The organism is Nocardioides sp. QY071, from assembly GCF_029961765.1.
Taxonomy (GTDB): Bacteria; Actinomycetota; Actinomycetes; order Propionibacteriales; family Nocardioidaceae; genus Nocardioides.
The window spans coordinates 1,361,143-1,587,062 of the sequence record NZ_CP124681.1; the positions used below are offsets into that span (position 1 = coordinate 1,361,143).

Annotated in this window: 219 protein-coding genes, 2 tRNA genes, 1 pseudogene and 2 riboswitches (2 of these 224 only partly in view); of the genes and pseudogenes, 128 read left to right on the forward strand and 94 right to left on the reverse strand. The window is 72.2% G+C overall.

The annotated features are described in order from the left end of the window. From QI633_RS06455 to tig, 4 genes are all read left to right on the forward strand, one after another. Positions 1-155 carry the 3' end of a PP2C family protein-serine/threonine phosphatase gene (locus tag QI633_RS06455; RefSeq protein WP_141799894.1) on the forward strand. Its footprint begins 934 nt before the window's first position, so 155 of the gene's 1,089 nt are visible here — the last part of the coding sequence; its start codon lies off the left edge, out of view; it ends in the stop codon at positions 153-155. Positions 156-230: 75 nt separating this feature from the next. After that, positions 231-301, forward strand: a tRNA-Gly gene (locus tag QI633_RS06460). 39 nt (positions 302-340) lie between these two features. Beyond that, positions 341-413: transfer RNA gene (locus tag QI633_RS06465), tRNA-Pro, on the forward strand. Between the two features lie 66 nt (positions 414-479). After that, complete coding sequence (tig, locus tag QI633_RS06470; RefSeq protein ID WP_282428468.1) at positions 480-1,868, forward strand: trigger factor; 1,389 nt, start codon at positions 480-482, stop codon at positions 1,866-1,868. An 86-nt stretch (positions 1,869-1,954) separates the two neighbouring features. Here tig and QI633_RS06475 read toward each other — a convergent pair whose 3' ends face one another. Next, a complete protein-coding gene (locus QI633_RS06475) occupies positions 1,955-2,710 on the reverse strand; it encodes a class I SAM-dependent methyltransferase (protein ID WP_282428469.1) in 756 nt (251 codons plus the stop codon). A 65-nt stretch (positions 2,711-2,775) separates the two neighbouring features. Between QI633_RS06475 and QI633_RS06480 the strand changes: the two genes are divergently transcribed. Further along, complete coding sequence (locus QI633_RS06480) at positions 2,776-3,945, forward strand: hypothetical protein (RefSeq protein ID WP_282428470.1); 1,170 nt, start codon at positions 2,776-2,778, stop codon at positions 3,943-3,945. Between the two features lie 56 nt (positions 3,946-4,001). Next, the gene (locus QI633_RS06485; RefSeq protein ID WP_160158317.1) at positions 4,002-4,478 is read left to right on the forward strand and encodes an SRPBCC family protein; all 477 of its coding nucleotides are present in this window, start codon (positions 4,002-4,004) and stop codon (positions 4,476-4,478) included. A gap of 3 nt (positions 4,479-4,481) precedes the next feature. Here QI633_RS06485 and QI633_RS06490 read toward each other — a convergent pair whose 3' ends face one another. After that, positions 4,482-5,888, reverse strand: a complete 1,407-nt coding sequence (locus QI633_RS06490) for a hypothetical protein (protein WP_282428471.1) — start codon at positions 5,886-5,888, stop codon at positions 4,482-4,484. A gap of 194 nt (positions 5,889-6,082) precedes the next feature. Between QI633_RS06490 and QI633_RS06495 the strand changes: the two genes are divergently transcribed. The 6 genes from QI633_RS06495 to QI633_RS06520 all read left to right on the forward strand — a co-directional run bounded on the left by QI633_RS06495 (position 6,083) and on the right by QI633_RS06520 (position 9,691). Next, the gene (locus QI633_RS06495; protein ID WP_141801188.1) at positions 6,083-6,700 is read left to right on the forward strand and encodes an ATP-dependent Clp protease proteolytic subunit; all 618 of its coding nucleotides are present in this window, start codon (positions 6,083-6,085) and stop codon (positions 6,698-6,700) included. Between the two features lie 11 nt (positions 6,701-6,711). Continuing rightward, complete coding sequence (locus tag QI633_RS06500) at positions 6,712-7,320, forward strand: ATP-dependent Clp protease proteolytic subunit (protein WP_141799885.1); 609 nt, start codon at positions 6,712-6,714, stop codon at positions 7,318-7,320. 119 nt (positions 7,321-7,439) lie between these two features. Continuing rightward, a complete protein-coding gene (gene clpX, locus QI633_RS06505; protein ID WP_141799884.1) occupies positions 7,440-8,717 on the forward strand; it encodes an ATP-dependent Clp protease ATP-binding subunit ClpX in 1,278 nt (425 codons plus the stop codon). A 58-nt stretch (positions 8,718-8,775) separates the two neighbouring features. Beyond that, positions 8,776-9,192 carry a phage holin family protein gene (locus QI633_RS06510; RefSeq protein WP_282428472.1) on the forward strand — a complete coding sequence of 139 codons (417 nt, stop codon included), beginning with the start codon at positions 8,776-8,778 and terminating at the stop codon, positions 9,190-9,192. Next, positions 9,189-9,398, forward strand: a complete 210-nt coding sequence (locus QI633_RS06515; RefSeq protein ID WP_282428473.1) for a DUF3618 domain-containing protein — start codon at positions 9,189-9,191, stop codon at positions 9,396-9,398. The genes QI633_RS06510 and QI633_RS06515 overlap by 4 nt, the downstream gene beginning before the upstream one ends. Then, positions 9,395-9,691, forward strand: coding sequence for a DUF4235 domain-containing protein (locus QI633_RS06520; RefSeq protein ID WP_282428474.1), 297 nt, complete (start codon positions 9,395-9,397; stop codon positions 9,689-9,691). Before QI633_RS06515 ends, QI633_RS06520 begins: the two co-directional genes overlap by 4 nt. Positions 9,692-9,704: 13 nt before the next feature. Here QI633_RS06520 and valS read toward each other — a convergent pair whose 3' ends face one another. Beyond that, positions 9,705-12,353 (reverse strand): valine--tRNA ligase, encoded by a 2,649-nt coding sequence (valS, locus tag QI633_RS06525; RefSeq protein ID WP_282428475.1) that lies wholly within the window; start codon positions 12,351-12,353, stop codon positions 9,705-9,707. 57 nt (positions 12,354-12,410) lie between these two features. Here valS and QI633_RS06530 point away from each other — a divergent pair, with 57 nt between their 5' ends. Beyond that, positions 12,411-13,589 (forward strand): SpoIID/LytB domain-containing protein, encoded by a 1,179-nt coding sequence (locus QI633_RS06530; protein WP_282428476.1) that lies wholly within the window; start codon positions 12,411-12,413, stop codon positions 13,587-13,589. On the opposite strand, the gene QI633_RS06535 is transcribed toward QI633_RS06530, so the two are convergent. Next, a complete protein-coding gene (locus tag QI633_RS06535; RefSeq protein WP_282428477.1) occupies positions 13,548-14,747 on the reverse strand; it encodes a benzoate/H(+) symporter BenE family transporter in 1,200 nt (399 codons plus the stop codon). The two genes, QI633_RS06530 and QI633_RS06535, sit on opposite strands and share 42 nt — an antisense overlap. Before the next feature lie 65 nt (positions 14,748-14,812). On the opposite strand from QI633_RS06535, the gene QI633_RS06540 reads away from it, so the two are divergent. Next, the gene (locus tag QI633_RS06540; protein WP_141799878.1) at positions 14,813-15,325 is read left to right on the forward strand and encodes an XRE family transcriptional regulator; all 513 of its coding nucleotides are present in this window, start codon (positions 14,813-14,815) and stop codon (positions 15,323-15,325) included. A 91-nt stretch (positions 15,326-15,416) separates the two neighbouring features. Here QI633_RS06540 and QI633_RS06545 read toward each other — a convergent pair whose 3' ends face one another. Both QI633_RS06545 and QI633_RS06550 read right to left on the reverse strand, forming a co-directional pair. Continuing rightward, complete coding sequence (locus QI633_RS06545) at positions 15,417-15,716, reverse strand: DUF4873 domain-containing protein (RefSeq protein WP_141799877.1); 300 nt, start codon at positions 15,714-15,716, stop codon at positions 15,417-15,419. Beyond that, the gene (locus QI633_RS06550; protein ID WP_141799876.1) at positions 15,713-16,396 is read right to left on the reverse strand and encodes a TetR family transcriptional regulator; all 684 of its coding nucleotides are present in this window, start codon (positions 16,394-16,396) and stop codon (positions 15,713-15,715) included. Before QI633_RS06550 ends, QI633_RS06545 begins: the two co-directional genes overlap by 4 nt. A 58-nt stretch (positions 16,397-16,454) precedes the next feature. Between QI633_RS06550 and QI633_RS06555 the strand changes: the two genes are divergently transcribed. Further along, complete coding sequence (locus QI633_RS06555; protein WP_282428478.1) at positions 16,455-17,339, forward strand: diiron oxygenase; 885 nt, start codon at positions 16,455-16,457, stop codon at positions 17,337-17,339. Here QI633_RS06555 and QI633_RS06560 read toward each other — a convergent pair. Further along, positions 17,329-18,279: an NAD-dependent epimerase/dehydratase family protein gene (locus QI633_RS06560; RefSeq protein WP_141799874.1), complete on the reverse strand. Its 951-nt coding sequence runs from the start codon at positions 18,277-18,279 to the stop codon at positions 17,329-17,331. The two genes, QI633_RS06555 and QI633_RS06560, sit on opposite strands and share 11 nt — an antisense overlap. A gap of 128 nt (positions 18,280-18,407) precedes the next feature. Between QI633_RS06560 and QI633_RS06565 the strand changes: the two genes are divergently transcribed. Next, positions 18,408-19,112, forward strand: a complete 705-nt coding sequence (locus tag QI633_RS06565; protein ID WP_141799873.1) for a WHG domain-containing protein — start codon at positions 18,408-18,410, stop codon at positions 19,110-19,112. On the opposite strand, the gene QI633_RS06570 is transcribed toward QI633_RS06565, so the two are convergent. Genes QI633_RS06570 through QI633_RS06580 form a run of 3 tightly spaced genes read right to left on the reverse strand, consistent with a single transcriptional unit; the run spans position 19,105 to position 21,451 of the window. Continuing rightward, complete coding sequence (locus QI633_RS06570; RefSeq protein ID WP_141799872.1) at positions 19,105-19,506, reverse strand: type II toxin-antitoxin system PemK/MazF family toxin; 402 nt, start codon at positions 19,504-19,506, stop codon at positions 19,105-19,107. The two genes, QI633_RS06565 and QI633_RS06570, sit on opposite strands and share 8 nt — an antisense overlap. Further along, positions 19,503-20,972, reverse strand: a complete 1,470-nt coding sequence (locus tag QI633_RS06575) for a PH domain-containing protein (protein WP_141799871.1) — start codon at positions 20,970-20,972, stop codon at positions 19,503-19,505. Before QI633_RS06575 ends, QI633_RS06570 begins: the two co-directional genes overlap by 4 nt. Further along, positions 20,969-21,451, reverse strand: a complete 483-nt coding sequence (locus QI633_RS06580; protein ID WP_282428479.1) for a PH domain-containing protein — start codon at positions 21,449-21,451, stop codon at positions 20,969-20,971. Before QI633_RS06580 ends, QI633_RS06575 begins: the two co-directional genes overlap by 4 nt. 171 nt (positions 21,452-21,622) lie before the next feature. On the opposite strand from QI633_RS06580, the gene QI633_RS06585 reads away from it, so the two are divergent. After that, entirely contained in the window at positions 21,623-22,804 is a 1,182-nt protein-coding gene (locus QI633_RS06585) for a GGDEF domain-containing protein (RefSeq protein ID WP_141799870.1), read from the forward strand. A 4-nt stretch (positions 22,805-22,808) separates the two neighbouring features. On the opposite strand, the gene QI633_RS06590 is transcribed toward QI633_RS06585, so the two are convergent. Then, complete coding sequence (locus QI633_RS06590) at positions 22,809-23,378, reverse strand: hypothetical protein (RefSeq protein ID WP_282428480.1); 570 nt, start codon at positions 23,376-23,378, stop codon at positions 22,809-22,811. A gap of 94 nt (positions 23,379-23,472) precedes the next feature. Between QI633_RS06590 and QI633_RS06595 the strand changes: the two genes are divergently transcribed. Beyond that, a complete protein-coding gene (locus QI633_RS06595) occupies positions 23,473-24,672 on the forward strand; it encodes an acyl-CoA dehydrogenase family protein (RefSeq protein ID WP_282428481.1) in 1,200 nt (399 codons plus the stop codon). On the opposite strand, the gene QI633_RS06600 is transcribed toward QI633_RS06595, so the two are convergent. Beyond that, complete coding sequence (locus QI633_RS06600; RefSeq protein ID WP_282428482.1) at positions 24,638-25,774, reverse strand: hypothetical protein; 1,137 nt, start codon at positions 25,772-25,774, stop codon at positions 24,638-24,640. The two genes, QI633_RS06595 and QI633_RS06600, sit on opposite strands and share 35 nt — an antisense overlap. Next, a complete protein-coding gene (locus QI633_RS06605) occupies positions 25,750-26,349 on the reverse strand; it encodes a Maf family protein (protein ID WP_282428483.1) in 600 nt (199 codons plus the stop codon). The genes QI633_RS06600 and QI633_RS06605 overlap by 25 nt, the downstream gene beginning before the upstream one ends. A gap of 93 nt (positions 26,350-26,442) precedes the next feature. Between QI633_RS06605 and QI633_RS06610 the strand changes: the two genes are divergently transcribed. After that, positions 26,443-27,660 carry a hypothetical protein gene (locus tag QI633_RS06610; protein ID WP_282428484.1) on the forward strand — a complete coding sequence of 406 codons (1,218 nt, stop codon included), beginning with the start codon at positions 26,443-26,445 and terminating at the stop codon, positions 27,658-27,660. 19 nt (positions 27,661-27,679) lie between these two features. After that, complete coding sequence (locus QI633_RS06615) at positions 27,680-28,096, forward strand: hypothetical protein (protein WP_141799864.1); 417 nt, start codon at positions 27,680-27,682, stop codon at positions 28,094-28,096. A gap of 58 nt (positions 28,097-28,154) precedes the next feature. Here QI633_RS06615 and QI633_RS06620 read toward each other — a convergent pair whose 3' ends face one another. The 5 genes from QI633_RS06620 to QI633_RS06640 form a co-directional block, all read right to left on the reverse strand. Beyond that, a complete protein-coding gene (locus QI633_RS06620) occupies positions 28,155-29,456 on the reverse strand; it encodes an HNH endonuclease signature motif containing protein (RefSeq protein ID WP_282428485.1) in 1,302 nt (433 codons plus the stop codon). A 663-nt stretch (positions 29,457-30,119) separates the two neighbouring features. Further along, positions 30,120-31,166, reverse strand: coding sequence for a crosslink repair DNA glycosylase YcaQ family protein (locus tag QI633_RS06625; protein ID WP_141799862.1), 1,047 nt, complete (start codon positions 31,164-31,166; stop codon positions 30,120-30,122). Between the two features lie 10 nt (positions 31,167-31,176). Beyond that, a complete protein-coding gene (locus tag QI633_RS06630; RefSeq protein WP_282428486.1) occupies positions 31,177-32,847 on the reverse strand; it encodes a DUF885 domain-containing protein in 1,671 nt (556 codons plus the stop codon). 58 nt (positions 32,848-32,905) lie between these two features. Further along, a complete protein-coding gene (locus tag QI633_RS06635) occupies positions 32,906-33,262 on the reverse strand; it encodes a DUF4345 family protein (protein ID WP_282428487.1) in 357 nt (118 codons plus the stop codon). Positions 33,263-33,321: 59 nt separating this feature from the next. Further along, complete coding sequence (locus QI633_RS06640) at positions 33,322-34,281, reverse strand: WYL domain-containing protein (protein WP_141799859.1); 960 nt, start codon at positions 34,279-34,281, stop codon at positions 33,322-33,324. Positions 34,282-34,335: 54 nt separating this feature from the next. Between QI633_RS06640 and QI633_RS06645 the strand changes: the two genes are divergently transcribed. From QI633_RS06645 to QI633_RS06670, 6 genes are all read left to right on the forward strand, one after another. Then, positions 34,336-35,448: an epoxide hydrolase gene (locus tag QI633_RS06645; RefSeq protein ID WP_141799858.1), complete on the forward strand. Its 1,113-nt coding sequence runs from the start codon at positions 34,336-34,338 to the stop codon at positions 35,446-35,448. Between the two features lie 73 nt (positions 35,449-35,521). Continuing rightward, entirely contained in the window at positions 35,522-36,349 is an 828-nt protein-coding gene (locus tag QI633_RS06650; protein WP_282428488.1) for a biotin--[acetyl-CoA-carboxylase] ligase, read from the forward strand. A gap of 29 nt (positions 36,350-36,378) precedes the next feature. Further along, on the forward strand, positions 36,379-36,900 hold the full coding sequence (locus QI633_RS06655; protein ID WP_141799857.1) for a PH domain-containing protein: 522 nt from the start codon (positions 36,379-36,381) through the stop codon (positions 36,898-36,900). Continuing rightward, positions 36,893-37,819, forward strand: coding sequence for an adenylate/guanylate cyclase domain-containing protein (locus QI633_RS06660; protein WP_141799856.1), 927 nt, complete (start codon positions 36,893-36,895; stop codon positions 37,817-37,819). Before QI633_RS06655 ends, QI633_RS06660 begins: the two co-directional genes overlap by 8 nt. 113 nt (positions 37,820-37,932) lie before the next feature. Then, a complete protein-coding gene (locus QI633_RS06665; RefSeq protein WP_141799855.1) occupies positions 37,933-38,259 on the forward strand; it encodes a winged helix-turn-helix domain-containing protein in 327 nt (108 codons plus the stop codon). A 27-nt stretch (positions 38,260-38,286) separates the two neighbouring features. Further along, positions 38,287-39,465 carry a 5-(carboxyamino)imidazole ribonucleotide synthase gene (locus tag QI633_RS06670; protein ID WP_282428489.1) on the forward strand — a complete coding sequence of 393 codons (1,179 nt, stop codon included), beginning with the start codon at positions 38,287-38,289 and terminating at the stop codon, positions 39,463-39,465. 3 nt (positions 39,466-39,468) lie between these two features. Here QI633_RS06670 and QI633_RS06675 read toward each other — a convergent pair whose 3' ends face one another. After that, the gene (locus QI633_RS06675; protein ID WP_282428490.1) at positions 39,469-40,008 is read right to left on the reverse strand and encodes a hypothetical protein; all 540 of its coding nucleotides are present in this window, start codon (positions 40,006-40,008) and stop codon (positions 39,469-39,471) included. A 42-nt stretch (positions 40,009-40,050) separates the two neighbouring features. Here QI633_RS06675 and purE point away from each other — a divergent pair, with 42 nt between their 5' ends. Then, positions 40,051-40,539 carry a 5-(carboxyamino)imidazole ribonucleotide mutase gene (gene purE, locus QI633_RS06680; RefSeq protein ID WP_141799852.1) on the forward strand — a complete coding sequence of 163 codons (489 nt, stop codon included), beginning with the start codon at positions 40,051-40,053 and terminating at the stop codon, positions 40,537-40,539. A 3-nt stretch (positions 40,540-40,542) separates the two neighbouring features. On the opposite strand, the gene QI633_RS06685 is transcribed toward purE, so the two are convergent. Beyond that, positions 40,543-40,980, reverse strand: a complete 438-nt coding sequence (locus QI633_RS06685) for a CoA-binding protein (RefSeq protein WP_282428491.1) — start codon at positions 40,978-40,980, stop codon at positions 40,543-40,545. A 37-nt stretch (positions 40,981-41,017) separates the two neighbouring features. Beyond that, a complete protein-coding gene (locus tag QI633_RS06690; RefSeq protein WP_141799850.1) occupies positions 41,018-41,683 on the reverse strand; it encodes a TetR/AcrR family transcriptional regulator in 666 nt (221 codons plus the stop codon). A gap of 73 nt (positions 41,684-41,756) precedes the next feature. Between QI633_RS06690 and QI633_RS06695 the strand changes: the two genes are divergently transcribed. From QI633_RS06695 to QI633_RS06715, 5 genes are all read left to right on the forward strand, one after another. Next, the gene (locus QI633_RS06695; protein ID WP_282428492.1) at positions 41,757-42,926 is read left to right on the forward strand and encodes an acyl-CoA dehydrogenase family protein; all 1,170 of its coding nucleotides are present in this window, start codon (positions 41,757-41,759) and stop codon (positions 42,924-42,926) included. Between the two features lie 135 nt (positions 42,927-43,061). Beyond that, positions 43,062-43,679 (forward strand): hypothetical protein, encoded by a 618-nt coding sequence (locus QI633_RS06700; RefSeq protein WP_282428493.1) that lies wholly within the window; start codon positions 43,062-43,064, stop codon positions 43,677-43,679. A 244-nt stretch (positions 43,680-43,923) separates the two neighbouring features. After that, positions 43,924-44,442: a hypothetical protein gene (locus tag QI633_RS06705; RefSeq protein WP_141799848.1), complete on the forward strand. Its 519-nt coding sequence runs from the start codon at positions 43,924-43,926 to the stop codon at positions 44,440-44,442. Between the two features lie 69 nt (positions 44,443-44,511). Beyond that, positions 44,512-45,279 carry a class E sortase gene (locus QI633_RS06710; RefSeq protein ID WP_141799847.1) on the forward strand — a complete coding sequence of 256 codons (768 nt, stop codon included), beginning with the start codon at positions 44,512-44,514 and terminating at the stop codon, positions 45,277-45,279. Between the two features lie 92 nt (positions 45,280-45,371). Continuing rightward, complete coding sequence (locus QI633_RS06715) at positions 45,372-45,935, forward strand: LPXTG cell wall anchor domain-containing protein (RefSeq protein ID WP_141799846.1); 564 nt, start codon at positions 45,372-45,374, stop codon at positions 45,933-45,935. A gap of 203 nt (positions 45,936-46,138) precedes the next feature. Here the strand turns inward: QI633_RS06715 and QI633_RS06720 are convergent, their stop codons facing one another. Further along, on the reverse strand, positions 46,139-47,431 hold the full coding sequence (locus tag QI633_RS06720) for a glycoside hydrolase family 6 protein (RefSeq protein ID WP_282428494.1): 1,293 nt from the start codon (positions 47,429-47,431) through the stop codon (positions 46,139-46,141). A 93-nt stretch (positions 47,432-47,524) separates the two neighbouring features. Between QI633_RS06720 and QI633_RS06725 the strand changes: the two genes are divergently transcribed. Further along, a complete protein-coding gene (locus QI633_RS06725) occupies positions 47,525-47,668 on the forward strand; it encodes a DUF1059 domain-containing protein (RefSeq protein ID WP_139622113.1) in 144 nt (47 codons plus the stop codon). Between the two features lie 9 nt (positions 47,669-47,677). Here the strand turns inward: QI633_RS06725 and QI633_RS06730 are convergent, their stop codons facing one another. Both QI633_RS06730 and QI633_RS06735 read right to left on the reverse strand, forming a co-directional pair. Beyond that, entirely contained in the window at positions 47,678-48,541 is an 864-nt protein-coding gene (locus tag QI633_RS06730) for a crotonase/enoyl-CoA hydratase family protein (protein WP_282428495.1), read from the reverse strand. A gap of 23 nt (positions 48,542-48,564) precedes the next feature. Then, positions 48,565-49,791 (reverse strand): LCP family protein, encoded by a 1,227-nt coding sequence (locus QI633_RS06735; RefSeq protein WP_141799843.1) that lies wholly within the window; start codon positions 49,789-49,791, stop codon positions 48,565-48,567. Positions 49,792-49,814: 23 nt separating this feature from the next. Between QI633_RS06735 and QI633_RS06740 the strand changes: the two genes are divergently transcribed. Beyond that, positions 49,815-50,321 (forward strand): acyl-CoA thioesterase, encoded by a 507-nt coding sequence (locus QI633_RS06740; protein WP_141799842.1) that lies wholly within the window; start codon positions 49,815-49,817, stop codon positions 50,319-50,321. Here QI633_RS06740 and QI633_RS06745 read toward each other — a convergent pair whose 3' ends face one another. Continuing rightward, positions 50,322-51,206, reverse strand: a complete 885-nt coding sequence (locus QI633_RS06745; RefSeq protein ID WP_282428496.1) for a LysR family transcriptional regulator — start codon at positions 51,204-51,206, stop codon at positions 50,322-50,324. An 88-nt stretch (positions 51,207-51,294) separates the two neighbouring features. Between QI633_RS06745 and QI633_RS06750 the strand changes: the two genes are divergently transcribed. Together QI633_RS06750 and QI633_RS06755 are read left to right on the forward strand one after the other, a co-directional pair. Continuing rightward, complete coding sequence (locus tag QI633_RS06750) at positions 51,295-52,254, forward strand: pyridoxal-phosphate dependent enzyme (RefSeq protein WP_160158315.1); 960 nt, start codon at positions 51,295-51,297, stop codon at positions 52,252-52,254. Positions 52,255-52,317: 63 nt separating this feature from the next. Continuing rightward, positions 52,318-53,808: an LCP family protein gene (locus QI633_RS06755; RefSeq protein WP_282428497.1), complete on the forward strand. Its 1,491-nt coding sequence runs from the start codon at positions 52,318-52,320 to the stop codon at positions 53,806-53,808. A 22-nt stretch (positions 53,809-53,830) separates the two neighbouring features. On the opposite strand, the gene QI633_RS06760 is transcribed toward QI633_RS06755, so the two are convergent. Continuing rightward, on the reverse strand, positions 53,831-54,598 hold the full coding sequence (locus QI633_RS06760) for an inositol monophosphatase (protein WP_141799839.1): 768 nt from the start codon (positions 54,596-54,598) through the stop codon (positions 53,831-53,833). 50 nt (positions 54,599-54,648) lie between these two features. On the opposite strand from QI633_RS06760, the gene QI633_RS06765 reads away from it, so the two are divergent. The 5 genes from QI633_RS06765 to QI633_RS06785 are packed head-to-tail and all read left to right on the forward strand — an operon-like array spanning position 54,649 to position 57,606. Next, positions 54,649-55,044 carry a hypothetical protein gene (locus QI633_RS06765; protein WP_141799838.1) on the forward strand — a complete coding sequence of 132 codons (396 nt, stop codon included), beginning with the start codon at positions 54,649-54,651 and terminating at the stop codon, positions 55,042-55,044. Between the two features lie 56 nt (positions 55,045-55,100). After that, positions 55,101-55,307 (forward strand): type II toxin-antitoxin system VapB family antitoxin, encoded by a 207-nt coding sequence (locus QI633_RS06770; protein WP_141799837.1) that lies wholly within the window; start codon positions 55,101-55,103, stop codon positions 55,305-55,307. Next, complete coding sequence (locus tag QI633_RS06775; RefSeq protein ID WP_282428498.1) at positions 55,304-55,744, forward strand: PIN domain-containing protein; 441 nt, start codon at positions 55,304-55,306, stop codon at positions 55,742-55,744. The genes QI633_RS06770 and QI633_RS06775 overlap by 4 nt, the downstream gene beginning before the upstream one ends. A gap of 30 nt (positions 55,745-55,774) precedes the next feature. Next, positions 55,775-56,683, forward strand: coding sequence for a glycosyltransferase family 2 protein (locus tag QI633_RS06780; protein WP_282428499.1), 909 nt, complete (start codon positions 55,775-55,777; stop codon positions 56,681-56,683). Further along, the gene (locus QI633_RS06785) at positions 56,680-57,606 is read left to right on the forward strand and encodes a glycosyltransferase family 2 protein (protein ID WP_282428500.1); all 927 of its coding nucleotides are present in this window, start codon (positions 56,680-56,682) and stop codon (positions 57,604-57,606) included. The genes QI633_RS06780 and QI633_RS06785 overlap by 4 nt, the downstream gene beginning before the upstream one ends. On the opposite strand, the gene QI633_RS06790 is transcribed toward QI633_RS06785, so the two are convergent. Next, positions 57,515-58,645 carry a phosphatase PAP2 family protein gene (locus tag QI633_RS06790; protein WP_160158314.1) on the reverse strand — a complete coding sequence of 377 codons (1,131 nt, stop codon included), beginning with the start codon at positions 58,643-58,645 and terminating at the stop codon, positions 57,515-57,517. The two genes, QI633_RS06785 and QI633_RS06790, sit on opposite strands and share 92 nt — an antisense overlap. Positions 58,646-58,742: 97 nt before the next feature. On the opposite strand from QI633_RS06790, the gene glf reads away from it, so the two are divergent. From glf to QI633_RS06815, 5 genes are all read left to right on the forward strand, one after another. Next, positions 58,743-59,945 (forward strand): UDP-galactopyranose mutase, encoded by a 1,203-nt coding sequence (glf, locus tag QI633_RS06795; protein WP_260806108.1) that lies wholly within the window; start codon positions 58,743-58,745, stop codon positions 59,943-59,945. Then, entirely contained in the window at positions 59,942-61,984 is a 2,043-nt protein-coding gene (locus QI633_RS06800; RefSeq protein ID WP_282428501.1) for a glycosyltransferase, read from the forward strand. Before glf ends, QI633_RS06800 begins: the two co-directional genes overlap by 4 nt. Continuing rightward, positions 61,981-62,868, forward strand: a complete 888-nt coding sequence (locus QI633_RS06805) for an ABC transporter permease (RefSeq protein WP_141799831.1) — start codon at positions 61,981-61,983, stop codon at positions 62,866-62,868. Before QI633_RS06800 ends, QI633_RS06805 begins: the two co-directional genes overlap by 4 nt. A 1-nt stretch (position 62,869) precedes the next feature. Continuing rightward, positions 62,870-63,637: an ABC transporter ATP-binding protein gene (locus QI633_RS06810; protein ID WP_141799830.1), complete on the forward strand. Its 768-nt coding sequence runs from the start codon at positions 62,870-62,872 to the stop codon at positions 63,635-63,637. A gap of 238 nt (positions 63,638-63,875) precedes the next feature. Continuing rightward, the gene (locus QI633_RS06815; RefSeq protein ID WP_282428502.1) at positions 63,876-65,972 is read left to right on the forward strand and encodes an N-acetylmuramoyl-L-alanine amidase; all 2,097 of its coding nucleotides are present in this window, start codon (positions 63,876-63,878) and stop codon (positions 65,970-65,972) included. 27 nt (positions 65,973-65,999) lie between these two features. Here the strand turns inward: QI633_RS06815 and QI633_RS06820 are convergent, their stop codons facing one another. After that, positions 66,000-66,728 (reverse strand): TIGR03089 family protein, encoded by a 729-nt coding sequence (locus tag QI633_RS06820; protein ID WP_282428503.1) that lies wholly within the window; start codon positions 66,726-66,728, stop codon positions 66,000-66,002. A 51-nt stretch (positions 66,729-66,779) separates the two neighbouring features. On the opposite strand from QI633_RS06820, the gene QI633_RS06825 reads away from it, so the two are divergent. Further along, complete coding sequence (locus QI633_RS06825) at positions 66,780-67,859, forward strand: sugar phosphate nucleotidyltransferase (protein WP_282428504.1); 1,080 nt, start codon at positions 66,780-66,782, stop codon at positions 67,857-67,859. A 293-nt stretch (positions 67,860-68,152) separates the two neighbouring features. Here the strand turns inward: QI633_RS06825 and QI633_RS06830 are convergent, their stop codons facing one another. From QI633_RS06830 to cofD, 3 genes are all read right to left on the reverse strand, one after another. Next, entirely contained in the window at positions 68,153-68,914 is a 762-nt protein-coding gene (locus QI633_RS06830; protein WP_260806107.1) for a DUF3105 domain-containing protein, read from the reverse strand. 69 nt (positions 68,915-68,983) lie between these two features. Next, positions 68,984-69,937, reverse strand: a complete 954-nt coding sequence (gene cofE, locus QI633_RS06835) for a coenzyme F420-0:L-glutamate ligase (protein WP_141799825.1) — start codon at positions 69,935-69,937, stop codon at positions 68,984-68,986. Then, positions 69,937-70,947, reverse strand: a complete 1,011-nt coding sequence (gene cofD, locus QI633_RS06840) for a 2-phospho-L-lactate transferase (protein ID WP_282429287.1) — start codon at positions 70,945-70,947, stop codon at positions 69,937-69,939. Before cofD ends, cofE begins: the two co-directional genes overlap by 1 nt. Before the next feature lie 192 nt (positions 70,948-71,139). On the opposite strand from cofD, the gene QI633_RS06845 reads away from it, so the two are divergent. From QI633_RS06845 to QI633_RS06855, 3 genes are all read left to right on the forward strand, one after another. Further along, positions 71,140-71,394, forward strand: coding sequence for a WhiB family transcriptional regulator (locus tag QI633_RS06845; protein WP_282428505.1), 255 nt, complete (start codon positions 71,140-71,142; stop codon positions 71,392-71,394). A gap of 75 nt (positions 71,395-71,469) precedes the next feature. Further along, positions 71,470-74,346 (forward strand): glycosyltransferase family 2 protein, encoded by a 2,877-nt coding sequence (locus tag QI633_RS06850; RefSeq protein ID WP_282428506.1) that lies wholly within the window; start codon positions 71,470-71,472, stop codon positions 74,344-74,346. After that, complete coding sequence (locus tag QI633_RS06855) at positions 74,339-75,772, forward strand: DUF5719 family protein (protein WP_141799822.1); 1,434 nt, start codon at positions 74,339-74,341, stop codon at positions 75,770-75,772. Before QI633_RS06850 ends, QI633_RS06855 begins: the two co-directional genes overlap by 8 nt. A gap of 20 nt (positions 75,773-75,792) precedes the next feature. On the opposite strand, the gene QI633_RS06860 is transcribed toward QI633_RS06855, so the two are convergent. Beyond that, complete coding sequence (locus QI633_RS06860; RefSeq protein WP_260806106.1) at positions 75,793-76,251, reverse strand: metallopeptidase family protein; 459 nt, start codon at positions 76,249-76,251, stop codon at positions 75,793-75,795. A 51-nt stretch (positions 76,252-76,302) separates the two neighbouring features. On the opposite strand from QI633_RS06860, the gene QI633_RS06865 reads away from it, so the two are divergent. Genes QI633_RS06865 through QI633_RS06880 form a run of 4 tightly spaced genes read left to right on the forward strand, consistent with a single transcriptional unit; the run spans position 76,303 to position 79,309 of the window. Beyond that, positions 76,303-76,686, forward strand: a complete 384-nt coding sequence (locus QI633_RS06865; protein WP_260806105.1) for a DUF3499 domain-containing protein — start codon at positions 76,303-76,305, stop codon at positions 76,684-76,686. A 34-nt stretch (positions 76,687-76,720) separates the two neighbouring features. Then, positions 76,721-78,094: a phosphomannomutase/phosphoglucomutase gene (locus tag QI633_RS06870; RefSeq protein WP_141799821.1), complete on the forward strand. Its 1,374-nt coding sequence runs from the start codon at positions 76,721-76,723 to the stop codon at positions 78,092-78,094. Between the two features lie 17 nt (positions 78,095-78,111). Further along, positions 78,112-78,282, forward strand: a complete 171-nt coding sequence (locus QI633_RS06875) for a Trm112 family protein (protein WP_222118026.1) — start codon at positions 78,112-78,114, stop codon at positions 78,280-78,282. A gap of 1 nt (position 78,283) precedes the next feature. Continuing rightward, positions 78,284-79,309, forward strand: a complete 1,026-nt coding sequence (locus QI633_RS06880) for an SIS domain-containing protein (RefSeq protein ID WP_141799819.1) — start codon at positions 78,284-78,286, stop codon at positions 79,307-79,309. A gap of 15 nt (positions 79,310-79,324) precedes the next feature. Here QI633_RS06880 and QI633_RS06885 read toward each other — a convergent pair whose 3' ends face one another. After that, positions 79,325-79,816: a hypothetical protein gene (locus tag QI633_RS06885; protein ID WP_282428507.1), complete on the reverse strand. Its 492-nt coding sequence runs from the start codon at positions 79,814-79,816 to the stop codon at positions 79,325-79,327. 104 nt (positions 79,817-79,920) lie between these two features. Here QI633_RS06885 and QI633_RS06890 point away from each other — a divergent pair, with 104 nt between their 5' ends. Both QI633_RS06890 and QI633_RS06895 read left to right on the forward strand, forming a co-directional pair. Then, positions 79,921-81,006: an acyltransferase family protein gene (locus QI633_RS06890; protein ID WP_282428508.1), complete on the forward strand. Its 1,086-nt coding sequence runs from the start codon at positions 79,921-79,923 to the stop codon at positions 81,004-81,006. A gap of 49 nt (positions 81,007-81,055) precedes the next feature. Then, positions 81,056-82,036: a DUF808 domain-containing protein gene (locus QI633_RS06895; RefSeq protein WP_141799816.1), complete on the forward strand. Its 981-nt coding sequence runs from the start codon at positions 81,056-81,058 to the stop codon at positions 82,034-82,036. Between the two features lie 59 nt (positions 82,037-82,095). On the opposite strand, the gene QI633_RS06900 is transcribed toward QI633_RS06895, so the two are convergent. The 3 genes from QI633_RS06900 to QI633_RS06910 form a co-directional block, all read right to left on the reverse strand. Continuing rightward, positions 82,096-82,542, reverse strand: coding sequence for a 6,7-dimethyl-8-ribityllumazine synthase (locus QI633_RS06900; protein WP_141799815.1), 447 nt, complete (start codon positions 82,540-82,542; stop codon positions 82,096-82,098). 52 nt (positions 82,543-82,594) lie between these two features. Then, positions 82,595-82,761: riboswitch (FMN riboswitch) on the reverse strand. A 27-nt stretch (positions 82,762-82,788) separates the two neighbouring features. Further along, on the reverse strand, positions 82,789-83,175 hold the full coding sequence (locus tag QI633_RS06905) for a DUF6234 family protein (protein ID WP_282428509.1): 387 nt from the start codon (positions 83,173-83,175) through the stop codon (positions 82,789-82,791). A gap of 83 nt (positions 83,176-83,258) precedes the next feature. Continuing rightward, entirely contained in the window at positions 83,259-84,605 is a 1,347-nt protein-coding gene (locus QI633_RS06910) for an HNH endonuclease signature motif containing protein (RefSeq protein WP_282428510.1), read from the reverse strand. Positions 84,606-84,834: 229 nt separating this feature from the next. Between QI633_RS06910 and ahcY the strand changes: the two genes are divergently transcribed. The 8 genes from ahcY (at position 84,835) to QI633_RS06950 (ending at position 94,748) form a co-directional block, all read left to right on the forward strand. Further along, positions 84,835-86,274 carry an adenosylhomocysteinase gene (gene ahcY / locus QI633_RS06915; protein WP_282428511.1) on the forward strand — a complete coding sequence of 480 codons (1,440 nt, stop codon included), beginning with the start codon at positions 84,835-84,837 and terminating at the stop codon, positions 86,272-86,274. Between the two features lie 96 nt (positions 86,275-86,370). Further along, positions 86,371-87,078 (forward strand): MtrAB system response regulator MtrA, encoded by a 708-nt coding sequence (gene mtrA, locus QI633_RS06920; RefSeq protein ID WP_349016715.1) that lies wholly within the window; start codon positions 86,371-86,373, stop codon positions 87,076-87,078. Positions 87,079-87,087: 9 nt separating this feature from the next. Then, a complete protein-coding gene (gene mtrB / locus QI633_RS06925) occupies positions 87,088-88,782 on the forward strand; it encodes an MtrAB system histidine kinase MtrB (RefSeq protein WP_282428512.1) in 1,695 nt (564 codons plus the stop codon). After that, complete coding sequence (locus QI633_RS06930; protein WP_282428513.1) at positions 88,779-90,533, forward strand: LpqB family beta-propeller domain-containing protein; 1,755 nt, start codon at positions 88,779-88,781, stop codon at positions 90,531-90,533. Before mtrB ends, QI633_RS06930 begins: the two co-directional genes overlap by 4 nt. 77 nt (positions 90,534-90,610) lie before the next feature. Next, complete coding sequence (locus QI633_RS06935; protein WP_141799806.1) at positions 90,611-91,321, forward strand: phosphoribosyltransferase family protein; 711 nt, start codon at positions 90,611-90,613, stop codon at positions 91,319-91,321. 575 nt (positions 91,322-91,896) lie between these two features. Further along, the gene (gene raiA / locus QI633_RS06940; protein ID WP_141799805.1) at positions 91,897-92,520 is read left to right on the forward strand and encodes a ribosome-associated translation inhibitor RaiA; all 624 of its coding nucleotides are present in this window, start codon (positions 91,897-91,899) and stop codon (positions 92,518-92,520) included. 121 nt (positions 92,521-92,641) lie between these two features. Continuing rightward, on the forward strand, positions 92,642-93,301 hold the full coding sequence (locus tag QI633_RS06945) for a response regulator transcription factor (RefSeq protein WP_260806103.1): 660 nt from the start codon (positions 92,642-92,644) through the stop codon (positions 93,299-93,301). Between the two features lie 235 nt (positions 93,302-93,536). Further along, complete coding sequence (locus QI633_RS06950) at positions 93,537-94,748, forward strand: crosslink repair DNA glycosylase YcaQ family protein (RefSeq protein WP_282428514.1); 1,212 nt, start codon at positions 93,537-93,539, stop codon at positions 94,746-94,748. A 39-nt stretch (positions 94,749-94,787) separates the two neighbouring features. Here the strand turns inward: QI633_RS06950 and fdxA are convergent, their stop codons facing one another. The 11 genes from fdxA to QI633_RS07005 form a co-directional block, all read right to left on the reverse strand. Beyond that, positions 94,788-95,111: a ferredoxin gene (gene fdxA, locus QI633_RS06955; RefSeq protein ID WP_282428515.1), complete on the reverse strand. Its 324-nt coding sequence runs from the start codon at positions 95,109-95,111 to the stop codon at positions 94,788-94,790. Beyond that, positions 95,108-95,395 carry a 4Fe-4S dicluster domain-containing protein gene (locus tag QI633_RS06960; protein ID WP_282428516.1) on the reverse strand — a complete coding sequence of 96 codons (288 nt, stop codon included), beginning with the start codon at positions 95,393-95,395 and terminating at the stop codon, positions 95,108-95,110. The genes fdxA and QI633_RS06960 overlap by 4 nt, the downstream gene beginning before the upstream one ends. Continuing rightward, the gene (locus QI633_RS06965; protein WP_141799801.1) at positions 95,395-96,120 is read right to left on the reverse strand and encodes a GntR family transcriptional regulator; all 726 of its coding nucleotides are present in this window, start codon (positions 96,118-96,120) and stop codon (positions 95,395-95,397) included. The genes QI633_RS06960 and QI633_RS06965 overlap by 1 nt, the downstream gene beginning before the upstream one ends. Further along, the gene (locus QI633_RS06970; protein ID WP_282428517.1) at positions 96,113-96,913 is read right to left on the reverse strand and encodes a thiamine pyrophosphate-dependent enzyme; all 801 of its coding nucleotides are present in this window, start codon (positions 96,911-96,913) and stop codon (positions 96,113-96,115) included. The genes QI633_RS06965 and QI633_RS06970 overlap by 8 nt, the downstream gene beginning before the upstream one ends. Before the next feature lie 2 nt (positions 96,914-96,915). Beyond that, positions 96,916-98,007 carry a hypothetical protein gene (locus tag QI633_RS06975; RefSeq protein ID WP_141799799.1) on the reverse strand — a complete coding sequence of 364 codons (1,092 nt, stop codon included), beginning with the start codon at positions 98,005-98,007 and terminating at the stop codon, positions 96,916-96,918. Beyond that, positions 98,004-98,579: a 2-oxoacid:acceptor oxidoreductase family protein gene (locus QI633_RS06980; RefSeq protein ID WP_282428518.1), complete on the reverse strand. Its 576-nt coding sequence runs from the start codon at positions 98,577-98,579 to the stop codon at positions 98,004-98,006. Before QI633_RS06980 ends, QI633_RS06975 begins: the two co-directional genes overlap by 4 nt. Positions 98,580-98,650: 71 nt before the next feature. Next, the gene (locus tag QI633_RS06985; protein WP_141799797.1) at positions 98,651-99,358 is read right to left on the reverse strand and encodes an ATP-binding cassette domain-containing protein; all 708 of its coding nucleotides are present in this window, start codon (positions 99,356-99,358) and stop codon (positions 98,651-98,653) included. Further along, positions 99,355-100,143: an ATP-binding cassette domain-containing protein gene (locus QI633_RS06990; RefSeq protein ID WP_141799796.1), complete on the reverse strand. Its 789-nt coding sequence runs from the start codon at positions 100,141-100,143 to the stop codon at positions 99,355-99,357. The genes QI633_RS06985 and QI633_RS06990 overlap by 4 nt, the downstream gene beginning before the upstream one ends. Next, positions 100,140-101,096 (reverse strand): branched-chain amino acid ABC transporter permease, encoded by a 957-nt coding sequence (locus QI633_RS06995; RefSeq protein WP_222117890.1) that lies wholly within the window; start codon positions 101,094-101,096, stop codon positions 100,140-100,142. The genes QI633_RS06990 and QI633_RS06995 overlap by 4 nt, the downstream gene beginning before the upstream one ends. Further along, positions 101,093-101,965 carry a branched-chain amino acid ABC transporter permease gene (locus QI633_RS07000; RefSeq protein WP_141799795.1) on the reverse strand — a complete coding sequence of 291 codons (873 nt, stop codon included), beginning with the start codon at positions 101,963-101,965 and terminating at the stop codon, positions 101,093-101,095. The genes QI633_RS06995 and QI633_RS07000 overlap by 4 nt, the downstream gene beginning before the upstream one ends. Then, positions 101,962-103,140, reverse strand: coding sequence for an ABC transporter substrate-binding protein (locus QI633_RS07005; protein WP_160158310.1), 1,179 nt, complete (start codon positions 103,138-103,140; stop codon positions 101,962-101,964). The genes QI633_RS07000 and QI633_RS07005 overlap by 4 nt, the downstream gene beginning before the upstream one ends. Before the next feature lie 172 nt (positions 103,141-103,312). Here QI633_RS07005 and QI633_RS07010 point away from each other — a divergent pair, with 172 nt between their 5' ends. Genes QI633_RS07010 through QI633_RS07020 form a run of 3 tightly spaced genes read left to right on the forward strand, consistent with a single transcriptional unit; the run spans position 103,313 to position 106,880 of the window. Then, the gene (locus tag QI633_RS07010; protein ID WP_160158309.1) at positions 103,313-104,413 is read left to right on the forward strand and encodes an alcohol dehydrogenase catalytic domain-containing protein; all 1,101 of its coding nucleotides are present in this window, start codon (positions 103,313-103,315) and stop codon (positions 104,411-104,413) included. Next, positions 104,410-105,909 (forward strand): AMP-binding protein, encoded by a 1,500-nt coding sequence (locus QI633_RS07015; RefSeq protein WP_282428519.1) that lies wholly within the window; start codon positions 104,410-104,412, stop codon positions 105,907-105,909. The genes QI633_RS07010 and QI633_RS07015 overlap by 4 nt, the downstream gene beginning before the upstream one ends. Further along, the gene (locus tag QI633_RS07020) at positions 105,909-106,880 is read left to right on the forward strand and encodes a zinc-binding dehydrogenase (RefSeq protein WP_282428520.1); all 972 of its coding nucleotides are present in this window, start codon (positions 105,909-105,911) and stop codon (positions 106,878-106,880) included. The genes QI633_RS07015 and QI633_RS07020 overlap by 1 nt, the downstream gene beginning before the upstream one ends. 92 nt (positions 106,881-106,972) lie before the next feature. Here the strand turns inward: QI633_RS07020 and QI633_RS07025 are convergent, their stop codons facing one another. The 10 genes from QI633_RS07025 to QI633_RS07070 are packed head-to-tail and all read right to left on the reverse strand — an operon-like array spanning position 106,973 to position 118,539. Further along, positions 106,973-108,580, reverse strand: a complete 1,608-nt coding sequence (locus tag QI633_RS07025; protein ID WP_282428521.1) for a succinic semialdehyde dehydrogenase — start codon at positions 108,578-108,580, stop codon at positions 106,973-106,975. Continuing rightward, complete coding sequence (locus tag QI633_RS07030) at positions 108,577-110,448, reverse strand: AMP-binding protein (protein ID WP_282428522.1); 1,872 nt, start codon at positions 110,446-110,448, stop codon at positions 108,577-108,579. Before QI633_RS07030 ends, QI633_RS07025 begins: the two co-directional genes overlap by 4 nt. Before the next feature lie 41 nt (positions 110,449-110,489). Beyond that, positions 110,490-111,632 carry an MlaD family protein gene (locus tag QI633_RS07035; RefSeq protein WP_282428523.1) on the reverse strand — a complete coding sequence of 381 codons (1,143 nt, stop codon included), beginning with the start codon at positions 111,630-111,632 and terminating at the stop codon, positions 110,490-110,492. Continuing rightward, the gene (locus tag QI633_RS07040) at positions 111,629-112,609 is read right to left on the reverse strand and encodes an MlaD family protein (protein ID WP_282428524.1); all 981 of its coding nucleotides are present in this window, start codon (positions 112,607-112,609) and stop codon (positions 111,629-111,631) included. Before QI633_RS07040 ends, QI633_RS07035 begins: the two co-directional genes overlap by 4 nt. Continuing rightward, positions 112,606-113,760 (reverse strand): MCE family protein, encoded by a 1,155-nt coding sequence (locus QI633_RS07045; protein ID WP_160158307.1) that lies wholly within the window; start codon positions 113,758-113,760, stop codon positions 112,606-112,608. The genes QI633_RS07040 and QI633_RS07045 overlap by 4 nt, the downstream gene beginning before the upstream one ends. Then, a complete protein-coding gene (locus tag QI633_RS07050) occupies positions 113,757-114,740 on the reverse strand; it encodes an MCE family protein (RefSeq protein WP_141799786.1) in 984 nt (327 codons plus the stop codon). The genes QI633_RS07045 and QI633_RS07050 overlap by 4 nt, the downstream gene beginning before the upstream one ends. After that, complete coding sequence (locus QI633_RS07055) at positions 114,740-115,795, reverse strand: MlaD family protein (protein WP_282428525.1); 1,056 nt, start codon at positions 115,793-115,795, stop codon at positions 114,740-114,742. Before QI633_RS07055 ends, QI633_RS07050 begins: the two co-directional genes overlap by 1 nt. Further along, a complete protein-coding gene (locus tag QI633_RS07060; RefSeq protein WP_282428526.1) occupies positions 115,792-116,886 on the reverse strand; it encodes an MCE family protein in 1,095 nt (364 codons plus the stop codon). Before QI633_RS07060 ends, QI633_RS07055 begins: the two co-directional genes overlap by 4 nt. A 4-nt stretch (positions 116,887-116,890) precedes the next feature. Beyond that, positions 116,891-117,721 (reverse strand): ABC transporter permease, encoded by an 831-nt coding sequence (locus QI633_RS07065; protein WP_260806102.1) that lies wholly within the window; start codon positions 117,719-117,721, stop codon positions 116,891-116,893. An 8-nt stretch (positions 117,722-117,729) separates the two neighbouring features. Then, positions 117,730-118,539: an ABC transporter permease gene (locus QI633_RS07070; protein ID WP_141799782.1), complete on the reverse strand. Its 810-nt coding sequence runs from the start codon at positions 118,537-118,539 to the stop codon at positions 117,730-117,732. A 156-nt stretch (positions 118,540-118,695) separates the two neighbouring features. On the opposite strand from QI633_RS07070, the gene QI633_RS07075 reads away from it, so the two are divergent. Beyond that, entirely contained in the window at positions 118,696-119,469 is a 774-nt protein-coding gene (locus tag QI633_RS07075; RefSeq protein ID WP_222117889.1) for a MerR family transcriptional regulator, read from the forward strand. A gap of 84 nt (positions 119,470-119,553) precedes the next feature. On the opposite strand, the gene QI633_RS07080 is transcribed toward QI633_RS07075, so the two are convergent. Further along, the gene (locus QI633_RS07080; RefSeq protein WP_282428527.1) at positions 119,554-119,994 is read right to left on the reverse strand and encodes a protein-tyrosine phosphatase family protein; all 441 of its coding nucleotides are present in this window, start codon (positions 119,992-119,994) and stop codon (positions 119,554-119,556) included. Between the two features lie 26 nt (positions 119,995-120,020). Between QI633_RS07080 and ndk the strand changes: the two genes are divergently transcribed. The 9 genes from ndk (at position 120,021) to QI633_RS07125 (ending at position 129,920) form a co-directional block, all read left to right on the forward strand. Beyond that, positions 120,021-120,428, forward strand: coding sequence for a nucleoside-diphosphate kinase (gene ndk, locus QI633_RS07085; protein ID WP_141799780.1), 408 nt, complete (start codon positions 120,021-120,023; stop codon positions 120,426-120,428). Positions 120,429-120,739: 311 nt separating this feature from the next. After that, positions 120,740-121,771 (forward strand): rod shape-determining protein, encoded by a 1,032-nt coding sequence (locus QI633_RS07090; RefSeq protein WP_282428528.1) that lies wholly within the window; start codon positions 120,740-120,742, stop codon positions 121,769-121,771. Between the two features lie 163 nt (positions 121,772-121,934). Next, entirely contained in the window at positions 121,935-122,867 is a 933-nt protein-coding gene (gene mreC, locus QI633_RS07095) for a rod shape-determining protein MreC (protein ID WP_282428529.1), read from the forward strand. Next, entirely contained in the window at positions 122,864-123,466 is a 603-nt protein-coding gene (mreD, locus tag QI633_RS07100; RefSeq protein ID WP_260806101.1) for a rod shape-determining protein MreD, read from the forward strand. Before mreC ends, mreD begins: the two co-directional genes overlap by 4 nt. Beyond that, the gene (gene mrdA, locus QI633_RS07105; RefSeq protein ID WP_282428530.1) at positions 123,463-125,592 is read left to right on the forward strand and encodes a penicillin-binding protein 2; all 2,130 of its coding nucleotides are present in this window, start codon (positions 123,463-123,465) and stop codon (positions 125,590-125,592) included. Before mreD ends, mrdA begins: the two co-directional genes overlap by 4 nt. Beyond that, positions 125,589-126,818 carry a rod shape-determining protein RodA gene (gene rodA / locus QI633_RS07110; RefSeq protein WP_282428531.1) on the forward strand — a complete coding sequence of 410 codons (1,230 nt, stop codon included), beginning with the start codon at positions 125,589-125,591 and terminating at the stop codon, positions 126,816-126,818. The genes mrdA and rodA overlap by 4 nt, the downstream gene beginning before the upstream one ends. 105 nt (positions 126,819-126,923) lie before the next feature. Next, positions 126,924-127,469 (forward strand): hypothetical protein, encoded by a 546-nt coding sequence (locus QI633_RS07115; RefSeq protein WP_282428532.1) that lies wholly within the window; start codon positions 126,924-126,926, stop codon positions 127,467-127,469. A gap of 71 nt (positions 127,470-127,540) precedes the next feature. Continuing rightward, positions 127,541-128,266, forward strand: coding sequence for a YcnI family protein (locus tag QI633_RS07120; RefSeq protein ID WP_282428533.1), 726 nt, complete (start codon positions 127,541-127,543; stop codon positions 128,264-128,266). Positions 128,267-128,273: 7 nt separating this feature from the next. Further along, a complete protein-coding gene (locus tag QI633_RS07125; protein ID WP_282428534.1) occupies positions 128,274-129,920 on the forward strand; it encodes a copper resistance protein CopC in 1,647 nt (548 codons plus the stop codon). On the opposite strand, the gene QI633_RS07130 is transcribed toward QI633_RS07125, so the two are convergent. The 3 genes from QI633_RS07130 to QI633_RS07140 are packed head-to-tail and all read right to left on the reverse strand — an operon-like array spanning position 129,907 to position 132,472. After that, positions 129,907-130,467: a hypothetical protein gene (locus tag QI633_RS07130; RefSeq protein WP_282428535.1), complete on the reverse strand. Its 561-nt coding sequence runs from the start codon at positions 130,465-130,467 to the stop codon at positions 129,907-129,909. The two genes, QI633_RS07125 and QI633_RS07130, sit on opposite strands and share 14 nt — an antisense overlap. After that, the gene (locus QI633_RS07135) at positions 130,464-131,357 is read right to left on the reverse strand and encodes a hypothetical protein (RefSeq protein WP_141799773.1); all 894 of its coding nucleotides are present in this window, start codon (positions 131,355-131,357) and stop codon (positions 130,464-130,466) included. The genes QI633_RS07130 and QI633_RS07135 overlap by 4 nt, the downstream gene beginning before the upstream one ends. Beyond that, positions 131,354-132,472 (reverse strand): ionic transporter y4hA, encoded by a 1,119-nt coding sequence (locus QI633_RS07140; RefSeq protein WP_141799772.1) that lies wholly within the window; start codon positions 132,470-132,472, stop codon positions 131,354-131,356. The genes QI633_RS07135 and QI633_RS07140 overlap by 4 nt, the downstream gene beginning before the upstream one ends. 80 nt (positions 132,473-132,552) lie before the next feature. Between QI633_RS07140 and QI633_RS07145 the strand changes: the two genes are divergently transcribed. Then, positions 132,553-134,493, forward strand: coding sequence for a TIGR03960 family B12-binding radical SAM protein (locus QI633_RS07145; RefSeq protein WP_141799771.1), 1,941 nt, complete (start codon positions 132,553-132,555; stop codon positions 134,491-134,493). Between the two features lie 151 nt (positions 134,494-134,644). On the opposite strand, the gene QI633_RS07150 is transcribed toward QI633_RS07145, so the two are convergent. Together QI633_RS07150 and QI633_RS07155 are read right to left on the reverse strand one after the other, a co-directional pair. After that, entirely contained in the window at positions 134,645-135,304 is a 660-nt protein-coding gene (locus tag QI633_RS07150; RefSeq protein WP_282428536.1) for a hypothetical protein, read from the reverse strand. 18 nt (positions 135,305-135,322) lie between these two features. Further along, on the reverse strand, positions 135,323-136,042 hold the full coding sequence (locus QI633_RS07155) for a DUF4190 domain-containing protein (RefSeq protein WP_160158306.1): 720 nt from the start codon (positions 136,040-136,042) through the stop codon (positions 135,323-135,325). Between the two features lie 96 nt (positions 136,043-136,138). Here QI633_RS07155 and QI633_RS07160 point away from each other — a divergent pair, with 96 nt between their 5' ends. The 6 genes from QI633_RS07160 (at position 136,139) to lhgO (ending at position 143,692) form a co-directional block, all read left to right on the forward strand. Continuing rightward, positions 136,139-136,420: a hypothetical protein gene (locus tag QI633_RS07160; RefSeq protein ID WP_160158305.1), complete on the forward strand. Its 282-nt coding sequence runs from the start codon at positions 136,139-136,141 to the stop codon at positions 136,418-136,420. Next, positions 136,417-138,039 (forward strand): glycosyltransferase, encoded by a 1,623-nt coding sequence (locus QI633_RS07165; protein WP_282428537.1) that lies wholly within the window; start codon positions 136,417-136,419, stop codon positions 138,037-138,039. The genes QI633_RS07160 and QI633_RS07165 overlap by 4 nt, the downstream gene beginning before the upstream one ends. A 107-nt stretch (positions 138,040-138,146) precedes the next feature. Next, positions 138,147-139,736, forward strand: coding sequence for a glycosyltransferase (locus QI633_RS07170; RefSeq protein ID WP_282428538.1), 1,590 nt, complete (start codon positions 138,147-138,149; stop codon positions 139,734-139,736). 85 nt (positions 139,737-139,821) lie between these two features. After that, on the forward strand, positions 139,822-140,817 hold the full coding sequence (locus tag QI633_RS07175) for a class I SAM-dependent methyltransferase (protein ID WP_141799766.1): 996 nt from the start codon (positions 139,822-139,824) through the stop codon (positions 140,815-140,817). Then, positions 140,814-142,493, forward strand: a complete 1,680-nt coding sequence (locus tag QI633_RS07180; protein ID WP_141799765.1) for a glycosyltransferase — start codon at positions 140,814-140,816, stop codon at positions 142,491-142,493. Before QI633_RS07175 ends, QI633_RS07180 begins: the two co-directional genes overlap by 4 nt. Next, the gene (lhgO, locus tag QI633_RS07185; protein ID WP_282428539.1) at positions 142,490-143,692 is read left to right on the forward strand and encodes an L-2-hydroxyglutarate oxidase; all 1,203 of its coding nucleotides are present in this window, start codon (positions 142,490-142,492) and stop codon (positions 143,690-143,692) included. Before QI633_RS07180 ends, lhgO begins: the two co-directional genes overlap by 4 nt. A 4-nt stretch (positions 143,693-143,696) precedes the next feature. Here lhgO and QI633_RS07190 read toward each other — a convergent pair whose 3' ends face one another. Then, on the reverse strand, positions 143,697-144,740 hold the full coding sequence (locus QI633_RS07190; RefSeq protein ID WP_282428540.1) for a lysylphosphatidylglycerol synthase domain-containing protein: 1,044 nt from the start codon (positions 144,738-144,740) through the stop codon (positions 143,697-143,699). Positions 144,741-144,869: 129 nt separating this feature from the next. Between QI633_RS07190 and QI633_RS07195 the strand changes: the two genes are divergently transcribed. After that, a complete protein-coding gene (locus QI633_RS07195; RefSeq protein ID WP_141799762.1) occupies positions 144,870-145,829 on the forward strand; it encodes a Gfo/Idh/MocA family oxidoreductase in 960 nt (319 codons plus the stop codon). A 12-nt stretch (positions 145,830-145,841) separates the two neighbouring features. Here QI633_RS07195 and QI633_RS07200 read toward each other — a convergent pair whose 3' ends face one another. Genes QI633_RS07200 through QI633_RS07215 form a run of 4 tightly spaced genes read right to left on the reverse strand, consistent with a single transcriptional unit; the run spans position 145,842 to position 150,106 of the window. After that, positions 145,842-146,291, reverse strand: a complete 450-nt coding sequence (locus QI633_RS07200; protein WP_141799761.1) for an acyltransferase — start codon at positions 146,289-146,291, stop codon at positions 145,842-145,844. A gap of 44 nt (positions 146,292-146,335) precedes the next feature. Beyond that, positions 146,336-147,922 carry a DUF2142 domain-containing protein gene (locus tag QI633_RS07205; protein WP_141799760.1) on the reverse strand — a complete coding sequence of 529 codons (1,587 nt, stop codon included), beginning with the start codon at positions 147,920-147,922 and terminating at the stop codon, positions 146,336-146,338. A gap of 4 nt (positions 147,923-147,926) precedes the next feature. Further along, positions 147,927-148,850: an NAD-dependent epimerase/dehydratase family protein gene (locus tag QI633_RS07210; RefSeq protein WP_141799759.1), complete on the reverse strand. Its 924-nt coding sequence runs from the start codon at positions 148,848-148,850 to the stop codon at positions 147,927-147,929. Then, on the reverse strand, positions 148,847-150,106 hold the full coding sequence (locus QI633_RS07215) for a glycosyltransferase family 4 protein (RefSeq protein WP_160158303.1): 1,260 nt from the start codon (positions 150,104-150,106) through the stop codon (positions 148,847-148,849). The genes QI633_RS07210 and QI633_RS07215 overlap by 4 nt, the downstream gene beginning before the upstream one ends. A 387-nt stretch (positions 150,107-150,493) precedes the next feature. On the opposite strand from QI633_RS07215, the gene QI633_RS07220 reads away from it, so the two are divergent. Beyond that, positions 150,494-152,329 carry a hypothetical protein gene (locus QI633_RS07220; RefSeq protein ID WP_282428541.1) on the forward strand — a complete coding sequence of 612 codons (1,836 nt, stop codon included), beginning with the start codon at positions 150,494-150,496 and terminating at the stop codon, positions 152,327-152,329. 18 nt (positions 152,330-152,347) lie between these two features. Here the strand turns inward: QI633_RS07220 and QI633_RS07225 are convergent, their stop codons facing one another. Genes QI633_RS07225 through QI633_RS07235 form a run of 3 tightly spaced genes read right to left on the reverse strand, consistent with a single transcriptional unit; the run spans position 152,348 to position 155,299 of the window. Then, on the reverse strand, positions 152,348-153,451 hold the full coding sequence (locus QI633_RS07225; RefSeq protein WP_141799756.1) for a DegT/DnrJ/EryC1/StrS family aminotransferase: 1,104 nt from the start codon (positions 153,449-153,451) through the stop codon (positions 152,348-152,350). Between the two features lie 19 nt (positions 153,452-153,470). Continuing rightward, complete coding sequence (locus QI633_RS07230) at positions 153,471-154,166, reverse strand: UDP-N-acetylglucosamine acyltransferase (protein WP_141799755.1); 696 nt, start codon at positions 154,164-154,166, stop codon at positions 153,471-153,473. Next, positions 154,163-155,299, reverse strand: a complete 1,137-nt coding sequence (locus QI633_RS07235; protein ID WP_282428542.1) for a DegT/DnrJ/EryC1/StrS family aminotransferase — start codon at positions 155,297-155,299, stop codon at positions 154,163-154,165. Before QI633_RS07235 ends, QI633_RS07230 begins: the two co-directional genes overlap by 4 nt. A 100-nt stretch (positions 155,300-155,399) precedes the next feature. Here QI633_RS07235 and QI633_RS07240 point away from each other — a divergent pair, with 100 nt between their 5' ends. The 7 genes from QI633_RS07240 (at position 155,400) to proB (ending at position 164,013) form a co-directional block, all read left to right on the forward strand. Then, a complete protein-coding gene (locus QI633_RS07240) occupies positions 155,400-156,479 on the forward strand; it encodes a methyltransferase domain-containing protein (RefSeq protein ID WP_160158302.1) in 1,080 nt (359 codons plus the stop codon). A gap of 23 nt (positions 156,480-156,502) precedes the next feature. Next, positions 156,503-157,222, forward strand: a complete 720-nt coding sequence (locus tag QI633_RS07245) for a TIGR03936 family radical SAM-associated protein (protein WP_141799752.1) — start codon at positions 156,503-156,505, stop codon at positions 157,220-157,222. Positions 157,223-157,534: 312 nt separating this feature from the next. Continuing rightward, positions 157,535-160,447: an Rne/Rng family ribonuclease gene (locus QI633_RS07250; RefSeq protein ID WP_282428543.1), complete on the forward strand. Its 2,913-nt coding sequence runs from the start codon at positions 157,535-157,537 to the stop codon at positions 160,445-160,447. Positions 160,448-160,630: 183 nt separating this feature from the next. Further along, positions 160,631-160,933, forward strand: coding sequence for a 50S ribosomal protein L21 (gene rplU, locus QI633_RS07255; protein WP_141799750.1), 303 nt, complete (start codon positions 160,631-160,633; stop codon positions 160,931-160,933). Positions 160,934-160,967: 34 nt separating this feature from the next. After that, complete coding sequence (gene rpmA, locus QI633_RS07260; RefSeq protein ID WP_038680592.1) at positions 160,968-161,222, forward strand: 50S ribosomal protein L27; 255 nt, start codon at positions 160,968-160,970, stop codon at positions 161,220-161,222. Between the two features lie 120 nt (positions 161,223-161,342). Further along, complete coding sequence (gene obgE, locus QI633_RS07265; RefSeq protein ID WP_141799749.1) at positions 161,343-162,905, forward strand: GTPase ObgE; 1,563 nt, start codon at positions 161,343-161,345, stop codon at positions 162,903-162,905. Beyond that, entirely contained in the window at positions 162,898-164,013 is a 1,116-nt protein-coding gene (proB, locus tag QI633_RS07270) for a glutamate 5-kinase (RefSeq protein ID WP_174245233.1), read from the forward strand. The genes obgE and proB overlap by 8 nt, the downstream gene beginning before the upstream one ends. Here proB and QI633_RS07275 read toward each other — a convergent pair. Beyond that, positions 164,003-165,079 (reverse strand): FAD-dependent monooxygenase, encoded by a 1,077-nt coding sequence (locus QI633_RS07275; RefSeq protein ID WP_160158301.1) that lies wholly within the window; start codon positions 165,077-165,079, stop codon positions 164,003-164,005. The two genes, proB and QI633_RS07275, sit on opposite strands and share 11 nt — an antisense overlap. A gap of 67 nt (positions 165,080-165,146) precedes the next feature. Between QI633_RS07275 and QI633_RS07280 the strand changes: the two genes are divergently transcribed. Genes QI633_RS07280 through QI633_RS07295 form a run of 4 tightly spaced genes read left to right on the forward strand, consistent with a single transcriptional unit; the run spans position 165,147 to position 169,558 of the window. After that, positions 165,147-166,322 (forward strand): cysteine desulfurase family protein, encoded by a 1,176-nt coding sequence (locus tag QI633_RS07280; protein WP_141799747.1) that lies wholly within the window; start codon positions 165,147-165,149, stop codon positions 166,320-166,322. Positions 166,323-166,342: 20 nt separating this feature from the next. Beyond that, positions 166,343-167,458, forward strand: a complete 1,116-nt coding sequence (gene mnmA, locus QI633_RS07285; protein WP_141799746.1) for a tRNA 2-thiouridine(34) synthase MnmA — start codon at positions 166,343-166,345, stop codon at positions 167,456-167,458. 20 nt (positions 167,459-167,478) lie between these two features. Then, a complete protein-coding gene (locus tag QI633_RS07290; RefSeq protein WP_282428544.1) occupies positions 167,479-168,486 on the forward strand; it encodes a methionine synthase in 1,008 nt (335 codons plus the stop codon). A 4-nt stretch (positions 168,487-168,490) separates the two neighbouring features. After that, a complete protein-coding gene (locus tag QI633_RS07295; RefSeq protein WP_282428545.1) occupies positions 168,491-169,558 on the forward strand; it encodes a hypothetical protein in 1,068 nt (355 codons plus the stop codon). Between the two features lie 113 nt (positions 169,559-169,671). On the opposite strand, the gene QI633_RS07300 is transcribed toward QI633_RS07295, so the two are convergent. Both QI633_RS07300 and QI633_RS07305 read right to left on the reverse strand, forming a co-directional pair. Further along, positions 169,672-171,324, reverse strand: coding sequence for an MFS transporter (locus QI633_RS07300; RefSeq protein WP_282428546.1), 1,653 nt, complete (start codon positions 171,322-171,324; stop codon positions 169,672-169,674). A 42-nt stretch (positions 171,325-171,366) separates the two neighbouring features. Further along, on the reverse strand, positions 171,367-171,972 hold the full coding sequence (locus QI633_RS07305; protein WP_282428547.1) for a TetR/AcrR family transcriptional regulator: 606 nt from the start codon (positions 171,970-171,972) through the stop codon (positions 171,367-171,369). A 191-nt stretch (positions 171,973-172,163) separates the two neighbouring features. Here QI633_RS07305 and ligA point away from each other — a divergent pair, with 191 nt between their 5' ends. Continuing rightward, positions 172,164-174,260, forward strand: a complete 2,097-nt coding sequence (gene ligA, locus QI633_RS07310; RefSeq protein WP_282428548.1) for an NAD-dependent DNA ligase LigA — start codon at positions 172,164-172,166, stop codon at positions 174,258-174,260. Here the strand turns inward: ligA and QI633_RS07315 are convergent. Together QI633_RS07315 and QI633_RS07320 are read right to left on the reverse strand one after the other, a co-directional pair. Beyond that, positions 174,248-175,411, reverse strand: coding sequence for a hypothetical protein (locus tag QI633_RS07315; protein WP_282428549.1), 1,164 nt, complete (start codon positions 175,409-175,411; stop codon positions 174,248-174,250). The genes ligA and QI633_RS07315 overlap by 13 nt on opposite strands. Beyond that, the gene (locus QI633_RS07320) at positions 175,404-175,919 is read right to left on the reverse strand and encodes a SigE family RNA polymerase sigma factor (protein WP_282428550.1); all 516 of its coding nucleotides are present in this window, start codon (positions 175,917-175,919) and stop codon (positions 175,404-175,406) included. Before QI633_RS07320 ends, QI633_RS07315 begins: the two co-directional genes overlap by 8 nt. 70 nt (positions 175,920-175,989) lie before the next feature. On the opposite strand from QI633_RS07320, the gene QI633_RS07325 reads away from it, so the two are divergent. After that, the gene (locus QI633_RS07325; RefSeq protein WP_282428551.1) at positions 175,990-177,012 is read left to right on the forward strand and encodes an alpha/beta fold hydrolase; all 1,023 of its coding nucleotides are present in this window, start codon (positions 175,990-175,992) and stop codon (positions 177,010-177,012) included. Between the two features lie 9 nt (positions 177,013-177,021). Here QI633_RS07325 and QI633_RS07330 read toward each other — a convergent pair whose 3' ends face one another. Then, complete coding sequence (locus QI633_RS07330) at positions 177,022-177,210, reverse strand: hypothetical protein (RefSeq protein WP_141799737.1); 189 nt, start codon at positions 177,208-177,210, stop codon at positions 177,022-177,024. An 81-nt stretch (positions 177,211-177,291) separates the two neighbouring features. Continuing rightward, positions 177,292-177,729 (reverse strand): hypothetical protein, encoded by a 438-nt coding sequence (locus QI633_RS07335; RefSeq protein ID WP_282428552.1) that lies wholly within the window; start codon positions 177,727-177,729, stop codon positions 177,292-177,294. 204 nt (positions 177,730-177,933) lie between these two features. Here QI633_RS07335 and gatC point away from each other — a divergent pair, with 204 nt between their 5' ends. From gatC to QI633_RS07380, 9 genes are all read left to right on the forward strand, one after another. Continuing rightward, positions 177,934-178,233, forward strand: coding sequence for an Asp-tRNA(Asn)/Glu-tRNA(Gln) amidotransferase subunit GatC (gene gatC, locus QI633_RS07340; RefSeq protein ID WP_141799735.1), 300 nt, complete (start codon positions 177,934-177,936; stop codon positions 178,231-178,233). After that, the gene (gene gatA, locus QI633_RS07345; protein ID WP_282428553.1) at positions 178,230-179,747 is read left to right on the forward strand and encodes an Asp-tRNA(Asn)/Glu-tRNA(Gln) amidotransferase subunit GatA; all 1,518 of its coding nucleotides are present in this window, start codon (positions 178,230-178,232) and stop codon (positions 179,745-179,747) included. Before gatC ends, gatA begins: the two co-directional genes overlap by 4 nt. Then, a complete protein-coding gene (gene gatB, locus QI633_RS07350) occupies positions 179,747-181,237 on the forward strand; it encodes an Asp-tRNA(Asn)/Glu-tRNA(Gln) amidotransferase subunit GatB (protein WP_282428554.1) in 1,491 nt (496 codons plus the stop codon). The genes gatA and gatB overlap by 1 nt, the downstream gene beginning before the upstream one ends. A 52-nt stretch (positions 181,238-181,289) precedes the next feature. Then, positions 181,290-181,559 (forward strand): hypothetical protein, encoded by a 270-nt coding sequence (locus QI633_RS07355; RefSeq protein WP_282428555.1) that lies wholly within the window; start codon positions 181,290-181,292, stop codon positions 181,557-181,559. Positions 181,560-181,977: 418 nt separating this feature from the next. Beyond that, positions 181,978-182,107: riboswitch (cobalamin riboswitch) on the forward strand. A 78-nt stretch (positions 182,108-182,185) separates the two neighbouring features. After that, positions 182,186-183,658 carry a hypothetical protein gene (locus QI633_RS07360; protein WP_282428556.1) on the forward strand — a complete coding sequence of 491 codons (1,473 nt, stop codon included), beginning with the start codon at positions 182,186-182,188 and terminating at the stop codon, positions 183,656-183,658. Then, the gene (locus tag QI633_RS07365; protein ID WP_282428557.1) at positions 183,658-184,521 is read left to right on the forward strand and encodes a hypothetical protein; all 864 of its coding nucleotides are present in this window, start codon (positions 183,658-183,660) and stop codon (positions 184,519-184,521) included. Before QI633_RS07360 ends, QI633_RS07365 begins: the two co-directional genes overlap by 1 nt. Positions 184,522-184,527: 6 nt before the next feature. After that, on the forward strand, positions 184,528-185,634 hold the full coding sequence (locus QI633_RS07370; RefSeq protein ID WP_282428558.1) for an energy-coupling factor transporter transmembrane component T: 1,107 nt from the start codon (positions 184,528-184,530) through the stop codon (positions 185,632-185,634). Beyond that, a complete protein-coding gene (locus tag QI633_RS07375; protein WP_282428559.1) occupies positions 185,634-187,262 on the forward strand; it encodes an ABC transporter ATP-binding protein in 1,629 nt (542 codons plus the stop codon). Before QI633_RS07370 ends, QI633_RS07375 begins: the two co-directional genes overlap by 1 nt. Before the next feature lie 80 nt (positions 187,263-187,342). Further along, positions 187,343-188,065, forward strand: coding sequence for an ECF transporter S component (locus QI633_RS07380; protein ID WP_282429289.1), 723 nt, complete (start codon positions 187,343-187,345; stop codon positions 188,063-188,065). Positions 188,066-188,155: 90 nt separating this feature from the next. Here QI633_RS07380 and QI633_RS07385 read toward each other — a convergent pair whose 3' ends face one another. The 6 genes from QI633_RS07385 to QI633_RS07410 form a co-directional block, all read right to left on the reverse strand. Next, positions 188,156-189,334 (reverse strand): PQQ-dependent sugar dehydrogenase, encoded by a 1,179-nt coding sequence (locus QI633_RS07385; RefSeq protein WP_282428560.1) that lies wholly within the window; start codon positions 189,332-189,334, stop codon positions 188,156-188,158. Next, positions 189,331-190,266, reverse strand: a complete 936-nt coding sequence (locus QI633_RS07390) for an alpha/beta hydrolase (protein WP_141799727.1) — start codon at positions 190,264-190,266, stop codon at positions 189,331-189,333. Before QI633_RS07390 ends, QI633_RS07385 begins: the two co-directional genes overlap by 4 nt. A gap of 41 nt (positions 190,267-190,307) precedes the next feature. Continuing rightward, positions 190,308-190,493, reverse strand: a complete 186-nt coding sequence (locus tag QI633_RS07395) for a hypothetical protein (protein ID WP_141799726.1) — start codon at positions 190,491-190,493, stop codon at positions 190,308-190,310. Positions 190,494-190,577: 84 nt separating this feature from the next. After that, the gene (locus tag QI633_RS07400) at positions 190,578-191,456 is read right to left on the reverse strand and encodes an EamA family transporter (protein ID WP_260806096.1); all 879 of its coding nucleotides are present in this window, start codon (positions 191,454-191,456) and stop codon (positions 190,578-190,580) included. Positions 191,457-191,572: 116 nt separating this feature from the next. Continuing rightward, positions 191,573-193,513 carry a hypothetical protein gene (locus QI633_RS07405; RefSeq protein WP_282428561.1) on the reverse strand — a complete coding sequence of 647 codons (1,941 nt, stop codon included), beginning with the start codon at positions 193,511-193,513 and terminating at the stop codon, positions 191,573-191,575. Between the two features lie 186 nt (positions 193,514-193,699). After that, the gene (locus tag QI633_RS07410) at positions 193,700-195,601 is read right to left on the reverse strand and encodes a hypothetical protein (protein WP_282428562.1); all 1,902 of its coding nucleotides are present in this window, start codon (positions 195,599-195,601) and stop codon (positions 193,700-193,702) included. A 332-nt stretch (positions 195,602-195,933) separates the two neighbouring features. On the opposite strand from QI633_RS07410, the gene QI633_RS07415 reads away from it, so the two are divergent. Continuing rightward, on the forward strand, positions 195,934-198,747 hold the full coding sequence (locus QI633_RS07415) for a LuxR family transcriptional regulator (RefSeq protein ID WP_282428563.1): 2,814 nt from the start codon (positions 195,934-195,936) through the stop codon (positions 198,745-198,747). Here QI633_RS07415 and QI633_RS07420 read toward each other — a convergent pair. Next, positions 198,737-199,042, reverse strand: coding sequence for a hypothetical protein (locus QI633_RS07420; protein ID WP_141799722.1), 306 nt, complete (start codon positions 199,040-199,042; stop codon positions 198,737-198,739). The genes QI633_RS07415 and QI633_RS07420 overlap by 11 nt on opposite strands. A 145-nt stretch (positions 199,043-199,187) precedes the next feature. Between QI633_RS07420 and QI633_RS07425 the strand changes: the two genes are divergently transcribed. From QI633_RS07425 to QI633_RS07450, 6 genes are all read left to right on the forward strand, one after another. Beyond that, complete coding sequence (locus tag QI633_RS07425) at positions 199,188-200,267, forward strand: exo-alpha-sialidase (protein WP_282428564.1); 1,080 nt, start codon at positions 199,188-199,190, stop codon at positions 200,265-200,267. A gap of 9 nt (positions 200,268-200,276) precedes the next feature. Next, positions 200,277-200,726 carry an SRPBCC family protein gene (locus tag QI633_RS07430; RefSeq protein ID WP_282428565.1) on the forward strand — a complete coding sequence of 150 codons (450 nt, stop codon included), beginning with the start codon at positions 200,277-200,279 and terminating at the stop codon, positions 200,724-200,726. A gap of 141 nt (positions 200,727-200,867) precedes the next feature. After that, a complete protein-coding gene (gene ilvD, locus QI633_RS07435) occupies positions 200,868-202,715 on the forward strand; it encodes a dihydroxy-acid dehydratase (protein ID WP_141799719.1) in 1,848 nt (615 codons plus the stop codon). 14 nt (positions 202,716-202,729) lie between these two features. Beyond that, positions 202,730-203,695 carry a pyridoxamine 5'-phosphate oxidase family protein gene (locus QI633_RS07440; RefSeq protein WP_282428566.1) on the forward strand — a complete coding sequence of 322 codons (966 nt, stop codon included), beginning with the start codon at positions 202,730-202,732 and terminating at the stop codon, positions 203,693-203,695. Further along, on the forward strand, positions 203,692-204,657 hold the full coding sequence (locus tag QI633_RS07445) for a hypothetical protein (RefSeq protein WP_282428567.1): 966 nt from the start codon (positions 203,692-203,694) through the stop codon (positions 204,655-204,657). The genes QI633_RS07440 and QI633_RS07445 overlap by 4 nt, the downstream gene beginning before the upstream one ends. Before the next feature lie 14 nt (positions 204,658-204,671). Then, the gene (locus QI633_RS07450) at positions 204,672-205,373 is read left to right on the forward strand and encodes a GNAT family protein (protein WP_282428568.1); all 702 of its coding nucleotides are present in this window, start codon (positions 204,672-204,674) and stop codon (positions 205,371-205,373) included. Between the two features lie 8 nt (positions 205,374-205,381). On the opposite strand, the gene QI633_RS07455 is transcribed toward QI633_RS07450, so the two are convergent. Then, positions 205,382-206,365, reverse strand: a complete 984-nt coding sequence (locus tag QI633_RS07455) for an SGNH/GDSL hydrolase family protein (RefSeq protein ID WP_282428569.1) — start codon at positions 206,363-206,365, stop codon at positions 205,382-205,384. 62 nt (positions 206,366-206,427) lie between these two features. Between QI633_RS07455 and QI633_RS07460 the strand changes: the two genes are divergently transcribed. Continuing rightward, positions 206,428-206,844 carry a VOC family protein gene (locus QI633_RS07460; RefSeq protein WP_282428570.1) on the forward strand — a complete coding sequence of 139 codons (417 nt, stop codon included), beginning with the start codon at positions 206,428-206,430 and terminating at the stop codon, positions 206,842-206,844. A gap of 11 nt (positions 206,845-206,855) precedes the next feature. Here the strand turns inward: QI633_RS07460 and QI633_RS07465 are convergent, their stop codons facing one another. Continuing rightward, positions 206,856-207,062 (reverse strand): hypothetical protein, encoded by a 207-nt coding sequence (locus QI633_RS07465; protein WP_282428571.1) that lies wholly within the window; start codon positions 207,060-207,062, stop codon positions 206,856-206,858. Between QI633_RS07465 and QI633_RS07470 the strand changes: the two genes are divergently transcribed. The 5 genes and pseudogenes from QI633_RS07470 (at position 207,052) to ilvC (ending at position 211,753) form a co-directional block, all read left to right on the forward strand. Then, a complete protein-coding gene (locus QI633_RS07470; RefSeq protein WP_282428572.1) occupies positions 207,052-207,228 on the forward strand; it encodes a hypothetical protein in 177 nt (58 codons plus the stop codon). The two genes, QI633_RS07465 and QI633_RS07470, sit on opposite strands and share 11 nt — an antisense overlap. A 55-nt stretch (positions 207,229-207,283) precedes the next feature. Continuing rightward, a complete protein-coding gene (locus QI633_RS07475; protein WP_160158298.1) occupies positions 207,284-208,081 on the forward strand; it encodes a CHAD domain-containing protein in 798 nt (265 codons plus the stop codon). A 228-nt stretch (positions 208,082-208,309) separates the two neighbouring features. After that, a pseudogene (locus QI633_RS07480) lies at positions 208,310-210,100 on the forward strand (acetolactate synthase large subunit); the annotation flags it as partial. Beyond that, positions 210,100-210,642: an acetolactate synthase small subunit gene (ilvN, locus tag QI633_RS07485; RefSeq protein WP_141799711.1), complete on the forward strand. Its 543-nt coding sequence runs from the start codon at positions 210,100-210,102 to the stop codon at positions 210,640-210,642. The pseudogene QI633_RS07480 and the gene ilvN, both read left to right, overlap by 1 nt. A gap of 85 nt (positions 210,643-210,727) precedes the next feature. Beyond that, positions 210,728-211,753: a ketol-acid reductoisomerase gene (gene ilvC / locus QI633_RS07490; RefSeq protein ID WP_141799710.1), complete on the forward strand. Its 1,026-nt coding sequence runs from the start codon at positions 210,728-210,730 to the stop codon at positions 211,751-211,753. A 67-nt stretch (positions 211,754-211,820) separates the two neighbouring features. Here the strand turns inward: ilvC and QI633_RS07495 are convergent, their stop codons facing one another. Continuing rightward, the gene (locus QI633_RS07495) at positions 211,821-212,195 is read right to left on the reverse strand and encodes a hypothetical protein (RefSeq protein WP_141799709.1); all 375 of its coding nucleotides are present in this window, start codon (positions 212,193-212,195) and stop codon (positions 211,821-211,823) included. Positions 212,196-212,358: 163 nt separating this feature from the next. On the opposite strand from QI633_RS07495, the gene QI633_RS07500 reads away from it, so the two are divergent. Together QI633_RS07500 and QI633_RS07505 are read left to right on the forward strand one after the other, a co-directional pair. Beyond that, positions 212,359-212,640, forward strand: coding sequence for a helix-turn-helix transcriptional regulator (locus tag QI633_RS07500; RefSeq protein ID WP_260806094.1), 282 nt, complete (start codon positions 212,359-212,361; stop codon positions 212,638-212,640). 82 nt (positions 212,641-212,722) lie between these two features. Next, the gene (locus tag QI633_RS07505; RefSeq protein WP_141799707.1) at positions 212,723-213,115 is read left to right on the forward strand and encodes a VOC family protein; all 393 of its coding nucleotides are present in this window, start codon (positions 212,723-212,725) and stop codon (positions 213,113-213,115) included. On the opposite strand, the gene QI633_RS07510 is transcribed toward QI633_RS07505, so the two are convergent. The 4 genes from QI633_RS07510 to QI633_RS07525 all read right to left on the reverse strand — a co-directional run bounded on the left by QI633_RS07510 (position 213,116) and on the right by QI633_RS07525 (position 218,453). Beyond that, on the reverse strand, positions 213,116-213,550 hold the full coding sequence (locus QI633_RS07510; protein ID WP_141799706.1) for an EamA family transporter: 435 nt from the start codon (positions 213,548-213,550) through the stop codon (positions 213,116-213,118). Between the two features lie 71 nt (positions 213,551-213,621). Next, a complete protein-coding gene (locus tag QI633_RS07515; RefSeq protein ID WP_141799705.1) occupies positions 213,622-216,498 on the reverse strand; it encodes a PKD domain-containing protein in 2,877 nt (958 codons plus the stop codon). A 207-nt stretch (positions 216,499-216,705) separates the two neighbouring features. Continuing rightward, positions 216,706-217,524: an ABC transporter permease gene (locus tag QI633_RS07520; RefSeq protein ID WP_282428573.1), complete on the reverse strand. Its 819-nt coding sequence runs from the start codon at positions 217,522-217,524 to the stop codon at positions 216,706-216,708. Further along, complete coding sequence (locus tag QI633_RS07525; protein WP_282428574.1) at positions 217,521-218,453, reverse strand: ATP-binding cassette domain-containing protein; 933 nt, start codon at positions 218,451-218,453, stop codon at positions 217,521-217,523. Before QI633_RS07525 ends, QI633_RS07520 begins: the two co-directional genes overlap by 4 nt. 210 nt (positions 218,454-218,663) lie before the next feature. On the opposite strand from QI633_RS07525, the gene QI633_RS07530 reads away from it, so the two are divergent. Next, positions 218,664-219,308, forward strand: coding sequence for a DsbA family oxidoreductase (locus tag QI633_RS07530; protein WP_282428575.1), 645 nt, complete (start codon positions 218,664-218,666; stop codon positions 219,306-219,308). 3 nt (positions 219,309-219,311) lie between these two features. On the opposite strand, the gene QI633_RS07535 is transcribed toward QI633_RS07530, so the two are convergent. Then, on the reverse strand, positions 219,312-219,764 hold the full coding sequence (locus QI633_RS07535; RefSeq protein WP_282428576.1) for a MaoC family dehydratase: 453 nt from the start codon (positions 219,762-219,764) through the stop codon (positions 219,312-219,314). Between the two features lie 180 nt (positions 219,765-219,944). Between QI633_RS07535 and efeU the strand changes: the two genes are divergently transcribed. The 4 genes from efeU to serA all read left to right on the forward strand — a co-directional run bounded on the left by efeU (position 219,945) and on the right by serA (position 224,954). Next, the gene (efeU, locus tag QI633_RS07540; RefSeq protein ID WP_282428577.1) at positions 219,945-220,808 is read left to right on the forward strand and encodes an iron uptake transporter permease EfeU; all 864 of its coding nucleotides are present in this window, start codon (positions 219,945-219,947) and stop codon (positions 220,806-220,808) included. A 2-nt stretch (positions 220,809-220,810) separates the two neighbouring features. Beyond that, on the forward strand, positions 220,811-222,025 hold the full coding sequence (gene efeO / locus QI633_RS07545) for an iron uptake system protein EfeO (RefSeq protein WP_282428578.1): 1,215 nt from the start codon (positions 220,811-220,813) through the stop codon (positions 222,023-222,025). Then, positions 222,022-223,287 (forward strand): iron uptake transporter deferrochelatase/peroxidase subunit, encoded by a 1,266-nt coding sequence (efeB, locus tag QI633_RS07550; protein WP_282429290.1) that lies wholly within the window; start codon positions 222,022-222,024, stop codon positions 223,285-223,287. The genes efeO and efeB overlap by 4 nt, the downstream gene beginning before the upstream one ends. A gap of 77 nt (positions 223,288-223,364) precedes the next feature. Beyond that, a complete protein-coding gene (gene serA / locus QI633_RS07555; protein WP_141799698.1) occupies positions 223,365-224,954 on the forward strand; it encodes a phosphoglycerate dehydrogenase in 1,590 nt (529 codons plus the stop codon). 154 nt (positions 224,955-225,108) lie between these two features. Here serA and QI633_RS07560 read toward each other — a convergent pair whose 3' ends face one another. Further along, positions 225,109-225,920: the 3' portion of a PLP-dependent aminotransferase family protein gene (locus QI633_RS07560; RefSeq protein ID WP_282428579.1), read on the reverse strand. Its footprint extends 643 nt past the window's final position; only the last 812 of its 1,455 coding nucleotides appear in the window; its start codon lies beyond the right edge, outside the window — the gene reads right to left on this strand; the stop codon is at positions 225,109-225,111.

Here is a 225,920-nt window from a genome sequence, read left to right on the forward strand (position 1 = left end):
CGCGCCGCGACATCGACCTCGGCATCGACCACATGATGGGAGAGGCCGAGTCGCTGCTGCGCGGGTCGTGGGAGGGGCTGGCCCGTCGCCTGGTCGCCGCGGTCGGCTCACCGGACGACGACCGGGCGCTGCTGGTGGTCCACCGGCGCCCCTGAGTTGGGGTCGTCACCCTGCCGTGTGGCACGATTGCGCGTGGTCTCCGGCCGGGCGCGAGCACGGCCGTGACCTCCGGGGATGTAGCTCAATGGTAGAGCCTCAGTCTTCCAAACTGATTACGCGGGTTCGATTCCCGTCATCCCCTCGAAGTGCGGTCCGTCCACCCGAGCGACGGGCCGTTCCGCGGGGCGTAGCGTAGTGGCTAGCGCGCCTGCTTTGGGAGCAGGAGACCGCAGGTTCGAGTCCTGTCGCCCCGACAGATCGCCCCGATCGGCGGGCCCTCGTGGCCCGTGCACCATCCCCAGACCAGTAGGAGAACACCTGTGAAGAGCGCCGTCGAGACCTTGAGCCCGACCCGGGCCAAGCTGACCGTCGAGGTGCCCTTCGAGGAGCTCAAGCCGAGCCTCGACGCGGCGTACCAGAAGATCGCGAAGCAGATCAACGTCCCCGGCTTCCGCCGTGGCAAGGTCCCGCCGCAGGTCATCGACCGCCAGGTCGGCCGCGGCGTGGTCCTCGACGAGGCCGTCAACGACGTGCTGCCGAAGGCGTACGTCGAGGCGCTCCAGGAGAACAACCTCACGCCGCTCGCGCAGCCCGACATCGAGGTCACCAAGTTCGAGGACAACGACGGCCTCGAGTTCACCGCCGAGGTCGACGTGAAGCCCGAGTTCGAGCTCCCGGCGTACGACGGCATCGAGGCCTCCGTCGAGGACCTCGAGGTCTCCGACGAGGACGTCGCCGAGCAGGTCGAGGCCCTGCGTGAGCGCTTCGGCACCCTGATCGACGTCGAGCGCGCGGCGCAGGACGGCGACTTCGTGGTCATCGACCTGGTCGCCACCAACGACGGCGAGGTCGTCGAGGGCGCCGAGATCTCCGGCTTCTCCTACAAGGTCGGCAACGGCGGCATGATCGACGGGCTCGACGAGGCCCTGACCGGCATGGGCGTCGACGAGGAGAAGACCTTCACCACCCAGCTGGTGTCCGGCGACCTGGTGGGCCAGGACGTCGAGGTGGCCGTCAAGGTCACCCAGGTCCAGGAGCAGGAGCTCCCCGAGCTCGACGACGAGTTCGCCCAGGAGGCCTCGGAGTTCGACACCCTCGACGAGCTGCGTGCCGACGTCCGCGAGCGGCTGACCCGCGGCAAGCGCCTCGAGCAGGCCGCCGCCGCCCGCGACGCCGTCCTCGAGGCGCTGCTGGAGAAGGTCGAGATCCCGCTGCCCGACAGCATGGTCACCGAGGAGCTCAACGCGCGCCGCGGCAACCTGGAGCAGCAGCTCGCCATGGCCGGGATGACGCTCGAGAAGTACCTCGAGGACGAGAAGCAGACCCAGGAGGAGTTCGAGGCCGACCTCGAGCGCCGGGTCCGTGACGCCGTCGCCGCCCAGTTCCTCCTCGACGACATCGCCGACAAGGAGGAGATGGGCGTCGACCAGGGCGAGCTGACCCAGCACATGATCCGCCGCGCCCAGCAGTCCGGCCAGGACCCGCAGGAGTTCGTGAACCACATGTTCGAGCACAACCACGTGCCCGAGCTGGTCCAGGAGATCCGCCGCGGCAAGGCGCTACAGCTGCTCGTCGAGGGCGCGACCGTCAAGGACGCCGCCGGCAACGTCGTCGAGCTCAAGGACCTGCAGGCCGACAGCACCATCGGCGAGCCCGCCGAGGAGACCGCCGAGGCCGCCGAGGAGACCGAGGCCCCGGCCGAGGCCTGATCCGCACGCTCCACCGTCGCACCCGGCATCCGGGTCGCCCTCCTCGCGGAGATGCGACCGGATGGCCGGGTGCGGTGCATTTCGGCTCAGCGCCGGGCCTCGACGAGGTGCCGGGTGGAGTGGGCGACGAAGGGCCCGCCCGTGCGCAGCCGGGCGTCGAGGGCGCGCAACCGGTCGTCGTACCGCTCCACGGTGAAGTCCGGAACCCACCACACGCACTTGCGCAGCAGCCACACGACCGCCCCGATGTCGTCCAGCTCGATGCGGCAGCGCGCCGTGCGCAGGTCGAGCACGGTCAGCCCCGCTGCCTCGGCCGCGGCCCGCTCGGTCCGGGGATCCCGCGCTCGCCGCTCCTCGGGAAGCGGGCCGAGGAACCACTCGATCAGCTCGAACGCCGACGCCGGGCCGACGTGCTGGGCCAGGTAGTGCCCGCCCGGGCGCAGCACGCGGGCGATCTCGGGCCAGTCGGGGGCGACCGGGTGCCGGGCGGTGACCAGGTCGAAGGTGGCGTCCGGGAAGGGGAGCGGTACGCCGGGGTCGACCTCGACGACCTCCACGCCGCGCGGGCCCAGCAGTTCGCGGGCGCGTGCTGCGTTGGGGGCCCAACCCTCCGTCACCACCATCCTCCGGGGGAGTGCCGGCGCCTCCGCGACGACCTCGCCGCCGCCGGTGTCGAGGTCGAGGGCGGCTCCGCTCCCGACGCCCGAGAGGCGCCCTGCCAGCAGCCGTGCGTACCCCCACGACGGCCGCTCCTCGCGCGCGCGGCCCTCGAGCCAGCCGAAGCCCCAGCCACTCACGTCGGCCTGCCGCGCCTCGGTCACCAGCTCCTCGAACGTCCGCACCCGGCCATGGTGGCACCCGGAAGTTGAGTGTACGGATGTGCACTCATTCGGCTAGGCTGCGCGCCATGACCACTGCCCCGACCGTCGTCGACGCCCTGGCCCTGGCCACCGCGGTCGTCGACGACCTGGTCGTGACGACCGCCCGCGACACCCACCAGGCGATCGCCCGCCGCGCCCACGGCCTGGTCCGGCGCGGCGTCGGCCCGGCCGCCGTACCGGCCGAGGCACTGCACCGCGGCATCGCCGCGACCGTCTACGGCGCCGTCGGGCTCTCCTTCCGCGGGGCCAGCCTCGGGCTCGCCCGGCTGGGTGCCGCCGGCGTCGGCCCGGCGCTGGAGGACGGGCCGCGCGGCCGGTTCGTCAACGCCGCGGTCAACGGGCTGATCGGCGACGAGATCCGCCGCGACCGGCCGCGCCTGGCGATCGAGATGGGCGTGCGGAGCGCCGGGCGCGACGTACCGCTCACGCCGGCGGACCTCGCGCGCGCCTTCCCGGGGGCCACGGGCCGGATCGTCGTCTTCCTGCACGGCCTGTGCGAGAACGAGGACTACTGGAGGCGGCATCGTGACCGCCTCGGCTCGACGTACGGCGAGTCACTGGCCGCCCGTGGCTGGACCCCGGTCTACCTGCGCGCCAACACCGGCCTCCCGCTGCGCGAGAACGGCGTCGTGCTCGCCTCGCTGATGCAGCACCTGGTCGACGCCTGGCCCACGGAGGTCACCCGGATCGCGCTCGTCGGGCACTCCCTCGGCGGCCTCATCCTGCGGGCCTCGTCCGCGGTCGTCGCCGAAGGGCAGGGCCCGGCGGCCTGGACCCGGCTGGTCAGCGACGTCGTCACACTCGGTACGCCGCACCTCGGCTCCTGGTTCGCCGTCGGCGCCGACCACGCGAGCCGCACCCTCGCCCGCGCCCCCGAGGTCGCCGCCTTCGGCCGGATCATCGACCGCCAGGCGCCGGGCATCCACGACCTGATCGAGGGCCTCGCCCACGACGTACCTCCGCTGCCGCACGCCCGCTACCGCCTCGTGTCGGCCACGCTGACCCGCTCCGCGCGCCACCCGGTGGCGCAGGCCATCGGCGACCTGCTGGTCACCCCGCGCTCCGCCGTCGGTCGCGACCGGCGCGGCACCGAGCTGTTCCCCGACGCCGAGGTGCTCCACCTCGGCCGCACCGACCACTTCGGGCTGCTCAACCACCCCGACGTGCACACCGCGCTGGTGCGCTGGCTCGCGTGACATCTCCTCCCGTGGGAGGTGGTGGTACGCCGACCGGCGCCGTCATGATGAGCGCCATGACGACGAACGCCGCGCGCGAGCTGCGCGCCGAGGCCGTGATCGAGGCGCCCGCGGCGCACGTGTGGGCGCTGCTGACCGACTTCGGCCAGCTCGCCGAGTGGAGTCCCGAGACGGTCCGGATGGTGCCGCTCAAGCGCGGCGGCCTGCGCGTGGGCCAGTGGTACCTCGGCATCAACCGGCGCAAGGCCGTCGTGTGGCCGACCCGCTCGGTCGTCGCCGACGTGGCGCCCGGTCAGCGGCTGGTGTGGGACACGCCGTCCAGCGGCGCCCGCTGGATCTGGGAGCTCGAAGCGGACCCCGCCGACCCGGGCCGCACCCGCGTCGTGCACCGGCGCCCCGTCCCCGGCTCGCTGAGCATCGGCAGCCGGATCGTGGCCCCGCTGCTGCTCGGCGGCAACGACTCGCACGCCGACGAGCTCGAGGCCGGCATGGCCACCACGCTCGCGGGCCTCAAGGCCGCGGCCGAGCGCTGAGCCCTACGCCGGGAAGCCGGTGAAGCCCACGATCGTCGAGGCCCCGACGAGCCACACGGCGCTGGGGGAGACGTAGGGGCCGCCGGGCGAGACCCCGTCGTCGTACCCCTCCTTGCCGATCGCGCTGACGTCCTTCTCCCACGCCACCTCTCCGGAGGTGCGGTCCAGGGCCTGCACGACCCACGAGGTCGCGTAGTCGCTCGCGACCTGGACGAAGGCGTCGGGGGTCTCGGTCGGGGCGACGTCGGTGCCCGGGCCGGACCACAGCGTCTTGCCGGACTCGGCGTCGAGGTAGGTCGTCTGCATCTTCCCGGCCTTCGCGTCGAAGCCGGTCACCGCGACCTGCTTCCGGTCGGCGGTCCAGCGCCAGCCGGCCAGGTCGTCGCCGAGGTCGGCCCGCTCCCAGACCGCCTTGCCGGTGGTCACGTCGTAGAGCGTCGCGCCGACGCCGACCCGGCCCTCGGTGGTCGTCAGCCGCTGATCCTGGGTGTCCCACGGCTGGCCCTCGAGCTGCAGCAGCACCTCGTCGCCGAGGAGCACCTCGAGCTTGTCGTTGCCGAAGCCGCGGCGCACGGTCCACGGCCGCTCGAGGAACGAGCCCTTGCCGAGCGGGGTGCTGCCGAGCACCTTGCCACTGGCCCGGTCGAGCTCGAACTGGGTGGCGTCCGGCTGCCCGGACGGTGTCTCCTTCCACGCCGCGACCGACACGTCGTCGCCGCTCAGGTCGAGCGCGGGGGAGCCGGACCCGAACCCGGCGAGCTCGGCGGCGCCCGCGGGGCCGCCGGGCCACACGCTCTTCAGCGTGGTCGCGTCGAGCGCCGCGACCGCGAACGGTGGCGGGTAGGCGGTCTCGTCGGCGCCCGCGGGCGTCACGACGACGTAGAGGACGCCGTCGTCGAGGACGGGCGTGCTGCCCGGGGCGACGGTGACCTCGGCCCCGGCCCCGGACCCACCGGTCTCGGCGTTCACCCGGACCAGGGCGTTGCCCCGGGTGCAGTAGAGCGCGGCGTGATCGGGTGTCCAGCAGCCGCCGTAGTCCTCGCCCTTCCACAGCACCTTTCCGGCGGCGGACACGCCGACCAGCAGCGAGGCGGCGGCCCCGTCGTCGCCCTTTCCCTGGTCGGTGATCGCGGCCACCAGGACGTCGCCCACCACCACGCCACCCGGCTGCGGGACCTCGTCGTCGCCCGCCGGCGCCAGCGGCGCGAACCGGCCGCCCGGCAGCACCGTGTCGGCGCGCAGCTCCCAGGTCGTCGCCGGCTCGTGGAGCACGGCGGCCGCGGCCGTCGTACGGTCACCGTCGTCGGGCCCCTCCGGTCCGCCCTCGTCGGCGTCGCAGGCGGCCAGGCCGAGGCCCGCCAGGAGCGTGACGGCGGCGACGAGCCGGCCGGTGGATGGAGCCGCGGGCATGGGACCTCCTGGAGCGCGTGGGGCAGTCGGCTTCCCGGCAGGCTACCGGTGGGGTACGACGACCGGGCGCCGCGAATCTGCTGTCGGCGAACAGCGGTGTCGAACGCGTGGTTCTGCCTCCCGGTCCGGCTAGGGTCACTCGCGTGACTCAGAATCTTCCCGGTGGCGCTCACCACGCAGCGCGCGGTCATGAGATGAACCCGCAGATGAACGGGGGAGCGGGGATCAGCTTCCTCGACGACAACATCTACAGCCGGCTGCTCCGCGAGCGGATCGTGTTCCTCGGCTCCGAGGTGCGCGACCAGAACGCGAACGCGATCTGCGCCCAGCTGCTGCTGCTGTCGGCCGAGGACCCCGAGGCGGACATCTTCCTGCACATCAACAGCCCCGGTGGCTCCGTGGACGCCGGCATGGCCATCTACGACACCATGAACTACATCCCCAACGACGTCGCGACCGTCGGCATGGGCCTGGCCGCCTCGATGGGCCAGTTCCTGCTGTGCGCCGGCGCCAAGGGCAAGCGCTACGCCCTGCCGCACGCGCGGATCATGATGCACCAGCCCTCCTCGGGCATGGGAGGCTCCGCCTCCGACATCAAGATCCAGGCGCAGCAGTCGCTCCACATCAAGAAGGTGCTGCTCGACCTCATCGCCGACCACACCGGCCAGAGCGTTGAGCAGGTCACCGAGGACGCCGACCGCGACCGCTGGTTCACCGCCCAGGAGGCGCTGGAGTACGGCCTGGTCGACAAGGTCGTCAAGAGCGCCAAGGAAGCCGTCGACGAGGGCCGTCCGGCTCACAAGAAGGACTGAGTGATCACGCCATGAACTACTACATCCCGCAGTGGGAAGAGCGCACGTCCTACGGCTTCCGCCGGATCGACCCCTACGCCAAGCTGTTCGAGGACCGCATCATCTACCTCGGCACGCCGATCTCCGACGACGTCGCCAACGCCGTCATCGCCCAGCTGCTGTGCCTGCAGTCGATGAACCCCGACCAGGACATCAGCATCTACATCAACAGCCCCGGCGGCTCCTTCACCGCGCTGACCGCCATCTACGACACGATCCAGTTCATCAAGCCGGACGTGCAGACGGTGTGCATCGGCCAGGCGGCCTCGGCCGCGGCGATCCTCCTCGCCGCGGGCGCCAAGGGCAAGCGCCTCGCCCTGCCCAACAGCCGGATCCTGATCCACCAGCCATACACCGAGGGCACGTTCGGCCAGACCTCGGACATCGAGATCCAGGCCAACGAGATCCTGCGCATGCGCGAGCTCCTCGAGAAGATGATCAGCGACCACTCGGGCAAGTCCGTCGAGGACGTCAGCCGCGACATCGAGCGCGACAAGATCCTCACCGCCCAGGGTGCGATCGAGTACGGCCTGATCGACGCCGTGCTCGAGTCCCTCAAGAAGACCCCGGCCCTCGCCTGAGCCGCGGCTCAGACGAGAACGAACAAGACCGATGAGCATCCCGACGTACCCCTCGTGTCACGCTCCCGCCGGAGCGTGGCAGGGGGTACCGTCGGGTAGTTCGATTGTGAGGAGGACCCGTGGCACGCATCGGTGACGGTGGCGACCTGTTGAAGTGCTCGTTCTGCGGCAAGAGCCAGAAGCAGGTCAAGAAGCTCATCGCTGGTCCGGGTGTCTACATCTGTGACGAGTGCATCGACCTGTGCAACGAGATCATCGAGGAGGAGCTCGCCGAGGGCTCCGAGGTCGAGCTCGCTGACCTGCCGAAGCCCAAGGAGATCTTCGAGTTCCTGAACTCCTACGTCATCGGGCAGGAGCAGGCCAAGAAGTCCCTCGCGGTCGCGGTCTACAACCACTACAAGCGCGTCCAGGCCGGGGTGCAGCCCATCTCCGGCAAGCACAGCAAGGACGAGGTCGTCGAGGTGGCCAAGTCCAACATCCTCGTCATCGGCCCGACCGGCTGCGGCAAGACCTACCTCGCCCAGACGCTGGCCCGGATGCTCAACGTCCCGTTCGCGATCGCCGACGCCACGGCGCTGACCGAGGCGGGCTACGTCGGCGAGGACGTCGAGAACATCCTCCTCAAGCTGATCCAGGCCGCCGACTACGACGTCAAGAAGGCCGAGACCGGCATCATCTACATCGACGAGATCGACAAGGTGGCCCGCAAGGCCGAGAACCCCTCGATCACGCGCGACGTCTCCGGTGAGGGCGTCCAGCAGGCGCTGCTGAAGATCATCGAGGGCACCACCGCCTCGGTGCCCCCGCAGGGTGGCCGCAAGCACCCGCACCAGGAGTTCATCCAGATCGACACCACCAACATCCTGTTCGTGGTGGGCGGTGCGTTCGCCGGCCTCGAGCACATCATCGAGCAGCGGGTCGGCAAGAAGTCCCTGGGCTTCACCGCCGAGCCGCGCGGCGAGGCCGAGCGCGCCGCCGACGACCTGCTCGCCCAGGTCCGCCCCGAGGACCTCACCAAGTTCGGCCTGATCCCCGAGTTCATCGGCCGCCTGCCGCTGATCGCGAGCGTCAGCCCGCTCGACCAGGACGCCCTGGTCCAGATCCTCACCGAGCCGCGCAACGCCTTGGTGAAGCAGTACAAGAAGCTCTTCGAGCTCGACGGCGTCGAGCTGGAGTTCACCGACGACGCCATCGGCGCGATCGCCGACAAGGCCCTCGAGCGCGGCACCGGCGCCCGCGGCCTGCGCGCGATCATCGAGGAGGTCCTCCTCCACGTCATGTACGACGTCCCCAGCCGCGGCGACGTCGAGAAGGTCGTGGTGACCAAGGAGGTCGTCGACGACGAGGTCGCGCCGACGCTGGTGCTGCGCGAGTCCAAGAAGAAGAAGTCGGCCTGATCCCGGGGACCGGCTGACCGGTCCGTATCGGTTCCCCGACTTCGGGAACCGACCAGGCATGACTGTTCATCCACCGACCACCGACTCCCGAGGGGCCGGGGCGCTGACGACCGGCCAGCTCGTCGCCCGGATCTCCGAAGACGTGCGCGAGCTGGTGCGCGACGAGCTGCGCCTGGCCCGTGTGGAGACGACCGAGAAGGCCAAGGGGCTCGGGATCGGCGCCGGGATGCTCGGCGCCGCCGGCCTGTTGGCCCTGTACGGCGTCGGCGTGCTGCTCGCCACCGCGATCCTCGCGCTGGCCCTCGCCCTCCCGGCCTGGCTGGCCGGACTGGTCGTGGGCGTGGCCCTGCTCGCGGTCGCCGGCGTGGTCGCCCTCGTCGGGCGCAAGCGCGTCGCGGCCGCGACCCCGCCGGTCCCCGAGCGGGCGCTGGCCGGCGTCCGCGAGGACGTCGCGGCGATCAGGCACCAGCGATGAGCGGCCACCGGGCCGCCGCGGACGGTGCCGGCGTCGAGGAGCTCGAGCGGACCATCGAGCACACCCGCGCGGAGCTCGCCGGCGACGTCGACGTCCTGGTCGCGCGGCTCGCCAGGCGCTCGCGCGGGGTCGCGATCGGCGTCGCCGCGGTGGTGACGCTCGCGGCGGCTGCGGCCGTGCTGCGGCGCCGGGGAGGCCGGCGATGACGCACGAGAAGCGGACCAGCCGCTCGGCCAAGCTGCTCTACCGCCCATGGGGGCTGGCCGGCAGCCTCCTCGGCGGGCTCATCGCGGGCCAGGTCTTCCAGCAGGTGTGGAAGCGGGTCGACCCCCAGGCGACCGACGACCCGCCCAAGCCGTTGCAGTCGGAGTACCGGCTGCGCAAGATCCTGGTCGCGGCGATGGTGCAGGGAGCGATCTTCTCCGTCGTCCGGGCGCTCATCGACCGCGGCGGTGCGCGCGCCTTCGAGCGCTGGACGGGGGAGTGGCCGGGCGACTGAGCCCGGACCGGACCTACTCCTTCGGAGCCTCCGGCTCCTCCTCCGCGATCTCGGCGGTGACGCTCAGCTCGGTGGCGTCCTCGGCGACCGTGAAGACCAGCTCACCGACCACGTTGCCGCTGCGGCGCAGGTCCTCGGCGGCCTTCTCGGCGGCCTCGACCAGGCGTGCGGGACCGCTGACCTCGACCCGGGCGAGCGGTGCGCGCATCTTGACCTTGGCGGCCGACTTGGCGCCGCGGATGCCGGACAGGGCGGCCGCGACGGCGTCGATAAGGGAGCCGTCGGAGGCGGCGGGGGAGCCGAGCTCGGTGACGCTCGGCCAGGCGGCGGTGTGCACCGAGCCCTCCTGCCACCACGACCAGACCTCCTCGGTGACATAGGGGAGGAAGGGCGCGAGCAGCCGGAGCTGGACCTGCAGGGCGAGAGCGAGGGTGGCTCGGGCGGAGGACGAGGCGTCGCCGTCGCCGGCGTACGCGCGCTCCTTGACCAGCTCGAGGTAGTCGTCGCAGAACTCCCAGAAGAACTTCTCGCTGACCTCGAGCGCGGTGGTGTAGTCGTAGGCCTCGAACGCCTCGGTGGCGCGGCGGACGACGCCGCCGAGACGGCCGAGCAGCGCGGTGTCGACCGGCTGGCTGACCGCGGCGGCGCTGAACGTGGTCGCGCCGACGCTGCCGAGCACGAACTTCGAGGCGTTGAGGACCTTCATCGCCAGCCGGCGGCCGACCTTCATCTGGGTCTCGTCGAACGGCGAGTCCAGGCCGGGGCGGGCGATGGCCGCACGCCAGCGGACCGCGTCGGCGCCGTACTTGTCGAGGATCTCGTTGGGGACCACGACATTGCCCTTGGACTTCGACATCTTCTTGCGGTCGGGGTCGACGATGAAGCCCGAGATCATCGCGTGCGACCACGGGGCGACGTGGTTCTCGAAGTGCGCGCGCACGACGCGGGAGAACAGCCAGGTGCGGATGATGTCGTGGGCCTGGGTGGCCAGGTCCATCGGGAACACCCGCGACCACAGGTCGGGGTCGGACTCCCAGCCGCCCGCGATGTGCGGGGTCAGCGACGAGGTGGCCCAGGTGTCCATCACGTCGGGGTCGCCGATGAAGCCGCCCGGCTTGCCGCGCTGCTCCTCCGTGTAGCCGGTCGGCGCCTGGGTCGACGGGTCGATCGGCAGATCGGCCTCGGTCGGCAGGAGGAGCCGCGTGTAGTCGGGCTCGCCCTCGGCGTCGAGGGGGTACCAGACCGGGAACGGGATGCCGAAGAAGCGCTGGCGCGAGATCAGCCAGTCACCGTTGAGGCCGCCCACCCAGTTGTCGAAGCGGTGCTTCATGTGCGGCGGCAGCCAGTCGATCTCCGAGCCGCGCTCGAGCATCTGCTTGCGGATCCCGGCGTCGCGGCCGCCGTTGCGGATGTACCACTGGCGGGTGGAGACGATCTCGAGCGGCTTGTCGCCCTTCTCGTAGAAGTTCGCCATCCGCTGCGTCGGCTTCGGGTCGCCGTCGAGGTCACCGGACTCCTTGAGCTTGGCGACCATCGCCTCGCGGGCGGAGTGGACGGTCTTGCCCTGGAGGTCCTCGTACGCCGTCGAGGCCTGCTCCGAGGAGAGCCACTCGGGCGTCTCGCGGGTCAGCCGGCCGTCGCGGCCGATGACGGTGCGCACCGGCAGCTGCAGCTCGCGCCACCACTGGACGTCGGTGAGGTCACCGAAGGTGCAGCACATCGCGATGCCGGCGCCCTTGTCCTTCTCGGCGGCGGCATGGGCCAGCACGGGGATCTCGACGCCGAAGACCGGCGAGGTGACCGTCGTACCGAAGAGGTCCTGGTAGCGCTCGTCGTCGGGGTGCGCGATCAGCGCGACCACCGACGGGATCAGCTCGGGCCGGGTGGTCTCGATGTAAACAGGCTTGCCCGGCGAGCCGTCGGGCTGCGCAGGGGAATGGAAGGCGACCCGGTGGTAGGCGCCGGCGTAGTCACGCGCCTCCAGCTCGGCCTGCGCGACCGCGGTCTGGAAGGTGACGTCCCACAGCGTCGGCGCCTCCTGGAGGTAGGCCTCGCCGCGGGCCAGGTTGCGCAGGAACGCGCGCTGGCTGACGGTCTGCGCCTTGGTGCCGATCGTGGTGTAGGTCGTGTTCCAGTCGACGCTGAGGCCCAGGGTGCGCCACAGGTCCTCGAAGACCTTCTCGTCCTGCTCGACCAGCTGCTCGCACAGCGCGACGAAGTTGGGCCGGCTGATCGGGACCTGGCGCTTCGGGTCCGGCTTCTCGGGCGGGGTGAAGTCGGCGTCGTAGGGCAGCGACGGGTCGCACCGCACGCCGAAGTAGTTCTGCACGCGGCGCTCGGTGGGCAGGCCGTTGTCGTCCCAGCCCATCGGGTAGAAGACGGACTTGCCCTGCATCCGCTGGAAGCGGGCGATCAGGTCGGTGTGGGTGTAGGAGAAGACGTGCCCGACGTGCAGGCTGCCGCTGACGGTCGGCGGCGGGGTGTCGATCGCGTAGACGTTCTCGCGCGGCTGGGTGCGGTCGAAGCCGTAGGTGTCGGCGTCCTTCCAGCGCTGCGCCCACTTCTCCTCGAGCCCCTCCAGCGCGGGCTTGTCCGGTACGACGACGGCGCCGTCGGGCGCGTCGGTCGGGTCCGGGGTCTGCGTGCTGTCGGGCTCGGTCATGGTCGAAGCCTATTGCGCACCGCGGCCGCGGCTTCAACCGGCGGCTACTCTCGGACGATGCGCCTGTTCCCGCGAACCGTCACCACTCTCGCTGCCGGTCTGGCCCTCGGGCTCGCCGTCCCCGCATCGATGTCCGAAGCGTCGGCCGCGCCGGCTGCCGTGGACAGTGTCACCCTGACCGGCAAGGGCTGGGGGCACGGCAAGGGGCTGTCGCAGTGGGGCGCGAAGGGCGCGGCCGAGCAGGGCCTGAGTGCCGGCCAGATCCTCGACTTCTACTACCCGGGCACGGCGGCCGGCGTCGCCGGCGGCTCGGTCAAGGTGCTGATCACCGCCGACACCTCGAGCAACGTCGTGGTCCAGCACCGGTCGCGGCTCAAGGTCCGCAGCCTGGCCACCGGGAAGGCGTGGAAGCTGCGCAAGCGCGGCGCGAAGCGCTGGAAGCTGACCGCCCACGGCGCCGACACGAAGCTGTCGGTGAAGACCAAGCGCTGGCACAAGGTCCGGATCATCCCGGGGCAGGCCGAGTTCAAGGGCAAGGGCGGCACGCTGCGGCTCTACGTGCCGGGCGGTGCGGTCGACTACCGCGGCAAGATCCGCTCGGTCGTCCCGGCCAACGGGCAGGGCCGCGACACCGTCAACGTGGTGAGCGTGGAGAAGTACCTGCGCGGCGTGGTCCCCGCCGAGATGCCCGCGAAGTGGAGCCCGCAGGCGGTCCAGGCGCAGGCGGTGGCCGCGCGCACCTACGCCATCTTCGAGCGCGACACGTACCAGCGAGGCGCGTTCGACGTCTACGACACCACCCAGTCGCAGGTCTATCGAGGCATCGCCGTCGAGCAGCCCGAGTCGAACGCGGCCATCGCGGCCACGGCCGGGCAGGTCCGGACGTACGGCGGCCTGCCGGCGTTCACGCAGTTCTCGTCGAGCAACGGCGGCGCCAAGGCCGCCGGTGGCGCGAGCCAGCCGTACCTGGCTCCGGGTCTCGACCCGTACGAGGCGGGATCGGGAAACCCGAACAACTCCTGGCAGCTCACGGTGGCCGACGAATCGATCGAGGCGGCCTATCCCACGATCGGTGACCTGACCGGCGTGAGCGTCACCGTCCGTGACGGCAACGGCGAGTGGGGCGGTCGGGTGGTGAAGATCCAGATCACAGGCACCCTGGGGGCGGTCACCGACGGGGGCGACAACTTCCGGTCACTTCTGGGCCTCAAGTCGACGCTCTTCACTGTCGGCTGACGCCGGAATCCGCCCGGCCCGCAGGAACCCCCGCAGCAACAGCCCGGCGACCAACGCCCAGAACGCGGCGCCGATCCCGAGCACGGTCACACCGGAGGCCGCGACCACCAACGTCGCGGCCGCGGGCTCGCGCTCGGCCGGGTCGGCGAGCCCCTCGGCGAGCGCGGCGCCGAGGGTGCCCAGCAGGGCCAGTCCGGCCGCCGCCTGCATCACCCCGTCCGCCGCTGCGGCGACGAGCGTGGCGAGGGCCGTACTGGCCACGGCGAGCACGAGGTAGGCGACCGACGCGCTGACCGCGGCGATCCAGCGCCGCCGCGGGTCCGGGCCGGCGGTGGGGCCGGCGGACAGGGCCGCGCTGATCGCGGCGAGGTTGATCGCGTGCCCGCCGGTGGGAGCGCCGGCGACGGTGCAGATCCCCGTGACGGCGAGCGACTCGCGCCAGGGGACCCGGTAGCCGAAGCCGCTCATCACCGCGACGCCCGGCACGTTCTGCGAGGCCATCGTGACGACGTACAGCGGCAGTGCGATGCCGACCAGTGCGGACAGCGACCAGGTGGGCGTGGTCCAGGCCAGGTGCGGGGCGAGGTCGGCGGCGTCGATCCGCGCGGTGGCGAGCACGGTCCCGAGGGCCACGAGGAGGGCGCCCGGCACCGCCCAGCGAGGGGCGAGTCGGAGCAGGACCAGCCAGGTCATGACGAGCGGGGCGACGGCGGCGGGGGAGTCGACCAGGGCAGTGACCGGCGCGATGCACAGCGGTAGCAGGACGCCGGCCAGCATCGCGCGGGCCAGGCTGTGCGGGACGGCTGCGACGAGGTCGCCGACCTTCGGCACGAGCGCGGTCAGCACGATCAGCACGCCGGTCGCGACGAACGCGCCGACGGCGGCCGACCAGCCGCCGGTGACGCCGGCGGAGGTCGCGAGCAGCGCGGCACCCGGGGTGGACCAGGCGAGGGTGACCGGGATCCGGTGCCGCAGCGAGAGCCACAGCATGCCGAGCGACTGGGTCACCAACAGCGTGGCGAGACCGGACGCGGCCTGCGCGGGGGTGGCGCCGACCGCGACCAGGCCGGCGAGCACCACGACGAACGAGCTGCTGAACCCGACCAGGGCCGTGACGACGCCCGCCATCACGGGGCCGTGAGTAGTCTCCTCGGACACGCCGCCTCCTCCGGGAACACCGGTGCGGCGTTCTGTATACGGAACACTCTAGGCGGTGGGCGGCGATGGCGCGAGAGGTCGGCGCCCGGATCCGGGCGCTGCGCGAGGCGCGGGGCCTGTCGCTGTCCGCCCTGGCCGCCCAGGCCGGGATCGGGAAGGGCTCGCTGTCCGAGCTCGAGACCGGTCGGCGCAACCCCACGCTCGACACGCTGTATGCCGTCGCGGCGCCGCTCGGCGTACCGCTGGCGGCGCTCGTCGACGACCATGACGGCGCCGTGCTCGCCCACGGCGGCATGGTCACCACCCGGGTCCGGGTGGTGCGCGAGCCCGGCCGCACCACGGAGGTCTACCTGATCCGGCTCGCCCCGGGTGCTGAGCGGATCTCCCCGGCGCACTCCGGCGGCGTCGAGGAGCAGCTCGTCGTCCTGGAGGGTGTGGGCGAGGTCGAGCACGGCGGCCGGGTGCTCGCCGTCGGCCCGGGCGACCACGTGAGGTTCGCGGCCGATGTGCCGCACGCCTACCGGGCCGGTCCCGACGCGCCGCTGGAGGCGGTCAACGTGATCGTCACGCCCGGCTGACATCCCCCCGAACCGTTCGATCGAACGGTTCGGGGGAGCTGGTGCTACAACAAGCCGCCCGAACCGTTCGATCGAACGGTTTGGTGGGCGCTCAGAACGGCGGCCGCCCGGTCCCGCTGACCCGGAACCGACCCCACGGGTCGACGTCGGCGACCTTGCCGTCGGCCTCCCCGTGAACGGTCCGCAGGGTCACCGCGGACCCGCTGCGGACGGCGTCGAGCGCGCTGTCGACCGCGATCCGGCCGTACCAGTGGAAGTGCCCGTCGAGCGGCTGGAAGGCGCCGCGCAGGGTCACCGACACGGGGTGCTCGGTGCCGGCGGCCACCAGGACCGCCGGGCCGTCGTACGCCTCCTGCGGCTCGTGGAGCCCGGGCTGCGGCGCCGCGCTCATCGGCGCTTCTGCGTGCGGATCGGCGTGACGTCGCTGTCGCCCGCGTCGAGGCGGGACAGGTCGACGCCGCTCTCGGCCGCGGCGCCGGACAGGGCGTGCCAGATGAAGTCGCTGAGGTAGCCGGCTGCTGCGCTGCGCGAGACGGTGTGCCGCTCGAGCCACCACTGGCCGACGGAGGTGCCGAGGCCGACGACCGCGTGCGCCCACGGCTCGGCCGCGCCGGTGTCGCCGCCGAGGTGGCGCAGTGCGTCGCCGAGCAGGCGGGTCAGCTTCGCGGCGATCTGGTCCTTGCCCGCGGCGAGCGGGTCGGTGCCGCCGGCGGGCCTGCTGAGCAGGAGGAAGGCCTGGGGGTGCTCGCCGAGGGTGTCGAGGTACGCCGCCACGCCGGCCGTGACCCGGTCGCGGGCCGAGGCGGGCGCGAGCACCGCCGTGAGGACCCGGGCCAGCACCAGGTCGGCCGCCCAGGCGCCGACCGCGGCGTGCAGCTCGCTCTTGTCGGCGAAGTAGCGGTAGAGCACCGGCTTGCTGACCCCGGCCTCCGCTGCGATGTCGGCGACCGAGGCGTCCGGCCCGAGGCTGTCGATGGCGCGCACGGCCGCGAGCACGAACTCCTCTCGGCGCTCGGCGCGGTGTCGTTCCCAGCGGGTGGTGCGTCCGTCGCTCTTGACGTGGGGGGCCATGGGGAGAAGAGTACCTTTATCCGTTACCGACGGTAATACCTATGTCTCAGGAGGACCCGTGACCCTCGTCGATGACGCGCTGTCCGAGCGGCTGCTGCGCTCGACCGCCCGCCAGTCGTACGACCCGGAGGTCGACCTCGACTGGAGTGCTCCTCCCGTCCCCGGGCTGTGGTGGATGCAGCCCGAGCGGATGTCGCTCTACGGCACCCCGATGTGGAGGGCGCTCAGCGAGGAGCAGCGGATCACCCTGTCCATGCACGAGGTCGCGAGCATCGCCAGCGTCGGGATCTGGTTCGAGATCGTGCTCATGCAGATCCTGCTGCGCGACGCCTACCGGGAGGACCCCACCTCCGCCCGCACCCAGTTCGCGCTGACCGAGGTCGGCGACGAGACCCGGCACACCGTGATGTTCGGCCGGGCGATCGGGTCGATGGGGGTGCCGGCGTACGGCCCTCGGCCCACGCCCCACCGGCTCGCACGGCTCGGTCCGCTCGCACTGCGCGGTGCCAGTGCGTACGCCGGCATCCTGATCGGCGAGGAGCCCGTCGACCGCTGGCAGCGCGAGATGATGCGCGACGAGCGGATCCAGCCCCTGACTCGGATGGTCGCCCGGATCCACGTCACCGAGGAGGCCCGCCACGTCACCTTCGCCCGCGACGAGCTCGCGAAGTCGGTGCGCGGCCTGGGCCGCACCAAGCTGCGCTGGCACCAGGCGATGACGGCCCAGGTCGCCTACGTGACGATGCGCTCGCTGGTCCACCCGGACGTCTACAAGGTCGTCGGGCTCGACCCGCAGGAGGCGCGGCGCCAGGCGCTCGGCAACGAGAGCTACCGGGAGACGATCGCCTGGATGGGCGAGAAGGTGATGCCGGTTCTGCAGGAGAACGCAATGGTCTCCGAGCGCGACCGCAAGGTCTGGCGGGCGTCCTTCCTCATGCGCTGAGCGCGGCACCGGTCTCGCGCCGGGCCTGCCACCACGCGACGGTCTCGCGGATCGCGGTGTCGAACGGCGTCGGCGCCAGGCCGAGGCGCTGCTCGCTGTATCGCGAGTCGAGCACGAACGGCGCGGTGAACTGGAAGCTCATCTCGGCCAGCTCCCGGGTGTCGCGGTGCACGAGGCCGACGGTGCGCAGCATGCCGGCCGAGATCGCGCCGAGCCGGGGGAGCGGTACGCCGGCGGCCGCGGCGAACGCCGTCGCCAGCTCGCGCTGGGTGAGGGCCGGGCCGGTGGGCGCGTGCAGGAACGAGCCGTGCAGGGCGGGGTCGGCCGCGGCGCGGATCATCGCTGCCGCCAGGTCGGGCACGTAGGTGAACGAGTGGGGCTGGTCGAGGCTGCCGACCACGCGCAGGGTGCGCCCGGACAGGATGGCCGATGCCAGCCGCTCGCCCGCGTGGGAGGTGAGCACCCGCGGGCCGAGGAAGTCCGAGGCCGCCACGCTGACGGTCGCGGTCGCCGACGCGGCGCGGGCGCGCAGCAGCTCGGTCCGGATCCCGGGCTTGCCCCCGGACGCGTCGCGCGGCAGGTCCTCGGTGATCGGTCCCGCCACCTGGCCGTAGGCGTAGAGGCTCTCGGGGAAGACGACGACCGCGCCGGCCCGGCCGGCCGCCGCGAGCAGGGCCTGCTCGGTGGGGATCAGCTCGGCGCGCCAGGTCGCGGCGTCGTAGCGCGACGCGTGGACGCAGTGGTGGACGGCGACCGCACCCTCGAGGAGCGCGTCGAGCGCGCCCGGCTGGGCGACGTCGGCGCGGCGCCGCGAGATGAGCGGGTGCTCCGGGCCGCTGCCCGAGCGGGTGACGAGGACGACATGCTCGCCCCGGTCGGCGAGCTGCAGGGCGATGGTGCTGCCGACCGGTCCGGCTCCGGTGACGACGTGGTGGTTCATGGGGTTTCCTCTCCTGGGGGAAAGCGAGAGCGGTGCTCTCCATTTCGAGGATGCCTGCTCGTGGAACGAAAAGCAAGAGCACTGCTCACTTTTGCGGCAACTGTTCACGAACGTGGCATGATGCGGTCATGGCCACCACTCCACGGGCACGTGCCCGCGCGCAGACGATGGAGGACATCACCCGGATCGGGCGCCAGCACCTCGCGGAGTACGGCGCGGCCGCACTCTCGCTGCGCGCCGTCGCCCGAGACCTCGGCGTGGTCTCGTCGGCGGTCTACCGCTACGTGAAGAGCCGCGACGACCTGCTGACGCTCCTCGTCGTCGACGGCTACGACGAGATGGCCGACGCGGTCGAGACGGCGCTGCGCCGCCCCGCGGTCGACCGGGGCAGCCACCGCGACCGGTTCCTGGCGTTCGGGCGGGCGGTGCGCGCCTGGGCACTGGGCGAGCCCGCCACCTATGCCCTGCTGTACGGCGCCCCCGTGCCCGGCTACCAGGCCCCGGCCGAGCAGACCACCGGCCCCGGCACCCGCGTGGTCCGGGTGCTGCTCGAGCTGGCCGCGGCAGCGCTCGCCGACGGCGCCCTGGCCGTGCGGGAGCCGGCCGCCCCCGTCCCGCCGACGCTGGTCGCGGGCTTCGACGAGGTGCGCGCGCAGTTCGGCGTCGACCTGCCCGACGAGGTGATCGTGGCCGGCGTGCTGGTCTGGGCCGGGATGTTCGGCTGCATCAGCTTCGAGGTGTTCGGCCAGTACGGCCCCGGGGCGTTCGGCGACCCGGCAGCGCTCTTCGAGCACCACCTCGCCACGCTCGCCGAGGACCTCGGGCTCAGCTGAAGAGCCGCCGGGCTGCGATCACCTCGGCGTAGACCGCCGGGGCCAGGGCGGCCCCCTCGCGTCGTACGCCGGACGCCGCGAGGACCAGCAGCCGGTTGAGCCGAACCTCGCTCGGCCGGCCGCGCGGGTCCCAGGCGCCGGTGCCGATGTCCATCCAGTACCGGCCCGCGGCGGCCTCCTGGGCCTCGTCGCGGTCGTGGTCCTTGCTGGTCAGGGCGAGGGCGTGCAGGACCTCGCGACCGTCGTTGCCCGTGGCCGTGCCGATCACCAGGACCGGCCGGTCCTTGCCCTGGCTCGGGTCGTCCTCGTAGGGCACCCACGCCCACACGACCTCGCCCGGGTCGGGGCGGTCGTCCTCGACGGGTGCGTAGGTGCCGTCGGGCCGGCCGCTCATCGCTCCTCCAGGAACTGGCCGACCAGGCCCGGGGTGGCGGCCTCCGCGAGCGCGATCGCCGCGTCCGCGGGTACGTCGGGCACGTGCACCTGTCCCTTGCCGCCGGCGGTCGTGGCGGCCAGCGCGACCAGGCCGGCGCGACGCTGGAACCACGTGGCGCGCTGGTTCCAGCCGATCACGTGTCCCGCCGCGACCGCGTCCCGGCTGCGCAGGACCGAGCCGGAGCGCATCACGACGTGGCCGTCGACGAACGCGTGCCCCAGTGCGCGGGCCCGGTCGGTCGCCAGCGCGAGCGCGACGATGACCGGGAGCAGGGCACCGGCGAGCAGCCAGGCCGGACCGCCGGCCAGGACGGCGACCACCGCCGTGAGCACGAAGGGGAGCGCACCGAGCAGCGCCCGGCTGTAGCGACGGGTCGTCGCCGCGCGGCCGTGGGGGAGCAGTGCCGCGGACACCGGAGCCGGGGTGCCGAGCACGGCCGCCGCGACGTCGTACCCGGTCGTCCGCGGCGCCGGCGGCAGCAGCACCGCCGAGCCGGCCCGGTCGCCGCTCAGGCCGGTGACGATCGCGCCCACGCGGCGCCCGCGCGCGACCCGCAGCGCCGCGGGCTCGCCGAGGCTGACGCCCGCGAGGCGGGCGACGTCGATGCTGGTCTCGCGGCGGGTGAGCAGGCCGCGGCGCACGTGCCAGGCCGCGCCGTACCGGCTCAGGACGAACCCGCCGTTCGTGACGAGGTAGCCGCCGACGGCGAGCAGGACGACGAGGACGATCGCGCCGAGCACGACCCCGACGACGAGGGTCAGGTCGATGGCGGCGAGGTCCTCCTCGCTGACCCGGATCTGGATCGACTCGTTGAGCTGGGCGCCGGTGGCGAGGATCGCGCCGAGCCCGACGAGGGCGGTGCCGCTGAACGGCGCGTACCAGAGCCAGCGTGGCACGAAGCGCGCCACCACCTGCTCCTGCTCGGCCTGCTCGCCGGGCAGGACGGAGCCGCCGTCGGCAGGACGGGCGGTGTGCAGCAGCTCGGCACGCAGCCGGGCCGCCTCCTCCTGCGGCAGTGCGTCGAGCGCGAGCCGCTCGTCGCTGTCGCTGGTGACGCTGCCCGTGCCGATCACGACCGTCGTCAGCCCGAGCAGGCGGTGGACCGGCGACGCGGTCAGGTCGACGGTGCGGACCCGGTCGACCGGCGTCGACAGCGTGTGCCGCTGCAGCAGTCCGCGCCGCAGCTCGACCCGCCCGCCGGCGATCCGGTAGGTCGTGGTCAGGTAGCGCACGACGCCGAGCGCGACCGGGATGCCGACGCCCAGCAGTGCCCAAGGACCGGTGCCGGACGCGCCGCCGGCGACGAGCAGGCCCACGAGGACCGGCAGGAACTTGCCGACCTCCTTGATCGGATGCACCAGCAGCATGCGTGGGTCGAGGCGCTGCCAGGCGACGGGCGGTGGCGGCGGGACGGCCAGGCTCACGTCGCGTCGCCCTCGACGAGGTCGGCCTTGCGGGTCAGCTCGTCGACGAGGGCGAGCGCCACCGGGCGGTCCAGCCCCTCGATCTGCAGCGGCCCGGCCGCCGAGGCCGTCGTCACCGTGACCGTCGCGAGCCCGAACAGCCGCGCCAGCGGTCCCTGGGCGAGGTCGACCGTCTGCACCCGCGACATCGGCGCGATCCGGCGCTCCTGGGCCCACCAGCCGCGCTGGGTGTAGACCGCGTCGGCCGAGACCTCCCAGCGGTGCACGGCATATCTCCACTGCGGTACGACGACCGCCACCGTCGCGCACACGACCACCGCCAGCGCCAGCAGCCACCAGCGCAGGCCGTCCGGCCCGAGCAGCACCGCGGCCACCCCGAGCCCGATCGCCACCACGAGTGCGGTGATCCCGGTCTCGACGTGCCACATCAGGCGGGCACGGGGACTGACCCGGTGGGCGGGATCGCGCAGCTGGCTCACGCCGGCGAGCCTACGTGCTGACGCGTCGGGCCCCGGCCCGGACGAGGCCGGGACGATCGTCCCGGCCGAACCGCCGTAGATCCATCCGAATTGACCATGGTCACGAGGCCTTCGGTCATGATCTGCCCACTCCGCCACGCAGGTCCGCCAGAGCGACCTAGCGTCGATGGCATGCTGGACACCCTGACCCTGCGCGTGGCCTTCGGCCTCGTGGCGGTCTGCGTGCTCGCGCTGTTCTACGGCGTCACCTACCGCTCGACCCGATCTGCCTACAGCGCGTGGTGGTGCCTCTCGCTGGCGGCGTTCGTGGTGAGCGCCCTGCTCTTCCTCTTCAACGACACGCCGGCCCAGGTGGCGGCGAACCCCGCGGGCAACACGATCGCCGTTCTCGGTGCCGGCTGCGTGTGGGCCGGTGCCCGTTCCCTGAGGGAGCGTCCCGTCGCCAAGTGGGAGCTCGCCGTGGTGCCGGTCGTCGTCCTGCTGGCATCGCTGCTGGACGATCCGCGCTCCGACGTCTGGTCCGGCGGGGCGGTCTACCTGGTGGCCATGGGCGTCCTGATCGGCCGGTCGGCCGCAGAGCTGGTCCTGCTCCTGCGGGAGGCTCCTGATCGGGACCGGCGCGCCCAGTTCCGCTTCGCCGTGCGGGCCATGGCCATCGCGTCGGGTGGGATCGCGGCGTTCTACCTGGGACGGGCCGTGGCCTTCGTCGTCGTCGGGCCGACGCATCCGGTCTTCGAGGCCGTCTTCGGCGGACAGGTGACCACGCTGCTGACCATGCTGCTCCTCGTCGTGGTCACCTTCAGCATGTCCGCTCTCAGCCACGAGCAGCAGACGACCGAGCTGCGCCGCCAGGCGACGCGTGACGGCTTGACCGGCCTCCTCAACCGCGTCGAGTTCCTGCGCGCCGCCCAGCGCACGATCGACGACGGACCGGTTCGCGCCGAGACCGCGATCGTGGTGGCCGACCTCGACGGGTTCAAGGGAATCAACGACAGCTTCGGGCATGCTGCCGGAGACCGTGCGCTGACCGCCTTCGCGGACGCGTGCCGCGCAGTGGTCGGGATGCGGGGGATCGTGGCCCGACTCGGCGGCGACGAGTTCGTCCTGCTCACCGACGGGACGCCGGCGGAGGAGGTGGCAGCAGCCATCGCCCTGCGCTACCGCGGTGAGGGCGGACCCATGCCCACCGTGAGCTTCGGCATCGCGGCGGCACTGCCCGGCGACGACGTCGCGCCGGTGCTCGCCCGGGCCGACCAGGCGCTCTACGAGGCCAAGGCGGCCGGACGAGCCAGGGCCGTGCGCTACACCGACCGCCCTCCCTTCCTCGTCGACGGCGGCCGCCGTACGGCGTGAGGGCTCAGCCCCGGGCGATCCGCTTCGACAGGTGCAGCTGGTCGCCGATCGGGCCGCGGCTGAATCCGTCGTCCATCACCATCGTCCGCTCGTGCATGCGGGCGACCCCGACGCCGACCCGCACCCATGCGGGCGTCCCGAGGCACGCGGTCGGGACGACGAACGTGATGGCCTTGCGCTCAGGCGTGGCCGTCAGCCCCTCGCACGGGATCTCGTCGAGCTTGCGCGTCATCGAGACGCCGGACTCGCCGTAGAAGCGCAGGTAGGTGACGTCGAAGGTGCCGGACGGGGTCTTGACCTGCGTGGCGAGGAAGGTCTTCTTGGTGGGCAGTGCGCCCCGGGTGCGGAGGCGGACGGTCAGGGTCTCGGCGCCGTGGCTGATCTCCACGCGGCGGATGTCGGCGCGGCGCTCGTTCCGTGCGGGGTGGAGCAGTTCGCTGTCGACCGGGCCGCTCTGTGCGTCGCGCGCCGGGTCGGTGTGGACCAGGTCGGCGGCGGAGGCCGAGCCGGGGGCGGTGAGCAGGAGCCCGGCCGCGCAGGCGAGCGCGGTGAAGGTGCGGGAGACGGGGGTCATGGGGGCCATCCTCCGATGAATCCGTTGCCGGTGCGGGGAAAATCGACGGGCCCGCTGGTTAACAATCATTAACCTCGTGCCTTACGATGGGGCCATGACCCAGTTCGAGCTGTCGCGCGAGCACGAGGAGTTCCGCCGTACCGTCCGGGACTTCGCCGAGGCCACCATCCGCCCGCACGTCGCGGAGTGGGACAAGGCGCACCACTTCCCGACCGACGTGGTCCAGAAGATGGGGGAGCTGGGGCTGTTCGGCCTCACCGCTCCCGAGGAGTACGGCGGCGCCGGGCTCGACGCGGCCGACGGTCCGTTCACCTCGCTGTGCCTGGCGATCGAGGAGCTCGGCCGGGTCGACCAGTCCCTGGGCGTGACGCTCGAGGCGGGCGTCGGCCTCGGCATCAACCCGATCCTGACCTACGGCACCGACGAGCAGAAGAAGACCTGGCTGCCCGACCTGGTCGCCGGCCAGCGACTGGCCGGGTTCGGCCTCACCGAGCCGGGTGCCGGCTCCGACGCCGGCGCGACCAAGACCCGCGCCGAGCTCGACAACGGCGAGTGGGTGATCAACGGCGGCAAGCAGTTCATCACCAACTCCGGCTCCGACATCACCAGCCTGGTGACGGTCACCGCACGCACCGGCGTCTCCGAATCCGGCAAGCCGGAGATCTCCGCGATCATCGTGCCCGCGGGTACGCCCGGCTTCGTCGCGGAGCCGCCGTACGACAAGCTCGGTTGGCACATCTCCGACACCCACCCGCTCTCGTTCACCGACTGCCGAGTGCCCGAGCACAACCTGGTGGGCGAGCGTGGTCGCGGGTACGCCCAGTTCCTCGCCATCCTCGACGACGGCCGGGTCGCGATCGCCGCGCTCGCCGTCGGCCTGATCCAGGCGTGCGTCGACCTGTGCGTCGAGTACTCACTCGACCGCCAGACCATGGGCGGCCCGATCGGGCGCAAGCAGGGCGTGGCCTTCCAGATCGCCGACCTCGAGGTGATGCTGCACGCCTCGCGGATGCTGACCTACCGCGCGGCCGCGATGAAGGACGCGATGGAGGGCGGCCGCGGCCCGTCGATGAAGGAGTTCAAGCAGGCCGCCTCGGTCGCCAAGCTCTACGCCAGCGAGTCTGCGGTCACCGCGACCCGGATCGCCACCCAGGTCTTCGGTGGCTACGGCTTCATGGAGGAGTACCCCGTCGCGCGGTTCTACCGCGACGCCAAGATCCTCGAGATCGGCGAGGGCACCTCCGAGGTGCAGCGGATGCTCATCGCCCGCGGGCTCGGGCTCCCCGTCGAGTAGGACGTCTCCCGCGGTGGCGGCGTACGCCGAGCGCCACCGCGACGAGCACCACCAGCGCGCCGGCTCCGATCCAGATCGGGGTCGGCGCGCTGTCGTCGTCGGCGGGGTCGGTGGACCGGTCGGGGACCGGGGAGCCGCTCGGGGACGCGACGGCGTAGTCCGGGACCCCGTCGCCCGGGCTGCCGTCGACGGCCAGGGTCAGGGTGACCGTCGCCGGGGTGGCGTCCGGCGGCAGCCCGACGAGCACGTAGCGCACGCCCGCGAGCGAAGCGCCCGCGCGGGTCGGGTCGAACGAGTTCCGGTGGAGGTACGACGTCACCCAGGACTGCGCCTGCCCGGGCGCGCTCGACGCGACGTCCTCACCGAGCACCGGACCCAGGATCGTCACCGTCGCCTCGGTGCTGCCGTCGACCTGGGCCCGCAGGGACTGGTCCCAGTCGACCGGGATCCCCACCACCGCCTGCCGGCCGGGCCGCACCCGGACCTCGTGGCTGCCCGGCTCCACGACCGGCGCGTCCGCGGGCGTCGCCCCGGCCGCGACGGGCTCGGCCGACGGTCCCGGATCCACCGGCTCCCACGCCGGGTCCGCCGGCTCGCGCAGCAGGTCGAACGCGTACGCCGACAGCGGCGGCTCCTCCTCGACGACCAGCGTCGCCGCCCGTCCCCCGTCGAGCGGGTCGCTCGGGACGCCCACCGTCACGAACAGCTCCTCCACCGTCCCGCAGGGATGCTCGGCCTCGTCGGTCCAGGTCGAGGCCGTCGTGGTGAGCAGTGGCGCCGGCTCGCCGATGGTCGGGCGGAACACCGCGCCGCTGCCGCAGCCGGTGTCGGCGGGCGTCGTGCCGATGGTGAGGCGGACGCCCTCGCCGACCGAGTCGCCGGCGCCGACGTACCAGAGCCCGACGTGGAGGGTGCTGCCCGTCGCGGTGCGCTCGAGCCGGAAGGTCGCGGGCGCGTCGGTGGGCAGCGTGATCGCGTGGCTGCCGGGGGTGAGGGTGGGCGCGTCGGCATGGGCCGTCGCCGGCAGGAGCGCCGGCACCAGCACGGGCAGCGCCAGCAGGGCGGCGAGCAGCCGGATCAGCGGGCCCAGAGGTCGGTCCACGAGTGCCCGAGCTCCCGGACCATCCCGCGCAGCAGCGGCAGGCTGACCCCGACGACGTTGTGGTGGTCGCCCTCGATGCTGGTCACGAACCCGCCGCCGAGACCGTCGACGGTGAACGCGCCGGCGACGTGGAGCGGCTCGCCGGTCGCGACGTACGCCGTGATCTCGTCGTCGGTGAGGTCGGCGAAGTGGACCGTGGTCGAGGCGGTCGCGGCGATCTGGTGCGCGGTGGCGCGGTCGTGTAGGCAGTGGCCCGTGTGCAGCACGCCGGACCGTCCCCGCATCGCCTGCCAGCGGCGTACGGCGTCGTCGGCGTCGTCGGGCTTGCCGAGGGCGACCCCGTCGAGCTCGAGCACCGAGTCGCAGCCGAGGACCAGGCCGTCGGCCGGGACGTCCTCGCGGCCGGCCACGGCGCCGCACTTGAGCTCGGCCAGGCGCAGCGCCAGCTCGGCGGGAGGGACGCCGGCGACCTGGGACTCGTCGACCCCGGACACGATCACCCGGGGGTCGAGACCGGCGCTGCGGAGGGTCGCCAGGCGCGCGGGGGAGGCGGAGGCGAGCACGAAGGTCGGCACGCCGTCACCCTAACGAGCCCGACCGACGCAACCTTTTCCGCACGCGGTGAGTCGTGAACGGTGACAGGGTGGGCGACACGTGTAGGAGGTGCGATGGACGGTGGACCCGAGGACCCGATCCGGCGGAGGCGGGCTCGGCGCGCCCGGCAGCGGGCCGCCGCGCTCGGTGCCGCGGCGCTGGCCGTCGCGGCCGTCGCGGGCATCGTCGCCTCCGTCCGGCTGCTCGGCCCGGGCGGCGAGGCTCCGTCGCCCGCGCCTCCGGTCGCGTCGCCGACCGTCTCGGCCGACGCCCCGGCCGCCGCCCCGACCACAGCCCCGACCACACGGGCCGTGGACCTGCGCGGGACGGTCGACGCGGACGACGCCGGACTCCTCGACATCGCCACCACCCCGGGTGCACCCGACCAGCGGATCGCGATCTGGCGCGGCCGCGACGAGCAGCACTGGATCCTCGCCCTGACCGCCGACGGGTTCGCCCACCGCCGCCTGCGCGAGGTCACCGCGGGGACCGAGGCCACACCGCTCGGCGAGGGACGGTTCGTGCTCCGCGACGGCTGGGAGGGTCGCGAGCTGTCCATCGTCGACGTCGCGGACGGGCGTGCCACCCCGGTGCGGGTCGCCCGGACGCAGGCACCGGTCGCCGCCGGCGAGGTCCCGGTCGTGCTGCTCGACGGGGCATCGACGACACTCGCGGCCGTGGCTCCCGACGGCAGCGGCCACGAGGTGCCGGTCCCGGACGGCGTACGGGGGCTCGCGGCCTACGGTGGTCGACTCACTGCCGTGGACACCCACGGCGACGCCGTCACCCACCACTGGTCCGACGACGGCGGCGCGACCTGGCAGCAGTCCGAGCTCCCCGGGACCTTCCTGCCCTGGATCGCCGACGCCGGCGCCGGCGCACCCCACGTCGTCCTCGAGGGAGGGGACGGCGCCACCCTGTTCCCGCTCCTCGCCGTCGACACCGCACGCGCCGCCGACCCGACCGCCTGGACCCGTGACGAGGTCGACCGCGACACGGAGTGGCCGACCGTCTCCGGCGCTTGGATCGACAGGAAGGGCGGGCTCCGGGTGCTCGCGACGATCGAGCGCCAGGGCGCGCGCGGGCCCGTCGATGCCGGCGTGTGGCAGGTGGCTGGCGGCCGGCTCACCAAGGTGGCGACCGACGTCGCCGACCTGGCCGACCTGGCCGAGGCCGGCATCCTCGCGATCGAGTACGACGGCGGCCCGGTCCTGTGGGTCGGCGCGGCCGACGGGACGGCCTGGCGCTCGAGCGACGACGGTGTGACCTGGGAGCGGTTCGCGGCACGCTGAGCGGGGCAGGGTGCAGCCCATGTCGAGGACCAAGGTGGCGGCGCTGTCGTCGGCCGGGACGGCCGTGGTCGTGCTGCTGCTCGTGACCCTGGCCTGGGGCGGCCTCAAGCTGCTCGACGGCCTCGGGCGCGAGGAGCTGTGGACCGACTGCGACACCGATCCGACCCTGTCGGGGCTGCAGGGCTACTGCGTCGTCGTCAGCCGCTACCCCGCGACCCCCGTGCGCTCGGAGCGCACCCACCTCGAGATCACGGCCGTCCACGACGGCGCCGAGAACGACTACCGCTTCGTCGCCGCCTACCCGTTCCTCGACTCCGAGGCCGGGTCGCCTCTCGAGGTGGACTGGTCGTCGGTCGACCAGAGGGTCGTGGTCACCGACCCGCGCACCGGCAGCACCATCACCTACACCGCCGAGCAGTACGCCGGCGGCCGCTGACCTGCGCGCACCGATGCCCCCGCAGGCGTGAGGTCCTGCGGGGTGCGGGGCGGGGTCGCTACTCGTCGGGCGCGCTGGGGTCGCCGGTGTCGTGGAGGGGGTGGGTGCCGCGGTGGTCGACGCCGAACCGGAACCCGTTCGGGCTGGTCCACACGTAGGAGCCGGGCATCGGGGTGTCGTAGTGCCACGGTGAGTGGGTCTTGGCCCGGTGGTGTCGTCGGCACAGCGCGACCAGGTTGCACGGGCAGGTCTTGCCGCCCTCCCCGTAGGGCTGGTGGTGGTCGACGTCGCACCGGGTCGCGGGGCGGGTGCAGTGTGGGAAGCGGCAGGTGGGATCGCGGAGGATCACGCGGGTCCTGTGGCGGTCGGGGATCTCGTAGGCCGTGACGGGGACGTGGTCGGCCAGATCGATGACCGGCCGCACGATGATCGTGGTGTGTCGCGCACGCAGCCACTCCCGGATCTGGGCGGTGGTGATGGGGCAGCGGCCTTCGTCCCAGCGGCCGACCGGGTTGTGCCCGGTCAGGGTGGTGTCGGTGAGGTGGATGTTGAGGACGACCTTGCGTCCCGGGACGGTCGCGACGACCTCGCCGGTGTCGGCGTCCGGGATCAACAGGTCCAGCGCGATGTCCTGGCGGGCGAGCTCCGCGGCAGCCTTGGAACGCCGCACGTCCAGCGACGAGTCGTCACCGAGCTGACCCAACACCCGCGCGCGCCGGGACACAGCCAGGTCGAGGTCGTAGCCATCCGCGGCGTCCAGGAGTCCGTCGAGGTGGACCAGCCCGTGCTCGTCCACGTCGCCGAGGTCGAAGTGGCGGTGATCGCTCGCCTTCTGACGGTCGGCCTCGGCCCGCTCGGGGTCGAACCGCAGCACTGCTTCGGTGACGAGACGTTCGAGCTGGGCCCAGCCGACTCCGGAGGCGTTCCACAACTGCCGGTCCACGAACCCAGCCGCCTCAGCACACAAGCCGTGGGTGAGGTCGGCGATCCGCTCGGCCCGCCACGGCGCCAACCGGCCGGAGGAGACGGCGGCGTAGACGTTGGGCAGCCGCCAGGCGCACTCGATGACGCGGCCGACGTACGCCTTCCCGCCGTCGGGCGTACGGTCGAGGACGGCGACGAGCTCCATCAACGCGAACTCCGACACCAGCGGTGCGCCGTCGCCTGCGATCGGGACACCGGTGTCGAGGTAGCCCTCGGTGATGGTCGCGGCCCCCTCAGGACCGGTGACGATGTGGTCGCTGGCCCACTCCACGATCGCGGTCCATTCCTCGACCAGGAGGTCGTTGCGGGCCCGGATGCCGGCGCTCAGCCGCGACAGCACAGGTGCTGTCGAGCGGGGCTGGGTCCCGAGATCCATGACTGGATTCTCCCACCCACCTCCGACACAATCGCGCGTCGGAAACCGCCTGTGGAGAGGGGAAACTCGATCCGTGGGGTGTGCGGAAATGACGTCACCAGCTGCAACCGAAGTGGCGTTGCGGACCGTAGCCCGACCGCCGAACCCAGCCACCTCGCCGCCTTCCTCGCCAGCGCCTCTCCGAACGCAACGACCTACGGAGCCGAAGCCCGAGCACGGTCCCGGCAGCACGGCCAGGGGTCTCGAGACGGTCGCTGCGCGACCTCCTCGACCACCGGGGGCGCTGCGCGACCTCCTCGACCACCGGGAACGCTGCGCGACCCTCCACCACTCGGGGATGGCACCGCCGCCCGACCGCCGAACCCAGCCACCTCGCCGCCGTCCTCGCCAGCGCCCTTTCAGAACGCAACCACCCCGGAGCCGAAGCCCGAGCACAGTCCCGGCAGCACGGCGAGGGGTCTCGAGACGGTCGCTGCGCGACCTCCTCGACCGCCGGGGGATGCGGACCGTAGCCCGACCGCGGAACTCGACGACCTCGCCGCCTTCCTCGTCGCTGCCCTTTCGGAACGAAATCGGCTACGGGGTCGAAGCCGAACAAAGTTCCGGCAGCACGGCCAGGGGGCTCGAGACGGTCGCTGCGCGACCTCCTCGACCACCGGAAGTTCAGCCCCGAGCCAGACCCATCCCCAGCCAGTCCGCCAACGCGACCAGCTCGGCCTCGACCGCGTCGCCGACCTCAGGCTCCCAGGGGAGGTCCTCGTGCAACGCGTGCACGCGCAGCACCCCGGCCTTGCGGTCCGCCTTGGCGTCGAGCTTGCCGACCAGCCGGTCACCGAGGAGGACGGGCAGGGCGAAGTAGCCCCAGCGACGCGACGCGGCGGGCTTGTACATCTCGAGGACGTACTCGAAGTCGAACAGGTCGAGCGCCCGCTCGCGGTCGTGGACCAGGCGGTCGAACGGCGACAGGAAGGCGCACCGCCCCGCGAAGGCCGAGTCGACCGCGAGCAGGGCATCGGGGTCGACTCGCCACGACCCGGCGCACCCTTCGACGATCGCCTCCTCGCCCGGCCCGGACCGCGCGATCCCCAGCGCGGCGAGCTCGCGCCGGTCGAGGGCAGCCCGCGCGTCGTCGTAGGCCGGGACGTCGAGGTCGCCCGGGTAGACCCGTTCGGGCAGGTCGTAGACCCGCAGCTTGCCGCGGCGCCCGGTGATCGCCACGTCACCCATCAAGGTGAGCACCTCGAGCAGGCGGTTGACGTTCTTGTCGTTGTTCCAGCCGCTCGACGCCCACGGCACCTCGCAGGTGTCGGGGATCTCCGCGGCGGTGCGCGCTCCCTCGGCGTCGAGCAGGCCCAGCACGTCAGCCCGGAACCGCTGGTTGGCCGCCAGCCACTCGTGGATCGTGGGGTGCAGGTCGTGGGGCGCGACGGCGAGCAGCAGGCCGATGTCGTCCATCGCGCGGACGTAGGACGACAGCTCGGCCAGCGAGCGCTCGGTCTCGAGCGCGAAGGTCAGGTCGGAGTGCTCGTAGCCCTCGCCCAGCCGCGACCACAGCACCAGGTCGACGCTCGGCGCGACGGCCGCGGTCGGGTCCACCTGGAGCAGGGTCAGCTCGTCGACCACCTCGGCCACCGACCGGGCGTGGCGGGCATCGAGGAGCTGCGCCCGGACCGCGATCCGCCGCGCCGCCTCACGCTCGAGCCGCAGCACGCCGCGCTCCTCAGAGCCGACCGAGGGCGGCCTGCAGCGGGTCGAGGCCGAGACTGCCGAGGTCGAGAGCGGCGGTGTGGAAGGCCTTGAGGTCGAACGCCGCTCCGTGCCGAGCCTGCGCCGCCGCGCGGGACTCGAGCCAGATCCGCTCGCCCACCTTGTACGACGGAGCCTGGCCCGGCCAGCCGAGGTAGCGGTTGACCTCGAAGCGCAGCGAGCCGTCGTCCATGCGCGAGTGGGCACGCATGAACTCGTAGGCCAGGTCGGCGTCCCAGGTCTCGCCGGGCCGCCAGCCGAACGGGTTGTCGACCGGCACCGTGAGCCCGAGATGGACGCCGATGTCGACGACGACGCGCGCGGCGCGGAAGCCCTGCATGTCGAGGAAGCCGAGCCGGTCGCCCGGGTCGGCGAAGTAGCCGAGCTCGTCCATCAGCCGCTCGGCGTAGAGCGCCCAGCCCTCGCCGTGGCCGCTGACCCAGCACAGCAGCCGCTGCCAGCGGTTGAGCAGGTCGGCGCGGTGCACGGCCTGGGCGACCTGCAGGTGGTGGCCGGGCACGCCCTCGTGGAAGACCGTCGTCGTCTCGCGCCAGGTCGAGTAGCGCTCGTGGTCGTCGGTGAACGAGAACCACATGGTGCCGGGGCGGGAGAAGTCCTCGGTGGGTGGGGTGTACCAGGCGCCGCCGTCGTTGATCGGCGCGACCTTGCACTGCAGGGTGCGGATCGGCTCGGCGATGTCGAAGTGCACGCCGTCGAAGTCGGCGAGGATCGTGTCGGACCTCTCCTGCATCCACGCCTGGAACGCCTCGCGGCTCCCGCAGTCGCGCGCGGGGTCCGCGTCGAGGGCGGCGACGGCGTCGGCGACCGAGCCGCCAGGGACGATCCGCCCGGCCGTGGCGGCCATGTCGTCCTCGATCCGCTTGAGCTCCTCCCAGCCCCAGCGGTAGGTCTCCTCGAGGTCCACCGTGGCGCCGAGGAAGGATCGCGATTCCAGCGCATACCGATCACGTCCGACCCCGTCGACCTCGCGGCCGCGGGGGAGCAGGTCGGTGGTGACGAAGCGGCCGAACTCGGCGTACGCCGCCGAGGCGCTCGCCGCGGCCGCCGTGAGGGCCGCACGCTGAGCGTCCGGCGCTGCGGCCACGACATTCGCGAAGTAGTCGCCCGCGGCCCCGGCCTGACCGGTCCAGCCGCGCACCTGCTCGGCCACCTCGGCGTACTGCCGCTTCGCGGAGACCCGCCCGGCGGCCGCCTCCTCGAGCAGCGTGGTGCGGTAGCCCGCGAGCGCGGCCGGGACCGCGGCCAGCCGCGAACCGATCGCCTCCCACTGCTCGGTGGTGTCGGTCGGCATCAGGTCGAACACCTCGCGCACCGCGTGGATCGCGCTCGAGATGACCGAGAACTCGCTGCGCTCGACCCCGGCATCGGCCCGCTCGACGGTGAGCCCGACCCGCTCGAGGAAGGCCGCCTTGGCGACCTCCTCGCGCTCGTCGGCCGTCGCCAGCCCGGCGACGTCGGCCAGCGCCCGCCGGTGCAGCTCCTCGCTCGCCGCGAAGCCGTCGGGAGAGAGGTCGGGCAGCTTCCCGTCGTGGCCGGGGATGCCGGCGTAGGTCGCGGTCAGCGGGTCGAGGGCGGCGAGGTCCTCGACGAACCGGTCGGTGCGGGCGTCCACGAGTCGCGTCATGAGCCGAACCCTAGGAGCCGGGGCCGACAAGGGCATCCCGATATCGGGAGAGCCGGGGTCAGGCTGGGGAGGAGGCCCGGCGCGCGCCCAGCACCAGCGCAGTGGCCACGGCCGCCTCGAGCGCGATGAACCCGGCCATCTTCAGGCTCGGCCGGCCCTCGAACGCGGCGGAGGCCGCCCGTCCGGCGGCCATCCCGGCGGTGGCGACCCCGATCGCGGTGCCGGACGCGGGCACCGCGACCAGGCTGGCGGCGAAGGCGAGCGGCAGGCCGCCGTACACGGCCCGGATCTCGGTGCGGGTGTCGGCGTTGGGTGCGGAGTAGCCGATCACCGCGGGCACGACGTCGGGCTTGAGGAAGGACGCGACGCCGAGCCCTGCGTAGGCCGCCGCGCCGGACGCGATGAGTCGGTTCATGGAGTCATCCTCGTCCGCGCGGACGGCGTGGGCATCCGACCGGGGTAGGACTCCGGGCCTCAGGAGCCGGCGACCGCGGCGGCGTACCTGTCCGCCAGCACCCGCAGGTGCTCGACCAGCGCGACCGGTGTCTCGACGGTGAAGTCCAGGCCGAGCATGCCGATCCACACCGCGACGACCTCCAGGCTGTCGCCGCCGGTGACGAGCACCGAACGGCCGTGCGGGAGCGGCTCGACGACGCCCACGGCCGGGTTGATCCGGGCCAGCACCTCCTCGGCGGGTGCGTCGATGACCAGCCGCGCGTGCACCGCCCAGCCGGTCCGCGCCACCTCGCGCACGACCAGCTCGGTCAGGTCGCCCGGCGGGGGAGCGGGACGGAAGGTGCGCCCGCCGGGGATGCGCAGGGTCAGCCAGTCGACGCGGTACGGCGCCCACGCGCCCGTCGCGGGCAGCCGGCCGACCACGAACCACCGCCGCTGCCAGGCCACGAGGCGGTACGGCTCGACCTCGAGCCGCTCCTGCGCCTCGCCGTAGAACGCGCGCAGCCCGCGGTGGTCGCGGATGGCGTCGGCGATCTCGGCGAGCACGCCGGCGTCCACCTCGGGGTCCTCGACGTTGGAGTCGGTGTTGACCGGCCCCGCCTCGGTGGCGTCCCGCAGTGAGGTGACCCGGCGACGCAGCCGGTCGGGCAGGACGTGCTCGAGCTTGGTGAGCGCCCGCCCGCCGCTGTCCTCGAAGCCGGCCACCCCGGTCAGCGTGCGCAGCCCGACGGCGACCGCTACGGCCTCCTCGTCGTCGAGGAGCAGCGGCGGGAGCTTGGCGCCGACGCCGAGCCGGTAGTGCCCGGTCCGCCCGCGTATCCCGGCGACGGGGTAGCCGAGCTCGCGCAGCCGGGCGACGTCGTTGCGCACGGTCCGCTCGGTCACGCCGAGTCGGGTGGCCAGCTCGGGGGCGGTCCACTCGACGCGCGCCTGGAGCAGTCCGAGCAGCTCGAGCACCCGTCCCGAAGTATTTCGCACGGAGCCGATTAAACAGGAAAGAACCCTTCCGCAATGGCACTTAACGTCAGTGCCATGAACCAGATCACCCCCTTCGTCATCGACATCCCGCAGACCGACCTCGACGACCTCCGGGCCCGACTCGACCGCACCCGGTTCGCCCCCGCGGTCCCCGGCGACTCGTGGGACTACGGCACCCCGGAGTCCTACCTGCGCGGCATGGTCGAGCAGTGGAAGGACTTCGACTGGCGCGCCGTCGAGGCCCGCCTCAACGCGTACGACGGCTTCGTGACCGAGGTCGACGGCCAGCGGATCCACTTCCTCCACGTCCGCTCGAAGCACGCCGACGCGACGCCGCTGCTGCTCGCGCACACCTATCCCGGCTCACAGCTCGACTTCCTCGACATGATCGGCCCGCTCGTCGACCCCGAGGCCCACGGCGGCACCGCCGACCAGGCCTTCCACCTCGTCATCCCGTCGATGCCGGGCTTCGGCTTCTCGACCCCCGTGGTCGACACCGGCTGGACGATGAAGCGGGTCGCGGCGGCGTACGACGTCCTGATGCGCCGCCTCGGCTACGACTCCTACGGCATCCACGGCAGCGACGGCGGCGCCATGGTCGGCCGCGAGCTCGCGGTCACGAACCCCGAGGGCTTCCGCGGCGCGCACGTGCTGCACCTGTTCTCGTTCCCGAGCGGCGATCCGGCGGAGTTCGAGGGCTTCGGCCCCAAGGAGTACGCCGCGCTCGAGCACATGGGCTGGTTCCAGTCGGTCGGCGGCTACAACCAGATGAACGGCACCCGCCCGCAGACGGTGGCCGCCGGCCTCGCCGACTCGCCGGTCGCCGTGCTCGCCTACAGCGAGCTGTTCGAGAGCTTCGGCAACGGCACCAGCCTGGTCGCGCCGGAGCAGGTGCTCGCCCAGGCGACGCTGTACTGGCTGACGAACACCTACGGCGCCGCTGCGCGCTACCACTACGAGGAGCAGCACGCCGGTGCCGAGCCGGTCGTCAGCAGCGGCCGGATCGGGGTCGCGGTCTTCAAGGACGACTTCCAGACGATCCGCTCGCTGGCCGAGCGGGACAACGCGAACATCGCGCACTGGTCGGAGTTCCCGCGCGGCGGCCACTTCGCCGCGATGGAGGTCCCGCAGGACGTGGTCGCCGACCTCCGGGTGTTCTTCGGCTGAGCCGTTCGACGAAACCCCGGGGCGAGTACCCCCGGGGTTTCCTCATGGCCGCTGCTGCGCCAAGGTAGAGCCCGTGACTTCCGGCTCCACTCCGACCCCCACCCGTGGACCGCTCGACGGCGACCGTCTCGCCGGCGCGTCCGACCTGACCCCCGACCTCACCTTCGAGCTGCTCGCCGAGACACCCTCGACCAACGAGGTCGCGGCCGAGCGGGCCCGGGCCGGTGCACACGAGGGCCTCGTGGTCGTCGCCGACCACCAGTCGTCGGGCCGCGGCCGCCTCGACCGCACCTGGGAGACGCCACCGGGCACTGCGGTGACCTTCTCGCTGGTGCTGCGACCGACGGTGCCGCCGGCGTCCTGGCCGTGGCTCCCGCTGCTCGTCGGCCACAACGTGGCGAAGGCGATCACGGCGCTCGGCTACGACGCGAAGGTCAAGTGGCCCAACGACGTCCTCCTCGACGCCGACCGCAAGGTCGCGGGCATCCTCGTCGAGCGGGTCGAGACCCCGACCGGTCCCGCCGCCATCGTCGGCGTCGGCATCAACGTGGCGATGACCGCCGACGAGCTGCCCGTCCCGACCGCGACCAGCCTCGCCGTCGCCGGCCCCGGCGCGCCCGACCGCACCTCGGTCCTCCTCGCCGTGGTCGCGGCCGTCCGTGAGGGGTACGACGTGTGGCAGGCCGGCGGCGAGCAGGGCACCACGCGCCTGGCGACGTCGTACCGCTCCCACTGCGCGACCCTCGGTCGCGACGTGCGCGTCGAGCTGCCCGGCGGCGGGGAGCTGCTCGGCCGGGCCACCGACATCGACGACGACGGCCGGCTCGTGGTCACCACGGCCGCCGGGACCGAGCGGGTCGGCGCCGGCGACGTGATCCACGTCCGCCCGACCTCGGCCTGATCGGGCCCACTTGATGGAATGATCTGACCGTGGCCATCTCGAAGAAGCTGCTCAACCCCGGCGAGCGACTCGTGCTCAGCACCCGCCAGCACCCCAAGGCGCTGTTCGGGCCGATCCTCGCGCTCGTGGTGCTCCTCGCCATCGGCGTCGCCGCGCAGGTCCTCCTCGACGACACCGGCTTCCAGCGGGTGCTCACCCTCATCGTGTGGGTGCTCGTGATCATCGGGATCCTGTGGTTCTCCGTGCGCCCGTTCCTCGACTGGCTGACCACGGTGCACGCGTTCACGGACCGCCGGCTGATCACCCGCAACGGGATCATCACGCGCCGCGGCCACGACATCCCGCTCGCGCGCGTCAGCGACATCGCGATGGAGATCAACCTGCTCGACCGGCCGTTCGGCTGTGGCAGCCTGCTGATCTCCGACGCCTCGACCTTCGGCACGGTGCGCCTCAACGACATCCCGCACGTGGAGGCCACCCAGCGCCAGCTCAACGAGCTGCTCCACGAGCTGCACAGCGGGCCGGCGCCGCGCCGGGACGAAGGTGTCTGACAGCGGTGAGCCCCGGCTCACCGCCGCCGAGGTGGCCGAGCGTGCCGGCCTGCCGCTCGACCTGACCCGTCGCCTGTTCCGCACCCTCGGGTTCGCCGAGCACGGCGACGAGCCGGCCTACACGGATGCCGACGTCGCCGCGATGCGCATCCTCGGGCAGGGGCCCGACGACGAGGTCGTGGTCCCCGAGGTCGCCCTCAACGTCACCCGCGGCATCGGCATCACCATGGCCCGGCTGGCCGACTGGGAGGTCGGCGAGCTGGTCCAACACGTCGCCGACGCCGCGCCCGAGGACGCCGAGGACCCCGGCGCCTGGGTGACCGCCCGGCTGGGGGAGAGCTTCGAGGACCTCCTCGTCTACGCGTGGCGTCGCCACCTCGCCGCCGCCATCGCGCGGATGGAGGCGGTCCGCGCCCTCGACGACGATCCCCACACCACCGACCTCAGCGTCGGCTTCGCCGACATCGTCGGCTTCACCGCGCTGTCCAACGAGGTGTCCCGCGAGCGGATCGGCGAGCTGGTCGAGGTCTTCGAGGCACGGTGCGGCGACGTCATCGCCGGCGAGAACGGCCGGCTGATCAAGAGCATGGGCGACGCCGTGCTCTACGTGAACGACGACCCGATGGCCGCCTTCGCCACCGCCGAGGGGATCATCAACGTGATCGGCCGCGACCCGCGGATGCCCGACGTCCGCGTCGGCCTGGCCACCGGCGGCGTGGTGCTGCGGATGGGCGACGTCTTCGGCCCGCCGGTCAACCTGGCTGCCCGGCTCACGCAGGTCGCGCGCCGCAACCGGATCATCGTCGACCACGCGACGGCCGACCTGCTGCCCGACGACCAGGTCGAGTCGCGCCCGCTGCCGGCCCGTCCGGTGCGCGGCTTCGGCGTCGTCGAGCCCGTCGCGGTCAGGCGAGCCTGACCTTCGTCAACCCACGTATCCGCTGGTCAGCGGTGGTTTTGGCGCGCCCTCTCAATGCAAAATTCTTTGCATTCCACGCCCCTGGTGGCCCCTGCGTCCTTACCTTGGCCCATGTGATCGAGGTGCAGGACGTACGGGTCGACCCGTCGACCCGGCGAACGTGGCGTGGGGACCGCGAGATCCTGTTGTCGCGCAAGGAGTTCGACCTGGTGCACGCGCTCATCGCGCGCGCCGGGTCGGTGGTCAGCCGTGAGGAGCTGATGCGCGACGTCTGGGGCGTGACCTTCTGGACGTCGTCGAAGACGATCGACGTCCACCTGGGGTGGGTACGCCGCAAGCTCGGCGACGACACCCGCCAGCCCCGCCTGATCACCACCATCCGCGGCCAGGGCCTGCGCTTCGAGCTCGGCATGGCCGCCGACGCCACCAGTTCGGCGTAGCACCTCCGCACCTCGTAGGGTTCGGCCGTGTCGACGACCGAACCCGCGCCCCGGATCGCCGTGATCGGAGGCGGCCAGCTCGCCCGCATGATGGCCCAGCCCGCTGTGGCCCTCGGCGTACCACTGCGCCTGCTGGCCGAGGCCGACGGCGTCTCCGCCGCCCAGGTCATCCCCGACCAGATGGTCGGCGACTACCGCGACCTGACCACACTGCGCACCGTCACCGAGGGCTGCTCGGTCGTCACCTTCGACCACGAGCACGTCCCGACCGAGCACCTCCGCGCGCTCGCCGCCGACGGCGTCGTGGCCCACCCGGGACCCGAGGCCCTGGTCCACGCCCAGGACAAGATCGTGATGCGCGAGGCGATGACGCGCCTCGGCGCCCCTCAGCCGCGCTGGGCCGTGGTCGCGACCGAGGCCGACGTCGAGGCGTTCGGCCTGCCCTGCGTCCTCAAGGTCTCCCGCGGCGGGTACGACGGCAAGGGCGTCTGGGTCGTGCGGACGCCGGCCGACGTCGCCGAGCCCCTGGCTGCGGCCGCGGAGCGAGGCGTCCGCCTGCTCGCCGAGGAGCTCGTCGACTTCCGCCGCGAGCTCTCGGCCCTCGTCGCCCGCGCCCCCAGCGGCCAGGCGGCGGCGTACCCGGTCGTCGCGACGCTCCAGGTCGACGGCGTGTGCCGCGAGGTCGTCGCCCCCGCCCCGGACCTCGACCCGGTGCTGGCCACCTCCGCCCAGGAGCTGGCGCTGCGCATCGCCGGCGAGCTCGACGTCACCGGCATCCTCGCCGTCGAGCTGTTCGAGGCGGTCGACGCCGAGGGCCGCCCGGCGGTCTACATCAACGAGCTCGCGATGCGCCCCCACAACACCGGCCACTGGACCCAGGACGGTGCGGTCACCAGCCAGTTCGAGAACCACCTGCGCGCCGCCCTCGACCTGCCCCTCGGCTCACCCGCGCCGCGTGCGCGGTGGACGGTCATGGTCAACATCCTCGGCGGCGACAACCCCGACGTCGGCCGCCTCTACGACGGCTACCCGCACGCCCTGGCTCGCGACCCGCAGCTGCGGGTCCACCTCTACGGCAAGGACCTGCGGCCGGGCCGCAAGGTCGGCCACGTCAACGTGTACGGCGACGACCTCGACGACTGCCTCGAGCGGGGGCGGCACGCCGCCGCCTGGTTCCGCGGCGACCTCGGCAACGAGAGCGAGTAGCGCTCAGAGGTCGGCGCAGGCGTCGGCCAGCGGGCCGCTGTCGTCCTGACCGGCAGCCTTCGCGAGGTCGTCGTAGGTGTCGTCGAGGACGCCGGCCGCGATGGCCAGGTCCTGGCCGTCGCCCCACACCGCGCCGCCCTCCGCCACGAACAGGCAGCCGATGCCGGCGTACAGCTCGGCATCGGGAGCCACCTCGTCGACGTCGGCGCACGCGTCGTCGACCTGGGACCTGCCCTCCTCGACGTTCTCCTCGTCCGGCTCGTTGCCCACGAGCAGGTCGCGGACCGAGAAGTCGGCGCGGTCGATCCCGTCGGCGATCGCGGGCGAGAGGTGCGTGCTGAGGGCGACTTGTGCCTGCCACAGCGTGTTCTGGTCGTCGTCGCTCGCGAGCTCCATGCCGCTGACGTCGCGCTGCTGCTGGTGCAGGCCGCACAGGACCCGCGTCAACACCTCGGGCTCGAGGCTGGCCTCCGGCGTGCCGGAGCAGGACGTGAGGACGAGGAGCGCCGCCGCGAGGCCGGCGACCGGAGCACTGCGTGACATGGCGCCGATCCTCCCCAGTGGGCGCGCCGATAACCTCTCCCCATGACTGCGCGCGTGGGCATCGTGATGGGCTCCGACTCCGACTGGCCGGTGATGAAGGCCGCGGCCGAGGCGTTGCGGGAGTTCGGGATCTCCTACGAGGCCGACGTCGTCTCGGCGCACCGGATGCCCGCCGAGATGCTGGCCTACGGCCAGGACGCCGCTGAGCGCGGCCTGTCGGTGATCATCGCCGGGGCCGGTGGTGCGGCTCACCTGCCGGGCATGCTCGCTGCGGTGACGCCGCTGCCGGTGATCGGCGTGCCGGTGCCGCTGAAGTACCTCGACGGCATGGACTCGCTGCTCTCCATCGTCCAGATGCCGGCGGGCGTGCCGGTGGCGACGGTCGCGATCGGAGGCGCGCGCAATGCCGGCCTGCTCGCCGTACGCATCCTCGCGGCGACCGACCCGGCGCTGCAGCGGCAGATGAGCGACTTCCAGGCCGAGCTGAAGCTCGCCGCCGAGGCGAAGGGCGCCGTCGTCCGCGACCAGTAGCGCTCAGCGGGCGCGCTTGCGCCACTCGATCGCCGGACAGGTGTCCATGACCATCGGTACGCCGGCCGCCCGGGTCCGCTCGAAGGCGGCCCGGTCGACAACGCCGAGCTGGAACCACACGCCACCCGCGCCGACCGCGACCGCCTCGTCGGCGAACCGCCCGGCGTCCTCGGAGCGGCGGAACACGTCGACCACGTCGATCGGGAACGGCACGTCGGCGAGCGTCGCATAGCCCTGCTCACCGAGCACGACCGGCGCGGACGGGTGGATCGGGACGATCTTCTTGCCGCGCGACTGCAGCAGCTCGGCGATCCGGTACGCCGTCCGGTCCGGGTTGCCGGACAGGCCGACGACCGCCCAGGTCGTGGCGTCGTCCAGCATCCAGTCGATGGTCTCGGGGTCGAGGTGGTCGAGGTGGTCGAGCTGGTCGCGGGAGTTCATATCGACCCAAGGCCCGCGGGGCCCCGGATCTTCCCGGTCAGGACCCGCCGAGGGCGTCGCGCACGTCGCGCACGACCTGCTCGACGTCACGCCCGCCGCTGGTGATCACGATCGTGGGCGAGCCGGCCGCCGCCGGTCCGCGCAGCAGTGCGAGGGCGTGGTCCAGGGAGCGGTCGACGAGCGCCCGGGTGGTGGCGGCGTCGTCGACGGCGCCACGCAGCCACTGCCGCAGGACGTGGTTGTGGGCGATCACGACGGCGGAGGCGACCAGCTCGGCCCGCAGCGGACCGTCGGCCTCGGCGTCGAGCCAGCGATGGACGTGCTTGCCGAACAGCCGCACGTAGCGCTGCACGCTCGCGATCTCGCGGTCGCGGATCGCCGGAACCGAGCTGGCCAGCCGGTAGCGGGTTCGGGCGGTCTCGCCCTCGGCGAGGTAGTGCTCCAGCACCATCCCGGCCGCCTCGCGCAGCGCGACCTCGTGCCCGGCGGCCGACGCGGTCGCCAGGCGCTCGTCGACCCGGCGCAGCAGCGCCTCGTGGTCGGGCAGCACGACGTCGTCCTTGGTGGGGAAGTGGCGGAAGAAGGTGCTCCGGCCGGTCCCGGCACGGGTGGTGATCTCCTCGACCGTGGTGGCGTCGTACCCCTGCCCGGCGAAGAGCTCGAAGGCGGCGGCGACGAGGCGGTCGCGGGCGGTGGCGGGCACGTCCTGACAGTAACTCGACGGGACCCAGTCTCGCTAGTACGATACTGAGTACCAACGAGTTCAGGAGACCGTCGTGAGCGACTACCCGATGTACGCCCTGTCCGAGGAGCACCAGGCCATCCGCGAGGCCGTGCGCGCGATCTGCGACGCCAAGGTCGCGCCGTTCGCCGCCGCCGTCGACGAGGAGGCCCGCTACCCGCGGGAGGCGCAGGACGCACTGCAGGCGGCCGACTTCCACGCACCCCACGTCCCCGAGCAGTACGGCGGCGCCGGCGCCGACGCCCTGGCCACCGTCATCGTGATCGAGGAGGTCGCCCGTGCCGACGTCTCCGCCTCGCTCATCCCGGCGGTCAACAAGCTCGGTTCGCTGCCGGTCATGATCGGCGGGGGTGCGGAGATCAAGGCCAAGTACCTCACCAAGCTCGCCGCCGGCGAGGGCGGCTTCTCCTACTGCCTCTCCGAGCCCGACGCCGGCTCCGACGCCGCCAACCAGAAGACCCGCGCGGTCCGCGACGGCGACGACTGGATCCTCAACGGCACCAAGCGCTGGATCTCCAACGCGGGGGAGTCGGAGTTCTACACCGTGCTCGCGACGACCGACCCCGACGCCCGCACCAAGGGCATCTCCGCCTTCGTCGTCGAGAAGTCCGACGAGGGCGTGTCCTTCGGCGCCCCCGAGAAGAAGCTCGGCATCAAGGGCTCCCCGACCCGCGAGGTCTACTTCGACAACGTCCGGATCCCCGGCGACCGGATCATCGGCGAGGAGGGCAAGGGCTTCGAGTACGCCATGAAGACCCTCGACCACACCCGGATCACCATCGCCGCCCAGGCCGTCGGCGTCGCCCAGGGCGCTCTCGACTACGCCCTCGGCTACGCCAAGGAGCGCCAGCAGTTCGGCAAGGCGATCGCGGACTTCCAGGGCCTGCAGTTCCTGCTCGCCGACATGGGCATGAAGGTCGAGGCCGCCCGCCAGCTGACCTACGCCGCCGCCGGCCGCTCCGAGCGCGGCGACGCCGATCTCACCTTCTTCGGCGCGGCCGCCAAGTGCTTCGCCTCCGACGTCGCCATGGAGGTCACCACCAACGCGGTGCAGGTCCTCGGCGGCTACGGCTACACCCGCGACTACCCGGTCGAGCGGATGATGCGCGACGCCAAGATCACCCAGATCTACGAGGGCACCAACCAGGTGCAGCGGATCGTGATGGCCCGCCAGCTCCTCGCCGGAGTGCAGAGCGAGCTCTGACGGCTCCGGCCGTCCGATGCCGCATCGCCGATGCCGTTCGGCGATGCGGCTGACCGCTGCGGCTGATGGAAGGATCGGCGCGGCGCGACGCACTGTCCGCGCCGTACCGTTCGCTTCACTCGAGGAGAAGAATCCATGCAGATGCGCCGGCTCCGCCACGCCCTGGCTGCCGTCATCGTCCCCGCCGCCCTGGTGGGCCTGACGGTCGGGCCCGCCGACGCGGCCGCGAAGGCCCCGAAGGTCCCCTCGCCCGCCAAGGTCGCGGCCGTCTACCCGCACCTCGCCGGCGTCACGCCGGTCGTGGCCTCCGGCGCCGCCCAGGCGACCGCCTGCACCCCGGCGAAGGACGTCAAGGGCGCGAAGACGACGGGCGCCGCCTACATGGTCTCCGCGCCGACCGCCGCCGCGCCGAACGTCACCGTCTCGGCCATCCGGTTCAAGTCGGCCACGAAGGCGAAGGCGTTCCTGAAGAAGGCCGCTGCGCGCCTCGTGTGCGAGTCGCAGGCGCTGGGCCTCACGGCCACCGCCACTCCCTTCAAGTTCAAGCTCAAGGGCACCGACCAGCGCGTCGGCCTGACCACCCAGCAGTCCATGACCGCAGGTAGCACGACCATCACCCTCGGCGGGCAGACCCTGCTGGCCCGCAAGGGCGAGAAGGTCGTCAGCGTGACGGCCGTCTCCGGTGACGCCACCGCTCCGGCCGTCGCGCCGGCGCAGACCCTGCTGAAGGTCGCGGTCAAGACCGTTCGCTGACCCAGGTCAGACCGGGGAACGCCCCGCAGCCCGATCGGGCTGCGGGGCGTTTCTGCGCTCTCGAGACCCCTCGCCAATCCGCAGTTACCAAATGGTGTTACCGGTTGTCGCGGTAAGAAGGTAAAAAACTTGCGGGTGGGCCGTAACGAACCTCACAGGACCGAGTTTGACCATCAAGTTCGCCCGTCCGCCGGGGCGATGGGCGAAGCGTTCCAGTTTCATCTTTTCGGGAGATGGGGTCTTGATGCGTCGTTACCTGGTCCTGGGGAGTGCTGTCGCGGCACCCCTCGCGTTCCTGCTCGCCCTGCTGGGCGTGGGGAGCCCCGCGTCCGCGGACCCGTACCCGCCGGCGGTGCCGACGACCTGCAGCCTGAGCGTGCCGGCGACGGTCGTGGGCGACCGCGTGGTGCTGCGCGTGCGGGTGAGCGCGACCGGCAACGCGAAGCCGATCGGCGGCCTGACCGTGACCGTCGACGACGACTTCTCCAAGAAGCTGCGCTACAACGGCGTCGCGGTGAAGGTCCAGGGGCCACGGGTCGCCAAGGGCCAGCACAAGGCGACCGCCACCTTCGTCCCCGATGACCTCAAGAACCTGGCCGGCTGCCGCGACAGCTCGAAGTTCGACGTGGGGGCCGCCCAGAAGGGTGCGGGCAAGGGTGGGTTGCCCAACACCGGCGGTCCGCACCTGGGGTTCCTCCTCGCCGGGCTCGGCCTCGTGGCGACCGGTGGTGGACTCGTCGAGCGGGGTCGCCGCCGAGCGTGACACGCGGGTCCGCACCGCGTTGGATGGGGTGGGGCCGTCCGACGCGGCGCCCCGCGAGGAGGGAACCCCATGACGCAGACCGACCGGCCCGACGACACCGACGTCGCGCCCGATCGGGTACGACGCCGGCGCCGCTCGCGGCCCGCGGGCGATCCGTCCGGCAAGGCGGCGGTCTCCACCGGCCGCCGGATCTCGTTCTGGGCCGGCTGCGGCCTGATCCTGGCCGGACTCGCCGTGCTGGGCTGGGTGGCGTGGCAGTTCTGGGGCACCAACTGGCAGTCGCACCAGCGCCAGGACGACGTACGCCGCGCGCTCGAGTCCGGGTGGGGTGACGGCCAGGACGTCGTCCGCACCGACTTCGGCAACGCGACCGCGATCCTGCACATCCCGAGGTTCGGCAAGGACTACGCGGTCCCGGTCCTCGAGGGCTCGAGCCAGGAGGTGCTCGCCGCGGGCGTGGGTCACATGGCCGACACCGCCGACGCGGGCGCGACCGGCAACTACGTGCTCGCCGGCCACCGGGTCACCCACGGCGAGCCGTTCGCCGAGCTCCCGTCGCTGGAGCCCGGCGACGAGGTCGTCGTCGAGACCCGCGCGGCGACGTACACCTATGTCCTCGACACCGGGGGCGAGGACCTGGTCATCCCCTTCACCCAGACCTGGGTGCTCGACCCGAAGCCGGTGAACCCCAAGGGCGGCACGCAGCCGCCGGCCGAGGCGGGCGACCACCTGATCACGCTGCTCACCTGCTCGGAGATCTTCCACACCGACAACCGTTCCGTCGTCTTCGGCCACCTGGTGAAGTCCGAGCCCACCGCGGACTCGGCAGCCGGGTGACCTCGCGCACTGCGGGTGCACTAGTCTGAGCGCGCACAGCCCGTCACCTTGAACACGCCGGGTCGTTGCATGGGGAAGTTCAAGGAGGACACGTGCTGAAGAAGCTGGCTGCGCTCGCCACGCTTGGTCTCGCACTCGCCGTCGCGCCGCCGGCGCCCGCGGGTGCCGACGAGGGATACACATCCAAGCTCCCGACCACCACCCACATCCAGGTGGTCACCGCCGAGCCCGGCGAGCCGATCGTGCTGCAGGTGAGCGCGAGCGCGGCCTCGCCGACGCCGCCGGCGGGGAACATCGCGATCACCGTCTCCGCGGGCGGTAGCGCCGCGCGCGGCTCCATGGCCGCGGCCGCCAAGCCGGTCTTCCGCACGACCGTGCACTTCACCGACAAGCCGGTCCGGGTCACGGGCCCGCGCCTGCCCAAGGGTGGCTACCTCGCCCACGCGGCCCTGTCGCCCGACGACGCGGCGAAGTTCCTCCCGTCCTCGGACACCACCCACTTCCGCATCGGCTCCGCCGACGGCGGTGACAAGAACGGCGCGCTGCCCAACACCGGCGGCCCGGACCTGGCCTGGCTGGTCCTCGGCGCCGGCCTCGTCGCCGCGGGTGCGGGCGGTGTCAGCTACGGCCGCCGCCGCGCCGCTGCTGCCGCCTGACGCACCACGAATCACCAGACCGGCCGTCCCCTCGGGGGCGGCCGGTCTGCTTTTCGCTGACCCGGCACGAAGTGGTCCCGAAATCACGCCGACCCGGCAGAAAGTGTCTCGTTCGGCAAGACACTTTCTGCCGGGTCAGCGCGGGATTCAGCGCACTTCGCGCCGGGTCGGCGGGGAATGCGGACCAGTTCGAGCAGGGTGGGTCAGGGCGCGAACCAGCCCGTGCTGCGAGCCATCCCGATCGCCCGGTCGGCGCCGCGCCAGTTGGCCTGCATGAACAGCCAGGGGCGGGCGAACCAGAGGAACCCGTCGACGTACTTCTTCGCCTCGCGGCCCGTCTCCTTCGACAGTCCCCAGCGCTCGTCGCCGACGCGTGAGGTCGGCGGGATGCCGAGGGTGACGCAGCCGCGGCGGTCGGAGGTGGAGCCGCAGACGCGGGCATTGTCGTTGACCCGGCTGCCCTGGGCCTCGACCTCGGGCCAGGTCATGCCATTGCCGTTCTGTGCGGTGTCGACGACGAAGTGGACGCCCTTGACGCCGCGCTCGCGCAGGATCCGGACCAGCTCCGCGCCGTACGCGACGGACTCCTCGGTGCCGACGTAGTGGGTCGCGTTGAGGGCGAAGCCGCGGGCGTGGGCGATGCCGTTGGCCATCAGCAGGTCGGCGGCCTGGGATGCGCGCGGGGCGCCGACCTGCGGGGTGCTGCTCCAGTCGGCCGCGCCGGCGTCGAGGTAGACGCTGGTGTTCGGCTGCGCCGAGAAGGTCTTCACGGCATAGGTGATCAGCGAGCTGGTCACCGAGCGGTTCGAGCACCACCAGAACGGCAGGTCGGGTTGCAGGATGATCGCCGTGTGCTGGCGGCCGAGGGCGCGGGCAGCGTTGGCGATCCAGCGTCGGTAGGTGTCCTGGGCGCCGCCGGAGGGGGCGCGGCCGCCGCATACGGCGTGCTCCCACGGATCCATCCGGAAGATGGCGAGCTGGACGAGCACCTTCGGGTCGCCGCCGGAGGCGTTCTGGACGTAGTCCCGCACGACCGAGCCGATCTGCTCGGGCGATCCGCTCCAGTCGCCGAGCCACAGCGACTTCGGCCGCAGCGCGATCTTGCCCAGCAGCCGCTTGGTGTCGCCGCCCGCGGACTCGTAGGCACTCCAGGTCTGCTCGAGATCGCCCTTGTAGACGCCCCAGCGCCGCTCGGCGAGCGGGTTCTTGAGGTTCTGCAGGTGGGCCGGCTGGGCCTTCTGCCAGACCTCCTTGTCCTTGAAGTACGGGCGCTGCGTGCGCTGGACGTGAGGAATCGCGGTCTTCGACTGCTCGGCCGCGGGCGGACCCGGCGTCGGCGTGGGAGTGGCCGTGGTCGGCGGCGCCGTCGTCGGTACGGCGGCCGCCGGCTCCGCGGGACCGGGCTCCTGCTCGTTGCAGCCGGCGAGGGCCACGGTCGCGAGGACGGCGACGAGGGTCGCGAGAGTACGTCGGACGGGGGCTCCAGGCTGGCGCATCGCCGTCGAGGCTAACCCGACGGGCACCTCGTCCCGAAGTTGCCGGAGCCCTAGACTGGAACGCGTTCCTGTTCGCCGTCCCCGGAGGTCCAGATGCCCTCGCTGCGCTGCCCCTGCGACACCACCCTGCGTGCCGACACCGACGACGAGCTCGTCGAGAAGGTGCAGGAGCACCTCGCGGCCGAGCACCCGGGTCGGGAGTACAGCCGCGAGGAGATCCTCTTCATGGCGATGTGAGCCGTCGGCTCACACGATCCTGGGCAGCTCCGAGGCCTTGCCGGTGAAGCCCGGCGTGCGCTTCTCGAGGAACGCCGCCACGCCCTCCTTGCCGTCGCCGATCGACGTCCAGAACATGGCGAGCGAGTCGGTGAGGTGGGCCTCGAGCGGGTCGGCGGCCGCGCTGTTGCGGTAGAGCATCTGCTTGGCCAGGCCGAGCGCGACCGGCGAGCGGTCCTTGACGAACGCCCGGGCCAGGTCGTACGCCGCCGGCAGCAGCTCGTCGGGCTCGTGGACACTGCGCAGCAGCCGGCCGGCGAGGGCCTGCTCGGCGGTGAGGATGTCGGCCGAGTAGACCCACTCGAGGGCCTGCTGGATGCCGACGATGCGTGGCAGGAACCAGGTCGAGCAGGCCTCGGGCACGATCCCGAGGCGGCCGAAGACGAAGCCGATCCGGGCCTTCGTCGAGGCCAGGCGCAGGTCCATGGCCAGGGTCATGGTGGCGCCGATGCCGACCGCCGGACCGTTGATCGCGGCGATGACCGGCTTGGGCAGGGCGTGGATGGCGAGGGTGATCTTGCCGCCGGTGTCGCGCACGCCGTCGGCGTACGGCGCCTCGTCGTACGCCGCCCGGAACTCCTCGGGTGTGGGGGAGAGCGACTCGTCGAGCCCGAACACATTGCCCTCGGCCGAGAGGTCCATGCCGGCGCAGAACGCGCGGCCGGAGCCGGTCACGACGACCGCGCGCACCGCGTCGTCGCGGGCGTCGGTGGTGAACACCTGGAGCAGCTCGCGGGCCATGGTCAGGTCGAACGCGTTGAGGGCGTCGGGCCGGTGCAGGGTCAGCGTCGCGATGCCGTCGTCGTCGACGTGCCAGGTCAGGGTCTCGTACACGCGGGATCCTCCGTGGGTTGCGGTCAGCGGGCCAGGCCCGTGGCCGTGCAGAGATCGGGGGTGATCTCGTCGGTCTTGTCCGCAGCGATCTTGCCGAACAGCTGCCCGGCGCGCTTGGTGTCCCACGTGGTGTCGGCCCGCGCGAGCGGCACGGTGCACGACTTCTTCACCTTCGTCATCGCCAGCGCCCACTTCCCGGCGGCGACCGGACCGGTGGTGTCGCCGAAGCGGAAGAAGTCGGGGACGGCGCCGTTGAGCTGCCACCAGCGCACCGGGTTGAGCACCGACCACGGCGAGAGGACCTTGTCGCCGACCGACGCGATCACCTCGCGCTGCTGCTGGACCCGGGCCAGGTCGGAGATCGGGCTGTACTTGCGGGCTCGTGAGTAGGCCAGCGCGGTGGCGCCGTCGACCTCCTGGCAGCCCTTCTTCACGTTCAGGCCGGAGTCCTTGTCCCTGATCCGCTGCTTGGGGCAGATCTCGATGCCGCCGACCGCGTCGACCACCCCGACGAGGCCGCCGAAGCCGATCTCGACGTACTGGTCGATCCGCAGCCCGGTCGCCTTCTCCAGGGTCTGCACGAGCAGCGGCGTCCCACCCTTGGCGTACGCCGAGTTGACCTTGCTGGTGCCGAAGCCGGGGATCTCGAGCGGGGAGTCGCGGGGGATGGACACCAGCGTCGTCGGGCCGTCGCCGGTGTGCAGCAGCAAGATGGTGTCGGTCAGCTCGGACGCGGCGTCGCCGGTGTGGAGCTTCTTGCGCTCCTCGGGGGACAGGCCGGCGCGCGAGTCGCTGCCGACGAGCAGGTACGTCGTGCCGGGCTGCTCGGCCGGCCGCTCGGCGCTGGGCTCGAAGTCGACCTTGTCGACCTTGTTCCAGGCGACGAACGGGACCGCCAGGGTGTACGCCAGCCACAGGACCAGGGCCAGCAGCACCAGCCGGACGTAGGTGCGCGGGCGCGTCCACCGGCTGCGCTTCGGCAGCCGCGGCGCCGGGCCTCGGCCGCCGGGCTCGGACGTGCGGCCGTACTGCTGGGCCGGCGGCAGCCGGACGGGCGGTGGCGGAGGGGCCGGCGCCTGGGCGCCGGGTCGTCGCTGGACCGGGATCCGGCGGGTGGGCTCGGGGTCGGCGGAGCCGCGACGAGCGTCCTGCGACCCGGACCCGTAGACCCAGTCGAAGTCCTCGCCGCCGGTGTCCCCGGTGCCTCCGGTGTCCCCGGTGTCCCCGGTGTCGTTGCCACGCCCTGCCATGCCGATGACGCTACCGTCAGGGCGTGACAGAGATCGTCGCGGCACGCACGCCGTCGTACTCCCGCATCGAGCTGGCCACGCTGACCTCGCGCGCGCAGGCCAACCTGCTGGGCAACATCCACGGTGGCGAGGTGGTCAAGCTGGCCGACTCGACCGCGGGGGTCGTGGCACAGCGGCACAGCGGCGGCCCGGCCGTGACGGCGGCGCTCGACGAGATGGCGTTCCTCGAGCCGGTGCGGGTCGGAGACATCATCCGCACCTTCGGCCAGGTCAACTGGGTCGGCACCTCGTCGATGGAGATCGGCGTGCGGATCGAGACCGAGCCGTGGGACGCGGCCGGCGAGGTGCTGCACGTCGGCTCGGCGTACTTCGTGTTCGTCGCGGTCGACGGCGCGGGTCACGGTCGCCCGGTGCCCGCGCTCGAGCCGGAGACCGACGAGGACCGCCGGCGGATGCACGAGGCGGAGGTACGCCGTGCCCACCGGCTCGCGCGCCGCCAGGAGATCGACGCGATCCGCGCCCGCTCCTGATCAGCTCGGGCGACCCGCGACCTCGGTCAGCGCCGCCGCCACAGCGTCCACCGCGGCCGGTCGCGGGGGAGCGCCGTACGTCGAGAGCTGGACCCGCCGGTGCGCGGCGAGCGGGCGGCGTACGACGTCGCGGTGCTGGTGCGCGCGTAGCGCGAGCCCGGGCAGCACGGTGACGCCGAGTCCGCTCGCGACGAGGGACTGCACGGCGACGTAGTCGTCGCTGGCGAAGGCGATCGCGGGCGTGAAGCCGGCGTCCGCGCACAGGCTGAGCAGCTCGCGCCGGCATCGCTCGCAGCCGGCGATCCAGCCGGTCTGTGCGTAGGCGCCGAGGTCGACGGCGCCCTCGGAGGGCGCGGCCGAGGCCGACGTGACCAGGTGCAGCGGGTCGTCGACGACGGGGACGGAGGTGATCTGGTCGGGCTCGGGCTGGTCCGGGTAGGCGAAGGTGAGAGCGAGGTCGACCTCGCCGGCGCGGAGCAGCTCGTAGGCCTCGGGCGGCTCGGCCTCGACCAGGTCGAGCTGGATGCCGGGGTGCCGGGTCGCGAGCAGCGCCAGGGCGTCGGGGACCAGGGTGGCCGCGCCGGAGGGGAAGGCGGCGAGCCGGACCCGTCCCGACTGGAGGCTGGTCGCGGCGGCGAGCTCGGCCTCGGCACGGGCCAGCAGGCCCAGGATCTCCTCGCCACGGCGGGCCAGGCGTTCGCCCTCGGGCGTGAGCCGGACGCCGCGTCCGACCCGCTGGAGCAGCACCGCGCCGGTCTCTGCCTCGAGCCGGCGCAGGTGGTGGGAGATGGTCGGCTGTCCGTAGTGCAGCTGGGCCGCCGCGGCCGACACCGACCCGGTGCGGTGGACCGCGACGAGGGCCTCGAGGCGGCGAAGGTCGATCATGGCGACAGCTTATCGATCGATGCTGTCGATTGGTCCAGTTGAAAGGAACTATTGGACCGATGGGTGCCCGGTCGCCGACGATGGACCCATGAGCACCGAGCTGACCTTCGACGGAGTCCTCGCCGCCGCCGAGGTCGTCGGCGCCCACCTGCCACCCACCCCGCTGCAGGCGCACCCGCTCCTCGACCAGGCGCTCGGCCGCCCGGTCCTGGTCAAGCACGAGAACGTGCAGCCCACCGGCGCCTTCAAGGTCCGCGGCGGCGTGCACCTGTCCGCGACCCTCACCGACGCCGAGCGCGCGCACGGCCTGGTCACCTGCTCGACCGGCAACCACGCCCAGTCGGTGGCGTACGGCGCCCGGCTGGCCGGCGTACGCGCCACGATCGTGATGCCGGCCAGCGCCCCCGCGGCCAAGCGCGACGCGGTCGCGGCTCTCGGCGCCGAGGTCGTCCTGGTCGGTGCCAGCCTCGGCGAGGCGGGCGAGCACGCCCGTGCGCTGGCGGCTGAGACCGGCGCGTCGTTCGTGTGCCCGACCGACCCGCGGATCGTGCTGGGCCACGCGACGGCCTACCTCGAGCTGTTCGGGCAGGCGGCCGGCCTCGACACGCTCTTCGTCCCGATCGGCAGCGGTACCGGGGCCGCCGGCGCCTGTCTGGTCCGCGACGTGCTGGCTCCGGGGTGCCGGGTGGTCGGCGTACAGTCCTCGGCCGCGCCCGCGGGCTGGCACTCGTGGCGCACCGGCCTGATCGAGGCCGCCCCGGCGACGACCCGGGCCGCCGGCCTGGCCACGACGACCGGGTACCCGCGCACGCAGGAGATCCTGCGCGCGCGCCTCGACGACTTCGTGCTGGTCGACGACGACGCGATCGACGCGGCCGCGCGGCTGCTCGCGACCTGCGCGCACACCCTGGCCGAGGGCGCCGGCGCCGCGTCGTTGGCCGGCGCGATCGCGACCGGCTCGGACGGGGTCGTCGCGGTGGTCTGCACCGGCGCCAACGCCTCCGCCGAGGAGATCGCCCGGCTCGCGGGCTCGGTCGCCGCCGCCTGACACACCCCTGACTCGCGGCGCGTCGTCACCGGAGTGGCGCGTGGGACTGGTGATACTGGGCGGGTGCCTCAGCAGATGCCCGTCGACGAACGCGCCGCCCGGGTGCGGTTCCGCCGGGCGCTGACCCTGATGGCGTTCACCCTCGTGGTGCCCGGCTCGGCCCAGCTGCTCGCGGGCAACCGTGCGATCGGCAAGCTGGCGCTGCGGATCTGGCTGTTCTCACTCGGCACCCTGCTGGCCGTGGCCGTGTGGAGCTGGTTCGACAAGGGTCTCGCGCTGACCCTGGCGTTCAGCCCGACCGTGATGCTCGTGATCCGGCTGTACCTGATCGTCGGCGCCCTCGGCTGGGCCGCGCTCTTCGTCGATGCCTGGCGGATCGGCCAGCCGCTCAGCCTGCGCCTCCCGCACCGCCGTGCCGTCGTCGGCGTCAACGGCGTCCTGTGCTTCTCGGTCGCCGGCACCATGCTCTTCGGCGCCCACCTCGCCGCGGCCCAGCGCGACTGGCTGACCATGTTCGCCGACGGCGACCTCGGCTCGGCCCACAACGGCCGCTACAACATCCTGCTCATCGGAGGCGACTCCGGCAACGACCGCTGGGGCCTGCGCACCGACTCGATGACCATCGCCTCCGTCGACGCCACCACCGGCCGTACCGTGATGATCGGCCTGCCCCGCAACATGCAGAACTTCCCGTTCCGCGAGGGCAGCGTGATGGCGAAGCAGTTCCCCAAGGGCTTCAACTGCGACGGCTGCTACCTCAACGGCGTCAGCACCTGGGTCGGCGACCACACCGACCTGTTCAAGGGCTCCGAGAACCCCGGCATCGACGCGACCGTGTCCGCGATCGAGGGCATCACCGACCTGGACATCAACTACTGGGTGATGGTCAACATGCGCGGCTTCGAGCGCCTGGTCAACGCGTTCGGCGGGGTCACCCTCAACGTCCGCTCCCGGATCCCCGTCGGTGGCCTCGGCAAGGACGTCACCGGCTACATCGAGCCGGGCCGGCGCAAGCTCAACGGCCACGACGCCCTCTGGTACGCCCGGGCCCGCGAGGGCTCCGACGACTATTCGCGCATGGCCCGCCAGAAGTGCGTGTTCTCCGCCCTCGTCTCCCAGGTCAGCCCGGCCAAGGCGCTGACGAACTTCCAGGAGATCGCCAAGGCGTCCAGCGCGATGATCCAGACAGACATCCCCGGCGGCGCGCTCAGCGACTTCGTCCAGCTCGCCCTGCGCGCCCGGACCCAGAAGATCTCCTCGGTCTCCCTCGTCCCGCCGCGGATCAACACGGCCGACCCCGACATCGACCTGGTGCAGCAGATGATCCGCAGCGCCATCGACCGCGCCGAGGGCGACCCGAAGGCGGCGAAGAAGGGCAAGACGCCGGCGCAGGGGGAGCAGCCGAAGGGCGGCACCGGCGGCAGCGGCGGCAGCGGCGACGACAAGGCCGAGCAGCCCGCCCAGCAGCCGGACACCGTCACCGGCGGCTCGCTCGGGTCCCGCAACCAGGGCTACCAGGCCAACGAGACCGACGACGTCGCGGCGGCCTGCTGACGCTGCCGGGCCCGAACCCCGATCAGACGGGCAGCGCCCCCACCACGGCGTCGTACGTCGCCCGGTCGGGTGCGGCGACCAGCCCGCCGGCCAGCTGCTGCGGCCGCATCGGGGAGCCGTCGTGCTGTCCGATCACGCCGCCCGCCTCGGTGAGGACGAGCGAGCCGGGGAGGTGGTCCCACGGCATCGAGCGGCTGTAGACGAGCGCCCGGGCGTCGCCGGCGATCAGGTGCGGGTAGTCGACGCCGCAGCAGGCCCAGGTCAGCTCGAGGGTGCCGAGCCCGCCGAGCTCCTGGCCGACCCAGGCGCGCCGCGCGGTCCGGAAGGGTACGCCGTCACCGGCGGCGGTCACCGTGAGGCGCTCGCCGTTGCGCCAGGCGCCGGCGCCGAGCTCGGCGACGTACGACGTCTTGTGCTGCGGCTGCCAGATCCAGCCGCGGGTCACCGCGCCACCCCGGACCTCGCCGACCATCACGGCGTGGTCGGGGGAGCCGTTGACGAAGTTCTTGGTGCCGTCGACCGGGTCGACGGTGAACGCGTGCTCGGCCCTCGCGAACCGGTCGAGCAGCGTGGCGTCGGCCGCCATCGCCTCCTCGCCGAGCACCAGCGCGTCGGGGTACGCCGCCTGCAGGGCCGCGGTGATCAGCGCCTCGGACTCGTGGTCGGCGACGGTGACCAGGTCGCCGGGGTTCTTCTCCGAGACCTGCTCGTCGGAGAGCGCGCGGAACCGGGGGTCGATCACCTCCGCGGCGACGTCCTGGAGCAGGGTCAGCACGGCGGCGGTGTCCACGACGCCACGGTAACGGGACACCGCCCCGCCCCGTGAGGTTGGGTAGGGCCATGCGCTTCACCGAGCACGAGCTGACCGCAGCACTCGCCGGCGCGGCCAAGGTCGTGCTGGCCGCCGACCGCCGCTTCCGCAAGCGGGGCGTCGACATCGACACGGCCTGGGAGCAGATGGACCGCTACCAGCGCTTCAAGGTGCTCGACGCCCTCGGCGACCAGGTGCTGCCCGTGCTGGTCGCGCTGCCCGACGTCGACGTCGCCCCCGGCACCCGTCCGACGTACGACGACCGGCAGGTCGCCGAGGTCGTGCAGGGCCTGGCGGGCGGTGGCAAGGGGCGGCTGCGCCGGGCCGTCGAGGTCAAGGCGCGCACCGCGCTGGTCCAGGCAGCGCTCGCCGCGATCCCGCCCCGGCTCGATCCCGACGCGCTGCTGCGACCTGAGGACGACTGACGGCTCGGCACCGGTGATATCCTGAAGGTCGATATCGGATATCTCCGGGAGTGTTGATGACGAAGACACTGATCGACGTGGACGAGGGCCTCATGGCCGAGGCGATGGCAGCTACGGGACAGCCGACCAAGCGTGGGACGGTGACGGAGGCGCTGGAGCAGGTGGTTCGCAAGGCCCGCGCTCTGGAGTACCTGGAGCACCTGCGGTCGGGGATCGCGAGTGAGCTGGACGATGCCGAGGTCGTTGCCCAAGCGCAGCGATGAGGCAGCTCTATCTGCTCGACAACTCGGTGACGCAGCGCGTCCACCGGGCGCCGACGGTGGCGCAGGCCGTGGTAGGTCTGCTGGCGACGGGCGAGCTCGCCAGCTGTCTTCCGCAGATCCTGGAGGAGTGCTACTCCGCGCGTAGCGCTGCGGACCACCGCACCATCCTCGACGCGAACCGCAGGGCGAAGGTCTACCTGCCGCCTGACGAGGAGGTCGCCCGGATCGCCGTCGAGCTGCAGGGCCTGCTCTTCGGGGCTGGCATGGGCAGGGCAGTCGGTGTGAGCGATCTGCAGATCGCCGCGACAGCACTGCGCCACTCCCATGAGGACCAGGTGGTCACGATCGTTCACTACGACGCCGACTTCGATCACGCGCAGCAGGTTCGTCCCGATCTGAGCGCGCAGTGGATCGTCCCTCGGGGGACGATCCAGTGACTGGCGCGGTGGGCCAGTAGGGTGACCGCCGTGCGAGTCCAGGCCGTCGTGGTGACCTTCAACAGGTTGGCGATGCTGCAGCGACTCGTCCCGCGGCTGCAGGAGATCGCAGGCCTGGAGCGGATCCTCGTGGTCGACAACGCCTCGACCGACGGCACGGGGGAGTGGCTGGCCGGGCTGGCCGACCCGCGCGTCGTCCACGAGACCCTGGCGACCAACACCGGCGGTGCGGGCGGTTTCCACCACGGACTGGGCCGGGCGGTGCGCGAGGGTGCCGACCTGGTGTGGCTGATGGACGACGACGGCCTGCCGGCGCTCGACTGTCTCGACCTCCTCCTGCAGCGGCAGCAGCGCGACGGCCTCGACTTCTGTGGTCCGGCGGTGCTGGCCGAGCAGGACCCGTCGCGGCTGTGCTTCCCGATCCGTCTCCCCGGTGGGACCCGGGTGGTGCACGAGATGGCCGCCGTCGAGGCGGCCGCGCGGGACGGACTGATCGACGACGTGGTGATCCCGTTCAACGGCGTGCTGGTCACCCGCGACCTGGTCGAGCGGATCGGCCTGCCGCGCGAGGACTTCTTCATCTGGGGTGACGACGTCGAGTACCTGTGGCGCGCCCAGCGGGCGGGCGCCCGGATCGCGACCGTGGTCGAGGCCCACTTCCTGCACCCGGCCACCGACGACCTCGGGACGCCGATGATGTTCGGGCGCACGACCTACAACCACACGCCGAGCGACCTCAAGCACTACTGCATGGCGCGCAACAACACCCTGAACCTGCGCACCTACCGCGGCTGGGTGCACGTGCTGCTGTTCTGGCTGAAGACGGTGTGGTTCTACCTCTTCACGAGACCGCAGCCGGCCCGGATCCCGCTGAGCGCCCGCGCCGCGGCCGCCGGCCTGCGCGGCGACTTCACCGGCCACCGGAGGTACCTCAGGTGAGTTTCGAGGCTCGCTCCGCTCGCACCTCAACCGCCGAGGAACAGGTCGCCGTCGTCGTCGTGACCTACAACCGCGCCGACCTGCTCGAGCAGATGCTCGCCGGCCTCGGCGCGCTCGACCGCGCGCCGGACGCGGTGTTCGTCGTCGACAACGCCAGCACCGACCACACCCGCGAGGTGCTCGAGCGCAGCACCCTCGCCGGCCTGGTGCCGATCCACGCGAGCGACAACCTCGGCGGAGCGGGCGGCTTCCGGCTGGGCCTGCAAGCCGCCTACGACCGCGGCTACGACGTGATGTGGCTGATGGACGACGACGTCGTCCCGGCCCCCGACTGCCTGACCCGGCTCCTCGAGGCCGACGGCTCCTGCCTGATCGCGGTCCGCGAGGACCGTGCGGGCGCCCTCGTGGAGAAGGCGGCACTGCGCTTCGACCTGCGCAACCCGCTGGCGATCCGCCCGAAGACGGCCAGCATCGACTCGACGTACCCCAGTCGCGCGGCGATGCCGGCGACGGTCGAGGTCGAGAACGTCGCCTTCGAGGGCTTCTTGGTCCGGCGCGAGGTGATCGACCGGATCGGGCTGCCCGACGCGTCCTTCTTCATCTTCTACGACGACGTGGACTTCGCGATCCGCGCGCGCCGGGCCGGGTTCGCGATCCGTGCGGTGCGTGACGCCGTCCTCGTGCGCCAGCTCGACTTCGACCAGCAGCACGACCTCGCCGGCTGGAAGGGGTACTACATGTACCGCAACCTGTTCGTCGTGCACTTCCGGTACGGCGAGAACCTGCTCGTGCGGCTCAAGCCGGCGCTGATCGCGCTGGTCGTGGTCCTGCTCAGTCCGCTGCGGGGTGGTCGGGCAGAGGCATCGAACGTGACGCGAGCGCTCCGGGATGGGTGGCGGATGCGCTCTCTTCCGGCTCGCTGACCTCGGGCACCAGCCGCACCCGCAGGCCGACCCGGTTGCCGGTGGCGATGCCGGCGATCCACACGGCGAACGCGCCCAGCGCGGCACCGGCGATCACGTCGACGAAGAAGTGCCAGCCCAGGTAGACCGTCGCGAGCACGGTCAGGCCGAAGAAGGTCCACGCGCTGATCCGCACCCAGCGGGCCAGCTTGACCGCCTGCACGATGAGGCAGATCGTCATCATGATGCCGACGTGCAGCGACGCGAACGCGGCGATCGTCTGCAGGCCGGACTCGCCGTGGGTGGCCAGCGTGTTGACCCGGTCGTCCCACATCGAGTCCGCGAGCTTGCTCACATACGTCTCGGGCAGGTCCGCGAAGGTGCTGCTGTCGGAGTAGATCGGGCCGACGGTCGGGACCAGCACGTAGAGCAGGGCGCCCAGCGCCCAGTCGACCGCGACCGCCGTGACGTACCACTCACCCGCGCGCGTCTGCCGGGTCCAGACCAGGGCGATCGCGATCGACACCGGGACCAGGGCGATCCACACGATGTAGACCGACGAGAAGAAGTGGGCGGCGATGCCGGTGCCGAACCAGGCGTGCAGGACGGCGGCCGGGTCGTGTCCGGCGAACAGGAACCTGTCGATCGCCGCCAGTGGGTCGTCATAGATCTTCTCGTGCACGAACGGCGCCATGCTCTTCACGTTGCGGAACGCCGCGTAACACAGGTACCAGGCGATCACGCCGTTGAGCGCGAACTTCCAGTGCGTCAGCGGCCAGCGCTCCCGCATCACCGTGCGGAACGCGGTGCGGATGCGGCGCAGCCAGCCGGTGCCCGGGCGGCCGGCGGCCATGAAGGTGTGGGGGACCACGTCGAGCGCGATGGCTCCCAGGACGATCGCGGGGAACCGGATGTAGCCCGGGATCAGGCTGTCGGGGTCCTCGATCGGGATGTTCTCGAACCTGGAGAACGCCACCGTGGCGACGGCCAGACCGAGGCCGGCGAGCCAGGCAAGGGCAAAGGATGGCGCGCCGCGTCCGGTCGAGTGGTGGGTGTACACCAGAACAGGATATTCGTCACCTCCCCCAATGGGTGAACAGGGCATGGCCGCGCGTCCGAATGGGGAACCGGGCGGCGGGTCCGTAAACTCACCGATCGTGTCTCTCACCTCGTCGAACCCCGACCTCCCCGATCTGGTCGTCGTCGGCTCCGGATTCTTCGGCCTGACCGTTGCCGAGCGCTGCGCCAACGACCTCGGACTGAAGGTCCTGGTCATCGAGCGCCGCTCCCACCTGGGCGGCAACGCCTACAGCGAGCCGGAGCCGCAGACCGGCATCGAGGTGCACAAGTACGGCGCCCACCTGTTCCACACCAGCAACGAGCGGGTGTGGGAGTACGTCAACCGGTTCACGACCTTCACCGGCTACCAGCACCGCGTCTACTCGACGCACGACCAGCAGGTCTACCCGCTGCCGATCAACCTGGGCACCATCAACCAGTTCTTCGACGCGGCGTACACGCCCGACCAGGCGCGGGCCCTGATCAAGGAGCAGGCCGGCGAGCTGGGCGACAAGGAGCCGGAGAACTTCGTCGAGAAGGGCATCTCCCTCATCGGCCGCCCGCTCTACGAGGCGTTCATCGCCCACTACACCGCCAAGCAGTGGCAGACCTCGCCCGAGGAGCTCTCGGCCGACATCATCAGCCGGCTCCCGGTCCGCTACAACTACGACAACCGCTACTTCAACGACAAGTACGAGGGCCTGCCCACCGACGGGTACGCCGCCTGGCTGGCGAAGATGGCCGACCACCCGAACATCGAGGTCGTGCTCGACACCGACTTCCTGGCCGACGGGGTCGCCGAGCGCTACAAGGGCAAGGTCCCGATCGTCTACACCGGTCCGGTCGACGAGTACTTCCACAACAGCGAGGGTCGCCTCTCGTGGCGCACCGTCGACCTGGTGCCCGAGGTGCTCGACGTCGACGACTTCCAGGGCTGCTCGGTGATGAACTACCCCGACCCCGACGTCGACTTCACCCGGATCCACGAGTTCAAGCACTTCCACCCCGAGCGGGACTACCCCGCGGGCAAGACCGTGATCGTGCGGGAGTACAGCCGGTTCGCCGAGGAGACCGACGAGCCCTACTACCCGGTCAACACCGCCGAGGACCGCGAGAAGCTGCTCAAGTACCGCGACCTCGCCGAGCGGGAGCCGATGGTGCTCTTCGGCGGCCGGCTCGGCACCTACAAGTACCTCGACATGCACATGGCCATCGCCTCCGCGCTGTCCATGTACGACAACACGCTCCGGCCGCACTTCGCCGAGGGCGCCGAGCTCAAGAGCGGTGGGGTGGACGCATGAGCACGGTCTCGACAGGCTCAACCGGCTCAACCAGCTCGGGGACGGTGCAGCGGCTGTTGCAGCGCCAGATCCTGCCGCTGGACACCGACCCGGACGTCCTGCCGCTCTACCTCGACTGCGAGGAGCCGAACCTCGACGAGGACAAGTACGTCGTCGGCGGCTCGCGGGCGGCCAAGGAGCTCAACAACGCCTCGATCCGGCAGAAGACCGCGACCGGCCGCACGGTCCGCCCCGACCAGGTGCTCACCCGCACGGCCGTGCTCGTGCCGTCGGGGGAGAAGGTCTCCTTCGGCACCTACTTCAACGCCTTCCCCGCCAGCTACTGGCGGCGCTGGAGCATCGTCGACGCGGTGACGCTGACGGTCACGGTCCGCGGCTCCGGCGCGACCGTGATCGTCAACAAGTCGATGGCCAACGGCCGCCAGCAGAAGGTCGACAGCGGGGTCACCGAGGCCGAGGGCCCGACTACGCTGACCTTCGAGCTGCCGCTCGGCCCGTTCATCGACGGCGGCTGGTACTGGTACGACGTCGTGGCCGGCCACGGCGACGTGACCGTCGAGTCCGCTGAGTGGCATGCCGCCGTCCCGGCCGACCGACTGCGTCATCAAGGGCACGGCACCGTCGACCTGGCGATCACCACCATGAACCGCCCCGACTTCTGCGCCAAGCTGCTCGGCCAGCTCGGCACCGCCGAGCTGCTGCCGTACCTCGACACCGTCTTCGTGATGGAGCAGGGCACCCAGCTGGTCCGCGACAGCGAGTTCTTCCCCGCCGCCGAGGCCCGCCTCGAGGGCCGGCTGAAGGTGATCCAGCAGGGCAACCTGGGCGGTTCGGGCGGCTACGCCCGCGGGCAGCTCGAGTCGGTCCGCAAGGGCACCGCGACGTACGCGATGATGATGGACGACGACGTCGTCTGCGAGCCCGAGGGCATCATCCGCGCGGTCACCTTCGGCGACCTCGCCAAGCGCCCGACGATCGTCGGCGGCCACATGTTCAGCCTTTATGCGAAGAGCCGGCTGCACAGCTTCGGCGAGATCGTCCAGCCCTACCGGTTCTGGTGGATGTCGCCCAGGGACGGCTTCCAGGACTGGGACTTCGGCGCCCGCAACCTGCGCTCCGCCCGGTGGCTGCACAAGCGCCAGGACGTCGACTTCAACGGCTGGTTCATGTGCATGATCCCGCGCCAGGTGCTCGAGGACATCGGCCTCTCGCTGCCCCTGTTCATCAAGTGGGACGACTCCGAGTACGGCCTGCGCGCCAAGGCGGCCGGCGTACCCACCGTCACCTTCCCGGGCGCCGCGGTCTGGCACGTGCCGTGGACCGACAAGAACGACGCCCTCGACTGGCAGGCCTACTTCCACCAGCGCAACCGGTTCGTCGCGGCGCTGCTGCACTCCGGCTACCCGCGCGGTGGCCGGCTGCTCCAGGAGAGCTTCGCGTTCGACCTGGCCCACCTGGTGTCCATGCAGTACTCCACGGTGGAGCTGCGGATCCAGGCGCTCGAGGACGTCCTCGCCGGCCCGCAGGGCCTGCACGGCATGCTCGGCACCCGCCTCGGCGAGGTCAACGCCGCCCGCTTGCAGTTCTCCGACGCCCAGCTGCACGCCGACCCCGACGACTTCCCGCCCGTACGGCGCGAGAAGCCGCCGCGCAAGGGCAAGGACCTCAGCGACGTCCCCGGCCGCCTCTCCAAGGTGATCACCGCCGGACTCGCGCCGATCCGCCAGCTGAAGAAGCCGCGCGAGCTGTCCCGCGAGTTCCCCGAGGTCGAGATCCGCGCGATGGACGCGAAGTGGTACCGGATCGCGGGCTTCGACTCTGCGGTGGTCTCCATGAACGACGGCACCTCGGCCGCGCTCTACCAGCGCGACCGCGAGCGCTACAAGGCGCTCGTGCGTCGTACCGTCCAGCTCCACAACCGGTTCCGGCGCGACTGGGACGAGATCGCCGAGCAGTACCGCTCGGCGCTCGGCGACATCACCTCGCCCGACACCTGGGAGAAGACATTCGCTCCGTGGACCGAGGGGGAGGACCGATGACCGCGATCTCCGACGACGAGGCGGGTCTGCCGCCGCTGCGGCCGCCGTCCTCGGACAACGGCCTGATCGGCGTCATGCGCCGGCGCTACCTGTTGACCCTGCTGGTGCGACGCGAGATCAGTGCCCGCTACCAGGGCTCGTTCCTGGGGCTGCTGTGGTCCTACATCAATCCGCTCACGCAGTTCTGCATCTACTACTTCGTCGTCGGGTTCATCTTCAACCTGCACGCGGACATCCCGAACTTCGCGATCCACCTGTTCGCCGGCCTGACCGTGGTGCACTTCTTCACCGAGACCTTCGGCGCGGGCACCCGGTCCATCGTGCGCAACCGTGCCCTGGTGGTGAAGATGGCCATGCCGCGCGAGATGTTCCCCGTCGCCACGATGCTGGTCTCGCTCTACCACGTCCTGCCGCAGATCGTGATCCTGATCGTCGCGTCGCTCCTGTCGGGCTGGACGCCCGAGCCGGTCGACCTGGTCGCGCTCCTGCTCGGCCTGTTGATCTGCGGACTGCTCGGCCTGTCCGGAGCACTCTTCTTCAGTGCGGCCAACGTCTTCTTCAACGACTTCGGCAACATCGTCAGCGTCTTCAACAACTTCGTCCGCTGGGGCGTGCCGATGATGTACTCCTACGCAATGGTCGACGACCGCTTCGGTCGCTTCGCCCAGTACTACCTCTACAACCCGCTGGCCGACGCCGTACTCCTCTTCCAGCGGGCCTTCTGGGTCGGCACGGTCGACGACCAGAAGCACAAGGCTGTCGCCGCGATGCCCGACAACCTGCTGCTGAACGGTGTGCTGATCGTGGCCGTCGCGGCGCTGATCCTCTGCCTCGCCCAGTACGTCTTCAGCCGGCTCGAGAACAAGATCCCGGAGCGCCTCTGACATGGCCAAGTCGATCGTGGTGGAGAACGCCACCAAGTACTTCACGTTGCGCTACCACCGCACCTTCAAGGAGGTCGCGGTCGCCAAGGCCAAGGGACGCCAGACCACGGAGACCTTCCGTGCCGTCGACGACGTCTCGTTCACGGTCGAGCGCGGGGAGTCCGTCGGCATCATGGGCCTCAACGGCTCCGGGAAGAGCACGCTGCTCAAGATGATCAACGGCGTCATGCGACCCGACGAGGGCACCATCCTCACCCGGGGACGCATCGCCGGCCTGATCGCGACGGGCGCCGGCTTCCACAACCAGCTCACCGGCCGCGAGAACCTCTACCTCAACGCCGCCATCCTCGGCATGACCGGTCCCGAGATCAGCCGCAAGTTCGACGACATCGTCGAGTTCGCCGACCTCGGTGCCACCCTCGACGGACCGGTGGGGCACTACTCGTCGGGCCAGAAGGCGCGCCTGGGCTTCGCGATCGCGATCCACGTCGACTCCGACATCTTCCTCGCCGACGAGGTGCTGGCCGTCGGCGACAAGCCCTTCCGGGTGAAGTGCATGAGGAAGATGCGCGAGATCCGCAACAGCGGCGACCGCACCCTCTTCTACGTCAGCCACTCGCCGGAGTCGGTCATCAAGATGTGCGAGCGCGTGCTCGTCCTGGAGAAGGGCCGCCTCGGCTTCGACGGCGACCCTGTCGAGGCCGTCCACTACCTGCGCTACGACGAGGACGACGACATCGACGACGAGTCGCTCGCCAACGACATCTGAGCGGCGGGCGCGCCGCCCGTTGAACGCCCGTGGTCACCCGCAAGGGGACCACGGGCGTTCGTCGTTGCGGGCTCAGATACCCCTGCCCGGGGCCGATCTACAAATTTGCATGCGACCGGCGTGTCGAGTGGAAATTACATGATTGTAGTTACTCACGATCTCTTCCCAACGCGTGTGACGCATGTGAAAGTTGCTACTCGTGTGACACCTTCCCCGCACACACGTCTGGAGCAGAACCATGTCGCCGTACCCCACGGAGATCCCCGAGCACACCCGGCGGAGCCGGTTCGTGACGCTGTGCCAGCAGGCGCTGGCCCTGGCTGTCGTCGTCGCCGTCCTCACGCCCGCCGCACGCACCGTGACCATGGAGGTCCGCCCCGCCGAGCCGGGCGGCACGCCCGTGCCCGGCGCGGTCAGCCTGCAGGCCGCGACCACGCCGCTGACGGTGCCCACCGCGACTGTCGACCCGACCGTCACGTCGTACGCGCTGACCCCGACGCCGAACGGCGTCAGCGGCCGGGTCACGCTGCACGGCAGCGTGAAGGAGCTGGCCGACGGCGGTGACAAGGTCACCAGCGACGCACTGCCCGTCCAGGGCTACGGCACGGTCGGTGTGACCTGGGCGCACGGCGTCGCGGTCCCCGAGGACGGGATCACCGTCGACGTGCGCACCCGCACCGGCGACACCTGGAGCGACTGGACGGCCGCCGACTACCACGACGAGCACGGGCCCGACCCCGACAGCGAGGAGGGACAGCGCTCGCGCCCCGGCACCGAGGCGGTCCTGGTCGGAGACGTCGACCAGGTCCAGGTCAAGGTCGAGACGACCGACGCCGCGCCGGCCGACCTCCAGGTCGCCGTGATCGACCCCGGTACGCCGGCCGCCACCGCCAAGCAGGGCCCCGCCCTCACCTCCGGCGCGTCCGCCGCGACCTCGGGCGAGGAGAGCGCGCGGCCCGGGACCGACGGCGCGATCGCGATGCAGGCGGCCTCGACCGCCGCGCCGCAGCCGCAGATCTACTCGCGGGCCCAGTGGGGTGCCCCGGAGGACGCGAGCTACAAGCCGAAGTACGGCACCATCAGCGCCGGCTTCGTGCACCACACGGTGAACGCCAACGACTACACGCCCGAGGAAGTGCCGGCGATCCTGCGCGGCATCTGGAAGTACCACGTCAAGACCCGCGGCTGGTCCGACATCGGCTACAACTTCCTCGTCGACCGGTTCGGCCGGATCTGGGAGGGGCGCGCCGGTGGCATCGACAAGCCGGTCGTCGGCGCCCACACCCTCGGCTACAACGACTACTCCTTCGCGATGTCCGCGATCGGGAACTACGAGACCGCCCAGCCCACGCCCGAGATGATCAACGCGTACGGCGCGCTGTTCGCCTGGAAGCTGTCCCTGTCGGGAGTCGACGCCGCGTCGATGAGCCAGAAGGTCGGCAAGGGCACCTTCGCCGCGATCAGCGGTCACCGTGACGCCGGGAAGACCGCCTGCCCGGGCAAGTACCTGTACGCGCAGATCCCGACGATCCGGGCGATCGCGGCCCAGGTGCAGCAGGGCGCACTGCTCGGCCAGCTCAACGGGAACTACGTCGGCTCGGCCAACCCGGACATCGTCGTACGCAAGGCGTCGACGGGCCGGCTGATGCTGCACGACCTCGACAGGTCCAGTGGGAGCTGGGTCCTCGGTGCCGCCGTGAAAACCAACGTCTGGGCGCCGTGGGCCAAGCAGGTGCTGCGCGTCGGCGACTGGGACGGCGACGGGCTCAACGACCTGATGGCGATCCGCAAGTCCGACAAGGCCCCGGTCCTCTTCCGCGGCGCCGGTGGCGGGATGTTCCAGCCCGCGCAGGTGCTGCCCGGGACCTTCGCCACCGTCAAGATGCTCGCTGCGGTCGGGGACGTCACCGGCGACAAGCTGCCGGACCTGATGGGCCAGCCGAAGGGCGGCCAGATGCAGGTCTACCCGGGCAACGGCGTCAACGGCTTCCTCTCCGCGGTCCCCGCCGCGGGCCAGGTCCCGGGCAAGCGGTTCGTGCCGATGGGGCGCTGGAACAAGGACGGCTCCCCGGACGCGCTGGTCCGCGCCGGAAGCGTGCTCTCGCTCTACACCGGCATCCTGCCGGGCGGGTGGGCACCGGCGAAGACGATGAAGACCGGCCTCAGCGGCTACGACTGGGTGATCGGCCTCGGCCCGATGGCCAGCGGCGGCAAGGTCGTCGTGGTCCGCAACAAGGCGACCGGCTCGGTTTACGCCGTCGAGAAGGTCAAGGCCAAGAAGCTCGGCGCGCCGGTCTTCTTGAAGAAGCGCACGAAGTTCGACCTCGCGGGCTAGGCCTGCGAACCGATCCGTCCTGGTCGTTCAGGCGGGGAAGCGGGCCGTGGCGTGCTCGGCGACGTACGTCGCCTCGAGCCGCTCCGGCTCGGCCCGGACGACCAGGACGAGCGAGCCGCCCGCGAGGAGCGGATCGCAGAGGATCGCCGGCTCCGAGACGGGGTCGGCGACCGCGAGCAGGCGGCCGTCGCCGACCAGACCGGTGGCGGCCGCCTCGCTCCACAGCTCGGCCTGGCTCAGCGCCCGGCCACCCACCTCGAGGGCGGGATCGTCGGCCTGCGGCGGGTCCCAGGCCTGGAAGGCGTCGGGCTGGGACCACACGTCGATCCCGACGTCGGTCACCCCGGCCGGAACCGGCTCCTTGAACCGGACGCCCAACGGCAGCAGGGCGCACGCCAGGACGGCGAGCTCGCCGGATCTTCCGGCCCACTCGGCCAGGGTGTCGGGCCCGCAGACGACCGCGGCGAGGTCGGTGGCCTCGGCGGCCGTGGCGACCAGGCCGCAGTTCCACGCGGCGCCGAGGAAGACGGTCCCGAGCCAGTGCGGCGGCAGGTCGATCGCGATCCGGTCGCCGCGCTCCAGGCCCAGCTCGTCGACGAGCAGCGAGCTGGCCTTCGCGACCCAGTTGGCCCAGGTGGTGACCGACAGCTCGACCCGCTCACCACTCGCGTGGTCGTAGAAGGTCACCAGCGGCTGGCCGGGGTCGGTGCGCAGGCGGGCGGCCAGGACCGCGGGGAAGGTGGTCGGCGTCGTCACGGTCCCGAGCCTAGGTGCGGGTGGGCGGACGTGACGCCGTAGGGTGCGGCCATGCTCCTCGACGAGATCCCCGGCTTCTGGGCCGTGGTCCCCGCCGGCGGTGCCGGGACGCGGCTGTGGCCGCTGTCGCGCTCGCACGCTCCCAAGTTCCTCCACGACCTCACCGGCTCCGGGCGCACCCTGCTCGAGCAGACGTACGACCGGCTCGCCCCGCTGGTGGGCGACCGGGTCCTGGTCGTCACCGGCGCGGCGCACCGTACGGCCGTCCGCGGCCAGCTCCCGACCCTGCCCGAGGACGCCGTCGTGGCCGAGCCGTCCGCTCGCGACTCGATGGCGGCGATCGGTCTGGCTGCCGCCCTCCTCGAGCGCCGCGGCGCCGAGGTGATGGGCTCCTTCGCCGCCGACCACGTCATCGCCGAGCCGGAGCGCTTCGCCGCGTCCGTCGCCGAGGCCGTCGCCGCCGCCCGCGACGGCTGGCTGGTCACCATCGGCATCGAGCCGACCTTCGCGTCCTCCGCGTTCGGCTACATCCGCCAGGGCGAGCCGCTCCCGGGCCACGCGGTCGCGCGCCGGGTCGTCGAGTTCGTGGAGAAGCCGTCGGTGTCGGTGGCCGAGGAGTACCTCGCGACCGGGCAGTACCGCTGGAACGCCGGCATGTTCGTCGTACGTCCGACGGTGCTGCTCGACCTGCTCGCCGAGCAGGACCCCGGCTTCGCCGCCACCCTGCGCACCATCGCCGCCGAGCCCGAGCGCCTTCCCGAGCTCTGGGAGACGCTCCCGAAGATCGCCATCGACCACGCGGTGGCCGAGCCGGCGGCCGCCGCCGGCAAGGTCGCCACCATCCCCGGCGGCTTCGCCTGGGACGACATCGGCGACTTCGACTCCCTCGCGACCCTGCTCGGCGACGATGACGCCTGCACCGTCCTCGGCGACCCCGCGCTCACCCACCTGATCGGCGCCAGCGGCATCGTCGTCCCGCGATCGGGGCGGACCGTCGCGGTCATCGGACTCGACGACGTCGTCGTCGTCGACACCCCCGACGCGCTGCTCGTCACCACGCGGGCGCGGGCCCAGGAGGTCAAGAACGTCGTGGCTGCGTTGAAGGAGCAGGGCCGCACCGACCTGGTGTGAGGGCCGGGGCTGGGTGCGGGGGAGCTGGCCGCGGGGGGAGCTGGCCGCGGGGAGCTGGCTGCGGGGCTGGTGCGTCTCACAACCGACTCACGGTGTTTGTTTGGCGCTCGCTTCGCTCGCGCATGTCGCGCGCGCTTTGACGCGTTGCCTTCCTCCGCTCCGCTCGCTGGCGCTCGCTTCGCTCCGTCCAGGCAACGCGGCGCGCCCGACGAAAAGACACTCAGCTGCACGTGATGCGCTCAGGCATCACCTGCGGCTGAGCCGCGACATGCGCGAGCGAAGCGAGCGCCAAACTAGTACGCGTAGGGCTCCGGGGCGTCGGTGAACGGGTACTTGTCCATGAACTTCTTCAGCGCCGCGCCGCTGACCTCGGAGCAGTACTGCCAGGCGCCGTACTGCTTCTGCGTGTCGGGGTCGACGCGCCAGTGGGTGAAGGCGATGTGCTGGCCCTTCGGGAAGGACTTGCCGATCTCCTTCTCGTCCGCCTTGGTCCACGGGGCGACCTTGAACTTCAGCCGCTGGTTGGTGTCGTTGGCGTCCATGATCTTGGCGATGGCGCGCATGGCCGCGACCTCGGCGGCGTCGTCGTTCGCGGTGGTGTCGTACCAGAGGATCGTGTAGCCGTGCTCGCTGTTGTGGATCAGCTGCTCCAGCTCGGGGCGGGAGTCCTCGGTGTAGAAGCGGTCACCGATCGGGGTGGGTGCGACGCCGGCGACGTTCCAGTGCGCGCCGAAGGCGGGCGGGGCGTCCTTGTAGTCGACCTGCTGGCCCTCGGGGACGTGCTCGCCGCTGCCCGTGGCCTCCTTCTCGGTGATGTCGCCGCACACGCTGGCCGAGGCGCCGATCTGGGCGACGCTCTTGCCCTTCCACTTCTGGTCGTTGACCATGTCGCGGACCTTCGGGTAGAGCGCAGCGCCGACGATGACGAGCGCGACCGCGACGCAGACGCCGACGATGGCCATGCCCTGGCGCTTGTCGGCACGCTTCTGCTTGCGCCGGATGTCGTCGATGACTTGGCGGCGCTCCGACTTCTCGGACTTGCTGGACTTGGCCACGTGCGGGGTACCTCGTCTTGGTCGTGAAGGGCATGCCGGGAGCACGCCCGTGCGGCGAACGCGGTGAGTCTACGGAGTCACCGGTCGAAACCGCAGGTCGGTGTCGACATCGCCGGTCTCGGTGCTCTGCCAGCCGTGGGCGAACGCCACGATGTCGGCAGCGGCGCGCCGCTCCCTGTCCGTGTGTACGACGTCCGCGGCCGTCGCGCGGGCGGTGACCCCCGCGCGGCCGAGCGCGGCGACGAACTCGACGGCGTCGACGGGGCTGCCGAACGGGGTGCGTGCGGCCGGGTGCGCGGCGACGGCCTGGATGACGGCCTCGCGGGCGCCGTACCCGAACAGGTCGGCGCCGTCGGCGCGGATGAGGGCGCGGGCGCCGGGACCGTCCTCACCGGGGGCGAGCACGAGGTCGGCCCGACCGCGCAGCACCGCGCACGGGCGGGCGCCGAGCTTGCCCTGGGCGAGCTCGACGGCGGAGGCGATCTCGTCGGCGACGGCGGGGGCGGTGACGGCGAGCTCGTTGCCGTGGGCGTCGACCCGGCCGGCGAAGGACTCCAGCACGGCCAGCCCGGCGGCGCCGATGGCGATGTCGGTCTGGCCCTCGCGCCAGGCCCGTCCGGCGGTGTCGGTGACGATGACGCCGACGTTGACGCCGCGCCGCTCGGCGACCGCGGACCGCAGGGCGCGGGCGGACGCGTCGGGGTCGAGGGGGAGCAGGACGATCGAGCCGGCGGTGACGTTCGAGGCGTCGACGCCGGCGGCGGCCATGGTCAGGCCGAGGCGGTTGCGCACGATCCGGGTCGGGCCGCGGCGGGCCACCAGGCGCTCGGTCTCGGCGTCGATCCAGGCCTCGCGGTCGCCGTCCTCGATCCGGCCCTCGGCCTTGCTGACCACCTTGCTGGTGACGACGAGCACGTCGCCGTCACGCAGGTCGTCGGGACCGAGCGCGGCGAGCAGGGCGGTGGCGAGGTCGTCGCCCGGCCGGATCTCGGGGACGCCGTCCGGTGCCGTCACGCTCAGCATCAGCGCACCAGCTCGATCGCGGCTGCGGCCATCGCGGCGGTGGCGTCGTGGTCGGTCATCATCAGCGGTACGGCGGCCGCGCGGATCCCGGCGGCCTCGAGCCGGGGCACCTGGGCGGCGTCGCGCTCGTCGACCAGCCAGCCGTCGAGCACCCCGCCGGCCTCACGGGCGCCGTAGTTGAGCCCGACGCCGGCCGCGCTGACCTCGACGCCGATCGAGGTCAGCATCTGCTCGGCCATGCCACGCACGTGGCTGTCGCCGACGATGGGGGACAGGCCGACGACCTTCGCGTCGGTGGAGCGCACGGCGTCGCGCAGGCCGGGGACGCCGAGGATGGTGCCGACCGACACCACCGGGTTCGACGGGGGCAGCACGACGAGCTCGGCACCCGCGATCGCGTCGAGCACGCCGGGCGCGGGGGAGGACTGGTCGAGGCCGACGAACACGACCTGCTCGGCGGGGACCTCGGCGCGCAGCCGGACCCAGTACTCCTGGAAGTGCACGACCCTCTTGCCGCTGGCGCTCTCGGCGTCGGCGACCGCGATGTGCGTCTCGACGCGGTCGTCGGTCATCGGGAGCAGGCTCAGCCGGTCGCCGTACGTCGGCTCCAGCCAGCGCTTGCACAGCGCCTGCGTCACCTGCGACAGCGGGTACCCGGCGTCGAGCATCTGGGTGCGCACCAGGTGGGTGGCGATGTCGCGGTCGCCGAGCCCGAACCAGGTGGGCTCGACGCCGTACGCCGCCAGCTCCTCCTTGGCGCTCCACGTCTCGGCCCGCCGGCCCCAGCCCCGCTCGAGGTCGATGCCGTCGCCGAGGGTGTACATCACGGTGTCGAGGTCGGGACACACCTTGAGGCCGTGGATCCACCAGTCGTCGGCGTTGTTGGCGACCACCGTCACGTGGGCGTCAGGGGCGACACCGGGTAGGGTTCCAGCGGCGATGCCGTGCAGCAGGCCTTGCAGGAAACGGGCTCCGCCCATGCCGCCCGAGAGGACGGTCAGCTTCCGCAGGGGTCGGCCGATTGATCCGCTGGCTGCCGCGTCAGGTGTCGAGTCCACGGGGGACAACTGTGCCGTGCCCGGAAAAGGCAGCGAGCACGGGGCTCCCCATAGCAGACTCAGCCTTGACTGTTTGGGTATGACACGTATGTAATTCCAGAGATGTCGTTCGGGGCATCGGGTCGAGACGTAAGGGGCGTAATCGTGAGGGAACTGTTCCTGGTCGAAGCAGAGACCGACGAGCTGGGGTGGCAGGAGCGCGCACTGTGCGCGCAGACCGACCCCGAGGCCTTCTTCCCTGAGAAGGGAGGATCGACGCGCGAGGCCAAGAAGGTCTGCCAGACCTGCGAGGTGCGCATCGAGTGCCTGGAGGCCGCGTTGGGCAACGACGAGCGCTTCGGTATCTGGGGTGGGATGTCGGAGCGTGAGCGCCGCAAGCTGAAGAAGCGAGCCGTCTAACGACGGCAACGGCACGGCGCCGGTCCCTGCCGACGGTTCGCCCCCTTCGGGCCGTCGGTCGTAGGGTCTGACCTCGTGTCGCAACAACCCGAGGTGGCTGTCCTCCTGGTCAGCCACGACGGCAGCACCTGGCTGCCGGCGGTCCTCGACGGCCTTCTCGCGCAGACCGCGCCCCCCGCGCGCGTGGTGGCCGTCGACACCGGCAGCAAGGACGGCAGTGCCGACCTGGTCCGGGCCGCGTTGGCCGACCAACTGCCCCTCGAGCAGCGGTCACTGCCCGGCGGCACCGGGTTCCCCGACGCCGTCGCCGAGGGCCTGCTCGTGCTGGGCGAGACCGGCACCGCACCCGAGTGGGTGTGGATCCTCCACGACGACGCGAACCCCGCGCCGGGCGCGCTCGCCGCGCTGCTCGCCGTCGCCGCGCAGCGTCCCGACGCCGACATCCTCGGCCCCAAGCTGCGCGAGTGGCCCTCGCTGCGCCGGCTGCTCGAGCTCGGCGTCACCATCAGCGGGACCGGCCGCCGCGAGACCGGGCTGGAGCGCGGCGAGTACGACCAGGGCCAGCACGACGAGATCCGCGAGGTGCTCGCGGTCAACTCGGCCGGCATGCTGGTGCGCCGCCGGGTGCTCGAGGACCTCGGCGGGTTCGACGCCGCGCTGCCGATCTTCGGCAACGACATCGACCTCGGCTGGCGCGCCGCCGCGGCCGGCCGCACCACGCTCGTCGTCCCCGACGCCGTCGTCTTCCACGCCGAGGCCGCCCACCGCGGCATCCGTCGCACGCCGCTGACCGGACGGCACACCCACTTCCAGGAGCGCCGCGCCGCGCTCTTCACGCTGCTCGCCAACGGCCGCGGCGCCACCCTTCCTCTGCAGGTGCTGCGGCTGACCCTCGGCTCGCTGCTGCGCGTGCTCGGCCTGCTCGGCGTCCGTGCCGTCGGTGAGGCGCTCGACGAGCTCGCCGCCCTGGTGTCCGTGCTGCGGCATCCCGGCCAGGTCCGCGCGGCCCGCCGGGCACGGCGCGCGGCGGCGACGGGTGACACCGACCGCGCCCGAGTACGACGCCTGCTGGCCCCGTGGTGGGTGCCCTACCGGCACGGCCTCGACTTCGCGGGCGACCTCGTCGCCGCCGCGACCAACCAGGCCGCCGACGTCGCCGACCGGCGCCGGATCGCGGCCGCCGAGCGCGACGCCGCCACCGCGCCTCCGGCGGCGCGGCACCGCGACGAGGACGAGGACTTCGCCGACACCGGCATCGTCGTGCGCTTCTTGACCAACCCGGTCGCCGTCGCGACCGCGATCACCGTCCTCGCGCTGCTCATCGGCGTGCGCGACGTCGTCGGGGGAGTGGCCGGCGGTGCGCTGTCGCCCGCGCCCGGCGGCGTCGGCGACTGGTGGGCGCTGCACCTCGAGGGCCGCCACCCGATCGGCTTCGGGAGCGACGTCCCGGCCCCGCCGTACGTCCTGCCGCTCGCGGTGCTCGGCCTGCCGTTCGGCCCGTCCCTGCTGATGTCCCTGCTCATGGCGTTCTCGGCCCCGCTCGGGCTGTGGGGCGCCTGGCGTTTCCTGCGCGTGGTGGGTCGCCTCGTCACGCCGTACGGCGCCCCGCGGTGGCTGTTGCTGTGGGGCTCGGTGACCTGGGCGCTGGTGCCGCTGGTCGCCGGCGCGTGGGGCGGTGGGCGCTGGGGGATCGTCGTCGCGGCGGCCGTGCTGCCGTGGATGGCGCACGCCGCGCTCGGCTTCGCCGACCCCGACGCCGGCCACCGCTGGCGCGCCGGCTGGCGCACCGGCCTCGCGCTCGCGCTGCTGACCGCGGTCGCGCCGCCCGCCTGGCTGGTGGTCGCGGTCCTGATCGCGGTGCTGCTCGGCATCGCCGTGCGGCTGCTGCCCGGCGAGGCCGGCGACCGCTCGGTGTGGGGGCCACCGGTGCTGGCCCTAGCGGTGCCGCTGCTCGTGCTGCTTCCGTGGTGGCTCCCGGCCCTGCTCGAAGGCGGGATCGCGGGCACGGTGCTCGACATCGGCCGCTGGCCGACGGCCGCGACCTCCGGCTGGGACCTGCTGGCCGGACGCCTCGGCGGCCTCGGCGCCCCCGTACCGGTCGGCTACGTGCTGCCGGTCCTGGCCCTGCTGGCGCTGGTGCCGCGGGCGACCCGGATCCCGGTCGTGGTGTGCTGGCTGGTCGCTGCCGTGACGGCGGTGGTCGCCGTACCCCTGGCCGTCGTGAGCATCGACATCGCCGGTCCGGTGGGCCAGCAGCCCGGGCTCGGCGCCGTCCTGCTGGTGCTCCAGGGGGCGTGGATCACCGCGATCCTGCTGGGCGGACTGTCCCTGCACCACCTGGGCGACCAGGCCAAGCCCGCCCAGGCCGTGTTGGCCCTGGCCGGCGCCGTGGGGCTGGTCGTGCCGCTCGTCGGCCTGGTGTGGTTCGCCGGCTGGGGCGGCGAAGAGCTCGACGACCCACCCGTGTCCGACGTCCCCGTCTACATGGCTCAGCGCGCCGAACAGGCCGAGCAGAACGGCGTCCTGGTGCTGCGCGGCAGCAAGGACACCGGCCTGCGCTACGACGTCCACCGCGGCGACGGGCTCACCGTCGGGGAGGACGAGATCGCCGCCCTGACGCCGGAGGACGAGAAGGTCACCGCCACCATCCGCTCGCTGGTCACCTCGCCCGACCCGGACGCGGTGGCCCGCCTCGCCGACCTCGGCATCCTCTACATCGTCCAGGCGGCGCCGGCCGACGGCTCGGTCGCCGCCGGCCTCGACGCCACCACCGGACTCGTCCAGGCCAGCTCCGAGCGCGGTACCCGCGCCTGGCAGGTCAGCCCGGAGCCGGGACCGCTGCCGAGCCACCACGCCTGGCTGCGCTGGCTCCTGCTGCTGGTCCAGGCCGCCGCGATCCCGGTGCTGGTCGTGCTCGCCCTCCCGCCGCTGCGAAGGAACCGCGATGAGTGAGCCCCAGCAGACCCCGTCCCGGTCCGGCGGCCGCCGCGCATCCGTCGCCCGGCGTCGCCGCCTCGACCTCCTCGTGGCCCTGGCGATCGTGCTGCCCGCGGTCGTCGCGCTCGCGATCGGCGCCATCGGTGACGAGGAGTCCCCGGTCGCCGGGCCGCAGCCGCCGGGCACCGCCGAGCTCACCTCCGCCACCGTGGTCTGCCCGGGCGGCACCCGTGCCTCGAGCGCGACCCGGGTCGGCCGCACGCCCGGTGTCGCGGGCGGTGAGCTCGCGGTGCTGACCGCTCCGGCGGACGGCGCCGAGGCGGTCGCCGGCGCACCGGTCACCGCCGAGGCGGCGACGTCGGCCGTCGTACCCGACAGCTCCGGCCCGGTCGTCCTCGACGGCCGCGGTGCCGCCGCCCCCGGCGTCGTCGCCGGCCGCGACGACCCGCTGGCCGTGCCCGAGTGCCGCGCCCCGGCGTACGACGAGTGGTTGGTCGGCCTCGGCGCCACCGCCCGCTACGCCACCACGCTCGAGCTGGTGAACCCCGACGACGGCGAGGCGGTCGTCGACGTCGCGCTGTCCGACGCCGACGGGCCGGTCGAGGAGCCCGCCCTGCGCGGCATCCAGGTGCCGGCGCACGGCGTCCACCGCATCGACCTGGCCGCGTCGGCGCCGCGCCGCGAGCTGACCGCCGCCCACGTCACCGTGACCCGCGGCCGCGTCGCGCTCACCGCACGGACGACCCGCGACCAGCTCGGCCGCGGCCGGGTCAGCACCGACTTCCTGCCGAGCCAGGCCGCACCCGACACCGAGAACCTGATCCTCGGCGTGCCCGAGGGCGCCCGCGGCGCCACGCTGTTCGTCGCCAACCCGGGCGAGAGCGAGGTCCGCGCCCGGGTCCGGCTGGTGACCGCCGACGCGACCTTCACGCCGACCGCCGCCCCCGAGGTCGCGGTCGGCCCCCACGCCATGCAGGAGGTCGACCTCGGACCGCTGCTCTCCGGCGAGAACGGCGCCGGCGTGCTCGGCGTCGTCGTCGAGTCGGAGGACCCGGTCGCGGCGTCCGTACGGCTGGTCTCGCGCAAGGACCTCGTCCTGCTCGCGCCCGCGATCGAGGTGCGCGAGCCGACCGCCGCGGTCGTGCCGACGGGGGAGAAGACCCTGCTGCTCGGGCACGCCCTGCGCACCGGCGTCGTCCACGTGACGTCGTACGGCGCCGACGGGGCGGTCCTGCGCGAGGACCAGGTCGAGGTCGCGCCCGACCGGGCGGCCTCCCTCGCGCTGCCGCCCGAGGCTGTGCTCGTCGCCGTCGAGCCGCGCAACACCCGGATCGCCGGGGTCGTCTCGTTGCCGACGGGCGGTGCGCAGCCGGGGCTCGCGACGCTGCGGCTGCGGCCGGCCGAGACCCACGCCCGGATCCCGGTCGTCTCGCCGGACTGACCTCTCGGGGTCGGAGACGGTCAGTCGTCGTCGAGGTCGGACGGGTAGCGCGGGTCCACGTCGTGCGGCTCGATGCCGAGCAGCTCGGCGACCTGCTCGACCACGAGCGCCAGCACGATCGCCTCGAGGTCGGCCCGGTCGGCGGCACGGTGCTCGAGCGGCCGGCGGAACACCACCAGCCGGGTCGGCGTCGTACCGGACCCGCGCACGAGCGAGGACAGCGGCACCCGGCCCGAGTCCCAGTCGTCGGGGAGCTGGGGGGCGTCCTCGACGGCGTACTCCACCAGGCCGAGGTGCTCCGACCAGCGCGCGTCGATGTCGGTGACGACGTCGAGCATGATCTTGTCGAAGACCTCGCGGCGGCTGCGCGGCAGCGGCGGCCGGTGTCCGGTCGCGGTCAGCGGCTGCACCGCCGGGCCGCGCATCCCGCGTCCGCGCCGGTCGCGGCGTCGGCGGGGGACCAGCTCGTCGTGCTCCATGATCAGCGAGCCTATCCACCGCGCGCGGTGCGGGGAGGTAGCGTCAGCGCCGTGAGTGTGACGGCGAACGCGGGACCGCAGAGCCTGCGAACCTGCTCGCGCACGGCGTGCGGCCGGCGCGCGGTCGCCACGCTGACCTACGTGTACGCCGACTCGACCGCCGTCCTCGGCCCGCTGGCGACCTACGCCGAGCCGCACGCCTACGACCTGTGCGACGTCCACAGCGAGCGCCTCTCGGCCCCGCGCGGCTGGGAGGTGGTCCGGCTCTCGCTCGGCACCCAGCAGCCCGGCCCGAGCAACGACGACCTGCTCGCGCTCGCCGACGCGGTCCGCGAGGCCGCCCGCCCGGTCCGGCGCGAGCCGGTCGAGGCACCGCGCGAGCCCGGTCGCGAGGTGGCCCGCAAGGGGCACCTCAGGATGCTCACCACCGACTGACCACGCGGCACGGTAGATGCCCTAGGGTCTGGACATGGCCACGACCAGTCCTGACAACCTCGGCAAGGTCTTCAAGGCCTACGACGTCCGCGGTCTCGTCGGCGAGCAGCTCGACGAGGAGTTGGCGCGAGCGACCGGCGCGGCGTACGTCGAGGTGCTCGGCGTCGACGCGATGGTGATCGGCTACGACATGCGCCCGAGCTCGCCGTCGCTGGCCGGCGCGTTCGCCGACGGCGCGACGGCCGCCGGCGCCGACGTGACGATGATCGGCCTCGCGTCGACCGACCAGCTCTACTTCGCCTCCGGCCACCTGAACCTGCCGGGCGCGATGTTCACCGCGAGCCACAACCCGGCGGCCTACAACGGCATCAAGCTGTGCCGCGCGCTGGCGCAGCCGGTCGGCATGGAGAGCGGCCTCGCCGAGATCCGCGACCGGGTCGCCGCGGGCGGTGCGCCGGCCGCCGGCCGCCGCACCGGGTCCATCGACTCCCACGACGTCCTCCAGGCGTACGCCGCGCACCTGCTCACGCTCGCCCCGGTCACGGGCCGCCGGTTGAAGGTCGTCGTCGACGCCGGCAACGGCATGGCCGGCCACACCGCGCCCGCCGTCTTCGGCCGCCTCTCCGACCAGGTCGAGATGGTGCCGCTCTACTTCGAGCTCGACGGCACCTTCCCCAACCACGAGGCCAACCCGATCGAGCCCGACAACCTGGTCGACCTGCAGAAGGCGGTCGTCGCCGAGCAGGCCGACATCGGCCTGGCCTTCGACGGCGACGCCGACCGCTGCTTCCTCGTCGACGAGCGCGGCGACCTCGTCTCGCCGTCCACGCTGACCGCCCTCATCGCCGCCCGCGAGCTCGCCAAGGAGCCGGGCGCCACGGTGATCCACAACCTGATCACCTCGCGCGCCGTGCCCGAGATCGTCACCGAGCTGGGCGGTACTCCGGTCCGCACCCGCGTCGGGCACTCCTTCATCAAGGCCACGATGGCCGAGACCGAGGCGATCTTCGGCGGCGAGCACAGCGGCCACTTCTACTTCCGCGACTTCTGGCGCGCCGACTCCGGCATGCTCGCCGCGCTGCACGCGATGGCGGCGCTGGCCGAGTCCGACCGTCCGCTCTCCGACCTGCTCGCCGGCTACGCCCGCTACCCGCTCAGCGGCGAGATCAACAGCACCGTCGCCGACCAGGCCGCGGTGCTCGCCGCGCTGGAGGCGGCGTACGGCGGCCAGGACGGAGTCAGCACCGACAAGCTCGACGGCCTCAGCGTGGGGCACGCGGACTGGGCGTTCAACGTGCGCGCCTCGAACACCGAGCCGCTGCTGCGGCTCAACGTCGAAGGAAAGGACGAAGCCACCATGACCCGAGTCCGGGACGAGGTCCTCGCCATCATCCGGAGCGGAAGGTGAGCGCCGTGCAGGGCGGGATCTCGCCCGAGCTGCTGGCGATCATCGTGTGTCCCTCCTGCAAGGGCGACCTCGCGGTGACACCCGCAGGGGAGTCGGTGGAGCTGGTGTGCCAGGGCTGCGGGTTCGCGTACCCGGTGCGCGACGGCATCCCGGTCCTGCTGGTCGACGAGGCCCGCAAGCCGGCGTGACATGATCTGGTTCGACGAGTCCCGGCTGGACGACCACGCAGCGCTCGCCACCGCCGACCTGCGGCTGCGCACGCTGGCCGAGTCCGGCGCCCGGGTACGCCGCGAGGTCGGCGACTCCGCCGAGGCCATCGCCGAGGCGGTGGCCCGATCGATCGAGACCCGCCCGCGTGCGGTGATCGCCGCCGGGCCCGACTCCCGCCTGCTGCGGGCCGTGCTCGAGCCCTTCTGTCCCGTGCCGTTCGTGGCCTGGCCCTCCCCGGCGCTGCCCGGCTGGGCAGGCAGCCTCGACCTGGTCGTCGTGCTCGCCCCCGACGGCGGCGACGCCGGAACGGCGCTGGCCGTCGCCGAGGCAGCGCGCCGCGGCTGCCAGCTCGTGGTGGCCGCGCCGCGCGGATCGCTGGTGGCCGAGCACGCGACCGGTCGCTGGACGACGCTGCTGCCCACCAGCACCGGCGACCAGCTCGCGACCGCGGTCGCGATGCTCTCCTTCCTCGACCAGGTCAACCTCGGCCCGAGTGCCGAGCCGGAGGCCGTGTCCGAGGCACTCGACGCGGTCGCCATCGCCTGCTCGCCGAACCGCGACATCTCGATCAACCCCGCCAAGATGCTGGCCATCTCGCTGGCTGACGCCGCCCCGCTGGTCTGGGGTGGCTCGGTCCTCGCGGCCCGGGCCGCGCGCCGGATCGCAGAGTCGATCCGCCGCACCTCCGGCCGCACGGCGCTCGCCGGCGACGCCGAGCACCTGCTGCCCGTCGTCGAGGCGGCCCGCCCGCGCAACGTCTTCGCCGACCCGGTCGCCGACGGCACCGGCGATCGCCGCCCGGTGCTGGTGATGCTCGACGACGGCGTCGACGACCCGGTCGTCCGCGACCAGCGGCAGCGCCTCGAGGACGCCGCCCGCAACCAGGACGTCCGGATCGAGCACGTCTCCACCGAGGCGGCCGGCGAGGTCGCCCGCTACGCGTCGCTGCTGCTCAGCGGCACGTACGCGGCGGAGTACCTGCGCCTGGGGCTCGTCGAGGACTGACCGGGCCGTCGAGCCTCACAGGCTCGTGAACAGGCGGCGGGTGTCGTGGGGAGCGGGTGCGACGAGCGCGGCTCCCGTGTCGATCGCGGCACCGGCGACGGCCGCACGCCGCCGCAGGTCGCCGACGAAGTCCCCCTGTGCGGCGAGGAAGTGGACGCGGAAGGGGCGCCGGCCCGACGCTGCGATCCACACGGTGTGTCGCGCGACATCGGGACGCGCCTCGTCGCGCTCCCAGCTGACCGCGGTGACCTCGGTCAGCGGCACCCGCACCGTGCCGACACGGCCCCGCACGACCAGCCGATCCGCGGTGAGGACGACGGCCCGGCGCAGCTCGCCCCTGATCCCGGCGACCGAGAGCACGCACAGCGCCGGGAGCACGACGATGCCGGGCACCGAGCCCGACGCGAACGACACCGCCGCGAGCAGCCCGCAGACGACCCCGAGAGCGCCCAGGCCGAGGACCATCCGCACGCGGGAGGCATCCGTGGGCTTGTAGGTGGCGTCCACCCCGCCAGTCTCCCATCGGGCGCTCCGCCGTACCCGATCCGGCTCACGGTGTCAGGTTGTCTGACACTTGGTCTTCGCACAGGCGGTTCGGGTACCAAGGAGTGATGGCCTCAGCACCTCGGACTCGGGATCCCTGGCTCGACAACGCGAAGATGGGCCTGGTCACGCTCGTCGTGGTCGGGCACCTGCTCGCGTTGCTTCCTGCCGACGGCCCGGGCGGGCGGGTGTACGACTTCGTCTACCTGTGGCACATGCCGGCGTTCGTGTTCCTCTCCGGCTACCTGTCGCGGGGCTTCCGCTACACCCCGTCGCGGCTGTGGCAGCTGGTCACCACCCTGCTCGTGCCGTACGTCATCTTCGAGGGCGCACTGGCCTGGTTCCGGATCAACGTCGGCCACGAGCACCTCTACGACCTGTGGACCGACCCGCACTTCCCGCTGTGGTACCTGCTCGCGATGGTGGCCTGGCGGCTCGCGACCCCGATCCTGCGGCCGCTGCGGGGCGGCGTCCTGGTCGCGGTCGGGATCAGCATCGCCGGAGGCCTCCTGCTCGCCGGGGAATGGACCCGCTGGCTGGACGCCCCGCGGATCGTGGGCTTCCTGCCGTTCTTCGTGCTCGGCCTGAAGACCACGCCCGAAGCGCTGGAGTGGCTGCGCGGCCGGTTCGCCGCTCTGCTCGGCATCGCGACCTTCGCGGCGCTGTGGGTCGCCGCCGGCTCCCTGGACGAGTGGGCCAGCCGCGACTACCTCTACCAGCGGCCCTCCGAGCTGCTCGACGACCCGACCTCGACCGCAGTCCTGACCCGGCTCCTGGTGCTGCTCGCCGGCGTCGCGGGCGCGCTGGCCTGGCTCAGCGTCGTACCTCGCATCGGTGGTTGGTTCACCCAGATGGGCTCGGCGAGCCTGGTCATCTACCTGTTCCACGGCTTCGTCGTGAAGGAGCTGGAGTACCTCGGCTTCGTCGAGTGGGCCCACGACCGGCCCTGGCTCGGTCTGCTGGCCGCGGTCGGCGTCGGTGTCGGTGTGGCCCTGGCCCTGGCCGCGCCGCCCGTCCGGCGGGTCCTCGAGCGGGTCGTGGACCCGTTCGACGTCGCCCACCGCCGGGTCCGCGAGGCGGTGCAGCTGACCGGTGTCGTGCACGAGCAGGAGCGGGAGACAGCGGACGCGGGGTTGGTGGGCGCCGGCCGGTAGTCGCCGGCCGGTAGCCTTCGGGCATGCCTCTCAGCACGGACCGCGCCTCGTGAGCGCCGGCCTGTTCGGTCTGCTCGACGACGTCGCCGCCATCGCCAAGATGGCCGCCGCGTCGATCGACGATGTCGGCGCCGCGGCAGGTCGTGCGACGACCAAGGCCGCGGGCGTGGTGGTCGACGACACCGCGGTCACGCCCCAATACGTGCACGGCGTCGCGGCCGAGCGCGAGCTCCCGATCGTCAAGCAGATCGCGATCGGCTCGATCCGCAACAAGCTGCTGATCATCCTCCCGGCAGCGCTGCTGCTCAGTGAGTTCCTGCCGGACCTGCTCCCGATCATCCTGATGCTCGGCGGCACCTTCCTCGCCTACGAGGGCGCGCACAAGGTCTGGCACCTGCTCGCCAGGCACGACGACCACGACGTCCCGGCCACCGTGATCAGTCCGGAGGCCGAGAAGCAGATGGTCGCCGGCGCGATCCGGACCGACCTGATCCTGTCGGCGGAGATCATGGTGATCGCCCTCGACGAGGTGGCCGACGAGAGCTTCTGGGCCCGGCTCGCGATCCTCGTGGTCGTGGCGATCGCGATCACGATCGCCGTCTACGGCGTCGTGGCCCTCATCGTGAAGATGGACGACGCCGGCCTCAGCCTCGCGCAGCGCTCCTCGACCCTCGCCCAGAAGGTCGGGCGTGGCCTGGTCGCGTTCATGCCGCGGCTGCTGTCGATCATCTCGATCGTCGGCACCGTCGCCATGCTCTGGGTCGGCGGCCACATCCTGCTCGTCAACGTGCACGAGGTCGGCTGGTGGGACGCGCCGTACGAGTGGGTCCATGGCATCGAGCACGACATCGAGCACGCCGTGCACGGCTTCCTCGGCAGCGCGCTGGCCTGGCTCGCCAACACCGGCATCTCCGCGGTGATCGGACTGGTGGTCGGCTCCCTCGTGGTCGCGATCGTGCGGGTGCTGCCGTTCAGCGGCGACAAGGACCCGATCGAGCGGTACGACGACGGCGAGCCTGCCGCGCACTGAGGGCATTGAGGGCTCAGCCCGGTCACGGCAGGCCCACCGGTCCGGTCGGGCCCCGCGGGTCAGACCGCCGACAGCTGGACCGTCGCGTCCAGGGCGGCCGCGAGCTCGCGGCCCTTCGTCTCGAAGTGGCGGCGGAAGTAGCTCGTGTGCTCGTCGTGCTCGTGGAAGTGGTGCGGCGTGAGCACCGCGGAGAACACCGGCACGTCGGTCTCGAGCTGGATCCGCATCAGCGCGTCGACCACGGACGAGGCCACGAAGTCGTGGCGGTAGATCCCGCCGTCGACGACCAGGGCCGCCGTCGCCACCCCGGCGTAGCGGCCGGTCCGGGCCAGCCGGCGGACCTGCAGCGGGATCTCGAAGGCGCCTGGCACGTGCACCACCTCCACGGTGTAGCCGCGCAGCTCGAGCTCGGTGCGGAAGGTCTCGACGGCGACGTCGACGATGTCGGAGTGCCAGCGGGCCGCGACGATGGCGACGGTATTGCCGGCGGGAGCGGTGGGTGACATGGGTTCTCCTGTTCGCGTGTCACCCAGGGCGTGACGACGCGCGCGAGGCCCGTCGCGTTCTCTTCCGTCCGGACTGTGACCGTCGGCTCCGGAGTCGCACCGGATCTGCTGACCCGCCCCGGTCGGAGACCGGGCCGGCGCTCGCGGGCTCGGCCGCCCCGGATCGGCCGGGACGCCCTCACCGCCGGTGGGGAGTTCCACCCCGCCCTGAGAACGTACGGCAGCAGGGTACCGCCCGCCCACGGCTCAGCCGCCGACGCAGTCGTTCGAGCCCGAGTAGCAGGGCACGTAGTCGGGACCCGGGCCGGGCGGTGGGGGCGGCGACCCGTCCCAGTCGATCTGCGGCATGGCGGTGAGCAGGGCGACCACGAGAGCCACCGCGGCCACCGCGAGGTGCCAGAGGAAGATCCAGCGCCCGCGCCGCAGCGCCGCGGTCACCAGGGTGGTCAGCACGGCGAGCGCGAGGCCGCCGGTGAGGAGGCGGTGGACGAGGACCTCGGTTGCGGTCGGTCCGTCGCAGCCGCCCCAGCAGAAGTAGACGGTCAGACCGTGCCAGAACGTGGCCAGGGTCAGGCCGAGGGCGGCGAGCGCGGCGACGATCTCGAGGGGCCCGGCCGGGCGGCGATCGGTCATGTTCGCAGGGTCCCGGGCGGGGGCCGTGGCGGCATGAGTAGGCGGGCCCAGATCGCCCGGGCGCGTAGGCGGCGTACGACGGGTCAGGCCGCATCGGACCGCCCCGCCTCCGACCCGACCGCGCACGCCCACGACCCGGGCGGGATCGGGCGGCCGGTGTCGACGGGGCGGGTGCCGTGGTGGTCGACGACGAACAGCAGGTCGTGGGGCGAGCGCCACAGGTAGCTGCCGGGGGAGAGGGCGAGATAGCGCCAGGCGGTGAAGGTCGTGGCGCGGTGGTGCTGGCGGCACAGCGGGACCAGGTTGCAGGGACAGGTCGGGCCGCCGTCGCGGTGGGGGGTGGCGTGGTCGAGGTCGCAGCGGTCGGTCCGGGTGGTGCAGTGCGGGAACCGGCAGCTGTGGTCGCGCAGCTCGACCCGGGTCCGCAGCCGCTCGGGGATCTCGTAGGAGTCGACGGGGACGTGCTCGGCGAGGTCGACCACCGGACGCACCACGACGGAGGCTCCGGTGAGTCGCAGCCACTCGCGGACCTGGTCGGCGCTGATCGGGCAGGCGCCCTCCTCCCAGCGGGCGACCGGGTTGTCGGGGTCGCCGGTGAGGTGCACGTTGAGGACGACCTCGCGGCCCGGGACGCGGACCGTCCGGCCGTCGTCATCGCGGGCCTCGAGGTCGAGGGTGAGGTCCTGGCGGGCGATCTCGCCGACCGCGATCGAGCGGCGGACGTCGAGCGGCGCGTCGTTGCCGAGCCGGCCGAGCAGGGCGGCGCGGCGACGTACGGCCTCCTCGAGGTCGTGCCCGTCGCCGGCGTCGAGGAGTCCATGCACCTCGACCGTCCCGGCCGCGTCGGGTGGCTCGACGTTGAGGCGCCGGCGGTCGGCCGCCCTCTGCCGGCGCGCCTCGGCGGCGACCGGGTCGTGCCGGGCCACCGCCTCCTCGACCAGCCGCTCGACCTGCGCCCAGGTGCACGAGGTCACGTCGTGCAGGGCGCCGTCGACGAAGACCGTCGCCTCGGCGTTGAGCGGTCGGGTCAGGTCGGAGATCCGCTCGGCCCGCCAGGGCGCGAGGCGCCCGGCGGCGACCGCGGCGTACACCTTCGGCAGCCGCCAGGCGCACTCCACGACCCGGCCGACGAACGCGCGCCCGGCGTTGGGGGAGCGCCCGAGCGCGGCCACGAGCTCGCTGAGGTGGTGGTCGCTGATCAGCGGCGCACCGTCGCCGGCGATCGGCACGCCGGTGTCGATGACGCCGTCGCGGACGGTGGCGGCGTGCTCGGGGATCGTGACCACGTGGGCCTCGGCCCAGCGGACGACGGCCGCCCACTCGGCGACAACGAGGCACTCGCGGGTGCGCACGCCCGAGCGGATGGTGGTTAGCAGGTCATGCGGGTCGTGCTGGTCGAAGAGGGGAGCGGCAGAGAGGAGAGTGGTCATGGCACTCACCCCACCAAGGGCTGCCGACGGAAGGCGGGTACGGCGGCGGGCCTGTGGAGAAGGGGGCAGTCGTCGGCGGCTGTGGAGAGTCGAGGGACATTCCTGATGATTCCGCGGCCCTCGGAGCGCGCTTGTAGGGTGTCCTACGTCATGCGCGGGAGATCCCGACGATGCGCAGATGCGCCGCAGGACCAGCTGTCACACGACACTCGAACCTCGAGGATCACTCATGGACTACAAGGTTGCTGACCTGAGCCTGGCCGAGTTCGGCCGCAAGGAGCTCACTCTCGCCGAGCACGAGATGCCCGGCCTCATGGAGATGCGCCGGCGCTACGCGGACTCGCAGCCGCTCAAGGGTGCCCGCATCGCCGGCTCGCTGCACATGACGATCCAGACCGGTGTCCTCATCGAGACGCTGACCGCGCTCGGTGCCGACGTCCGCTGGGCCACCTGCAACATCTTCTCCACCCAGGACCACGCCGCTGCGGCCGTCGTCGTCGGAAACGGCACGCCGGAGGACCCGCAGGGCACCCCGGTCTTCGCCTGGAAGGGCGAGACCCTCGCCGAGTACTGGGACGAGGCCGAGAAGGTCTTCGACTTCACCGACGCCGACGGCAACAAGATCGGCCCCAACATGCTCCTCGACGACGGTGGCGACATCACGCTGCTCGTCCACAAGGGCGTGGAGTTCGAGAAGGCCGGCGCCGTGCCGGGCCAGGACTCGACGGACAACGAGGAGTTCAAGGAGGTCCTCCGGGTCCTCGCGCGCTCGCTCGACAACGACCCGCAGCGCTGGACCAACATCGCCAACGGCATCAAGGGCGTCACCGAGGAGACCACCACCGGTGTCCTGCGCCTCTACGACCGCTTCAAGGAGGGCTCGCTCCTCTTCCCGGCGATCAACGTCAACGACTCGGTCACCAAGTCGAAGTTCGACAACAAGTACGGGTGCCGCCACTCGCTGATCGACGGCATCAACCGCGGCACCGACGTGATGATCGCCGGCAAGACCGCCGTCGTCTGCGGCTACGGCGACGTGGGCAAGGGCTCGGCCGAGTCGCTGCGTGGCCAGGGCGCCCGCGTGATCATCACCGAGATCGACCCGATCTGCGCGCTGCAGGCGGCGATGGACGGCTACGAGGTCAAGCGCCTCGAGTCGGTCGTCGACTTCGCCGACATCTTCATCACCACGACGGGCAACTTCGACATCATCCGGGTCGAGCACTTCGAGAAGATGAAGAACCAGGCCATCGTCGGCAACATCGGCCACTTCGACAACGAGATCGACATGGCCGGCCTCGCGAAGATCCCCGGCATCGTCAAGGACGAGATCAAGCCGCAGGTCCACCAGTGGATCTTCCCCGACGGCAAGAAGGTCATCGTCCTCTCCGAGGGTCGTCTGCTGAACCTCGGCAACGCGACCGGCCACCCGTCGTTCGTCATGTCGAACTCCTTCACCAACCAGGTGCTCGCCCAGATCGAGATCTTCACCAAGCTCGAGGAGTACCCGATCGGCGTCTACGTGCTGCCCAAGCACCTCGACGAGGAGGTCGCCCGTCTGCACCTCGCCGCCATCGGTGTCGAGCTGACCGAGCTGAACCAGGCGCAGGCCGACTACCTCGGCGTCCCGATCGAGGGCCCCTACAAGTCGGAGCACTACCGCTACTGATCGGCTACCGACCAGTACGTCGACGAGGCCCGGCACCATGGTGGTGCCGGGCCTTCGTCGTGCTCCCGCCTCAGAGGTGCCTCTAATATTGCGGGCGTGACCCCGCCCAGCAGCGCGCCGTACCCCACGAAGGGGCGCGTCCTCGTCGTCGACGACGACGCTCCGCTGGCGGAGATGCTCGGCATCGTGCTGGGGCAGGAGGGCTTCGAGAGCCGGGTCTGCCCGCGCGGCGACCTGGCGCTGGCGGCGTTCCGCGAGTACCGCCCCGACCTGGTGCTGCTCGACCTGATGCTGCCCGGCAAGGACGGCATCGACGTGTGCAAGGAGATCCGCGCCGAGTCCGGCGTGCCGATCGTCATGCTCACCGCCAAGGGCGACACCGTCGACGTGGTGGTGGGGCTGGAGTCGGGAGCCGACGACTACGTCGTCAAGCCGTTCAAGCCCAAGGAGCTGGTCGCCCGGATCCGGGCCCGCGTCCGCCGTACCGAGGCGGTCCCGCACGAGGCGCTCGCCATCCGCGACGTCGAGATCGACGTGGCCGGCCACGCGGTGACGCGTGGCGGCGAGGAGATCTCGCTGACGCCGCTGGAGTTCGACCTGTTGCTGTGCCTGGCCCGGAAGCCCGGTCAGGTCTTCACCCGCCAGGCACTCCTCGAGGAGGTCTGGGGCTACCAGCACGCCGCGGACACCCGGCTGGTCAACGTCCACGTGCAGCGCCTGCGCTCCAAGGTCGAGCACGATCCCGAGCACCCAGAGATCGTGTTGACGGTGCGCGGTGTCGGCTACAAGGCCGGCTCGGCCTAGTGGTCACAGGTGCTTGACGCGCTCCGCCGCTGCTGGGGGTGGCTCGCTCCCCGGCTGCGCCGCGCACTGACCTTCTGGCGGCGCTCCATCCAGGCGCGGGTCGTGGCGAGCACGCTGGTGCTGTCCGCGGTCGTGGTGAGCGGCGTCGGCTGGATCCTGCTGCAGCAGACCCGCGACGGCCTGCTGCGGCATCGGGCCGAGGTCGTGCTGGGCGAGGTGGACGCGGAGGTCGCCGACGCTCAGGACCGCCTGGAGGCGGCATCGGGCCGTGAGGTCAACGCGAGCCAGCAGCAGCGCGACCTGGTCGACCCGATCATCGAGCGCGGAGCGAGCCGGGGGTACGCCGTGGTGCTGGCCGGTCCCGAGGGGGAGGATCCGGCGCTTCGGACCGGGGGCGGCGAGTACACCAGCGGGCTCGACCTGGTCAGCATCCCGACCTCGCTCGAGGAGCACTTCGACGGCCCGCAGCGCGTGACCGCGTGGACCTACACCGAGATCGTGCGCACGACCGGCGCCGCCTCCGACGCCACGACCACGCGGGAGCCGGGGATCGTGGTCGGCTCGCAGGTCCAGCTGCCGTCGGACGGCAAGACCTACACGCTCTACTTCCTGTTCCCCCTCGCCGAGGAGCAGGACACGCTCAACCTGGTCACCCGGGCCCTGCTGACCGCGGCCGGGCTGCTGCTCGCGCTGGTCGCCGGCCTGACCTGGCTGGTGACCCGGCAGGTGGTCACCCCGATCCGGCTGGCCCGCCGGGTCGCCGAGCGGCTCGCCGCCGGCCGGTTGCAGGAGCGGCTGCAGGTCACCGGCGAGGACGACATCGCCCGGCTGGCGTACTCCTTCAACCAGATGGCCACCAGCCTCCAGCGCCAGATCCGCCAGCTCGAGGAGCTCAGCTGGGTCCAGCGCCGCTTCGTCTCCGACGTCTCCCACGAGCTGCGCACACCGCTGACCACGGTGCGGATGGCCTCCGAGGTCCTGCACGACGCCCGCGAGGGCTTCGACCCGGCGACCGCGCGCTCGGCGGAGCTGATGCAGGCCGAGCTCGACCGGTTCGAGAACCTGCTGGTCGACCTGCTGGAGATCAGCCGATTCGACGCAGGCGCCGCGGTGCTCGCCACCGAGAACGTCAACCTCGGCGATCTCGTACGACGAGTGGTCGACGCCGCGCAGCCACTGGCCGACCAGCGGGGGGTCCGGGTGCAGGTCCGGGAGCCGGACCACCCGGTCCGCGCCGACGTCGACGTGCGCCGCATCGAGCGGATCGTGCGCAACCTGGTCACCAACGCGATCGACCACGCCCTGGCCGACGACCCCACCGAGGCGGTGATCGTGCGGCTGGAGTCCGACGAGGAGTCGGCCGCGATCACGGTGCGCGACCACGGCGTCGGGCTGGCGCCGGGGGAGGCCTCGATGGTGTTCAACCGGTTCTGGCGCTCCGACCCGGCCCGCACCCGCACCAGCGGCGGCACCGGCCTCGGTCTCGCGATCGCGCAGGAGGACGCCCACCTGCACGGCGGCTGGCTGCAGGCGTGGGGCAAGACCGGGCAGGGGGCGCAGTTCCGGTTGACCGTGCCCCGGCACGCCGGCGGCACCCTGCGGCACAGCCCGCTGCCGCTGGTCCCCGAGGACGCGATGTCGAGCGAGGCCGCCGTCGTGGTCGGGCCCGCGGGCGTCGTACCCGAGACGGAGGAGGAGTCATGACCCGCAACCGGCTCCTCCCGACCCTGGTGACGGTGCTGCTGGCGGCGCTGGCGGTGCTGTCCGGATGCACCTCGCTGCCGACGTCGGGACCGGTGGTCCAGAGCAGCGGCACCGACCGCGGTGACACCCGCCGCGCCAGCGACATCGACGCCCGGCCGCCGGTCGACGGCGCCTCCCGGACCGAGGTGGTCGCCGGCTTCCTCGACGCGATGACCGCGTGGCCGGTGCAGACCAGCGTGGCGAAGCAGTACCTCACCAAGGAGGCAGCGGCCGGCTGGAACCCCGAGCAGGAGACGGTCATCTACAGCGACTCGCTGCCCGTGCGCGAGAGCGGCGGGTTCGTGTCGGTGTCGTTGACCGCCGCCGACCGGCTCGACGCGGTCGGGGCCTGGCGCGGCGCCATGGGTGCCGACGAGCTCGACCTCGACTTCAAGCTGACCGTGCAGGACGGCGAGTACCGGATCACCGACCCGCCGGACGCGCTCGTCGTACCCGCCTCGTGGTTCCGGCAGCGCTACCACCAGGTCTCCCTCTACTACTTCGACCCGGTCGCGAAGATCCTCGTCCCCGAGCCGGTCTTCGTGCCCGAGGGCGACCAGCTCGCCACCAGCCTCGTGTCCGGGCTGCTGGCCGGCCCGCCGCCGCTGGCGCAGGGCGTGGTGCGCTCGTTCCTGCCGGCCGGGCTGAGCGTCGGGCTGTCCGTGCCGGTCAGCGACGCCGGCGTCGCCGACATCTCGCTCGTCGGGGAGGCCCAGTCGGTGACCTCCGAGCAGGCCGAGCTGATGCTCGCCCAGCTGGCCTGGACGCTGCGCCAGGACCCGTCGGTCACCGCCCTGCGCGTCAGCGTCGACGGTACGCCGCTGCCGTTGCCGGGCGGTGTCGCCCAGTACTCCGTCGACGCGGCCGCCGCCTACGGCCCGGCCGGGCCCGGCGGGGGCAAGACGCTCTACGGCATCAGCCAGGGACGCCTGGTCTCCGGCGGCAAGGACACCGACCTCGACCCGGTCACCGGCGTCTTCGGCGACGAGGGAGCCGGGCTCACCGCGGTCGCGGTCAGCCCCGACAACGAGGAGGCCGCCGGGATCGACACCGGCGGGCATCGCGTCCGGCTGGCGCACGTCCAGCAGTCCACGTCCGAGCCCGCCGCCCAGGTGCTGCTCGACGGCGGCACCTACGCACGCCCCACCTGGGACCACGCCGGGCGGTTGTGGGTGCTCGAGCGCCGCGCGAGCGGCGCCGTCGTGTGGCTCTACGACGGCGCCGAGCTGCGCACTGTGCGGGTCCCGGGCGTCACCGGAACCCGGGCCCGCAGCCTCGTCGTCAGCCGCGACGGCACCCGGCTGGTCGCCGTCGTGCGGGTGCCCGGGCAGGGCGACCAGGTCGTCGGAGCCCGGGTGTTCCTCAACGGCCGCGGCCAGGTCGCCCGCACCGGCCGGCCGTTCGTCGTACGTGCCCCGGAGGGCAGCGCCATCATCGACCTGGCCTGGGCCAGTCCGGTCCGGGTCGCGCTGCTCACCGCGACCGTTCCCGGCAACCTCTACGAGGTCGACGTGGTCGCCGCGGACGGCGCCACGGTCGGCGTCGACGTCCTGTCCACCATCGTCACCGGAGAGGTCCTCGGGCTCGCCGCCTCGCCCGTCGAGGACGCCGCGATGTACGCCGTCTACGCGGAGCAGTACGTCGACCTGATCCGCCAGGTGGACCGCGAGGCCGGACCGGGCGGGCTGTCCCAGCTCGACTACGCCGGCTGACCTGCGCGGTCAGCGGTCTCTCCACAGCCTCCGGGCTCGCGCTTGCCGCCGGCCGGGGCGGCTGCTGGGCTGGGCCGATGGGCACCGCGCACCTCCTCGACGGCTTCGTCGACCTGGTGCTCGGCTCGCGCTGCGTGGGCTGCGACCGGCCGGGCCGCCCGTGCTGCCCGGCCTGCCGCGACACCTGCCGCCTGCGGGCCGCCGAAGCCGGGCCGCGCTGGCCCACTCCCTGTCCGCGGGGGCTGGTGCCGCCGTACGCGGTGGGGGAGTACGACGGCCTGCTGCGCGACCTCGTGCTCGCCCACAAGGAGCGCCGGGTGCTCGCCCTCGCCCGGCCGCTCGGCGAGCTGCTCGCAGGCTCCGTCGAGGCGGCGACGCCGCTCGGACCGGTGGTTCTCGTCCCCGTGCCGTCGCGCACCACGACCGTGCGCCAGCGTGGCCACGACCCCACGCTGAGCATGACCCGCGCCGCTGCCGCGGCGCTCGGTGACCAGGTGCGGGTGGCCCGGCTGCTGCGCCTGCGACCGGGTGTCGTCGACCAGGCCGGGCTCGACGCCGCCGCCCGCGCGGCCAACCTCGCCGGCTCGATGACGGTGCCCGCGGACGCCGTACGCCACCTCGTGCGGCGCTGCCCCCGTGCCCACGTCCTGGTCTGCGACGACGTGCTCACCACCGGCGCCACGCTGCGCGAGGCACAGCGCGCGCTGGAGGCCGCCGGGGTGCCCGTCCACGCCGCCGCGGTCGTCGCCGCGACCCGGCGCAGGAACGCGGCAGGAACAATGGCCTGAACTTCGGATGAAGCCTTTCGTCGTCACCACCGACGGACTAACGTCTGGTCATGGAGTCCGCCCGGGTCCGTGGTTGCGTCGCCCAGGCCGGGCGCGAGCCCAGCCGGGGGCGGCAAGCCGATGCCAGTCGCAGGCGAAACGGTCCACGTAAGCCGGTCTCCGGGCCGGTGATCACGGTGCGGCTTAGTCGTAAGACCTGCCTCGGACCGGACGTCAGATACGTCCGGCCCCGGGAGAGGGCCGGTAGTGGCAACAAGCTGCGGAAGCCCCAGCAGGCGGGTGTGGGGAAGAAGACCAGGTCGGCCGGGCGGACTCCATCTGTGCTTGTTTGGCGCTCGCTTCGCTCGCGCATGTCGGGCGCGCTTCCGCGCGTTGCCTTCCTCCGCTCCGCTCGCCCGTTCCTCGCTCGCTGCGCTGCGTCCAGGCAACGCGGCGCGCCCGACGGGCCGACGCTCGCTGCGCTCGCGCGGCGAGCTCCCCTTGAGTTCGTGCTGGCCGAGAATGCGCCAGCACGCCGGCTTCCTGCCTGGGCGGCAGGAGAACCCATCACGCCGAAATCCCCTTGGAGGTAACTGATGGATGTTGTGGTCACCGGACGGCACTGCGAGATCTCGGACAGGTTCCGAGAGCATGCCGCGGAGAAGCTCACCAAGCTGGAGAAGCACGATCACCGGATCATCCGGGTGCATGTGGAGGTGGACTGCGAACCCAACCCGCGCCAGCACGACCAGGCGGTGCACGTCGAGCTGACGGCCTTCTCCAAGGGGCCGGTGATCCGGGCCGAGGCCGCCGCCGACGACAAGATGGGTGCGCTCGACCTCGCGCTCGACAAGATGGCCGCGCAGATGCGCAAGGCCGCCGACCGGCGGCGGGTGCACCGCGGCCGTCGTACGCCGGTCTCGGTCGGCAAGGCGCTGTCCGACGTACCGACCACCGTGGTCGAGGAGGACGACGAGGTCGCGATCGAGCGGCAGGTCGGCCCGATCACGGTCACCGGCGACGGCCCGCTCGTGGTCCGTGAGAAGACCCACCCGGCGAGCCCGATGACGCTCGACCAGGCGCTCTACGAGATGGAGCTGGTGGGCCACGACTTCTACCTGTACGTCGACAAGGAGAGCGAGCGTCCGGCGGTCGTCTACCGCCGTCGCGGTTACGACTACGGGGTGATCTCGCTCGACGTGGGGAGCGACGAGGGCTGAGCCCGAGAACCACCGTGCAGCCCTCGAAACCGGACGGGACCGGCACTCACTCGGGAGGTCGTGTCATGATGCCGCCGTGGCGGAAGGTACTTCGCCGGCAGCCGCAGCACCGGGACAGCCCGTGAGCGAGCCGGTACGTGTTGTGGTGGTCGACGACCAGGAGCTGTTCCGGCGTGGGCTGACCATGCTGTTGGGCATCGAGGACGGCATCGAGGTCGTCGGCGAGGCCAGCAACGGCCTCGACGGCGTCAGCCTCGTGGTCAGCAGCGTGCCCGACGTGGTGCTGCTGGACGTCCGGATGCCCAAGCAGTCCGGGATCGAGGCGTGTGTCGCGATCAAGGAGGCGGTCCCGATGACGAAGATCATCATGCTGACCGTCTCCGACGAGGAGGCCGACCTCTACGAGGCGGTCAAGAGCGGTGCCTCGGGCTACCTCCTCAAGGACTCGTCCATCGAGGAGGTGGCCCAGGGCATCCGCGTCGTCGCCGACGGCCAGTCGCTGATCAGCCCGTCGATGGCGGCCAAGCTGATCGACGAGTTCAAGACGATGTCGAAGCCCGACCGCACCGCCGGCCCGGCCCTCAAGCTCACCGAGCGTGAGCTCGAGGTGCTCCGGGCCGTCGCGCGCGGCCTGAGCAACCGCGACGTCGCCTCGCTGCTCGCGATCAGCGAGAACACCGTCAAGAACCACGTCCGCAACATCCTCGAGAAGCTCCAGCTGCACTCGCGCATGGAAGCGGTCATGTACGCCGTGCGCGCCAAGCTGGTCGAGCTGGAGTGAGCACGCCCGCAGGTGAGCTTGCGAACCCGCGCTCAGCGGGCGAAGGTCGAGGAGTGCCGACGAGCTCGCGCCGCGGAGCAAGCGAGGTCGTGGCGCGTCACGAGACCGGGTGAGGTGCTGCCTGCCGGCACTGGCCGGGGACGGTTGGCGTGAGCACGGCCGGTGGTCTCGTGACGGTTGCTGCGCAACCTCCTCGACCTCCGGCGTTGTCGGCGGCGACTCCTAGGGTGGGCCCGTGCCCACCACGCAGTCGCTGTCGCTCGCCCAGGCCCGCCGGATCGCGCTGGCCGCGCAGGGCTTCCTCGATCCTGCCCACGCGGCCCCGACGCTGCGCACCTTCGACCGCACCCTGACCCGCACCGGAGTCCTCCAGGTCGACAGCGTCAACGTGCTGCAGCGCGCCCACTTCATGCCGCTCTACTCGCGAATGGGCGGCTACGACGTCGACCTGCTGCGGCGCGCGGCGAGCGGGCGCAACCGGCGGGTGGTCGAGTACTGGGCCCACGTGCAGGCCTTCATGCCCGTCGACCTGTGGCCCGCGATGCGACACCGCATGGACGACTACCGCGCCAAGCGCGGCAAGTGGTTCACCGTCGAGGAGGGCGACGGGCTCGAGGCGGCGCTGCTCGCCGAGATCACCGAACGCGGCGCCAGCACCGCCCGCGAGCTCGACGACGGCCTGCCCCGCACGAAGGACCACTGGGGCTGGAACTGGTCGCGCACCCGCCGGATGCTCGACTACCTCTACATGACCGGCGAGCTGGCCATCGCGGGCCGCAACAGCCAGTTCGAGATCCGCTACGACCTGCCCGACCGGGTGCTGCCGGCGAGTGTGCTGGACGCCCCGGCGATGACGCGGGCCGAGGCCCACGTCGAGCTCGTACGACGAGCGGCCCGGTCCCACGGCGTGGGCTCGGCCAACTGCCTGGCCGACTACTACCGGATCCGGGTCGGTGAGGCCCGGCTCGCGATCGACGAGCTCGTCGCGGCAGGTGAGCTGGAGCCGGTGACGGTGCAGGGCTGGAAGCGCCCGGCGTACCTCCACCGCGAGGCCCGGCTGCCGCGCCGGATCGGCGCGCGCTCGCTGCTCAGCCCGTTCGACCCGGTGGTGTGGGAGCGTGACCGGGCCGAGGCGCTGTTCGACTTCTTCTACCGCATCGAGATCTACACGCCGGCCGAGCAGCGGGTGCACGGCTACTACGTGCTGCCGTTCCTGCTCGGCGACCGGATCGTCGGCCGGGTCGACCTCAAGGCCGACCGGGCCACCGGGCGGCTGCTCGTCCAGTCGGCGTGGTCCGAGCCGCACGCCCCCGCCGAGACCGCGGGCGAGCTGGCCGCCGAGCTGGACCGGCTGGCCGGGTGGCTCGGGCTCGGCGAGGTCGAGGTGGCCCCGAAGGGCGACCTCGCGCCGGCGCTCGCCGCCGAGCTCGACAGGCCTGCCGCGTAGTCCGATCCACCTCTGGGTGCGCGCCACCCGTCGGTGGGCTCAGGCCGAGGAGGCGACCGCCCTGGCCGCGACGCTCGGGTGGTCCCGGTCCACGACACCCAGCCGCCCGGCGCCGCCGGGGGAGCCGAGCTCGTCGAAGAACTCGGCGTTGATCGCCAGGAACGCCCGGTCGGCCGCGGGCAGGTCGTCCTCGTAGTAGATCGCCTCGACGGGGCAGACCGGCTCGCAGGCCCCGCAGTCGACGCACTCGTCGGGGTGGACGTAGAGCATCCGAGCGCCTTCGTAGATGCAGTCGACCGGGCACTCGTCGACGCAGGCGCGGTCCTTGACGTCGACGCAGGTCTGGGAGATCACGTAGGTCATGCGGACGCCTCCCCGGCCGGGCGCTCCTTCTTGAACCGGTAGACGTCGAAGACGTAGTCGGGGCAGACCATCTGGCAGGCGGTGCAGCCGGTGCAGCCGACATGCAGCACGGGGAAGCGGTAGCCCATCTCGTTGACCTCCGCCGACATCTCCAGCACCGACGGCGGGCACGCGGCGATGCACAGCTCGCAGCCCTTGCAGCGTTCGGTGTCGATGACGAGGGTGCCGCGGGAGACGCGGCCGGCAGCGGTGTCGGTGGTGTCGGTGGGGTCGGTGGCGGCCATCAGGCCTCTCCTTCGGGGCGGACCAGGTTGCCCACGGTGAGCAGGTCCTCGACGGTGACGTCGAGGGCGTCGCCCTCGCTGTCGGGGAGCACGCCGCGGTCGCGGAGCACGCGCACGGCGTGCTCCCCGGTGCTCACGACGTGGCGGACGGTGGCGGCGACGGCGGCCGCGGGGGTGTCGTCGCGGATGGCGTCGTACTCGGCACGGAGCAGGGTGCGCTCCTGCTCGAGGTCGTCCTCCATGGCGAGTCGGGAGGCGACCCGGACCAGGCCGTTGAAGGTGCGCAGCAGCGAGCGCAGGTGCGGACCGCCGCCCGCGCGGGCGATGGAGCGGCGGAAGCGCTGTGCCTGCTTCTCGAACTCGTCGACGGACCCGGCGGCGAGCGCGGCCTCGACCGACTCGGTGAGCTCGGCCCAGACCTCGGGGTCGCGCCGCGAGACGACGCCGCGCACGGGCAGGGCGGAGAGGAGGGCGTAGAGCGTGAAGCCCTCACGCACGTCGGCGACGCCGACCTCGGCGATGAACGCGCCACGGTGGTAGGGCATCTCCACCAGGCCGTCGCGCTCCAGCTGGATCAGCGCCTCCCGGATCGGGGAGCGGCTCACGCCGAGGCTCTTGCCGAGCGCGTCGAGATCGACCCGGTCCCCGGCGGCGAGCTCGCCGCTGACGATCCGCTGGATCACGACGTCCGCCACGGCCTGACTGGTGTTGGCCCGCTCAAGCACGTTCTGCCTCCTGGCTCTTCAGCTCGCCGACAGGGTAGACCGGTTCCATGGACGAACCCTGGTAGTCCGCGCCGTCCGCCGCCGGGACGAACCAGCCGGTCGGGCACATGGTGAGGATCTCGACCAGCGAGAGCCCGTTGCCGTCGAGCTGGGACTGCACCGCCCGCTTGATCATCCGCTTCGTCCTCGCCACCGCGGCCGGCGTCGACACCGCGCCGCGGGCGACGTACCCGCTGCCCTGGAGGGAGGCCACCAGGTCCGCGATCGGGATGGGGTAGCCGTGGTCTGCCGCGTTGCGGCCCTCGAGGCTGGTCTTGGTGCGCTGGCCGAGCACGGTGGTCGCGGTCTGCTGCCCGCCGGTGTCGCCGAACACCCCGTTGTTGAGCAGGATGCAGGTGATGTTCTCGCCGCGGGCCGCGGAGTGGAGGACCTCCTGCAGCCCCTCGTTGACCATGTCGCCGTCGCCCTGCAGCGTGAACACGACGGACTCGGGGCGCATCCGCTTGATCCCGGTGGCGCACGAGGGGGCGCGGCCGTGGAGGCACTGGAGGACGTCGATGTCCATGATCCGCACGAAGCTGCCGTAGCAGCCGTGGCCCACGACGCCGATGGAGCGGTCGACGACGTCCAGCTCCTGCAGCGTCTCCAGCAGCAGCCGCAGTGCCACCGGCTCGCCACACCCGGGGCACAGCGAGTGCTCGCCGAGGATGAGTGAGGGCGCCGCCGAGGCGGCCTTGGTCGACGGCGGCGGGGGTGCCGTCCGGGTGTCGATGGTGATGTCCGTGGTGGTCATGGTCAGCTCCTCGCGGTCAGTACGTCGGCAGGGGAGTGGGCGGCCAGGATCCGCTCGGCGATCACGGGCGCGTCGAGCAGCGGCCCGAAGGCGAGGCCGTGCTCGTCGATGCTCACCCCGCCGATGAACTCGATCGCGTCCCGGTCGTGCGTCCACTGGCGCACGTCGTCGATCATCTGGCCGGCGTTGATCTCGAACACGAGCACCCGCCGCACGCCGCGGGTCACCTGCGCGAGCGCCGCGCCGGGGAAGGGCCACAGCGTGATCGGCCGGAACAGGCCGACCTTGTGCCCCTGCTCGCGCAGCTCCTCGACGACGTGCTCGACGAACTTGGCGGCCGAGCCGAAGGCGACGACGAGCGTCTCGGCGTCCTCGGCGTGGACGGTCTCGTGGCGTGCCTCGACCTGCTCGAGGTCGGCGAACTTCTGGGCGACCCGCTTCCACTGGCCGTCCGGACCGGGACCGGGGTCGTTCTTCTTGCCCATGGCGAAGGTCCAGACCTGGCGCGACCTGCCTGTCCCGCTGGCGGACCCGTCGAGCGCCCAGTCCTTCTCCGGCAGGTCGGGCAGGTCGAGCGGTTGCACGTCCACGCCGACCTGGGTCTTCGAGAGCAGGTCGTCGCCGTACAGGATCACGGGCGCGCGGTACCTGTCGGCCAGGTGGAAGAGCAGCTGGGTGTGCTCGACAGCCTCGGTGATGTCCTTGGGTGCCAGCGTGATCGTGCGGTAGTCGCCCCAGCCGCCGCCACGGGTGCACTGGTAGTAGTCCTGCTGGTTGCGCGCCATGTTGAACACGACGAGCGGTGTCTCGTTGAGCGCGGCCTCGGCGATCGTCTCCTGCATGAGCGCGATGCCCTGGCCGCAGGACCCGGTCGCGGCGCGGAAGCCGGCGGCCGAGGCACCGAGAGCCATGTTGGCGCCCTCGATCTCGCTCTCGGCGTTGATGCACACGCCGCCGGTGTCTGCCAGCTCGCGCGACATCGCCTCCAGCAGCGGCGTGAACGGCGACATCGGGTAGCCCGCGAAGAACCTGCAGTCGGCGGCGATGGCCGCGCGGGTGATGGCGACACTGCCCTGCAGCAGCTCGAGGGTCACGAGGGGGCTCCTGTCGGGATGGGGGCGACGTGGTCGATGCCGAGGTCGAGGGCGCGGGCGTTCCCGTCCGCGTGCTGGCGCCGGTACGGCGGCAGCAGGCCGGTCATCGCGGCGACCAGCTCGTCCCGGGTCGCCACGCCGGTGAGCGCGGCGTACGCGCCGAGCATCACGAAGCTGCCGGCCTGGGCGACCCCGGCGTCGCGGGCCAGGGCGGTGGCCGGCACCAGGACCGGGTCGCGATCGGCTGCGAAGCCCTCGGGAGCGACCGACGAGTTCACCAGGCACAGTCCGCCGGGGACGAGTCGGGCCAGCGTGTTCTCGCTGTAGCGGTCGTGCATCAGGATCGCGGACTGGGCGCGCGGCACGATCGGCAGGGCGCGCAGTGGCGCGTCGCCGACGACGACGGTCGCCTGGGTAGGCCCGCCGCGCATCTCGCCGCCGTACTCGGCACCGAGCATCGCGTAGCGACCCCGGACGGTGAGTGCCTGGGCGAGGGTCTTGGCGAGTAGTTGGACGCCCTGGCCACCGATGCCGGTGACCATGAGCGCGTGCTCCGGGGTGGGGGTCGTCATCTTCAGCTCCTGTATTTTGAATTTATTATGCAAATGGGTGAACGGCAATGCCGGGCCATGTGAGCCGCGTCTCAGTCCTGGGTGACCAGGCCGAGCGCGCGCTCGTACGCCGCCTGCAGCGCCCGGTGACCGCCGTCGACGTCGGCGACGACCCGCCCGCGCACGACCACGTAGCCGCGGTCGACGACCTCGCGCAGCCCGACCAGGTCGGGCGCCGCCACCAGGACGGCGAGACCGGCGTCGGCGAGCTCGCGCACGGTGGCGGCGAGCTGCTGCACGATCAGCGGCGCCAGGCCGGTGACCAGCTCGTCGAGCAGCAGCACCTGGGGCGAGCCCATCAGCGCCCGGGCCACGGCGAGCATCTGCTGCTCGCCGCCGCTCAGCACGCCGGCCAGGCTGCCGCGGCGCTCGCCGAGGATCGGGAAGCGTTCCTCGGCCGCCGCGACCGAGCGGGCCGGCAGCCGCAGCTGGTCGGCGCCGATCAGCAGGTTCTCGCGCACGGTGAGCCGGGAGAACAGCTGGCGGCCCTGGGGGACCAGTGCCAGTCCGCCCCGGGTACGACGCCCGGGGGACCAGCCGTCGATCCGCTCGCCGCCCAGCGACACCCGCCCACTCGCGCGGACCGTGCCGCAGGCGCCGAGCACGGCGCTGCTCTTGCCGGCGCCGTTCGGCCCGACCAGGGCGGTCACCTGCCCGGCCGGGACGGCGAGGGAGAGGTCGTCGACGGCGAGCGCGCCGCCGTAGCGCACGGTGAGGCCGTCGATGTCGAGCCGGGTCATGAGGGGACCCCTTCCGGTGTGGTGCCGAAGTAGACGCGCTGCATCTCCGGGCTGGCGAGGCACTCCCGCGGGCTGCCCTCGAAGGCCAGCCGGCCGCGCTCCATGAGCAGCACCCGGTCGGCGAGCCCGGTGACCAGGTCGACGTTGTGGTCGACCAGGATCACGCCGTGGCCGCGGCCGCGGAGCAGCTCGATCACCCGGGTGATGCCGGCGACGCCGTGGGCGTCGGCGCCCGCGAACGGCTCGTCGAGGAGCAGGACGCAGGGATCGGCGCCGAGCGCGCGGCCCACCTCGACCAGTCGCTGCTCACCGAGGGTGAGGTCGCCGGCGGTGCGGTCCAGGCCGGCCAGGCCGACCTCGTCCGCGAGCCGCTGGGCCAGGGCCCGGTCGGCGGCCGATCGCGGCTGGACGATGCCGCGGACCAGCCCGGTGAGCAGCGGCACCAGGCCGCGGTGCCGGGCCGCGAAGGCGCCGAGCAGCAGGTTGTCGGCGACAGTCAGGTCGTGGGCGAGCTGGGGGTGCTGGAAGGTACGGGCCAGGCCGTGCGCCGCCCGGGAGGCGGCGCCGCCGCGCAAGGGCTGCCCCCGCAGCAGCAGCTCGCCGCCGTTGGCGTCCTGGGCGCCGGTGATGAGGTCGACCAGCGTGGTCTTCCCCGCGCCGTTGGGGCCGATCAGGCCGAGCACCTCGCCGGCGTACAGGCTCAGCGACATGTCGCTCACGGCGTGCACGCCGCCGTAGCTCTTGCGCAGTCCGGTGCCGCTCAGCAGCAGGTCGTCGGTCGTCATGTGCGGACACCTCGCTTCGGGAGGAGGGCCGTACCCGAGCGGGCGAGAGTGCCGGCGAAGCCGAGCACGCCGCGCGGGAACAGCACCAGGATCACGAGCACGCTCAGCGAGACCAGCAGGGTCCCGCTGGAGGACAGTGCGTCGACGTTGAGGGTCAGGTCGACCACGATCACCGCGCCGAGAACCGCGCCCCATGGGCTGCCGATGCCGCCGATGAGCGGCATGAAGACGGCCAGGAAGATCACGTTCACGCTGAACGTCTCCGGGTTCACCGCGCCGACGTACGCCGTGAAGAGCGCACCGCCCAGCGAGGCGATCGCGGCGCCGACGCCGAGGGCGACCAGGTTGAGCAGCGACACCGACACCCCGGCGGTGTCGACCGCGATCGGCACCTCCCGCGAGGCCCGGACCACCACGCCCCACGGGCTGCGACGCAGCCGGTCGAGCGCGAAGGCGAGCAGGCCGGTGAGCACCGTCGCCATCAGCACGACCTGGAAGGGCGACGGCTCCCAGCCGCCGAAGGACAGCAGGGGCAGCCCGATGATTCCGCTCGGTCCGCCGGTGATGTCGAGGTTGCCGAGCAGCTGGATGAACGCCTCCGCGAAGAGCAGGGTCACCGCGCCGAGGTAGAAGCCGGACAGCCGCATCGTCGCGGCACCGAGCACGACCGCGATCACGGCCGCGACCGGCGGGGCGACCAGCATGCCCAGCCACAGCGGCCATCCGGCGTGGGCGGAGCCGATCGCGACGGCGTACCCACCGGTGGCGGCGTAGGCGCTGTAGGACAGGGAGAGCGAGCCTGCCAGCACGAACGGGACGTACATGCCGAGCGCGATCAGCGCATAGGTCAGCATGGTGATCAGCAGGCTGCTGCGGTAGAGGTCCTCGCCGGCCCACAGCACCAGGAGCGCGAGACCGAGGATGCCGGCGGCGCTCTGGATCCGGGCGCTCACACGCGCACCCGTGGTGCGAAGACGCCTTCGGGGCGGAAGGCGAAGAACAACATGGCGACGACGACGAGGCCGTAGGCGAGCACGTCACCTCCGAAGTAGAAGGGGATGAACACGTTGGCCAGCGCCAGCAGCGCGCCGCCGAGCAAGGGCGCCCACACCGTGCCGGTGCCGCCGATGACGAGCGCCAGGAAGCCGGTGATGGTCCAGTGCAGCGCGTTGTCGGGGCTGACACCGCTGCGGCCGGCGAAGGTGATCCCGGCGAGGGCGGCGATCAGCCCGGCCGCGGCGAAGGACAGCAGCCGGGCGGTGTTGATGGGCAGGCCGAGCACCCGCGCGGCCTCGGTGTCGTTGCCGATCGCCCGGGTGAGCCGGCCCAGCCGGGTGTGGCGCAGCGCGACGTACGCCGCGGTGAACAGGACGGCGGTGATCACGACGAGAGGGACGACGGTCGAGCTGATCCGCGCCGAGCCCAGCGAGAACGGGGAGGTCGTCCACACCGGCTGGCCGGGGCGCGCCTCGTGGCCGAGGAACAGCCCGCACAGCTGGATGATCGCGAACAGGCTGGCCCCGACCGCGACGAGGGCGGACAGCTCGCCCTCGCCGCGGGCCTGGACCGGCCGGACGACGGCGAGCTCCATCACCACCCCGATCGCGACGGCGCCGAGCACCCCGACCAGGCCCGCGACGGGCCGGCTCAGGCCGTGCTCGGTCACCAGCCAGCTCCCGACGAACGCGGACGCCATGGCGATCGCGCCGATCGCGAAGTTGAAGAACCCCGCGCCGGTCAGGTTGAAGTAGAACGCCAGGCCGAGAAGGGCGAAGAAGCACCCGTTCTCGACCACGGCGATCCACAGTTGCGGATTCGTCATGCCGCGCAGTCCGGCGTGTAGTCCGCCCAGGGGCCGGTCACGGTGTTGTCCGCGCCCCAGGTGACCAGCACCAGCCCGCAGATGCCGTCCGCGCCGAGGTGCTTGTCCTTGCCGAAGGAGAGCGTGAACCCCGGGTAGCCGGACGCTGCCTCGTAGTCGGTGATCTGCTGCAGCGCGTCGTTCACCTTCGTGCCGTCGGTGCTGCCGGCCGACTCGATGGCCTGCTTGAGCAGCTGGACGGCGTCGTACGACTGGGTCCAGAAGTTGTTGACCTGGAAGTCGGCGCCCTCCGTCTCGGCGAAGAGCTTCGCGACCTCGACGGTCTTCGGGTTGGTGTCGGTGGTGCCGGCCAGGCCGACCAGGCCCTCGAGGGCGCCGGGCTGCGCCTGCTTCCAGGCCGACGGCAGCGAGCTCAGCAGCAGCTCGGTGAACCGGGGCACGCCGGGAAGCTGCTGGTGCAGGGTGTTCTGGGCGAGGACGTCGAAGTTGGCGTTCTGGGTCGCGACGAGCACGGCGTCGGCACCGGACTTCTCGATCTTGGCCACCTCCGGGCTCAGGTCGGTGGCGTCGATGGCGCCGTTGACGACCTCGAGGTCGACGCAGTCGAGGCCGTCGATCAGGCCCTGGTTGAACTGCACCTGGGAGGGCGAGCTGTCCTGCAGGAAGGCGACCTTCTTCGCACCGAGGGAGTCGAACGCCTCGCAGTAGACCCTCGCCCAGTCCGAGGTCGGCGTACCGAGCTGGTAGAGGTAGGTGTTGCTCGGCGGCTCGGTCACCAGCGGGTTGGCGGCGACCGACATGAAGACCGGGATCCGGGTCCGCTCGATGAGCGACTTGGCCTGCAGCACGCCCGCGCTGCTGGTCAGCATGATGAGCGCGTCGGCGCCCTGGCTGACCATCTTCTGGATCACGGTCGGCGTCTTGGTCGGGTCGCTCTCGTCGTTGCCCTGGACGACCTTGATCTTCTTGCCGTCGACGCCGCCGTCGGCATTGACCTCGTCGATGGTCGCCTTGGTGGCGTTGCAGGCGGGGGTGGCGTAGCCGGCGCCGGGGCCGGTGGTGTCGCAGACGAGGCCGATCACGACCGTGTCCGCGCCGTCGTCGCCCGCGGAGGAGCCTCCGCAGCCGGTGAGCGCCGCACCGAGGGTGAGGGTCAGGAGGCCGGCGATCGTCACTCTGGCTCGCATCACTGTGCTGGACCTTTCGGTTGTTCCTGTCCGAGATCTGCTGGATTCTGAATAATGAACTTTGTATTCAAAATTCAATGAGCGTGATTGAATCACCGTGACGTGGGTTACACAAGCCCTTGCTTGGTCCTGATCGTGCGGAGATCGAGAGGTGTTGCTGGTGCAGGCAGTGGTGGTGAAGCCGGGCTTCGTCGTAGACGTCGCCGAGGTCGCGGAACCGGTGTGCGGGCCCGGTGAGGTGGTGATCGAGGTGCGCCGGGTCCAGCTCAGCGTCACCGAGTGCATGCTGATGGCCGGCGCGGACGTCGCGCTGAGCGACCAGCTCGCCCGGCGGCTCGAGGACGGGCCGGTGCAGTTCGGCGGACACGAGTTCGCCGGCGTGATCGCGGAGGTCGGCGCCGACGTGCGCGGGCTCGAGGTCGGGCAGCGGGTGACTGCCGTCGAGACGCTGCCCTGCGGCACCTGCGCGGCCTGCCGGCGGTCCTGGGCGAGCGCCTGCGTCGCCCCGGCGATCATCGGGTTCACCCGGCCGGGCGCGCTGGCCGAGCGGCTCGTCGTACCGGCCTCGGCGGTGGTGGCGGTGCCGGACGGGGTCTCCCTCGCGGCGGCCGCGGCCATCCAGCCGCTGGCCGGCGCGGTGCACGCCCACGCCGCGCTCGACGTACGACCGGGGGAGTCGGTCCTCGTGCTGGGCGGCGGCGTGATGGGCCTGCTCGGCGTCGCGGTCGCGCGGCACGGCAATGCGGGCCTGGTCGCCCTGTCGACCCACAGCCCGCGCAAGCTCGAGCTGGGCGGCCGGTTCGGCGCGGACGCGCTGATCGACGCCGGCTCCGACGTCCTTGCGGCGGTCGAGGAGCTGACCGGCGGGATCGGGTTCGACGTCGTCGTCGAGACGGCCGGCGGCAGCGCGGACCTCGGCCTGGCCGGGCTGAGCACCGTCGAGCTGGCCGCGCAGGCCGTGCGCCGCGGCGGCCGGATCGCGATGGTGTCGGTCCTCGACGCGCACGCGCCGCTGCCGACCGGACTGCTGCGCAGCAAGTCCGTGACCCTGATCCACCCGCGCTCCGGCGCCGGTGACCACGCCTGTGCCGCGACCGTCTTCGAGCACTGCTTCGGGCTCGTCCAGCGGAACCTGGTCGACCCCGAGGCCCTCATCACGCATACCGTGCAGGGGCTGGACGCCATCCACGAGGCGATGGACATCACCCAGCACAAGAGCACGTACGACGCGATCAACCCCGCGCAGATGGAGCTGTCGTGACCCTGGACATCCCCACCACCGTCGCCCGCTTCGCCCGGGTCCGGCCGACCGCGGCGGCGGCCACCCTCGGCCTGCGGGTCGTCAGCTTCGCCGAGCTCGACGAGGCCGGCAACCGAGCGGCCCGCTCGTTCGCGAAGCTCGGCCTGGGGGCGGGGGACACGATCGCCTGGTGGGCAGCGCCGTCGTTGCGCGCCCTCGACGGGTTCCTCGGCGCCGGGCGGGTCGGGGCGGTCTTCGCGCCGCTCAACCCGTCGCTGCCCGCGGCCGAGCTGGCCGGGGTGCTGGACTACGTCGCCCCGCGGCTGCTGGTCACCGACCTCGAGCATCTCGACGAGGCCGAGCAGCTGGCGCGTGAGCGGGAGATCCCGCTGGCGGTGTTCGACGCGGACGGCATGGTGCCGGGCGCGGACCTGGACGCGCTCTGCGCCCGGCTCTCGCCCGAGCCGCTCGGGGTCGCGATCGACGACACGGCGCCGCACATCCTCTACCTGACCAGTGGCAGCACGGGGCGGCCGAAGGGCGCGCTGGTCAGCCACCGCGCGAGCTGGCTGCGCTCGGCCGCCGGCGGCGGGACCTTCGGGCAGGCGATGCGCGGCAGGGCCGGCCTGGTGACCGGCTTCCCGCTGTTCCACTACGGCGGCTGGCACTACGTGATGGAGGCGTGGCAGAACGGCCGTGCGATCCACCTCGTGCACCGCGCCGACCCGGTCGAGCTGCTGACCGCGGTCGAGCGCTGGCGGGCGTCGGCGTTCTACGCGATCCCCGCGGTGTGGGAGCGGGTGCTCGACGCGACCGACGTCCAGGCCGACCTGTCCTCGCTGTTCCACGCCGACACCGGTACGTCGCGGGTCTCGCCGACGCTGCTGGAGCGGATCAGGACCCGCGTGCCGCAGGCGACCACGACGGTGCTGTACGGCACCACCGAGGCCGGCTCGATGGCCCGGCTCCACGACGCGCACGCCCACCTGGACACCCGTCCCGGCAGCGTCGGCCTGGCGACTCCGCCGGGCGTGCTGTGGACCGCCGAGGACGGCGAGATCCGGGTCGCGTCGCCGACCCTGATGAACGGCTACCTCGACCGGCCGGAGGACACCGCGCAGGTCCTCGGCGACGGGGTCTACCACTCGGGCGACGTCGGGCACGTCGACGAGGACGGCTACCTCTTCATCACCGGCCGGGTCAGCGAGATGATCCGCAGCGGCGGGGAGAGCGTGTGGCCGACCGAGGTCGAGGCGGCGCTGCGCGGACTGCCCGGCTGCGCGGACTACGCGGTGGTCGGCGTACCGGACGATCTGTGGGGCGAGGTGGTCTGCCTGGCCGTGTCGTCCGCCGGCGGCCCGGTGCCCGACGTCGAGGCCGTGCGCCGGCTGCTCGACGGCCGGCTGGCCCGGCACAAGCATCCGCGGATGGTCGTCGGCGTGCCGGCCATCCCCCGCACCGCCGCGACCGGGCAGGTGCAGCGACGGGCGCTGTCGGCCCAGATCGCGGGCGCCTGATGCGGGCCGCGTCGGTCACGGCGCCGGGCCGGCTCGAGGTCGTCGACGCCCCCGACCCGGCCCCCGCGCCGGGAGAGCTGCTGATCCGCACGGAGGTCGCCGCGATCTGCGGCTCCGACCTCCACGTCGTGTCCGAGGGCGGCAACGGACTCCCGGGCGGCCCCGGCCACGAGGCGGTCGGCGTCGTGGTCGAGAGCCGCTCGCCGGTCGTGGCCGTGGGGACGCGGGTCCTGTGCGCCCCACCCGCCGCGGCCGCGGCCTGCTTCGCCGACCTCCAGGTGCTGCCACCCTCGGCCGTCGTACCCGTGCCGGAGGGCGCGCCCGAGCGGCTGGTGCTCGCCCAGCAGCTCGGCACCGCGGTCTTCGCGATGAAGCGGTTCTGGCCGTCGGTGCGGCTGCCAGCCACCGCCGAGCCGCGCGCGGCCGCCGTGGTCGGCACCGGACCCGCCGGCCTGGCGTTCGTCCAGCTGCTGCGCCGTGCGGGCTTCGAACAGGTGATCGTGAGCGACCTGTCCCCGGCGCGGCTGGCCACCGCGACGTCGTACGGCGCCACCCGGGTCGTGCACGCCCCCGGCGAGGACATCGTCGACGTGGTCGACGAGATCACCGGGGGGATCGGCGTGGAGCTGGCCATCGAGGCCGCCGGCACCGACGCCACCCGGCACCAGGTCATGCGGATGGTGCGTGACGAGGGCCGGATCGGGCTGTTCGGCCTCTACGAGGACGACGGCCCGGCCACCTGGCCGCTGCACACGGTGTTCCGCAAGCGGGCGACCATCGACATGACCTGGAACGCCCAGTCGGAGGAGGGTCTCTCGTCCTTCGTCGACGCGGTCGACCTGGTCGCGGCGGCTCCGGCGGACGCGCCGACGATGATCACCCACCGGTTCGGGCTGGAGCAGATCGCGGACGCCTTCGCCCTCGCCGGCGACCCGATGAGCGGGGCCGGCAAGGTCGCCCTCACCTTCTAGGGGTCGGGTCTTCTCCGCGTATCTGACGAACGGGTCGTGAACTCGGCCATTTCACAGCCCATTCGTCAGATATGCGGAGAAGAAGGTGACCCTCAGCGGACCCGGAGCCGCCTCAGGAGCTTGAGCTGGGCGTTGCCCAACCCCACGAACCGGTCGAGGGACATCCCCGCCGGTGGGCCGAGGGGGACCAGGCGCTGGGTGGCGACGGTCTGCGACTCGGTGTACTTGCGCATGCCCTCGGCGCCGTGGCGGCGGCCCAGGCCGCTGTCGCCCATGCCGCCCATCCCGGCCTCGATCGAGCCGGCCGCCGCGGCGGCACCGTCGTTGACGTTGACCGAGCCGGCCCGGATGCGCTGGGCCAGCGCCTCGGCGGTGCCCGTGTCCCGCGACCAGATGCTCGCGGACAGGCCGTAGCGGCCCTCGTTCGCCTTCTCGATCGCGTCGAGATCGGTGGCCACCTTGTAGAGCGAGATCACCGGGCCGAAGGTCTCCTCGAGGCAGACCGGCATGTCGGCGGTGACGCCCTCCAGCACGGTCGGCTCGTGCATGAGCGGGCCGAGGTCGGGCCGCGCCCGGCCACCGGCCAGCACGGTCGCGCCCGCCGCGACGGCGGAGGCGACGTGGGAGGTGACCGCCTCCAGCTGCGCCGGGGAGGCCAGCGAGCCTACGTCGACGGTGTAGTCGAAGGTCTGGCCCAGCGTGAGGGCCTCGGTGGCGGCGACCAAAGCGTCCCGGAACGCGTCGTAGACGTCCGCGTGGACGATCACCCGCTCGATGTGGATGCACATCTGGCCGGTGTTCGCGAAGGCCGCCGCGACGCAGCCGGCCGCGGCCTTCTCGACGTCGGCGTCGGCGAGCACGACGAGCGGGTTCTTGCCGCCGAGCTCGAGCGAGGCCGCGATCAGCATCTCGCCCGCGCGACGTCCGACCGAACGGCCGGTCGCGGTCGACCCGGTGAAGCAGATGTGGTCGACCCCGGCCCCGGGGGCGTCGACAGAGCCGATGAGCGCGTCGCCGACGACGGAGCCCGGGCCCACGACGACGTGCCAGATGTCGCGGGGCAGACCGGCCTCGGCGAGCAGTGCCCGGGTCCACAGCAGGGTGAGCGGGGTCTGCGAGTCGGCCTTGCTGACCACGCCGTTGCCTGCGAGCAGCGCGGGCAGCACGTCGCCGACGGCGAGGTAGAGCGGGTAGTTCCAGGGCGAGATCATCCCGACGACGCCCTTCGGCACCCGCACCTCGCGCACCTTGGTCAGCCCCGGCATCGCGCCGCGCACCTTGTGGTCCACGAGGTAGCGCCGCCCGTGCCGCGCGTAGTGCCGCGCGATGGTCGCGACCTGCAGGATCTCCTGCCAGGCGCTGAACCGGGACTTGCCCATCTCCCACTGGATCAGGTCGATCACCTCGTCCTGCCGCTCGACGAGCAGGTCGTGGAAGCGCAGCACGATGCCCGCCCGAGTGCTCCACGGCAGCAGCGCCCACCGGTGCTGGGCCTCACGCGCGGACGCGATGGCGTCGGTGACGTCGCCGGCGCTGGAGACGGGTACGGCGGCCGTCGGCTGCCCGTCGTACGGCGCGACCGCCGTGCTCGTCGCGGTCGAGGCCGGGTCGCGGAACACCCAGCGGCTCCACCCGGCGATCCGCTCGTCGATGACCCAGTCGGGCCGGGCGGCGGCAGGAGCAACAACGGTCGTGGTCACGAGTAGAGCCTTTCCAGGACGTCGGCGTACTTGGCGTGGACGACGCGGCGCTTGAGCTTGAGCGTCGGGGTGAGCTCCTCGGACTCGGCGGTCCACTCGACCGGGAGCAGCTCCCAGGCCTTGACCTGCTCGGGCCGCGACAGGCGCTCGTTGGCGGCGTCGACGGCCTGCTGGGCGACCGCGAGCATGGCGGGGTGCTGGGCCAGCTCGGCGAGCGAGGTGCCGGCGGGGATGCCGAGCTGGGCGCCGACCAGCGGCGCGATCTCGGCGTCGAGGGTGAGCACCGCGACGACGTACGGCCTGCCCTCGCCGAAGACCAGCGCGTGGCCGACGATCGGGCTCTCCTTGAGGTAGTTCTCGATGTTGGAGGGCGCGATGTTCTTGCCGGAGGAGGTGATGATCATCTCCTTCTTGCGGTCGACGACCTTGAGGAAGCCGTCCTCGTCGATCTCGCCGATGTCGCCGGTGTGCACCCAGCCGTCGGTGTCGATGAGGGCTGCGGTCGCCTCGGGCTGCTTGTAGTAGCCCTTCGAGGCGACCGGGCCGCGGGCCAGGATCTCGCCGTCCTCGGCCAGCGTGATCTCGATGCCGGGCAGGGCGCGGCCGACGGTGCCGAGGCGGAACTGGTCCGGGCCGCAGGAGGTGACGGCGGCACAGGTCTCGGTCATGCCGTAGACGTCGTAGATCCGCATGCCGAGGCCGGCGAAGAACCTCGCGACCTCCAGCGGCATCGGGGCGGCGGCGGACGCCGCCCATTCGCAGCGGTCGAGGCCGAGCAGCGCGCGCAGGAAGGAGAGCAGCCCGGCGTCGGCGGCCCGGAACCGGGCCTCGAGCTCGGGGGAGACCGTGCTGCCCGACTGGAGCGCCTCGACGTACTCCAGGCCGGTCGCGAGCGCCCCCTCGACCTGGGCCCTCTTCTCCGGGTCGGTCTCGGCGGCGAGCTTGGCGGAGATGCCGGTCCTGATCTTCTCCCACACCCGCGGGACCCCGAAGAAGCGCGTCGGGTGCACCTCGCCGAGCGCGCCGAGCAGCAGCGCGGGGTCGGCGATCAGGTGGATGTGGGCGCCCATGACCTGCGGGATGTACATGCCCAGCGTGCGCTCGGCGATGTGGGCGAACGGCAGGTAGGAGATGAACTCGTTGTGCTGGGTCGGCGAGGCGACGCGCAGTGAGCAGATGCACTCGTAGAGCACGGCGTGGTGGGTGAGCACGACGCCCTTCGGGTTCCCGGTCGTGCCCGAGGTGTAGAGGATCGTCAGCGGGTCGTCCGGGGAGATGCCGGCAGTGCGCTCGGACAGGTCGGCCGCGTGGTCCGCGCGCCAGGCGGCACCGGAGGCGAGGAAGGCGTCCCAGGTGACGAACCTGTCGTCACCCGCGGGTGCGTCCGCGTCGATCACGACGACGGTGCGGATCGAGGTGGACTCGGCCAGCGCCCGCTCCCAGCGGGCCAGGTGGTCGGCGCTCTCGAGTACGACGACACTCGGCTCGGCATGGCCGGCGACGTAGGCGACCTGGTCGGGGGAGAGCGTGTTGTAGACCGACATCGACACGCCCGCGGCGTGGACGACGCCGAGGTCGGCGACGACGTGCTCGATCCGGTTGCTCGCCATGAGCGCCACCCGGTCGCCTGTGGCGACGCCGGCTGCCATCAGCGCGCCCGCCGCATCGAGCGCCTGTTCGCGCAGCGCGGTCCAGGTGACCGTGCGCCAGCCGGGCGCGTACCCGGCGGACAGGTCGATCCCGACCTTGTCGGAGTACGCCGCCAGGTCGCCCTCGGCCTCCACGGTGCGGGCCAGGGCGACGGGCAGGGTGAGGCCGGCGATCTCCTGCTCGACCTCGGCGCGGATCGTCAGGGTGTCGGTGCTCATCGTGGTTCCTCTCGGTTGTCCGGAAACGGGACGGGATGGGACTACTGCTGGGGCACTTCGGCCGAGCCGCGGCCCTGGGTGCCCTTCGGCGGGTCGGTGCAGTGCACGTCGGTGCGCGGCTCGCGGCGACTGGTGTCCTGGATGTCGCGCTGGACGCTGCGGTCGTAGACGCAGTTCTTGAGGATCCGCGGGACGAGCACGACCCGGCCGCTGCCGTCGCGGGTGCTGCCGGCCATCACGTCGGCCTGGATCGGCGCCCAGTCCAGCCAGTGCTGGAGCCCGCGCAGGTGCTCGGCGGCCATCTCGGTGAGGGGTACGCCGGCGCGCAGCATCCGGCGCAGCTGGGGCGAGGCCGCCCGCCACCAGCGCTCGAGCCGCGGCACCAGGTCGATCGCGGTGGTGACCGTGCTGCGCACGGCGGGCGTGGCCTTCGCGAGCGACTGGGCGACGGCCTCGAGATCGGCGGAGAGCCGGCGGATCTCGGGGGAGAGCTCGGCGAGCGTGGTCAGCGGCGTCTCGGCCTGCTGCGCCAGTGTCGTGAGGTCGGGCTCGAGCCGGCGCAGCATCGCGAACGCGCTCTCCAGCTCGATCGCCAGCGAGCGCAGGTCGACGTCCTGGTCGTTGTCGCCGAAGATCGCCGCGGTCTCGGTGGCGATGGTCCGCACGTCGGCGACGTCGAGGTGCGACATCAGCCGCTGCGCGTGCGCCAGGACGTCGGGTACGCCGAGCGGGACGCTGGTCGCCGAGACGGGGACGGTCGCGCCGTCGGCCAGGTAGGGCCCCTTGCCCGACGTGGGCCGGACGTCGAGGTACTGCTCGCCGACCGCGGACAGGTTGCGGACCTCCATCGCGCTGTCCCGCGGCACCTCGACGCCGGACTCGATCTCGATCCGCGCGACCACCCCCACGCCGGGCTTCGCGCTGAGCCGTACGTCGCTCACCTCGCCGATGCGCTGGCCGCGGTAGGTCACGACCGAGCCCTCGTGCAGGCCGGCGGCCTGGGGGAGCTCGACCGTGACGGCGTACGGGTGGTGGAACAAGGAGCCGCCGACCACCGTGTCGGCGACGTAGACGACACCGCCGACGAGGATGACCAGGATCAGCGACTGGGCGACCCGGATCCGGCGCCGCCACATCCGGGAGGTGGCGGCGACCTGCTCGGCCGGGGTGGCGCGCCGGCTCACTGCGCACCTCCCGTCGCCGTCAGCGCCTTCAGGTCGAGCAGGAAGGTCAGGTCGAAGTTGGCGAAGTCGCCCGGTGCGGCCTGGTCGCTGCCCTCGGCGAAGGCGACCAGCCCGGTCATCACGCCGTCGATGTCGTCCCGGCCGGCGAGCAGGGTCCGGACCACCGGCTCCATGTCCTCGAGCTGGGCGACGAGGTCGGCGCGCACGGCCTCGGTGAGCGGGGTGGCGACCGCGTCGAACCTGCTCAGCGACTCCATCGCCGTCACGAGCTGCGCGCGCTGCTGGTCGAAGGTGGCGACCAGCCCGGTGAGCGTGGTGAGGGAACGGGTGATCTCGGGCAGGTCGCCCGCCAGCCGGGTGGTCAACCGGTCCAGCGACGCGGTCAGCCGGTCGACCCGCGGGAAGTCGGCGTTCAGGTCGGTCACCGCGGTGTCGAGGCGACGCAGGAGGCGTCGTACGTCGTCGGCGTTGCCGGTCAGCGCGACGTTGAGCTGGTCGATGATCGTGGAGATGTCGGCGAAGCTGCCGCCGGTGACGACGGTGGACAGGGCGCTGAGCAGGTCGGTGACGTCGGGCGCGCTGCCGGTCGCGGCGACCGGCAGGGTCGCACCGTCGGCCAGGACGGTGCCGGTCTCGCCGGGGAGCAGCTGCACGAACGCCGTACCCATGGGGGAGGTCAGCCGGATCTCGGCCCGGGAGGAGTCGCGCAGCCGGACCGACGTCGACAGCGCGAGCTCGACCTCGGCGACGTAGTCGCCCGCCTCCACCGCCGTCACCTGGCCGACCGTGGCGCCGTCGAGCTTCACCGGTGCGTCGACCGGGAGGTTGAGCGCGTCGGCGAACTCGATCGTCACGGCGTACGTCGGCCCGTCGACCAGGCTCGGGAGCGGCACGTCCTCCAGGGTCAGCCCGCAGCCGGCCGTCAGCCCGCCGACCAGCAGCGTCAGTGTGGCGAGCAGCCGCCTGGCGCCGGTCACGGGATCGCCCCCGGCAGGCCGTTGTAGATGCCGTCGAGGAGCGGGTCCAGCAGGCCGGTGCCCTGGCCGCTGAACAGCAATCCGCAGATCCGGGTCCCGGTGTCGCCGGCGAGCGCCTCGGCGAAGACCTTGCAGCTGTGGTCGCGGAAGGCGGCGGCGAACGGGCCGGCGCTGAAGGCGAACTGCACGCGCAACCGGCCGAGGTCCCAGTCGTAGGCGCGGGCGAAGTTCTCCGCCATCGTCGGCATCGTGTCGAAGGCCTCCTCGAGGGAGTCCTGGCGCGAGCGGACCAGGGCGACCACGTCGGCGAGGCCCTTCAGGTCGTCGCCGAGGACGCCGCCGTTCTGCTCCAGGAAGCGGTTGGCCAGCCGGGTGAGCTCGTCGAGGCTGTCGAGGGTCGCGACCAGCTCCTGACGCTGGTCGGCGAGCACCGCGCCGGTGTCCGCGGACGCCCTCGTGAAGTCGCGGATCGACGCGTCCCGCTCGGCGAGCGTGTGGACCAGGGGGACCAGGTTGTCGGTGACCGCGGTGAGGTCGCCGTCCTTGGCGTTGATCATCGCCAGCGCGTCGCGGCTCTCGGCGAGCGCGGCGCGCAGGTGCGGCCCGTTGCCGTCGAGCGTCCTCGCGGTCGCCGCGAGGACGTCGCCGAGGCCCTTGCCGTCCTTGCTGCCGGGGCTGCCGGGGCCGTCGGGACCGCCGTCGAGGGCGAGCACCAGGTCGTCGATCGCCTTGGCGATCTCGTCGACGGTGGCGGGCGCCCGGGTGTGGTCGGCGGCGATGTGCGCGCCGGTCGCCAAGGTCGGGCCGTCGGTCCAGGCCGGGCCGAGCTCGATGTACCGGTCCGTGACGAGGGAGCCCTGCAGGATCTCGGCACCGGCGTCGCGCGGCACCCGGGTGTCGGGGGCGAGGTGCATGACCACGCGCATGGTCGCGCCCTGCGGCTCGATCCCGACGATCTCGCCGACCTTCACGCCGAGGTAGGTGACGTCGTTGCCGACATAGACCCCCGTCGTGTCGGCGAAGTCGGCGGTCACGACGAGGTCGTCGGGGTCGTCGCCGCCGAGCCAGCCGAGCAGCCGGGCGCCGGACAGCAGCACGGCGAGGGCGACGACCGCGCCGGCGATGGTGAGGAGCCTCTGTCGGGCGATCACTTGCAGTCCTCCGGCGTGATCGAGCAGACCAGGTCGTCGGGGACGATCGCCCAGGGCGCGTTGACCCCCAGCCACGGCCCGTCGCCGGTCGCGTTGGTGAAGACACGCATGGTGGGGCCGGCGAGCTCGAGCGTCCTGTCGAGCTTTGCGCGGTGCTCGTCGAGGACGCGCAGCACCGTGCGCAGGTCGTGCAGCGCAGGCTTCAGCTGGGGCGCGGTGGCCCGGACCAGTGCGGTGAGGCCGGTGACGAAGCGGTGGGCGTCGGACAGGAGTGCCCGCAGGGTCTCCTTGCGCTGCTGGACCATCAGCATCACCGTCGTGCCGTGGGTGAGGACCTGGTCGAGCTGGTCGGTCTGGTCGAGGACCAGGTCGGTGACCTTGCGGATCGAGGCGAGCAGGGCGTCGAGCTGCTGCTCGCGGTCGTTGGCGATCGCCGAGACGCCGGCGATCCCGTCGAGCGCGTCGCGCAGGGCGTCGGGCTCGACGGCGAGGTCGGTGGCGAGCACGTCGACCGCCTGCTGCACCCGGTCCAGGTCGAGCGCCTCGACCTGGGGCGTGGACTCGAGCCAGAACCGCTCGATCGTGTAGCTGTCGACCGCGTGCTCGACGGCGATCGTGCTGTCGTCGCCGAGCGCGGCGCCCTTGCCCGGGGCCAGAGAGAGGAAGCGCTCACCGAGGATGGAGAGCAGCTTGACCTGCACCGTGCTGTCCTCGGTGACGCCGAGGTCCTCGGGGGAGCCGGTGAGGCTGAACCGGACGTCGACCTGGTCGCGGTCGGCGCGCACCGCGGTCACCTCGCCGATCCTGAGCCCCGCCATCCGTACGTCGTCGCCGGGCTCCAGCCCGGCGGCGTGCCGCAGCCGGGCGTGGTACGCCGGGTCGCCGGCGAGCGCGCGCAGCCCGAGCAGCAGCAGGCCGAGCACGACCAGCGCCGCGACCACGCGCAGCGGCCAGGCGAGCCGTCCGAGGGCGGCGCTCATCAGCGGCACCTCTTCGAGTGCCTGTTGCCGGTGACCCCGAGGTCGAGCTTGTAGGGCACGCCGGCGCCGCCCGCGGCGAGGGTGCAGACGTAGACGTTGAGGTAGCTGCCGTAGCCGAGGGTGCGCAGGTAGGTGTCCAGCTGCTGGGGGACCGCGGCGCCGGTCTGCACGAGCAGGTCGCGGCGCTGCGCGAGGTAGCGGAACCACGGGGCACTCAGGTCCGCGACGTGGACGACCGGCTGGCGGAGCTCGCCGACCAGGTCGGCGGTCGTCCTCGCCAGCCGGGCGATCGAGTCGAGGCTGGTGGCGATCCGGTCGCGGTCCGCGGCGAGGCCGCCGGTGAGGGAGGCGAGCCCGTCGACCAGGCGGGTGATCTCGGCGCGGTGCTCGTCGGTCGTGTCGAGGACGAGCGTGACGTTGTCGACGACCTTCGCCAGCGTCGCGTCGCGGTCGGTGATGCCGGAGGTGAGCCTCGCCGTCTGGTCCAGCAGGTGCGCCATGGTCGGACCCTGGCCCTGCAGCACCTCGACGATGTTGGTGGCGAGCTGGTTGATGTCGGCGGGCTGCAACAGGTCGAAGATCGGCTGGAAGGCGTTGAACATCGCGGTCAGGTCGAGCGCGGGCCGGGTGCGGGCGAGCGGGATCCGGTCGCCGTCGGTGAGCCGCCCGGCCGCCGCGGTGCGGTCGGGACGGGCCAGGGCGACGTACCGCTGGCCCATCAGGTTGAGGTAGTCGACCGACGCGGTCACGTCGTCGTGCAGCCGCTGGTCGGCGTTCACGCTCATCGTCACGACGGCGAGGCCGCGCTCCTCGCCAGTGCCGAGGCGGGTGCCGGTGACCCGGCCGACCCGCACCCCCGCGATGCGTACGTCGTCGCCGGTGCGCAGGCCGGTCGCGTCGCGGAACACCGCGGTGACGGTGATCGCGTCGCCGTGCTGGGCGCGGGACAGGGTGCCGGCGACCATGCTGGTCAGCACCACGGCGACCAGCGCGAACACCGCGACGCCGAGCACGGCTCCGCGATGGCGGCGCAGCTCGCTGAGCTGGCGGCTCATCGGTGTGCTCCGCACGGTCCGGCGAGTCCGCGGTAGGTGGGGCAGTCCTTCGGGTCGGTCGCGTCGTAGGGGTCGAGCAGCTGGGGCGCGAGCACGCCCTCCATCTGGATCCGGCCGTTCTTGACCGCGTTCGCGCCGTTGCGCAGCAGGACCGGCACCTTGCGGAGCAGCTCGGCGAAGGCGGGATAGCGCTCGGCGAACACCTCCAGGGTCGCGGCACTCGCGTTGAGCAGGCGGGCCGTGGCGGCGCCGTTCTCGCGCAAGAAGGTGGTCACGCCGGTCTCGCCGTCGAGAAGCGCGGGTACGTCGGCCAGCAGGTCGGAGATCTCCGCCTGCTGCTGCACGAAGGTCCGGGCCAGCGGCCGCGTGTCGCGCAGCGCCTTCACCAGCTGCGGCTCGACGTCGGCGGCCAGGTCGGTGTCGCGGGCGAGCAGGTCGAGGTCCTCACGCACCTGCGGGTGCAGGTCGGCCCAGCGGCCGAGGAAGCCGTTGCCGTCGCGCACCAGCTCCGCGATCCGCGCGCCCCGCCCGTCGAGCGCGTCGGCGAGCTGGGACAGCGCGACGTCCCACTGGGCCGGGTCGACCGCCGCCAGCAGCCGCTGGGTGGCGGAGAAGGTGTCCATCAGTCGCCTCGTCGCGGTCGAGGTGTCCGCCGGTACGACGGCGCCCTCGGCCAGGTGGTGTGCGCTCGCGGTGGTGGCGGGCTCGGCGTGGGCGGCGGCGACCAGGTCGACGTACTCGTTGCCGAACAGGGTGCCGGGCAGGACCCGCGCGGCCACGGTGGCCGGGATGAGGGCGGCGTGCTCGGGCGCGACGAGCACCTCGGCGCTGGGGCCGGCGGGGTCGACCTGGACGACGCGGCCGACCCGCAGGCCGTCGTACTTCACGTCGGAGTTGGTCCCGAGGGTGTCGCCGATGGTGGGCAGCTGGACGGTCACCCGCACGTCGTCGCTGACGACGCCCAGGGTCTGCAGGCCGAGCACGCCGGTCAGTGCGCCGAGCAGCAGGAAGCCGGTGATGCCGACCGCGGCCAGGCGCAGCCGCAGCACGCGCGGGTCCGCCTTCGAGTGGGCGAACAGGAACTCGCTCATCGCGTCACCCCGAGATCTGGACCTGCTGGTCCGCACCCCACAGGAGCAGCGTCAGCAGGATGTCGACGACGGTGAGCGAGATGATGCTGGCCCGGATCGCGCGGCCGGTCGCCCGGCCCACGCCCTCGGGGCCGCCGGTGGCGGTGAAGCCGTGGTAGCAGTGGATGAGCGTCACCACGGTCGTCAGCACGACCACCTTGATCGCGGAGTAGATGACGTCGACCGGCGCGACGAAGGTGCGGAAGTAGTGGTCGTAGGTGCCGGCGGACTGGCCGTAGAAGGTGGTGACCATGAGGTCGGTGGCGACGTACGTGCCGACCAGGCCGATCAGGTAGAGCGGCAGCACGACAATCCACGCGGCGACCAGGCGGGTGCTGACCAGGTAGGGGATCGGGCGGATCGCCATCGACTCCAGCGCGTCGATCTCCTCGCTGATCCGCATCGCGCCCAGCCGTGAGGTGAAGCCGCAGCCGATCCGGGCGGCGAAGCCGAGCGCGGCGACCATCGGCGCGAGCTCGCGGGTGTTGGCGTACCCGGAGATGAACCCGGTCAGCGGCGCCAGGCCGATCACGTCGAGGCCCTGGTAGCCCTCGAGGCCGACCTCGGTGCCGGTCAGGGTGGACAGGAGCAGGACGACGCCCACGACCCCGCCGCCGACGAGGAAGATGCCGGAGCCGAGGGTGACCTCGGCCAGCACCCGCTGGATCTCGCCGCGATAGCGGGTGAGCGCGACCGGCAGTGCCACGACCGCGCGCCAGGCCAGCACGAGCTGCAGGCCGATGCCGGCCAGCGGGCCGACGACGGCCTTGTCGACGGTCTCCTCGATCGCGGTCACGGCGTGGGTCATCCGATCGGCCCGCCGGCGAAGGTGCTGTAGACCTGCGAGATCACGAAGTTGGCCGCGAAGAGCAGCACGAAGTTGGTCACCACGGCGCTGGTCACCGCCTCGCCGACGCCGGTCGGGCCGCGCTCGGCCCGCAGGCCCTTGTACGACGCCACGAGGGCGCAGATCACCGCGAAGATCGCCGCCTTGGCCAGCGAGAGCCACAGGTCGGAGACCTGGGCCAGGGTGGTGACCGAGGCGAGGTAGCTGCCCGGCGGCAGGTCCTGCAGCACCACGCTGACGCTCAGCGTGGTGATGATCGTGAAGAACATGACCACGCCGTTGAGGAGCACCGCGACGGCGATGATGGCGAACATGCGCGGCACCACGAGCCGCTCGACCACCGAGAGGCCCATGACCTCCATCGCGTCGATCTCCTCGCGGATCCGGCGCGAGCCGAGGTCGGCGCAGATCGCGGAGCCCGCGACGCCCGACAGCATCAGCGCGGTGATCAGGGGAGAGGCCTGGCGTACGACGGCCAGGGTGTTGCCGGCGCCGGTGAACGCGACGGCGCCGACTTCCTGGGCCAGCACGCCGACCTGCAGCGCGAGGATGATGCCGAACGGGACCGAGACCGCCAGCGCGGGCAGCGTGCAGACCCGGATCGCGTACCAGGTCTGCACGACCGTCTCCGCCAGCGGGAACCGGCGTCCGACGATGGTGTCGAGCGCGGCGGTGAGCACCCGGCGGGTGAACCCGAGCAGCGCGATGACCTCCGCCAGCGGCTTGCCGAGCGCCGGGAGGACCCGCGGGGCGCTGTGGGCGGGCATGGCGCTCCTGTCGTCGTACTGCTGCGGTCAGGCTCGGAGGGGGCACGATGACAGTAGAACTGTCACACACGTACTGTCCACGTGGATGTGACGCACGTCAACCCTTTCCGATATCCCGCGTTGCACACGGCAAATGACAGTCGTACTGTGACAGTCATGAGTTCTGTTGCGGGGGTGGACTCGGCACCCCAGGCCGACGACGGCGGCCCCCTGCGCACCGTCGACGAGCTGGCCGCGGCCGCCGGCCTGACCGTGCGCACCACCCGCTACTACGCCAGCCTCGGCCTGCTCCCGCCGCCCGCCCGGCGCGGCCGGATGGCGTGGTACGACGACACCCACCTCGCGCGCCTGGAGATGATCCGCGCGCTGCAGGGCCACGGCTTCACGCTGCAGGCGATCGAGAAGTACCTCGCCTCACTGCCCGCCGACGCCGGCGTCGAGGACCTCGCCGTGCAGCGGGCGATGCTGACGTCGTGGACCGTGGGGGAGCCCCAGGAGCTCACCCGCCGCCAGCTCGACCAGCACGCCGGGCGCCGCCTCACCGACGACGAGGTGACCCTGATCGAGGAGTTCGGCCTGCTCCGGGTCGCGACCGACGAGCGGGGCGCGGTGCGCTACACCCCCGTCCACGGGTTCGACGTCGCCGTGCAGCTGCTCGAGGTCGACATCCCCGTCGCCGGCATGCGCGCCGCCGGCGACGCCATCGAGAAGCACATGTCGGCGCTCGCCGAGGAGCTCACGCGCGTGCTCCACGACGAGGTGGTCGAGCCCTGGCGCCACGCCAGCGCCCACCCCTCCCGCGAGGACGCCGAGCAGCTCGAGGCCACCATCAGCACCCTGCGCCGGCTCACGCTCGACGCGATCGTGCGCGGCTTCCAGCGCTCGGCCAACAAGGTCATCGCGCGGTCGCTGGACCGGGCTGATCGTTGAGTTGCCGCATCCTCACCGTTGAGTTGCCGCATCCTCGCGGTTGAGTTGCCGCCTCGGGCAACTCGACGGTGAGTTCGGGGCGACTCAACCCGCTCGGGGGCTGAACCGGCGGACGAACCGGGCCTGGAAGGGCGTCTCGACCGCGCGGGCGTCGTACCGCTGACGCACCCAGGCCACCGCGGCGGTGGACGGTACGCCGTCGAGGACCGCCAGGCAGGCCAGCGCCGTCCCGGTGCGTCCGCGCCCACCCGCACAGGCGATCTCGACCCGCTCGGTGGCGGCGCGGGCGAGAGCGTCCTCGAGCGCCGTGCGCAGGTCGGCGGGATCGGCGGGGAGCCGGAAGTCGGGCCACCGCACCCAGCGCGTGCTCCAGCCGAGCGGCGCCGGCGCCCGGCCGAGCAGGTAGGTGCCGAACTCGGGCAGCGGGCCCTCGGGCACCGGCCGGCGCAGGCCGCGACCACGGACCAGGCGGCCCGACGGCAGGGTCACCACGCCCGGTGCGTCCGGGTCCCACGCTCGGGCCACCGGTTCAACGTACTAAGGTCGCGCCCGTGACCCAACGCACTCTCGTCCTGCTCAAGCCCGACGCGGTACGCCGTGGCCTGGTCGGCAACGTGCTGGCCCGGTTCGAGGCCAAGGGCCTGGGCATCGTCGCCATGGAGCACCGCCACATCGACGCGGCGATGGCCGACGCCCACTACGCCGAGCACGTCGAGCGCGACTTCTACCCGCCGCTGCGCACGTTCGTGACGAGCGGTCCGCTGGTGGCGCTGGTGCTCGAGGGTGACGAGGCGATCGAGGTGGTCCGCGCGCTCAACGGCGCGACCGACGGCCGCAAGGCCGCCCCCGGCACCATCCGGGGCGACCTGTCGCTGTCGAACCGCGAGAACCTGGTCCATGGGTCCGACTCGCCGGAGTCGGCCGCGCGCGAGATCGCGCTCTGGTTCCCCGAGCTCTGACCCGCGCCGCTGCATGAATCCCCGGTCGGCCGGGGATCCATGCGCTTGTCAGGGGTTGCAACGCCTGCCCAGCGCAGGAACTGCCTGCCCGCTGTGACGGGTGTGACTCCTGAGACTCGCCGCGCCGTACCGGCGTGCCTGCGCGGCCAGACCCCGTGCGTTCCTTACGCTCGCAAGCGGAGACCGGCGGATCGTGCGCTCGTCGGCCTCCCCGGCGCACTCCTCGCACCACGAGGGGAGCGGGCCGGCTTCCCCGACGCGCGCGGACGGACCTGTCGCTCGACCGGTCCGGTGACGTCTTGCGAGGAAGCGTGAGGGCGAACTCCATCATCGGCCGCGACATGGCCGTGGACCTCGGTACCGCCAACACGCTCGTCTACGTCCGCCGCCGGGGCGTGCTGCTCGACGAGCCGAGCGTGGTGGCACTCAACGACGGCACCGGCGAGGTGATCGCCGTCGGGCACCAGGCCAAGCAGATGCTGGGCCGTACGCCGGACAACATCACCGCGCTGCGCCCGCTGCGCGACGGCGTGATCGCCGACTTCGAGGCGACCGAGCAGATGCTGCGCCATTTCATCGCGCGCGTGCACCGCCGGCGCTACTTCGCCAAGCCCCGCATGGTCATCTGCGTCCCCAGCTCGATCACCCCGGTCGAGCAGCGCGCGGTCAAGGAGGCCGGCTACCAGGCCGGCGCCCGCCGCGTCTACGTCGTCGAGGAGCCGATGGCCGCCGCGATCGGCGCGGGGCTGCCGGTGCACGAGGCGACCGGCAACATGATCGTCGACGTCGGCGGCGGTACGACGGAGGTCGCCGTCATCTCGCTCGGCGGCATCGTCACGTCCCTGTCCATCCGCACCGCCGGCGACGACCTCGACGCCGCGATCATCGCGTGGATGAAGAAGGAGCACGGCGTCATGCTCGGCGAGCGCACCGCCGAGGACGTCAAGATCACCCTGGGCTCGGCCTTCCCGCGCCCCGGCGAGCCGCAGGGCGAGGTCCGCGGCCGCGACATGGTCACCGGCCTCCCGCGCACCGTCGAGGTCACCAGCGCCGACATCCGGCACGCGCTCGAGGAGCCGCTGCACGCCATCGTCGACGCCGTCCGGGTCACGCTCGACCAGACGCCGCCCGAGCTGGCCGGCGACATCATGGACCGCGGCATCGTGCTCACCGGCGGGGGAGCGCTGCTGCGCGGCCTCGACGAGCGCATCCGCCACGAGACGGGCATGCCCGTCCACGTCGCCGAGGACCCGCTGGTCTCCGTCGCGATGGGTGCGGGCCGCTGTGTCGAGGAGTTCGAGGCCCTCCAGCAGGTGCTCGTGACCAACCAGCGACGGTTTTAGTGGTCACCTCCAGGCATTCGCCGTGCGCCCCGCGCCCCGGGCACGCGCCTCGCAGCGTTGGCGTCGCTCGCGAGACAACCCGGTATGGCTTCGCTCCGCCGCCTTGCGATGCACGCACCCGGAGCACGGGGCGCCCCCACCGACTGCCTGGAGGTGACCACTGATGGCCATCGACACCCGACCGCCGAGCCAGGTACGCCGCACCGGCACCTCCCGCGACCCCGAGCGCGACTCCGGCCGCCCGGCCCGGTCCCTGGTCGTCGCGCTCGTGCTCGCGTCGGCGGCGCTGATGGTGGTCGACAAGGCCGGGGGCGACGGCTCGCCGGTCGACCCGGTACGCCGCGTGGTGGGCGAGGTCGTCGGCCCCGTCCAGGCCGGCGTGTCCACCGTCGTCCGCCCGCTCGTCGACCTGCCCGGCGCGCTCCGGTCCAACGGCTCGCTGCGCGACGACGTCAGCCGGCTCGAGGCCGAGAACGCCGACCTGCGCAACCAGCTCGGCAAGGCCGGGTACGACGACCAGCGCCTCGCCGACCTCGAGGGGCTGCGCGCCCTGTCCGGTGACATCGGATACGCCCTCGTGCCCGCCCGGGTGATCGCGATCGGCGCCGCGCAGTCGTTCTCCAGCACGATCACCCTCGACGCCGGGTCCGACGCGGGCCTGCGCCCCGACATGACCGTGATCGCAGCAGCGGGCCTGGTCGGCCGGATCACCTCGGTCACCGCGCACACCGCCACCGTGCTGCTCATCGTCGACGACACGTCGTCGGTCGGCGGCCGGATCGGCGACAACCAGGAGCTCGGCTTCGTGCGCGGCCACGGCACGCTCGGCACCGACGACCGGCTCGAGCTCGAGCTCGCCGACCGCAACGTGGTCCCGAAGGTCGGCCAGCAGATCGTGACCTGGGGCAGCGAGGGCGGCTCGCCGTACGTCGCCGGGGTTCCGATCGGCACGGTCGGCAAGGTCTACGAGTCGCTGCGGGAGACGTCGTACCGCGCCGTCATCACGCCGGCGGTCGACTTCACCGCGCTCGACCTGGTCGGCGTCGTGGTGCCCTACGGCACCCAGGGCCGCGTGATCGAGGGAGGCACGCAGTGAACCGCCGCGGCCGGCTGGTCGCCACCCTCGTCGCCGTCTTCGCCGCGCTGCTGCTGCAGGTGACGGTGCTGCCCAACTTCGCCTGGGACGTGGGCGGGCTCGGCGTGGTCCCCGACGTCGTGCTGCTCGTCGTGGTCGCGACCGCCGTCGCCACCGACACCCGCTTCGCCACCCTGACCGGCTTCTGGGCCGGCCTCCTGCTCGACATCGCGCCGCCCGCCGACCACCTCGCCGGCCGTTGGGCGCTCGCTCTCATGGTCGTGGGGTACGTCGTGGGCCGGCTCGTCCACGACAACGCCGGCGATGTCGGTGCCGGCAGCCGCTTCGCCCGCGAGGGCGTACGACGACCGCCGCTGCCGCTCGCCCTGGCCGCCGCCGCGGGCGGGTCGTTCGTCGGCACCTCGGTCTTCGCGCTCACCGGACTGCTGCTGCGCGACTCCAGCGCGGCGATCGGCGACCTGCTGCCCGTGGCGCTGATCGCGCTGGTGCTCGACGTGGTGGCGGCGCTGGTCGTCGTGCCCGCGACGTTGTGGCTGCTCGAGCGCACCACGAGCGACGGCCTGCCGCGTCCCTCCCAGCGGATCCGGGTGCGAACGTGAGCGCAGCCGCATCCCACCGCAGCCGGCTGCGCCTGATCGTCATCCAGACACTGGTCTTCTCGCTGCTGGCCACCCTCGGCGCGCGGCTCTACTACCTCCAGGTCGTCTCGGGTGAGCGCTACCAGGGCAAGGCCGCCTCGCAGTCGGTACGCGAGATCGTGGTGCAGCCGCAGCGCGGCCTGATCGTCGACGCGATGGGCCGCCCGCTGGTGACCAACCGGCTGATCTGGGTGGTCTCGATCGACCGCACCCTGATCGGCAAGATGTCGGCGGCCGACCGCACCGAGCTGCTGGCCCGCACCTCCGACGCGATCGAGGTCCCGGTCGAGAAGATCGCCGCCAAGCTGCTGCTGTGCGGCGACACCGGCGCGGTCGCCGGCCAGTGCTGGAACGGTTCGCCCTACCAGCCCGTCCCGGTCGCGCAGGACGTCAAGGAGGGCGCCGCGCTGCGGATCCTCGAGCAGCCCGAGGACTTCCCGGGCGTGGTGGTCGACCGCCAGAGCGTGCGGCAGTACCCCTCGCCGTACGGCATCAACGCGGCCCACCTGCTCGGCTACCTCAGCCCGATCACCAAGGACGAGCTCGAGTCCGCCGAGGACTCCGGTGACAGCTCGGTCAACGGCGCCTCCGTCGTCGGGCGCGCCGGCGTCGAGAAGGAGTACGACGAGTGGCTGCGCGGGCAGCCCGGCTACGACCAGGTCGCCGTCGACTCCAAGGGCCGGGTCCGCGAGGACGTCTCCGGCCTCGAGGCGCAGCCCGGCGACACCCTGGTCACCTCGATCGACGCGAAGGTGCAGAGCGTGGTCGAGGAGCAGCTCGCGAACATGATCGCGACCCAGCGCCAGACCCGCGACCCGGTCACCAAGCGCAACTTCGAGGCCGACTCCGGTGCCGCCGTGGTGATGGAGGCGAAGACCGGCCGGATCGTGGCGATGGCCAGCCAGCCGACGTACGACCCCTCGGTGTGGGTCGGTGGGATCACCGACAAGCAGCTGGCGCGGCTCTACTCCGAGGCGGCCGGCACGCCGCTGCTCGCCCGCTCCTTCCAGGGACAGTTCGCGCCGGGCTCGACCTGGAAGCCGTTCATGACCGTCGGTGCGCTGACCCACGGCTACTCGCCCTCCACGGTGCTGCCGTGCTCGTCGGCCGTGCAGATCGGCAATCGCGCCTTCCACAACCACGAGTCGGCGGCGTACGGCCCGATCACCTTCGCCCGAGCGCTCGAGGTCTCCTGCAACACCTTCTTCTTCCAGGTCGGCATGCACTTCTGGCAGACCCTCGGCTCCGACCCCGACGACGCGAAGGCCAAGGACCCGCTGGTCGAGCAGGCCGAGAGGTTCGGCTTCGGCGAGCGCACCGGCGTCGACCTGCCGGGCGAGGCCTCGGGCCGGGTCGCGGACCGCAAGTGGAAGCGCAAGTACTACGAGTCGATGAAGGGCTACTACTGCGGCATCGCCCACAAGCCGCAGGACACCAAGACCTCGGACTTCGTCTACAAGTTCGCCCGCGAGTTCTGCGTCGAGGGCTGGAAGTACAAGATCAGCGACGCCGCCAACTTCGCGATCGGCCAGGGCGACACCATCGTGACGCCGCTGCAGCTGGCGCGCGGGTATGCCGCCATCTCCAACGGCGGCACGCTGTGGGAGCCCCGGGTCGGCAAGGCGATCGTCTCGCCCGAGGGCAAGGTGATCCGCGAGATCGAGCCGACGAAGGAGCGCAAGCTCAAGATCCCGGCCTCGGTGCTCAGCTACCTCGACGAGGCGCTGCAGGGCGTCGCCCTGCGCGGCACGATGAACTGGAAGCTGCAGGGCTTCCCGCTCGACAAGGTCCGGATCCGCGCCAAGACCGGCTCGGCGGAGGTCTACGGCAAGCAGTCGACGGGCTGGGTCGCGTCCTACACCAAGGACTACGTGGTCGTGATGATGATGAGCCAGGGCGGCACGGGCTCCGGCTCGACCGGTGCGGGCGTCCGGGCGATCTGGGAGGCGCTGTACGGCGTCGACGGCGACCAGGTCGACCCCGGCAAGGCCACGATCCCCGGCGTCACGCCGCCGGCCCAGCTGCCGACGTTCGGCGACGACGGCTCGATCCTCCCGCCGGCGCGGGCGAAGGGTGGCGACCAGTGAGCAACCGGATCCCCGGCCGCGGCCAGGCCAGCACCCGCCGTACGACGGCCTCCCGGCGCGTCGGGCGCCTGCAGTGGGCCGACCTCGACCTGGTCATGCTCGGCGCCGTCCTCGTCCTGTCGCTGCTCGGCTGCCTGCTGATCTGGTCGGCCACCCTCGAGCGCGACGACCTCACCGGTGGCGACACCCGGGCCTTCCTGGTCAAGCAGGTCGTCAACGTCGTGATCGGGGTCGGTCTGATGCTGTTGGTGGTGGTCACCGACCACCGCTGGGTGCGGATCCTCGCGCCGATCGGCTACCTCGTCGCGATCGGCGGGCTGGTGCTCGTGCTCGTGATGGGCTCGACGATCAACGGCTCCCGCTCGTGGCTGATCCTCGGCGGGATGTCCTTCCAGCCCTCCGAGCTGGCCAAGCTCGCCGTCGTGGTCGGCATGGCGCTGGTCGTCGCCGAACGCAGCGAGGGCCGCTGGCGCGACCGCGTAGGCACCGCCGACGTGCTGCTCATGCTGCTGGTCGCCGGCGTACCCGCCGTGCTGATCCTGACCCAGCCCGACCTCGGCACCATGCTCGTGCTCACCGCCACCGTCTTCGGCGTGATCGCGGCCTCCGGTGCCCACCGGCGCTGGCTGCTGCTGCTCGCCGGTGGCGGCGTGCTGGCGGCGGTCGCGGCGGTGTCGAGCGGGATGCTGAAGGAGTACCAGGTCGACCGGTTCCTCGCCTTCACCAACCCCGCGCTCGACCCGAAGGGGGCCGGCTACAACGTCGAGCAGGCCCGGATCGCGGTCGGCAACGGTGGCCTGTTCGGGCAGGGGCTGTTCCACGGCTCGCAGACCCAGTCCGGCTTCGTCCCCGAGCAGCACACCGACTTCGTGTTCACCGTCGCCGGCGAGGAGCTCGGCCTGGTCGGCGCCGCGCTGGTCGTGGCCCTGCTCGGCGTCGTGCTGTGGCGCGCGCTGCGCATCGCCACCCGCACCGACGACGTCTTCGGCCGCATCGCCGCGGCCGGCATCGCCTGCTGGTTCGGCTTCCAGGCCTTCCAGAACATCGGCATGTGCCTCGGCATCATGCCCGTCACCGGCGTCCCGCTGCCGTTCGTGTCGTACGGCGGCTCGTCCATGTTCGCCGGGATGCTCGCCGTCGGGCTGCTCCAGAACATCCACCTGCGCACCCTCTCCGCGCCCGCGTCGCGACTCGCGGCCCAGCAGCGGGTGCTCGTCCGGGGCTGATGGAGTACGTCGCAACTACCGAATTCGTCGTGGTGCGGCCCATCTCACGACATATCCGGTAGTTGCGACGTACGTACCCGACCACGCATCCGGCAGGATGGGGCCGTGCTGACCGTCCGCCGTGCGCCGCGCTCCCGCGTGCGTCTCTCGGCGACGCTCGGCAGCCTCGAGAGCGTGACCGCGCTGGTCCTGGCCCACCTGGCGGCCGGGGGAGAGGTCCCGTCGGTCGGCTGGCTGGCCGCCTTCGCCGTCCTCGTGTACGGCGCCAGCACCGTCGTGCTGCGCGAGCGCGCCAGCGTCCGGGTGGTCCTGCCGGGCCTCCTGGCGGCCCAGGTGCTCGGCCACGCGTGGCTGGTCGCCCTGGCCCCCGCCCAGCACCCCGGCCACGAGCACGCGGCGTCGGCCTTCCTCGGGCTCACCCCGGTGATGCTGGGCGCCCACCTGCTGGCGGCCGTGGTCACCGGCGTCATGTGGGTGCTGCGCCGCCGGGCCGTGGAGGTGCTGCTGGGCTGGACCGAGCAGGGCGTCGTACCTCCTCCTGCGCCGCGCCGCACCGGCCCACCGGCACTGCGACGCACCCGCACCGCGCGCGAGCACCGTGCCCTCGCCCCGACCCGTGGTCCGCCGGCGGACTCTCTCGCGATCGCCTGACTCCCTGACTCAGCGGGAGGCAGGCCGTTCGCCGCGCCCCCGAACACCCGAGTCAACCGAGAGAGACATCCATGCAGATCCGACGCTTCACCCTGCCCACCCTCGGCGCCACCGCGGCGCTCGGCATCGTCGCCCTGACCGCCGGCGCCGCGAGCGCCCACGTCAGCGTGTCGCCCGACACCACTGCAGCCGGCTCGTACGCCGTCCTCACCTTCAGCGTGCCCCACGGCTGTGAGGGGTCGCCGACGACCAAGGTGGCCATCCAGATGCCTGAGGACGTCCCGCAGGTCACGCCGACCGTCAACCCGAACTGGACCGTCGAGAAGGTCAGCGAGAAGCTCGCCGAACCGCTGAAGGACGCCCACGGCAACGAGATCACCGAGCGGGTCAGCCAGGTGGTCTACACCGCGAAGACCCCGCTGGCCGACGGCTACCGCGACACCCTCGCGCTGTCGCTGCAGCTGCCCGAGAAGGTGGGCGAGACCCTCACCTTCCCGGTGCTGCAGACCTGCGAGAAGGGCGAGACCGCCTGGAACGAGACCCCGGCCGAGGGCCAGGACGAGGAGGAGCTGGAGAACCCGGCGCCTGCCCTGACCGTCACCGAGGCCAGCGCCGAGGGCCACCACGGCGGCGCGGCGGAGTCCGACGAGAAGGCCGACGACACCGCCACCGCGAAGGCCGACGCCGCGGACGACGAGGGCGACGGCAACGGCCTCGCCATCGGCGGCCTGGTCGCCGGCATCGGCGGCCTCGCGCTCGGCGGCCTCGCCCTGGCCCGCTCCGGCAAGAAGGCCTGAGGGCCCGATGATGCGGCGTGTGCCGGCGTACCTGCTCGCGGTCCTGGTCGCCGTCCTGACGGTGGTCGGGACCGCGGGGCCGGCGTCGGCACACGCCACCCTCGTCTCCACCGACCCCGCCGAGGGGACGGTCCTGCCCGAGGCGCCGAGCGAGGTGAGCTTCACCTTCGACGAGCCGGTCCAGCTCGTTCCCGACGGCCTGCTCGCCTTCGACGCCGCGGGCAAGCGGGTCGACGTCGAGGCGTCCGCCAAGGGCGTCGAGGTGACCGGGCGGCTGCCGGGCGAGCTCGACAACGGGACCTACGTCGTCACCTGGCGCGTGGTCTCCGCCGACGGCCACCCGATCGCCGGCTCGCTCACCTTCCACGTCGGAGCACCCAGCCCGAAGGTCGTCCCGCCCCAGACCGGCCCGGCCGACCCGGGCGCGGTGCCGACCGTGCAGGGCATCGTGCACGGCCTCGACTACACCGCACTGCTCCTGGCCGGCGGGCTGGCGCTCTTCCTGGCCTGGACCGCACGCGGTGTCCGCCTGCCCGATGACGTACGACGACGCCTGGTGCGCGTGCTCCGCGGCAGCGCACTGGTGGCGGTGCTCGCGGCGGCGCTCGCCGTACCGCTGGCGGGGGCGTACCAGCTCGGCTCCGGCCTCGGCGGCGTCCTCGACCCGGGCTCGTTCGACCCCGGCCTGGTGCAGGACGACCTGCAGGTGCTCGCCCTCCAGGCCGCCGGCCTCGGCGTAGCGGCCTGGGCGGCCGGGCAGGCGCGCTCGTCGCTGGTCGTCGACCTCGTCACCGCGCTGGCCGTGTGGTCACCCGCACTCGTCGGCCACACCCGCGCCTACGAGCCCAGCATGCTGCTCGTGGTCACCGACGCGCTGCACCTCAGCGCCGGTGCGGTCTGGCTCGGCGGGCTCGTCGGCCTCGCGCTCGCCCTGCCCGCGATCGCCGGGCGGCCCAAGGACGCGGCGCTCCTGATCACCCGGTTCTCGACGGTCGCGGCCGCGCTGCTGACCGCGCTCGCCGTCACCGGCGTGCTGATGGCCTGGCGCATCGTCGGTGCCTGGGCGCCGCTCGTCGAGGAGACCTGGGGCCGGCTGCTGCTGGTGAAGGTCGCCCTCGTGCTGGTGGTCGTGGCGATCGCGGCCTACAACCGGTTCCGGTTGGTGCCGCGCGTCGCGGGCGACGGCGGGCACGACCAGCGCCGGCTCGCGACCGGCCTGGTCCGGCGTACCGTCGTGGCCGAGGCCGCCCTGCTGGTCGCGGTCCTCGGCGTCACCGGTTTCCTCACCCAGAAGCCGCCGGGCGGTGAGGCGCCTGCCGAGGCGCGGACCGCCGACACCGGTGTCGTGACCGGGGTCGCCGGCGACGACCTCAAGGTGCTCGCTGTGTTGGACCCCGGCCCGGGCCTGCAGCGCAGGCTGATCGTCCAGGTGCAGAACCTCGCCGGCGACCCGCTCGACCTGGCCGGCGCCCCGGCCGTGGCGCTGCGCTCCGAGAGCGTCGACCTCGGCACGATCCCGGTCGTGCCGAGCGGCGCCGGCACCTACTCCGCCGACGTCGTCTTCCCGCACACCGGTACCTGGAAGCTGCAGGTCAGCATCCGGGTCGACACGTTCACCAGCCCCGTGACGACCCTGGACCTCAGGGTGCGCTGACGCCCCAGTCGCTGAACCTCAGCTCGACCCCGGGCTCGGCGGTGACCTTGACCGGCCGGTCCTGGGCGTCGAGCCAGACGTCGGCGTCGAGGGTGTCGGGGAGCATGGACTGGACCTGCGCCGGCAGCGTGATGCCGGCGAGCGCGGCCCGTGGGTCGAGGGTGATCCGGTAGTGCTCGGTCGCGACGCCGTCGACCTGCTCGGCACCGACGTGGACCAGCTGCTGGGGGAGGGCGACCTTCCCGAGCGCGTCGGCGATCGGCGTGGTGTCGACGGTCAGCTCGCGGGCCGGGCCGCCGGCGAGCGAGGCGTCGACCCGGACGCTGCCGGCGGTGCGCAGCGCCGTGGCGACCGCCTCGACCACGGGACGCGCGTCCTCGGCGGTCCCCTCCTGCGCGGAGGGCGTGGGCGTCGCGGACGACGATGCGGACGAGGTCGTGCTCGGTGTGGAGCCGGACCTCTGGGGCTTGTCGTCGCCACCGCAGCCGGCGAGGAGCACCGACGAGGCGAGCAGTACGGCGACGGGGCCGGCGATGCGCGGGTTCACGAGTTCTCCTTCAAGGCGTTGACCGGTGCCGTCACCGCGAGCTGGTGGAGCAGCCCGTCGACGCGCACCTGCAGGAACAGCCGGTAGTCGCCGGGCTGGGTGAAGACGGTGTGGAAGGTGAGGACGGTCCCGTCGTCGGTGACCTCGGGGGCGCCGTAGGGGTGGACGTGGACGAACCCGCGCGAGTCGACCGCGAAGCCGGTCAGGTGCGCGCTGGTGCCGAGGTAGCTGCCCAGCGCCACCGGCTCGCCGTCGGCGTCGGTCAGCCGCAGCCGCAGCCGTCCGTTGGGCCCGACCTCGCCCTCGGCCCGCAGCCGGGCCCGCACGACGCCGTCGTCGCCGGTCTCGGCCGGCTTGCCCCGCGGTACGTCGACCGGCGTCCAGTCGCCAGCCACGCGCAGCGTCGTACCGAGGACGATCGGGTTCGCCGCGCCCTGCGGGATGAACTCGGCGACCACACGCCACCTGCCCGGCGTACCGAGGTCGACGCGGGCGGTCCAGGTGCCGTCGTCGGCGAGGGTGGGGTGGAGGTGGCGGAACTGGTCGAGGTCGTCGCGCACGACGTAGAGGTGGAGCAGCTTGGTCTGCTCCTCGGTGTAGGCCGTCAGCGGCGCGCCGGACGGGTCGAGGATCCGGAAGGACACGTCGCCCGTGCCGTCGGCGCCGGGCAGCGTGACGTCGGTCATCCGGTAGCCCTCGACCTCGGCGGCGGTGCCGTCGCCGACCGGGTTGCCGACCGGCTGGGCGCCGGACCCCCCGTCCTTGGCGGGGGTGAGCACGATCCGGTCGGGGTCGGCGGCCGGCTCGTCGGCGGAGCAGGCGGCCAGGCCGAGCGCGAGCATGGTCGCGGTGGCGGTGGCGAGGACACGCCCTGGCAGGCGGCGGCTCACGGCGCCACCGTCAGCAGCAGGAAGGCCGCGAGGAGGAGCAGGTGCACGATGCCGTTGAGCGGCTTGGCACGCCCGGGCACCACGGTCAGGATCCCGACCACCGAGGACAGTGCGAGCAGCACGAGCTGGAGCGGGTCGAGCCCGAGCGCGAGGTCGCCGTCGAGCCAGATCGATGCCACCGCGATCGCTGGAATGGTGAGGCCGATCGAGGCCATCGCCGAGCCGTAGGCGAGGTTCAGGCTGATCTGGACGCGCTGCTGACGGGCGGCGCGCACCGCGGCGATCGTCTCGGGCAGCAGCACCAGCATCGCGATCACCACGCCGACCACGGCGTGCGGGAAGCCCAACCAGTCGACGGCATCCTCGATCGAGTAGGACTCGACCTTCGCCAGGCCGACGACCGTCACCAGCGAGACGATCAGCAGCACCAGGGCGACCTTCGTCTCCCGACCGGTCGGAGGGTCCGCGTGGTCGTCGCCGTCGGCGTCGTTCTGCGCCGTCCAACCGCCGGGGGTGGAGGTGGTGCCGGGCAGGAAGAAGTCGCGGTGGCGGACGGTCTGGGTGAACACGAACGATCCGTAGAGCACGAGCGAGGCGAGCGCTGCGAAGGTCAGCTGGGTGCCGGTGAGGACCGGACCGGACTCGCTGACGGTGAAGGTCGGCACGACCAGGGTCAGGCCGGCGAGCGTGATCACCGTCGCCAGAGCCGATCCGGTTCCTTCCGGGTTGAAGACGGCGAGATGGTGGCGGACCGCGCCCACCACCAGCGCCAGTCCGACGATGCCGTTGACCGTGATCATCACCGCCGCGAAGACCGTGTCGCGGGCCAGCGTGGAGGTGTCGCCGCTGCCGGAGACCATCAGCATCACGATCAGGCCGACCTCGATCACCGTCACGGCGACGGCCAGGAGCAGCGAGCCGAACGGCTCACCCACCTTGTGTGCCACGACCTCGGCGTGGTGGACCGCGGCGAGAACCGCCCCGATGAGGGCGACGCCGATCAGGCTGGCCGCGAGCGGGCCGGGGTGCGTGCCCCAGCTCACGGCGAGCACGATCGCCGCGAGAGGCGGCGTGAACACCGTCCACCCGAGTCGTCCGGAGGTGGAGGCGCTCATGGTGCTCGATCCTACGGGGGCCGGTGTTGCCGCCCGCGACGATGCCGCGCGCACTCCCGAGCCCTCGTAGAATCGGGGGCATGTCCGTCGAGTCCGTCTTCCCCCGGCTGGAGCCCCACCTGCTCTCGGTCTCCAAGCCGATCCAGTACGTCGGCGGCGAGCTCAACATGGTCTCGAAGGACTGGGACGCCGCCGAGGTGCGCTGGGTGCTCATGTACCCCGACGCCTACGAGGTCGGCCTGCCCAACCAGGGCGTCCAGATCCTCTACGAAGTGCTCAACGAGCGGGAGTGGATCCTCGCCGAGCGCACCTACGCCGTGTGGCCCGACATGGAGAAGGTGCTGCGCGAGCAGCAGATCCCGCAGTTCACGGTCGACAACCACCGCCCCGTCGGCGCGTTCGACCTGTTCGGCGTGAGCTTCTCCACCGAGCTCGGCTACACCAACCTGCTCACCGCGCTCGACCTGGCCGGCATCCCGCTGCACGCCGCCGACCGCGACGAGTCGCACCCGGTCGTCGTCGCCGGTGGCCACGCCGCGTTCAACCCCGAGCCGATCGCCGACTTCGTCGACGCCGCCGTCCTCGGCGACGGTGAGGAGGTCGTGCTCAAGATCTCCGAGGTCGTGCGCGAGTGGAAGGGCGAGGGCCGCCCCGGTGGCCGCCAGGAGCTGCTGCGCCGCCTCGCCGTGTCCGGCACGGTCTACGTGCCCCGGTTCTACGACGTGTCGTACGACGACAGCGGGGCGATCGCGGCCGTCGTACCCAACCACCCGGAGGCTCCCGACCGGGTCCGCAAGCACACCCTGATGGACCTCGACCAGTGGCCCTACCCGCGCAACCCGCTGGTGCCGCTCGCCGAGACCGTCCACGAGCGGTTCTCCGTCGAGATCTTCCGCGGCTGCACCCGCGGCTGCCGGTTCTGCCAGGCCGGCATGATCACCCGGCCGGTGCGGGAGCGCTCGATCGAGACCATCGGCGCGATGGTCGACAACGGCATCAAGAAGACCGGCTTCGAGGAGGTCGGGCTCCTGTCCCTGAGCTCGGCCGACCACACCGAGATCGGCGACGTCGCCACCGGTCTCGCCGACCGCTACGAGGGCTCCAACGTCTCGCTCTCGCTGCCCTCGACCCGCGTCGACGCGTTCAACATCACGCTGGCCAACGAGTTCTCGCGCAACGGCCGCCGCTCCGGCCTGACCTTCGCGCCCGAGGGCGGCAGTGAGCGAATGCGCAAGGTGATCAACAAGATGGTCACCGAGGACGACCTGATCCGCACCGTCGCGACGGCGTACTCCCACGGCTGGCGACAGGTGAAGCTCTACTTCATGTGCGGCCTGCCCACCGAGACCGACGAGGACGTCCTGCAGATCGCCGAGCTCGCCAAGCGCGTGATCGCGACCGGCCGCGAGGTCTCCGGCCGCAACGACATCCGCTGCACCGTCTCCATCGGCGGCTTCGTGCCCAAGCCCCACACGCCGTTCCAGTGGGCCGCCCAGCTCGACGTCGAGACCACCGACCGGCGCCTGCAGGTGCTGCGCGACACCGTGCGCGCGGACCGGCGCTATGGCAAGGCGATCGGCTTCCGCTACCACGACGGCCAGCCCGGCATCATCGAGGGCCTGCTGTCCCGCGGCGACCGCCGCGTCGGCCGGATCATCGAGCAGGTGTGGCGCGACGGCGGCCGCTTCGACGGCTGGTCCGAGCACTTCTCCTTCGAGCGCTGGGCCGCCGCCGCCGAGCGCGCGCTCGCGGGCACCGGCGTCGACCTCGACTGGTTCACCACCCGCGAGCGCGAGTACGACGAGGTCCTGCCCTGGGACCACCTCGACTCCGGTCTCGACAAGGACTGGCTGTGGGCCGACTGGGAGGACGCCCTCGCGGTCGGTGCCGGCGAGTCCGACGTCGAGGTCGAGGACTGCCGCTGGACCCCCTGCTACGACTGTGGTGTGTGCCCGGAGATGGGCACCGAGATCCAGGTCGGCCCCACGGGGCAGAAGCTGCTGCCGCTCAGCGTGGTGTGACGGCGAGCCCGGTCGTCGTGACCGAGGAGCGGTGGATCGCCGCGCCTCGACCCGTCGTGCGGGAGCTCGCCGCCGACCCGGCCCGGACGGGGCCGGCGTGCTGCTCCGCTGGCAGGGTGCGGTCGAGCGCGAGGCGCTCGCCCGCTGATCGTCACGCGCCGACCTGCTCACCCGCGTCGCGGATCCGACCGGTGATCTTCTCGCCGTCGCCGCGATCGATGTAGCAGAAGAAGGCATCCCCACTGTCAGGATCGTCCTCGTCGAACGCGTCTGTCTCGACGCGCACGTCGTACTCGCCACTCTCGATCGCCGAGCGGTAAGCCGGGTCGAGGGGGAGGGCCAGGCAGAACGCAGCACGCGACACCGTTGTGAAGGCGCCGGCCTGGTCGGCGTCGAACCGACCCGCCCAGATCACCTCACCCGCGTGCGGCTCGCTGCAGGACGCCTTGATCGGGTCGTCGAGGAAGTCGAGGTCGATGCACTGGCCGACGCGCGCCTCGTCCTCCCAGACCGTGCGGCTGCCCATGACGGCGGCGAAGACGACGAACCCGATCCCGAGCACCACGACGAGGACGCCGAGGACCAGCCCGGTCACCGCTGCCCACCGTCCCGAGCGCCGGCCCTCGCGGGTCCGCACGATGCCCGCGATGCCGAGCCCGATCCCGATCGGCGCCGCGCAGCAGGTGAGCGAGCAGACGAAGGCGGCGATCGACAGCCCGTCGTACGACGGCCGGGTCCCGTACGACGGGCTGTCGTACGGGTTCGAGCCCGGCTCGTAGGCGGGATAGCCGCCGCCGTACGGGTTCGTCATCCGAGCAGGCCGATCAGGTCAGAGGATCGGCTCGGTCAGCTTGTGGTCGCTCTCGACGTAGCAGACCATGTGGTGGCCCACCTCGATGTCCTTCGGGTCCTCGATGATCGCGTTGTACTCGAGCCCCTCGACACCGCTGAGCTTCTCGGCGTCCTCGCTGCTCACCAGGGTCGCGCAGAACGTGCCCATGCTGCTCTTGATGGCCTCGAGGTTGTCCTCGGTGACCGTCGTCGTGGCCACGATCTCCGCGTCGTGCTTCTCGGTGCACTTCTTCTCGCGCATGAGAACGGTTCCGTCGTCCTTGGTCAGGTCGACGCACTGGCCGGCGGTTGCGTCGTCCAGGGAGACGAGCGAGTCGGCGAAGATGAACAGGGCGGCTCCCGCGACCGCGGATCCGATCGACATGAGCAGGCCGATCACGATGCCCGCCACGGCGAGCCCGCGGCCCTTGCGCTGCCCGCCCTTGGTGCGGGACAGGCCGACGAAGCCGAGGATGACCCCGAGCGGGGCGAGGCAGCACAGCAGGCTGGTCACCAGCGCGGCGATCGAGATCCCGTCCGTCTTCGGCGGCAGCGGGTCGGACCCGCCGGGGAAGGCGCCCGGGGCGCCGTACCCGCCACCGGCGCCCGACGCGCCGGCGTACGGCGGGGGCGGTGTCGGCTGGCCGTAGGGGTTCTGGCCCTGGGGGCCCTGGCCGTACGGGTTCGGCGGCGGGTTCTGGCCGTAGGGGTCGCTCACCGGCGACACCCTAGTGGCCGTTCGTGACCGAGGTGGCCGAATGCGGCTGAGGTACTGTTCTGCGCGCACCCAGCCGACCCTTTGGTGAGGACGAGGATGACCGACCAGCAGTCGCCGGAAGCCTGGCGCGATCGCGTGTTCGCGGCCGACGAGGAGCTGCTCTCCCGCTACGCGGAGCTGGTCGCGATCGACAACGTGATCGGTCTCGAGGCCGCCGTGGCGCGCCTCGAGCACGACCTCAAGAAGGCGCGGGCGCGCACCAAGGAGCTGCAGGCCCTCGTCCGCGCACGCGACGAGGAGATCGCGGCGCTCCACGCCTCGCGCACCTGGCGGGTCGGGCGCGCGTTCGTGGGCCCGCTCTCGAGGCTGCGGGGATGACGGCGGCACCCCTCTTCTCCGTCGTCACCCCGGTCCACGACCCGCCTCCCGACGTCCTCGTCGCCGCCGTCGAGTCGGTCCTCGCCCAGACGTACGCCGATTGGGAGCTGGTCATGGTCGACGACGCGTCCACCGACCCCGAGGTACGCCGGACGCTGCGTGCCCAGGCGGCCCGCGACCCGCGGATCAAGCTGGTCGAGCGTGCCACCAACGGACACATCGTCGCTGCGTCGAACGACGGGATCGCCGCTGCCACGGGCACGTTCATCGCCTTCCTCGACCACGACGACCTGCTCGCTCCCGACGCCCTGGCTGCCAACGCACGCCAGGTCGCCGAGCATGACGACGTCGACTACCTCTACTCCGACGAGGACCGGATCCGCGAGGACGGCCGGTTCGCCGACACCTTCCACAAGCCCGACTGGTCGCCGGAGCGGCTGCGCAGCCAGAACTACTGCAACCACCTCTCCGTGTTCCGAGCCTCCCTCGTCCGCGAGCTGGGCGGCCTGCGGGAGGGCTTCGAGGGCGCCCAGGACCACGACCTGGTCCTCCGGGTCACCGAGCGGGCTCGTCGCATCGTCCACATCCCGGAGGTCCTCTACCACTGGCGCATGCTGGCCGGCTCGGCAGCCGGCGACGGCGGGGCGAAGCCGTACGCGCTGGACGCGGGACGACGTGCGATCCAGGACCACCTGTCGCGGGTCGGGATCGACGGCACCGTCGAGCTCGTCGGCCCCGGTCGCTACCACACGCGGCGCGTGCTGCCGCCGGAGCGCCGGGTCAGCATCGTCATCCCCACCCGCGGCTCGGCCACGCTGCTGTGGGGGCGGCGTACGACGCTGGTCACGCGTGCGGTGCGATCGGCGCTCGCCGCCACCGAGCACGCCAACCTCGAGGTCGTCGTCGTCTACGACACCGACACCCCTGAGGCGGTCCTCGGCGAGCTCTACGACATCGTGGGGGAGCGCCTCGTCCTCGTCCCCTTCGACGAGCCGTTCAACTACAGCAAGAAGGTCAACCTGGGCGTGCTGGCCTCGACCGGTGATCGCCTGCTCATCCTCAACGACGACGTCGAGGTCCGCAGCGAGCAGTGGCTCGAGGAGCTCCTCGCCCCCCTCGAGCAGCCCGACGTCGGGATGACCGGTGCCCGCCTGCTCTACTCGAGCACCGCGATCCAGCATGTCGGCCTGGCCTACTCGTACGGCCGGTACCGCCACGCCTATCGCAGGTCGCCCGGGGACGTGCAGGGCGGCTGGGGCAAGACGGCGGTGGTCGACCGCGAGGTCAGCGGGGTGACCGGCGCCTGCGTCGGCATCCGCCGCGAGGTCTACTTCGAGGTCGGTGGGCACACCGAGCAGCTCCGCGAGGACTTCAACGACGTCGACTTCGGCTACAAGCTCTCCGCGGCCGGCTACCGGATCCTCGTCCTGGCCCATTGCGAGCTGTTCCACTTCGAGTCCCAGACCCGTGAGGCGATCCCGGACCCCGATGACACCCGGTTCCTGCGCGGGCGCTGGGGCATCCCGTGGCGCGATCGCTACACCCCGGTCTACCCCAACCTGCCACGTCCCGAGGACCGCGACCTCCCGCTGAAGCGCGAGGCACGTCGAGGCCGGTGATCGACGAGCGGTCGAGTATGGTCGGCCCATGCCGAACGGCCGCACTCGCAGGATCTCGCCACGGACGACCGATCGCTGGTCCGCCTGTCGAGCAGTGGCACTCTGACGTGGACCGCCGACCTCTCTTCTCCATCGTCACGCCGGTCTACGCGCCGCCGCTCGACGTGCTGGAGGACACGATCAGGTCCGTGCTCGCACAGACCTTCGAGGACTGGGAGTTCATCCTCGTCGACGATCTGTCTCCCGACGAGGGCGTGCGCACGCTGCTGCGTCGCTACGCCGCGATGGACCCGCGGATCCGGGTCATCGAGCGCGAGACGAACGGTCACATCGTCGCGGCGTCGAACGACGGGATCGCCGCGGCACGAGGGGAGTTCATCGCCCTCCTCGACCACGACGACCTCCTGGTCCCTGACGCATTGCAGGCCAACGCCGACGTGCTGCGGGAGGACTCCGCGATCGACTACGTCTACTCCGACGAGGACAAGACGGCCGACGGGGTCACGTTCTACGACGAGTTCCTGAAGCCCGACTGGTCGCCGGAGCGCCTGCGGTCGCAGAACTACTGTTGCCACTTCTCCGTCCTGCGCACCAGCCTGGTCCGTGAGGTCGGCGGATTCCGGCAGGGCTACGACGGGTCGCAGGACCACGACCTGATCCTCCGGGTCACCGAACGGGCCCGAGCGATCCACCACATCCCCGCCATCCTCTACCACTGGCGGGTCATCCCCGGTTCCGCCGCGGGGGAGTTGGAGGCGAAGCCGTACGCCGTCGAGGCGGGCCGGCGAGCAGTGGCCGACCAGATGGAGCGGCTCGGCATCCCCGCGACGGTCGAGGCCATCTGGCCCGGCATGTACCGCGTGGAGCGACCGCTCTCGGAGGACGTGTCGGTCAGCATCGTGATCACGACCGAGGGTGCGGACGGCCTGGTCCGTGGACGTCGCCGGGTGCACGTGGTCGAGGCCGTGCGCAGCGCGCTGGCTCGCACCGCGCACGAGAAGGTCGAGGTCGTCGTCGTGCACGCCGCCGCGATGCGCGAGTCCGTCGCGTCGCAGCTCGGCGAGGTCGCGGGGGACCGCCTGGTCCTGGTTCCGGTCGGCGAGCCGCTGCATCGGAGCCGTTGGACCAACTTCGGCGTCCTGGCGTCGACGGGCGACCGGATCGTCCTGCTCGACGAGCGTGTGGAGCTCACCAGCGACGCGTGGCTGGAGACCCTCGTGGCTCCGCTGGACGACACGACGGTCGGGATCACCGGCGCCAAGCTGCTCCACAGCGACGGCACCGTCGCGCATGCCGGCGTCGCAGGAGCACATGGGCACTTCGGGGGCGTGTATCGATTCCGCCCCGGCGATGCGCCGGGTCGTTTCGGCGACCTGTGGGTCTCGCGCGAGGTGAGCGCCGTCGCCGGCGCCTGCCTGGCCGTGCGCCGAGAGACCTACCTCGCCGTCGGTGGCGCGACGGAGACGCTGCACGATCACCTGTACGACGTCGACCTCTGCCTGAAGGTGCGTGCCGCCGGGCACGAGGTCCTCTACGTCCCTGCGGCCGAGGGCCTCCACAACCCGCCGCTCGGCGAGGACCATGCCGTCGGCCAGGTCGCTCGCGGCCCGCTGCGGGCGAGGTGGGGAAGGCCCACGCGCGACGCCTACACCGACGTGCGCGAGGCCGATTGGGGCACCCTGCGGCAGCGGAGGTAGGGCTGCCGCGGTCGCCGGGTTCAGGGGCTCGATCAAGTAGGGTTCCAGGCGTTCCCGCAACCCGAACGAAGACGGATCGACACCCATGACTTCCGACAGCGATCAGGCCACCAGTCCCTCGACCGGCTCGTCTGACTACGGCAGCAGTTACTACCGGGCGCACCTCGGTGGCAACGACGACTACCGGTGGGAGGACGACGAGTGGCGGGCGTTCTTCACCGGGGCTGCGCAGCGCATCGTCGGCCTCGTCGAGCCTCGGACCAGCCTCGACGTCGGGTGTGCCCGGGGACTCCTGGTCCAGGCGCTGGCGCAGGAGGGCGTCGACGCCAGGGGCGTCGACATCTCGGACCACGCCGTCGAGACCTCGCACCCGGACGTGCGGAACCGGCTGTCCGTGCAGTCGGCGACCGAGCCGCTCGGCGGACCCTACGACCTGATCACCTGCGTCGAGGTCGTCGAGCACATGTCGCCCGGCGACGCCCAGAAGGCGATCGACAACATTTGCGCGGCGACCGACACGATCCTGTTCAGCTCGAGCCCCTCCGACTTCTACGAGGCGACGCACATCAACGTGCACCCGACCCAGGAGTGGGTGGCCTGGTTCGCGGAGCGTGGCTTCTACCGGCGCCTCGACGCGGACGTCACCTTCCTGGCGCCGTGGGCGGTCCTGTTCGAGCGTGCCGACCTCAGCAAGCGGAGCATCGTCGAGCGCTACGAGTCGCGACTGGTCCCGGCCCTGATCGAGATCTCGGAGAAGACGAGCGCGCTGCTCGCGACGAGTCGGCGGCTCGCCGAGGTCGAGGACTCGGTCGGTGTGCGGCGCGTCGTCGACGATGCCGAGGTGCTCGCGCTCCACGCCGACCTCACTGCCATCGACCACGTGCTCGGACTGGAGGCGACCGTCGCCCGCCAGGAGCGGGAGCTGAAGAACCTGCGTCGTCGCCTCAAGGCCACGCGCGAGAAGCTCGACGACGCTCGTACGGCGACGGCGAAGTCGCGCGCCGAGGTCACGGCCGTGCGCTCGTCGAGGACCTGGCGGGTCGGTCGCTTCGTCACCGGCCTCGGCGGCCTTCGTCGATGACGGCTGACGCTCCGCTCTTCACCCTGGTCGTTCCGCTCACCGAGCCGCTGATCGACCCGCTCGTCGAGACGGTCGACGCGGTGCTGGCGCAGACCTTCGGGGACTGGGAGCTGATCCTGGTCGACAACGGCTCGACGAGTGCCGAGGTCAGCAGCGCCCTGCGCCGGCAGGCCGGCCGTGACAGCCGCATCCGCGTCCTGGCGCGGGCCGAGCGCGGCAACGTGGCCGAGGCCTCGAACGACGGCCTCGATGCGGCGCAAGGGGAGTTCATCGCCTTCCTCGCCCCCGGCGGCCTGCTGACGCCCAACGCGCTGGCGGCCAACGCCAGGGCGATCGGGAATGCCCACGACGTCGACTTCCTCTACTCCGACGAGACCCGGCGCACCCTGGACGGCGACGACGACATCATCAAGCCGGTGTGGTCGCCCGAGCGGCTGCGGGCGCAGAACTACTGCGGCCAGCTCGCCGTCCTGCGGACCGACCTGGTGCGCTCGGTCGGTCGGCTGCGGACCGACCTCGGCAGTTCCTGCGACCACGACCTGGTGCTCCGAGTCACCGAGCAGGCTCGGCGCATCGTCCACCTGCCCAAGATCCTGCACCGGTCGCGGATCGCGAGGCCGCGGCCCGACACATCGCCGGAGGCGCTCGCAACCGGGGCCCGCGTCGTGCAGGAGCACCTCGACCGTGTCGGCATCCGGGGTGTCGCCCACGCGGTGGGGGCCAACCACGTCCGCATCGTCCGCGACTTCCCCGCCGAGCGCACGGTGAGCGTGGTGATCCCGACGCGCGGTTCGTCCGCACAGGTCTGGGGCCGGCGTCGGGTCCTGGTCGTCGACGCGGTCCGCTCCGTCCTGGAGTTCGCCTACCACCCCCGGATGGAGATCGTCGTCGTCTACGACGTCGGCACCCCGGCGAGCGTGCTCGAGGAGCTCCGGCAGGTCGCGGGAGACCACCTCGTCCTGGTGCGCTTCGACGAGCCCTTCAACTACAGCCGCAAGATGAACCGCGGCGTCCTCGCCTCCACCGGCGAGCGCCTGATCCTGCTCAACGACGACGTCGAGGTCCGCAACCCCGGCTGGGTACGCGAGCTGCTGGCGCCGCTGGAGGAGCCCGGGGTCGGTGCGACCGGCGCCAAGCTGTACTTCGAGGACACCAGCATCCAGCACGCCGGTCTGGCCTGGGTCAACCGGAACTGGGACCACCCCTACCGGCTGTTCCCCGGCGACACGGCGGGACGGGGGCGGATGAACGTCGTCAACCGCGAGGTCAGCGGAGTCACCGGCGCCTGTACCGGCATCCGGCGAGACACCTACTTCGAGGTCGGCGGCCTGACGGAGCAGCTTCCGCTGAACTTCAACGACGTCGACTTCTGCTACAAGATCACCGCCCGCGGCTACCGCATCCTCTACATGGCCCAGTGCGAGCTCTTCCACTTCGAGTCCCGCACCCGCGAGCGACGCGTGCACAAGTACGAACGTGACTTCATCGTGTCCAGGTGGGGCGGGCCGGACCGGGATCCCTACTCGCCCGACTACCCCGAGCAGCCACTCACTCCCGCCGATGCCCGCCGACGTGCCCACGAGCGCGAGGAGAAGGCCTGGGCCCGGACGCTGCGCGCGCGGCGCGCGGCGGCCCGTCGTACCGGCGGGTCGCGGGCCGGGGACCGGCGGGCATGAACCGCTTCGACTACGTCGTCGTCGGTGGCGGCATCGTGGGCGCCGCGACCGCACGGGCGCTCACCGAGCGCTTCCCGGGGCGCAGCGTCCTGCTGCTGGACAAGGAGGACGGCTTCGGCCGCCACCAGACCGGCCACAACTCCGGCGTCATCCACTCCGGCATCTACTACGCGCCGGGAAGCCTCAAGGCCGAGCTGTGCCGAGCCGGCGCCGCCGCGACCGAGCGCTTCGCCGAGGAGCACGGCGTCCCGTGGGACCGGATCGGCAAGCTGCTGGTCGCCACGACTCCGGCCGAGCTCGCCGGCATGCAGGCGCTCGCGGAGCGGGCCGAGGTCAACCAGATCCCCGCAGCGGTCCTCAGCGCCGCCGAGCTGCGCGAGCGCGAGCCCCACATCGTGGGCCTGGGCGCCCTGCACCTGACCACGACCGGCATCACCGACTACCGCCAGATCAACACGGCGCTCGCCGGCCTGGTCGAGAAGGCCGGCGGCACCCTGATGACGCGGACGGCGCTCACGGGCGTGCGCGAGACGGGCAGGGAGGTCGTGCTCTCCACGACCGCCGGTGAGGTGGTGGCCGACTACGTCGTCTACTGCGCCGGCATCCAGGCCGACCGGGTCGCCGCCATGGCGGGCATCGACGTCGACTTCGCGATGATTCCCTTCCGGGGCGAGTACTACGACGTCCGGCCCGAACGTGCGGACCTCGCGCGCACCCTGATCTACCCCATCCCCGACCCGGACCTGCCGTTCCTCGGCGTCCACCTGACCCCGACCGTCGACGGCGGGCTCAACGTCGGGCCGAACGCGGTGCTCGGGCTCGCCCGCGAGGGCTACCCCAAGTTCTCGTTCGACCGTCGCGACGCCGCCGACATCGTGAGGTTCCCGGGCATCTGGCACGTGGCGCGCAACAACGTCCGCACGGGCGCGCGGGAGATGTGGAACTCGGTGTCGAAGCGTGGCTATCTCAAGCTGTGCCAGAAGTACTGCCCCGACCTGCGCCTCGAGGACCTCACGCCTCGCGAGGCCGGCATCCGGGCACAGGCCGTGATGCGGGACGGCTCCTTCGTCCACGACTTCCTGCTGCGCCAGACCGCGCGGGGCCTCCACGTCGTCAACGCGCCGTCGCCAGCCGCCACGTCGGCGCTGCCCATCGCCGACGAGATCGTCCAGCGGGTCGCGCAGGCGCAGGGAGCCTGACGCCTCAGCGCTCGTCGTCCTCGATGCCGGGATCGTGGTGGATCGGCCCGTGCCGACGCCGCTCGTAGATCCCGACCGCGGCCGCGCCCGCGGCGGTCACGATGTCCGCCGCGGTGAGCATGACGCGGGAGACGGCGGCCAGTGCGATCGCGGTGCCGGTGCCGACGTACGGCGCCAGCGCGGTCACGATCACCAGCTCCCGCACGCCTGCGCCGGACGGCAGGATGAAGAAGAACAGCCCGGAGATCATCGCGACGGCCATCGTTCCGACGCAGGTGAGGAGCAGGCCGGCGCCGTCTCCTGCCCCGTCGGTCAGGAGCCACAGGTGGAGCCCGAAGAAGAAGTACGACGCCACCGCGGCCGCGAGCGACAAGACGATGGCGCGTCCGCGGACCGGGTGGTCGCGCTGTGGGCGGCGCAGCAGCTTGAACCCGAACCCGACGAGCCGGTCGAGCACTCTCGGGTGCAGGCAGACCAGTCCGATGGGCAGGAGCAGGTACAGCCACTGCAGGGGCGCCAGCGAGTCGTCGTTGTCGATGAGCGACGGGATGACCAGGGCGCCGGTCAGCAGCGCGGCGACGACGGCGACGGCGAGCGAGAACACGGTCGCGGTGAAGATGCGGGCGCGGGCGAGTCCGGCCCGGCGGCCGAGCTCCATCTGAAGCACGTAGGCCCACACCGATCCGGGGAGGTACTTGCCGAGCTGTCCGACCAGGAAGATCTGCGCTCCGCGGGCGGCCCCGATCGGCTCACCGATCTCGTCGACGAGGAACTGCCAGCTCAGGGTCGAGCACGCGATCGCGAGGGGCAGGCAGAGGAATGCCGGGAGCAGGGTCGTCCACGACATCGTGCTGATGGTGTCGCTGACCTCGGACCAGTGGGACTGGACGGTCCAGAACGCGGCGAGCACGACGGCAAGGACCAGGGCGATCCGGCCCCAGTGGAAGAGTCGGCCGGCCAGGGTGTGCGCGGCTGCGGGCGGTGGCGCCGTGGTCGAGGTTGTCGACGTGGTCGACGTGGTGGTCGACGTGGCGTCGGGCGAGGACATCGGACTCTCCAGTTCGGGCGGACGGACATCTCATCCTGCCTCACGGGGGACCCAAACCGTGGATCCCGGAGCTGCCCCGTGTCTCCGGTACAGTTCCCGCGTCCCGACGTCCAGTGCTAGGTCCCGCGCATGTCCGCACAGCTCCGTGTCGCCCTCATCGGTTCCGGCTCGATGGGGCGCAACCACGCCCGCGTCATCGCCAGCAGCGAGCGCACCGACCTCGCCGTGGTGGTCGACCCGCACGAGGAGACCGGGCGGGCTGTCGCCGAGAAGCACGGCTCGACCTGGGTGCCCTCGCTCGACGGCATCGGCGACGTCGACGCGGCTGTGATCGCGGCGCCGACCGAGTACCACTTCGACCTCGCGCGCGAGGTCATCGCGCGTGGTCTCCCGCTGCTCGTGGAGAAGCCGCTGTGTCCGTCGCTGGCGCAGACCCAGGAGCTCGTCGATGCTTCGATCGCCGCCGGCACGCCGCTCATGTGCGGCCTGCTCGAGCGGTTCAATCCTGCGGTGACGGTCGCGCTGAGCATGGTGGAGAACCCGCTCTACGTGCGGGCGACCCGGCACTCGCCGTACGCGCCCCGGATCAAGACCGGTGTCGCGTGGGACCTGCTCGTCCACGACATCGACCTCGTCGTGCAGGTCTTCGGTGGGGACCACCCGGACAAGTTCGACGTCGAGGTCGGCCAGTTCCACCCGGAGTCCGTGCCGGGCGCCGAGGACATCGTCGAGGCCTCGCTCCGCTTCACCTCGGGCGGGATCGCCTCGGTGTCCGCCAGCCGCATGGGTCAGACCAAGGTGCGCACCATGGTGATCCAGGAGCTCGACCGGATGATCGAGGTCGACCTGTTGCGTCGCGGCCTCACCAGCTACCGTCACGCGACGGTCTCCGAGGCCGAGGGGCAGAGCGGGTTCCGCCAGTTCACCGAGATCGAGATCCCCGACATCGCGGGGGTCGAGCCCCTGCTCGGCCAGCTCAACCACTTCGTCGACCTCGTGGCGGGCAAGGTGGACGTGGACGAGGAGCGGGCGTCGATCCTTCCCGCGCACCGGGTGGTCGACCAGGTGCTCGCGCTGCGCTCCGCCTGACCTGCGCCTGACCTACGCCGGGGGGAACGCCGGCTGGGTCGGATCGCCGAGGTCGACGGTCGCGACGACCCGTGCCGGGACGCCCGCGACGACGGCACGCGCCGGTACGTCGGAGGTGACGACGGCGCCGGCACCGACGACCGCCTCGTCGCCGATCTCGACACCCATGTTGATGATGGCGCCGGCTCCGATGAACACACGGTCGCCGATGCGCACGGGCTGACGCTCGACCTCGGGGAACCGGCGGCCGCTGACGCAGCGCTTGGCGGACGAGTGGGTGTAGATGTGGACGCCGGACGAGATGTCGCACCCGCGGCCGATCACCAGTCCGCCGGACCCGTCGATGACGGTGAAGGCCCCGATCCAGGTGCCCTCGCCGATGTCCGGATCACCGACGATCCACGCGTGCTCGTTGTAGCGGTTGGGCGGCAGGGATGCCCCTGCGGCCTCGGCGGAGGTCATGGTCGCGAACCCTACCAACGGACCGCCTGCGGCGGTCGCGGGCGTCAGTCGGACGGCGACTGCGGAGAGGGGAGTGACGGTGGATCCGCCACGGGACTCGGCACCTGCGACGACAGCCGGGCTATGAGGGTGATGATGACCGCCATCGTGGCGACGAGCGCCAACGTCAGCGTCGTCTGCCCCAGCGGGGGCTGCCAGGCAGGCAACGTCGGGTGCTCGCCGCCCGGCGCCCCGACTCCGTGGACGTTGCGCTGCATCAAGGTCGCGAACGCCCACAGGTGGAGCACGCCCAGACCTGCCAGTGCGCCGATGCGGGTCCAGTGGATCGTGCGGGTGTTCCACTGCGCATCGGACAGCGGCGACTGGGCCGCCAGGCAGAGCAGGAGGATCGGGGCCATGCCGATCGTCGGCAGCATGTAGCGGCCCTGCCACACGGGGCCCTGGAGATTCCACTTCCACGCCTGGAGGAGGACCGGAAGCAGCCAGGAGAGCAGCAGTACGGCGCCTCCAGCCGCGATCTGGCGCGGACGGAGGCCTGCCCACCCGAGTGCGAGGATGACGACGAGCAGTGCCATGTAGGAGATCAGGAGGTTGGCCGGAAGAGCGGTGTCGAGCCAGCCGAAGGCACCGATCATCTGGGTCAACGACTGGTTGATCTGCGTGGCCGAGAGGTCGAGCCGTTCGGCGAACGAGAGGTCGAACAGCGGCTGCTCGCGGATGTTGTTCGCTCCGGACCGGCTCAACCACGCCATGTTCGCGAGCACGCCGAGGACCGGCAGGGCCAGCCAGAGCCGGGAGCGAGCCTTCCAGACGTCGGTGACGGCGCGCCTGCCGTAGATGATCAGCAGGGCCACGGCCCACACGGCCAGCCATGCCGGACCGAGGATCCGGGTCGAGCCCAGGATCATCGCGGCGACCATCGCTCGGCGCAGCCACTTCTCGCCCGACCCGTCGGCGGCGTGGCTGTAGAAGGCGATCGAGCAGGCGACGAGCGCGTAGGCGGCGGCGATCTCGAAGGTGTTGGGGTTCACCGCGCCGCCGAGGTAGGCCAGCATCGGTGTGAACGAGACCGCGACCCCGGTGACGGCGACGGCAGGCCGACGCAGGGAGAGGCATCCCGCCACGGCCCACGCGAGCATCCACGCGCACAGGCCGATGGCGGCGGCACGCTGCAGGTAGAGCGACTGCAGGTTGTCGCCGAAGTTCGAGGCGATCCCGGTCAGCCCGTAGTAGACCGGGAAGCTGCGACCCGCCGACGTCAGGTACCTGACCTGCTTCTCCGAGTCGCCGACGGCCCGTATGCAGCTCGCCGGCGTCTCAGGATGGAAGAAGTAGCACACCGCCGACTGGGCACTGCGCACGATCCCCTTGGGGACGTGGACGACGGCGTTCGTGTTGACCCCGAAGGCCTCGTCCGAGGAGAACTCCGGGGTCAGGTCGCCGTGCCCGATGGCGTAGGCCGCCATCTCGTGCGACGGAGCATCGGGTGTCGACCACAGGGGAGTGGCGAGGGACCAGATGCCCAGCAGACAGGCGATGGCCCCGAACGCGACCCACGTGGACAGAGCCGGCCGCTTCCGGTCGGCGTGGGGGCGCGGAGTCCGGAACCGACCCCATCCAGGACGCGGCACGGTCCTAGTCGGCCCGGACGAGCTCGGTCATGCCCTTGCGGACCTCGATGCTCGCCTCGAAGCCGAGGACCTCCTTGGCGCGCTGGACATCGGCCGCCCGCCGGCTCACCAGAACGTCGCGCGGGTTGAAGATCGGCTCGACGTCGGAGCCCACGGCCTCGATCAGGATCTCGGCGAGCTCCTTGATCGAGGTGTCGATGCCGGTGCCGACGTTGACGGGCACGTTGTCCTTCTCGCTGTCGAGCGCCAGAGCCACGGCGCGCGCGATGTCGTGCACGTGGATGAAGTCCATCGACTGCTCGCCCTTGCCGTCGATGATCGGCGGCTCGCCGTTGCGGACCCGGTTGACGAAGTGGTTGATCACCGACGTGTAGTAGGCCTGCGTCTTCTGGCCCGGGCCGTAGACGTTGAAGAAGCGCAGTGCGACCCACGACAGGCCGCGCTCGCGCTGGAAGAAGCCGAGGAGGTCCTCGCCGGCCCGCTTCGAGATGCAGTACGGCGTCTGCGGGTTGAGCACGTCGTCCTCGTGCATCGGCAGCTTCTCGGGGTCGCCGTAGACCGACGCCGACGAGCAGTAGACGACGCGCTTGACGCCGTGGTCCGCGGCCGCGGCGAACACGTTGAAGTTGCCCATCATGTTGACGTCCATCGACTCGTACGGGTCGGAGAGGGACTTGTTGATGGCCAGGGCGGCGGCGTGGATGACCTTGGTGCAGCCCTTCATGGCGGCGTGGACGGCGCCGCCGTAGCGGATGTCCTGGTCGATCAGCTCGACGTCGGGTCCGAGGGCGGCGACCGCGTCACGGTCACCTCGGAACATGTTGTCGAAGATCCGTACCTTGTAGCCGCTCTCGAGCAGCATCGGGACGACGTGCATCCCGATGAAGCCGGCTCCGCCGGTGAAGAAGACGGTCTCCTTGGTGGTCAACTCTCGCTCCTGTGGGTGGTGTCGACGGGGTGGTCGGTCGGGGATGCCGGAGTGGCGCGGTCGGTCGACGGCGCCGGCGCGCCGCACATGGCGGCGAGGACCTCCACGTGCCGGTCCAGCACGCGGTCGATCGCGAAGTGCTCGTCGATGATCTGGCGAGCGCGCTCGCCGACGGCGGCCGTCGCCGCCGGGTCGTCCAGCGCGTGGTTGATCCGGGTGGCCAGGCCGGCGACGTCGCCGGGGGCACACATGTAGATCTCCTGGCCGTCGGCCATCGGGATGCCGGGGAAGTTGTCGATCCGTCCCCACGCGGCGACGGGAACGCCAGCGGCCATGGCCTCGAGGGTGGCGGTGCCGAGGCCCAGTCCCTGCTCGTGGCTCTCCACGTCCGCAGCCGCGAGCAGGTCCGGGATGTCGGCCTTGGGGACCGCGCCGAGGCTGCGGACGGCGTGGGACACGCCGAGCTCCTCGGCGCGGCGCTGGAACTGGTCGTAGTAGACCCGACCGACGACGACCAGCAGCGCCTCGGGGTGCCGGGCGAGGACGGCCGGGAGGGCCTCGACCATGGCGACGCGGTCACGGACCGGGATCACGTGTCCGATCGACACGATGAAGGGCTGGCCGGGCTCGGCGCCGGCGAGCTCACGGCCTCGGGCCGCGTCACCCGAGCGGACCCAGTTGGGGTCGACGCCGACCGGGATCGGGACGAGGTCGCGGTAGCCACGGCGGTAGCGGGCCCGGATGTAGTCGTCCATGTAGGAGTCCATGACGACGATCGACGGCTTGTACCTGCGCAGCCGGGGTGCCACCAGGGCCGCGTCGAGGAACCGGAACGCGTGGCGGTACTTCGCGGCAGGGTTCTCGAGCCGCGTGTGCACGCTGAGCAACGTCGGGATTCCCCGCCGGCGCGCGTAGGCTCCGGTCGCCCAGGTGAGGTCCATGAACTGGCCGTGCTGGTGGATCACGTCCGGCTCGAAGTCGTCGAGGAGGCGCTGGAGGCGGCGGCGCAGACCCGGACGGGTGGCGAACGAGATGTCGAACGCCACGGCGAGCCGGCTCTCCGGCAGCGTGAAGGCGGGCAGGCGGACGATCCGGAAGCCGTCCCGCTGCTCCTCGGCCGGGGCGTCCTTGTAGGCGGCGGTGACGACCAGGACCTCGTGGCCACGCTCGACGTATCCCCGCGCGAGTGCATCGCTCAGGTGAGCGCTGCCGCCGGCACGCGGCGGGAAGAAGTTGTTGACGACGACGATGCGCACGCTCTGCAGACTCCGTTCGGTGCTGGGCGCCTGTGGACGGTCCTGCCTCACGCCCGCAAGGCCAGCGCCCGATACTAGCCGCCGACCGCAGCAGGGCGGCAATCGCCACGCGGGCCCGACCGGTAGGGTTGGCCTCCGTTTGGCCGCGGTCGACCGGCCAGGTCAAGGAGGACTCCAGCGATGACGTCATCGCCTGCCGTTTCCGCGCCGGACGAGCAGGAGCAGACGCCGTCCCGGCCTGGGAATCCGGCAGCAGGGACGGGCTGGCGCATCCGCGGAACCATCGCGGATCGCCTCGAGGTCGTGCTGCCGTGGCTCGGATATCTCGCTCTCGTCGTGTCGGGGGTGACGACGTCCTCCCTCGGGCTCCTGAGCCGGAGTGGCTCCGTGACGGGCGGCCAGTGGGGCGCGTCGCTGCCGGTGCGCAGCGACGAGTGGTTGACCGCAGCCCCGCTGGAGCTGTCGACCCTGGCCAACGGCTCGACGATGCACTCGCCGCTGTCGAACGGCCCGGACCTCATCTACCAGATGTCGTCCGGCAGCCCGATCGAGTCGGTGCTGTTCCTCGAGGGCAACCTCCTGCGCTTGGGGGCGTGGCTCCCGGACTCCATGCTGTTCGCGGCATTCCGGGGCTGGTCCTGGCTGCTGCTCGCCCTCGCCCTGCCGCCGCTGCTGCGCCGGTTCGGCGCGAACCGTCCGATGTCGTGGCTCGCCGTCGCCCTGTGCATGGCGGCACCCGCCGCCGTGTGGTGGTCGTTCATGCCGATCCGGGTGCTCGGGATCGCCGCGGCGGGCTGCTATCTCCTGGTCCTCGCGGCCGAGCGTGCACAGCGTGGTCACTGGTGGCGTGGCCTCGGACTCGCCGCTGCGGCGGGCCTGTTCCTGCCGCGACTGCTGACCTACTACGTGCCCTGGTCGCTGACGATCGGGGTTCCGCTGGTGCTCGCCACCGGCACCTACCTCGTGTGCAGGAAGGGCGAACGCAGGGTGGCACTGACCGTGATCGGTGCGGGCGCCGCCGTGGGTCTCTTCTTGGTGGCGGGGACGTTCTGGGAGAACTGGACCGCGCTCCACGCGGAGCTGAACACGGTCTATCCGGGCCTGCGGCGCAGCAGCGGTGCGGCACTGGAGCCGTTCCAGCTCTTCGGAGCACCCGGCCTCTTCGACCTCGAGGGTCATGTCGTCGGGGGTGGGCTCAACCAGAGCGAGATCAGCAGCGCCTACCTGATCTGCGGGGTGGTCGCGGCGCTCCTGTGGCCGCTGGCGTGGGCCCACACAGCCACCCGTGAGCGCGCCGCGCAGGTCACGCTCGGCCTGTTCATCCTGCTCGAGCTGTCCTGGGTCACCCTGACCTGGGGCGAGCTCGGCGAGCACGTGCCCGGGCTGAGCTCGCTGCCGCCGGCGCGGGTGGCGCAGACCATCGGGTTCCCGTGCGCGCTGCTCATGTGCCTGGTGCTCTCGGGCTGGGCACGCGCCCGCAGCGAGGGCGCGACGTCCCGGATGTCGCCCGAGCTGCGCCGCGCCCTGCTGGTCGGCGTCGTCGTGGCGGTGCTGACCGGATACGCCTCAGGTCGTCTGCCGGCCGTGGTCGAGGGCATGCCGACCTGGCAGTCGACGACCGCGGCGGTGGTCACGGGCGCGGTCGCCGCACTCCTCACCTGGCGTCCCGCCAGCTGGCTGCCGGTCGCCGTGACGAGCCTGGTCGTCGTCCTCGCCGGAGTCACCGTGAACCCGATCACCTTCGGTCTCGGCGACCTGCGGACCAGTCCCGCGGCCGACCGGGCCAGGGCACTGCGCGCGCACAGCCTGGCCGAGGACAGCCGGGTCGTGTCGGATGCGATGGCCACCAACGCCCTCCTCGTCGCCAACGGCGTGCCGGTGCTCGGCGGCTACCAGGTCACCGGACCCGTCGAGCGGGGTTGGGCCGAGGTCGACCCGGCCGACCGGTACGAGGACATCTGGAACCGAGGAGCCAGCTATGTGCTGTTCTCCTTCGACGGGCAGCCCGGCGCCGACCCGACGGTGATCGAGGTGCAGAACGACCTGATCCAGGTGCGGACCGATGCATGCTGGCTCGCCGACAGCAGGTTCGATGTCGACCGCCTGATCACGGCGGTGCGCATCGACAGTCCGTGCGCCGACCGGATCGGTCGCCGGATGACGTGGGGTGGCGTCGACCTGTTCGTCTACGCCCTCACCCCGAGTCGCACGGCATCGAGCTGAGGGCGCCCGGGCCCGGTGTCAGGCGCCGGCTCGGGCGGTGGCGTTGACGGCGACGACGATCCGCTCGAGGTCGGCCTGGCTCAGCGAGGGGTGCACCGGCAACGAGATGACCTCGCGGGCGGCGCTCTCGGTCACCGGGAGGTCGAGGCCCGGGGCGAACTTCTCGAGCGAGGCGAGGCGGTGGTTGGGGATCGGGTAGTACACGCCCGTCCCGACCTGGTGCTCGTCCTTCAGCGCGGCGACGATGCGGTCGCGTTCGGCGCCGTCCACGCGGATCGTGTACTGGTGGTAGACGTGGGTGGCGTGCTCGGCGACCGGCGGCACGGTGACACCCTCGAGGTGTGCGTCGAAGTACGCCGCGTTCGCCCGTCGGGTCGCCGTCCAGGCGCCGACCTTGCCGAGCTGGACCCGGCCGATCGAGGCGTGCAGGTCAGTCATCCGGGCGTTGAAGCCGACAACCTCGTTGGCGTACTGGCGTTCCATGCCCTGGTTGCGCAGTAGCCGGACCTGGCGGGCCAGGTCGTCGCTCGCGACCGCGACCATGCCGCCCTCGCCCGAGGTCATGTTCTTGGTGGGGTAGAGGCTGAACATCGCGAAGTCGCCGAAGGTGCCGACGGCGCGATCGCGCCACGTCGCGAGGTGGGCCTGCGCGGCGTCCTCGAACAGGCGCAGGCCGTGCTCGGCCGCGACCGCACCGAGGGCGTCCATGTCGGCAGGGTGGCCGTACAGGTGGACCGGCATGATCGCGGCGGTCCGCTCGGTGACGGCGGCGCGGACGGCGTCGGCGGCCAGGCAGAAGTGGTCGGGCTCGATGTCGGCGAACACAGGAGTGGCCCCGGTCAGCGCCACGGCGTTGGCGGTCGCCGCGAACGTGAAGGACGGGACGATCACCTCGTCGCCCGGGCCGATGCCGGCGGCGAGGAGCCCGAGGTGCAGGCCGGAGGTACCGGAGTTGACCGCGACACAGGTGTGTCCGGGCGTGACCTGCTCGCTGAACTCGGCCTCGAACGCAGCGACCTCCGGTCCCTGGGCGATCATCCCGGAGCGGAGCACGCGGTCGACCGCCTCGCGCTCCTCGTCGCCGATGATCGGCTTGGCCGGGGGGATGAAGCTGTCGGGCATCTGATCTCCTCCTTGCAGGTCAGGCGCGCTCGCGCCGGTCGAGCCAGGCGCGGACGGGGCCGCGGAGCTCGGCGTCGATGAGGTCGAGGTCGGTCTCCTCGCCGAGCACGATCGCGGCGAGCGGCTCGTGGTTGGCGGGCCCGACGCCCAGCTTGTCGAGGCGGAACATGTTGAGCCGGGTCGGTCGGGCCGGGGCGCCCATGGCGATCGTGAAGGGAGGCACGTCGCGCGTCACGGCGGCCTGCATGCCGGTCATCGACGCGGCGCCGATGGTCAGGCGCTGGTGCAGTGCGGCGCCCAGGCCGACGGTCGCGTCGTCCTCGATGACGGTGTGGCCGCCGACCAGCACTGCGCAGGAGATCGTCACCCGGTCGCCGACGTGGGCGTCGTGCCCGAGGTGGGCCTTGCCCATCAGCATGGTGTCGTTGCCGATGATCGTCCGGTCCTGCCAGCCCGTGTTGACCGTGACGAACTCCTTGAGGATGTTGCGGTCACCGATGGTGATGCCGCCCTCGCCCAGCGCCTCGTCCCAGCTCGGTCCGTAGATGTGGCCGTGGACCTCGGCAGCGCCGCCGATCGACACGTGGCTGGCGATGAAGTTGTCGTCGCCGATGACCACAGGTCCCTGGATCACCGTGAACGGGCCGATGACGTTGTTGTCACCGAGCTCGACCTCCGGGCCGAGGACCGCCGTGGGATGGATGCGGTTGCTCATCGTGCGTCCCCCAGGACGGATCGGACCTGCGCGGCGACGTACTCGACGTCATCGGTGGTGAGGTTGGCGTGCATCGGCAGGGCGAACTGCTGGCGGAACAGGCGGGCCGAGACGGGGCAGGCCTCCTGCGAGCCGTAGACCGGCTGCAGGTGGCTCGCGTAGGTGCCGAAGTTGCTGCCGACGCCGCGCTCGCGCAGGCCCATGACCAGCGCGTCGCGGTCGACGCCGTCGCCCGCGGTGACCAGGTAGGACTGCCAGGGGTGGGTGCGGTCGGCCAGAGCGACGGGAAGCGTCAGCTCGTCGATGTCGCCGAGCAGGTCGGCGTAGAGCTCGGCAGCGCGGGTCCGGGCCGCGACCAGGTCGGGCAGGCGCTTCAGCTGGACCCGCATGATGGCGGCCTGGACGTCGGAGAGCCGGTAGTTGTAGCCGGCCATGTCGAAGGACGGCACCGCGAGCTGGTTGCTGCCCTCGCGCGTCACCGCCGGGGCGATCCCGTAGGTGTGCAGCTTGCGGGCCAGGTCCATCCGGGTCGTGTCGTCCCCGACGAGGGCCCCGCCCTCGCCGCTGGTGATCCCCTTGCGGCCGTGGAAGCTGAAGGCGGCCAGGTCCGCGAGGGATCCGGCCGGTCGGCCCTTGTAGGACGCACCTGCGCTGCAGGCGGCGTCCTCGACGAGCCAGAGTCCGTGTCGATCCGCGACGGCCCGCAGCTCGTCGAAGTCGGCCGGCTGGCCCACGAGGTCGACCGCGACGATGCCGACGGTGCGCTCGGTCACGAGGGCCGCAGCGGCGTCCGGGTCGATCGTGCCGATGTCGGAGCGGACGTCGGCGAACACCGGCTTCGCGCCGGTCCAGACGACGGCGTGGCCCGTGGCGGGGAAGGTGTAGTCCGCGACGATGACCTCGTCACCGGGCCCGGCGCCCAGGACCTGGAGGGCGAGGTGGAGCGCCGATCCGCAGTTCGAGGTGGCCAGCGCGTGCGCCGTGCCGGCGGAGACGGCGAACTCCTTCTCGAAGGCGACGCACGTCGGACCGGCCCCGGAGACCCAGCCACTGGCGAAGACCTCGCGCAGCGCGTCGATCTCCTCCTCGCCGAGGGTGGGCGCGCCCAGCGCGACGCTCCGAGTGGGGATCATGTGTTCTGCCTCCAGGTTGCGTGAGCTCGGCACCCAAACCTAGTGGATGTGAGCACGTTCGGTGGCGGCGGGGCGGCACGCCTGGCCTATGCTCCCGGACATGTCGATCGAGAACGGCTCCCGACCGCGGACGAAGCGGGATGCGGGGCCGGAGGCGCAACGCGAGGCGATGGCGAAGCGCCGTGCGCAGTTCCTCGCCTACTTCGACTTCACCCAGGGCCGTGGACTGGAGATCGGGCCGCTGGACTCCAGCATCGCGGATCCCGAGTCCCACGACGTCAGGTTCGTCGATGTCTTCGACACCGAGCGCACCCGCGCGCACTATGCGGAGGACCCGAACGTCGTCCTCGAGCTGATCCCCACCATCGACTTCCCGCTCTACGCCGACGGGCAGTTCCGGGCTCTTCCCGAGGCGACCGCCGCCGGCGCCCCGTTCGACTGGGTGATCGCCTCCCACGTGATCGAGCACGTGCCCGACGTCATCGGGTGGCTGCAGCAGATCGGCGAGATCACGAGTGACGACGCCCGGCTGGTCCTCGCCGTACCCGACCGGCGCTACTGCTTCGACCGGCACCGTCCCCCGACGACCACCGGCCAGGCGCTCGAGGCGCACGAGCAGCAGGCGACCCGGCCCGGAACGCGTGCGATCTACGACTTCTTCCGCACCACCGTGAGCGTCGACAGCCGCAGGCTGTGGCGCGGTGCCCGCCCGCCCGGCCGCGACGCCCGCATGCACGAGCTGTCCACGACGCTCGCCCACGTCGACCTGGGCAGGGCCGGCGAGTACATCGACTGCCACGTGTGGACGTTCACCCCGCAGTCCCTCTTGGAACAGGTGCAGGAATGGCGTGAGCTGGGCCTGGCGCCCTGGTACGTCGAGCGCATCGACGAGGTGAAGGGCAGCGTGGAGTTCCACGCCGTCCTGCGCCGGGCCTCCCGCACGGGGGACTCGGCCGCCGCGGAGGCCGCCGAGCCGCAGCTCGCCTCGGACCTGCCGGACTGGCTGGAGGAGGAGTACCGGCTCCGCGCCGAGGTGTCCGAGCTGCGGGCGCAGCTGAAGCAGCTGCGCAACAGCAACAAGCAGCTGACCCACCGGCTCAAGCAGGCCGAGGTGCCCGTCGCGACGCGGATCCGGCGGGGCACGCTGCGTCGGGTGCGGGCTCTCAGATCGTCGAACTGATCCGGGGCCGGTAACCTCGCCCGGTGGCTCGACAGCTTCCCGAACAACAGGCACCGCCGGTCCAGCGGATCCGGATCCGGTACGCCAAGCGCGGCCGGCTGCGCTTCACCAGCCACCGCGACGTGAGCCGCGCCATCGAGCGCGCCGTCGTGCGGGCGGGGATCCCGATGGCGTACTCCTCGGGGTTCCACCCGCACCCGCGCATCTCGTACGCCGGCGCCTCGCCGACCGGGGCGGCCAGCGAGTCGGAGTACGTCGAGCTGGGCCTGTCCGAGGAGCGGGAGCCGGGCGCGGTGGGGGCGGCGCTGGACGCCGTCCTGCCCGACGGTCTCGACGTGGTGGTGGCCGTGGACGCGGCGGCGACCACGGCCGGCTCGCTCGCGGACCTGCTGACCGCTAGTCACTGGCTGATCGACCTCGGGGGAGCCGAGGCCGAGCGGACTCGGGCGGCGGTCGAGGCGTTCTTGGCGACGGAGTCGGTCACCGTGGAGCGGATGACCAAGAAGGGCCTGCGCGCCTTCGACTGCCGTGCGGCGGTGGTGCGGCTCCTGGTGACGCCCGAGGGCGACCTGGACCTGCTGCTCGAGCACACCGTGCCCGCCGTACGGCCCGACGACGTGCTCACCGGCCTGCGCGAGGTCAGCGGCCTCGACGTCGCCGCGACCGGCCTGCTCACGCGTGTGGCGCAGGGTGTCCTGGAGCGGTCCACCGGGGCGATCGGCGACCCGCTCGCGACCCGCTGACGGGCCAGTGATGCCCGCCACGGGCGGGCCGTGTGCGATACTCGCCACAGATTTCCACCCGCGCGCGTCCCACAGGACAGCGAGCGGAGAGATCGACGACGTTCTCGCCGGACGGCAGGTGACTGACCGCCCGGCACGGTGGAGACGGACCACCGCCCGACGCGACGCACACGGCGACCGCGGCAGGCGAGCGGCCCCGCCTCCGGCGACGCACGACCGCGGAGGGTGTCGTCCCACGCAGGCTTGTGGCGCCGCCCGTGCGAGCGCCGATGACACCCCGGGTGCGCAGCACCCGGGTGGAGGAGTAGCGCAATGACCGACGCGCCCACTGACACACCGACCGAGATCCCGGCCGAGGCCCCCGCCGACAAGGTGGCGAAGGCGGAGAAGCCTGAGAAGGCCGCGAAGCCGGCCAAGAAGGCGGCGGCCAAGAAGACCACCGCGAAGAAGACCGCCGCGAAGAAGGCCACCGCGGCCAAGAAGACGGCTGCGAAGAAGACCACCGCGGCCAAGAAGACGGCTGCGAAGAAGACCACCGCGGCCAAGAAGACGACCGCGAGCCGGGCGAAGGCCAAGGCCGCGCCCACCTCCGAGCAGCTCGAGCTGACCGCCGAGGTCGAGGAGACCGCTCCCGAGGCCGCCGGGGCCCTGGCCACCGCCGTGCTCTTCCAGGCGCCCGTCGCCCCCGTGGGGGAGGTGGCCGTCGCGCCGGAGGTCGCCGCGGAGCCTGCGGAGGAGGAGCCCGCCGCCGAGGAGCCCGCCGCCGAGGAGCCGGCTGCCGAGCCTGAGACCGCCGAGCCTGAGACCGTCGATCCTGAGGCCGTCGAGCCTGAGGCCGTCGAGGAGCCGGCTGCCGAGGAGGCGGCTGCCGAGGAGTCGGGCGAGGAGTCCGGCGAGGAGTCGACCGACGAGGACGACGACAGCGAGGGCGACGAGAACGGCACCGGGAGCGGCGCCGCCCGCCGGCGCCGTCGCCGAGGTGGCCGTCGCCGCCGCAAGCCGGCCGCGAGCGCCGAGGGCGAGGACGGCGGGTCCGCCGAGGGTGACGACGCCGAGAGCGCCGAGAGCACCGACCAGGCCAAGGACGGCGAGTCCGCCGAGGGCGAGAGCGCCGAGGGCGAGGAGTCCGAGGAGGGCGCCGCGAGCGGCGGGTCCTCCTCGTCGCGCCGGCGCCGCCGGCGCCGCCGCGCCGGCGAGGGCGGCGGCGACAACGAGGGCGACGACCCCGAGAACACCGTCACCCGGGTCCGCAAGCCCCGTTCCGCCGAGGACGAGATCACGGCCGTGTCGGGCTCGACCCGCCTCGAGGCCAAGAAGCAGCGCCGCCGCGAGGGCCGCGAGGCCGGCCGCCGCCGGGCGCCGATCGTGAGCGAGGCCGAGTTCCTGGCCCGCCGCGAGTCCGTGGAGCGCGTGATGGCGGTGCGCCAGCGCAAGGACCTCACCCAGATCGCGGTGCTCGAGGACAAGGTCCTCGTCGAGCACTACGTCGCCCGCGAGTCGCAGACCTCGCTCATCGGCAACGTCTACCTCGGCCGCGTCCAGAACGTGCTGCCCTCCATGGAGGCCGCGTTCATCGACATCGGCAAGGGCCGCAACGCCGTGCTGTACGCCGGCGAGGTCAACTGGAGCGCGCTGGGCCACAAGGACGGCGAGCCGCGCAAGATCGAGTCGGTCCTGCAGTCCGGCCAGACCGTGCTGGTCCAGGTGAGCAAGGACCCGATCGGCCACAAGGGCGCCCGGCTCACCAGCCAGGTCAGCCTCGCCGGCCGCTTCCTGGTCTACGTCCCGGACGGCACCACCTCCGGCATCTCCCGCAAGCTGCCCGACACCGAGCGCTCGCGCCTCAAGACCCTCCTCAAGGAGATCGTCCCCGACACCGCCGGCGTGATCGTGCGCACCGCGGCCGAGGGCGCCTCGGAGGAGGAGCTGACCCGCGACGTCGAGCGGCTCAAGGCGCGCTGGGAGGACATCGAGGGCAAGGTCGCGAAGGGCAACGCCCCACAGCTGCTGTACGGCGAGCCGGACCTCACCCTCAAGGTGGTCCGCGACCTGTTCACCGAGGACTTCGCCAAGCTCGTCGTCCAGGGCGACGACGCCTGGACGACCGTCAAGGAGTACGTCGACCAGGTGGCTCCCGACCTCACCGAGCGTCTCGAGCGCCACGAGTCCGGCGACGGCGTCCCGGACCTGTTCTCGACGTACCGCATCGACGAGCAGATCTCCAAGGGCCTCGACCGCAAGGTCTGGCTGCCCTCGGGCGGCTCGCTGATCATCGACCGCACCGAGGCGATGACCGTCGTCGACGTCAACACCGGCAAGTTCACCGGGTCGGGCGGCAACCTGGAGGAGACGGTCACCAAGAACAACCTCGAGGCCGCCGAGGAGATCGTCCGCCAGCTCCGGCTGCGCGACATCGGCGGCATCATCGTCGTCGACTTCATCGACATGGTGCTCGAGTCGAACCGCGACCTCGTGCTGCGCCGCCTCGTCGAGTGCCTGGGCCGCGACCGGACCCGTCACCAGGTCGCCGAGGTCACCTCGCTCGGCCTGGTCCAGATGACCCGCAAGCGGATCGGCACCGGCCTGCTCGAGGCGTTCAGCGAGACCTGCTCGCACTGCCAGGGCCGCGGCATCGTGGTCCACGACCTCCCGGTCGAGCCCAAGCGCGGGGGAGGCGAGCAGGACGAGTCCCGCCGCGGCAACCGCCGTCGCAAGGGCAAGGGCGGCGGCCAGGGCGACAACCAGGCCGAGACGCCCGCCGAGGCGCCCAAGGCGGTGCCGTCACCCAAGGACATCGCCGCGATGGCCAAGCCGGCCGACCACGACCATGACAACGAGCAGCCGGACGTCGAGCCGGTCGAGCCGGTCGTCGAGGAGGCTGCCGTCGAGGAGGCACCCGTCGAGGAGACGTCCGTCGAGGTCGTGGAGAGTGTCGAGGCCGTCGTCGAGGCGCCGGAGCCCGAGCCGGAGCCCGAGCCGGAGCCCGAGCCGGAGCCGGTCCCCGTGGCCACCACGACCGTGGTGACCCGGACCCGCCGCCGCGCGGCCACCCGCCCCGCCGGCCCGCCGGCCGAGGCCGCGGAGCCCGCCGCCGACGCGACACCCGACGCGACGCCCGACGCAGGGACCGACGTGGGGACCGACGAGGCCTCCGAGGACGCCCACGAGGAGCCGCACGTCGAGCACGTCCCGATCAAGCGCAAGGGCGGCTCGCGCAAGCGCTAGTCGCCACGCGGCCGGTCCGGACGCCCCGTTTTGGCGGATTCCGGCCCGGCTGCGTAACATTGTTCGTCGGTGCGCCGCCGAGGCGTTCCGTTCTGCTGGCACCCGGCATCGTGCGACGTACGTCGCGGCGTGGGATCCGCAGTGTGCCGTAGACCCAGACGTTGAACCAGAAGGAGCCCGGTGGTGTACGCGATCGTGCGCGCAGGCGCGAAGCAGGAGAAGGTCGCTGTCGGCGACGTCATCGAGATCGACAAGGTCTCCACGCCCGTCGGCGACACCCTGACCCTTCCGGTCGTGCTCGCCGTCGACGGCGACAAGGTGACGGCCACGGGCCTCGACAAGGCGGCCGTGACGGTCGAGGTCCTCGGTGCCACCAAGGGCCCGAAGATCATCATCCAGAAGTACAAGAACAAGACCGGCTACAAGAAGCGCCAGGGTCACCGCCAGAAGTACACCCAGGTCAAGGTCACCGACATCAAGCTCTGACCCCCGGTCAGCACGACACCCCAAGGACTGAAACATGGCACACAAGAAGGGCGCGGCGTCCACCAAGAACGGCCGCGACTCGAACGCCCAGCGCCTCGGCGTGAAGCGCTTCGGCGGCCAGGTCGTCAACGCCGGCGAGATCATCGTCCGCCAGCGCGGCACCCACTTCCACCCGGGCTCCGGCGTCGGCCGTGGCGGCGACGACACCCTGTTCGCGCTGATCCCCGGTGCGGTGGAGTTCGGCAAGAAGCGCGGCCGCAAGGTCGTCAACATCGTCCCGGGTGAGTGAGCTGACGCTCGCTTGACCTGCGGATTCGAAGGGCGTCCCGGTTCGGGGCGCCCTTCGACCATTTTGGCTTCGAGGCTCGCAAGCTCGCACCTCAGCCACCGAGTTGAAAAGATGTAACCCATGGCCGTCCCCACCTTCGTCGACCGCGTGGTCCTGTCCGTGTCCGCCGGTCGCGGCGGCAACGGCGTCGCGTCGGTCCACCGCGAGAAGTTCAAGCCGCTCGGCGGCCCCGACGGTGGCAACGGCGGTCCGGGTGGCTCGGTCATCCTGCGCGTCGACCCCGACGTGACGACGCTGCTCGACTACCACCACAGCCCGCGCCGCAAGGCCGAGCACGGCGGCCACGGTGCCGGCGACCGCCGCAACGGCTCGCACGGCGCCGACCTGGTCCTCGCCGTACCTGCGGGCACCGTCGTCAAGCAGCGCAACGGCGAGGTCGTCGCCGACCTGGTGACACCCGGCGCGGAGCTGGTCGTCGCCCAGGGCGGACGTGGTGGCCTCGGCAACGCCGCGCTGGCGTCCAAGACGCGCAAGGCCCCCGGCTTCGCGCTGCTCGGTGAGCCGGGCGACGAGCTCGAGGTCGTCCTCGAGCTCAAGGTCGTCGCCGACGTCGGCCTGGTGGGCTACCCCAGCGCCGGCAAGTCCAGTCTGATCGCCGCCATCTCGCGGGCCCGGCCCAAGATCGCCGACTACCCGTTCACGACGCTCGTGCCCAACCTCGGCGTGGTCACCGCCGGCGAGACCGTGTTCACGGTCGCCGACGTACCCGGCCTGATCGAGGGCGCGGCCGAGGGGCGCGGCCTGGGCCACGACTTCCTGCGCCACATCGAGCGCTGTGCCGCGATCGTGCACGTCCTCGACACGGCGACCCTGGAGCCGGGCCGCAACCCGCTCGACGACCTCGACGTGATCGAGGACGAGCTGCGCCGGTACGGCGGCCTGGAGGACCGGCCGCGCCTCGTCGCGCTCAACAAGGTCGACGTCCCCGACGGCCGCGGCATCGCCGAGCTGGTGGTCGAGGAGCTGCGCGAGCGCGGCCTTCGGGTCTTCGAGATCTCGGCGGTGTCCGGCGAGGGCACCCGCGAGCTGATCTACGCGATGGCCGAGATCGTGCTGGCGGCCCGCCAGGCCAAGGCGACCGAGATCCCGGCACGGATCGTCGTACGGCCCAAGGCGGTCGACGACGACGGCTTCACCGTGAAGCGCACCGGTGCCGGCTGGCGGGTGCGGGGTGCGAAGCCGGAGCGCTGGGTGCGCCAGACCGACTTCAGCAACGACGAGGCCGTCGGCTACCTCGCCGACCGGCTCAACCGCCTCGGCGTCGAGACCCGGCTGGTCCAGCTGGGTGCGGTGGAGGGCGACGCCGTCCTCATCGGCCCGACCGAGAACGCGGTGGTCTTCGACTTCAAGCCCGGCATCGACGCGGGCGCCGAGAACCTGTCGCGTCGTGGTGAGGACGACCGCTTCCACGAGGCGCGGCCCGCCGCGGCACGCCGCCGCGAGATCCAGGAGCACATGGACGAGCGGGCCGAGGGCGAGACCCGCGCCGACGTGGCGCGCCGCCTCGACCAGCCCGGGGTCTACGGCCCGAGCTCGTTCGAGATCGGCTCCGAGGAGGACCCCGACGCCAAGCCTGCGCCGAGCTTCGACGACGACTGGCTGGAGGACGACCCCGGTGAGTGAGCGCGCCCTGGTGACGCAGGCGCGCCGGATCGTGGTCAAGGTCGGCTCGTCGTCCCTGACCACCGCAGCCGGGGGCATCGCCCCCGAGCGGATGAGCGCGCTCGTCGACGTCCTCGCCGCCGCCCGGGCGCGCGGCGCCGAGGTCGTCCTGGTGTCCTCGGGCGCGATCGCCGCGGGCCTCGCGCCGCTCGGCCTGCGCAAGCGGCCGCGCGGGCTCGCGGCCCAGCAGGCCGCGGCCAGCGTGGGCCAGGGCCTGCTCGTGCACCGCTACACCGAGGAGCTCGCCCGCCACGGCCTGATCGCCGGGCAGGTGCTGCTCACCCTCGACGACGTCACCCGGCGCTCCCACTACCGCAACGCGCACCAGACGTTCGCGCAGCTGCTCGAGCTCGGCGTGATCCCGATCGTCAACGAGAACGACACGGTCGCGACCACCGAGATCCGCTTCGGCGACAACGACCGGCTGGCCGCGCTGGTCGCGCACCTGGTCCACGCCGACCTGCTGGTGCTGCTCTCGGACGTCGACGGCCTGTACGACGGCCCTCCGTCGCGCCCCGGCGCGCGGTTGATCCCCGACGTGCGCACCGACGCCGACCTCGCCGATGTCGTGGTGGGCTCGGTCGGCGCCGCCGGTGTCGGCACCGGCGGCATGGTGACCAAGGTCGACGCCGCCGCGATCGCGACCGGCTCGGGGATCCCGGTCGTCCTCACCTCCGCCGACCGGGCGGGCGAGGCGCTGGCGGGCAAGTCGGTCGGAACCCTGTTCCACCCCACCGGCAAGCGCCGGCCCACGCGGCTGCTCTGGCTACGGCACGCCACCGAGGCCAAGGGTGCACTGGTCCTGGACGCCGGCGCGGTGCGCGCCGTGGTCGAGCGGCGCGCGTCCCTGCTGGCCGCCGGTGTCACCGGTGTACAGGGCGACTTCAGCGCGGGCGACCCGGTCGACCTGCTCGACCCCGACGGCGGTGTCGTGGCCCGGGGCCTGGTCAACTTCGACGCGGCCGAGGTCCCCGACCTGCTCGGTCGCTCGTCGAAGGATCTCAAGCGCGAGCTCGGGGCGGCGTACGAGCGCGAGGTCATCCACCGCGACGACCTCGTCATCCTCTGAGCGCCCGCAGCACCCATCCGTCGGGCACCAGCGCCGAGAGGCGGTGCACGACCGCGGGCGCGTCGACGACCCGGCTGGCGGCGCGCGATGCCCGCACCGCCCGCTCGGCGGGGCGGCGCCGCTGTCGCTCGAAGGCCGTGAACGCAGTCGCAGGCGTCCCTGGCACGGCGAGCAGCGCCGCCAGCAGCGCAGCGTCGACCAGCGCCTGCCCACCGCCCTGTCCCAGGTGTGGGCGCATCGGGTGGGCGGCGTCGCCCAGCACCACGACCGGGCCGTCGGTCCAGTGCCGCAGCCGGCCGCGGTCCAGCACGTCGTTGCGGCTCACGGTCGCGGGGTCCGTGCCGGCCAGCACCCGCGCCACGGGGTCCGGCCAGCCCCGGAACGCCCGAGCGACATGGGCGAGCTCGTCGGGCGCCGTGCCGCCCTCGGGCTCGCGGACCGTCGCGAACCAGTAGGCCAGGTCGTCGCCCAGGGGCACCACGCCGAGCTCCTGGCGCTCGCCCCAGACCTGCACGGGCGTCAGCCCCGGTGCGCTGGTCAGGCCGCGCCAGGCCGGGAAGCCGGCGTACGTCTCGCCCAGGCCGGGCTGCAGGGTCCGCGCCACCAGCGACCGGAAGCCGTCGGCGCCGACCAGCGCGGCCGCGTCGATCGGTCCGCCGGAGGTCTCGACCCACACCCCGCTGCCGGTCCGCCGGTAGCCGGTGACCGCGCACCCGAACGTGACGCTGCCGGGAGCCGTCGCGGCGTGCAGGACCTCGACCAGCACCCCACGACGTACGGCGAGCAGCGGCAGGTCCAACGACCGGATGGTCCGTCCGGCGCGCGTGCGGACCGTCCCGGGCCCGACGGGGTGCCCCGCCGCGCGGACGGCGGTCCCGACGCCGATCCGGTCGAGCGCGTCGAGCGCGGCCGGCCAGAGCGAGATCGCGCCGCCGGTGCTGCCGAGGGCGGGCCGCTCGTCGAGCAGCCGGTAGCGCCACGGGGTGCCGGCGTGGGTGAGTCCCGCCGCGAGGGCCAGGCCGGCGATCCCGGCCCCGGCGATCACCAGCTCAGGTTCCTCGGGCACGTGGCCACGGTAGCGACGCGTGGCAGTTGGTCGCCGCTCCCGGGGGCGCCGTAACCTTGGAGGCGCCATGAACGACTCCCGGACGGTCTACCTCGACCACGCCGCGACGACGCCGATGACCGACGTCGCGGTGGAGGCGATGACCGCCCACCTGCGCGAGGTCGGCAACGCCAGCTCGTTGCACGCCTCGGGCCGCCGCGCCCGCCGGGTGGTCGAGGAGTCACGCGAGACCGTCGCACAGGCCCTGGGCTGCCGGCCGGGCGAGGTGGTGTTCACGTCCGGCGGCACGGAGGCCGACAACCTCGCGGTCAAGGGCCTGTACTGGTCGCGCCGCGACGCCGACCCGCGCCGCACCCGGATCCTGGCGACCGCGGTCGAGCACCACGCGGTGCTGGACGCGCTCGCCTGGCTCGAGGAGCACGAGGGCGCCGACGTCGAGCTGCTGCCCGTCGACCACGACGGCCGGCTCGAGGTCGACGCGCTGCGGGCCGCGGTGGAGCGCGAGCCGGAGTCGGTCGCGCTGGTCACCGTGATGTGGGCCAACAACGAGGTCGGCACCCTCCAGCCGGTCGGCGAGGTGGTCGCCGTCGCCCGGCCCCACGGCATCCCCGTGCACACCGACGCCGTGCAGGCGGTCGGCGCCACTCCGGTCGACTTCGCCGCCTCGGGCGTCGATGCGCTGTCCCTGTCGGGGCACAAGGTCGGCGGGCCGCAGGGCGTCGGTGCGCTCGTCGTACGACGCGAGGTCGAGCTGGCCGCTCTGGTCCACGGCGGCGGGCAGGAGCGTGACGTGCGCAGCGGCACGCTCGACGTCCCCGCGATCGCGGGGTTCGCGGCCGCGGTCGAGCTCGCGGTCAAGCAGCAGAGCGAGCACGCCGCCCGGCTGACCGGCCTGCGTGACGACCTCGTCGACGCCGTACGACGGGCCGTGCCGGACGCTGTCCTCAACGGCGACCCGGTCGGCCGGCTGCCCGGCAACGCCCACCTCAGCTTCCCCGGCTGCGAGGGCGACTCGCTGCTCATGCTGCTCGACGCCCGCGGCATCGAGTGCTCGACCGGCTCGGCCTGCTCGGCCGGCGTACCCCAGCCCTCGCACGTCCTGCTCGCCATGGGGCGCACCAGCGACGAGGCGCGCAGCTCGCTGCGGTTCAGCCTGGGCCACACCAGCAGCGCCTCCGACGTCGAGGCGGTCGCCGGCGCGATCGGGGCCGTCGTCGAGCGGGCCCGTGCGGCCCGCGCCTGAGCGCCGGAGGTGAGCACGGGATGAAGGTCGTCGCCGCCATGTCCGGGGGAGTGGACTCCGCCGTCGCCGCCGCCCGCGCCGCCGAGGCCGGGCACGAGGTGACGGGCATCCACCTGGCCCTCTCGCGCAACCCGAAGTCCTACCGCACCGGCGCCCGCGGCTGCTGCACCATCGAGGACGCCAACGACGCCCGCCGCGCGGCCGACGTGATCGGGATCCCGTTCTACGTCTGGGACCTGTCCGACCGCTTCCACACCGACGTGGTCGAGGACTTCATGGACACCTACGCGGCCGGGCAGACGCCCAACCCGTGCCTGCGCTGCAACGAGAAGATCAAGTTCGCCGCGGTGCTCGACAAGGCGCTGGCGCTGGGCTTCGACGCGGTCGCGACCGGGCACTACGCCTCGGTCCGCGCGTCGGCGGGTGGCGAGATCGAGCTGCACCGCGCCGTCGACGGGGCCAAGGACCAGTCCTACGTGCTCGGCGTGCTCGACGAGCAGCAGCTGCGGCACTCGCTGTTCCCGCTCGGAGACACACCGAAGCCGCAGGTGCGCGCCGAGGCCGCCGCGCGCGGGCTGCTGGTCGCAGACAAGCCCGACAGCCACGACATCTGCTTCGTCGCCGACGGTGACAACACCGGCTGGCTGCGCGAGAAGCTCGGTGACCGTGCACCCAACCAGGGCGGCGAGATCGTCGACGACCTCACCGGCGCGGTGCTCGGCGAGCACACCGGCACCTACGGCTTCACCATCGGCCAGCGCAAGGGCCTGCGCCTGGGGCACCCCGCGCCCGACGGCCGGCCGCGCTACGTCCTCGACATCGAGCCCGTCTCCGGCACCGTGACGGTCGGCCCCCGTGAGCGGCTCGCCGTCGACCGGGTCGAGGGTGACCGGGTGCGCTGGTGCGGACGCCCACTCGCTGCCGGCACCGTCCTCGACGGCTCCGAGGTGAGCGTCCAGCTGCGCGCCCACGGCGCCGAGCACCGGGCGGTCGTCCACGTCGGCGCCGATTCCCTGCGCGTCGACCTGATCGAGCACGCCGAGGGCATCGCGCCCGGCCAGGCCGTGGTGGTGTACGACGGCACCCGGGTCGTCGGGTCCGCCACCATCACCGCCACCCGGCGGGTGACGGTGTGAGTGCCGGTGTGAGTGCCGGTGTGAGGGGCACCGGCGTCGGCTCCTTCCCCGGCGACACCCAGCGCGACTACGACGAGGCCCTGTCCGTCGTGCTCGGCGAGCTCGCGGGCGATGCGCACGGACTGGCGTTCGTGCCCGAGGTGCCCGGCCGCGGCGCCGGCGCCGCGATGACCGGGCGCACCCTGGGCCTGGTCACCGAGCTCGACGCCGACCTGCAGCCCGAGGGCTGGCGGCTCACCGGCACCTCCGGCGCCGCGCCGCTCGACCAGCGCCGGGCCCGCAGCCTGCTCGCCCAGGACCTCGACACCCTCGAGGAGCGCGCCGCGGGCCACGCCGGGCCGTTCAAGGTCCAGGTCACCGGGCCGTGGACGCTTGCCGCCACCGTCGAGCGGCCCCGCGGCGACAAGCTGCTCGCCGACCACGGTGCTCGCCGCGAGCTCGCGCAGGCGCTCGCGGTCGCGGTGACCGACCACCTGGCCGACGTACGCCGCCGCCTGCCGGAGGCCACCGAGCTGGTCCTCCAGCTCGACGAGCCGGCGCTTCCGGCGGTGCTGGCGGCCGGCGTACCGACGGCGTCGGGGTTCGGCAAGCACCGGACCGTCCACCCGCCCGAGGCCAGCGAGGCGCTCGAGTGGGTACTCACCGCGGCGAGCGCTGCCGGCGCGACACCGTGGGTGCACTGCTGCGCGCCGGACGGGCCGATCGGGCTGCTCCGTGGCGCCGGTGCCCACGGCGTGATGGTCGACCTCGACCTGCTCGACGCCGACGGCCACGACGCGGCCGCGGAGGCGCTGGAGGCGGGCGACACGATCGTGCTCGGCGTCGTGCCTGCGACCGGCCCGCTGCCGGGCGACAAGGTGCTGGTGGAGCGGGTGCTGCGTTGGCTCGACCTGCTCGGCCTCGACCCCGAGAAGGTCGGCGGCTCACTGGCGGTCTCGCCGTCCTGCGGGCTCGCCGGCAGCACCCGGGCCGAGGCTCGCCACGCCCTCGAGCTGGCCCGGAACGTGGCGAGGTCCGTGTCAGGCTGACCGGGTGAGCACTCGGGGCTACCTGCTCAAGAACCTCGCCGCCGGGCTGGTCGTGCTCGGCGTGATCTCAGGGGTCGTCGCGCTCGTCCGCTGGATCTCGGGGCCCGACGACGACCCCGCCCCGGCGACCAAGAGGGCGATCGCGGCCGTGGCCGTCGACGTGCTCGACCTCCACCCGACGTCCTTCAACGTCAACCCCTCCTACGACGTCCCCGACCCGCTCGGCGTCGAGATCCGGTTCCGGCCGCCGGGGGAGAAGGGCGACTCGCACTACCTCCACGTCGGTGTCGACGCGGCCGGGACCCGCGATCTCGAGGAGTGCAGCGAGTACTACGACTGCGCCGAGTGGGACGGTCACGGCGGCCGCTTCCACCTGTCCTGGCAGGAGGAGGAGCCCGAGGAGGACCCCGGGATCCTCACACTCACCTTCCGCACGGCTGCCGGCGAGGAGCGCAGCGTCACCTACGCCGGCGAGCAGCTCACCGGCGACCCGCGCGAGCAGGACCTGCCCCTCAGCGTCGAGGGCGACCTGGTCCGGCTGCTGACCGACGACCGGTTCTCCGCGACCACCACCCGGGCGATGGTCGACGCCGACCTGCCGAAGTGGCCGAAGGACGACACCCTCGGCGACCCGGTCCCGACCACGCCCGAGGTCGTCGCGCAGTGGATGGTCGAGGAGGGGGTCCGTGACGTTCCGCAGCGGCGTCCGGTCGACACGACGGCGTACGGTGACGGCGCGGTCGGCATCGAGCTGGTCGCCAGGGACCACACCACGAGCGTGGTGCTGGTACCGAAGGACAGCCCGTCGGTCCCCACCTGCGGCCCGGAGTGGCACTGCGTGACGAAGCGGGACGTCGTGCGCGGCTGGCAGCAGGGCGTGGCCATCGCGATCCGGCACACGGCGGACGCGGTCGCGCTGGTGACGGTCCGGGCGCCGAGCGTGGACGGGCCGATCGGGCGGCGTACCCGCGACGGCCGGGTGGGGCAGGACTACCTGGCGTTGGCCGACGGGTTCGCCGCCTTCACGCTGACGACGACCAAGGAGTTCGCCGCCGGGGTACCCGCGTCCTGAGCCTGTGACGCCAATCCCCCTAACCGTTCGATCGAACGGTTAGGGGGATTTGTCGCTCCGAAACTCCCCCTAGCCGTTCGATCGAACGGAAAGAGGGAGTAGGAGCGTCGGGATCAGCCGACGTGGACGCCCTCGGGCGCGTCGGTCGCCAGCTCGGTGTGCTTGACGTTGAGGAACGCCCAGATCACCGCGGACGCCGCGAGCATCAGCATCGAGGCGACCAGGAAGGCGTGCGTGGCGCCCTCCGGGAAGCTCGAGCCGAAGATGGCGGACTCGAGGAAGGTCAAGTCGGTGCCGGGAACCACCGCGTTGGGGTCGCCCCCACCGGCCACGATCGCCTCCGCCATCGGCTTGGCGACCGCGCTGGCCTGGTTGTTGGTGAAGTGCAGCGCGACCGTGCTCAGCGTCGCCAGGCCGAGGGCGCCGCCGACCTGCTGCATCGTGTTGAGGACGCCGGAGCCGATGCCGGAGTCCTCGGAGCGGACGTGGTGCACCGCGGTGAGGGTCATCGGCACGAACACCATGCCCATGCCGACCGCCATCAGGACGATGAACGGGAAGAGTTGCGTCCAGTAGTTGATGTCGGCACCGCCGTCGGTCAGGGCGGTGAGCACGGACTTCGGGGACTCGTCGATCGGGATGCGGGAGAACATGAACAGCGCGGTCGCGGCGAGCAGGGTGCCGGTGCCGGCGAGGAAGCGTGCGTCGACCCGGGCGACGAGGTTGGACGCCAGGCCGGCGCCGACCACGATGCCGAAGGAGAACGGCAGGAACGCGAAGCCGGCCTCGAGCGGGCTGAAGCCCATGATCTGCTGGATGAACAGGCTCAGGAAGTAGAACATCGCGAACATCGCGGCCGGGGCGATCATCATCGCCACGAAGCTCGTGGCGCGGGTCCGGCTGGCGAAGATGCGCACCGGAAGCAGCGGGTGCTTGACCCGCGACTCGATGACCGCGAACGCGACCAGGAGGGCGACACCGGCGACCAGGGACGTGATCGTCTGGACGTGGTCCCAGCCGTAGGCCTCCTCGCCGGCACGCGAGAGGCCGAAGACGATGCCGAGCAGGCCGAGGGTGCCGGTGATGGCGCCGGGGACGTCCATCTCACCCGGGTGCGACTCCGACTCCGCCAGGACGCGCGGAGCGAGGAACGCCGCGACCAGGCCGATCGGGACGTTGATCAGGAAGGTCATCCGCCAGCCCTCGACGTCGAGTCCGAGGAAGGAGTCGAGGCCGGTCAGCCAGCCGCCGAGGATCAGGCCGATCGCCGCACCGACGCCGGACATCGTCGCGTAGGCGGCCATCGCCTTGTTGCGGGCCGGTCCGGCCGCGAAGGTCGTGGTGATCAGAGCCAGTGCGGCCGGTGCGGCCATCGCGGCACCGACGCCCTGCAGTGCGCGCGACGCGAGGAGCATGGCCTCGTTGGCCGCGAGACCACCGAGCAGGGAGGCGATCGAGAACACCGTGAGGCCGGTCATGAACAGCCGGCGACGCCCGTAGAGGTCACCGAGGCGTCCGCCGAGGAGCAGCAGCCCGCCGAAGGCGAGCGCGTAGCCGGTCACGATCCAGGTCAGGTTGGCCTGGGAGATGGAGAGGTCGCCGCCGATGTAGGGCAGGGCGATGTTGGCGATGGTGGAGTCGAGCACCACCATCAGCTGCGCTGTGAGGATCAGCACGAGCGCGAGCCCGGGGTGGGACCGGTGCTTGCTCTCGACGGCTGCGGAAGAGGTCGTCTCCGGAGGGTCGAGAGACTCGACGTCGGACATGTTGTTTCCTTCGTGTCGTGGTGGGAGTGGGCGTTGCTTCGGTCAGCCGCGGGTGGCGGCCGGGAGGATGACCTGGTCGACCACGCGGGCGATCAGGTCGGGCGTCGGGGGATCCCCGAGGAGGAAGCCGCGGTGCAGGACGATGCCCGGCAGTGCGGCGGTGAGGATGTCGAGGTCGATGTCGTCGCGCAGCTCGCCCCGCAGGCGGGCCCGCTCGTAGATCTCGCGGCCGACGGCCACCTTGGGGGCGATGAACCGCTCGCGGAACGCCGCGGCGAACGCCGGGTCGCGGCCGATGGCCGTGACGACGCTGCCGAGGAGGGCGGTCTGGTGCTCGTCGGTGAGGCCGCCGTGGCCGCAGAACATGGCGAGCAGGTCGCCGCGGAGGCTGCCGGTGTCCTGGGGCGCCGCGAGCGGGGTCTTCTCCGACATGAGGGCGTCGATCACGAGCGCCGCCTTGCCGTCCCACTTGCGGTAGAGCGTCGCCTTGGACGCCTTGGCCTGGGTCGCGACAGCGTCCATGGTGAGCCGGTCGTAACCGACGTCGACGAGTACGGCGAGGGTCGCGTCGAGGATCTCCTGCTCGCGATCGCCCTCGACCCGGGGGCGCGTCGGCGCCTCGGGGACACTCGGCTTGCGGGGTGACACGGTGACCTCCGGGATCGGATGGAACGGAACGGTTCCGTTTCAATAGATAGTACGGAACGGTTTCGTTCTGTCAAGCGAATTCCCGGTGCCATCTCGCACACGGTGATCTCGCTGGGACCGAGACTGCCGGAGACCACCGACATCGGCCGCCCGGAGCCCGGGACGTCGGTGGGGCGCGGCAAGATGTCCCCATGACCGAGGCCGAGCTCCCCGTCGTACCCGCCGCTGCCCGCGACGAGCACGCCACGATCAGCGAGGAGATCGAGGACGCGCGCTACCGCTACTACGTCCTCGACGCCCCCACCCTGTCCGACGCGGACTTCGACCAGCGGCTGCGCCGGCTCGAGGCGCTCGAGGAGGAGTTCCCCGAGCTGCGCACCCCGGACTCGCCGACCCAGAAGGTCGGCGGTGCGGTGGCGACCGACTTCACCGCGGTCGACCACCTGCAGCGGATGGAGAGCCTGGACAACGCCTTCTCCTTCGAGGAGCTCGGCTCCTGGCACGCCCGGCTCGGCCGGGACGGCGTCACCGACCCGGCGCTGCTGTGCGAGCTCAAGGTCGACGGCCTGGCGATCAACCTGCTCTACGAGCAGGGGCGCCTGGTCCGGGCCCTGACCCGGGGTGACGGCCGCACCGGCGAGGACGTGACGCCCAACGTGAAGACGATCGCCGCCGTACCCCACCGGCTGACCGGCACCGACGAGTTCCCGGTGCCGGCGCTGGTCGAGGTGCGCGGGGAGGTGTTCCTGCCCGTCGCGGCCTTCGAGGCGCTCAACGTCTCGATGACCGAGGCCGGCCGGCCCGCGTTCGCCAACCCACGCAACGCGGCCGCGGGCTCGCTGCGCCAGAAGGATCCGCGGGTCACCGCGTCCCGCGCGCTCGGGATGGTCTGCCACGGCATCGGCGCCCGCGAGGGCTTCGAGCCGCGGGCCCAGTCGCAGGCCTACGAGGCGCTGGCCGCCTGGGGCCTGCCGATCTCCGAGCAGGTGCGGGTGCTGCCGAGCCTCGCCGACGTCGAGGGCTACATCGCCAACGCCGGCGAGAACCGGCACACGATCGTGCCCTACGAGATCGACGGCGTCGTGGTGAAGGTCGACGACGTCGCCCTGCAGCGCCGGCTGGGCTCGACGAGCCGCGCGCCGCGGTGGGCGATCGCCTTCAAGTACCCGCCCGAGGAGGTCAACACCAAGCTGCTCGACATCGCGGTCAATGTCGGCCGCACGGGCCGGGTCACGCCGTACGGCGTCATGGAGCCCACCAAGGTCGCCGGCTCCACGGTCGAGAACGCCACGCTGCACAACTTCCACGAGGTCGAGCGCAAGGACGTGCGTCCCGGCGACACCGTGATCCTGCGCAAGGCCGGCGACGTCATCCCCGAGATCGTCGGCCCGGTGCTTCCCCTGCGGCCCGAGGGACTGCAGCCCTGGGTCGCGCCCACGACCTGCCCGGCCTGCGGCACCGAGCTGGTCGAGCAGAAGGAGGGCGACAAGGACCGGCGCTGCCCCAACCACGAGCTGTGCCCGGGCCAGGTGCGCGAGCGGGTCTTCTTCGTCGCGGGCCGCAGCGCCTTCGACATCGAGGGGCTCGGCTACGAGGCCGCGGTCGCGCTGCTCGACGCGGGCGTGATCACCAACGAGGGCGATGTCTTCGACCTCGATGCCGACAAGCTCCGGGCCACCGAGCTGTTCACCCGCGCGCCGAAGAAGGACGAGGACGGACCCCAGCTGTCCGCGAACGGCGAGAAGCTGCTCGCCAACCTCGACTCGCGCAAGGACGTCGCGCTGTGGCGGGTCATCGTGGCCCTCTCGATCCGGCACACCGGCCCCAGCGCGTCGCGCGCGCTGGCCCAGGAGTTCGGCTCGATGGAGGCGATCCGGGCGGCCAGCGAGGAGGAGCTCGCCGCCGCCGAGGGCGTCGGTCCGACGATCGCCCGCGCGGTCATCGAGTGGTTCGAGGTGCCGTGGCACGTCGCGATCGTCGACAAGTGGACGGCCGCCGGTGTCTCGATGGCCGACGAGCGCGACGAGTCGGTGGAGCGCACCCTCGAGGGGCTGACCGTGGTGGTCACGGGATCGCTGGTCGACTTCTCGCGCGACTCGGCCAAGGAGGCGATCCTGTCCCGTGGGGGCAAGGCCGCCGGGTCGGTCTCGAAGAAGACGGACTTCGTGGTGGTCGGCGAGAACGCCGGCTCCAAGGCGGAGAAGGCCGAGCAGCTCGGCGTACCCATCCTCGACGAGGACGGGTTCAAGCGGCTGCTGGCCGAGGGACCGCCCGCTCAGGACTCGTAGGCGTTCCCGCTGACCTTGAGGTTCGCGCCCGGGTCGAGGGTGACCGGCGTCGGCTCGCACGCGCCGGTGTCGGGATCGCAGGACTGCACCGACGTGCCGTCGACCTGCAGCAGCCGGCCGGTCGCGGTCCAGCCGTAGTCCGCGTTCCCGAGCCGGACGACGCTGCGCCGGCCGCCGGGCAGGTCGATCAGGGTGGCCCGCGGGTCCTCGAACCGGCAGCTGCCCGTGTCGGCCTGGCACATCAGCATCGGGGTCAGGAGCGCGTGGGAGCCGTCGGGGGAGAGCCGGGGCCAGACGGTGGCGGCGGGGTCGTCGTCGGCGGGGTCGTAGGGGAGCGACTGCAGGACCTCGCCGGTGGCGGCGTCGATGATGGTGACGGTCTTGCCGTCGTCGCCCATCACGACGTCGCGCCCGCCCGCGGTCTCGGGCATGTGGGTCGGGATCGTGGTAGTCCGGACCTCGCCGGTGCGCCACCGCACGTCGAGCAGGGTGCCGTCGACGCCGACGTAGACGTGGTCGCCCGACAGGGCCACCGGCGGGGCGTTCCAGCCGCCCCAGGTGAACGAACCCTCGACCGGGACGGTGGTGGCGACCTCGCCGGTGCGGACGTCGCGCAGCACGACCTTCCAGTGGCGGGCGTCGTCGCCGGGCGCGGCATAGGCCAGGTAGGGAAGGGTCGGGTCGGTGCCCGGCTTGCGGTCGCCGAGGTGCAGGTCGAAGTCGGAGGTGGTGCCGTCGGGCGCGACCAGCCAGTACGCCGAGTCCGGGGCGTCGGTGGCGGCCGACTTCCCGATCCGCACCAGCATCCCGGCGGAGGTGTAGTACATCGCCTTGACCTGGCCGGGCACCTGGGCGGTGGCGCCGGTGCCGAGGTGGACGGTCGAGCCCTGGGCCACGGCCCAGTCGGCGTCCGTCGCCGGTACGGCGGCCGCGAGGTCGCGCCCCGCCGGACGGTCGCGATCGCCCAGCTGCGTGCCGGCGAGGGTCGCGGTGGCGGCGACCGCGACGACGGCCATGGCGGCCGCGCCGAGGCGGACCCGGCGGCGGGTGCGCAGGCCGCGTCCGCGTCGTACGACATCGTCGGCGGGCAGCGGCGGCACGGCGAGGGACTCGGCCTCCTCGTGCAGCAGGGCGGCGAGGCGCTCAGTCATGGTCGGCTCCCTGGGGGATCACGGCGTCGCCGAGGCTGGTGCGCAGCTTCGCGAGCGCCTGAGAGGTCTGGCTCTTGACGGTGCCCTCACTGACGCCGAGGGCATGGGCGACCTGGGCGACGCTCCGGTCCTCGTAGAACCGGAGCACGACGACCGCCCGCTGTCCCGGCGGGAGCCCGGCGAGGGCGGTCATCAGGTCGGGGCGCTCGGTGGCGTCGACCTCGGGGCCGGGGCTCTCCGGCAGCTGCGCGGTCGGTCGCTCGTTGCGCCAGCCCTTCTTGCGGAACCACGAGGCCGCGGTGTTGACCAAGGTGGTGCGGGCGTAGCCGCCGGCGGTCTCCAGGCTCTCCACCCGGTGCCAGCTCGCGTAGGTCTTGGCGAGCGCGGTCTGCACCAGGTCCTCGGCCTCGGCGTGGTCGCCGACGAGCAGGTACGCCGTCCGGTACAGCCCGGCCCAGCACCCGTGCATCAGCTCGGCGAACTCGTCGTCGGTGAGTCTTCGCGGCATCGGCTTCCTCTCGTCGTCACCCTCACAGATGCCGCGGGGTGCCGGAAAGGTTGGCTGGCACACTGGCGGGGTGAGGCTGCTCGGTCGCACCGTCCCGGTCGTCCTCCTCGCGCTGCTCGGCGCCGCCTGCAGCGGCCCGGAGGAGCCCGCGGGCGCGCCGACGCCGCCGGCCGCGAGCAGTCCGACGACGCCGGCGTCGCCGTCGGTGCCGGCCGCCGTACCGCACCCGGTGTCGTTGCCGGCCCTCGCCCGCAAGACGTTCGACGGGCGCGGGCTGCGGCTGGGCGAGGAGGTCGCGCGCACGCCCCGGCACCGGCAGTACGCCGTCACCTGGCGCAGCGGCGACCTCACCGTGTCAGGACGGCTCGCGGTGCCGGAGGGGCCGGGACCGTTCCCGGCGGTGGTGCTCGCGCACGGGTACATCGACCCCGCGGTCTACGTGAACGGGCAGGGGATGACCCGGGAGCGGGCCTGGTTCGGCGAGCACGGCTACGTCGCGCTGCACGTCGACTACCGCGGCCACGCCGGCTCCGACCCGGACCCGAGCGACGGCCTCGACATGCGCCTGGGCTACACCGAGGACGTCATCAACGCGGTGCTGGCGCTGCGGGCCTGGGACGGACCGGTCGACGACGGCCGGGTCGCGCTGGTGGGGCGCTCGATGGGCGGCGGGGTCGTCTACAACGCGCTCGTCGCGCAGCCCGGCCTGGTCGACGCCGCAGTCGTCTTCGCGCCGGTCAGCTCGGACGCGGTCGACAACTTCGAGCGGTGGATCCGGCCGGACCCGGGGCGGGGGAGCGTGGCACGCCGGATCCTGCGCACGTACGGCGAGCCGTCGGCGCAGCCCGCGTTCTGGCAGGGGATCAGCGCCCGCACCTACTTCGCCGACATCACCGAGCCGGTCCTGATCCACCACGGAACCTCCGACGACTCCTGCCCGATCCGGTGGAGCCGGACCACGGCCCGGCTGCTGGAGCAGGCCGGGGTGGACGTGACACTGCGGACCTACCCGGGCGAGGAGCACGCCTTCGGGCCGCGGTTCGAGCTGTCGATGCAGCGGACCGGGCGGTTCCTCGCGCGTCACCTGTCCTAGGGCCGCGTCCTAGGCGAGGTACAGCTCGGCGTCGGCGCGCAGCGCGAGGGCGGCCGTGCGGCGGCCGTGGACGCTGGCGGGACACGGCATCCAGTAGGGGACGGCGGTCGCCTCGCGGGCGGCGAGCTCCTCCTCGAGTGCCGCGAGCCTCAGCAGCTCCTGACGGACGAGGACTCGGACGTGATCTGAGGTGGACATGCCTCGAGCATGATCCGGGAGTGCGCGGCAGAGCAGGGCCGAAGGACCCGGTCCGCCCCGTCCCTTGGTCTGGGCCGGGCGTCAGCCGAGCGAGCGCAGCCAGGTCTCCGCGGAGTCGGGGTCCGGGAGCCGGACGACGGCCAGACGCGGGTGGATGGCCGGCGCGCGGTCGACCCAGCCGAGGTCGGGCTCGCGCTCGCGTACGTCGGAGCGGATCCGGCGCAGCGTGCGGCGTACCTTCCCGGCGAAGGTGGCGGAGGCCAGGTCGACCCGGACCAGCACCTCGGTGCGCTCGAGGACCAGAGGGCGCTGCCACGCCTCGTCGGCCGTCGTCACCCAGCCGTCGAAGGCCGCGAGCCGGGCCACCTCGCCCGGCCCGGACAGGTCGGCGAGCGGGACGAGGGGTACGTCGAGCACGGTCGCGAGGCGCTGCAGGAAGGCGCTCAGCGCCTCGCCCGGGGCGCCCGCCACGACCACACGCTGCGGGAGGCGGCGCGAGGCGGGGCCGAGGGCGTACACCCGGCGGATTCTAGGGCTGCCCTCAGCACCAGACGGGCACGGCCCCGGGGTCATTGCCCACCTGGGGCACCCGCGGCACGCGCCTCGCTGCGTTGCCGTCGGTCGACGGGCCGCGGCCCGCCTCCCTCCGGCGCCTTGCGATCCACGCGCCGAGGGCACCCCAGCCGGGCAAGCACCCCTGGCCCGGGCCCTAGAATCGCCGGCATGTCTCAACTCACCCGCGACGAGGTGGCCCACCTGGCCGACCTCGCCCGGATCGACCTCGACGACGCCGAGCTGGACCACCTGGCGCCCCAGCTCAACGTGATCCTCGAGGCGGTCGCGTCCATCAGCGGAGTGGCCGGCGACGACGTGCCGCCGACCTCCCACCCGATCCCGCTCACCAACGTCTTCCGTGAGGACGTCGTCCGCCCGAGCCTGAGCGCCGAGCAGGCGCTGTCCGGCGCGCCGGCGGTCGAGGAGCAGCGGTTCCGGGTCCCGCGGATCCTGGGGGACGAGCAGTGAGCGACGAGCTGATCCACAAGACCGCGGCCGAGCTGGCCGACGCGCTGGCCGCCGGCGAGACGACCTCCGTCGAGGTCACCCAGGCCCACCTCGACCGGATCGCCGCCGTCGACGGCAGCGCCGAGTCCGGCGTGCACGCCTTCCTCCACGTCGACGCCGAAGGCGCACTGGCCCAGGCCGCCGAGTCCGACGCCCGCCGCGCCGCGGGGGAGACCCGGCACCTGCTCGACGGTGTCCCGATCGCGGTCAAGGACGTGCTGGCCACGCAGGGCCTGCCCACCACCTGCGGCTCGAAGATCCTCGAGGGCTGGGTGCCGCCGTACGACGCCACCGTGGTGCGCCGCATCAAGGAGGCCGGCCTGCCGATCCTCGGCAAGACCAACATGGACGAGTTCGCCATGGGCTCCTCGACCGAGCACTCGGCGTACGGACCCACCCGCAACCCGTGGGACCAGTCCCGGATCCCGGGCGGCTCCGGCGGCGGCTCGGCCGCGGCCGTGGCGGCCTTCGAGGCCCCGCTGGCCCTCGGCACCGACACCGGCGGCTCGATCCGCCAACCCGGCGCCGTCACCGGCACCGTCGGCGTGAAGCCGACCTACGGCGGCGTCTCGCGCTACGGCCTGGTCGCCCTCGCCAACAGCCTCGACCAGGTCGGCCCGGTCACCCGGACCGTGCTCGACTCGGCGCTGCTGCACGAGCTGATCGGCGGACACGACCCGCTCGACTCGACGTCGGTCGACGTCCCCGTCGGTTCGTACGTCGAGGCGGCGCGCGCCGGAGCGACGGGCGACCTCGCCGGCCTGCGCGTCGGCGTGATCAAGGAGCTGGCCGGCGACGGCTGGCAGCCCGGCGTCATGCAGCGCTTCGCCGAGACCGTCGACCTGCTCAAGGAGCTGGGCGCCGAGGTCACCGAGGTGTCCTGCCCGACCTTCGTGCACGCGATGGCGACCTACTACCTCATCCTCCCGGCCGAGTGCTCCTCCAACCTCGCCAAGTTCGACGCCATGCGCTACGGCCTGCGCGTCGTCCCCGACGGCGACCCGAGCGCCGAGGCGGTCATGAAGGCGACCCGCGACGCCGGCTTCGGCGACGAGGTCAAGCGCCGGATCATGATCGGCACCTACGCGCTGTCCAGCGGCTACTGCGACGCCTACTACGGCCAGGCGCAGAAGGTCCGCACGCTCATCTCGCGCGACTTCGCGGCCGCCTTCGAGAACGTCGACGTGCTGGTCTCGCCGACCTCGCCGACCACGGCCTTCCCGCTGGGCGACAAGCTCGACGACCCGCTGGCGATGTACCTGCAGGACCTCGCCACGATCCCGGCCAACCTGGCCGGCGTACCCGGCATCTCGGTGCCCGCCGGCCTCGCCGACGAGGACGGCCTGCCGGTCGGCTTCCAGGTGCTGGCGCCGGCGCTCGCCGACGACCGGCTCTACCGCGTCGGCGCTGCCGTCGAGGCGGCCCTGACCTCCCGCTGGGGCGGTCCGATCCTCGCGCAGAACGGAGCGCTCTGATGGAGACCCTGGTCCCCTTCGACGAGGTCATCGCGAAGTACGACCCCGCCCTCGGCCTCGAGGTGCACGTCGAGCTCAACACCAACACGAAGATGTTCTGCGGCTGCCCCGCGGTCTTCGGCGGCGAGCCCAACACCCAGGTCTGCCCGACCTGCCTGGGCCTGCCCGGCGCGATGCCGGTCGTCAACGCCAAGGCCGTCGAGTCGGCGATCCGGATCGGCCTGGCCCTGAACTGCTCGATCGCCGAGTGGTGCCGGTTCGCGCGGAAGAACTACTTCTACCCGGACATGCCGAAGAACTTCCAGACCTCCCAGTACGACGAGCCGATCGCCTTCGACGGCTGGCTCGACGTCGAGGTCGAGGGCGAGACCTACCGGGTCGAGATCGAGCGCGCCCACATGGAGGAGGACACCGGCAAGTCCACCCACGTCGGTGGCGCCACCGGCCGGATCCACGGTGCGGACTACTCGCTGGTCGACTACAACCGCGCCGGCATCCCCCTCATCGAGATCGTCACCCGCCCGATCCTGGTGCCGGCCGAGAAGGCGCCGGCCGTGGCCCGCGCGTACGTCGGCCAGCTCCGCGACCTGATCCTGGCCCTCGGCGTCTCCGACGCCCGGATGGACCAGGGCTCGATCCGCGCCGACGTGAACCTCTCGCTCGCGCTGAAGGGTGCCGACAAGCTGGGGACGCGCTCGGAGACGAAGAACGTCAACTCGTTGCGCTCGGTCGAGCGTGCGGTCCGCTTCGAGATGTCGCGGCACGCCGGCATCCTCGATGCCGGGGGCGCCGTACTGCAGGAGACGCGGCACTTCCACGAGGACACCGGTACGACGTCGTCGGGTCGCGAGAAGTCCGACGCCGAGGACTACCGCTACTTCCCCGAGCCCGACCTGGTGCCCGTGGCGCCGTCGCGCGAGTGGGTCGAGGAGCTGCGTGGCACGCTGCCCGAGAACCCGACCCAGAAGCGGGCCCGGCTGCAGGAGGAGTACGGGTTCTCCGACCTCGAGATGCGCGACGTGTGGGCCGCCGGCGCGCTGCCCCTGATCGAGGCGACCGTCGCCGAGGGCACCGCCCCTCAGTCGGCACGCAAGTGGTGGGTCGCCGAGCTGCTGCGCCGCGCCAACGACGCCGGCGTCGAGCTGGCCGAGGTCGGCGTCACGCCGAAGCAGGTCGCCGAGGTGCAGGCGCTGGTCGACGCCAAGACGATCAACGACAAGCTGGCCCGTCAGGTCTTCGACGGCCTGATCGCCAGTGAGGGCACCGCCGCGGAGGTCATCGAGAAGCGCGGCCTCGCGCTCGTGTCCGACGACGGCCCGCTGATCGCCGCCATCGACGAGGCGCTGGCCGCCCAGCCCGACATCGCCGAGAAGATCCGGGGCGGCAACCATGCCGCGGCCGGTGCGGTCATCGGCGCGGTCATGAAGGCGACCCGCGGTCAGGCCGACGCCGCCCGGGTGCGTGAGCTGATCCTCGAGAAGCTCGCCTGAGGACGGTTGTGCGCCAAGTGTGACACCGGGCTCCCGGTGTCACACTTGGCGCATGCCCACCGTCCGCCCGCGCCACGCGATCACCGAGACCGATGCGGTCGCGGCTGCGCTCGAGGCTGCTGCGCGGAGGTGGCCCGAGGATCGTGACCGTCCCGCCCGACTCCTTGCCCATCTCGTCGAGATCGGTTTCCACACGATCGAGATCGAGCTGGAGGTCGAGACGGAGAAGCGCAGGGCAGCGATCCGAAAGTTCGCTGGTTCGTTCACCGGCCTGTTCGGCCCCGGTTATCTCGACGAGGTGCGTGAGGGCTGGCCCGAGTGATCGCACTCGACGCGAGTGTCCTGATCGCGGCACTCGATGTCCGCGACGCTCACCATGCGGCAGCAGCCGCCTTGCCGGAGACTCACGCCGACAGGCCATTCGTGATCGGGCCTGTGAACCGGGCCGAGATCCTGATCAGCCCCACCAGGGCCGGGTAGCTCGAGGAGTTCGTGGGTGCCCTCACAGCGATGGGAGTCGTGGAGCCCTCGTTCCCGGCGGACGCCTCGATGCGGTTGGCTGGGCTACGGGTGGCGACCGGGCTGCGGATCCCCGACTGCTGCGTCCTCCTGACGGCCCAGTAGTCGGGCGCGGCGGTCGCGAGCTTCGACGGCCGGCTGCGATCCGCTGCCCGCGACCTCGGTCTCGCCCTCCTTCCCGATGACGAGGACCCCGGCGTCGAGGTCTAGACTCGGGCGACACACAAGAACACGCCCGTGGTGGGGGAAGCCGGTCGAATCCCGGCGCTGACCCGCAACCGTGGACCGCCCCCGCGAGATCAGTCGGGGGAGCGGTGAGCCGGAGCACCCGTCATGGCGCGTCCTGACACAACGCTGTCGCGGAGAGCAGCGGGTCAGCGGCACAGGACTTCCTGGGCCCGCCCGTCGGCTGCAGCGGGAAGGCACCACATGTCCACCTCCATGTTCGTACGCCGGGCGGTTGCGGCCGTCGCCGGCGGTGCCGTCGTCGCGGGCGGCCTGATGGCGGTCGCGCCCGCTCCGGCCGCGCACGCCGACGCCGTCGCCCAGAGCGCCGCGGCCACCTGGCTCGCCGGTGAGCTCGACGCCGACGGCCTGCTCCACGGCGACGTCGCCAAGACCATCGACTACGCGCTCGCGCTCGACGAGATCGGCGGTCACCAGGCCACGCTCGACACGATCAAGGCGGGGATCGACGCCAAGGTCGACGCGTACGCCGTCGGCGGCGTCAGCATCGCGCAGGCGAACCTCTTCTACCGGGCGGTCGACGTCGACCCGGCCACGAAGGCGGGCAACCTGGTGACCAAGCTCGAGGCCGCAGTCGACAACACCACTGGAAAGCTCGACGAGGCATTTCCGGGCGCGTGGTCGCAGGGCCTCGCTGTGCGGGCGCTGGACGCGGCCGGCAGCAGCGAGCTCGCCAAGGCGACCGACTCGCTCATCGACGACTTCGAGTGCGCGTCCGGCGGCTGGGGCTATTACGTCGGGCCGGACTGCTTCGCCGACCCCGACGACACCGCCGACATGCTCTTCGCGCTCCTGCCGCTGAAGGGCGAGAGCGTCAAGATCGACAACGCGATCGCGCGGGGTGTGACCTGGCTGAAGTCCGCGCAGAAGGCCGATGGTGGGTTCGACAACTTCGGGGAGAACGCCAGCTCCACCGGCCTCGCCGGACACGCCCTGCTGCTGGCCGGTGCGACCACCGAGGGCGAGCGTGCCGCTGTGTGGCTGCGCCGCCACCAGGTGGCCGGCACCACCTGCGACGTCCTGCTGAAGACCGAGGCCGGCGCCGTCGGGACGACCGACGAGGTGATCAAGGAGGGCCGGGACCTCGGCGTCGACCCCGCCACCGCCGGCTTCGACTGGTACCTCGCCACCGCGCAGTCGATCGTCGCGCTCCAGGCGGCTCCTGCGGCCTCCGGTCCGCTGGCCGTGACGACGAAGTTCGTCCACGTCGCCAGCACCGCGAGCCTCCAGGTCGCGGGTCTCGCGCCCGGTGAGAACGGCTGTGTGACCGTGGCGGGCGCCTCCACCCGGGTCCAGGGTGGCGCGACCACGAGCGCCCCGTTCGTCGTCCCGGCCGGCGTCGCGTCATACCCCGTCACCGTCACTGCCCTCGGCCGCAGCACCACTGCCACGGTGGCGGCCCTCGACGCCAAGAAGCTCAAGGTCAAGGTCGCCGCGAAGCTCAAGGCGAAGAAGAAGGCCGTCATCATGGTCAAGGGCCTTGCCGCCGGTGAGACCGTGACCGTCAAGATCGGCAAGAAGAAGGCCACCGGCACCGCCAACGCCAAGGGCGTCGCCAAGGTCAAGATCAAGGTCAAGAAGAAGGGCAAGGCCAAGGTCAAGGTGGTCGGCGCGTTCCCCGACCGCAAGGGCAAGGCCACCACCCGGGTCGTCTGATGACCTTCCGCAGCACAGTGCGCACGGCGGCCGCGGCGATCCTCGTCGCGGCTGCTGTCGTGCTGCTCCCGCAGGCGACCGCCTCGGCCACCGCCTGCGGCGGGAGCACCGGCATCACCGTGGTCGTCGACTCCAACCAGCTCGGCGCTGGGATCAGCGCCGGTTGCGACGCCGACGGTGGCACGGCCGCCAACAACTTCGCCGACGCCGGCTACACGCTGGAGTACAGCCAGGCGGCCGGCATGAGCGGCTTCGTCTGCAAGATCAACAGCAAGCCGTCCAACGGCGACTGCACGGAGACCGACGCCTACTGGAGCCTGTGGTGGTCCGACGGAAAGTCGGGCACCTGGACGTACGCAGCCCGCGGTGTGGCCAGTCTGCGGGTCCCTGACGGCGGATACGTCGCCTTCGCGTGGCACCAGGGCAGCGGCCAGGCCGCACCGCCCGACGTCGCACCGACCCCGCGGGTCCAGGAGGCGAAGCCGACGCCCACGCCGAGCCCGACCAAGGCAGCGACGCCGAAGCCCACCAAGAAGGCCACGCCCAAGCCGAGCGCCACGCCGTCGGCCAGCACGACCTCGGCGACCCCGACTGCTAGCGCCACCCCGAGCGCGACGGACACCACGAGCGCCACGGCGACGCCGACCGAGGCGACCACCTCGGCCGCGCCGCCGGAGCCGAGCCAGACAACGACCACCGGGCTGCCGTCGATCGACGAGATCACCGACGGTCCCGAGGCGACGTCCGCGGACACCGACAGCAAGGACGGCGGCGGGTTCCCGGCATGGCTGGGGATCGGGCTGGTCGTGGTGGTGCTGGGGGCGGCGGGCGCCGTACCCCTGGTCCGCCGACTCAAGGCCTGAGCGGTCATGGGTGCAGGGCGGCTGGCGCGGGATCTCCACCCCGTCGCGTGGTGGGTCTGGGCGGTGGGGCTCGCCGTGGCCGCCTCCTGCACGACCAACCCGTGGCTGCTGCTCGTCCTGCTCGGCGTGATCACGCTGGTCGTCCTCAGCTGCCGCTCCGACCAGCCGTGGGCGCGCTCGTTCCGGCTCTACGTCTGGCTCGGGGTGATCGTGGTCGCGGTGCGGATCCTGTTCCGGGTGCTGCTCGGCGGTGACGTGCCGGGCCACGTCCTGTTCACGTTGCCGAGCATCCCGTTGCCGGACTGGGCGGCGGGCATCTCGCTGCTCGGGCCGTTCACCCGCGAGGAGCTGCTCGCGGCGACCTACGAGGGACTGCGCCTGGCGACCCTGCTCATCGCGGTCGGCGCCGCCAACGCGCTGGCGAACCCGAAGCGGCTGATGAAGTCGCTACCGCCGGCCCTCTACGAGATCGGTACGGCGATGACGGTCGCGATCAGCGTCGTCCCGCAGCTGGCCGACAGCGCGCGCCGGGTGCGGGCGGCGCAGCAGCTGCGTGGGGGACCGGAAGGGCGGTTCCGCCGGATCCGCGGCGTACGACGGCTGCTGGTCCCGATCCTGGAGGACGCCTTCGACCGTTCGCTCGCGCTCGCGGCCGGGATGGACGCGCGCGGCTACGGCCGCACCGGCGAGCTCACCGCCCAGCAGCGGCGCAGCACCGGCGCGCTCATCATCACCGGCCTGATCGGCGTCTGCGTGGGCGTCTACGCGCTCCTCGACAGCACCGCGCCCCGGGTGCTGGCACTACCGATGCTGGTGCTCGGGATGCTGCTCGCCCTCGGCGGCTTCGTGCTGGCCGGCCGGCGCGTGCAGCGCACCCGCTACCGCCCCGACCGCTGGCGGCTCCCCGAGCTCCTCGTGGCCGGGGCCGGGATCGCCGCAGGTGCGGGCATGTGGGCGCTGCAGCGCTGGGAGACCCAGGTCGCGCACCCCGGCGTCCTGGTCCGTCCCGGCATCTCGCTGCTCGCCCTGGTCGCCGCTCTGGTCGCGGTCCTGCCGGTCTGGGTGGCGCCACTGCCGGTCACGGCCCAGCGCCGTGAGGAGGCGCTCGTCTGATGCTCGAGCTGCGCAGGATCACCCTGACCTACGACGACCCGGAGCCGACGGCCGCGACCACCGTGCTCGACGGGATCGACCTCACCATCGCCGACGGCGAGCTGGTCGTCCTGGCCGGTCCGACCGGGGTGGGCAAGTCGACGCTGCTGGGCGTCGTGGCCGGCCTGGTGCCGTCGTACACCGGCGGCACGCTCACCGGCGACGTCCTCCTCGACGGTGCCAGCATCGCCGAGCAGCCGGCCCGCGAGCGCGCGCACGCGATCGGGTACGTCGGCCAGAACCCCGCCGCCTGGTTCGTCACCGACACGGTGGAGGAGGAGCTGGCGTTCGGGATGGAGCAGCTGGGGCTGCCCGCGCCGACGATGCGCCGCCGGGTCGAGGAGACCCTCGACCTGCTCGGCATCGCCGACCTGCGCCACCGCGACCTGCGCACCCTGTCCGGCGGCCAGCAGCAGCGCGTCGCGATCGGTGCCGTGCTCACGACCCACCCGCGGCTGCTGGTGCTCGACGAGCCCACCTCGGCGCTGGACCCGACCGCGGCCGAGGACGTGCTCGCCACGCTGACCCGCCTGGTCCACGACCTCGGCGTCTCGGTGCTGGTCGCCGAGCACCGCCTGGAGCGTGTCGTGCCCTTCGCCGACCGGCTCTGCCTGCTCCACCGCGGGGGACGCGTCGAGGTCGGCGAGCCCTCGGACGTGCTCCGGGACGCCCCGATCGCGCCGCCGCTGGTCGAGCTCGGCCGGCTCGCGGGCTGGCAGCCGCTCCCACTCACCGTGCGCGACGCCCGTCGCCGCGCTCCCGCGCTGAAGGAGCGACTGGGCGAGGCGCCGCACCGCGAGCGGCCCGGCAGCGGCGAGCCCGTCGTCGACGTACGACGCCTGGTGCTCGCCCACGGCCGGACCCCGGTCCTGCGCGAGGTCGACCTGACCCTGCGGCCCGGGACCGTCACCGCCCTCATGGGCCGCAACGGCGCCGGGAAGTCGACCCTGCTCTGGGCGCTCCAGGGCCGCCACGGCGCGGCGTCGGGCACGGTCCGGGTCGGCGGCGTCGACCCCGCCACGCTCAGGCCGGAGATGCGCCGGGCGACGACCGGACTGGTGCCGCAGAGCCCCGCCGACCTGCTCTACCTCGAGACCGTCGCCGAGGAGTGCGCTGCGGCAGACCGGTCCGCCCGCGCGGAGCCCGGCACCTGCCGCGCCCTCCTCGACCGGCTCGCGCCCGCCATCGACCCCGACCGGCACCCCCGCGACCTCTCCGAGGGCCAGCGGCTCGCGCTGGCGGTGGCGATCGTGCTGACCTCTCGGCCGCCGGTGCTGCTGCTCGACGAGCCGACCCGCGGGCTGGACTACCCGGCCAAGCGTGCTCTCGCCGTCCTGCTCCGCGAGCTCGCCGCCGAGCCCGGCGCCACGCGTGCGGTGCTGGTCGCCACCCACGACGTCGAGTTCGTCGCGCAGGTCGCCGACGACCTCGTGGTCCTCGCCGAGGGCGAGGTCGTCTCGGCGGGACCCGTGGTCCCGACCGTCTCGGAGTCGCCCGCCTTCGCGCCCCAGGTCACCAAGGTGCTCGGCGCCGGCTGGCTGCGGGTCGACGACGTCGCGGCGAGCCTGGCGAGCGAGGTCGCCCGGTGAGCGAGACCCACGCGGCCGCCGTACCCCTGCAGCTGCGCTCCGGCGTGGTGCTGGCGATCACCTCGGTGATCGGGCTGCTCATGCTGGCCTGGCCGCTGCTGCTCGACGTACCGGCCGACACGGAGCGGGTCGACCCGCCGTTCCTCTTCCTGCTCCTGCTGCCCGTGATCCTCGGCGTCGTCCTCGCCGAGATGAGCGAGGGGGGCATGGACGCCCGGGTGCTCGCGGTCCTCGGTGTCCTCAGTGCGGTCAACGCCGTGCTCCGCCTGGTCAGTGCCGGTACGGCGGGCCTGGAGCTGGTGTTCTTCCTGCTGATCCTCGGCGGCCGGGTGTTCGGCGCCGGGTTCGGGTTCGTGCTCGGTTGCACCTCGCTGTTCGCCTCGGCCCTGATGACCGCCGGCGTCGGCCCGTGGCTGCCGTTCCAGATGCTCGCCGCAGCGTGGGTCGGGATGGGGGCCGGACTGCTCCCGCGCCGGGTCCGCGGGCGCGCCGAGATCGCCCTGCTGGCGGCGTACGGCATCGTCTCGGCCTATCTGTACGGCCTGCTGATGAACCTGCAGGGCTGGCCGTTCATGGCCGGCATCCAGGTGCCGGGCCAGGACTCGACCGAGATCTCCTACGTCCCGGGCGCGGGCGTGCTCGAGAACCTGCACCACTTCGTGGTCTACACACTGCTGACCTCGACCGGCGGCTGGGACACCGGTCGCGCGGTCACCAACGCTCTCGCGATCGTGCTGCTCGGGCCGGCCGTGCTGGTCACCCTGCGGCGCGCGGCCCGCAAGGCGCGCATCGAGGCTCCGTAGCCCCCCGAACCGTTCGATCGAACGGTTCGGGGGATCTGGTGCTACAACAAGCCGCTCGAACCGTTCGATCGAACGGTTTGGGGGAGGGGCTCAGGGCTCGATGAGCAGGATCCGGTCGTCCTGGTCGCCGGGGGTGCCGCGGCCGTCCTTGTTGCTCGTGCTCAGCCACAGCCGCCCGTCGGGGGCCCGGGCCACGGTCCGCAGTCGGCCGTACTCGCCGGGCGCGCCCTTCTCCCCGGCGAAGTACGCCGCCGGGTCGCTCACCTGGCCGTCGGCGACCTTGATCCGCCACAGCCGCTCACCGTTCAGCGCGGCCATCCACAGGTAGCCGCCGGCATAGGCGAGCCCGGAGGGGGAGGCCTCGTCGGGGGACCAGGTCAGCAGCGGCTGGGTGTACTTCGCGGGTCCGCCGGTGCCTTCGACGACCGGCCAGCCGTAGTCCTCGCCGGGCACGATCCGGTTGAGCTCGTCGGCCTTGTCCTGGCCGAACTCGGAGGCCCACAGCAGGCCCTTGTCGTCCCAGGCGAGGCCCTGGACGTTGCGGTGACCCCACGACCACACCGCGTCGCCGAACGGGTTGCCGGGAGCGGGCACGCCGTCGGCGCTGATCCGCAGGATCTTGCCGGCGTACGACGCCTTGTCGCGGGCGAGCTGGTCGTCGCCGGTCTCGCCGGTGGCGACGTACAGGTAGCCGTCGGGGCCGAACGCGATCCGGCCGCCGTCGTGGATGCGCCCGTTGGGGATACCGGTCAGGACCGGCTCGACCGCACCCAGCCGGTCACCGGTCAGCTTCGCGCGCACGACCCGGTTGTCGTCGTCGGTGCAGACGTAGAAGTAGACGAGCCCGTCGGAGGCGAAGGCGGGGGAGACGGCCACGCCGAGCAGGCCGGCCTCGCCGCCGGGCGCCGTCTCGGGGATGGTGCCGACCTCGACGACCTTGCCCTCCTCCTTCGTGGTCGCGCCGTTGCCGCCGACCTGTGGTGGGGTGATGACCAGGACCCGGCCGCTGTCGCGCTCGGTGACCACGGCGCGGCCGTCGGGCAGGAAGTCGATGCCCCACGGCGTCGCCAGCCCGCTGGCGACGGTGGCGACGACGTCCGGGACGCCGTCGATCGTGAAGATGACCTTGCCGTCGATGACCGAGCCGGTGGGGGCTGCGGTCGCGGTGCCCATCACCTCGACCTCGCTCACGTTGCCGCCCTGGCCGCAGCCGGCCGCGACGAGGGCGAGTACGGCGAGCCCGGCCGCGGCGCGGGAGCGGCGCCTCACGACAGCTGCTCCAGGAACTCCAGCAGCAGGCCGTGGACCCGCTCGGGCTGCTCGAGCTGGACGAAGTGGGAGCCGCGCAGCTCGACGTAGGTGCTGTCCTTGCCGGTCTCGCTGAGTCGTCGGGAGGCGCTGGCCATGTCGCGGGCGCCGGCCAGGATGTCCCAGGTCGCCGAGACGAACATGGTCGGCACGGTGATCTGGCTCAGCCGCACCCGCGGGTGCTTCGAGGTGCTGATCGCCAGGTGGGCGTACCAGTCGACCGGGGTCGTTGCGAACTCCTGCAGGCCGATCGCGGCCGCCTCGGGGTCGGCGACCGGGAACATGAACCCGGTCCGGCCGAGCAGCCGGACCGTGCTCGCGTTGATCGGGAGGTGCCGGACCAGCGGGTTGACCGCCCGGCCGGCGTACTGCGCCACGCGGCAGGCGTTGACGGTGACCGCGCGGGCGACCAGCCGCGGCAGGTGCAGCGGGCCGAGCATGGTGGCGAAGGTGTCGCCCGGGACGCCGCACATCGCGAAGATGCCGCGCACCCGCTCGGGATGGCGGTAGGTCATCTCGAAGGCGGTGTTGACGCCCATCGACCAGCCCATCAGGACCGCGCTGTCGATGCCGAAGTGGTCCATGACGGACAGGCCGTCCTGCACGAAGTGCTCGATCTCGACGTGCTTCGGGTCGGCCGGGCGCTCCGAGCCGCCGACGCCGCGGTGGTTCCACGACACCACGCGTACGCCGCAGTCGGGCTCGAGCAGCCACGGCCACAGGTACGGGTTCGTGCCCAGTCCGTTGCAGAGCACGACGGTGGGCCCGTCGATCTCGCCGTCGGGGTCGTTCGTCCAGGCACGGACATGGGTCCCGTCGTCGGACAGGATGTCGCGGAAGGCGATCGACGCGGACCGGACGCGCTGTCCGGGCCGGGGAGCGGAGGTCGACATGGCGTCGATTCTGCCGGACCCCGGGCCGTGGGGAGTGAACGTCAGGCGTGCAGCGAGACGGTGCCCTCGATCACAGGGGTACGACGGGCGTCTGCTCGGGCGGCGAGGAAGGCCTCGACGTCCTCGCGCTCGGCGCGGCGCTGGGTGCACGCGGTGAGCGCGATCATGGCGTTGCGGCGGGCCCGCTGCTGGAGTGCGACGGACCAGGTGTGGGCGAGACGGGACACGGACTCAGGCAGTGACATGGGGGTGTCAGCTCCGGATGGGGGAGGGCGGAGTACCGACACTACGACCGGCGTGGGCGCCCCAGGTCACGTCGGAGTGACATCTGGGTGAACCTCAGCCCGGGTCGCCCGCGTGGCGCCCACGCTGGCGACCACCACACAGCCGATCGCCGCCCACTGGACGGGTGCCAACGACTCGCCGACGACGGCCAGGCCGGCCAGGGCCGCGGCCGCCGGCTCGAGGCTCATCAGCACCCCGAACGTCGCCGCGGGCAGGGTCCGCAGCGCCGCCAGCTCGGCGCTGTAGGGCACCACCGAGCTGAGCAGGCCGACGGCGGCGCCGAGCAGCAGCACCCGCTGGTCGGCCAGGTCGGCGGTGTCCACGGTCAGCAGCAGCGGGGTCAGCAGGGCCACGGCGACCAGGCTGGCGAGCGCCAGCCCGTCGATGCCCTCCCACCGCCGGCCGGTGGCCGCACTGGAGAGGATGTAGCCGGACCACGCCGCCCCGGCGAGGACGGCGTACAGGATGCCGAGGGGGTCGAGGTGCCCGCGCTCGAAGCCCAGCAGCAGCACCCCGAGTCCGGCCAGGACCACCCAGCCCAGATCGCGGGGACGCCGGAAGCCGACCGCCGCGAGGACCAGCGGGCCGATGAACTCGATGGTGACCGCGACGCCGATCGGGATCCGCGAGAACGACTGGTAGATGCCCCAGTTCATCGCGCCGAGGCAGGCGCCGTACCGCGCCGCGACCAGCCAGTCCTCGCGGCTGCGACCACGCAGCCGGGGCCGCGCCCACAGCATCAGCACCAGCGAGCTGGTCGCCAGCCGCAGCCACACCACGCCGTTGGGAGCGATGTCGTCGAAGAGCAGCTTCGCGAAGCCGGCACCGAGCTGGACCGAGCCGATCCCGAGCAGGACCAGCCCGATCGCCACCCCGAGGGGCGGGCCGTGGCGGGGTGTGGTCACCCGCAGAAGGTAGGACGTCTCGGTGGAAAGCGACGAACCGCCGGCCCCCCACGGGCCGGCGGTTCGTCGCCCCCTCGGGGCGTGGTGGACTGCCTGGACTGTCTGGACTACCTGGACTACTTGGCGGCGACGATGCCGTCGACGGTGACCTTGCGGCCGTCCTTGCTGACGACCTTGATCTTGAGAGTGCCGGTCTGGACGCTGCCGAGGTCGAGGACCGGGACGGTGACCTGGCCGGCCTTGCCCTTGAGGTTGATGGTCTTGACGACGGTGCCGTTCCAGTAGACCTTGACCTTGCCGCCCTTCTTGGCCTTCGCGACGATCAGGTCGACGTGACGGGCCTGGACGCCGGCGAGCGTCAGCTTGCGGTTCTTCTTCTTGGTGACGGTGGCGGTGTTGTTGAAAGCGCCGGCCTTGGCGATGCGCTTCCACTTCTTGCCGCTCAGGGCGGTGTCGTCGAGCGGGACGGTGGTGCAGCGCTCGGTGGAGCGGAAGCCGAGGTTGCCCGCCTTGTCGGTGCCCTGGGCCTGGAAGCAGTAGGTGCTGCCGAAGGCGCCGGCGAAGGGCTGGGAGGTGGTGGTGACGTTGTTGGCGATCACCTGCTGGGCTCCGAAGCCGGTGTTCCAGGCCGCGGAGCGGACCATGACGTCGGTGCTCTTGACACCCGAGAGGGAGTCGGTGACGTTCCAGGCGACGTCGAAGCCCGGCGCGCTGACCGGTCCGCCGGGGGCGGTGATCGTGGCGATGGGGCCGGCGATGTCGAGGAAGTCGGCCTGGACGTAGGAGTTGAAGCCGTTCGAGACGATTCCGACGGCGACAGCGTTGCCCTCGCGGTCCATGTCGGCGGCGAACGAGCCGTTGGCGGCGCCGGCGTCGTACTGGCCCCACGGGAGCACCGGGTTGGTGTGGTGGCGCACCGTGAGCTGGTCGGCGTCGTTGTGGACGACGACCTGGTCGGCACCGTCGGAGACCAGGCTCACGTGTGCCTGGCTGGTGATCGTCTTGGGCTCGGCGATGGCGGCGGTGCCGAAGCCCTGGCCGGGCTTGGCCACGGCGGCGCGGATCACGTAGGTGTTCCCGTTCTCGAAGGCGGTCCAGGTGGCCTGCAGGGTGCCGTTCGGGCTGACCGCCAGGTCGCGGTACGACGTGCCGACGCCGGTCGGGGAGACCAGCTCGACGTTGCCGAGCGTGCCGTTGGGGCTGACCCGGACCACCAGGGCCCGGGTCTTGGCGGCCTCGATGCCGCCGAACATCACGGCTCCGCTCCCGTCGTCGGCCAGCTCCGCCTCGGTCTCGTTCTGGGTGTCGCCGAGCCAGACGATCGGCTTCGGGCCGAGCCAGCCCACCGCTGCGTTGCGCCGGGTGACCATGATCGTGTCCTCGCCGCTCTCGTTGTCGTAGTACGACAGCAGGACGTCACCCGCCGGGTTCACGTCGAGCGACGGGTCGAAGGTGTGGTAGCCGAAGTTGTCGACGACAGGGGTGCCGCCCTTGGCCCACACCGAGGTCTGGATCCGGTCCGCGCCGCTGTGCTCGGTGTCGAAGGCGGCGTGCACGCGTCCGGTCGCGTCCATCCCGGCGTCGATGGAGTCGATCGTCGTGATGTCGGTGCTCGCGCTGAGCAGCGTGGAGCCGTCCCAGGTGCCATTGGGGAGGTAGCGCGACGCGCGCACCTTCTGCTCGCCGCCGGTCGTCTGGTTCCACACGACGGCGAGGTCGCCGTTGTCGTTGGCGACGGCGTGGGCGTCGTGGGCGTCGGTGACCGGTGCGGCCGTCACCTGCTTCGGCGGGCCCCAGACACCGTCGTTGGCGACGGCGGCGTACACCTTGGTGCCGCCGACGACCGGCCGGGTCCACGCGGCGAGCGCGTCACCGGAGCCGAAGGCCACGACGTCGACCGAGCTCGGAACGTCGCCGAAGTTGCTGATGTTGCCGCTGTCGATGCCGCCCACTGCCTGGGCGGGGCTTCCGGTGAGGCCGAGGGTGCCGACGGCGATGGCCGCGGTCGTCAGGCCGAGGATCCGCGTGCGGATCGAGGTGCTCTTCGTGGTGTTCATGGTCTTCTCCTGTGAGTGGCGGGCGGGCCCGGTTCGTGGTGCGTTGGGAGTAGGAGCAGGCGGCGGGCGAGACCTTGCAGGTTTTCCGGCGAGTTCTCGGGCGGGACTGTCGTCGCCGGAGATGACACGAACCGCCGGCCCCCCACGGGCCGGCGGTTCGTCGCCCCTCGGGGGCGGAAGGTGGAGCTACTTGGCGACGACGATGCCGTCGACGGTGACCTTGCGGCCGTTCTTGCTGACGACCTTGATCTTGAGGGTGCCGGTCTGGACGCTGCCGAGGTCGAGGACCGGGACGGTGACCTGGCCGGTGCCCTTGAGGCTGACCTTCTTGACCAGGTGGCCGTTCCAGAGGACCTTGACCTTGCCGCCCTTCTTCGCCTTGGTGAGCAGGAGCGAGAGGTGGCGGGCCTGGACGCCGGAGAGGGTGAGCGTGCGGCCCTTCTTCTTGGTCACGGTGGCGGTGTTGTTGAACGCGCCGGCCTTGGCGATCCGCTTCCACTTCTTGCCGCTCAGGGCGGTGTCGTCGAGCGGGACCGTGGTGCAGCGCTTCGGCGTGGTCGTCGCGTTCCCGGAGGTGTCGGTGGCCCGGGCCTGGAAGCAGTAGCTGGTGCCGAGAACGGCCGGGAAGGCGGCCGAGGTGCCCGGGGCGTTGTCGATCACGACCGCCGGAGCGCCGTGCTGCGCCTGGTTCCAGGCGGCCGTGGTCGCGTAGATGTCGGTCCCGGGCTGCAGGCCGGAGAGGGAGTCGGTGACCGACCACGCCAACGGGATCGACGTGGACATCGTGGTGGCGGCACCGGGCTGGCTGAGCGTGACCGCCGGACTGCCGGCGTCGAGGAAGCGGGCGAACGCGCCCTCGAGCGGCTTGAGGCCGATCGTGACCAGGTTGCCTCCGGCGTCGACGTCGGCGGCGGTGTCCGGCAGGTAGCCCTGCTCGGTGCTGACCGGTGCGAACGGCTGGACCTGGGACGTGCGGTAGTGCGTCACCACTCGGCTGTTGCCGCTGTGCTGGATGGCGCGCAGACCGCCCTCGCCGGCGAGGGCGATCGGCCGCTGGGCGTCAGGGAGGGTTCCGGTGAGCGTCGCCGGGGTGCCCGGGTAGGCGCCGTCAGCCGCGCTGGCGTAGCGGATCGACTTCGTGCCGTCCTTCGTCACGACGTAGGCGAACAGTGCCTTCCCCTCGTCGTCGATGTCGACGCTCGGCTCCGATGCGAAGTCCTCGTCGAGGGAGACGAGGTGACCGGGCAGCGCCGTACCGTCGGCGAGGACCGGGCTGGTCTCGGCCCGGTAGTAGGCGTTGGACACCACCGAGTAGATGACCTGGCCCTTGCCGTTCTCGCTGATCGCGACGTCGGCAGCCGAGGCGATGTTGCCGGAGTTGGAGGTGCTGTCGCCGAGGTTCCAGCCCTGACCGGGCGTACGGCGGCTCACCGTCATCACGTCGTTGATCAGGCCGGTGTAGTTGTAGGCGATCAGCGCCTCACCCTTGGAGTTCACGTCCAGGGCAGGGTTCCAGGCATCGCTCTCGGAGAGCGTCTTCGGCGCTCCCGGGCCGGCACCTTGCGGCCACTCCGTCACGAGCAGCTTGTTGTCGATGTTCTCGCCGTCGACCGTGGCGGCCGCAATGACCAGGCCGTCGCCGGCGACCCCGAGCTGCGGCTGCCCGACGACTTCGGTGCCGGAGGGCGTCATCAGGTTCAGCCCGGTCCAGCTCGCCGGACCGACCTGTCGGCTGACCCGCAGGCGATCGACGCCGCCGACGTTCTCGACCCAGCCGACGGCAGCGGCGCCCTGGCCGTTGCTGGCCAGCACGAGCTTCGTCGCGTCGACGTCGCTGCGGACGACGGCGTGCCCGGACCAGACGCCGTCGGTGGCCGTGTAGGCGTGGACCGCGCCGTCGATGATGGCGGCCGCGACGGCGTCGCCGTCGCCGGTCGACACCACGTCGACGTCGGTCATCGCCCCGTTGGGGAAGGGGACCTTCGTCGAGGTCTTCCACGCGTCGGCGTCGGCCGGGGTGGCGAGACCGAGGGTCAGGGTGCCGACGGCGAGTGCTGCGGTGGTGAGTCCGAGAAGCTGGGTACGCATGGTGCTGCCTTTCGCGGAGGGGGGTGTTCGACGGGAGTAGGAGCAGCCCGCCGGCAGGACCTTGCAGATTTCCGAGAACTTCCTTCAGCGGAGATCCGGTGCGGCCCGGTGACACCTACGTTCGTCCCGGCGGCGGTTCCGCCACATCCGCGCGCACCACGCAACCAACGCCCCGCACCACGGAGCCAACACGGAGCCAAGACCTGGCGAGAGGTTTCGAGACGCGTCGCCCGCCCCTCGCAGGCTCGGGCCGAGCCGATCGCTCCTCAACCCGCCGCCGTGTTGCACGCGTTCGCAGGCTCACGAGCGGCGGCGCCGCCTACGATGCCGACGTGCGCTCCCCGGTGCTCGTCTCGCGGACCCTCGAGCGCGCGCGCCTGCGCGGTGCCCTGGAGGCGCTCGGGGAGGGCCGGGGCGGGCTCTGGGTGCTGCGCGGCGACCCCGGGATCGGGAAGTCCCGCCTCGCGACCGCGGTGGCGGCGGAGGCCGCCGACCGAGGGCTCGAGGTGCTGTCCGGTCGCGCCGTCCCCTCGGGTACGCCGACCCCGCTCCGCCCGCTCAGCGAGGCCCTGCTCGGCTGGCTGCGCACCCATGAGGTCCCGGACGACCGGCTGCTGGCGCCGTACCTGCCCACGCTCGCGCGGCTCGCGCCCCAGCTCGGCCCGGTCGCGCCGGACGGCGTCTCCTCGGTGATGCTGCTCGGCGAGGGGCTGCTGCGGCTGGCCCGGACGGTCGCGGCGCCGGGCATGGTGCTCGTCATCGAGGACCTGCACTGGGCGGACCCCGAGACTCTGGCGCTCGTGGAGTACCTCGGCGACAACACCGGTGAGGTGCCGCTCCTGGTGCTGGCCACCAGCCGGCTGCACGAGTCGCCGGTCGCCAACGAGCTGGTCAGCGCGCTGGAGCGGCGGCGCTCCGCCGAGACGGTCGACCTGCTCCCGATGGCCGACGACGACATCGCCGCGATGGCGCGGGCCTGCCTGGACGCCGAGCCGTCCGGCGAGGTCGTGGCGTGGCTGCAGAAGTACAGCGCCGGATACCCGCTCTTCGTCGAGGAGATGCTCGCCGACCTGAGTGACGCCGGGCTCCTCGAGGGACCGCTTCCGGTGCTGGTCCCGCGGCCGTTCGCGCGCTCGGTCGAGGGCCGGCTCGCCGAGGTCGGGCCGGCGGCCCGCGAGGTCGCGACGGCCGCCGCGATGCTCGGCCCCGAGTTCGACTGGAGGCTGGTCGCCGAGGCCCTCGGGCTCTCGGACACCGACGTCGCCGGCGCCCTGCGCGAGCTGCGCGACCAGCGGCTCGTGGTGGCCGTGCCGCCCGACCGGTTCGTGTTCCGGCACGCGCTCACTCGCGAGGCCGTGCCCGCCGGGCTGCTCGCTCCCGAGCGAGCCCGCCTCGCCGGCGTGCTCGCCGCCGCGCTGGCCGGCCGCTCGACCGACTCGGCCGACGACCACCACCAGCTCGCCGAGCTGTTCGAGGCCGCCGGCGACGACGCCCGCGCCGTCGAGCTGTGGCTGGCGACCGCGCGGGACGCGATCGACCGCGGCGCCCTGGTCAGCGCGCGCGAGGCGATCGGCCGCGCCCTGGAGCGCTGCACGCCGGGCAGCGAGCTCGAGAGCCGGGCGCGGGAGGCCGAGGTCGAGGTGCACGCGCTCGCGGGCGACGTACCCCGTGCACTGGAGGCCGGGGAGCGGCTGACCGAGGAGCTCGCCGACGATCCCGGCCGGCTGGCCGCCGTACGACTCCGGTTGGCGCGGGCGCTGCTCGCCGGCGGCCGGTGGGACGAGGCCGAGGCGATGCTGGACGCCGCCGCGGGGCACGACCCGGTGCAGGCGCACGTCCTCGCGGCCCGGCTCGCGCTCGGCCGGGAGGACGATCTCGCGGCCGCCGAGCGGGCCTCCGCCGCGCTGGCCGCGGTGGGGGAGGACCGACCGGAGATCGCGTGCGAGGCGTGGGAGGTGCTCGGCCGGGCGACCCGGGCGCGCGACCACGTCGCCGGCGAGGAGGCCTTCGAGGCCGGCTACCGGCTCGCCGAGGCCGAGGACCTGCCGCTGTGGCGCTGCCGGCTGCTCGCCGCCCTCGGCGGCCTCGACCTGGCCGCCCGCCGCCCGACGGAGGACCGTCTGATGGCCGCCCGCCGGGTCGCGCTCGACGTCGGCGCCATCGCGGTGGCCGCGCGGATCGAGATCGACCTCAACCTGGTGCGGATCCGCTATCTCGACCTCGACGACGCGATGGCCGCCGTCGACAACGCGATCACGATGATGGACCGGCTCCGGCTGCCCGAGCTGCCGACGGCGTACCTCCTGCGCGCGGCGACCCACGGTCTCGCCGGCCGCACCGACGCGATGGAGGCCGACGTCGCGACGGCCGGCACGATGCCGATGGACGAGGCGCTGAGACTGGTCGGGATCCCCGGGCACATCCGGTCGTTCGTCGCCCTCGGACACGGTCGGTACGACGAGGCGCGGGCCCAGCTGGCGACGGCGATGGAGTACCACCGCCGCACGCCGAGCATGCCCTTCTCCCTGCGCGGGTTCTGGGCGCTGCTGGAGACGGCCGTCGGCGACGACGGTGGTGCGGCCGCGCGCGAGGAGGTGCGCACCGGCCCGCAGGCCAACAGCCCCCACAACGCCTTCGCGCTGAGGTACGCCGACGCGATCGCCCTCGGTCGTGCCGGTGCGAGCGCCGAGGCCGAGCGGGTCTTCGCCGACGCGGAGTGGGGCCTGCCCGGCCGCGAGCCGTGGCCCGAGCTGCACGCCCGGCTGCTGGTCGCGACCGCGGCGGCCCGCGACGGCTGGGGCACGCCCGAGCCGTGGTTCCGGCACTGCCTCGACGGGCTGGTCGGCTACGGCCTCACCGAGGCCGCATCCGGATGCCGGGTCGCGATGCGGGAGGCCGGGTTCGCCGTACCGAGGAAGGCGGCGGGCGCCCAGCGGGTCCCGACCCACCTGCAGCGCCTCGGCGTGACCGCGCGCGAGCACGACGTGCTGGGGCTGGTGGCCGAGGGTCTGCAGAACAAGCAGATCGCCGACCGGCTCTACCTCTCGGTGCGGACCGTGGAGACCCACGTCGCCCGGCTGCTGCAGCGCACCGGCTGCGCCGATCGCAGTGAGCTGGCGGCGCACCTGGAGGCGCCTACAGCGTGATGCTCGGCCGGGTGGCCAGGCCGAGGTCCTCGACCGCCTCCAGCCGTTCGCACCACCACGACCGCGCGGTGCCGTGGGTGCCGGGCTCGAGCGCCGCCTCGAGATCGGGTACGGCGCCCGCGTCGGCCAGCTCCACCACGACCGTGCACCGGTCGTGGTCGGCGGCCAGCAGCCAGCGACTGGTCACGAACCCCGGCAGCCGCCGCAGCCACGGCGCCACCTCGTTGCGCAGCCGGGTCAGCACCTCGTCGCTGCGGTCGGGCACGAGGACCAGGGTGGCCAGCAGCGTCGTCATGGCTCCAGGGTCGCCGCCGGGCGCCGGGCGCTACATCCGTGGCGGGTACGGACTCAAGGAAATGACCGCCGGCAGCGATGACTTCTGTCGGTGGTCGGGGTCACAGTGGGGAGGAGCGGTCAGCGAACAGCCACGAGGAGGAGCGATGACGACGATCCTGATGGTGGGCACCCGCAAGGGGCTCTGGGTCGGCCGGTCGGAGGACCGGGTCGAGTGGGACTTCACCGGTCCCCACCACGACATGGAGGAGGTCTACTCCTGCCTGGTCGACACCCGCATGTCCACCCCGAGGCTCTTCGCCGGCGCGTCCTCGAGCTGGCTGGGCCCCCAGCTGCGCTGGTCCGACGACCTCGGCGAGACCTGGCAGGAGACCCCCAACGGCGCGATCCGGTTCCCCGAGGGGGCCGGCGCGACGGTCGAGCGGATCTGGCAGGTCGTCCCCGGCGTCGGCGACGGCGTCCTGCACGCCGGCACCGAGCCCGGTGCGGTGTTCACCTCGCGCGACGGCGGTGCCAGCTTCGCGCTCGAGGAGGGGCTGTGGAACCACCCGCACCGCGAGCAGTGGGGTGCGGGCTTCGGCGGCCAGGCCTTCCACACCGTCCTTCCGCACCCCAGCGACCCGGCGTCCATGACGGTCGCCATCTCCACCGGTGGCGTCTACCGCACCACCGACGGCGGCGCCTCGTGGGAGCCGCGCAACAAGGGCATCCGCGCCGACTTCCTCCCCGAGGACCAGCGCTATCCCGAGTTCGGGCAGTGCGTCCACAAGGTCACCCGCCATCCCTCGCGCCCCGAGCGGCTCTACGCCCAGAACCACGGCGGCGTCTACCGCTCCGACGACGAGGGCGGCTCCTGGACCTCGATCGGCGACGACCTGCCCAGCGACTTCGGTTTCCCGATCGTCGTCCACCCGCATCGCCCCGACACGATCTGGGTGTTCCCGCTCGGCGGCGGCGACCGCCGCTACCCGCCCGACGCCAAGGCGCGCGTGTGGCGCTCCGACGACGCGGGGGAGTCCTGGACGCCGTACGGCACCGGTCTGCCGGACGCCTTCTACGTCGGCGTCATGCGCGACGCCCTCTGCGCCGACTCCCACGACCCCGCCGGCCTCTACTTCGGCGCCCGCAACGGCTCGGTCTGGGCCTCGGCCGACGACGGCGAGGCCTGGCGCCAGGTCGCGGCCGACCTGCCCGACGTCATGTCGGTCAAGGCCGGGGTCTCCTAGGCTCGCGCCATGCCTGCCTTCTCGCAGACCCACGAGACGATGGTCGCTGCCCCGGCCGCGACCGTCCACGCCCTCGTCGATGACTTCCACGAGTGGATCAAGTGGTCCCCGTGGGAGGGCCTCGACCCCGACCTCAAGCGGACGTACGACGGCGCCGGCGTGGGGGCGACGTACGCCTGGTCCGGCAACAAGCAGGCAGGCGAGGGCCGGATGACCTTCACCTCGATCACCCCGACCCAGGTGGTCGTCGACCTCGAGTTCCTCAAGCCGTTCAAGGCCCAGAACGTCGTCACCTTCGACCTCACACCTGCCGGCACGGACACCCGGGTGGCCTGGACGATGAGCGGCCAGCGCAACCTCGCGTTCGCGGTGATGGGCAAGCTGTTCTTCGACAAGGCGATCGCCAAGGACTTCCGGCGGGGGCTGGCCTCGCTGAAGGCAGCGGCCGAGGAGAAATGAGTTTCACCGGTCGACCGGTGAAACTGGCGCTTGGACGAGGAAACTTCCTCGTCCAAGCGCCAGTTTCGTCGTCCAACCCCCGCCAGTTTCACCGGTCGACCGGTGAAACTGGCGGCTGGCCCACAGGCGTAGCCTTGGCGCATGCCCACCCTTCGTTCCGCGACGTCCACCTCGGGCCGCAACATGGCCGGCGCGCGCGCCCTCTGGCGCGCCACCGGCATGACGGACTCGGACTTCGGCAAGCCGATCATCGCCATCGCGAACTCGTTCACCGAGTTCGTCCCCGGTCACGTCCACCTGCGTGACCTCGGCAAGATCGTCGCGGAGTCGGTCGTAGCGGCCGGCGGCGTCGCGAAGGAGTTCAACACGATCGCGGTCGACGACGGCATCGCGATGGGCCACGGCGGCATGCTCTACTCCCTGCCCAGCCGCGAGCTGATCGCCGACGCGGTCGAGTACATGGTCCAGGCCCACTGCGCCGACGCGATCGTGTGCATCTCCAACTGCGACAAGATCACCCCCGGCATGCTGCTGGCCGCGCTGCGGCTCAACATCCCGGTCGTGTTCGTGTCCGGCGGCCCGATGGAGGCCGGCAAGACCACGGCCATCGAGGGCATCGTCCACAGCAAGCTCGACCTGGTCGACGCGATGGTGGCCTCGGCCAACGAGGCCGTCTCCGACGACCAGCTCGACACCATCGAGCGCTCGGCCTGCCCGACCTGCGGCTCGTGCTCGGGCATGTTCACCGCCAACTCGATGAACTGTCTGACCGAGGCGATCGGCCTGTCCCTGCCGGGCAACGGCTCGACGTTGGCCACCCACGCCAAGCGCCGCGCGCTGTTCGAGGAGGCCGGGCGGGTCGTCATGGACCTGTGCCGCCGCTACTACGAGGACGACGACGAGTCGGTCCTGCCGCGCAACATCGCCAGCCGCGATGCGTTCGAGAACGCCGTGGCCCTCGACGTCGCGATGGGCGGTTCGACCAACACCGTGCTCCACCTGCTGGCTGCGGCCCGCGAGGCCGAGCTCGACTTCGACGTCCACGACATCGACGCGATCTCGCGTCGCGTCCCGTGCCTCAGCAAGGTCGCGCCGAACTCCCCGAAGTTCCACATGGAGGATGTCCACCGCGCCGGCGGCATCCCCGCGCTCCTCGGCGAGCTGCGCCGCGGCGGCGCGCTCAAGGAAGGCGTCCACTCGGTCCACTCCCCGAACCTCGACGAGTGGCTCGGCGCGTGGGACATCCGCGGCGCGAGCCCCTCGCCCGAGGCGCTGGAGCTGTTCCAGGCCGCCCCCGGCGGCGTCCGGACGACGGAGCCGTTCTCGACCGAGAACCGATGGGGCACCCTCGACACCGATGCGGCCGAGGGCTGCATCCGCGACTTCGACCACGCCTACACCGCCGACGGTGGCCTGGCGATCCTCACCGGCAACATCGCGGTCGACGGCTGCGTCGTGAAGTCGGCCGGCGTCCCCGAGGAGTCGCTGACCTTCCACGGCACCGCGATCGTCTTCGAGTCCCAGGACGCCGCGGTGGAGGGCATCCTCGGGAAGAAGGTGGAGGAAGGCCATGTCGTGGTCATCCGCTACGAGGGGCCCAAGGGCGGCCCCGGCATGCAGGAGATGCTCTACCCGACGGCCTTCCTCAAGGGCCGCGGCCTGGGTCAGAAGTGCGCCCTCATCACCGACGGCCGGTTCTCCGGCGGCACCAGCGGCCTGTCCATCGGGCACATCTCGCCCGAGGCGGCCGGCGGCGGCCTGATCGCGCTGATCGAGGACGGTGACCCGATCTCGATCGACATCCCCAACCGCAGCATCCACCTCGACGTCGACGAGCACACGCTCGCCGAGCGCCGGGTGCTGCAGGAGAAGCGCGACAAGCCGTACACGCCCCTCGACCGCCAGCGCCCGGTCTCTGCCGCGCTGCGGGCCTACGCGTCGATGGCGACCGCGGCCTCCGACGGCGCGTACCGCCGCGTCCCCGAATGATCGCGGGCTGAGCATTGGGCAAGGTCCACGCCAGGGTCGAGGGTCGGCTCCGGGAATTCGTCGACGCGCAGCAGGTGTTCTTCGTCGCCACCGCGCCGCTCGCTGGCGACGGCCACCTGAACCTGTCGCCGCGCGGCATCCCGGGCACCTTCGGCATGGTCGACGAGACCACCTTCGCCTGGCTCGACGGCACCGGCAGCGGCAGCGAGACGATCGCGCACCTGCGTGAGAACGGCCGGATCACGGTGATGTTCTGCGCCTTCGAGGGCGCCCCCAACATCGTGCGCTTCCACGGCCGCGGCCGGGTCGTCACGGTCTACGACGAGGAGTACGCCGGGCTCGCGGCCCGGTTCGCCGACCTGCCCGGTGCGCGGGCCGTGGTCGTGGTCGACATCGAGCGGATCTCCGACTCGTGCGGCTGGACGGTCCCGCTGATGGAGTACGCCGGGGAGCGCGACCTGCTGGCGCCCTACTTCGAGCGCAAGGGGATCGACGGCTCGGCCGACTACCGGCGCCGCAAGAACCGCACCAGCATCGACGGGCTGCCCGCCTTCGACTTCGACCCGCTCGACGAGTGGTCGACGCTCGCCGGCCTCGGCCGGATCCGGGAGCGGCTCGCCAGCCAGATCGACGGCTGGACCGCGCCGTACTCCTGGGCGCTCGCCCACGACGGCGAGATCGGCCACGTCAACGCGCCGGGCGCCCAGCACGGTCTGCCGGCGGTGATCCTGGCGACCGTGCTCAAGCACGACGGCGCCACCGCGACCCTCGAGGTCAGCCGCCAGCAGCTGGACGAGGCGATCACCACCCTCGCGCCGGCCAGTGCCTGCACCGAGGTCGGGCACCCCAACCTCGCCGCCTGGCGGGCGCTGCACGAGGCCCACGACGAGCGCGGCGGCACCATCACCGCCGTCTTCGTCCGCGACGCCGCCGACCCGGAGACCTCCGCGACCGACGCGACCCTGCGCTCGCGCTGGTGACCGGCCCGCACCGCATCGCCGCGGTCGTCATCCTCGGCCTGGCCCTGCTGCTCGCCGCGTTCACCGACCCCGGGCACACCGACCGCGGTGCCGTACGCCGGCCCGAGCCGATCGCCGTACCCGGAACCCCCGAGACCCCCGCGCCCGTCGCTCCCGCACCGCCGACCCTGCCCACCGGCACCCCGCGCTGGCAGAGCGAGCGGGTCCTGCCGGACCGCGGGATGCTCGTCGCCTACTACGGCACGCCCGGCACCGGCTCCCTCGGCGTGCTGGGGGAGACCTCGCCGAGGAAGGCCTTCCGCCGCCTGCAGCGCGCCGCCGCCCCGTTCGCGCGCCCGGGCCGACCGGTGCGCCCTGTGTTCGAGCTGATCGTCAGCGTCGCCGACGGCCACCCCGGCAAGGACCGCGACTTCAGCCACGACATCCGCAGGTCCGCCGTCCGGGCGTACGTCGACGCGGCCCGCGACCTCGGCGCCCTCCTCGTGCTCGACCTCCAGACCGGCCGCACCGACTTCCTCGAGGTCGCGAAGCGCTGGGAGTGGGCGCTCGAGCAGCCCCACGTCAGCCTGGCCATCGACCCCGAGTGGCGGGTCCGCCGCGGCCAGCGTCCCGCCCGGGTCATCGGCAGTGTCGGCGCCGGCGAGGTCAACCGCACCACCGCGTGGCTCTCGAGGCTGGTCGTCGAGCACGACCTGCCCGAGAAGCTGTTCGTCGTCCACCAGTTCCGCACGTCGATGGTGCGCCACATCGGCCGGGTCAAGCCCCGCGACGGACTCCAGCTTCTCCAGCACGTCGACGGGTTCGGCAACCGCGGCCAGAAGCTCGCCACCTACCGCACCGTCGCCCGGCCCGACATCTTCGCAATGGGCTTCAAGCTGTTCTACGACGAGGACTTCAACCTGATGGGCGCCAAGGCGGTCCACCGGATCCGCCCCCGGGTCCGCTTCGTTTCCTACCAGTGAGCGAGAGGGTGTCGATGGAGACCAACGCGTACGGCCAGGGGCTCGGTGCCCCGGTCCCGGGCTGGGAGCCGCGGCCGTGGCCCGAGCCGGTCCTGCTGCACGGCCGCTATGTCGCGGTCGAACCGCTGGGCTCGGCCCGCTACGCCGAGCTCTTCGCGGCGACCTGCGGCGACGACGACGCCGATCTGTGGACCTACCGGCCGATCCCGAGGCCGCGCAGCCTGCCCGAGCTGTGGATGCACCTCGCCGCCCACCTCGACGACCCCGCCATGGTGACCTTCGCGCTCGTCCCGCTGGAGGGCGAGGCCGCGGGTACGGCGGCCGGCATCGCGTCGTACATGCGGATCGAGCCGGGCCACGGCCAGGTCGAGGTCGCCGGCGTCCTCTTCGGCCGCGCGCTGCAGCGCACCCGTGCCGCCACCGAGGCGATCCACCTGCTGATGCGCAACGCCTTCGACCTCGGCTACCGGCGCTTCGAGTGGAAGTGCGACAGCCTCAACGAGCCGTCGCGGAAGGCCGCACTCCGCCTGGGCTTCGTCGAGGAGGGCCGCTTCCGCAACCACACGGTCACCCAGGGACGCAACCGCGACACCGACTGGTTCTCGGTCACCGACGACGAGTGGCCTGCGGTGTGCGCGGCCCACGAGCAGTGGCTCGACCCGGCGAACTTCGACGACGCGGGCCGGCAGCGCACTGCGCTCTCCGTCGCGCGCTAGGCAGGCCTCTAGCGTCCGAGCACCTGCAGCACGGACTGCGCCTGGGCCCGCGCGCCGGCGGAGTTCGGGTGCGCGGGTACGGCGACGGCGAGGCCGTTGAGCGAGATCACGCCGAGCCCCTCGACGTACCGGGTCAGCGGGCCGGTGCACACGTGGTGCCCGGTGCTGAGCGGGTGCGTGTCGACCAGCTCCGCGCCGCCGCGGCGGGCGGCCCGCACGAGCATCGCGTTGAGCTTGGCGAAGGTGTCGTGCAGGTAGGCCATGTCCGGGTTCGTGATCGGCACGACCGGCCAGCAGCCGCGCTGCGGGATCGCGTCGAGGTAGTTGACCAGCAGCACCCGGGCCTCGGGCGAGCGGCGGTGGATCTCCTCGAGCGCGCCGACCACCTTGTCCTCGGACGCCTCGATCGCGGCCGCGAGCTGGTCGACCCCGCCGGCGGTGAACCGCTCCTTGCAGGCCCCCAGCGGCGGCTGCGAGAGGTCGACGAGGGGCAGCACCCCGGGCAGGGGCAGCGTGGGTGCCGGGAGGCCGATCGGCGACAGCGATATGCACGACATCGCCGCGCTCGCGATCCCTGCGTCGTTGCCGCCGATGCCGACCGTGACCAGGTCCGTGGTGGGCGTGAGGCGGTCGAACTGGGGTGGGTTCACGCCGCCGAGCGGCAGCTTCTGCGGCTGCGTGAAGTCGTCGGTCGTCGCGGAGCCGCAGGTCGCGTCGCGGAAGGTCGTGACGTCGAGCTGCCGGGCCACCAGCTTGGGGTAGTTGCGGTGCGACTGGGCGCAGTCGATCGGCGCGTACGTCGCGTCCGGCAGCCCGTCTTTGTCGAGGAGGACGACATCGGCCGACCACGAGTCGCCCAGCGCGACGTACTCGTCGTAGGCGGGCTGGTCCGCTGCCAGCGTGGGCGCGGGCGCCGCGACGGCGAGGACCGGGACCGCCAGGGCCAGGGACCCGAGCAGGACGCGCAGAGTGGTGGTACGACGCGGGAGCATGTTCTCCACAACGAGTGGAGGTGACCGCGGTCACTGTCGGGGGCCGGTGCTTGGGTGGAGGCATGGACCAGCGGATCAGCTTCATCACCCTCGCGGCCGACGACCTCGACGCCACCCGGCGCTTCTACCGCGACGGCCTGGGCTGGGTGCCCGAGCTCGACGTGCCCGGCGAGGTGCTCATGTTCAAGGCGGGCCAGCTGCTCGTCCTGTCCTTCTGGGGGCGCAGCCACTTCGAGGCCGAGGTGGGGGCGACCATGCGCGGGCCGGGCGTCGCCCCGATCACGATCTCCCACAACATGCCGACGCCCGAGGGTGTCGACGAGGTGCTCGCGGCGGCGCGGGCGGCCGGCGCGCCCGAGGTGCACCCCGCCCGGGAGCGCGACTGGGGCGGCTACTCCGGCTACTTCGCCGACCCCGACGGCTACCGGTGGGAAGTCGCCTACAACCCCGGACCCGTGGGGGAGGTGGTGCTGCCCTGAGCAGCCACAACTCAACAGGGGAGCCGACGCAGGCGGCTGAGTTCACGGTCGAGCTGCTGGGCGGCGTGGTGCGCCGCGACCTGCTGGCCGACGACCTGGTGCTCAACGTGAACTTCCCGTTCGTCGGTCCGGGCGAGCGCCTCGGCCGCGCGGTCAAAGCCGACGTCGGCCGCAGCAGCGACCTCGGCCTGACCTACGCGGGGCGACGTGCCGGCCACGGGCGGCACCTACCTCCTCTCGGCGGGTGCGCCGGCGACAGAGACCCGGCCGAACGCCGACACCACGGCGCTGGCCATCAACAACATCCCGGTGACCGCCCTCGACGGCGACTGGGGCAAGCCGATGCCGGTCGGGATCCGGCTGCTGCTGGGCTCGCTGCGCTGAGCTGGGCCTGCGGCGCTCCTGACCCCCGGACGGGGTGTCCGCCAGAATGGGAGGCGTGGCGGACACCTCGGCAGGCGACCTGCTCTCGACGGTGATCTGCGACCTGGTCGCCGACATCCGTGACGGGCGGGAGCCGGCGTTGGCCGACGCACCCGACGCCGTCCACCGGCTGCGCACGTCGGTTCGCCGGTTGCGCAACGTGCTGGCCGGGTTCGAGCGGTACGTCGAGAGGCGGCCGGCGCGGGAGCTGCGCGGCCACCTGGCGTCGTACGGCACCCTGCTGGGGGCCGGACGCGATCTGGAGGTCCGGGCCGAGGACTGCCGGCGGGTCCTCGCGGCGCTCGGGCGGACCGATCTCGAGCCGACCCTGGTGGAGCCGCTCCTCGCCGCGCACGACGGTGCGCACGCGGTCCTCGTCGCGTGGCACGGGTCGCCGGACGCGGTGGCGCTGGACCACCTCCTCGCGACGTGGGGCGAGGAGGTTCCGGTGACCGACCGTGCCCGGCGTCGCGCCGACCGGGTGAGGGCGAGGGTGCTGCGCCGCGAGCTGGAGCGGGTGCTGGACCGCGCGGCCGTGGGGGAGGCCTCCCACGACGTCCGCAAGGCCGCGCGCCGGCTGCGCCACGTCGCCGAGGCGGTCGGTGCCGCCGATCTCGCCCGCGCGGGCAAGGACGTCCAGGGCCGCCTCGGCGACCACCGCGACGCCCTCCTGCTCGCCCGGTACCTGTGGTCGGCCGGTGCGCCGGCGGTCGTGGTCGCCCAGGTCGAGGCGGGGGCCAGCCGCGCCCTCGAGGGCCTGCCGGGGGACCTCGCCGTGCTCCGTTCGCTCGACGGCGCGACGGACGAATCCTGAGACTGCTGTCTTGCCATCTGAGACGTGTGGGACACTGGTTCGACGGCACGACGTGCGGCGGCTACGGTGATTCCATGCATGACCTGCTTCTCGTACGCACCGGACGCGCCGGCTGATCCTGACCAGGACAATCCGTCAGTCAATCGCCAGCGCGTCCACCCCTCGTTGCCCAGCAACCGAGGGGTTTTTTGTTGAGTTACGACCAGCAGTTCAGCCCACCACAGCAGACAAGGAACGACTCGGATGAGTGAGCAGCAGGGCTCGGGCGCCAATCCCAAGGCAGACGGCATCACCGGCGCGCAGAGCCTGGTCCGGTCCCTCGAGGCGGCCGGTGTCACCGACATCTTCGGCATTCCGGGCGGCGCGATCCTCCCGGCCTACGACCCGCTGATGGACAGCAGCATCCGCCACATCCTCGTGCGCCACGAGCAGGGTGCGGGCCACGCCGCGCAGGGGTACGCCGCCGCGTCCGGCCGGGTCGGCGTCTGTATGGCGACGTCCGGACCCGGTGCGACCAACCTGGTCACACCGCTCGCCGACGCCCACATGGACTCCCTGCCGATGGTCGCGATCACCGGCCAGGTCGGCGCCTCGCTGATCGGCACGGACGCCTTCCAGGAGGCCGACATCCGCGGCATCACGATGCCGATCACCAAGCACAGCTTCCTGGTGACCGACCCCGCGGAGATCCCGACCAAGATCGCCGAGGCCTTCCACATCGCTTCCACCGGCCGCCCGGGCCCGGTCCTGGTCGACGTCACCAAGTCGGCGCTGCAGTCCAGCACCACCTTCCAGTGGCCGACCGAGCTCAACCTGCCCGGCTACCGCCCGGTGACCCGCCCGCACGCCAAGCAGATCCGCGAGGCCGCGCGCCTCATGCTCGAGGCCCGCAAGCCGGTCCTGTACGTCGGCGGCGGCACCATCCGCTCCGGCGCCTCCAAGGAGCTGCTCGCCCTCGCCGAGCTCACCGGGATCCCGGTGGTCACCACGCTGATGGCGCGCGGCGCCTTCCCCGACAGTCACCCGCAGCACCTCGGGATGCCCGGCATGCACGGCACCGTGGCGGCCGTCGCGGCGCTGCAGAAGAGTGACCTGATCATCAGCCTCGGCGCCCGCTTCGACGACCGGGTCACGGGCAACCTCGACTCGTTCGCGCCCGGCGCCAAGGTGATCCACGCCGACATCGACCCGGCCGAGATCGGCAAGAACCGCTACGCCGACGTCCCGATCGTGGGCGACGTCCGCGAGGTCCTGGTCGACCTGATCACCACCCTGCGCACCGAGCAGGAGGCCGGCAACACCGGCGACTACGAGGGCTGGGTCGCGTTCTGCGCCGGCGTGAAGAAGAAGTACCCGCTCGGCTACGACCGCCCGGCTGACGGCGGCCTCGCGCCGCAGTACGTCCTCGAGCGGCTCGGTGCCATCTCGGGCCCCGACACGATCTACACCGCGGGCGTCGGCCAGCACCAGATGTGGGCCGCCCACTTCGTCGGCTACGAGCGCCCCAACACCTGGATCAACTCCGGCGGCCTCGGCACCATGGGCTTCTCCGTGCCGGCCGCGATGGGCGCGAAGGTCGCGATGCCCGACCAGACCGTGTGGTCGGTCGACGGCGACGGCTGCTTCCAGATGACCAACCAGGAGCTCGCCACCTGCGCGATCAACAACATCCCGATCAAGGTCGCGGTCATCAACAACGAGTCGCTCGGCATGGTGCGCCAGTGGCAGACGCTGTTCTACAACTCGCGCTACTCCAACACCGACCTGCACTCCAAGCGGATCCCCGACTTCGTGAAGCTGGCCGACGCCTACGGCTGCGTGGGCCTGGCCTGCGAGTCGCCCGACGACGTCGACGCGACCATCGCGAAGGCGATGGAGATCAACGACGTGCCCGTGGTCGTCGACTTCCGGGTCCACCGTGACGCCATGGTGTGGCCGATGGTCGCCGCCGGCACCAGCAACGACGACATCAAGTACGCGCGCGACCTCGCGCCCCAGTTCGACGAGGACGATCTCTGATGGCCAAGCACACCCTGTCCGTCCTCGTCGAGGACAAGCCCGGCGTGCTGGCACGGATCTCCGCGCTGTTCAGCCGCCGCGGCTTCAACATCGAGTCGCTCGCGGTCGGCCCGACCGAGCACGACGAGATCTCGCGGATGACGATCGTGGTCAACGTCGAGTCCTCGCCGCTCGAGCAGGTCACCAAGCAGCTCAACAAGCTGGTCGAGGTCATCAAGATCGTCGAGCTCGACCCGACCGCGTCGGTCAACCGCGAGCTGGTGCTCGTCAAGGTCGCCGCCACGGCGGAGACCCGCGGTGAGGTCCTCGACGTCGTCCAGCTGTTCCGGGCGAAGGTCATCGACGTCGCCTCGGACGCGATCACCATGCAGATCGTCGGGAACGACGGCAAGATCGCCGACTTCCTGCGCGTGCTGGAGCCCTTCGGGATCCGCGAGCTCGTGCAGTCCGGCATGGTGGCCATCGGCCGCGGGCCGCGCTCCATCTCGGAGCGCAGCAAGCCCGTCGCCGTACCGGTGCCGCCTGCCGCATCCGGAGGTTGAGGAGGTCGCGCAGCGACCGTCTCGAAACCCCGGGAACCAGCAGACCAACCCCATCACCACCCCAACCAGCAAGGAGAAGCCCGACGTGGCTGAGATCTACTACGACGACGACGCCGACCTGTCCCTCATCCAGGGCAAGCACGTCGCCGTCATCGGTTACGGCAGCCAGGGCCACGCGCACGCGCTGAACCTGCGCGACTCCGGTGTCGACGTCCGCGTCGGCCTCAAGGAGGGCTCGAAGAGCCGCGCCAAGGCCGAGGAGGAGGGCCTGCGTGTCCTCACCCCGCGCGAGGCCGCGGAGGAGGCCGACGTCATCGTCATCCTCGCCCCCGACCAGGTGCAGCGCCACCTGTACGCCGACGACATCGCGCCGGCGCTCGCCGAGGGCGACACCCTGGTCTTCGGCCACGGCTTCAACATCCGCTTCGGCTACATCCAGCCCCCGGCCGGCGTCGACGTCATCCTGGTCGCCCCGAAGGCCCCGGGCCACACCGTGCGCCGCGAGTACGTCGCCGGCCGCGGCATCCCGGACATCATCGCCGTCGAGCAGGACGCCTCGGGCAAGGCCTGGGACCTCGCGAAGTCCTACGCGAAGGGCATCGGCGGCACCCGCGCCGGCGTCATCAAGACCACCTTCACCGAGGAGACCGAGACCGACCTGTTCGGTGAGCAGTCGGTCCTGTGCGGTGGTGTCTCGCAGCTGATCCAGTACGGCTACGAGACCCTCACCGAGGCCGGCTACCAGGGCGAGATCGCCTACTTCGAGGTCCTCCACGAGCTCAAGCTCATCGTCGACCTGATGTGGGAGGGCGGCATCGCCAAGCAGCGCTGGTCGGTCTCCGACACCGCCGAGTACGGCGACTACGTCTCGGGCCCGCGCGTCATCGACCCCCGGGTCAAGGAGAACATGCAGGCCGTCCTCGCCGACATCCAGAGCGGCGCGTTCGCCGAGCGCTTCATCGCCGACCAGGACGCCGGCGCGCCGGAGTTCACGGCGCTGCGCGAGAAGGGTGCCCAGCACCCGATCGAGGCCGTCGGCCGCACCCTGCGCTCGCACTTCTCGTGGGCGCACACCGACGACGACTACACCGAGGGCTCGGCCGCGCGCTGACCCACGTGCCGAACGCCCCCGGATCCGCTCGGATCCGGGGGCGTTCCGCGTCCGGTGCCCTCGCGGCTCAGCCCGCCTCGGCGTCGAGGCCGCGCAGCTGCTCCTGGAGGACATGGACGAGCCCACGGGCCGACGCGGCGGTGATCACCAGGTAGGGCCGGCCCTCGAGCGGCTCGACGACGAGCCAGGTGAGGTCGTCGTCGGCGTACCGGCCGGCGCGCGCGGCGAGGGTGGCCGGCAGTAGGGACGCGGTCACGGGGACGGCGTCGCCCGTCCCGGCGATCGCGGCGGCCAACGTCGGCTGGCTCTGGTGGTAGCGGTCCTCGGGATGGTCGTCCTCGGCGTGCTGCCGGGTGCACCACCCTGGGCAGGGGCCGGTCAGCCAGGACGGCCGCGGTGGGTCCGCCCCGGGCGTCCCCGTGGGGTCGTCGGCTGCCATCATGCGCCTCACTCCCAAGATCTCCTGCCCTCGTCGCGATGGAGCCTAGGGCTCGCGTCCGACGCAACGCGCCGTCGGCCGATCCCTTCTCCACAGCCCTCGGGGCGACGTGAATGCCATATCAGTATGGTCGCTGCGAGGTGGCCATACGGGGATGATGGTGGGCGTGGCGAGCAGGCGCGCGGACATCAGCTGGCAGGCCTATGCGCGCGAGCTCGGCCTCAACCTCCAGCGGGCGCGGATGGCGAGCGGCTTCAGCCAGGAACGGGTCGCCCATCTCGCCGGGATCGCCGGCTTCACCTACCAGAAGTACGAGAAGGGCGAGTCCCGGCCCGGTACGCCGATGAACCCGCAGCTGCTGACCCTGGTCTCGCTGAGCCAGGTCCTCGACGTACCCCTGGCCGGACTGCTTCCCGACTTCGACCCGGACCTGACCGACGCCCGCTGAACCTGGCCGGACCATCGGTGTCGGTGTCGGTGTCGGTGTCGGTGTCGGTGTCGGTGTCGGAGTCCCGTGGCACGGTGGCTCCATGGGCTACCCACGACTGCGCAGCACCGTCCTCGACACCACCGACGTCCCCACGCTGGCTGAGTTCTACCGCCGCCTCCTCGGTTGGTCCTATCCCGAGGGGTTCGAGATCGAGGAGTTCACCGACTGGCGCTCGATCGTCGGTCCCGCCGGGGAGCGACTGTCCTTCCAGCAGGTCGACGAGCTCCCCGCCACGACCTGGCCGAGCGCCGAGGTGGCGCAGCAGCTGCACCTGGACTTCCAGGTCGACGACCGCGCCGACCTCGAGGACAACCACCAGCGCGCCCTCGAGCTGGGCGCCGTCGTCCGCTTCGACCAGTCCGACGACCCCGACGAGCCGCTGCGGGTCTACGTCGACCCGGCGGGCCACACCTTCTGCCTGTTCAGTCGCTGATCAGCCGCTGACCACCAGCAGCACCGCGCCCGCGCCGACCAGCGCGACCCCACCCCATTGCAGGAGCGAGAGCCGCTCGCCGAGCAGCGTCGCACCGAAGATCGCGACGAGCACGACGCTCAGCTTGTCGACCGGAGCGACGAGTGAGGCGTCGCCGACCTTGAGGGCGCGGAAGTAGCAGATCCAGGACGCGCCGGTGGCGAGGCCGGAGAGCACCAGGAACACCCAGGTCCGGGCGCCGACCTCACCGGGGGAGTGGAACTTGCCCAGTGCCAGCAGGATCAGGCCGAGCGTCACGAGGATGACCACGGTGCGGACGAAGGTCGCGACGTCGGAGTCGATGTCCTTCACGCCCACCTTGGCGAAGACCGCCGTCAGGGCCGCGAAGACCGCCGACAGCAGTGCCCAGAACCACCAGGCCGAGGTCAGCTCCATGTGCGCTCCGTAACGTCATTCGTTCCGTGGGCGCGCGCCCACGGAACGAATGACGTTAGCGCAGGGAGACGTCAGTGCAGCGCGATCGTGACGCTGGTCCCCTTCGCGGCCGCGTCGGCGGTCGCGACCTGGTCGCCGTACTGACCAGCGGCCACAGGTCCGCCGCTGTCGGCGACGAGCTGGTCGGTGTGGCCGCCGCCGGCGCCGATCAGGCGCTGCCGCATCGACGAGCCCACGGGCTCGGCGAAGGCCGTGGTCGTCGAGGAGCGGTCGGCCCACACGGTCACCACCCAGTTGCCGGGCGTGGCGACCAGCGGACTGTGGTGGGTGGTCGTCGCGGCCGACTCGGCGAGCCCGGCGACGGCGGCGACGGGGCCGCCCGGGTCGGTGCCCGAGTAGGCCAGCACGCTCAGCGTCGCCTTCACCGCCGTGGCACCGAAGCCGACGGTGACGTTGCGCCCCGCGTCGTCGGCCGCGGCCACCCGCTGCCAGACCACCGTCGTCATCGCGTCGGTGGCGACCGGTGCTCCGACCTGGGTCCAGCCCGCCGGCGCCGTCGGTACGACGGTCGTGGCCGCCGAGACCACGGCGACCAGGCCGTCACCGGCCTGCGCGGTCGCGGGGATCGGCGAGACGATGCTCGTCGCGTTGGTGACCTTGCCGGTCGAGTCGCGGTACCCGACCTGGCTGGTGCCGCCCTGGATATCGACGGACTGCGTCGTGGTGCCGGTGCCTCCGCTCTCGTCGGTCACGGTCAGCGTGACCGGGTAGCTGCCCGGCGCGGCGTACACGTGGTTGGGCTGGGCGCCGGTCGCGGTGCCGCCGTCGCCGAAGGTCCACGCCCACGAGGTGATCGTGCCGTCGGGGTCGGTCGAGCCGCTGCCGTCGAAGGAGCAGGACTGGCCCGAGCAGGACGGGGTGAACGCGGCGGTCGGCACCTGGTTGGCGAGCGGTCCGAGGAACATGGTGCCGCTCGACCACACCGGGCTGGTGTCGATGCCGCTGCCGCTGACCCGGGTCCAGGCGCCACTGGTGACGCCGTCCGCGACGGGCAGGCGCCACAGCTGGTTGGTCGACATGCCGGCCCAGAGCTGACCGTCGGCGTACACCAGGTTGCGGACGTCCTGGAGCAGGGGGAAGTTCGACGACGGGACGGTGAACTCCGCCGCCCCGACGATCAGGCTCTGCGGCGAGAACCAGCGCCAGAACACCTTTCCCTGCAGGCTGCGGGTGTAGTAGAGCCGGCCGTCGGCGTACGCCATGCCGGTCACGTTGGACAGCTGTGCGTACACGTTGGGGACCCGGCCGCGGTAGGTCTGCGTACCGCCGCTGGTCGTCACACTGCTCCAGTACGGGTCGTTGTAGGGGTCGATCACGTTGTCCGGCCCGAACGCCGTGCCGTCGAAGGTGCGGTAGTGCAGCTTGTTGTCGGTCGAGCCGTAGACCAGCTTGGAGCCGACCATGAACGCGCCCCGCACGTTGTTCCAGCTGGCCCCGCCCGTGGTCGTGACCGTGCTCGGCGCGGTGATCGAGCTGCCCGAGAACTGGCGGGTGGTGACCGTGCTCCCCGAGAGCCGGTAGAGGCTGCGCGGCAGTACCGGGTCGGCCTGGGAGACCGGGGCCGTCCCGCCTTCCACAGGGAAGAAGGCGAGGCGGGCCCGGCGGTACTCGCCGTTGCCGATGTACTCGGTGTCACTGCCGACGTAGACGCCGTTGTCGGTCGCCAGCAGCTCCTCGGCACCGATGCCGCGCGGGTGCCGGCCCGGGTTCCAGGTCAGCGGGATGCCGTTCTGCGGGTCGAGCGCGGCGAGCCCGGGCCGCGGCACCTGGCCGGCCTGCTCGTCGGCGCCGCTCTGGATCGCGTTCATCCACTTCTGGTGCCCGCCGACGTAGACGACGTTGTCGGCGATCGCGACCGAGAGCAGCGAGTCCTGACCGGTCGCGGCCTGCCACGTGGGTTGCACGTCCTGCCCGGTGACCGCGGTGTCGAAGCGCGCCGCGGAGTCGCACAGGGTGCCGTTGTAGCCGGCGCCGCTGGAGGCGATCACGAAATAGGAGCCGTCGGGGGAGTAGTCGACGTCGCGCACGTAGGAGTCGAAGGAGTTCTTGCTGCAGGCGGGTGTGTAGCGCAGCGTCTTCCAGTCGGGATCGACGTACGCGTTGTCGGCGCCGAGCCGGATCAGCACGACCTGGTCTCGGTCGAGCCCGTCGGCGTGCTTGAAGTTGCCGATCGCGACCAGCCGGCTCCCGTCGGGGCTGGCGGCCAGCTTCCCGACGCCGACCGGCGCCTTCGCCGTACCGGAGGGCCAGTTGTGGTTGGTGTCGACGGCGATCTTCAGGTACTCGTCCACGTCGCCGGTGGCCGCGTTCAGCGAGGCCAGCCCTGCCCGGGGCAGGGTCGCGACCGTCGTGAACGTGCCGGCCAGCAGCAGCCGGTCGCCCACGAGGGCGAGGTCGAGGATGCTGCCGTTGGGGCTGGGGTTCTTGAACCCCGGCACGAGCGCTCCCGTAGCGGTGCTGACCTTGATGACGTTGCGGACCTTCGTCGTACCGGCGAGCTTGAAGGTGCCCGCCACGTAGAGCGCGCTGCCGTCCGGCGACGCGACGATCGCGGTCACGCTGCCGTCGAGCGCCGGCGCGAACACCGGGTCGATGACGCCGGTGCCGCGGTCATAGGCGAACAGGTACGGCGTCGGCAGCTGCGCGCTCGTACCCGGGTTCTGCGCGAGGGTGAACGTGCCACCCACGAAGACCCTGCTCCCGACCTCGGCGATCGCAAGCGTCCTGCCGTCCAGGATGTTGGGCGTCGTGGCCGGCACCGCCGACGGGATCAGCCGCTGGTGCGCGGGCTGTGCCTGCGCGGGTGACTGTCCCGCGCCGGCGGCGCCGAGAAGGGCGGCCACCACGGCCGCGACGAGCAGGACGATGCGAACAGGACGACTGCGCACGGTTGGCCCCCAAGTGAGTCTGTCGAGACCACACGACGCTCGCACGTTCGCGTTGATGGCGACTCACCCATGTTGGGCATCTGACTGCACGCTGACCCGGCGCGAAGTGGCTCGTAGACCGCGCCGACCCGGCAGAAAGTGTCTTTTCTTGCGAGACACTTTCTGCCGGGTCAGCGGAAATCCGGGACCACTTCGTGCCGGGTCGCGCTACTTCACCTCGGAGCGCAGCACCAGCCGGGTTCCGATGAGGAGCGGGAGCACGATCCACAGCACCGACGTGACGCCGAGCTGCGCCCAGTCGTGGCCGGTGAGGCCGCCGTCGAAGAGCAGGAAGCGGGTCTCGTTGAGGTCGAACCAGCCGGCGTTGTCCGCCCACCACTCCTGGACCGAGGCCAGCGCGCCGGACAGGCCGGGCAGCACCAGGATGGCCACGAAGTAGCCGACGATCGCCGCGGGGGAGTTGCGGAAGAGCAGGCCCAGGGTGAGGCCGAGCAGCATGCCGAGCTCGTTGGCGAGCACGATCTGGGCGAACGTCGCGACGGAGATGTTCCAGATCGGGTCGTTGCCGGTGATCAAGGAGGTCACCAGGTTGCCGAGGGCGCCGACGCCGAGGGCGACGAGCATCGAGACCGCGCCGATGAGCAGGGTGTTGACCACCTTGGCGGCGAGCACGCGGCGACGCTGCGGGACGAGCGTGAAGGTCGTCAGGGCGGTGCGCTGACTCCACTCGCTGGTGACCGCGAGGACGCCGATGATCGGCAGGATGATCGACATCGGCGAGCCGATCGAGGCGGCGAAGTCCTCGAAGTCGAGGGTGTCGCGGTCGCCGAGGATGACGGTGAGCGTGGTCGCGATCACCGAGGTGATCACGATGCTCGCCATCAGCCAGAAGCCGGAGCGGGTGTCGAACATCTTGCGCAGCTCGACACGCTGCACCCTGCTGAACGGGGTCCGGGCCGGCACGGGACGCGTCCGCTCGGTGGTCGGTACGACGCCCGGTGCGGCGTCGATGGTCGTGGCGGTCATGCCGCTGCTCCTTGCGTGGTGGTGGCCTGCTGGTTGGTGACGGTCTCGCGCTGGCTCTCGGCGGTGAGGGCCAGGAACATCTCCTCGAGCCCGGCGCCGTCGGCGGCGCGCAGCTCGGTCACGGCGATGCCGGCGGCGAAGGCGGCCTGGCCGACACGGGTCAGGTCGGCCTCGGCGAGCACGGCGCCGCCGGAGGTGGGCCGGGCGGTGATCCCGGCGGTGACGAGCGCGCCGGCGAGGGCGTTGCCGTCGGCCGCGCGGACCAGGGTGCCGGCGCCGGCGAGCAGCTCCTCCTTGGTGCCCTGGGCGACGATCCGGCCGTTGCCGATCACGACCAGGTCGTCGGCGATGACCTCGATCTCGTGCAGTAGGTGCGAGGAGAGCAGCACGGTGCCGCCCTGGTCGGCGAAGTCGCGCAGCAGGTCGCGCATCCAGCGGATGCCGGCCGGGTCGAGGCCGTTGGCGGGCTCGTCGAGGATGAGGACCTCGGGGTTGCCGAGCAGCGCCGTACCGATGCCCAGCCGCTGCCGCATGCCGAGCGAGTAGTTGCGGACCCTGCGGCTGGCCTCGTCCGGCGTGAGGCTGACCCGCTCGAGCATCTCGTCGACGCGGGTGCGCGGCAGGCCCATGGTGAGGGCGGCGATGGTGAGGATCTCGCGGCCGGTCCGACCCGCGTGCTGGGCCGACGCGTCCAGCAGGACGCCGACCTCGCGGCCCGGGTCGGGCAGCTCGGCGAAGCGGCGCCCGAGGACCCGGACCTCGCCGCTGCCGGGCGCGGTCAGGCCGACCATCACCCGCATGGTGGTGGACTTTCCGGCGCCGTTGGGCCCGAGGAACCCGGTGACGCGGCCGGGCGCGGCGGTGAACGACACGTCGTCGACGGCGGTGAAGCTGCCGTACGACTTGCTGAGGGACTCGACTGTGATCATGTCCCGAAGCCTGTCGCCGCCCGGCCCCTCGGCGCTTCGGGCAGATCCCTTGACCCGCCCCTGACCTCGACCCCGGGGCCCCTAGGGGTCCGCCGGGGTTTCGAGGCGGCTTCGCAAGCTCAGCCGGCACCTCAACCACCGACTTTTCCCAGGTCCGCGCTCCGCGCCGGCCCTGGGAAGCAATCAGGGGTACGACGCGTTGCACGCGTCGTGCGTATCGAGATCTGGGCCGACGTCGTGTGTCCGTGGTGCTACATCGGCAAGCGCCGCCTGGAGCGGGCGCTCGCCTCGTTCGAGCACCGTGACGAGGTCGAGGTGGTCTACCGCTCCTACGAGCTGGACCCGTTCGCGCCCGAGGTCGGCACCGAGACCACGGTGCAGGTGCTCGGCCGCAAGTTCGGTGCGGACGAGGCGGGCACCCGCGCGATGATGGCCCGTGCCGACGAGGTCGCCGCAGGGGAGGGCCTGGAGTTCGCCCACGCCGACGCGCTGCACGCGCGCACGCTCACCGCGCACCGCCTGCTCCACCTGGCTGCGGCGGTCGGGCGCCAGCACGAGCTGATGGAGCAGGTCCTCGCGGCGTACTTCACCCGCGGCGAGTCCCTCGGCGACCACGACGTGCTGCGCCGTGCGGCCGCCGCGGCCGGGCTCCCCGCCGAGCGGGTCGAGCAGGTCCTCGACAGCGACGAGTACCGCGACGAGGTGATGGCCGACGTCGCCCAGGCCCGGGCGTACGGCTCGAGCGGTGTCCCGTTCTTCGTCCTCGACGGCCGCTTCGGCATCTCCGGCGCGCAGCCGACCGAGCTGTTCGAGCAGGCGCTCACCCAGGCGTGGGAGTCGCGCGTCACGGCCTGACCGTCACGGCAGCAGCAGGACCACCGTCTCGGCGACGCAGGCCGGCTTGGCCTCGTCCTCGATCTCGATCGTGTGGTGCACGGTGAGCTGCTTGCCGCTGGGGATGTCGACGACCTCGCCCATCCTCACGTGAAGCCGGATCCGCTTGCCGACCAGCAGCGGTGCGGGGAAGCGGACCTTGTTGACGCCGTAGTTGAGCTTGGCGCCCGGCGTACGCAGCGTGAACACCTGGCTGCCGAGCCACGGCACGAGTGACAGGGTGAGGTAGCCGTGGGCGATCGTGCCGCCGAACGGTCCCTCCTTGGCCCGCTCCAGGTCGACGTGGATCCACTGGTGGTCGCCGGTCGCGTCGGCGAACTGGTTGACCCGGCGCTGGTCGATGGTGACCCAGTCGCTGGTCCCGAGATCGGTCCCGGCGGCCTCGGTGAGCTCCTCGAACGTCGTGAACACGCGCATGGCCTTGACTCCTTCGTCGACGGCGAACCCTGGTGCCTCGACCTTAGGACGCAACAGGTACGACGGTCAGCCACCGCCGCGCCGTCGTCTCACGTCCTGGGGTGCCACCGTCGGCGGACGCGGCAGGTGAGGACAGCCTCCATTAGGCAAGGCTAACCATGCGGAGTACCCTCGACCTTCGTGCTCGCCAACCTCCTGATCGGACTACGCGAAGGCCTCGAGGCCGCGCTGGTCGTCAGCATCCTGGTGGCCTACCTCGTCAAGTCGGAGCGCCGTGAGCTGCTGCCGCGGATCTGGGCGGGCGTCGGCATCGCCGTCGCGGTCGCCCTCGCCTTCGGCGCCGCCCTGACCTTCGGGCCGCGCGGCCTGACCTTCGAGGCACAGGAGGCGATCGGCGGCACCCTGTCGATCGTCGCCGTCGCGTTCGTCACCTGGATGATCTTCTGGATGTCGACCGCGGCCCGCGGTCTCGGTGCCGAGCTCCGTGGCCAGATCGACAAAGCCGCCGAGGGCGGGCGCTGGTCGCTGGTCGTCGTCGCGATGCTCGCCGTGGGCCGTGAGGGCCTCGAGACCGCGCTCTTCCTGTGGGCGGCCACCCAGGCCGGCACCCGCGACACCGTCGGGTCGGTGACCCCGACCTGGGAGCCCCTGGTCGGCGCGATGCTCGGCATCCTGGTCGCCGTCGCCCTCGGCTACCTCATCTACCGGGGCGCGATCCGCCTCAACCTCACCGTGTTCTTCACCTGGACCGGCGCCTTCCTCATCCTGGTCGCCGGTGGTGTCCTGGCCTACGGCCTGCACGACCTCCAGGAGGCGGGGATCCTCCCCGGCCTGCACAACCTGGCCTTCGACGTCTCCGACGCGATCCCGCCGTCGTCCTGGTACGGCACCCTGCTCAAGGGCGTCTTCAACTTCTCGCCCGCGACGACCTGGCTCGAGGCCACCGCCTGGGTGCTGTACGTCGTCCCCGTGGGCGCACTCTTCCTCCTCCGGACCCGCAGCACGCGTCCGGCCCGTCCCTCCCGTCAGCTTCAGGAGCACTGATGATGCGTAAGACCCCCATCGCGGCGAGGACCCTCGTTGCCTCGGTGACCGCCCTGGCCGTCGTGCCGATGCTCGCCGCCTGCACCGAGAACGCCTCCTCCGGGGAGGACGGGAAGAAGGGCGGTGACGCCCGCACGCTGAGCGTCGGCTCGAGCGCCGACGCCTGCGAGCTGTCGGCGACCAAGGCTCCGGCCGGCACGCTGAGCTTCGACGTCACCAACACCGGCTCCGACGTCACCGAGTTCTACCTGCTCGGCGCCGACGGCCTGCGCATCGTCGGCGAGGTCGAGAACATCGGGCCGAACCTGACCAAGAAGCTCACCGTGAACGCCCCCGAGGGCGACTACTTCACCGCCTGCAAGCCGGGCATGGTCGGCGAGGGCATCCGGGCCCCGTTCACCGTCACCCACTCCGAGCAGGAGCAGCAGGTCAGCGCGTCCGACCAGGAGCTGATCGACCAGGCGCAGGCCAACTACCGCGCCTACGTGCAGGACCAGTCCGCCCAGCTGCTGGAGAAGACCAAGGAGTTCGTCCAGCTCTACGAGGGCGGAAAGGACGACGAGGCCCGGGGGCTCTACCCGGTCGCCCGCGAGCACTGGGAGCGGATCGAGACCGTCGCCGAGTCCTTCGGCGACCTCGACCCCAAGACCGACGCGCGCGAAGCCGACGTCGACTTCGCCGCCGGTGAGAAGTGGGCCGGCTGGCACCGCATCGAGAAGGACCTGTGGCCGCAGGGCGCCAAGGGCTACACCGCCCTGAAGCCCGCCGAGCGCACGACGTACGGCGACGACCTGCTCGCCAACGTCACCGAGCTCGACAAGCGGATCCAGGCCACCGGCCCCGACGCGCTGACCTACCCGATCGACGCGATCGCCAACGGCTCGATCGGCCTGCTCGAGGAGGTCGCGAACGGCAAGATCACCGGCGAGGAGGAGGCCTGGTCGCACACCGATCTGTGGGACTTCCAGGCCAACGTCGACGGCGCGCGCGTGGCCTACGAGGGCGTCCAGGGGCTGCTCGAGGCCAAGGACCCGGCCCTCGCCGAGGAGCTGACCGCGAAGTTCGACGCGCTGCAGGCGGTGCTCGACCAGTACCGCGACGGCGACGGCTTCGTGCTCTACACCGCGCTGGAGCCGGCCGACACGAAGAAGATGACCGACGCCGTCAACGCGCTGTCCGAGCCGCTCTCGAAGCTCACCGCGGCGGTGACCTCCTGACCGCCAGGTCCCGCGTCAGCCGGCGCGGTCTCCTCGGCGGTGGCGCGGCCGCCGCCGGGGTGGCCGGCGCCTTCGCGGCCGGACGGATCGCGGCACCCGACCCCGCGAAGGTCGCGGCGCCGACGGCGTCGTACCCCTTCCACGGCGAGCGCCAGGCGGGCATCGTCACACCCGCCCAGGACCGGCTGCACTTCGTCGCGCTCGACGTGACGACCGAGGACCGCGACGAGCTCATCGCGCTGCTGAAGGCCTGGACCGAGGCCGCCGCCCGGATGACCTCGGGCGAGTCCGCCGGCCCGGTCGGTGCGGTCGACGGCCCGGGCAACGCGCCACCGGACGACACCGGCGAGGCCCTGGACCTGCCGCCGAGCCGGCTCACGATCACCTTCGGGTTCGGCCCGGGACTGTTCGTCGACGCCGATGGCAAGGACCGGTTCGGCATCGCGGATCGCCGCCCGGAGGCGCTCGAGCAGCTGCCGAAGTTCTCCGCCGACGTGCTCGACCCGGCCCGCAGCGACGGCGACATCTGCATCCAGGCCTGCGCCGACGACCCGCAGGTCGCCGTGCACGCCATCCGCAACCTGGTCCGGATCGGGTTCGGTACGACGGCCGTGCGCTGGTCCCAGCTCGGATTCGGCCGCACCTCGACCACCTCGACCAGCCAGTCCACGCCGCGCAACCTGTTCGGCTTCAAGGACGGCACCGCCAACATCAAGGCGGAGGAGCGCGAGGCCCTCGACGAGCACGTGTGGGTCGGGGCCGGCGACGACCCGAAGGCCGCCTGGCTGGCGGGCGGCTCGTACCTCGTGACCCGCCGGATCAACATGACCATCGAGGTCTGGGACCGGCAGTCGCTGGAGTCCCAGGAGCAGTTCGTCGGCCGCACCAAGGGCACGGGCGCGCCGCTGTCCGGTGGCGAGGAGATGTCCGACCCGGACTTCTCGATGCAGGGGAGTGCCGGGCCGATCATCCCGGTCGACTCCCACGTCCGCGTCGTGCATCCCGAGACGAACGACGGGGTGCGGATCCTGCGCCGCGGCTACAACTTCGTCGACGGCAGCAACGACGTCGGCGGCCTCGACGCGGGCCTGTTCTTCATCGCCTACCTCCGCGACCCGCGGACCCACTTCATCCCGCTACAGCGGGCGATGTCGAAGTCCGACGCGCTGATGGAGTACCTCCGCTTCACCGGCCAGGCGCTGTTCGCCGTACCTCCCGGCACCGGCAGGGGGGAGTACGTCGGACAGGCCCTCTTCGCCTGAGCGGAGCGGGTAGGCTGGCGGGGTCGCACAGCGTCGTGCCACGCCTTCTCCCGCACCACCTCGCGAAGGACATCGCTGTGACCGCTCGCCCCGTCGTACTCATCGCCGAAGAGCTGAGCCCCGCCACCGTCGAGGCGCTGGGGCCGGACTTCGAGATCCGCACCTGCAACGGGGCCGACCGCGCCGAGCTGCTGGCGGCGATCGCCGATGCCGACGCGATCCTGGTGCGGTCCGCGACCAGGGTCGACGCCGAGGCGCTGGCCGCCGCCGCCCGGCTCAAGGTCGTCGCGCGGGCCGGGGTCGGCCTCGACAACGTCGACGTGAAGGCCGCGACCCAGTCCGGCGTGATGGTCGTGAACGCCCCGACCTCCAATATCGTCTCGGCCGCCGAGCTCGCCGTCGCGCTGATGCTCGCCGCCGCCCGCCATGTCTCGCCGGCCCACGCCTCCCTGCGGGGCGGCGAGTGGAAGCGGTCGAAGTACACCGGCATCGAGCTGTTCGAGAAGACCGTCGGCATCGTCGGCCTCGGCCGGATCGGCGTCCTGGTCGCCCAGCGCCTCGCGGCGTTCGGCATGACCGTGATCGCCTACGACCCCTACGTCCAGGCCGGCCGCGCCGCCCAGGTCGGCGTGCGCCTCGTCGACCTCGACACCTTGATGACCGAGTCCGACTTCATGTCGGTCCACCTGCCCAAGACCGCCGAGACCGTGGGCCTGATCGACGCCGACGCGCTCGCGAAGGCCAAGTCGTCGCTGGTCCTGGTCAACGCCGCGCGCGGCGGCATCGTCGACGAGGGCGCGCTGTACGACGCCCTCAAGACCGGTCGCATCGCGGCCGCCGGGCTCGACGTCTTCACTCAGGAGCCCTGCACCGACAGCCCGCTCTTCGAGCTCGAGAACGTCGTCGCCACCCCCCACCTCGGTGCCTCCACCGACGAGGCCCAGGAGAAGGCCGGCATCGCCGTGGCGAGGTCGGTCCGCCTCGCCCTGTCCGGTGAGCTGGTCCCCGACGCGGTCAACGTCCAGGGCGGTGTCATCGCCGAGGACGTGCGCCCCGGCATCCCGCTGACGGAGAAGCTCGGCCAGATCTTCACCGCCGTCGCCGGCGAGGTCGCCCAGCAGCTGGACGTCGAGGTCCGCGGCGAGATCGCCGAGCACGACGTCAAGGTGCTCGAGCTCGCCGCACTCAAGGGCGTGTTCGCCCACGTCGTCGAGGAGCAGGTCTCCTTCGTCAACGCGCCGCTGCTCGCGGCCGAGCGCGGCATCGTCGTACGCCTGGTGATGGACGGCGAGAGCGGCGACCACCGCAACCTGATCACCCTGCGCGGCACCCTCGCCGACGGCACCCAGGTCTCCGTGAGCGGCACCCTGGTCGGCATCGCCCAGAAGGAGCGGCTGGTCGAGGTCAACGGCTACCTCGTCGACATCGAGCCCACCGAGCATCTCGCGTTCTTCACGTACGTCGACCGGCCCGGCATGGTCGGCACGGTCGGCCAGATCCTCGGCGACGCCCTGGTCAACATCGCCGGCATGCAGGTCTCCCGCGAGACGAAGGGCGGCGAGGCGCTGGTCGCGCTGTCCGTCGACTCCGCCATCCCGGCCGACGCGCTCGCGCAGATCGAGACGGCCATCGAGGCCACGTCGATCCACGCGGTCGACCTGGCCTGATCCGCCCGTCCTCCCCGTTGAGTTGCCCCGTCCTCACCGTTGAGTTGCCCCGTCCTCACCGTTGAGTTGCCGAACTCGACGGTGAGTCTGCGGCAAGTCAACGGTGAGTCTGCGGCAACTCGACGGTGAGGTTTGCGGCAACTCGACGGAGGGGTCAGGCCACCAGGAACGGCTCGGACCCGACGGGCGGGGCAGCCGCACCGACCCGGCCCGAGGTGACCACGGCCCAGGCGTCCGCGATGCGTCGTACGGCCTCGACCAGCTGGGGCGCCGCGATCGCGTAGGGCAGCCGGATGTAGCGGTCCAGGCCGCCCTCGGGCGCGAACGACGGGCCGGGCGCGAGGAGTACGCCGTGCCGCTCCGCCTCGGTCGACAGCGCGGTCGCGCCGGCGACGGGCAGATGGCACCACAGGGCCATCCCGCCGGCCGGAGTGCGGAACTCCCAGTCGGGCAGGTGCTCGGCGAGCGCGCCGGCCATCGCGTCGCGCTGCTCACGCAGCCGCGCCCGCTGGCCGCGCAGCACCGGCTCGAGGTCGCCGGTCAGCAGTCGGGTCAGCACCAGCTGCTCGAGCACGGGTACGCCGAGGTCGAGCCCGACCCGGGCCCGGGTCAGGCGGTCCACGAGCGCGTGCGGCGCGCGGATCCAGCCCAGCCGCAGGCCGCCCCAGATGCTCTTGCTCGCGCTGCCCACGCAGACGGCGTCCTTCGTCAGCGCCGCGAACGGCGTGCCCGCGTGGTCGTCGTCGAGCGCCAGCAGGTGGTGCGCCTCGTCGACGACGGGGACGGCGTCATGGCCGGCGAGCAGCCGCGCGTACCGCTCCCGGTCGGGCTCGGACATCACCAGCCCGGTCGGGTTGTGGAAGTCCGGCATCAGGTGGACCAGCCGCGGCTTGTGCCGGGTCACGGTCGCGGTGACCGCGTCGAGGTCCCAGCCCGACGGGTCCAGCGCGATCGTCGTCAGCCGCC

Coding starts and splice junctions, on each gene's coding strand:
- raiA (WP_141799805.1), top strand. CDS start 91,897: ATGGATGTTGTGGTCACCGGACGGCACTGCGAGATCTCGGACAGGTTC.
- QI633_RS06745 (WP_282428496.1), bottom strand. CDS start 51,206: ATGATCGACCTTCGCCGCCTCGAGGCCCTCGTCGCGGTCCACCGCACC.
- QI633_RS07355 (WP_282428555.1), top strand. CDS start 181,290: ATGCCCACCGTCCGCCCGCGCCACGCGATCACCGAGACCGATGCGGTC.
- QI633_RS06970 (WP_282428517.1), bottom strand. CDS start 96,913: ATGACCACCACGGACATCACCATCGACACCCGGACGGCACCCCCGCCG.
- QI633_RS06495 (WP_141801188.1), top strand. CDS start 6,083: ATGAACCCGCAGATGAACGGGGGAGCGGGGATCAGCTTCCTCGACGAC.
- QI633_RS06630 (WP_282428486.1), bottom strand. CDS start 32,847: ATGACGCGACTCGTGGACGCCCGCACCGACCGGTTCGTCGAGGACCTC.
- QI633_RS07195 (WP_141799762.1), top strand. CDS start 144,870: ATGTCCGCACAGCTCCGTGTCGCCCTCATCGGTTCCGGCTCGATGGGG.
- QI633_RS07510 (WP_141799706.1), bottom strand. CDS start 213,550: ATGGAGCTGACCTCGGCCTGGTGGTTCTGGGCACTGCTGTCGGCGGTC.
- QI633_RS07455 (WP_282428569.1), bottom strand. CDS start 206,365: ATGCTCCCGCGTCGTACCACCACTCTGCGCGTCCTGCTCGGGTCCCTG.
- QI633_RS07020 (WP_282428520.1), top strand. CDS start 105,909: ATGCGGGCCGCGTCGGTCACGGCGCCGGGCCGGCTCGAGGTCGTCGAC.
- QI633_RS07180 (WP_141799765.1), top strand. CDS start 140,814: ATGACGGCTGACGCTCCGCTCTTCACCCTGGTCGTTCCGCTCACCGAG.
- QI633_RS07410 (WP_282428562.1), bottom strand. CDS start 195,601: ATGCGTACCCAGCTTCTCGGACTCACCACCGCAGCACTCGCCGTCGGC.
- QI633_RS07060 (WP_282428526.1), bottom strand. CDS start 116,886: ATGAGCGAGTTCCTGTTCGCCCACTCGAAGGCGGACCCGCGCGTGCTG.
- QI633_RS06910 (WP_282428510.1), bottom strand. CDS start 84,605: ATGACCACTCTCCTCTCTGCCGCTCCCCTCTTCGACCAGCACGACCCG.
- QI633_RS07360 (WP_282428556.1), top strand. CDS start 182,186: ATGTCCACCTCCATGTTCGTACGCCGGGCGGTTGCGGCCGTCGCCGGC.
- QI633_RS06615 (WP_141799864.1), top strand. CDS start 27,680: ATGTCGAGGACCAAGGTGGCGGCGCTGTCGTCGGCCGGGACGGCCGTG.
- QI633_RS06480 (WP_282428470.1), top strand. CDS start 2,776: ATGACCACTGCCCCGACCGTCGTCGACGCCCTGGCCCTGGCCACCGCG.
- QI633_RS07460 (WP_282428570.1), top strand. CDS start 206,428: ATGGACCAGCGGATCAGCTTCATCACCCTCGCGGCCGACGACCTCGAC.
- QI633_RS06735 (WP_141799843.1), bottom strand. CDS start 49,791: ATGGCAGGGCGTGGCAACGACACCGGGGACACCGGGGACACCGGAGGC.
- QI633_RS07370 (WP_282428558.1), top strand. CDS start 184,528: ATGGGTGCAGGGCGGCTGGCGCGGGATCTCCACCCCGTCGCGTGGTGG.
- QI633_RS06810 (WP_141799830.1), top strand. CDS start 62,870: ATGGCCAAGTCGATCGTGGTGGAGAACGCCACCAAGTACTTCACGTTG.
- QI633_RS06590 (WP_282428480.1), bottom strand. CDS start 23,378: ATGACCCCCGTCTCCCGCACCTTCACCGCGCTCGCCTGCGCGGCCGGG.
- ilvN (WP_141799711.1), top strand. CDS start 210,100: ATGGCCAAGCACACCCTGTCCGTCCTCGTCGAGGACAAGCCCGGCGTG.
- QI633_RS07430 (WP_282428565.1), top strand. CDS start 200,277: ATGCCTGCCTTCTCGCAGACCCACGAGACGATGGTCGCTGCCCCGGCC.
- QI633_RS06725 (WP_139622113.1), top strand. CDS start 47,525: ATGCCCTCGCTGCGCTGCCCCTGCGACACCACCCTGCGTGCCGACACC.
- QI633_RS06765 (WP_141799838.1), top strand. CDS start 54,649: ATGCGCTTCACCGAGCACGAGCTGACCGCAGCACTCGCCGGCGCGGCC.
- QI633_RS07315 (WP_282428549.1), bottom strand. CDS start 175,411: ATGACTGAGCGCCTCGCCGCCCTGCTGCACGAGGAGGCCGAGTCCCTC.
- QI633_RS06750 (WP_160158315.1), top strand. CDS start 51,295: ATGAGCACCGAGCTGACCTTCGACGGAGTCCTCGCCGCCGCCGAGGTC.
- QI633_RS07380 (WP_282429289.1), top strand. CDS start 187,343: ATGCTGGCCTGGCCGCTGCTGCTCGACGTACCGGCCGACACGGAGCGG.
- QI633_RS06930 (WP_282428513.1), top strand. CDS start 88,779: ATGACCCGCAACCGGCTCCTCCCGACCCTGGTGACGGTGCTGCTGGCG.
- QI633_RS07070 (WP_141799782.1), bottom strand. CDS start 118,539: ATGCCCGCCCACAGCGCCCCGCGGGTCCTCCCGGCGCTCGGCAAGCCG.
- QI633_RS06905 (WP_282428509.1), bottom strand. CDS start 83,175: ATGACCGATCGCCGCCCGGCCGGGCCCCTCGAGATCGTCGCCGCGCTC.
- QI633_RS06870 (WP_141799821.1), top strand. CDS start 76,721: ATGGCCACGACCAGTCCTGACAACCTCGGCAAGGTCTTCAAGGCCTAC.
- QI633_RS06855 (WP_141799822.1), top strand. CDS start 74,339: ATGAGTGAGCCCCAGCAGACCCCGTCCCGGTCCGGCGGCCGCCGCGCA.
- QI633_RS07175 (WP_141799766.1), top strand. CDS start 139,822: ATGACTTCCGACAGCGATCAGGCCACCAGTCCCTCGACCGGCTCGTCT.
- QI633_RS06700 (WP_282428493.1), top strand. CDS start 43,062: ATGCAGATGCGCCGGCTCCGCCACGCCCTGGCTGCCGTCATCGTCCCC.
- QI633_RS06485 (WP_160158317.1), top strand. CDS start 4,002: ATGACGACGAACGCCGCGCGCGAGCTGCGCGCCGAGGCCGTGATCGAG.
- QI633_RS07280 (WP_141799747.1), top strand. CDS start 165,147: ATGAACGACTCCCGGACGGTCTACCTCGACCACGCCGCGACGACGCCG.
- QI633_RS06770 (WP_141799837.1), top strand. CDS start 55,101: ATGACGAAGACACTGATCGACGTGGACGAGGGCCTCATGGCCGAGGCG.
- mnmA (WP_141799746.1), top strand. CDS start 166,343: ATGAAGGTCGTCGCCGCCATGTCCGGGGGAGTGGACTCCGCCGTCGCC.
- efeO (WP_282428578.1), top strand. CDS start 220,811: ATGCGTAAGACCCCCATCGCGGCGAGGACCCTCGTTGCCTCGGTGACC.
- QI633_RS06860 (WP_260806106.1), bottom strand. CDS start 76,251: ATGGAGCACGACGAGCTGGTCCCCCGCCGACGCCGCGACCGGCGCGGA.
- QI633_RS07300 (WP_282428546.1), bottom strand. CDS start 171,324: ATGTCCGACGTCGAGTCTCTCGACCCTCCGGAGACGACCTCTTCCGCA.
- QI633_RS06560 (WP_141799874.1), bottom strand. CDS start 18,279: ATGAACCACCACGTCGTCACCGGAGCCGGACCGGTCGGCAGCACCATC.
- QI633_RS06540 (WP_141799878.1), top strand. CDS start 14,813: ATGGCGCGAGAGGTCGGCGCCCGGATCCGGGCGCTGCGCGAGGCGCGG.
- QI633_RS07330 (WP_141799737.1), bottom strand. CDS start 177,210: ATGTCCACCTCAGATCACGTCCGAGTCCTCGTCCGTCAGGAGCTGCTG.
- QI633_RS07230 (WP_141799755.1), bottom strand. CDS start 154,166: ATGAGCAACCGCATCCATCCCACGGCGGTCCTCGGCCCGGAGGTCGAG.
- QI633_RS06890 (WP_282428508.1), top strand. CDS start 79,921: ATGGCCTCAGCACCTCGGACTCGGGATCCCTGGCTCGACAACGCGAAG.
- QI633_RS06705 (WP_141799848.1), top strand. CDS start 43,924: ATGCGTCGTTACCTGGTCCTGGGGAGTGCTGTCGCGGCACCCCTCGCG.
- QI633_RS07525 (WP_282428574.1), bottom strand. CDS start 218,453: ATGATCACAGTCGAGTCCCTCAGCAAGTCGTACGGCAGCTTCACCGCC.
- gatB (WP_282428554.1), top strand. CDS start 179,747: ATGGAGACCCTGGTCCCCTTCGACGAGGTCATCGCGAAGTACGACCCC.
- QI633_RS06520 (WP_282428474.1), top strand. CDS start 9,395: ATGACGCACGAGAAGCGGACCAGCCGCTCGGCCAAGCTGCTCTACCGC.
- QI633_RS06775 (WP_282428498.1), top strand. CDS start 55,304: ATGAGGCAGCTCTATCTGCTCGACAACTCGGTGACGCAGCGCGTCCAC.
- ahcY (WP_282428511.1), top strand. CDS start 84,835: ATGGACTACAAGGTTGCTGACCTGAGCCTGGCCGAGTTCGGCCGCAAG.
- QI633_RS07000 (WP_141799795.1), bottom strand. CDS start 101,965: ATGACGAATCCGCAACTGTGGATCGCCGTGGTCGAGAACGGGTGCTTC.
- QI633_RS06545 (WP_141799877.1), bottom strand. CDS start 15,716: ATGAGCGCGGCGCCGCAGCCCGGGCTCCACGAGCCGCAGGAGGCGTAC.
- QI633_RS07535 (WP_282428576.1), bottom strand. CDS start 219,764: ATGCGCGTGTTCACGACGTTCGAGGAGCTCACCGAGGCCGCCGGGACC.
- lhgO (WP_282428539.1), top strand. CDS start 142,490: ATGAACCGCTTCGACTACGTCGTCGTCGGTGGCGGCATCGTGGGCGCC.
- QI633_RS06510 (WP_282428472.1), top strand. CDS start 8,776: ATGACTGTTCATCCACCGACCACCGACTCCCGAGGGGCCGGGGCGCTG.
- QI633_RS07520 (WP_282428573.1), bottom strand. CDS start 217,524: ATGACCGCCACGACCATCGACGCCGCACCGGGCGTCGTACCGACCACC.
- obgE (WP_141799749.1), top strand. CDS start 161,343: ATGGCCGTCCCCACCTTCGTCGACCGCGTGGTCCTGTCCGTGTCCGCC.
- QI633_RS07150 (WP_282428536.1), bottom strand. CDS start 135,304: ATGACGAACCCGTACGGCGGCGGCTATCCCGCCTACGAGCCGGGCTCG.
- QI633_RS07425 (WP_282428564.1), top strand. CDS start 199,188: ATGACGACGATCCTGATGGTGGGCACCCGCAAGGGGCTCTGGGTCGGC.
- QI633_RS07075 (WP_222117889.1), top strand. CDS start 118,696: ATGAGTTCTGTTGCGGGGGTGGACTCGGCACCCCAGGCCGACGACGGC.
- QI633_RS07145 (WP_141799771.1), top strand. CDS start 132,553: ATGTCCGTCGAGTCCGTCTTCCCCCGGCTGGAGCCCCACCTGCTCTCG.
- QI633_RS06530 (WP_282428476.1), top strand. CDS start 12,411: ATGCGCCTGTTCCCGCGAACCGTCACCACTCTCGCTGCCGGTCTGGCC.
- QI633_RS06685 (WP_282428491.1), bottom strand. CDS start 40,980: ATGAACTCCCGCGACCAGCTCGACCACCTCGACCACCTCGACCCCGAG.
- QI633_RS06620 (WP_282428485.1), bottom strand. CDS start 29,456: ATGGATCTCGGGACCCAGCCCCGCTCGACAGCACCTGTGCTGTCGCGG.
- QI633_RS06645 (WP_141799858.1), top strand. CDS start 34,336: ATGAACCAGATCACCCCCTTCGTCATCGACATCCCGCAGACCGACCTC.
- QI633_RS07030 (WP_282428522.1), bottom strand. CDS start 110,448: ATGAGCACCGACACCCTGACGATCCGCGCCGAGGTCGAGCAGGAGATC.
- QI633_RS06720 (WP_282428494.1), bottom strand. CDS start 47,431: ATGCGCCAGCCTGGAGCCCCCGTCCGACGTACTCTCGCGACCCTCGTC.
- QI633_RS06990 (WP_141799796.1), bottom strand. CDS start 100,143: ATGACGACCGACGACCTGCTGCTGAGCGGCACCGGACTGCGCAAGAGC.
- QI633_RS06935 (WP_141799806.1), top strand. CDS start 90,611: ATGGGCACCGCGCACCTCCTCGACGGCTTCGTCGACCTGGTGCTCGGC.
- QI633_RS06980 (WP_282428518.1), bottom strand. CDS start 98,579: ATGACGACCCCCACCCCGGAGCACGCGCTCATGGTCACCGGCATCGGT.
- QI633_RS06815 (WP_282428502.1), top strand. CDS start 63,876: ATGTCGCCGTACCCCACGGAGATCCCCGAGCACACCCGGCGGAGCCGG.
- QI633_RS06550 (WP_141799876.1), bottom strand. CDS start 16,396: ATGGCCCCCCACGTCAAGAGCGACGGACGCACCACCCGCTGGGAACGA.
- QI633_RS07240 (WP_160158302.1), top strand. CDS start 155,400: ATGTCGATCGAGAACGGCTCCCGACCGCGGACGAAGCGGGATGCGGGG.
- QI633_RS07250 (WP_282428543.1), top strand. CDS start 157,535: ATGACCGACGCGCCCACTGACACACCGACCGAGATCCCGGCCGAGGCC.
- QI633_RS06610 (WP_282428484.1), top strand. CDS start 26,443: ATGGACGGTGGACCCGAGGACCCGATCCGGCGGAGGCGGGCTCGGCGC.
- QI633_RS07320 (WP_282428550.1), bottom strand. CDS start 175,919: ATGCCGCGAAGACTCACCGACGACGAGTTCGCCGAGCTGATGCACGGG.
- QI633_RS06960 (WP_282428516.1), bottom strand. CDS start 95,395: ATGGCCGCCACCGACCCCACCGACACCACCGACACCGCTGCCGGCCGC.
- QI633_RS07405 (WP_282428561.1), bottom strand. CDS start 193,513: ATGAACACCACGAAGAGCACCTCGATCCGCACGCGGATCCTCGGCCTG.
- QI633_RS07375 (WP_282428559.1), top strand. CDS start 185,634: ATGCTCGAGCTGCGCAGGATCACCCTGACCTACGACGACCCGGAGCCG.
- QI633_RS07190 (WP_282428540.1), bottom strand. CDS start 144,740: ATGTCCTCGCCCGACGCCACGTCGACCACCACGTCGACCACGTCGACA.
- QI633_RS07450 (WP_282428568.1), top strand. CDS start 204,672: ATGGAGACCAACGCGTACGGCCAGGGGCTCGGTGCCCCGGTCCCGGGC.
- QI633_RS06565 (WP_141799873.1), top strand. CDS start 18,408: ATGGCCACCACTCCACGGGCACGTGCCCGCGCGCAGACGATGGAGGAC.
- ilvD (WP_141799719.1), top strand. CDS start 200,868: ATGCCCACCCTTCGTTCCGCGACGTCCACCTCGGGCCGCAACATGGCC.
- QI633_RS07390 (WP_141799727.1), bottom strand. CDS start 190,266: ATGTCGACCTCCGCTCCCCGGCCCGGACAGCGCGTCCGGTCCGCGTCG.
- QI633_RS06710 (WP_141799847.1), top strand. CDS start 44,512: ATGACGCAGACCGACCGGCCCGACGACACCGACGTCGCGCCCGATCGG.
- QI633_RS06500 (WP_141799885.1), top strand. CDS start 6,712: ATGAACTACTACATCCCGCAGTGGGAAGAGCGCACGTCCTACGGCTTC.
- QI633_RS06570 (WP_141799872.1), bottom strand. CDS start 19,506: ATGAGCGGCCGGCCCGACGGCACCTACGCACCCGTCGAGGACGACCGC.
- mreC (WP_282428529.1), top strand. CDS start 121,935: ATGGCCATCGACACCCGACCGCCGAGCCAGGTACGCCGCACCGGCACC.
- fdxA (WP_282428515.1), bottom strand. CDS start 95,111: ATGACCTACGTGATCTCCCAGACCTGCGTCGACGTCAAGGACCGCGCC.
- QI633_RS07120 (WP_282428533.1), top strand. CDS start 127,541: ATGCAGATCCGACGCTTCACCCTGCCCACCCTCGGCGCCACCGCGGCG.
- QI633_RS06585 (WP_141799870.1), top strand. CDS start 21,623: ATGCTGGACACCCTGACCCTGCGCGTGGCCTTCGGCCTCGTGGCGGTC.
- ligA (WP_282428548.1), top strand. CDS start 172,164: ATGACCGAGGCCGAGCTCCCCGTCGTACCCGCCGCTGCCCGCGACGAG.
- QI633_RS07495 (WP_141799709.1), bottom strand. CDS start 212,195: ATGATGGCAGCCGACGACCCCACGGGGACGCCCGGGGCGGACCCACCG.
- QI633_RS06515 (WP_282428473.1), top strand. CDS start 9,189: ATGAGCGGCCACCGGGCCGCCGCGGACGGTGCCGGCGTCGAGGAGCTC.
- QI633_RS07235 (WP_282428542.1), bottom strand. CDS start 155,299: ATGATCCCCACTCGGAGCGTCGCGCTGGGCGCGCCCACCCTCGGCGAG.
- QI633_RS07140 (WP_141799772.1), bottom strand. CDS start 132,472: ATGAGCGCCTCCACCTCCGGACGACTCGGGTGGACGGTGTTCACGCCG.
- rpmA (WP_038680592.1), top strand. CDS start 160,968: ATGGCACACAAGAAGGGCGCGGCGTCCACCAAGAACGGCCGCGACTCG.
- valS (WP_282428475.1), bottom strand. CDS start 12,353: ATGACCGAGCCCGACAGCACGCAGACCCCGGACCCGACCGACGCGCCC.
- QI633_RS06805 (WP_141799831.1), top strand. CDS start 61,981: ATGACCGCGATCTCCGACGACGAGGCGGGTCTGCCGCCGCTGCGGCCG.
- QI633_RS07505 (WP_141799707.1), top strand. CDS start 212,723: ATGGGCTACCCACGACTGCGCAGCACCGTCCTCGACACCACCGACGTC.
- QI633_RS06675 (WP_282428490.1), bottom strand. CDS start 40,008: ATGTCACGCAGTGCTCCGGTCGCCGGCCTCGCGGCGGCGCTCCTCGTC.
- gatC (WP_141799735.1), top strand. CDS start 177,934: ATGTCTCAACTCACCCGCGACGAGGTGGCCCACCTGGCCGACCTCGCC.
- QI633_RS06595 (WP_282428481.1), top strand. CDS start 23,473: ATGACCCAGTTCGAGCTGTCGCGCGAGCACGAGGAGTTCCGCCGTACC.
- QI633_RS07160 (WP_160158305.1), top strand. CDS start 136,139: ATGACCGACCAGCAGTCGCCGGAAGCCTGGCGCGATCGCGTGTTCGCG.
- QI633_RS07365 (WP_282428557.1), top strand. CDS start 183,658: ATGACCTTCCGCAGCACAGTGCGCACGGCGGCCGCGGCGATCCTCGTC.
- purE (WP_141799852.1), top strand. CDS start 40,051: ATGACTGCGCGCGTGGGCATCGTGATGGGCTCCGACTCCGACTGGCCG.
- QI633_RS07165 (WP_282428537.1), top strand. CDS start 136,417: ATGACGGCGGCACCCCTCTTCTCCGTCGTCACCCCGGTCCACGACCCG.
- QI633_RS07420 (WP_141799722.1), bottom strand. CDS start 199,042: ATGACGACGCTGCTGGCCACCCTGGTCCTCGTGCCCGACCGCAGCGAC.
- cofE (WP_141799825.1), bottom strand. CDS start 69,937: ATGCTGAGCGTGACGGCACCGGACGGCGTCCCCGAGATCCGGCCGGGC.
- QI633_RS07125 (WP_282428534.1), top strand. CDS start 128,274: ATGATGCGGCGTGTGCCGGCGTACCTGCTCGCGGTCCTGGTCGCCGTC.
- QI633_RS07055 (WP_282428525.1), bottom strand. CDS start 115,795: ATGAGCCGCCAGCTCAGCGAGCTGCGCCGCCATCGCGGAGCCGTGCTC.
- QI633_RS06900 (WP_141799815.1), bottom strand. CDS start 82,542: ATGTCACCCACCGCTCCCGCCGGCAATACCGTCGCCATCGTCGCGGCC.
- QI633_RS06490 (WP_282428471.1), bottom strand. CDS start 5,888: ATGCCCGCGGCTCCATCCACCGGCCGGCTCGTCGCCGCCGTCACGCTC.
- QI633_RS07225 (WP_141799756.1), bottom strand. CDS start 153,451: ATGCCCGACAGCTTCATCCCCCCGGCCAAGCCGATCATCGGCGACGAG.
- QI633_RS07050 (WP_141799786.1), bottom strand. CDS start 114,740: ATGAGCGCCGCCCTCGGACGGCTCGCCTGGCCGCTGCGCGTGGTCGCG.
- QI633_RS06985 (WP_141799797.1), bottom strand. CDS start 99,358: ATGACCCGGCTCGACATCGACGGCCTCACCGTGCGCTACGGCGGCGCG.
- QI633_RS06880 (WP_141799819.1), top strand. CDS start 78,284: ATGATCTGGTTCGACGAGTCCCGGCTGGACGACCACGCAGCGCTCGCC.
- QI633_RS06635 (WP_282428487.1), bottom strand. CDS start 33,262: ATGAACCGACTCATCGCGTCCGGCGCGGCGGCCTACGCAGGGCTCGGC.
- QI633_RS06800 (WP_282428501.1), top strand. CDS start 59,942: ATGAGCACGGTCTCGACAGGCTCAACCGGCTCAACCAGCTCGGGGACG.
- QI633_RS06825 (WP_282428504.1), top strand. CDS start 66,780: ATGCTCCTCGACGAGATCCCCGGCTTCTGGGCCGTGGTCCCCGCCGGC.
- QI633_RS07200 (WP_141799761.1), bottom strand. CDS start 146,291: ATGACCTCCGCCGAGGCCGCAGGGGCATCCCTGCCGCCCAACCGCTAC.